At 55.6% G+C, this 230,686-nt stretch carries 212 protein-coding genes, 1 rRNA gene, 3 CRISPR repeat arrays and 1 riboswitch (1 of these 217 cut by a window edge); of the genes, 59 read left to right on the top strand and 154 right to left on the bottom strand.

Features of this window, described 5'->3' with window-relative positions; genetic code table 11:
* The 6 genes from helD to ACFO1S_RS16525 form a co-directional block, all read right to left on the bottom strand.
* Positions 1-2,117: the 5' portion of an RNA polymerase recycling motor HelD gene (gene helD / locus ACFO1S_RS16550; RefSeq protein ID WP_204603493.1), read on the bottom strand. The gene continues 241 nt to the left of window position 1, outside the view; only the first 2,117 of its 2,358 coding nucleotides appear in the window; it begins with the start codon at positions 2,115-2,117; its stop codon lies beyond the left edge, outside the window.
* Between the two features lie 188 nt (positions 2,118-2,305).
* Entirely contained in the window at positions 2,306-2,572 is a 267-nt protein-coding gene (locus ACFO1S_RS16545; RefSeq protein WP_204603494.1) for a metal-sensitive transcriptional regulator, read from the bottom strand.
* 84 nt (positions 2,573-2,656) lie between these two features.
* Entirely contained in the window at positions 2,657-3,133 is a 477-nt protein-coding gene (locus ACFO1S_RS16540) for a DsrE/DsrF/DrsH-like family protein (protein ID WP_204603495.1), read from the bottom strand.
* 29 nt (positions 3,134-3,162) lie between these two features.
* Positions 3,163-3,954 (bottom strand): sulfite exporter TauE/SafE family protein, encoded by a 792-nt coding sequence (locus ACFO1S_RS16535; protein WP_378127155.1) that lies wholly within the window; start codon positions 3,952-3,954, stop codon positions 3,163-3,165.
* An 81-nt stretch (positions 3,955-4,035) separates the two neighbouring features.
* Positions 4,036-5,214, bottom strand: a complete 1,179-nt coding sequence (locus tag ACFO1S_RS16530) for an MBL fold metallo-hydrolase (protein ID WP_378127153.1) — start codon at positions 5,212-5,214, stop codon at positions 4,036-4,038.
* 45 nt (positions 5,215-5,259) lie between these two features.
* Complete coding sequence (locus ACFO1S_RS16525; protein ID WP_204603496.1) at positions 5,260-5,838, bottom strand: sulfurtransferase TusA family protein; 579 nt, start codon at positions 5,836-5,838, stop codon at positions 5,260-5,262.
* 269 nt (positions 5,839-6,107) lie between these two features.
* Between ACFO1S_RS16525 and ACFO1S_RS16520 the strand changes: the two genes are divergently transcribed.
* From ACFO1S_RS16520 to ACFO1S_RS16485, 8 genes are all read left to right on the top strand, one after another.
* On the top strand, positions 6,108-6,362 hold the full coding sequence (locus ACFO1S_RS16520) for a helix-turn-helix transcriptional regulator (protein ID WP_204603497.1): 255 nt from the start codon (positions 6,108-6,110) through the stop codon (positions 6,360-6,362).
* A gap of 86 nt (positions 6,363-6,448) precedes the next feature.
* Positions 6,449-6,637: a hypothetical protein gene (locus ACFO1S_RS16515; RefSeq protein WP_204603498.1), complete on the top strand. Its 189-nt coding sequence runs from the start codon at positions 6,449-6,451 to the stop codon at positions 6,635-6,637.
* A 118-nt stretch (positions 6,638-6,755) separates the two neighbouring features.
* Positions 6,756-7,166 (top strand): hypothetical protein, encoded by a 411-nt coding sequence (locus ACFO1S_RS16510; protein ID WP_204603499.1) that lies wholly within the window; start codon positions 6,756-6,758, stop codon positions 7,164-7,166.
* Positions 7,163-7,633 (top strand): hypothetical protein, encoded by a 471-nt coding sequence (locus tag ACFO1S_RS16505; protein ID WP_204603500.1) that lies wholly within the window; start codon positions 7,163-7,165, stop codon positions 7,631-7,633. The genes ACFO1S_RS16510 and ACFO1S_RS16505 overlap by 4 nt, the downstream gene beginning before the upstream one ends.
* On the top strand, positions 7,516-9,411 hold the full coding sequence (locus ACFO1S_RS16500; RefSeq protein ID WP_204603501.1) for an ATP-binding cassette domain-containing protein: 1,896 nt from the start codon (positions 7,516-7,518) through the stop codon (positions 9,409-9,411). The genes ACFO1S_RS16505 and ACFO1S_RS16500 overlap by 118 nt, the downstream gene beginning before the upstream one ends.
* A complete protein-coding gene (locus ACFO1S_RS16495) occupies positions 9,386-9,829 on the top strand; it encodes a TlpA family protein disulfide reductase (RefSeq protein ID WP_204603502.1) in 444 nt (147 codons plus the stop codon). Before ACFO1S_RS16500 ends, ACFO1S_RS16495 begins: the two co-directional genes overlap by 26 nt.
* The gene (locus ACFO1S_RS16490) at positions 9,822-10,634 is read left to right on the top strand and encodes a MauE/DoxX family redox-associated membrane protein (protein ID WP_204603503.1); all 813 of its coding nucleotides are present in this window, start codon (positions 9,822-9,824) and stop codon (positions 10,632-10,634) included. Before ACFO1S_RS16495 ends, ACFO1S_RS16490 begins: the two co-directional genes overlap by 8 nt.
* Positions 10,635-10,740: 106 nt before the next feature.
* Entirely contained in the window at positions 10,741-12,147 is a 1,407-nt protein-coding gene (locus tag ACFO1S_RS16485; RefSeq protein ID WP_204603631.1) for a SpoVR family protein, read from the top strand.
* A 70-nt stretch (positions 12,148-12,217) separates the two neighbouring features.
* Here the strand turns inward: ACFO1S_RS16485 and ACFO1S_RS16480 are convergent, their stop codons facing one another.
* The gene (locus ACFO1S_RS16480; RefSeq protein ID WP_204603504.1) at positions 12,218-14,326 is read right to left on the bottom strand and encodes a methyl-accepting chemotaxis protein; all 2,109 of its coding nucleotides are present in this window, start codon (positions 14,324-14,326) and stop codon (positions 12,218-12,220) included.
* Between the two features lie 183 nt (positions 14,327-14,509).
* On the opposite strand from ACFO1S_RS16480, the gene ACFO1S_RS16475 reads away from it, so the two are divergent.
* Positions 14,510-15,394: an SDR family oxidoreductase gene (locus ACFO1S_RS16475; RefSeq protein ID WP_204603505.1), complete on the top strand. Its 885-nt coding sequence runs from the start codon at positions 14,510-14,512 to the stop codon at positions 15,392-15,394.
* Positions 15,395-15,484: 90 nt separating this feature from the next.
* Here the strand turns inward: ACFO1S_RS16475 and ACFO1S_RS16470 are convergent, their stop codons facing one another.
* The 6 genes from ACFO1S_RS16470 to ACFO1S_RS16445 form a co-directional block, all read right to left on the bottom strand.
* The gene (locus ACFO1S_RS16470) at positions 15,485-16,831 is read right to left on the bottom strand and encodes an MATE family efflux transporter (RefSeq protein ID WP_204603506.1); all 1,347 of its coding nucleotides are present in this window, start codon (positions 16,829-16,831) and stop codon (positions 15,485-15,487) included.
* Positions 16,832-17,046: 215 nt separating this feature from the next.
* The gene (locus ACFO1S_RS16465; protein WP_204603507.1) at positions 17,047-17,934 is read right to left on the bottom strand and encodes an SMP-30/gluconolactonase/LRE family protein; all 888 of its coding nucleotides are present in this window, start codon (positions 17,932-17,934) and stop codon (positions 17,047-17,049) included.
* Between the two features lie 184 nt (positions 17,935-18,118).
* A complete protein-coding gene (locus ACFO1S_RS16460; RefSeq protein WP_204603508.1) occupies positions 18,119-18,508 on the bottom strand; it encodes a LytTR family transcriptional regulator DNA-binding domain-containing protein in 390 nt (129 codons plus the stop codon).
* A 23-nt stretch (positions 18,509-18,531) separates the two neighbouring features.
* Positions 18,532-18,654 carry a cyclic lactone autoinducer peptide gene (locus tag ACFO1S_RS16455; protein WP_204603509.1) on the bottom strand — a complete coding sequence of 41 codons (123 nt, stop codon included), beginning with the start codon at positions 18,652-18,654 and terminating at the stop codon, positions 18,532-18,534.
* On the bottom strand, positions 18,651-19,181 hold the full coding sequence (locus tag ACFO1S_RS16450; RefSeq protein WP_204603510.1) for an accessory gene regulator ArgB-like protein: 531 nt from the start codon (positions 19,179-19,181) through the stop codon (positions 18,651-18,653). The genes ACFO1S_RS16455 and ACFO1S_RS16450 overlap by 4 nt, the downstream gene beginning before the upstream one ends.
* Positions 19,174-19,833 (bottom strand): hypothetical protein, encoded by a 660-nt coding sequence (locus ACFO1S_RS16445; RefSeq protein ID WP_378127147.1) that lies wholly within the window; start codon positions 19,831-19,833, stop codon positions 19,174-19,176. The genes ACFO1S_RS16450 and ACFO1S_RS16445 overlap by 8 nt, the downstream gene beginning before the upstream one ends.
* Before the next feature lie 258 nt (positions 19,834-20,091).
* On the opposite strand from ACFO1S_RS16445, the gene ACFO1S_RS16440 reads away from it, so the two are divergent.
* Positions 20,092-21,633, top strand: coding sequence for a glycosyl hydrolase family 18 protein (locus ACFO1S_RS16440; protein WP_204603512.1), 1,542 nt, complete (start codon positions 20,092-20,094; stop codon positions 21,631-21,633).
* 124 nt (positions 21,634-21,757) lie between these two features.
* On the opposite strand, the gene ACFO1S_RS16435 is transcribed toward ACFO1S_RS16440, so the two are convergent.
* A complete protein-coding gene (locus ACFO1S_RS16435) occupies positions 21,758-23,653 on the bottom strand; it encodes a PrkA family serine protein kinase (protein WP_204603513.1) in 1,896 nt (631 codons plus the stop codon).
* Positions 23,654-23,829: 176 nt separating this feature from the next.
* Between ACFO1S_RS16435 and ACFO1S_RS16430 the strand changes: the two genes are divergently transcribed.
* Both ACFO1S_RS16430 and ACFO1S_RS16425 read left to right on the top strand, forming a co-directional pair.
* The gene (locus tag ACFO1S_RS16430) at positions 23,830-24,669 is read left to right on the top strand and encodes a DUF2161 domain-containing phosphodiesterase (protein WP_204603514.1); all 840 of its coding nucleotides are present in this window, start codon (positions 23,830-23,832) and stop codon (positions 24,667-24,669) included.
* Positions 24,670-24,674: 5 nt separating this feature from the next.
* Positions 24,675-24,992, top strand: a complete 318-nt coding sequence (locus ACFO1S_RS16425; protein WP_204603515.1) for a Rieske (2Fe-2S) protein — start codon at positions 24,675-24,677, stop codon at positions 24,990-24,992.
* Here the strand turns inward: ACFO1S_RS16425 and ACFO1S_RS16420 are convergent.
* The 15 genes from ACFO1S_RS16420 to liaF form a co-directional block, all read right to left on the bottom strand.
* Complete coding sequence (locus ACFO1S_RS16420; protein WP_204603516.1) at positions 24,989-26,134, bottom strand: aminotransferase class I/II-fold pyridoxal phosphate-dependent enzyme; 1,146 nt, start codon at positions 26,132-26,134, stop codon at positions 24,989-24,991. The genes ACFO1S_RS16425 and ACFO1S_RS16420 overlap by 4 nt on opposite strands.
* A 537-nt stretch (positions 26,135-26,671) precedes the next feature.
* Positions 26,672-26,914, bottom strand: coding sequence for an AbrB/MazE/SpoVT family DNA-binding domain-containing protein (locus ACFO1S_RS16415; protein WP_204603517.1), 243 nt, complete (start codon positions 26,912-26,914; stop codon positions 26,672-26,674).
* A gap of 171 nt (positions 26,915-27,085) precedes the next feature.
* Positions 27,086-27,547 carry a tRNA (uridine(34)/cytosine(34)/5-carboxymethylaminomethyluridine(34)-2'-O)-methyltransferase TrmL gene (trmL, locus tag ACFO1S_RS16410; RefSeq protein ID WP_204603518.1) on the bottom strand — a complete coding sequence of 154 codons (462 nt, stop codon included), beginning with the start codon at positions 27,545-27,547 and terminating at the stop codon, positions 27,086-27,088.
* Between the two features lie 78 nt (positions 27,548-27,625).
* Positions 27,626-28,714, bottom strand: coding sequence for a 3-phosphoserine/phosphohydroxythreonine transaminase (serC, locus tag ACFO1S_RS16405; RefSeq protein WP_204603519.1), 1,089 nt, complete (start codon positions 28,712-28,714; stop codon positions 27,626-27,628).
* A gap of 215 nt (positions 28,715-28,929) precedes the next feature.
* Entirely contained in the window at positions 28,930-30,354 is a 1,425-nt protein-coding gene (gene glnA, locus ACFO1S_RS16400; protein ID WP_204603520.1) for a type I glutamate--ammonia ligase, read from the bottom strand.
* A gap of 454 nt (positions 30,355-30,808) precedes the next feature.
* Positions 30,809-31,870 (bottom strand): 3-deoxy-7-phosphoheptulonate synthase, encoded by a 1,062-nt coding sequence (gene aroF, locus ACFO1S_RS16395; RefSeq protein ID WP_204603521.1) that lies wholly within the window; start codon positions 31,868-31,870, stop codon positions 30,809-30,811.
* A gap of 169 nt (positions 31,871-32,039) precedes the next feature.
* The gene (locus ACFO1S_RS16390) at positions 32,040-32,540 is read right to left on the bottom strand and encodes a DUF2062 domain-containing protein (RefSeq protein ID WP_204603522.1); all 501 of its coding nucleotides are present in this window, start codon (positions 32,538-32,540) and stop codon (positions 32,040-32,042) included.
* Between the two features lie 49 nt (positions 32,541-32,589).
* Complete coding sequence (locus ACFO1S_RS16385) at positions 32,590-33,546, bottom strand: 4-hydroxy-3-methylbut-2-enyl diphosphate reductase (protein WP_204603632.1); 957 nt, start codon at positions 33,544-33,546, stop codon at positions 32,590-32,592.
* A 172-nt stretch (positions 33,547-33,718) separates the two neighbouring features.
* Complete coding sequence (locus ACFO1S_RS16380; protein ID WP_204603523.1) at positions 33,719-35,224, bottom strand: sensor histidine kinase; 1,506 nt, start codon at positions 35,222-35,224, stop codon at positions 33,719-33,721.
* Between the two features lie 2 nt (positions 35,225-35,226).
* A complete protein-coding gene (locus ACFO1S_RS16375) occupies positions 35,227-35,913 on the bottom strand; it encodes a response regulator transcription factor (RefSeq protein ID WP_204603524.1) in 687 nt (228 codons plus the stop codon).
* A gap of 85 nt (positions 35,914-35,998) precedes the next feature.
* Positions 35,999-37,525, bottom strand: coding sequence for a S1C family serine protease (locus ACFO1S_RS16370; RefSeq protein ID WP_204603525.1), 1,527 nt, complete (start codon positions 37,523-37,525; stop codon positions 35,999-36,001).
* A 205-nt stretch (positions 37,526-37,730) separates the two neighbouring features.
* Complete coding sequence (locus ACFO1S_RS16365) at positions 37,731-38,144, bottom strand: YugN family protein (RefSeq protein ID WP_204603526.1); 414 nt, start codon at positions 38,142-38,144, stop codon at positions 37,731-37,733.
* A gap of 47 nt (positions 38,145-38,191) precedes the next feature.
* Positions 38,192-38,857, bottom strand: a complete 666-nt coding sequence (locus ACFO1S_RS16360) for a response regulator (RefSeq protein ID WP_204603527.1) — start codon at positions 38,855-38,857, stop codon at positions 38,192-38,194.
* Between the two features lie 14 nt (positions 38,858-38,871).
* Positions 38,872-39,924 carry a HAMP domain-containing sensor histidine kinase gene (locus ACFO1S_RS16355; protein WP_204603528.1) on the bottom strand — a complete coding sequence of 351 codons (1,053 nt, stop codon included), beginning with the start codon at positions 39,922-39,924 and terminating at the stop codon, positions 38,872-38,874.
* A gap of 3 nt (positions 39,925-39,927) precedes the next feature.
* Positions 39,928-40,956 (bottom strand): cell wall-active antibiotics response protein LiaF, encoded by a 1,029-nt coding sequence (gene liaF / locus ACFO1S_RS16350; protein WP_204603529.1) that lies wholly within the window; start codon positions 40,954-40,956, stop codon positions 39,928-39,930.
* Between the two features lie 295 nt (positions 40,957-41,251).
* Between liaF and ACFO1S_RS16345 the strand changes: the two genes are divergently transcribed.
* On the top strand, positions 41,252-42,538 hold the full coding sequence (locus ACFO1S_RS16345; RefSeq protein WP_204603530.1) for an ammonium transporter: 1,287 nt from the start codon (positions 41,252-41,254) through the stop codon (positions 42,536-42,538).
* Between the two features lie 94 nt (positions 42,539-42,632).
* Here ACFO1S_RS16345 and ACFO1S_RS16340 read toward each other — a convergent pair whose 3' ends face one another.
* The 6 genes from ACFO1S_RS16340 to ytxC form a co-directional block, all read right to left on the bottom strand.
* Entirely contained in the window at positions 42,633-42,998 is a 366-nt protein-coding gene (locus ACFO1S_RS16340) for a hypothetical protein (protein WP_204603531.1), read from the bottom strand.
* 98 nt (positions 42,999-43,096) lie between these two features.
* A complete protein-coding gene (locus tag ACFO1S_RS16335) occupies positions 43,097-44,536 on the bottom strand; it encodes a methyl-accepting chemotaxis protein (protein ID WP_204603532.1) in 1,440 nt (479 codons plus the stop codon).
* A gap of 159 nt (positions 44,537-44,695) precedes the next feature.
* Entirely contained in the window at positions 44,696-44,854 is a 159-nt protein-coding gene (locus tag ACFO1S_RS16330; RefSeq protein WP_378127141.1) for a hypothetical protein, read from the bottom strand.
* Between the two features lie 18 nt (positions 44,855-44,872).
* Entirely contained in the window at positions 44,873-45,394 is a 522-nt protein-coding gene (locus tag ACFO1S_RS16325; RefSeq protein ID WP_204603534.1) for an RNA polymerase sigma factor, read from the bottom strand.
* 216 nt (positions 45,395-45,610) lie between these two features.
* Complete coding sequence (thrS, locus tag ACFO1S_RS16320) at positions 45,611-47,551, bottom strand: threonine--tRNA ligase (protein ID WP_204603535.1); 1,941 nt, start codon at positions 47,549-47,551, stop codon at positions 45,611-45,613.
* Between the two features lie 384 nt (positions 47,552-47,935).
* On the bottom strand, positions 47,936-48,808 hold the full coding sequence (gene ytxC, locus ACFO1S_RS16315) for a putative sporulation protein YtxC (protein WP_204603536.1): 873 nt from the start codon (positions 48,806-48,808) through the stop codon (positions 47,936-47,938).
* Between the two features lie 117 nt (positions 48,809-48,925).
* Between ytxC and ACFO1S_RS16310 the strand changes: the two genes are divergently transcribed.
* Positions 48,926-50,038 (top strand): GGDEF domain-containing protein, encoded by a 1,113-nt coding sequence (locus ACFO1S_RS16310; protein WP_204603537.1) that lies wholly within the window; start codon positions 48,926-48,928, stop codon positions 50,036-50,038.
* A gap of 57 nt (positions 50,039-50,095) precedes the next feature.
* On the opposite strand, the gene mqnC is transcribed toward ACFO1S_RS16310, so the two are convergent.
* The 5 genes from mqnC to metA form a co-directional block, all read right to left on the bottom strand.
* Positions 50,096-51,232 carry a cyclic dehypoxanthinyl futalosine synthase gene (gene mqnC, locus ACFO1S_RS16305; protein ID WP_204603538.1) on the bottom strand — a complete coding sequence of 379 codons (1,137 nt, stop codon included), beginning with the start codon at positions 51,230-51,232 and terminating at the stop codon, positions 50,096-50,098.
* Positions 51,233-51,311: 79 nt separating this feature from the next.
* The gene (locus tag ACFO1S_RS16300; RefSeq protein ID WP_204603539.1) at positions 51,312-52,685 is read right to left on the bottom strand and encodes an EAL domain-containing protein; all 1,374 of its coding nucleotides are present in this window, start codon (positions 52,683-52,685) and stop codon (positions 51,312-51,314) included.
* Between the two features lie 109 nt (positions 52,686-52,794).
* Positions 52,795-53,988, bottom strand: coding sequence for a MalY/PatB family protein (locus ACFO1S_RS16295; RefSeq protein ID WP_204603540.1), 1,194 nt, complete (start codon positions 53,986-53,988; stop codon positions 52,795-52,797).
* 23 nt (positions 53,989-54,011) lie between these two features.
* Positions 54,012-55,172 carry a PLP-dependent transferase gene (locus ACFO1S_RS16290; RefSeq protein WP_204603541.1) on the bottom strand — a complete coding sequence of 387 codons (1,161 nt, stop codon included), beginning with the start codon at positions 55,170-55,172 and terminating at the stop codon, positions 54,012-54,014.
* A 14-nt stretch (positions 55,173-55,186) separates the two neighbouring features.
* Positions 55,187-56,119, bottom strand: coding sequence for a homoserine O-acetyltransferase MetA (gene metA / locus ACFO1S_RS16285; protein WP_204603542.1), 933 nt, complete (start codon positions 56,117-56,119; stop codon positions 55,187-55,189).
* Between the two features lie 102 nt (positions 56,120-56,221).
* Positions 56,222-56,337: riboswitch (SAM riboswitch) on the bottom strand.
* Between the two features lie 358 nt (positions 56,338-56,695).
* On the opposite strand from metA, the gene corA reads away from it, so the two are divergent.
* Complete coding sequence (gene corA / locus ACFO1S_RS16280; protein WP_204603543.1) at positions 56,696-57,631, top strand: magnesium/cobalt transporter CorA; 936 nt, start codon at positions 56,696-56,698, stop codon at positions 57,629-57,631.
* A gap of 69 nt (positions 57,632-57,700) precedes the next feature.
* Here the strand turns inward: corA and ACFO1S_RS16275 are convergent, their stop codons facing one another.
* Complete coding sequence (locus tag ACFO1S_RS16275) at positions 57,701-58,696, bottom strand: HRDC domain-containing protein (protein WP_204603544.1); 996 nt, start codon at positions 58,694-58,696, stop codon at positions 57,701-57,703.
* 226 nt (positions 58,697-58,922) lie between these two features.
* Between ACFO1S_RS16275 and ACFO1S_RS16270 the strand changes: the two genes are divergently transcribed.
* Both ACFO1S_RS16270 and ACFO1S_RS16265 read left to right on the top strand, forming a co-directional pair.
* Positions 58,923-59,219 carry a DUF3055 domain-containing protein gene (locus tag ACFO1S_RS16270; protein WP_204603545.1) on the top strand — a complete coding sequence of 99 codons (297 nt, stop codon included), beginning with the start codon at positions 58,923-58,925 and terminating at the stop codon, positions 59,217-59,219.
* A gap of 54 nt (positions 59,220-59,273) precedes the next feature.
* On the top strand, positions 59,274-59,549 hold the full coding sequence (locus tag ACFO1S_RS16265) for a hypothetical protein (RefSeq protein ID WP_204603546.1): 276 nt from the start codon (positions 59,274-59,276) through the stop codon (positions 59,547-59,549).
* Between the two features lie 58 nt (positions 59,550-59,607).
* Here the strand turns inward: ACFO1S_RS16265 and ACFO1S_RS16260 are convergent, their stop codons facing one another.
* The 4 genes from ACFO1S_RS16260 to ACFO1S_RS16245 form a co-directional block, all read right to left on the bottom strand.
* Entirely contained in the window at positions 59,608-60,600 is a 993-nt protein-coding gene (locus tag ACFO1S_RS16260) for an Rpn family recombination-promoting nuclease/putative transposase (protein ID WP_204603547.1), read from the bottom strand.
* A gap of 136 nt (positions 60,601-60,736) precedes the next feature.
* The gene (locus ACFO1S_RS16255) at positions 60,737-62,095 is read right to left on the bottom strand and encodes a phosphodiester glycosidase family protein (RefSeq protein WP_204603548.1); all 1,359 of its coding nucleotides are present in this window, start codon (positions 62,093-62,095) and stop codon (positions 60,737-60,739) included.
* Between the two features lie 55 nt (positions 62,096-62,150).
* A complete protein-coding gene (uxaC, locus tag ACFO1S_RS16250; protein WP_204603549.1) occupies positions 62,151-63,557 on the bottom strand; it encodes a glucuronate isomerase in 1,407 nt (468 codons plus the stop codon).
* Positions 63,558-63,575: 18 nt separating this feature from the next.
* Positions 63,576-64,868, bottom strand: coding sequence for a Gfo/Idh/MocA family protein (locus tag ACFO1S_RS16245; RefSeq protein ID WP_204603550.1), 1,293 nt, complete (start codon positions 64,866-64,868; stop codon positions 63,576-63,578).
* Positions 64,869-65,019: 151 nt separating this feature from the next.
* Between ACFO1S_RS16245 and ACFO1S_RS16240 the strand changes: the two genes are divergently transcribed.
* Entirely contained in the window at positions 65,020-65,922 is a 903-nt protein-coding gene (locus ACFO1S_RS16240; RefSeq protein ID WP_204603551.1) for a helix-turn-helix domain-containing protein, read from the top strand.
* Positions 65,923-65,978: 56 nt separating this feature from the next.
* Here the strand turns inward: ACFO1S_RS16240 and ssuD are convergent, their stop codons facing one another.
* From ssuD to ACFO1S_RS16200, 8 genes are read right to left on the bottom strand one after another with little or no spacing between them, the layout of a single operon-like run.
* On the bottom strand, positions 65,979-67,121 hold the full coding sequence (ssuD, locus tag ACFO1S_RS16235) for an FMNH2-dependent alkanesulfonate monooxygenase (protein ID WP_204603552.1): 1,143 nt from the start codon (positions 67,119-67,121) through the stop codon (positions 65,979-65,981).
* Between the two features lie 23 nt (positions 67,122-67,144).
* Complete coding sequence (locus ACFO1S_RS16230; protein ID WP_204603553.1) at positions 67,145-68,587, bottom strand: 4-hydroxyphenylacetate 3-hydroxylase family protein; 1,443 nt, start codon at positions 68,585-68,587, stop codon at positions 67,145-67,147.
* Positions 68,584-69,978, bottom strand: a complete 1,395-nt coding sequence (locus ACFO1S_RS16225; RefSeq protein ID WP_204603554.1) for an LLM class flavin-dependent oxidoreductase — start codon at positions 69,976-69,978, stop codon at positions 68,584-68,586. Before ACFO1S_RS16225 ends, ACFO1S_RS16230 begins: the two co-directional genes overlap by 4 nt.
* A gap of 2 nt (positions 69,979-69,980) precedes the next feature.
* Complete coding sequence (locus ACFO1S_RS16220) at positions 69,981-71,357, bottom strand: LLM class flavin-dependent oxidoreductase (RefSeq protein ID WP_204603555.1); 1,377 nt, start codon at positions 71,355-71,357, stop codon at positions 69,981-69,983.
* Between the two features lie 4 nt (positions 71,358-71,361).
* Positions 71,362-72,483 carry an acyl-CoA dehydrogenase family protein gene (locus ACFO1S_RS16215; protein ID WP_204603556.1) on the bottom strand — a complete coding sequence of 374 codons (1,122 nt, stop codon included), beginning with the start codon at positions 72,481-72,483 and terminating at the stop codon, positions 71,362-71,364.
* 25 nt (positions 72,484-72,508) lie between these two features.
* Positions 72,509-73,576, bottom strand: a complete 1,068-nt coding sequence (locus tag ACFO1S_RS16210; RefSeq protein ID WP_204603557.1) for an ABC transporter substrate-binding protein — start codon at positions 73,574-73,576, stop codon at positions 72,509-72,511.
* 52 nt (positions 73,577-73,628) lie between these two features.
* Positions 73,629-74,435: an ABC transporter permease gene (locus tag ACFO1S_RS16205; RefSeq protein ID WP_378127199.1), complete on the bottom strand. Its 807-nt coding sequence runs from the start codon at positions 74,433-74,435 to the stop codon at positions 73,629-73,631.
* A 36-nt stretch (positions 74,436-74,471) separates the two neighbouring features.
* Positions 74,472-75,224 (bottom strand): ABC transporter ATP-binding protein, encoded by a 753-nt coding sequence (locus ACFO1S_RS16200; RefSeq protein WP_204603559.1) that lies wholly within the window; start codon positions 75,222-75,224, stop codon positions 74,472-74,474.
* Between the two features lie 254 nt (positions 75,225-75,478).
* Here ACFO1S_RS16200 and ACFO1S_RS16195 point away from each other — a divergent pair, with 254 nt between their 5' ends.
* On the top strand, positions 75,479-76,066 hold the full coding sequence (locus ACFO1S_RS16195; RefSeq protein WP_204603560.1) for a transposase: 588 nt from the start codon (positions 75,479-75,481) through the stop codon (positions 76,064-76,066).
* Between the two features lie 168 nt (positions 76,067-76,234).
* Here ACFO1S_RS16195 and ACFO1S_RS16190 read toward each other — a convergent pair whose 3' ends face one another.
* From ACFO1S_RS16190 to ACFO1S_RS16165, 6 genes are read right to left on the bottom strand one after another with little or no spacing between them, the layout of a single operon-like run.
* Positions 76,235-77,122 carry a 5'-3' exonuclease gene (locus ACFO1S_RS16190; RefSeq protein ID WP_204603561.1) on the bottom strand — a complete coding sequence of 296 codons (888 nt, stop codon included), beginning with the start codon at positions 77,120-77,122 and terminating at the stop codon, positions 76,235-76,237.
* A gap of 13 nt (positions 77,123-77,135) precedes the next feature.
* Positions 77,136-78,329 (bottom strand): aminotransferase class I/II-fold pyridoxal phosphate-dependent enzyme, encoded by a 1,194-nt coding sequence (locus tag ACFO1S_RS16185; protein ID WP_204603562.1) that lies wholly within the window; start codon positions 78,327-78,329, stop codon positions 77,136-77,138.
* Positions 78,326-78,700 (bottom strand): arsenate reductase family protein, encoded by a 375-nt coding sequence (locus tag ACFO1S_RS16180; protein WP_204603563.1) that lies wholly within the window; start codon positions 78,698-78,700, stop codon positions 78,326-78,328. The genes ACFO1S_RS16185 and ACFO1S_RS16180 overlap by 4 nt, the downstream gene beginning before the upstream one ends.
* Positions 78,701-78,718: 18 nt before the next feature.
* Positions 78,719-79,684, bottom strand: coding sequence for an RluA family pseudouridine synthase (locus tag ACFO1S_RS16175; protein ID WP_204603564.1), 966 nt, complete (start codon positions 79,682-79,684; stop codon positions 78,719-78,721).
* A 5-nt stretch (positions 79,685-79,689) separates the two neighbouring features.
* Positions 79,690-80,268 carry a cob(I)yrinic acid a,c-diamide adenosyltransferase gene (locus tag ACFO1S_RS16170; protein WP_204603565.1) on the bottom strand — a complete coding sequence of 193 codons (579 nt, stop codon included), beginning with the start codon at positions 80,266-80,268 and terminating at the stop codon, positions 79,690-79,692.
* Positions 80,240-80,839 carry a bifunctional adenosylcobinamide kinase/adenosylcobinamide-phosphate guanylyltransferase gene (locus ACFO1S_RS16165; protein ID WP_204603566.1) on the bottom strand — a complete coding sequence of 200 codons (600 nt, stop codon included), beginning with the start codon at positions 80,837-80,839 and terminating at the stop codon, positions 80,240-80,242. The genes ACFO1S_RS16170 and ACFO1S_RS16165 overlap by 29 nt, the downstream gene beginning before the upstream one ends.
* A 168-nt stretch (positions 80,840-81,007) precedes the next feature.
* Between ACFO1S_RS16165 and ACFO1S_RS16160 the strand changes: the two genes are divergently transcribed.
* Positions 81,008-81,505, top strand: a complete 498-nt coding sequence (locus tag ACFO1S_RS16160; RefSeq protein WP_204603567.1) for an AAA family ATPase — start codon at positions 81,008-81,010, stop codon at positions 81,503-81,505.
* A gap of 112 nt (positions 81,506-81,617) precedes the next feature.
* On the opposite strand, the gene ACFO1S_RS16155 is transcribed toward ACFO1S_RS16160, so the two are convergent.
* The 9 genes from ACFO1S_RS16155 to ACFO1S_RS16115 all read right to left on the bottom strand — a co-directional run bounded on the left by ACFO1S_RS16155 (position 81,618) and on the right by ACFO1S_RS16115 (position 89,013).
* Entirely contained in the window at positions 81,618-81,860 is a 243-nt protein-coding gene (locus ACFO1S_RS16155; RefSeq protein ID WP_204603568.1) for a Spo0E family sporulation regulatory protein-aspartic acid phosphatase, read from the bottom strand.
* A 108-nt stretch (positions 81,861-81,968) separates the two neighbouring features.
* Positions 81,969-83,195: an aminotransferase class I/II-fold pyridoxal phosphate-dependent enzyme gene (locus ACFO1S_RS16150; RefSeq protein ID WP_204603569.1), complete on the bottom strand. Its 1,227-nt coding sequence runs from the start codon at positions 83,193-83,195 to the stop codon at positions 81,969-81,971.
* 31 nt (positions 83,196-83,226) lie between these two features.
* Complete coding sequence (locus ACFO1S_RS16145) at positions 83,227-83,718, bottom strand: Lrp/AsnC family transcriptional regulator (RefSeq protein WP_204603633.1); 492 nt, start codon at positions 83,716-83,718, stop codon at positions 83,227-83,229.
* Between the two features lie 146 nt (positions 83,719-83,864).
* A complete protein-coding gene (locus ACFO1S_RS16140; protein ID WP_204603570.1) occupies positions 83,865-84,230 on the bottom strand; it encodes a spore coat protein in 366 nt (121 codons plus the stop codon).
* 17 nt (positions 84,231-84,247) lie between these two features.
* Positions 84,248-84,469 carry a hypothetical protein gene (locus tag ACFO1S_RS16135; RefSeq protein ID WP_204603571.1) on the bottom strand — a complete coding sequence of 74 codons (222 nt, stop codon included), beginning with the start codon at positions 84,467-84,469 and terminating at the stop codon, positions 84,248-84,250.
* A 176-nt stretch (positions 84,470-84,645) separates the two neighbouring features.
* Entirely contained in the window at positions 84,646-85,563 is a 918-nt protein-coding gene (gene cysK, locus ACFO1S_RS16130) for a cysteine synthase A (RefSeq protein ID WP_204603572.1), read from the bottom strand.
* Complete coding sequence (locus ACFO1S_RS16125; RefSeq protein WP_204603573.1) at positions 85,560-86,108, bottom strand: hypothetical protein; 549 nt, start codon at positions 86,106-86,108, stop codon at positions 85,560-85,562. Before ACFO1S_RS16125 ends, cysK begins: the two co-directional genes overlap by 4 nt.
* Before the next feature lie 106 nt (positions 86,109-86,214).
* On the bottom strand, positions 86,215-86,634 hold the full coding sequence (locus tag ACFO1S_RS16120) for a DUF350 domain-containing protein (RefSeq protein ID WP_204603574.1): 420 nt from the start codon (positions 86,632-86,634) through the stop codon (positions 86,215-86,217).
* Positions 86,635-86,652: 18 nt separating this feature from the next.
* Entirely contained in the window at positions 86,653-89,013 is a 2,361-nt protein-coding gene (locus tag ACFO1S_RS16115) for an endonuclease MutS2 (protein ID WP_204603634.1), read from the bottom strand.
* Positions 89,014-89,126: 113 nt separating this feature from the next.
* On the opposite strand from ACFO1S_RS16115, the gene ACFO1S_RS16110 reads away from it, so the two are divergent.
* The gene (locus tag ACFO1S_RS16110; protein ID WP_204603575.1) at positions 89,127-89,483 is read left to right on the top strand and encodes a phage holin family protein; all 357 of its coding nucleotides are present in this window, start codon (positions 89,127-89,129) and stop codon (positions 89,481-89,483) included.
* A gap of 219 nt (positions 89,484-89,702) precedes the next feature.
* Positions 89,703-90,080: a cupredoxin domain-containing protein gene (locus tag ACFO1S_RS16105; protein WP_204603576.1), complete on the top strand. Its 378-nt coding sequence runs from the start codon at positions 89,703-89,705 to the stop codon at positions 90,078-90,080.
* 78 nt (positions 90,081-90,158) lie between these two features.
* On the opposite strand, the gene zapA is transcribed toward ACFO1S_RS16105, so the two are convergent.
* From zapA to pheS, 3 genes are all read right to left on the bottom strand, one after another.
* Positions 90,159-92,945, bottom strand: a complete 2,787-nt coding sequence (zapA, locus tag ACFO1S_RS16100; RefSeq protein WP_378127135.1) for a cell division protein ZapA — start codon at positions 92,943-92,945, stop codon at positions 90,159-90,161.
* A 209-nt stretch (positions 92,946-93,154) separates the two neighbouring features.
* Positions 93,155-95,602 (bottom strand): phenylalanine--tRNA ligase subunit beta, encoded by a 2,448-nt coding sequence (gene pheT, locus ACFO1S_RS16095; protein WP_204603578.1) that lies wholly within the window; start codon positions 95,600-95,602, stop codon positions 93,155-93,157.
* 128 nt (positions 95,603-95,730) lie between these two features.
* Positions 95,731-96,765 (bottom strand): phenylalanine--tRNA ligase subunit alpha, encoded by a 1,035-nt coding sequence (gene pheS / locus ACFO1S_RS16090; protein WP_204603579.1) that lies wholly within the window; start codon positions 96,763-96,765, stop codon positions 95,731-95,733.
* Positions 96,766-96,828: 63 nt separating this feature from the next.
* Between pheS and ACFO1S_RS16085 the strand changes: the two genes are divergently transcribed.
* The gene (locus ACFO1S_RS16085) at positions 96,829-97,011 is read left to right on the top strand and encodes a hypothetical protein (protein WP_204603580.1); all 183 of its coding nucleotides are present in this window, start codon (positions 96,829-96,831) and stop codon (positions 97,009-97,011) included.
* Positions 97,012-97,306: 295 nt separating this feature from the next.
* On the opposite strand, the gene ACFO1S_RS16080 is transcribed toward ACFO1S_RS16085, so the two are convergent.
* The 10 genes from ACFO1S_RS16080 to pxpB form a co-directional block, all read right to left on the bottom strand.
* Positions 97,307-98,032: a YcnI family copper-binding membrane protein gene (locus tag ACFO1S_RS16080; RefSeq protein WP_378127134.1), complete on the bottom strand. Its 726-nt coding sequence runs from the start codon at positions 98,030-98,032 to the stop codon at positions 97,307-97,309.
* A gap of 47 nt (positions 98,033-98,079) precedes the next feature.
* Positions 98,080-98,760 carry a response regulator gene (locus ACFO1S_RS16075; RefSeq protein WP_204603582.1) on the bottom strand — a complete coding sequence of 227 codons (681 nt, stop codon included), beginning with the start codon at positions 98,758-98,760 and terminating at the stop codon, positions 98,080-98,082.
* The gene (locus ACFO1S_RS16070; protein ID WP_204603583.1) at positions 98,757-99,614 is read right to left on the bottom strand and encodes a sensor histidine kinase; all 858 of its coding nucleotides are present in this window, start codon (positions 99,612-99,614) and stop codon (positions 98,757-98,759) included. The genes ACFO1S_RS16075 and ACFO1S_RS16070 overlap by 4 nt, the downstream gene beginning before the upstream one ends.
* 22 nt (positions 99,615-99,636) lie before the next feature.
* Entirely contained in the window at positions 99,637-101,304 is a 1,668-nt protein-coding gene (locus ACFO1S_RS16065) for a copper resistance CopC/CopD family protein (protein ID WP_204603584.1), read from the bottom strand.
* A 229-nt stretch (positions 101,305-101,533) separates the two neighbouring features.
* Entirely contained in the window at positions 101,534-103,228 is a 1,695-nt protein-coding gene (locus tag ACFO1S_RS16060; protein WP_204603585.1) for an ATP-binding response regulator, read from the bottom strand.
* 4 nt (positions 103,229-103,232) lie between these two features.
* On the bottom strand, positions 103,233-103,787 hold the full coding sequence (locus ACFO1S_RS16055) for a heme NO-binding domain-containing protein (protein ID WP_204603586.1): 555 nt from the start codon (positions 103,785-103,787) through the stop codon (positions 103,233-103,235).
* Positions 103,784-104,218, bottom strand: coding sequence for a gamma-glutamylcyclotransferase family protein (locus ACFO1S_RS16050; RefSeq protein ID WP_204603587.1), 435 nt, complete (start codon positions 104,216-104,218; stop codon positions 103,784-103,786). The genes ACFO1S_RS16055 and ACFO1S_RS16050 overlap by 4 nt, the downstream gene beginning before the upstream one ends.
* Positions 104,215-106,329 carry a putative bifunctional diguanylate cyclase/phosphodiesterase gene (locus ACFO1S_RS16045; protein WP_204603588.1) on the bottom strand — a complete coding sequence of 705 codons (2,115 nt, stop codon included), beginning with the start codon at positions 106,327-106,329 and terminating at the stop codon, positions 104,215-104,217. Before ACFO1S_RS16045 ends, ACFO1S_RS16050 begins: the two co-directional genes overlap by 4 nt.
* A gap of 111 nt (positions 106,330-106,440) precedes the next feature.
* Positions 106,441-107,184 carry a LamB/YcsF family protein gene (locus ACFO1S_RS16040; RefSeq protein ID WP_204603589.1) on the bottom strand — a complete coding sequence of 248 codons (744 nt, stop codon included), beginning with the start codon at positions 107,182-107,184 and terminating at the stop codon, positions 106,441-106,443.
* The gene (pxpB, locus tag ACFO1S_RS16035; RefSeq protein ID WP_204603590.1) at positions 107,181-108,956 is read right to left on the bottom strand and encodes a 5-oxoprolinase subunit PxpB; all 1,776 of its coding nucleotides are present in this window, start codon (positions 108,954-108,956) and stop codon (positions 107,181-107,183) included. Before pxpB ends, ACFO1S_RS16040 begins: the two co-directional genes overlap by 4 nt.
* 87 nt (positions 108,957-109,043) lie before the next feature.
* On the opposite strand from pxpB, the gene ACFO1S_RS16030 reads away from it, so the two are divergent.
* Both ACFO1S_RS16030 and ACFO1S_RS16025 read left to right on the top strand, forming a co-directional pair.
* Positions 109,044-109,355 carry a hypothetical protein gene (locus tag ACFO1S_RS16030; protein WP_204603591.1) on the top strand — a complete coding sequence of 104 codons (312 nt, stop codon included), beginning with the start codon at positions 109,044-109,046 and terminating at the stop codon, positions 109,353-109,355.
* Between the two features lie 122 nt (positions 109,356-109,477).
* The gene (locus ACFO1S_RS16025; RefSeq protein ID WP_204603592.1) at positions 109,478-111,955 is read left to right on the top strand and encodes an MMPL family transporter; all 2,478 of its coding nucleotides are present in this window, start codon (positions 109,478-109,480) and stop codon (positions 111,953-111,955) included.
* 16 nt (positions 111,956-111,971) lie between these two features.
* Here the strand turns inward: ACFO1S_RS16025 and ACFO1S_RS16020 are convergent, their stop codons facing one another.
* The 19 genes from ACFO1S_RS16020 to ilvB form a co-directional block, all read right to left on the bottom strand.
* Complete coding sequence (locus ACFO1S_RS16020) at positions 111,972-112,634, bottom strand: hypothetical protein (protein ID WP_204603593.1); 663 nt, start codon at positions 112,632-112,634, stop codon at positions 111,972-111,974.
* A 145-nt stretch (positions 112,635-112,779) separates the two neighbouring features.
* The gene (locus ACFO1S_RS16015; RefSeq protein ID WP_204603594.1) at positions 112,780-113,748 is read right to left on the bottom strand and encodes an aldolase catalytic domain-containing protein; all 969 of its coding nucleotides are present in this window, start codon (positions 113,746-113,748) and stop codon (positions 112,780-112,782) included.
* Between the two features lie 136 nt (positions 113,749-113,884).
* Positions 113,885-114,160, bottom strand: coding sequence for a HesB/YadR/YfhF family protein (locus tag ACFO1S_RS16010; RefSeq protein WP_204603595.1), 276 nt, complete (start codon positions 114,158-114,160; stop codon positions 113,885-113,887).
* 200 nt (positions 114,161-114,360) lie between these two features.
* Complete coding sequence (locus ACFO1S_RS16005; RefSeq protein WP_204603596.1) at positions 114,361-114,729, bottom strand: IDEAL domain-containing protein; 369 nt, start codon at positions 114,727-114,729, stop codon at positions 114,361-114,363.
* A 187-nt stretch (positions 114,730-114,916) separates the two neighbouring features.
* Positions 114,917-116,221 carry an MFS transporter gene (locus ACFO1S_RS16000; RefSeq protein WP_204603597.1) on the bottom strand — a complete coding sequence of 435 codons (1,305 nt, stop codon included), beginning with the start codon at positions 116,219-116,221 and terminating at the stop codon, positions 114,917-114,919.
* Between the two features lie 30 nt (positions 116,222-116,251).
* Positions 116,252-117,820, bottom strand: coding sequence for a leucyl aminopeptidase (locus ACFO1S_RS15995; RefSeq protein ID WP_378127129.1), 1,569 nt, complete (start codon positions 117,818-117,820; stop codon positions 116,252-116,254).
* 23 nt (positions 117,821-117,843) lie between these two features.
* Positions 117,844-119,220, bottom strand: coding sequence for an ATP-binding protein (locus ACFO1S_RS15990; RefSeq protein WP_204603598.1), 1,377 nt, complete (start codon positions 119,218-119,220; stop codon positions 117,844-117,846).
* Between the two features lie 148 nt (positions 119,221-119,368).
* Positions 119,369-120,994 (bottom strand): helix-turn-helix domain-containing protein, encoded by a 1,626-nt coding sequence (locus tag ACFO1S_RS15985; protein WP_204603599.1) that lies wholly within the window; start codon positions 120,992-120,994, stop codon positions 119,369-119,371.
* Between the two features lie 45 nt (positions 120,995-121,039).
* Positions 121,040-122,032, bottom strand: coding sequence for a FecCD family ABC transporter permease (locus ACFO1S_RS15980; RefSeq protein WP_378127127.1), 993 nt, complete (start codon positions 122,030-122,032; stop codon positions 121,040-121,042).
* On the bottom strand, positions 122,029-123,018 hold the full coding sequence (locus tag ACFO1S_RS15975; protein WP_204603600.1) for a FecCD family ABC transporter permease: 990 nt from the start codon (positions 123,016-123,018) through the stop codon (positions 122,029-122,031). The genes ACFO1S_RS15980 and ACFO1S_RS15975 overlap by 4 nt, the downstream gene beginning before the upstream one ends.
* A gap of 74 nt (positions 123,019-123,092) precedes the next feature.
* Positions 123,093-124,100, bottom strand: coding sequence for an ABC transporter substrate-binding protein (locus ACFO1S_RS15970; RefSeq protein ID WP_204603601.1), 1,008 nt, complete (start codon positions 124,098-124,100; stop codon positions 123,093-123,095).
* A 207-nt stretch (positions 124,101-124,307) separates the two neighbouring features.
* Complete coding sequence (locus ACFO1S_RS15965) at positions 124,308-124,733, bottom strand: hypothetical protein (RefSeq protein WP_204603602.1); 426 nt, start codon at positions 124,731-124,733, stop codon at positions 124,308-124,310.
* A 145-nt stretch (positions 124,734-124,878) separates the two neighbouring features.
* Positions 124,879-125,427 (bottom strand): peroxiredoxin, encoded by a 549-nt coding sequence (locus ACFO1S_RS15960; protein WP_204603603.1) that lies wholly within the window; start codon positions 125,425-125,427, stop codon positions 124,879-124,881.
* 129 nt (positions 125,428-125,556) lie between these two features.
* Positions 125,557-126,636, bottom strand: a complete 1,080-nt coding sequence (gene leuB / locus ACFO1S_RS15955; protein ID WP_204603604.1) for a 3-isopropylmalate dehydrogenase — start codon at positions 126,634-126,636, stop codon at positions 125,557-125,559.
* A 191-nt stretch (positions 126,637-126,827) separates the two neighbouring features.
* Complete coding sequence (locus ACFO1S_RS15950; protein ID WP_204603605.1) at positions 126,828-128,024, bottom strand: aminotransferase-like domain-containing protein; 1,197 nt, start codon at positions 128,022-128,024, stop codon at positions 126,828-126,830.
* Positions 128,025-128,041: 17 nt separating this feature from the next.
* Positions 128,042-129,592, bottom strand: a complete 1,551-nt coding sequence (locus ACFO1S_RS15945; protein ID WP_204603606.1) for a 2-isopropylmalate synthase — start codon at positions 129,590-129,592, stop codon at positions 128,042-128,044.
* A gap of 129 nt (positions 129,593-129,721) precedes the next feature.
* Positions 129,722-130,714: a ketol-acid reductoisomerase gene (gene ilvC / locus ACFO1S_RS15940; protein ID WP_204603607.1), complete on the bottom strand. Its 993-nt coding sequence runs from the start codon at positions 130,712-130,714 to the stop codon at positions 129,722-129,724.
* Between the two features lie 139 nt (positions 130,715-130,853).
* Entirely contained in the window at positions 130,854-131,339 is a 486-nt protein-coding gene (ilvN, locus tag ACFO1S_RS15935) for an acetolactate synthase small subunit (protein WP_204603608.1), read from the bottom strand.
* A complete protein-coding gene (gene ilvB, locus ACFO1S_RS15930) occupies positions 131,336-133,081 on the bottom strand; it encodes a biosynthetic-type acetolactate synthase large subunit (RefSeq protein WP_204603609.1) in 1,746 nt (581 codons plus the stop codon). Before ilvB ends, ilvN begins: the two co-directional genes overlap by 4 nt.
* A 1,250-nt stretch (positions 133,082-134,331) precedes the next feature.
* Between ilvB and ACFO1S_RS15925 the strand changes: the two genes are divergently transcribed.
* Positions 134,332-134,778 carry a GNAT family N-acetyltransferase gene (locus tag ACFO1S_RS15925; protein ID WP_204603610.1) on the top strand — a complete coding sequence of 149 codons (447 nt, stop codon included), beginning with the start codon at positions 134,332-134,334 and terminating at the stop codon, positions 134,776-134,778.
* Positions 134,779-134,890: 112 nt separating this feature from the next.
* On the opposite strand, the gene ACFO1S_RS15920 is transcribed toward ACFO1S_RS15925, so the two are convergent.
* From ACFO1S_RS15920 to infC, 5 genes are all read right to left on the bottom strand, one after another.
* Positions 134,891-135,151, bottom strand: a complete 261-nt coding sequence (locus tag ACFO1S_RS15920) for a 50S ribosomal protein L33 (protein ID WP_204603611.1) — start codon at positions 135,149-135,151, stop codon at positions 134,891-134,893.
* 180 nt (positions 135,152-135,331) lie between these two features.
* Positions 135,332-136,672 (bottom strand): ABC transporter substrate-binding protein, encoded by a 1,341-nt coding sequence (locus ACFO1S_RS15915; protein ID WP_204603612.1) that lies wholly within the window; start codon positions 136,670-136,672, stop codon positions 135,332-135,334.
* A gap of 765 nt (positions 136,673-137,437) precedes the next feature.
* Entirely contained in the window at positions 137,438-137,797 is a 360-nt protein-coding gene (gene rplT / locus ACFO1S_RS15910) for a 50S ribosomal protein L20 (RefSeq protein ID WP_116062642.1), read from the bottom strand.
* Positions 137,798-137,900: 103 nt separating this feature from the next.
* A complete protein-coding gene (gene rpmI, locus ACFO1S_RS15905) occupies positions 137,901-138,101 on the bottom strand; it encodes a 50S ribosomal protein L35 (protein WP_204603613.1) in 201 nt (66 codons plus the stop codon).
* A gap of 17 nt (positions 138,102-138,118) precedes the next feature.
* Positions 138,119-138,613 (bottom strand): translation initiation factor IF-3, encoded by a 495-nt coding sequence (infC, locus tag ACFO1S_RS15900; protein ID WP_204603637.1) that lies wholly within the window; start codon positions 138,611-138,613, stop codon positions 138,119-138,121.
* Positions 138,614-139,048: 435 nt separating this feature from the next.
* Here infC and ACFO1S_RS15895 point away from each other — a divergent pair, with 435 nt between their 5' ends.
* Positions 139,049-140,053, top strand: a complete 1,005-nt coding sequence (locus ACFO1S_RS15895) for a hypothetical protein (protein WP_378127120.1) — start codon at positions 139,049-139,051, stop codon at positions 140,051-140,053.
* Positions 140,054-140,118: 65 nt separating this feature from the next.
* Here ACFO1S_RS15895 and ACFO1S_RS15890 read toward each other — a convergent pair whose 3' ends face one another.
* The gene (locus tag ACFO1S_RS15890; RefSeq protein WP_204603615.1) at positions 140,119-141,357 is read right to left on the bottom strand and encodes a glycosyltransferase family 2 protein; all 1,239 of its coding nucleotides are present in this window, start codon (positions 141,355-141,357) and stop codon (positions 140,119-140,121) included.
* A 508-nt stretch (positions 141,358-141,865) separates the two neighbouring features.
* Here ACFO1S_RS15890 and ACFO1S_RS15885 point away from each other — a divergent pair.
* The gene (locus ACFO1S_RS15885; RefSeq protein WP_204603616.1) at positions 141,866-142,390 is read left to right on the top strand and encodes a phosphatase PAP2 family protein; all 525 of its coding nucleotides are present in this window, start codon (positions 141,866-141,868) and stop codon (positions 142,388-142,390) included.
* Positions 142,391-142,509: 119 nt separating this feature from the next.
* Here ACFO1S_RS15885 and trmB read toward each other — a convergent pair whose 3' ends face one another.
* Positions 142,510-143,274, bottom strand: coding sequence for a tRNA (guanosine(46)-N7)-methyltransferase TrmB (trmB, locus tag ACFO1S_RS15880; RefSeq protein ID WP_204603617.1), 765 nt, complete (start codon positions 143,272-143,274; stop codon positions 142,510-142,512).
* A gap of 255 nt (positions 143,275-143,529) precedes the next feature.
* Here trmB and ACFO1S_RS15875 point away from each other — a divergent pair, with 255 nt between their 5' ends.
* Positions 143,530-143,943: a cupredoxin domain-containing protein gene (locus ACFO1S_RS15875; RefSeq protein ID WP_204603618.1), complete on the top strand. Its 414-nt coding sequence runs from the start codon at positions 143,530-143,532 to the stop codon at positions 143,941-143,943.
* Between the two features lie 78 nt (positions 143,944-144,021).
* Here the strand turns inward: ACFO1S_RS15875 and ACFO1S_RS15870 are convergent, their stop codons facing one another.
* The gene (locus ACFO1S_RS15870) at positions 144,022-144,675 is read right to left on the bottom strand and encodes a phosphatase PAP2 family protein (RefSeq protein WP_378127118.1); all 654 of its coding nucleotides are present in this window, start codon (positions 144,673-144,675) and stop codon (positions 144,022-144,024) included.
* Between the two features lie 618 nt (positions 144,676-145,293).
* On the opposite strand from ACFO1S_RS15870, the gene ACFO1S_RS15865 reads away from it, so the two are divergent.
* From ACFO1S_RS15865 to ACFO1S_RS15855, 3 genes are all read left to right on the top strand, one after another.
* The gene (locus tag ACFO1S_RS15865) at positions 145,294-145,788 is read left to right on the top strand and encodes a cation:proton antiporter regulatory subunit (RefSeq protein WP_204603620.1); all 495 of its coding nucleotides are present in this window, start codon (positions 145,294-145,296) and stop codon (positions 145,786-145,788) included.
* A gap of 6 nt (positions 145,789-145,794) precedes the next feature.
* Positions 145,795-147,006, top strand: a complete 1,212-nt coding sequence (locus tag ACFO1S_RS15860) for a cation:proton antiporter (RefSeq protein ID WP_204603621.1) — start codon at positions 145,795-145,797, stop codon at positions 147,004-147,006.
* A 425-nt stretch (positions 147,007-147,431) separates the two neighbouring features.
* Entirely contained in the window at positions 147,432-148,238 is an 807-nt protein-coding gene (locus tag ACFO1S_RS15855; protein WP_378127116.1) for a YitT family protein, read from the top strand.
* A gap of 70 nt (positions 148,239-148,308) precedes the next feature.
* Here ACFO1S_RS15855 and ACFO1S_RS15850 read toward each other — a convergent pair whose 3' ends face one another.
* From ACFO1S_RS15850 to ACFO1S_RS15835, 4 genes are all read right to left on the bottom strand, one after another.
* A complete protein-coding gene (locus ACFO1S_RS15850; RefSeq protein WP_204605600.1) occupies positions 148,309-148,986 on the bottom strand; it encodes a hypothetical protein in 678 nt (225 codons plus the stop codon).
* Entirely contained in the window at positions 148,983-149,876 is an 894-nt protein-coding gene (locus tag ACFO1S_RS15845; protein ID WP_204605601.1) for an ABC transporter ATP-binding protein, read from the bottom strand. Before ACFO1S_RS15845 ends, ACFO1S_RS15850 begins: the two co-directional genes overlap by 4 nt.
* Positions 149,873-150,244, bottom strand: coding sequence for a GntR family transcriptional regulator (locus ACFO1S_RS15840; RefSeq protein WP_204605602.1), 372 nt, complete (start codon positions 150,242-150,244; stop codon positions 149,873-149,875). The genes ACFO1S_RS15845 and ACFO1S_RS15840 overlap by 4 nt, the downstream gene beginning before the upstream one ends.
* A 250-nt stretch (positions 150,245-150,494) precedes the next feature.
* Positions 150,495-150,680: a hypothetical protein gene (locus ACFO1S_RS15835; RefSeq protein ID WP_204605603.1), complete on the bottom strand. Its 186-nt coding sequence runs from the start codon at positions 150,678-150,680 to the stop codon at positions 150,495-150,497.
* Positions 150,681-150,994: 314 nt separating this feature from the next.
* Between ACFO1S_RS15835 and mnmL the strand changes: the two genes are divergently transcribed.
* The 5 genes from mnmL (at position 150,995) to ACFO1S_RS15810 (ending at position 154,930) form a co-directional block, all read left to right on the top strand.
* Positions 150,995-151,978 (top strand): tRNA modification radical SAM protein MnmL/YtqA, encoded by a 984-nt coding sequence (gene mnmL, locus ACFO1S_RS15830; protein WP_204605604.1) that lies wholly within the window; start codon positions 150,995-150,997, stop codon positions 151,976-151,978.
* Positions 151,956-152,537: a tRNA 5-(aminomethyl)-2-thiouridylate-methyltransferase MnmM gene (gene mnmM, locus ACFO1S_RS15825; RefSeq protein WP_204605605.1), complete on the top strand. Its 582-nt coding sequence runs from the start codon at positions 151,956-151,958 to the stop codon at positions 152,535-152,537. The genes mnmL and mnmM overlap by 23 nt, the downstream gene beginning before the upstream one ends.
* Positions 152,538-152,633: 96 nt before the next feature.
* Positions 152,634-153,605, top strand: coding sequence for a type I phosphomannose isomerase catalytic subunit (locus tag ACFO1S_RS15820; RefSeq protein ID WP_204605606.1), 972 nt, complete (start codon positions 152,634-152,636; stop codon positions 153,603-153,605).
* A 115-nt stretch (positions 153,606-153,720) separates the two neighbouring features.
* Positions 153,721-154,320 carry a hypothetical protein gene (locus ACFO1S_RS15815; protein WP_204605607.1) on the top strand — a complete coding sequence of 200 codons (600 nt, stop codon included), beginning with the start codon at positions 153,721-153,723 and terminating at the stop codon, positions 154,318-154,320.
* Positions 154,321-154,411: 91 nt separating this feature from the next.
* The gene (locus tag ACFO1S_RS15810; RefSeq protein ID WP_204605608.1) at positions 154,412-154,930 is read left to right on the top strand and encodes a MogA/MoaB family molybdenum cofactor biosynthesis protein; all 519 of its coding nucleotides are present in this window, start codon (positions 154,412-154,414) and stop codon (positions 154,928-154,930) included.
* Between the two features lie 141 nt (positions 154,931-155,071).
* Here the strand turns inward: ACFO1S_RS15810 and ACFO1S_RS15805 are convergent, their stop codons facing one another.
* From ACFO1S_RS15805 to ACFO1S_RS15790, 4 genes are read right to left on the bottom strand one after another with little or no spacing between them, the layout of a single operon-like run.
* Complete coding sequence (locus ACFO1S_RS15805; RefSeq protein WP_204605609.1) at positions 155,072-155,632, bottom strand: nitroreductase family protein; 561 nt, start codon at positions 155,630-155,632, stop codon at positions 155,072-155,074.
* Between the two features lie 20 nt (positions 155,633-155,652).
* Positions 155,653-156,660, bottom strand: coding sequence for a FecCD family ABC transporter permease (locus tag ACFO1S_RS15800; RefSeq protein ID WP_378127111.1), 1,008 nt, complete (start codon positions 156,658-156,660; stop codon positions 155,653-155,655).
* A 3-nt stretch (positions 156,661-156,663) separates the two neighbouring features.
* Positions 156,664-157,644, bottom strand: a complete 981-nt coding sequence (locus ACFO1S_RS15795; RefSeq protein WP_378127110.1) for a FecCD family ABC transporter permease — start codon at positions 157,642-157,644, stop codon at positions 156,664-156,666.
* 12 nt (positions 157,645-157,656) lie between these two features.
* Positions 157,657-158,685 (bottom strand): ABC transporter substrate-binding protein, encoded by a 1,029-nt coding sequence (locus ACFO1S_RS15790; RefSeq protein WP_378127109.1) that lies wholly within the window; start codon positions 158,683-158,685, stop codon positions 157,657-157,659.
* Between the two features lie 140 nt (positions 158,686-158,825).
* On the opposite strand from ACFO1S_RS15790, the gene ACFO1S_RS15785 reads away from it, so the two are divergent.
* The gene (locus tag ACFO1S_RS15785) at positions 158,826-160,409 is read left to right on the top strand and encodes a helix-turn-helix domain-containing protein (protein ID WP_204605611.1); all 1,584 of its coding nucleotides are present in this window, start codon (positions 158,826-158,828) and stop codon (positions 160,407-160,409) included.
* Here the strand turns inward: ACFO1S_RS15785 and ACFO1S_RS15780 are convergent.
* From ACFO1S_RS15780 to ACFO1S_RS15770, 3 genes are read right to left on the bottom strand one after another with little or no spacing between them, the layout of a single operon-like run.
* The gene (locus ACFO1S_RS15780) at positions 160,398-161,354 is read right to left on the bottom strand and encodes an acetylxylan esterase (RefSeq protein WP_204605612.1); all 957 of its coding nucleotides are present in this window, start codon (positions 161,352-161,354) and stop codon (positions 160,398-160,400) included. The two genes, ACFO1S_RS15785 and ACFO1S_RS15780, sit on opposite strands and share 12 nt — an antisense overlap.
* 11 nt (positions 161,355-161,365) lie before the next feature.
* Positions 161,366-162,355 (bottom strand): L-glyceraldehyde 3-phosphate reductase, encoded by a 990-nt coding sequence (mgrA, locus tag ACFO1S_RS15775; protein ID WP_204605613.1) that lies wholly within the window; start codon positions 162,353-162,355, stop codon positions 161,366-161,368.
* Between the two features lie 21 nt (positions 162,356-162,376).
* A complete protein-coding gene (locus ACFO1S_RS15770; protein WP_204605614.1) occupies positions 162,377-164,119 on the bottom strand; it encodes a B12-binding domain-containing radical SAM protein in 1,743 nt (580 codons plus the stop codon).
* Between the two features lie 228 nt (positions 164,120-164,347).
* On the opposite strand from ACFO1S_RS15770, the gene ACFO1S_RS15765 reads away from it, so the two are divergent.
* From ACFO1S_RS15765 to ACFO1S_RS15745, 5 genes are read left to right on the top strand one after another with little or no spacing between them, the layout of a single operon-like run.
* On the top strand, positions 164,348-164,971 hold the full coding sequence (locus ACFO1S_RS15765; protein WP_204605615.1) for an RNA polymerase sigma factor: 624 nt from the start codon (positions 164,348-164,350) through the stop codon (positions 164,969-164,971).
* Positions 164,934-165,230, top strand: a complete 297-nt coding sequence (locus tag ACFO1S_RS15760) for a hypothetical protein (protein ID WP_204605616.1) — start codon at positions 164,934-164,936, stop codon at positions 165,228-165,230. The genes ACFO1S_RS15765 and ACFO1S_RS15760 overlap by 38 nt, the downstream gene beginning before the upstream one ends.
* Positions 165,231-165,261: 31 nt before the next feature.
* Positions 165,262-166,137 (top strand): ABC transporter ATP-binding protein, encoded by an 876-nt coding sequence (locus ACFO1S_RS15755; protein ID WP_204605617.1) that lies wholly within the window; start codon positions 165,262-165,264, stop codon positions 166,135-166,137.
* Positions 166,134-167,354, top strand: a complete 1,221-nt coding sequence (locus ACFO1S_RS15750) for an ABC transporter permease (protein WP_204605618.1) — start codon at positions 166,134-166,136, stop codon at positions 167,352-167,354. Before ACFO1S_RS15755 ends, ACFO1S_RS15750 begins: the two co-directional genes overlap by 4 nt.
* Positions 167,351-167,983 (top strand): hypothetical protein, encoded by a 633-nt coding sequence (locus tag ACFO1S_RS15745; protein WP_204605619.1) that lies wholly within the window; start codon positions 167,351-167,353, stop codon positions 167,981-167,983. The genes ACFO1S_RS15750 and ACFO1S_RS15745 overlap by 4 nt, the downstream gene beginning before the upstream one ends.
* A gap of 135 nt (positions 167,984-168,118) precedes the next feature.
* Here ACFO1S_RS15745 and ACFO1S_RS15740 read toward each other — a convergent pair whose 3' ends face one another.
* The 3 genes from ACFO1S_RS15740 to ACFO1S_RS15730 form a co-directional block, all read right to left on the bottom strand.
* A complete protein-coding gene (locus ACFO1S_RS15740; RefSeq protein WP_204605666.1) occupies positions 168,119-169,465 on the bottom strand; it encodes a GH1 family beta-glucosidase in 1,347 nt (448 codons plus the stop codon).
* A gap of 96 nt (positions 169,466-169,561) precedes the next feature.
* Entirely contained in the window at positions 169,562-170,587 is a 1,026-nt protein-coding gene (locus ACFO1S_RS15735; RefSeq protein WP_204605620.1) for a hypothetical protein, read from the bottom strand.
* 328 nt (positions 170,588-170,915) lie between these two features.
* Positions 170,916-173,065: a CRISPR direct-repeat array (repeat unit 32 nt; unit sequence GTCGCTCCTCTCGTGGGAGCGTGGGTTGAAAC).
* Positions 173,066-173,348: 283 nt separating this feature from the next.
* On the bottom strand, positions 173,349-173,711 hold the full coding sequence (locus ACFO1S_RS15730) for a hypothetical protein (RefSeq protein ID WP_204605671.1): 363 nt from the start codon (positions 173,709-173,711) through the stop codon (positions 173,349-173,351).
* 356 nt (positions 173,712-174,067) lie between these two features.
* Here ACFO1S_RS15730 and ACFO1S_RS15725 point away from each other — a divergent pair, with 356 nt between their 5' ends.
* The 8 genes from ACFO1S_RS15725 to cas2 all read left to right on the top strand — a co-directional run bounded on the left by ACFO1S_RS15725 (position 174,068) and on the right by cas2 (position 186,001).
* Positions 174,068-174,319 carry a helix-turn-helix domain-containing protein gene (locus ACFO1S_RS15725; RefSeq protein WP_204605621.1) on the top strand — a complete coding sequence of 84 codons (252 nt, stop codon included), beginning with the start codon at positions 174,068-174,070 and terminating at the stop codon, positions 174,317-174,319.
* A gap of 486 nt (positions 174,320-174,805) precedes the next feature.
* Positions 174,806-177,814: a CRISPR direct-repeat array (repeat unit 32 nt; unit sequence GTCGCTCCCTGTACGGGAGCGTGGCTTGAAAC).
* A 379-nt stretch (positions 177,815-178,193) separates the two neighbouring features.
* Complete coding sequence (gene cas3 / locus ACFO1S_RS15720; RefSeq protein WP_204605622.1) at positions 178,194-180,434, top strand: CRISPR-associated helicase Cas3'; 2,241 nt, start codon at positions 178,194-178,196, stop codon at positions 180,432-180,434.
* 25 nt (positions 180,435-180,459) lie between these two features.
* Positions 180,460-181,128 carry a type I-C CRISPR-associated protein Cas5c gene (gene cas5c, locus ACFO1S_RS15715; protein ID WP_204605623.1) on the top strand — a complete coding sequence of 223 codons (669 nt, stop codon included), beginning with the start codon at positions 180,460-180,462 and terminating at the stop codon, positions 181,126-181,128.
* Between the two features lie 7 nt (positions 181,129-181,135).
* A complete protein-coding gene (cas8c, locus tag ACFO1S_RS15710) occupies positions 181,136-182,980 on the top strand; it encodes a type I-C CRISPR-associated protein Cas8c/Csd1 (protein WP_204605624.1) in 1,845 nt (614 codons plus the stop codon).
* Positions 182,981-183,044: 64 nt separating this feature from the next.
* Entirely contained in the window at positions 183,045-183,950 is a 906-nt protein-coding gene (cas7c, locus tag ACFO1S_RS15705; protein ID WP_204605625.1) for a type I-C CRISPR-associated protein Cas7/Csd2, read from the top strand.
* Between the two features lie 2 nt (positions 183,951-183,952).
* Complete coding sequence (cas4, locus tag ACFO1S_RS15700; protein WP_204605626.1) at positions 183,953-184,648, top strand: CRISPR-associated protein Cas4; 696 nt, start codon at positions 183,953-183,955, stop codon at positions 184,646-184,648.
* Positions 184,649-184,663: 15 nt separating this feature from the next.
* Positions 184,664-185,692: a type I-C CRISPR-associated endonuclease Cas1c gene (cas1c, locus tag ACFO1S_RS15695; protein WP_204605667.1), complete on the top strand. Its 1,029-nt coding sequence runs from the start codon at positions 184,664-184,666 to the stop codon at positions 185,690-185,692.
* Positions 185,693-185,707: 15 nt separating this feature from the next.
* Complete coding sequence (gene cas2 / locus ACFO1S_RS15690; RefSeq protein WP_204605627.1) at positions 185,708-186,001, top strand: CRISPR-associated endonuclease Cas2; 294 nt, start codon at positions 185,708-185,710, stop codon at positions 185,999-186,001.
* Positions 186,002-186,180: 179 nt separating this feature from the next.
* Positions 186,181-187,737: direct repeats of the CRISPR family, unit length 32 nt; unit sequence GTCGCTCCCCGTGCGGGAGCGTGGATTGAAAC.
* 150 nt (positions 187,738-187,887) lie between these two features.
* Here the strand turns inward: cas2 and ACFO1S_RS15685 are convergent.
* From ACFO1S_RS15685 to ACFO1S_RS15675, 3 genes are all read right to left on the bottom strand, one after another.
* Positions 187,888-189,021, bottom strand: coding sequence for a response regulator (locus tag ACFO1S_RS15685; RefSeq protein WP_204605628.1), 1,134 nt, complete (start codon positions 189,019-189,021; stop codon positions 187,888-187,890).
* Positions 189,022-189,027: 6 nt separating this feature from the next.
* Positions 189,028-192,129, bottom strand: coding sequence for a hybrid sensor histidine kinase/response regulator (locus tag ACFO1S_RS15680; protein WP_204605629.1), 3,102 nt, complete (start codon positions 192,127-192,129; stop codon positions 189,028-189,030).
* A gap of 156 nt (positions 192,130-192,285) precedes the next feature.
* Positions 192,286-193,281 (bottom strand): Gfo/Idh/MocA family protein, encoded by a 996-nt coding sequence (locus ACFO1S_RS15675; protein ID WP_204605630.1) that lies wholly within the window; start codon positions 193,279-193,281, stop codon positions 192,286-192,288.
* Positions 193,282-193,400: 119 nt separating this feature from the next.
* Here ACFO1S_RS15675 and ACFO1S_RS15670 point away from each other — a divergent pair, with 119 nt between their 5' ends.
* Positions 193,401-194,204, top strand: a complete 804-nt coding sequence (locus ACFO1S_RS15670) for a Cof-type HAD-IIB family hydrolase (RefSeq protein ID WP_204605631.1) — start codon at positions 193,401-193,403, stop codon at positions 194,202-194,204.
* Positions 194,205-194,330: 126 nt separating this feature from the next.
* Here ACFO1S_RS15670 and ACFO1S_RS15665 read toward each other — a convergent pair whose 3' ends face one another.
* From ACFO1S_RS15665 to cysT, 6 genes are all read right to left on the bottom strand, one after another.
* A complete protein-coding gene (locus tag ACFO1S_RS15665) occupies positions 194,331-196,724 on the bottom strand; it encodes a glycoside hydrolase family 95 protein (RefSeq protein ID WP_204605632.1) in 2,394 nt (797 codons plus the stop codon).
* Positions 196,725-196,912: 188 nt separating this feature from the next.
* Positions 196,913-197,860: a GNAT family N-acetyltransferase gene (locus ACFO1S_RS15660; RefSeq protein WP_378127102.1), complete on the bottom strand. Its 948-nt coding sequence runs from the start codon at positions 197,858-197,860 to the stop codon at positions 196,913-196,915.
* Positions 197,861-198,010: 150 nt separating this feature from the next.
* Positions 198,011-199,087: a sulfate ABC transporter substrate-binding protein gene (locus ACFO1S_RS15655; RefSeq protein ID WP_204605634.1), complete on the bottom strand. Its 1,077-nt coding sequence runs from the start codon at positions 199,085-199,087 to the stop codon at positions 198,011-198,013.
* Positions 199,088-199,128: 41 nt separating this feature from the next.
* Positions 199,129-200,193: a sulfate/molybdate ABC transporter ATP-binding protein gene (locus ACFO1S_RS15650; RefSeq protein ID WP_204605635.1), complete on the bottom strand. Its 1,065-nt coding sequence runs from the start codon at positions 200,191-200,193 to the stop codon at positions 199,129-199,131.
* Position 200,194: 1 nt separating this feature from the next.
* Positions 200,195-200,992, bottom strand: a complete 798-nt coding sequence (locus ACFO1S_RS15645) for a sulfate ABC transporter permease subunit (RefSeq protein ID WP_204605636.1) — start codon at positions 200,990-200,992, stop codon at positions 200,195-200,197.
* Complete coding sequence (gene cysT / locus ACFO1S_RS15640) at positions 200,989-201,795, bottom strand: sulfate ABC transporter permease subunit CysT (protein ID WP_378127197.1); 807 nt, start codon at positions 201,793-201,795, stop codon at positions 200,989-200,991. The genes ACFO1S_RS15645 and cysT overlap by 4 nt, the downstream gene beginning before the upstream one ends.
* Before the next feature lie 246 nt (positions 201,796-202,041).
* Between cysT and ACFO1S_RS15635 the strand changes: the two genes are divergently transcribed.
* Complete coding sequence (locus ACFO1S_RS15635; protein ID WP_204605668.1) at positions 202,042-202,443, top strand: secondary thiamine-phosphate synthase enzyme YjbQ; 402 nt, start codon at positions 202,042-202,044, stop codon at positions 202,441-202,443.
* A gap of 5 nt (positions 202,444-202,448) precedes the next feature.
* Here ACFO1S_RS15635 and ACFO1S_RS15630 read toward each other — a convergent pair whose 3' ends face one another.
* The 3 genes from ACFO1S_RS15630 to ACFO1S_RS15620 all read right to left on the bottom strand — a co-directional run bounded on the left by ACFO1S_RS15630 (position 202,449) and on the right by ACFO1S_RS15620 (position 205,573).
* Positions 202,449-203,081, bottom strand: coding sequence for a YigZ family protein (locus ACFO1S_RS15630; protein WP_204605638.1), 633 nt, complete (start codon positions 203,079-203,081; stop codon positions 202,449-202,451).
* A gap of 19 nt (positions 203,082-203,100) precedes the next feature.
* On the bottom strand, positions 203,101-204,018 hold the full coding sequence (locus ACFO1S_RS15625) for a hypothetical protein (protein WP_204605639.1): 918 nt from the start codon (positions 204,016-204,018) through the stop codon (positions 203,101-203,103).
* A gap of 205 nt (positions 204,019-204,223) precedes the next feature.
* Positions 204,224-205,573: a glucose-6-phosphate isomerase gene (locus ACFO1S_RS15620; RefSeq protein WP_204605640.1), complete on the bottom strand. Its 1,350-nt coding sequence runs from the start codon at positions 205,571-205,573 to the stop codon at positions 204,224-204,226.
* A 206-nt stretch (positions 205,574-205,779) separates the two neighbouring features.
* Between ACFO1S_RS15620 and ACFO1S_RS15615 the strand changes: the two genes are divergently transcribed.
* Complete coding sequence (locus ACFO1S_RS15615; RefSeq protein ID WP_378127100.1) at positions 205,780-206,715, top strand: NAD(P)-dependent oxidoreductase; 936 nt, start codon at positions 205,780-205,782, stop codon at positions 206,713-206,715.
* Positions 206,716-206,766: 51 nt separating this feature from the next.
* On the opposite strand, the gene ACFO1S_RS15610 is transcribed toward ACFO1S_RS15615, so the two are convergent.
* The 5 genes from ACFO1S_RS15610 to ACFO1S_RS15590 form a co-directional block, all read right to left on the bottom strand.
* On the bottom strand, positions 206,767-207,603 hold the full coding sequence (locus tag ACFO1S_RS15610; RefSeq protein WP_204605642.1) for a YitT family protein: 837 nt from the start codon (positions 207,601-207,603) through the stop codon (positions 206,767-206,769).
* 102 nt (positions 207,604-207,705) lie between these two features.
* On the bottom strand, positions 207,706-208,020 hold the full coding sequence (gene ppnP, locus ACFO1S_RS15605; protein WP_204605643.1) for a pyrimidine/purine nucleoside phosphorylase: 315 nt from the start codon (positions 208,018-208,020) through the stop codon (positions 207,706-207,708).
* 27 nt (positions 208,021-208,047) lie between these two features.
* Positions 208,048-210,060 carry a transketolase gene (gene tkt / locus ACFO1S_RS15600; protein ID WP_204605644.1) on the bottom strand — a complete coding sequence of 671 codons (2,013 nt, stop codon included), beginning with the start codon at positions 210,058-210,060 and terminating at the stop codon, positions 208,048-208,050.
* A gap of 156 nt (positions 210,061-210,216) precedes the next feature.
* Complete coding sequence (purU, locus tag ACFO1S_RS15595; protein WP_204605645.1) at positions 210,217-211,116, bottom strand: formyltetrahydrofolate deformylase; 900 nt, start codon at positions 211,114-211,116, stop codon at positions 210,217-210,219.
* A 53-nt stretch (positions 211,117-211,169) separates the two neighbouring features.
* Positions 211,170-212,291, bottom strand: a complete 1,122-nt coding sequence (locus ACFO1S_RS15590; protein WP_204605646.1) for a deoxyribonuclease IV — start codon at positions 212,289-212,291, stop codon at positions 211,170-211,172.
* Between the two features lie 136 nt (positions 212,292-212,427).
* Between ACFO1S_RS15590 and ACFO1S_RS15585 the strand changes: the two genes are divergently transcribed.
* The 4 genes from ACFO1S_RS15585 (at position 212,428) to ACFO1S_RS15570 (ending at position 214,903) form a co-directional block, all read left to right on the top strand.
* Complete coding sequence (locus tag ACFO1S_RS15585) at positions 212,428-212,862, top strand: DUF2621 family protein (protein ID WP_204605647.1); 435 nt, start codon at positions 212,428-212,430, stop codon at positions 212,860-212,862.
* 84 nt (positions 212,863-212,946) lie between these two features.
* Positions 212,947-213,348: a hypothetical protein gene (locus tag ACFO1S_RS15580; RefSeq protein ID WP_204605648.1), complete on the top strand. Its 402-nt coding sequence runs from the start codon at positions 212,947-212,949 to the stop codon at positions 213,346-213,348.
* A 24-nt stretch (positions 213,349-213,372) separates the two neighbouring features.
* Positions 213,373-214,278, top strand: coding sequence for a TIGR01777 family oxidoreductase (locus ACFO1S_RS15575; RefSeq protein WP_204605649.1), 906 nt, complete (start codon positions 213,373-213,375; stop codon positions 214,276-214,278).
* A gap of 94 nt (positions 214,279-214,372) precedes the next feature.
* Entirely contained in the window at positions 214,373-214,903 is a 531-nt protein-coding gene (locus ACFO1S_RS15570) for a DinB family protein (protein ID WP_204605650.1), read from the top strand.
* Positions 214,904-214,985: 82 nt separating this feature from the next.
* On the opposite strand, the gene ACFO1S_RS15565 is transcribed toward ACFO1S_RS15570, so the two are convergent.
* The 11 genes from ACFO1S_RS15565 to ACFO1S_RS15515 all read right to left on the bottom strand — a co-directional run bounded on the left by ACFO1S_RS15565 (position 214,986) and on the right by ACFO1S_RS15515 (position 225,916).
* Positions 214,986-216,527 (bottom strand): DUF6382 domain-containing protein, encoded by a 1,542-nt coding sequence (locus tag ACFO1S_RS15565; protein ID WP_378127097.1) that lies wholly within the window; start codon positions 216,525-216,527, stop codon positions 214,986-214,988.
* 6 nt (positions 216,528-216,533) lie between these two features.
* Complete coding sequence (locus tag ACFO1S_RS15560; protein WP_378127194.1) at positions 216,534-217,013, bottom strand: A24 family peptidase; 480 nt, start codon at positions 217,011-217,013, stop codon at positions 216,534-216,536.
* Between the two features lie 26 nt (positions 217,014-217,039).
* Positions 217,040-218,005: a TadE family protein gene (locus ACFO1S_RS15555; RefSeq protein ID WP_204605653.1), complete on the bottom strand. Its 966-nt coding sequence runs from the start codon at positions 218,003-218,005 to the stop codon at positions 217,040-217,042.
* On the bottom strand, positions 217,968-220,211 hold the full coding sequence (locus ACFO1S_RS15550) for a hypothetical protein (RefSeq protein ID WP_204605654.1): 2,244 nt from the start codon (positions 220,209-220,211) through the stop codon (positions 217,968-217,970). Before ACFO1S_RS15550 ends, ACFO1S_RS15555 begins: the two co-directional genes overlap by 38 nt.
* Complete coding sequence (locus ACFO1S_RS15545) at positions 220,186-220,896, bottom strand: hypothetical protein (RefSeq protein WP_378127095.1); 711 nt, start codon at positions 220,894-220,896, stop codon at positions 220,186-220,188. Before ACFO1S_RS15545 ends, ACFO1S_RS15550 begins: the two co-directional genes overlap by 26 nt.
* 43 nt (positions 220,897-220,939) lie before the next feature.
* Positions 220,940-221,140: a Flp1 family type IVb pilin gene (locus ACFO1S_RS15540; protein ID WP_378127094.1), complete on the bottom strand. Its 201-nt coding sequence runs from the start codon at positions 221,138-221,140 to the stop codon at positions 220,940-220,942.
* A gap of 41 nt (positions 221,141-221,181) precedes the next feature.
* Positions 221,182-222,024 carry a type II secretion system F family protein gene (locus tag ACFO1S_RS15535; RefSeq protein WP_204605656.1) on the bottom strand — a complete coding sequence of 281 codons (843 nt, stop codon included), beginning with the start codon at positions 222,022-222,024 and terminating at the stop codon, positions 221,182-221,184.
* Entirely contained in the window at positions 222,021-222,761 is a 741-nt protein-coding gene (locus ACFO1S_RS15530) for a type II secretion system F family protein (RefSeq protein ID WP_204605657.1), read from the bottom strand. The genes ACFO1S_RS15535 and ACFO1S_RS15530 overlap by 4 nt, the downstream gene beginning before the upstream one ends.
* Positions 222,758-223,999, bottom strand: coding sequence for a CpaF family protein (locus ACFO1S_RS15525; RefSeq protein ID WP_378127091.1), 1,242 nt, complete (start codon positions 223,997-223,999; stop codon positions 222,758-222,760). The genes ACFO1S_RS15530 and ACFO1S_RS15525 overlap by 4 nt, the downstream gene beginning before the upstream one ends.
* Positions 223,962-225,110, bottom strand: a complete 1,149-nt coding sequence (locus ACFO1S_RS15520; protein WP_204605658.1) for a P-loop NTPase family protein — start codon at positions 225,108-225,110, stop codon at positions 223,962-223,964. Before ACFO1S_RS15520 ends, ACFO1S_RS15525 begins: the two co-directional genes overlap by 38 nt.
* Positions 225,111-225,322: 212 nt before the next feature.
* The gene (locus tag ACFO1S_RS15515; protein WP_378127089.1) at positions 225,323-225,916 is read right to left on the bottom strand and encodes a guanylate kinase; all 594 of its coding nucleotides are present in this window, start codon (positions 225,914-225,916) and stop codon (positions 225,323-225,325) included.
* 215 nt (positions 225,917-226,131) lie between these two features.
* On the opposite strand from ACFO1S_RS15515, the gene ACFO1S_RS15510 reads away from it, so the two are divergent.
* On the top strand, positions 226,132-226,656 hold the full coding sequence (locus ACFO1S_RS15510) for a C40 family peptidase (protein WP_204605660.1): 525 nt from the start codon (positions 226,132-226,134) through the stop codon (positions 226,654-226,656).
* 176 nt (positions 226,657-226,832) lie between these two features.
* Here the strand turns inward: ACFO1S_RS15510 and ACFO1S_RS15505 are convergent, their stop codons facing one another.
* The 4 genes from ACFO1S_RS15505 to rrf form a co-directional block, all read right to left on the bottom strand.
* On the bottom strand, positions 226,833-228,284 hold the full coding sequence (locus tag ACFO1S_RS15505; protein ID WP_204605661.1) for an extracellular solute-binding protein: 1,452 nt from the start codon (positions 228,282-228,284) through the stop codon (positions 226,833-226,835).
* Positions 228,285-228,450: 166 nt separating this feature from the next.
* Positions 228,451-229,218: a polysaccharide deacetylase family protein gene (locus ACFO1S_RS15500; RefSeq protein WP_204605662.1), complete on the bottom strand. Its 768-nt coding sequence runs from the start codon at positions 229,216-229,218 to the stop codon at positions 228,451-228,453.
* 78 nt (positions 229,219-229,296) lie between these two features.
* The gene (locus tag ACFO1S_RS15495; protein ID WP_204605663.1) at positions 229,297-230,169 is read right to left on the bottom strand and encodes a YitT family protein; all 873 of its coding nucleotides are present in this window, start codon (positions 230,167-230,169) and stop codon (positions 229,297-229,299) included.
* 224 nt (positions 230,170-230,393) lie between these two features.
* Positions 230,394-230,510: ribosomal RNA gene (gene rrf / locus ACFO1S_RS15490) — 5S ribosomal RNA — on the bottom strand.
* Positions 230,511-230,686 lie beyond the last annotated feature (176 nt).

Here is a 230,686-nt window from a genome sequence, read left to right as displayed (position 1 = left end):
AGCGGAATATCCTCGGCCAGTATCTCCTTCAGCAGCGCAGCCGCGTCGCCGGAATCCCGGGCTGTTTTCGCAATGACGCCGATCGTTCCGTAGCCTCGTCCGAGAAGCTGCGCGATGTCCGCCGCCATCCGCTCGCCGAGCTCGCCGCCGTCTTCGCAGACGGCAAGCGTCGGCTTCTCGCCGCTTCGATGGAACGGCGCGATGTTCGCCGCATCCTCCGGCAGCAAAATCCGTTTCGTGTACGCCACGATCTCCTCGGTCGAGCGGTAGCTCGTCGTCAGCCTCAGGACAGAGGAGACGCCGGCATCCATCAGCCGCGTCCAGCCGCCGAAGCCGCCGCTATCCTGGGACTGCACGTAGATGGCTTGGTTGAAATCCCCCAGCACGGTCATCCGCGCGCGCGGATACCGACGGCGAAGGAAAGCCGCCTGGAACGGCGAATAGTCCTGGGCTTCGTCCACGAATACATGCTGAATGCTGCCCTCCACGCGTCGGAAGCCTTCCAGCGCCTCCGACAGGTACATCAGCGGAGTCGCGTCCTCGTGATCGATCCGCTTGCGCGAAAGGCTTTCCTCCAGACGCAGATTCATCCACTCCCAGCCCTTCGGAAGCTTGCCGTCCGGGGCGCAGTAGGCAAACAAAGGCCGGCTCTCGAACAGCATCCTGTAGGTGGCGACGGCATCGATGAACCGATAGGACCGAACCGCCTTGACGATAGGGGCGATAGCTTCTTCGGCGACTTTGCGCTTAAGCCTGAGGCTCATTTGCTCCTCGTCGTCGAACACCTCGTCATGAAATCCGCCGCTTCGTCTTACGTCGACATAAGCGCGCTGGATGTCCTCCTGATCGACCAGCTCCGCAGCCTCTTCCAGCCACGCCTCCCCCATCTGGGAATCGACCCACGCCTTTAGCCGCTCAAGCAGCCAGCGCTTGACGTAGGCTGCTCGGGTAGCGAACCCGTCCGAAGCCTGAACGGCGTAAAACTGCTGCGAGATGTCTTCCTCCGCAGCGATCGTCTTGTCGCGGAAACGAAGCGTACGAAACCTCACGCCTTCCTGCTTCAGCCGCTTCAAATAATTTTCCGTCGTCAGGAAGAAATGCTCCGAGCCTTTGTACTTCACGGCCTGTTCCCTGGCTTCCCCCTCCGGCGCACCGTCGCTCGCATCCAGAGCCTCCGTCTGGGAGAAGAGATCCTCGACCTCGAATCTGCGGCCCAGCCGGGCTTCAATGAGCTCCCGGAACGTCATCTGCCGCATGTTCGCCTCGCCGAGATCGGGAAGCACACGCGAAATATACCCCTTGAATACCGGATTCGGGGAAAATAAAATAATCTGCTCCGGGGTCAGCGTCTCGCGAAACCGATAGAGCAAGTAAGCGATCCGCTGCAAGGCTGCCGAGGTTTTGCCGCTCCCCGCAGCTCCCTGCACGACGAGAAGCTTATGCCTCTCATCGCGGATAATGCCGTTCTGCTCCTTCTGAATCGTAGCCACGATGCTCTTCATCGCCGTATCCGATCCTTCCGACAGAACCGCCTGCAGGATTTCGTCCCCGACCGTCTCCGACGTATCGAACATATGCTTCATCTGACCGGCGCGAATGACGAATTGGCGCTTCAGCTCCAGCTCGCCCTCGATCCGGCCGTCTGGAACCCGGTACATGGCGGGCCCCGGCTCATGATCGTAGAACAGGCTGGATACCGGGGCCCGCCAATCATAGACGTAGAAGGTTTCTCCATCCTCGCCGACCAGAGACGCGCGGCCGATGTAGATCCTTTCCGCCTCTCCGCCCTCCTCGGCGAAATCGATTCTCGCGAAATACGGAGTGTCGAACTGCTTCGTAAGCTTCTCCACCGCCTCCGACGCCATCCGGTGGCTGCGCTCCCGCTCTGCGAGCACCTCCGCCTGCTGCACGATGCTGGTCCATGTCTCCGCAACCTCCGACGAATCGGAGAAGTTCATCCGCACGTCGTCCCAGAATTCCTGACGAATGCCCACGACGTCTCCCCGCCGTTCTCCGAGAAGCGCCATTTCCTTGCGCATCCGCTTGCCTACCTGCTCCAGCACGACCAACAACCGCTTTTCTTCCTCTTCCCGGGGGGACGGGAAATTGTACGACATCCGGTTCCACTCCCTGCGCGTAAACTTCGTATTCTATGTTGTAACATGCGCCAACGGCCAGCGCAACCTTTCCAAGGAAATAATCAGGCATTCGCACGCGCTAAAAGCGGCTGTCCGGGTAAGGGAGCAGCCGCTATCTGCGTTCTGGATTTTGAGCAACCCTCGAAAGGGAATTGTATCCGGCTTATTCACCGGCTCTTCACCAACAATTCGATCGCTTGCTTGACCATCCGCTTCGTATCTCCGCCAGACGCCTGCTCTGCAAGAATGCATTGCTCCAGATTTTCGGCCACGATTGTCGCGATCGCTTTGTCAGCTGCGCTTCGTACCGCTGAAAGCTGGGTAATGACATCCTTGCAATCCTTTCGCTCCTCCATTAGCCGCAGCACGCCGCGTACTTGCCCCTCCAAGCGCCTCAAACGTTTTTTCAGATCGTCGTTATACTCGTAAGCCATCGAGCTCCTGCCTCCATTTCATGCGCCCCTAATACCTACATGGGTATATTATAGAGCAAAAAAGAAAGCCGCGCTATCGGCTGCTTAAATAAACAGGTTAACCTTTGCCTTCGTCGCGTCTCCCAGATAAGCCGCTACTCCGGCCAGTTCCATGCCGTCGATCAGCTCCTCCCGCTTCAATCCCAGCAAATCCATCGTCATCGTACATGCTACGAGCTTGACGCCTTGCTCTTGCGCCAATCCAATCAATTGCGGAAGAGACAGAGCCTTATGCTTCTTCATGACGTGCCGAATCATGGAGGGACCCATGCCGAGTATATTCATTCTGGATAGTCCAAGCTTGTTGGCGCCGCGCGGCATCATCCAGCCGAAGATTTTCTCTAGCCATCCTTTGTCGGTTTTGACCGCCTCTTCCTTCCTCATCGCATTGAGCCCCCAGAAGGTAAAGAACATCGTCACCTCATGATCATAAGCCGCCGCTCCGTTCGCGATAATGAAGGCGGCAATGGCTTTATCCAGTTCCCCGCTGAAGAGGACGATCGTCGTTTGCTCCTTATCCATCCCTCTACCCCCTTCTACTTTCTGATCGTTCATAAGAATAAATCCGCCCCTATTTTCAAGGAAGCCGCCGCGATTAACGCCATCAGAATCCGCTGCAGCGATCTCGTGCCGACTCGCTTGCTGATCGCTGCGCCTATTGGTGCGGCAATCAGGCTCGCAACGACCAGAACGACGGATGGCCCCGGCAGTATATGGCCTCCGAACAGCTTGCCGGCCACCGTGCCGATCGACGACACGAAGGTGATCGCAAGTGAGGAGGCAATCGCCGCTCTTGTCGGGATGCGAAGCACGACCAGCATCACCGGAACGGTAATGAACGCGCCCGCCGCGCCGACGATGCCGGAGACAACGCCGATGATCGCCGCGAGGACAAATGCTGTCGGCTTGTTAAAGCTCGGCTTCGACCGATCTCTATCCTCCTGTCCCCCTCGTGGCAAAAACATCATGGCAGCGGCGATCAACGCAAGGATGGCGTAGGTCAAATTGATTGCCGAATCTGCAAGAAATCTTGAGCCGTAGCCACCTGCAAAGCTCCCGATGACGATGGCGCTTCCCATGACCAGTACAAGCGCTTTGTCGATGTACCCGCCTTTCCGAAAGACGAAGAGCCCTGCCAATGTCGCGAAAAACACCTGCACTGCGATAACGGACGACGCCTGTTGAGCCGAGAATGCCGCGAAGCCAAGCACCGGAGGTATATAGAGCAGCATCGGATAGCTGATAATCGAACCGCCGATTCCGACCATGCCCGATAGCATTGATCCGACAAAACCGATCGCGAATAGCAGGAGGATCAGCCCCGAATCCATACCGAGTCCCATAGATACGCGCACCTCCGAAGACCAGGATCAAGCACTCCTGCCGGCTGTTCCCCGCATGAAATCATGCTATTCCCCTGCCAGCTATTCATGAATTGCGCACCGATTCGGCCCAGTCTCCATTTCCTGCAGTTCATCCTGAGATGGCTCGATCAGGCCCATGTTCGTTCTGCGAATCGCTTCATAAGAGTTGGGCTGCTGAGGCAGATTCATCGTCACGGCCTGCCGGAATGATTCCGCATCGCGGATATTGAGACCCGGATTGTGCTCGAACAGCTCTCCCAGCTTCGCAGATATGCTTCCGTCCTCTCTCATCTCGCCGGGGTTCCCGAAGTGGGCGGGCAATACGGTTAATGTCTCGGGCAAGCTCTTGAATCTGCTGTACAAGGTCGTTCTTAAATCGTCCGCCCAATCTCCGGCCTTTCCCGCCAGATCGGGGCGACCGATCGACTTAACGAACAAAAGATCCCCGCTGAGCAAGTATCGATGATCGACAATCAGCGATGTACTTCCGATCGTATGTCCCGGAGAGTATAGCGGCCGGATCGCGATTTCCGTGTCCCCAATCGAAAGCACCTGTCCGTCCTCCAGTGGATCGTAGGCATATACGACCTCGTCCGCGTCCTCCGGCGGCAGCCAGTAACGGGCACCGGTATCGACTGCCAGCTTGCGTCCGCCGGAGACGTGATCGGCATGCAGATGGGTATCCACGACGTGCTTGATCTGCACCCCTTTGGCTTCGGCAAATTGTTTGAATATGTCCGTCATTCTTACTGCATCTATTACCGCCGCTTCACCGCCGGACAAAATCATGTACGAAAGACAGCCTTTGCCAATGCGCACGAACTGATAGAGCTCGCCGCCGCCAGTCAAGTCACCGATCTTGACTGGCTCCAGATGCTCGCTCCAGGCCTTCATGCCGCCGGCAAGGAAATAGACCCGGGTACGACCTGCCTCGATCAATTGCTCGGCTACGAATCGGGACGAGCCTTCCTTTGCGCAGACGACAACGATTGGATCGTTATTCGGCAGATACGGAAGCGCAGCATCGATCCCTTCCAGCATCTCGTAATAGGGAAGATTGACACTCCGGATCTCCGCAGCCTCAATCCTCCAATCCGTATAAGCCTCCTCGTTCCGAACGTCCAGAATCGTTAACGGGTGCCGATCGATCGCCTTTCTGGCGATCTCGCTTGCTGTCGTGGGGAGTGCTCTAGTCGTTGCCCTCGAATCCATCGCGCACTGCATTTTCTCTTGACTCATTTGGTTCTCCTCCTTAAATCTGCTTGATCCGCATCGTTGATTAGGCTACCGCGCCGATTGCTCGGTCGGCCCTCGCCATTCGGACATACCCGGCACTACGTTGCTCGCGCTATAGCCGTTTGCCTTGAGCAGCCGGCACGCCATCCCGCTTCTTCTGCCGGTCCGACAGATTACATAATAGGTTTCGTCCGCATCAAGCTCGCCCAAACGAGCCTCCAGTTCCCCAAGCGGAACCCCGATGGCTCCGGGAATATGGCAGAAGGCATATTCCGCAGGCTCGCGAACATCGAGGATTCGCGCCTTCCGTCCGGCTTCGAGAAGGCCTTGGATTTCTTCATTGCCAATCTCCGGCGTGAAGGCAATGTCCTCCTTCGTCTCTTCCACCGACACCTTGCGGATAAAATGCTTCATCACTGCTCCTTCATGCAAGGTTCCAAGATAGTGATGACCCGTATTTTGGGCCCAGCTGCGAATATCCGCCAAGGAGCCTGCATCTGTCGCCTGCATCTCGACGACTTCTCCGGGCTTTACGGCATCCAGCGCCTTCTTGGTCCGAACGATCGGCATCGGACAGGCCATACCTTTGCAATCCACGACTTGATTCGCCTTGAACACATGCGTCATTATTTCGTTTTCCTCCCGACCCCCATATACCCCATATGGTATATTGAAGGGTATAAAATTATACCCCGTAGGGTATATGGATATCTTAATTGAGCCCGTTTGAATTGTCAATGCACCTCTTCTGACTGTTGCCCCGTCGAATATCGTCAAAATTATTCGCCATTAATCATCCTGTTATTTACTAATTTTAGATATGCATGGTAATATAAAATAGAAAACGTTTTCACGAAAACCTGCGCTTTCATCTTAACGAACTAAGGGGGGCACTCATGGACATTCATGTCTTTTTCGAGAAGTGGGTTAGGGATTACGGACTGACGAGAAGGGAGCAGGAGGTCGCCGTCTATTGGATGCAGGACCATACGTACAAGGAGATTGCGGCACTTCTGACAATCAGCGAATTTACGACCCGAACGATCATCCATAACATTCATCTGAAGATGGGAGTGAAATCGAAGGCCTCGCTGCTCATTAAAATGGTAAAGGAGAAAACGTTAACGGAACCGATTCTAACAAAACGATAAAAATACAACATATGTTGTATTTTTCCATATTTCGATCTATGTTACGGTTAAGAAGAAGTCGAAACTACGCGAAAGGAGGGAAAGTGATGGCTGTTTCATGTCCTAGCGGTTACACTCTTGCCGGAAGTTCGAGCGGCACACCGTTCTGCTCCTCAAGCAGTTGCTCCCAAGGCGGCGGCAACCAGCGTCAAGTGTACGTTAATCTGACCTGCGTGAACCCGTCCAACGGCAACGTCGTTAATGCAACCGGCTACAATGATATCGGCTGCTGCTAACCTCAGCGCAAAGGCAATCCGGGCGACCGGATTGCCTTTTCCGCCTTTCCCGCCCGCACTTTCGCGACAAGCGAAGCCACACGAAGGGCTTGTCGATTACCGAAGGAGGAAATTCGCTATGTCCGGAACGGCTTCCGCCTCATACCCGCAAGCGATCGTAGTGGCGGCTCGCGAGATTCGCTTCGACCCGGCGCTGAAAACCCATCATCTCGAGCAAGTGCTCAACGAACTGACCGTCCCTGCGCTCCCCCATATCGCTTCCTGCGACCTGTTGATCAAGTTCTCGCTGGAGGATCGGGAGAGGGACTATCTGTGCGAGATTTGCGTCGTCGACCGGAACAGCCGCCTGCTGTTCACCATGCCGAAGACGATACGCAACGTAAGACCGGAGAATCGGCCCGCCGGCTGCGACCTGTCGGTGCGCGTCCCGTTTCTCGTTGAAGAAGAGGGAGAATATGCATTTGAAATTATCGGACCTCGCGGCCTCATCGGTCGGTACTTGCTCTATGTTCGGGAGGAGGGAGCATGACGGACCCGCGCGGACATCTTCAGTTTCTGAAGCCCACGAAAAATTGGCTCAATCCCGGTGAATATTTACCTGATGCGAACCGCTTCGCGGACGGGCGCCTTCGTTCAATTCCCGCCGCCCGCTTGTGTATGTTTCTGTTTTTTATCGATACCGAATGCGAGCCTTGCGGTCCCGCATTGAACATGCTGTATGAAGCTCTCTCGGAGCACGATCTGCCTGCGGTGCTTCTCGTGGCCGCACCGGAGGACAAGAAGTTCGACATCATTCGGACTGCGTTCGAAGGAAAAGCCGAGCTGCACCGATGCGATATGAAAGAGATGAAACGATTGTTCGGCACGGGAGCGACGCCATGGGGCTACGGAATCAATGCCGTCGGGCAGATCGTAACCAGCTCGGTCTGCGGCAGCCGCAGCGAATTCGCCGCTCTCACGCGACCGTTCAGGCGGCTGATCGGGGCAACGGTATGAAGGCGATGCTGCATTGGTGCGCATACTTGTCCCACGGCGCCCGACGCCTGCTTCTGTGCTCCATTGCGCTGATGATCGCCCTGCCCGTACTGAGCTGGTTTCAATTCCAATGGTCGATCCGGTTCTTCAATCAGCTTACGGAAGACATGCAGGGAAAGCTTCCGCTTCTTCTGGGGCTGCTCCTGGGCCTGGTGGCGATCAAGCTGATGGAGAGCGTGCTTACCCGTTGGAATTCCTATATCCAGGAATCGATGTCTCATCGCTTTCTGCGCAACATCGACACCTACCAATTCGAGCTGATTAAGCCTTCCGACATTACTCGGGTGGAAACGCCCGTCTATCAGCAAGACTGGAACCTGTTAAAAAACAATCTGTCCAAGCTCGGCCAGCTGCTGCAGTCCGCCATCTCCATCCTGAAGGATGCGGGAATCGTCATCGTATATGCTTATCTAATTATGGCCCAGAGCTGGTTGATCGTTGTCGCCATTGTCGTGTTCTCTATTCCGAATCTGATCTATGTCTGGAAGCATGCGAGCCGCCTTGACCAGTTTTTCGCGCGAATCTCCCAGGCCCAGATGGAAGCGAGCCGAGTGACCAGCTTTCTCATCATGCCGCTGGCGCTTAAGGAAATGCTCGTTTTTGCCGCGAAGCCGTTTTTTCTGTCCAAGTGGCGGACCGCTTCCGATAAGGTGCTCGGAGAACAGCAGCGGTTCACGAAGAGCGAGCATACCTGGGGAGCATTGGTCGATCTGTTCTCTCCGTTAAAATATGCGGCCACTCATGCCCTTCTTCTGTATCTGCTATATCGGGGCGACATGAGAATCGGAGATTATCTGGCGATCAGCGCTGCGCTTGTGCCGCTGGACAACGCTCTCCGATCGTTCATTGTCTCCACGGACAGCTTCGTGCATTTGAAGCTGTTCCAGCAGAAGCGCGCCCGGTTTAACGATCGCTATATGACGTTGTCCTCCGATGTCAGGGCCGATGCGCCGCTGGACGAAATCAGAAGCGTGCGGCTTGATGCGCTGACTTTCCGTTACCCCGACCGGGAGGCGACAGCCCTGCGGGAAGTATCGCTGGATTGGCAGAGCCCTGGCAGCATAGCCATCGTAGGCGCGAACGGGTCGGGCAAGTCCACGCTGGCGAAAGTGCTGGCCGGCCTTCATCGCATGGAGGAGAGCCGCCTGTTCTTCAACGGAACGGCGCTGGAGAAGCTTGATCGCTCCGCCTTGATGCAGCGAATCTCCATCGTTTCGCAGGATTTTGTCAAATATCCGATGTCCCTGTTCGAGAACATTACGCTTAGCGTACTAGTCGAGCATGATCCCCAATACGAATATATTAAAAACCGTTATCCCGAGCTTATCCCGTCGCCGCTCCTTCATCGCCCCGAAACGTTGCTGGGCAACGAACAGCTGAACGCCGTCCAGCTGTCGGGAGGTCAGTGGCAGCGGATCGCCATTGCGAGAGGACTGTACAAGGATTGCGACCTGCTCATTCTCGATGAAGCCACCTCGGAGCTGGATTCCTCCACAGAGGCTGCATTAATGGGCAAAATCCTTACGGACCGCAAGGCTCGTCTGACCGTTATCGTCACGCACAATCTGAATCTTGCGGCGCTGGCGGGGACGGTCGTGGTCATGGATAACGGCCAGATCGTCGAGCAAGGCCCGCCCTCCCGCCTGATGAGCGGGCCCTCGCGATTCCGGCAGCTGCGGGAGCAGCAAATTCCTCTGGAGGTGAACCCTCATCATGGATTTCAGAGCATTGTTTCCTAAAGGCTCGAAGACCGCATCCCCTATCGAGCCGCTGCGTCCGGGACAACCCTTTCCGCTGAGGCTGCAGGCGGATGCCGCTTCGGGAAAGCCGATTGCCGTAGCCGTTCTGTCGCTGTATTGCTCCCATTGCATTGAAATGCTGCCCGAGCTGGTAGCCGCCGTCGATCGTCATCGTATCCCGTTCGTCCTCGTCAGCAACGGGTCTTATCAGGAGAACGAGAATATCGCCGCTTATTTCAAAGCTCCCTTCCCGATCGTGAGCGTTGCCGAGGAGGAGCTTCAGTCGGTGTACCGAGTGGCACAGACCCCTTACTTCTATCTCGTACAGCCTGAAGGCATCGTCGCGGACAGCTTCGCCGCCGAATCCGGACAAGAGATGGCGGATCGCTGGCTGCGCTTTGGAGCCTCCCGTGTTTGAGCCCGAGAAAGGCCTCATCGCGCTCGCTTTTGCCGTTAACCTGCTGGTCGGGTACGTCTTTGCGTTATCCGCCGCGACCAAGTGGCGCAACCCGGACAACTTCGCGCTGCATCTGTCCCGATTTCCTTGGCCGCTTCCGAGGAACGGCTTGCATCCTCTCGCCTACGGCGTCATTTTGTTCGAAACCCTGCTTGCGATAGCCTTCGCCTTTAATTTGGGCGATGGCTATCGCCATGGACTGGCCGTTGTCGCGTTATGCTTCTTTACCGCATTTCTTGTTCTCAACCGAGCCGCGCTCCAGACAACGGGATGCGCCTGCTTCGGCGAGCGCTCCGCGCTTAATCGCTATCCGATCGCCAGAAATTTGACGCTCCTGGCGCTAGTGCTGCTGCCATTGATGCTGGGCGTAGAGCTGAACTTGACACAGTCGCTGATCCAGAGCCTGATCTTCGTGCTCTCTGCCGCGATCGGCTTTGCGCTGGGCGGCGCTTCCCAAAGCTTCGCTTCCCTAATGCCGAAGGAGGCCGGCAACCTTCCTGTGCTCTATTTATCCTACCGCTTGAACGGAGTTAAGGAGGCCGACGAGCTGCTCGCCGCAGCGTCTTCGCGGCGAATGCTAATCGTGTTGGAGGCGCCGGACTGGATGGTCGAGGCCAAGCGGGATCGGTGGCCGTCCCATCGGGTTGTCGCCGCGACGGAGCCGTTACCCGGTGGCGAGCCGTTCCTGCTGCGCCGCAATACGAAAGGGCGGATACAACGCTACAGTGAATGGGCCGCATATGCAGCAAGATATATTCGGGAATGATGCCGGATTGGAAGTAAGGCAAATATTCGCAAGCACGCATCCGCCGGTTCCCACATATACATAAGGTGGTGAAATTTTTGTTCAGAACAGGGGGCTTGGCTGCATGATGCGCGAGGCAGAGCAACGGGAGCTGGAGGAGGCTATAACCGACATTACGGAAATCGCCGGCCGATTCGGACTTGATTTCTACCCGATGCGGTACGAGATTTGTCCGGCGGACATTATTTATACGTTCGGCGCTTACGGGATGCCGACCCGGTTTAGCCATTGGAGCTTCGGAAAAACCTTCAACAGGATGAAGATGCAGTATGACCTCGGATTAAGCAAAATCTACGAGCTCGTGATTAATTCCAATCCTTGCTACGCGTTCTTGCTGGACGGCAACTCTCTGATCCAGAACAAGCTGATCGTCGCCCACGTTCTCGCCCACTGCGATTTCTTCAAGAACAACGCCCGCTTCTCGGCCTCCAACCGCAACATGGTGGAGAGCATGTCCGCCGCCGCCGAGCGGATCAGTCAATACGAGATTGAATATGGAGCCGCCGAGGTCGAACGGTTCCTGGACGCGGCCATTGCGATTCAGGAGCATGTCGATCCCGTCATCCATAAGCCATTCGGCTTGGATCAGAAGCACAGCAAGGATTCGCTGCACAAACGCGACAAAACCAAGGAACGGGGAGACAATCGGCCAGCCTCTCCGTATGACGACTTGTGGGCGCTGGAGAGCTATGAGACCCAGGAGAAAGAAAAGCTTGAAGCGAAGGAAGCTTCGGAGCCTAGGCGGTTTCCCGTACATGCGGAGAAAGACGTCGTCTGGTTCATCCAACAGTTCTCCCCCGTGCTGGAGGACTGGCAACGCGATGTACTAAGTATTATCCGCGAGGAAATGCTGTACTTCTGGCCGCAGATCGAGACCAAGATCATGAACGAGGGCTGGGCTTCCTATTGGCATCAGCGGATCATGCGCGAGCTGCCGCTCACCAGCGAGGAGACGATTGAATACGCCAAGCTGAATTCGGCGGTCGTCCAGCCTTCGCGTCATTCCTTAAACCCCTACTATTTGGGTTTGAAAATATTCGAGGATATCGAGAAAAGATTCGGCAAGGAGCACATATTCGAGGTTCGCGAGCTGGATTCCGACGCCTCGTTCCTGCGCAACTACTTGACCAAGGAGCTGACGGAGGAGCTGGACCTGTACATTTTCGAGAAGAAGGGGCAGGAGTGGAAGGTGACGGACAAGGGCTGGGAAAATATCCGCGACCAGATGGTTTTCTCGCGCGTAAACGGCGGTTTCCCGTACCTTGAAGTGACGGATGGGGACTACCAGAGAAGCGGCGAGCTGTACGTGACCCATCAATATGAAGGCACCGAGCTCGACCAGAAGTACGTGGAACGAACGCTGCCCTATGTCGTGCAGCTATGGGGCAAACCCGTTCATCTGGAATCGTTCGTGGACGACAAAAAGACGCTGTTTACCTGCGACGGCAAAAAAACGACAAGAAGAAGCGTCTAGGGTGATGGGTTGTAAAAAGGGAGAAGCAGGCCGGGTCTCGGCCGCCTGCTTCTCCCTTTGTAGGTCTCTGTTAGATTTTGAACCGGGACAGCTTCTCCAGCAGCTCCTGAACCATCGCGCTCAGCGCGGCGGCGGAAGACGCGATCTCTTCCATCGAAGCGAGCTGCTCCTCCGAAGCCGAAGCGACATTCTGGGAGCTGTCGGACGCTTCGCCCGCCAGCCGGGCCAGCTCCTCAATCGAAGCGCTCACCTGCTGCGAGCCGGCATTCATCTGCTCGGAGGTCGCCGACACCTCTTGGATCTCCCCGTTGACCCGCTGCATCTCTTCTCCGACGGACTTGAACAGCTTCGCGCAATCGAGCACGATCCGCTCTCCCGCCTCGACCTCGACCGCGCCCTGCCTCATTCGATCCGATGCCCGGACGGTATCCTGCTGAACGGCATGAATCATGCCGGACACCTGCTCGGCGGCCTTGAGCGTCTGATCTGCCAGCTTGCGCACCTCCGAGGCCACGACGGCAAAGCCTCGACCGTGCTCCCCCGCCCTCGCCGCCTCAATGGCAGCGTTCAGCGCGAGCAAATTCGTCTGGCTGCTGATTTCCGAGATCATGGCCACGATCCCGCCGATTTCCTGGGAGCGCTCTTGCAATTCGGCCATCACTCGTTCGGTTTCGGCCACCGTGTCTTTAACACGCGCCATTTGCTCTCCCGCTTCGGCGATTCGAGAGTTGCCGAGCTCGGTTTGCGATTGCACCTCTTGAGCGGAGGCCGACACGGCCGAGCTCGAATTCGCGATCCGCTCAATGCCGAGCGATATCTCGGCCAAGGCGTTGGCCGTTTCCCGCGTATGGCGATTTTGCGCGTCGGAGCCGGCCGCGACCTCCTCGATGGAACGGGCGATCGTCTCGGAAGCCAGACTTGTCTGCTCGGCGCTTGCCGTCAATTGCTGGGAGGTCGCCCCGACGGACATCGAGAGATCGCCGACCAGATGGAACATTCCGCGCAGCTCGTCCGACATCCGGTTAAAGTCGGCGCCCAGCTGTCCAAGCTCATCCTTGCTCCGAAGCTCGACCTTCTGCGTCAGATCCCCGCCCGCCATAAGGTTCACGCTTGTCGCCAGCATCTTCAAGCGGCGAATGATCAGAATTCGCGTCAAGACGGCGATTACGAGCCCCAATACTATCAAACCGAGCGCGCTTACCAATAGCATCTCGCTTCGGCCTTCCCTGTATGTCGCCATAATTTGTTTCTCCGGAATGACGGCTTCCGCGTACATCGCATCGTCGCTGCCGGCTAATCGGATCGGAAGAAACATCCGAAGCACCGTCCCGCCGGAAGGATCGGAAGTATAGCCCTCGGTCGCCTCCCCTGCCGCAACCTTAGCGAACAGCGCCTTCTTCTCTTCATTATCCGCATAGGGCTTCGCGACCAGCTCCGGCTGTGCCGGATTCGCCAGGTAATTCCCCTGATGGGAGATCATTGTGATATAGCCGCCCAGCGGCGTGTACCCGGTTGCCTCCTTCTGCAGCGAATCCAATGCAAAATCGATGCCAACGATCCCCTTGAACCGCTGATCGGCATCCAGGATCGGAACCACAACCGATGTTATCTGAACCGTCTGATTCCCGACCTCATAGGCGTAAGGCTCCAGAATTGCGATTTTCCTCGTTTTTTTCGGTATCTGGTAGTAATCTCCGTCTCCCTCTTTGTCGTATCCTTTCAGCGGTTCGACGATGATATCCGCGCCGCTGCGCGCAACATAGGGAATGAAACGCCCCGTGCCGTCATCGTGAGCCGTGCGGCTGACCCATTCCTTATCCTTGCCGTCGAACGCGTTCGGCTCCCATAGCGTATAGACGCCCAGAATATCGGGACTCGCCGCCAACGTATCCTTCAGCAGCCCGATCACTTCGTCGCGCGGCAGTGATCCGGTCTGACTCGATTGAAGCAAAACTCTGGACAACATCTCAAGCTCCTGCTTCAAGCCGTTCAGCTTGGAGCCGAAAGTTTGACCGAACTGCTCCCCGGAGTTCAGCGCTTCGACCTCGCCCCGGCTTATGCTGATCCCCTTCAAGTTGTTCAGATTCACCTGAACCATGACTCCGAACACGAGAATCAAGCACAAGGCCAGAAACGCGATAAACTTGGACGTCAGGGAAACACTGAATTTGTTTTTCATCCGAACACACTCCTGCTGGATTTAGTACGACATTTATCGACACATTATGACATTTTGTGAAGAGCATTGACCCCGATAAGCAGTGGAAAAATCTTCTTCATGCGTAAGGATGGATGAAGCGGTTTAATCTAACACTAACGGCAACGGCCGTCTTGGCCGCTTACACAAAAGGAGAGATACCAAATGACTTCAGCAAACCCTTCGGCCGCGCCGGAAAGACCCGCCTCCTTCCCGCCGCAGCATCAGAATCAACAGCCGGGCATCGAGCAACAGATGACCCCTTTGCCTGCATCCGAATCTCCGGTCTATAAGGCTGCCGGCAAGCTGACAGGCAAAGTCGCCATGATTACAGGCGGAGACAGCGGGATCGGTCGCGCGGTGGCAATTGCTTATGCCAAGGAAGGCGCGAATGTCGCCGTCCTGTATTTGAACGAGGACATTGACGCTCAGGAGACGAAGAAGCAAGTCGAAGCGGAAGGCCGGCGTTGCCTTCTGATCAAAGGCGATATCGGCCATGCCGCCTTCTGTCGGCAAGCGGTCGGACAAGCCGTGCAAGACCTGGGCCGGCTGGACGTGGTCGTCAACAATGCCGCCGAGCAGCACCCGCAGGACAAGCTTGAGCAAATCACGCCGGAACAGCTGGAGCGGACTTTCCGCACGAACGTGTTCGGCATGTTTTATTTGACCCAAGCCGCCATGCCTCATCTGCAATCCGGCTCGGCGATCATTAACACCGCCTCCATCACCGCTTATCGCGGCAGTCCCACCTTGCTTGACTACTCGGCTACCAAGGGCGCGATCGTCTCCTTCACGCGCGCTCTTTCGCAGAACGTGATCGGGCAAGGCATTCGCGTCAATGCGGTTGCTCCGGGTCCGATCTGGACGCCATTGATCCCGTCCACCTTCGATGCCCAGAAAGTGGCCAAGTTCGGAGCCGACACGCCGATGCAGCGCGCAGGGCAGCCAGACGAGCTGGCGCCCGCTTACGTCTATCTCGCCAGCGAGGATTCATCCTACATGGCCGGTCAAGTGCTTCATCTCAATGGCGGCGAGATTATCAACGGCTAAAGGAAAGCATGCGAAGAAGCTGTTCCCGGGTCAGCGAAGACTCCGTCGGAACAGCTTCAATTCGTTCGATTTGTATATGGGAGAGATTGCTCAGTCATGAGCCGCTTTCAGTCTGACCGATGCAAAATCCGTGCGGTAATACCGAATCATAACGGCCAGTCCCAACGCCACCAGGAAGGAATAGAGCGCGAGCCAGGCGCCCATGCTGCCCCATTCGAACACCATAACGAACAGATAGGTCAGCGGAACAAACATGAATAGACTCAGCACGAACGAAGCCCTCATCAGGAAGGTCGTGTCCCCGATTCCCCGAAGGCCGCCCGCGTAGAAATTGTAGAAGCCGTCGAATATTTGTAAATATGCCGATACCTGAATCAAATGCGCGGCCAGCTCGTACACGCCCGGATCATCGCTGTACAGCCGCGCGATCGGCTCCGCCCAGATCAGCTCGACGGTTCCAAGAAGCACGAGGAAAATCGCTCCGAGAATCGCGGTGTTCGTTCCCGCCTTCTTCGCCCTGTCCGGCCTTCGTTCGCCGATTGCCTGCCCAACCAGAATCGTTGCCGTCGACCCGAAAGCGAATGCGGGCATGAAGCCGAACGACATGACGCTGAGCGCCACCTCGTTCGCCGCGGCCGCCAAATCTCCGAGCGTCAATACGAACATCGTGAAGATGTACATCGAGACGCTCATCGAGAATTCCTGCAGTCCCAGCTTGCCGCTTTCCTGGGAAATCAGCTTAAGCTCCTTCCAATCCGGGCTTTGCAGCTTTCTCGTCTGGTACCGTTTATGCATTGGTCCCCAGAAGACGATCAGACAGATCGCCAGCTGCACCGCCTCGCCGATCAGCAACGCATAGCCGGCTCCGATAACGCCCATATCCGGCAGTCCCCAATGTCCGTACGTCAGACCGTAAGTCAAGCCGACCATAAGCACGTTCGCCGCGATGGACACGATCATGGAGGTGCGGGTATCCCCCACTCCGCGGAAGAAACCGTGAAACGCGAAGCTGATGATCCCGAACGCCATCGCGTAGAAGCGCAATTCCAAATACTCGCCGCCCGTGGCGACGAGCTCCGCCGACCCGCCGGTCAGCTTCAGCACCGCCCCGCTTGCCAGCCACCCGGCCGCCGCAATGAAGATCGCGACTCCCAGACTGACAAGCAGCGCCAGATACATCCTCTGCATCCCTTTGCGCATCTCGCCCGCTCCGAAATTTTGCGCAACCAGATAATTGACTGAATGGCCGATCCCCGAGAAGATCGCAAACACGTTGTACATGATAATATTCGATACGCCGACCACGGCGATGACGACAAAACCAAGATCGCCGACCAGAATCAGATTGATCGTGCCGGTAAGCGTCTGGGTTGCGAATGCGAATAACGACGGGAGCGCCAGCACCAGTATTGCGTACCAGCTCTTAAGCAGTTTCATGAGGTTCTACCATCCCTGAAATTGATGAATTCAATTTCATCATTTTGCCGGAGAAGCGACTTCCCGTCAAGACCGGGAACGTAAATTCTATTTTAAATCTTGTATGCGACAAGACCATAGCACCTTGCCTGCTTCACAGAGTGCTACCCAAAGGGTCAACTCTTCATAAGAAACAAGCCGCCGCTCCGTAAAGGGGCAACGACTTACCCTAAGCGTTAAGTTCTCTTTGTTTTGTACTCGTACGAGGGCAATCCTTGTACGCCGGGCTTGCAGACGAACAAGCTTCCAGCAAGCGGCTCCTTGCGCAAGCGTTCTTCATCGAGCCCCACACTTGCGGACGTAATGTACAGCTCGTCCAGATTCTCTCCCCCGAAGCAGCAGGAGGTAACCTGAGACACCGGCAGATTCAAGCGTTCCAGCAACGTCCCCGTAGCGGGATCGATCCGGCTGATGCCGTAACCGCCCCAGCAGGCTACCCACAGCTTCCCTTCCGCGTCGACGGCCATGCCGTCCGGGTTCCCGTGCTCCTTCTGGATAGCAGCTACGATCCGGCGATTCCCGATGTGGCCGCTTTCCGCGTCGTAATCGAATTGGTCGATGCGCCCTGTACCGGTATCGATATAGTACATGGTCTTGGCGTCAAGACTCCACCCAAGCCCGTTAGAACACCCGATATCTCCGACCATCCGATGCGCCGATCCGTCTTCGTCCAACCGATATAGCGAACCAAGCGGCCCTCCTTCTCCCATCGGCATCGTACCTGCCCAGAAACGCCCTGCCGGGTCGACCTTCCCGTCGTTGAAGCGGTTGCCGGGCAAATGGGCCTCCGGATCGACGATCGGCTCCAATCGTCCGCTGGCGAGCTCCAAAAAGGCGAAGCCGTTTTCCAACGCGCATACCATTCTTCCGTCGTCGGCCTTGACAATCGCTCCGATTCTTTGTCCGACCGAAATCGCGTTTTCTTTGCCCGTGGAAGGCTCGTACACGTGTACCTTCTTGCCTTCGATATCTACCCAAACCAATTGCCCATTCTGCGAATTCCACAACGGGCCTTCTCCCAAGATCGATTTCTCTACTTTTAGCGCTTTGGGCTGTATGGACATGTCGAATCCTCCTCGTCAACTTGGCAATACCGAACTCTCTGTCAGCCATTGTAGCACCGAACACGGAAATCGACCATTACACAGATTGCGGTTTCCCCTACCAAGCTTTCAGAGACGATGCCTACGCATACAAAAAAAACCAAACCTCGGCGGCTTGGCTCCTGTTTCCGTCCGGCTATGAAGTTTACTTTTTCCAGAAGATGGAGGGTCTCGAAAAAACCTTGTACTTTGCCGACTCTTCCTTTGCCAAATGCTGAACCTTGCTCACATTCGCTTCCGAAACCGTAGCAAACTTGCTTTCTTTAGTCCAAGGCTCTTCAAAATAAACCTTTCGCGCTTTCGGATCAAAAGCCTTGACGTGATTCAGATTGACGATGTTCGTGCGATCCAGCCGTTCAAAGCCCATATCCTTAAACAAGATCAGCAGTTCCTCAAGCGTTGTGGGATACAAATACATGTCGTCCTTCGTGTAGAACTCCGGACCATCCGCCGTTGGTTTAATCGCAATCAAATCCTCGATATTTACCGTACATGGATTCCCTTCGCGATCCAGCAAGCGAATTTGGTTAGGCATTCATCGCCACCTCCTTGGTGTCTCTAGGACTTCAATTCTTCAGGGATCTCCGGCCTGTGGAAGAGCCATACGCAAGCCGTACTGACAAATAATACAGCAAACAAGGCAAGTCCTTTGGCAACTGCGCTTAGCACCTTCTTCTTCATTCTTTCGTACCTCCGCTCTGTTTTGGAATTAAAAACAAGGAATGACACAAAGAAACCAAGGTGAATACCGGATTTGTCCAATAGAAGTTGCTCATGACAATCAGCAGCGCAATGATCTTCATCAACGGATAGTACCGCTCCGGGATCCTTGCATAGCCTTTAAAGTTTCGCGGCGCATAGATCGCAACTAATAGAGTGTTAACCAGATTGATCGCAATCAGCATTGTATCGTTAACCTGAACAAAGGGAGAACCGCAAACGACTATAACGGTAAGGATAGTGCATAACCATGAGTTATGCAAATGATAGCCCCCGGCAAAAATTCGCAAAGCCATAAAATAAAGCAATGCGGTCAAAGTTGCAAGGAAGCTATCGAATAATAGCGAAAAAATCAAGATTAGGCTTATTGTCATAAGAGAATGAACAATAATGTAAAGAGCGTAGCTCATCACGGCGATGCTGGGCGTATTCTCGGGAACTTCTCTCTTAATATAGCTTGCAAGACTATAGGATACTTTGTTAATCATTGGCTCCATCCTTTCGAATGGAATAATAAATCAACAATACTAGGATTATGATAATCGTTACGGCTACTATGTAGATATAATAGGGCAGGTTGATGGAGGCCAAGTAGAAACCATTAACTAATATTATCGTCAACATAGCCAAAAAAAGGAATAGATAAAATAATTTATTGCCTTTCATATTTCTTTTGTAAACCCGACTGCTGCCTTCAATGTAACTGAAGCCGCCATTCGTCTTGTAAATAAACAAAGAAATAATTCCCAAAACAACCGCCGTGGAATATTGGACCACAAATGCATTATCCGTATAGGGAAGCACTTCGGCAAAAACGTCCAGCTTCAGATAGATGGAGAGCAGCAGCCATTGAACGAGCGAGAAGACCACAAAGGTAATGACAACCATAATAATCGAATGGAACAGCAGAACTCTAAGAATAATGGTAATCAAAAACACAAACATGAACAGATTTATCAACGGGGAAATTTGCTGAAGAGATTCCAATTGCAATGTATTGGAAACCATTGAGAACAGGATGGATGCAATGAAGAACTTAGTCAAATATTCCCTGACGTTAAATCTGAATAGTACCATCGCAAAAACAAAGAAGGAAATAAATTCGAATGTCGAAGCGGTTATAAACTTGATAAATAGCATTATGTCCCTCCGACAAAAGTCTTGAATAACGTCTAGCTATATTCTATCAAAAAAATAGTTAAAATTAATTATATATTTGAATTTAATTGTGCTCTCTTCAAAAGAAATGTCATTCTTAGTCCTTAGAGCAATGGGATAAAAGAAGCAGGCTCCTGCCTAATTTTGCTCCGATATCCAATATGTTAGCCTTTACGAGAATTATCCCCTTCCGGAGAATAGAGAGATGCAGCCTATCGCTGCCGGAGGAGGACTCTACTATTGCTAAAGCAGCCTATCATCTATCGCATCCTGCTGGGATTTGCCGTTCTCGGCTTTCTCCTTCACCCCATGCCCGTCCTTCATGCGAGCAGCGAGATTAAAGTTACATACAATAATAGAAGCATTGATTTTACGAGCGGTCCCTATCTTCTTAACGGCTCTATCTACGTACAAGCGAGGCCGTTCCTGCAAGCGATGGGAATCCAGATCCAATGGATAAGCGCCGGCTCTATTAAGCTGTTCAAAACCGGGTTGACGATCGAGATGAAGCTTAATGAAAAAGCGGTTCTGCTGAACGGACGGTCGATGTCGATAAGCGCTCCGGCCGTATTGAAGGGCTCAGCTCTATTCCTGCCGGTGCGGTCCCTTGCGTCCATGCTGGGCTTAGGCTTGGCCTGGCATTCCGAGAATGCTGCGGTTGTCCTCACAAGCGGAGCCTCCGCCGGCTCGCCTGACGAGCCGCGCTTCCGCATCGTCGCCTACTATCCTTCGTGGGCCGCCTATCAGGGAATCAAAGCTTCGCAATTCGCCGGCTCCGAAATTACGCACCTCAACTATGCCTTTGCCGGCATCGCGGACGGGAAAATCGCCTTAAGCGACCCGCAGACGGATCGCAGCGCCTTCAACGAGCTGGCGCGGCTGAAAGAAGCGAACCCCGAGTTGCGAACGCTGATCAGCATAGGCGGGTGGTACGATTCCGGCTCCTTCTCCGACATCGCCTTGACGAATGCCTCCCGGATTCGCTTCGCGGACAGCGTCGTTCGGTTTATTCGCGATTACGGCTTCGACGGCGCGGACCTGGACTGGGAATACCCGGTGTCGGGCGGATTGCCAGCGAATTCCGCACGCCCCGAAGACAAGATTAACTTCACGCTGCTTCTCCAGACGCTCAGAAGCAAGCTCGACGAGGCCCAGGCACAAGACAAGCGAACCTACCTGCTTACGATTGCCTCCGCCGCCTTTTCCGGCTATGTCCGCAATACCGAGATGGACAAGGTCGGCGCGATCGTGGACTGGGTGAACCTCATGACCTACGATTACAGCGGAAGCTGGGACAGCCGCAGCAATCATCTTGCTCCATTGTATCCCGATTCGGGCAGCTCTGCCTCAAGCGTAAGCAGCACTATGAGTCTGTATCGCCAGGCCGGAGTTCCCGCCAGGAAGCTGGTCGTCGGCATACCGTTCTACGGCCGAGGCTGGGACGGCTGCGCCGCAACCGCCAACGGCTTCGATCAGCTCTGCCAAGGCGCTTCCCGGGGAGCCGTCGGAAGCGGCGTTCACGGTTATTCCGAGCTGGAGAACAGCGGCTGGATCAACGGCAACGGCTTCGTCCGCTATTGGAGCGACACCGCAAAGACTCCTTGGCTCTATCGCCGGTCAACGGGAACGTTCATTGCTTGCGAGGACCCCGAATCGATTGCCTACAAGGCCGGCTACATCAAATCCCAAGGGCTGGGAGGAGCGATGGTCTGGGATTTGAGTCAGGACGCTAACGGCACTTTGCTGAACAAGCTATCCAGACAGCTCCGAAGCGGAAAATAAAGCGAGGCGGAAGCTCGTTTTATCCCAGTCGTCCAAATCGCGCATAGATAAGTCATGACATGAAAAAGCACCCGCGAGGGTGCTTTTGCAATGGCTTCCTGCTTCATTCGCGGCTGCGCTTGTGCTATCGATTTAGCAGGCTGCCAACGTATCGGAGCAGCTCGTTCGCGCAAAGAGGACAATACTGGTGCTCGTCGATCAGGCGTTTCGTCACTTCGTTGATTCGCTTCAGCTGGCTCTCGTCCGGCGTCTTCGTCGAGGTCGTAATCTTAACGATATCCTTCAGATCCGTGAACAGCTTCTTTTCGATCGCTTCCCGAAGACGGTCGTGCATGCTGTAGTCAAACTTTTTGCCTTTGCGGGAATAGGCCGAGATACGAATTAAGATTTCCTCGCGGAAGGCCTTCTTCGCGTTCTCCGATACGCCGATCTGCTCCTCGATCGAACGCATAAGCCGCTCGTCCGGGTCCATCTCTTCTCCCGTGAGCGGATCTTTGATTTTCGACCAGTTGCAGTAGGCTTCGATATTGTCCAGATAGTTCTCGAACAGCGTACGCGCCGATTCCTCGAAGGAGTAGACGAACGCCTTCTGAATTTCCTTCTTGGCCAGATTGTCGTATTCCTTGCGGGCGACAGAGATATAGTTCAAGTACTTCTCCCGCTCCTCCTTCGTGATCGACGGATGCTGGTCCAGTCCGTCCTTCAGCGCGCGCAAGACGTCCAGCGCATTGATGCAGGGCAGATCGTGCTTGATCAGGGCGCTGGATATCCGGTTGATCACATAGCGCGGGTCAATGCCCGACATGCCTTCCTCGACGAACTCGTTTTGCATTTCCTTCAGATCCGTTTCCTTATAGCCCTCTACCTCTTCGCCGTCGTACATGCGCATTTTTTTGATCAGGTCCATCCCTTGCTTCTTCGATTCCTTCAACCGGGTCATGATGGAGAAGATGGCCGCCGCTCTCAGCGCGTGCGGGGCAATGTGAATATGATTCATATCGGACTGCCCGATCAGCTTCGTGTAAATCTTCTCTTCCTCGGACACCTTCAGATTGTAAGGAATCGGCATGACGATCATTCGCGACTGGAGCGCTTCGTTTTTCTTGTTGGCGATGAATGCCTTATACTCCGATTCGTTCGTATGCGCCACGATCATCTCGTCCGCGCTGATCAGCGCGAATCGTCCCGCCTTGAAGTTGCCCTCCTGCGTCAAGGAAAGCAGGTTCCATAGAAATTTCTCGTCGCACTTGAGCATTTCCTGAAACTCCATCAAGCCGCGATTCGCCTTGTTCAATTCTCCGTCGAAACGGTAGGCGCGCGGATCGGATTCCGAGCCGTATTCGGTAATCGTCGAGAAGTCGATGCTTCCCGTCAGATCGGCGATATCCTGCGATTTCGGGTCCGACGGGCTGAATGTGCCGATGCCGACGCGATTTTTCTCCGAGATCAGCACCCGCTCGATCGGCACCTGTTCGATATCGTTGTCGAATTCCGTGCGCAAGCGCATTTGGCACGACGGACATAGATCGCCCTCGATCCTTACTTTGAGCTCCCTTTCCACCTCGGCCCGAAGCTCGCTCGGAATGAGATGCAGCGGATCCTCCTGCATGGGACAGCCCTTAATGGCATACACAGCCCCTCTGGACGTCCGGGAATACTGCTCCAGTCCTTTCTTGAGCAGCGTCACGATGGTTGATTTGCCCCCGCTGACCGGTCCCATCAGAAGCAATATTCTTTTACGCACATCCAGCCGTCTGGCTGCCGAATGAAAATACTCCTCCACCAGCTTCTCCATCGTCTGGTCCAGCCCGAAAATCTCGGAATTGAAAAAATTGTATTTTTTCGTTCCGCCCGCTTCCTCCACTCCATGGGAAACGATCATATCGTAAACCCGGGCATGAGCGGTCATCGCCGGAGAACGATCGCGGCGAAGTAAGTCGATATAATCCCGAAAGGTTCCCGACCAATTAAGCTTCTCACTCTCGGCCCGATATTCTGAGATCCGGCTGAAGATGTCCATGCCGCTTCCTCCTCGCAACTTTCTCTACTGTGAATCTGGCGTAATAACATCTTATGCGGGAAGACGGACGAATTTGACCTGACATTCCTCTTACACAGAGCAAATCGCCTTGCGGCAGTATGCTATAATGGCGATAATCTGTTTGCCTGCGGTTCAAAATCAAGGAGGGGGACGCAGTGGCCGTCAAGCTGGAAACCGAGTTATACCCGCCGGTCAAAGGCTTCTTCGCCTCGCGGGGGTATGAAGTCAAGGCCGAAGTCCGGGGATGCGATCTCGTCGCCTATCGCGCCGACCTCGCCGAGCCGGTCATCGCGGAGATGAAAAAAACGTTCACCCTGCCCTTGCTGCTGCAAGGCATTGACCGGCAAAAAACCGGAGCCGCGGTATGGCTGGCCGTAGAACGCAATCGAACGAAAAAAGGGGCGCATAACCAGCGCTTCTCCGATATCACTCATCTGTGCAAAAGACTGGGCCTCGGCTTCCTGACCGTTACGTTCTATCGGACGAAGGCTCCCGCGATCGAGGTGTGGTGCGAGCCTGCTATCCCGGATCAGCGTAATACGGGCTTCGGGTCCGGAACTGGAACCGGAGCCGTTGCGGATGCCATTCAGCCTTATGGGATCGCCGCTCCGAAGAGGCGCAGCAAAGCCAAAGCAGCCAAGCTGCTCAAGGAATTCAATGGCCGCAGCGGCGATTACAATGTCGGCGGCAGCACGAAGCGCAAGCTGATTACCGCCTACCGCGAACGGGCGATCCAATGCGCCCTGGCGCTCGCCTGTCATGGCCCTTCAGCGCCCCGCCAAATCCGGGACTGGACGCAATGCCCCAATCCGGCGCTGTTGCTGCGCCAGGATCATTATGGCTGGTTCAGGCGAATCGCCAAAGGCGTCTACGAGCTGACGCCTGCCGGAGAAGCCGCACTTGGCCAATATGCGGAGGTTACCCGGACGTGGGCTGCGCAGTATCCATGGGCGCATCAATACGCTGTGCCGAATGACGAGCGCCAGGAGGGATGAAGGCTATGGTACACGACAGGAACGACGCCATCGAGATCGGCCGGCTGGACGCATTTACGGAATTTCCGGCGGAGGTCATGCTTGAGCATACGCCTTATTGGCTTGTCCGGACTTCCGATGGCGGATATCGGCTGCTTCTGGCCGTCTGCCCCCACGCCGGGGGAGAAATCCGGCCAATGAACGATGTTTTCTTTTGTCCGCTGCACTTTTGGACATTCGACGTCAAGAGCGGCGTTTGCCTGAACGATCCCGGTGAACGGCTGCTGCAACGGGAGGTAGTCGCGAAGGAGCAACGACTGTATGCGGTCGGGCCCCTCCGTTAATGCCGCGAGTATCGTCCCGTGAACTCCTCGATGCTCTCGGCAAGTCGGGACACCCCTTGCCTGATTTGTCTTTCGTCCGCGAAGGCATGGGTGATTCGCAGCGTATTCTCGCGGGGATCCTTCGTATAATAAGGAGCTCCCGGCTGGAAGATGACGCCCTTCAGCCACGCTCCCCGCAGCAAAGCTTCGCCGTCAAGTCCCGACGGCAACGTCAGCCACAGGTGCAAGCCGCCCTTCGGCTCCGTCCAGAGCAGGTCGGGAATTCCCTTGCGGACAAGCTGCTCCGTCATGAGCTTCTTGCGTTCGCGGCATTGCGCCCGCAGCAGCTCGAACAGCGGCTCAAGGGGCTGCTCCTCGATGAGGCGAGACAGCGCCTTCTGCTCGACTGCGTTCGCCCATATCCCTTGGCGCGATCGGTAAAGCGAAGCCTCCGTTTGCGACTGAATCGCCTCCGCGGTGCCCGCAATCCAGCCAATGCGTAGGCCTGCGATCAGACCCGGAGGCAGCTGGCCGATTGACAGATGGCCTTGCTCCTGGGGCTTCTCCAGCCGCTTCGCCCCCTCCTCCGCATAGAGCAGCGCCTCTTGTCGATCGTCTGTAACGAGCAGCACTCCCGCCTCTTTGCAGCGCAGACGAACAGCCGACTTCTGCTCGGCGCTCCAGCTTCCGCCTTCAGGATCGGTGCAGGAGGGCGCCGCATACACCATCTTCGGCCGATGCTGGAACAGAGCGGTCGTTAACGCCTCCGGGTCCATTCCCCTTCGGTCCCCCTCTACCGCTTCCGTTCTCACGCCGGCTTTACGGAACGCCTGTATCGCCGTTCGCGAGGTCAAGCGCTCGGTCAGCACCGTGTCTCCGGGCTTTAGCACATTGTCCACCAACCAAGCCAGCGCCCCGTCCGCGCCGTTCGTCATCCGGATTCGGCCGGCATGGCCTCCGGTTTTCGAATGCAGCATGCCTTTCGCCAATTGCTCCCTGAGCTTGAGATCCCCGCAAGGCGATGGAGAAGAGTCCGTATCCGTCTCTCCCGTTCGCTTCGTTGCCGCACGGGCAGCCGCTTCCTCGACGCGCTCCTCCCAATCCGACGCGGAAACCAAGCCCTCCTTAGGCCATCCGCCCATCCAATTAATGATTGAACTCACGGCGATTCCCTCCCTTGCGTTGTAGGCCATAGTTCATACATATGCCTGGCGTCGAGTAGGCCAACCCATCCGATTAAACGGGCGGGACAAGAAAGTCTTATTCTCCGGCCGCAAAGCTTGCGAGCAGCCTAACCTGCGCGGTCTGCCCGCATTGTTCACAACATTTTGCATTTTCTTTTTTACGAGGGTTGGGTATAATAAAGGATAGTCAACCGGAGGTGTGGAGTATGTTTCTTGCGGCAACCGCTGCCAAAGCCGAGGAATTTTTGATTTTCGGGATGTCCAATACTTTCTGGATCGTCATCCTTGTTCTCGTTTTGTTCGTTGGATCCATCTTGACAGCTTCTTATAACGACGATAAAACGAAAGGGCTTTAATCGCCCGCAGACAGATAGAAGCCGGAGACCTTGCGGGACTCCGGCTTCTGTCTGTTTTGTTTGCTGAGATAAGTATAAAGAAGGTCTGCATCTTATACTTTCTGATAGTTGAACAAAAAAACGCCCCCGTAAGGGAGCGTTTTTTTCGTGCCGGTTATGTTTACAGCCCATGCATATCCTTCACGCAAGCAGCGCATACATAGCGCTCCTTGAATTCTCCGACGCCTTCCATCGAAGAACAAAACACGCAGCGGGGCCGATAACGTTCCAATATGATATGATCGCCTTGAACCAATATCTCTACGGGGTCCCCTTCATTCATCTGATATCGTTTGCGCAACGATTTCGGAAGAACAATTCTTCCTAATTGGTCCACTTTACGAACTACGCCTGCAGGTTTCAATGCAGTTCCTCCATTCATACGCTATTCTAGCTAGTTATCACGAAACCTTTAGCCACTCTATACCGTTCTATAACGAAACAGAATTCCCTTCCTTTATCAAAATTTGCTTAGAATTGTGCAATTTTCGACATATAAACTCGAATGTGCGAAAGTTATGTCGAATTAGGGCGGCTAACTCAACGGAAACCCATTTTGCCGCAGCGCCTCATAGACTACAATCGCCGCCGAATTTGCCAAATTCAAAGAACGCACCTTGTCCGTCATGGGAATCCGCATGCCCGTCTCCTCATGCGCGTCCAAGATGTCCTGAGGCAATCCTTTCGTCTCGCGGCCGAATACGAAAAAGTCTCCGTCGCGAAAAGCATAATCGGTGTAGCATTTGGATACCCGGGTGCTCGCGCAAAAAAAACGCCCCTCCGGATGGGCAGCCTTGACCTCATCGAAGGAATCGTAGTAAGTGATGTTCACGGAATGCCAATAATCCAATCCGGCCCGCTTCAACACCTTGTCGTCCGTAGAGAAGCCCAGGGGGCGAACAAGATGAAGATGGGTTCCGGTAGCGGCGCAGGTTCTGGCGATATTGCCCGTATTCGCGGGAATTTCCGGATTGACGAGCACGATATGAAACGACAACAGGACCCTCCTCCTTCTTCGTACAAATTGAAAATAGCGGCTGAGAGCCGCTATTTTCTCCATGCAGGTCTAACCGGCTTAGCCGTTCCGGCTTTGGAAGTCGCGCATAAAATCGGTCAAGGCGCGAATGCTATCCAATGGTACGGCATTATAGATCGAAGCGCGAAGTCCGCCAACGCTGCGATGACCTTTAAGCCCCACGAACCCTTGAGCTTCCGATTCCTTGACGAATTGCTTCTCCAATTCCTCGGTGGCCAGGCGGAAGGTTGCGTTCATGAGCGAACGGCTTCCCTTATCCGCGAAGCCTCTGTAGAAGCCTCCGCTTCCGTCGATCAGGTCGTACAAGAGAGCGGCTTTCTCGCGGTTGCGCTTCTCCATGCCGGCAGCTCCGCCTTGCTCCTTCAGCCATTTCAGCACTTCGCCGACCATGTAGATTCCAAATGTAGGCGGCGTGTTATAGAGCGAATCCACCTTCGCATGAGTGTCGTAGCGAAGCATAGTCGGCACGGTCAGCGACGGCTTGGCAATCAGATCCTCGCGAATGATAACTAAGGTTACACCCGAGGGGCCGAGGTTTTTTTGCGCGCCGGCGTAGATTACGCCGAACTTCGACACATCGACAGGCTGGCAAAGGATATCGCTGGACAAGTCCCCTACGAGAGGAATGCTTCCTGTATCCGGATATTCCGCCCACTGCGTGCCTTCAATCGTCTCGTTGGACGTCAGATGGACATAGGCCGCATTCTCGGGGATGTTCAATTCGCTGATCGAAGGGATGCGATTATAGGCATCGGCCTCCGAGGAAGCCGCGATGGTCGTATCGCCGAAAAGCTTGGCCTCCTGAATCGCCTTCGTGGCCCAGCTGCCCGTAGCGACATAAGCAGCCGTTGTTTCCGGGCGTAGCAGGTTCAACGGCACCATTGCGAATTGCGTGCTTGCGCCGCCTTGCACGAACAAGACCTTGTACCCCTCCGGTATGGAGAGCAGCTCTCTCAGCAGCTTCTCGGTGTCGTAGTGCACCTTCTCGTAAATCGCGCCGCGGTGCGACATCTCCATCAACGACATTCCGCTGTTCTCGAATTCGACGAATTGCTTTTGGGCCTTCTCCAGTACTTCCAGCGGCAATGCCGCAGGGCCGGCGTTAAAGTTATAAGCGCGGTTAGCCATCTCGTCCCCACCTTAAATTCATAATAGGCTTATCATATCAAAGCTTTACACTCCAGAGCAACCATTATCCGCTGATTGTTTGGTCGATTTTCACGCATTTCCGAACAAATTTGTGTCTTCCTTCATTTAACTTTCGTCTTTTCCTCAATCATAAAATGAAAAAGCAGCCCCTCCCGAAGGAGGAAGGCCGCTTCCATTTTGTATAAGAGCCGCAATTAGCAGTCGAAGTAAAGGCTGTATTCGTGCGGGTGAACGCGGATCGATACGGCTTTCGCTTCTGCGCGCTTCACGCTGACGTAGTTCTCGATGAACTCCTTCGTGAATACGCCGCCTTCAATCAAGAAATCGTTGTCCGCTTCGAGAGCGTCCAGCGCTTCGTCCAGTGTGCCTGGAACGCTGCGGATTTCTTTCTTCTGCTCGTCGGAAAGCTCGTAAATGTTCGTGTCGAACGGACCATAGCCGAGCGCGTTCGGATCGATCTTGCGCTTGATGCCGTCCAGACCGGCCATCAGCATCGCTGCGAACGACAGGTACGGGTTAGCCGTGGAATCCGGCGTACGGAACTCGATGCGGCAGCCCTTAGGCGTAACGGCCGCAACCGGAATCCGAACCGCTGCGGAACGGTTGCCCTTGGAATATACCAAGTTAACCGGAGCTTCGTAGCCTGGAACGAGACGCTTGAACGAGTTCGTCGACGGGTTCGTCAGAGCGATCAAGGCAGGCGCATGGTAAAGGATACCGCCGATATAGTTCAGGGCCATATCGCTGAGGTTCGCGTATTTGCCTTTTTCATAGAACAGCGGATTGCCGTCGTTGAAGATCGATTGGTGAACGTGCATCCCGCTGCCGTTGTCTCCGAAGAGCGGCTTAGGCATGAACGTTGCGACCTTGCCGTATTGGCGAGCTACATTGTGCACGATATATTTGTACTTCATCAGGTTGTCGGCAGTTGTCGTAAGGGTATCGAAACGGAAGTTGATCTCCGCTTGGCCCGCCGTAGCCACTTCGTGGTGATGGCGCTCGACGCGTAGGCCTGCTTCTTGCATCAAACGAACCATTTCGCTGCGGATATCTTGCTGGGAGTCAACCGGAGCAACAGGCACGTATCCGCCCTTCACGCCGATCTTGAAGCCAAGGTTGCCGCCTTCTTCCTTGCGGTTCGTGTTCCAAGCCGCTTCTTCGGAATCGACGAAGTAGGAGGAAGAATTCATCGAGGACTCATAGCGAACATCGTCGAAAATGAAAAATTCGGATTCCGGAGCGAAAAACGCTGTCGTGCCTACGCCGGATTTTTGCAAAAACTCTTCGGCTTTATGAGCGATAGAACGCGGGTCGCGCTCGTAGCGTTCGCCGTCTGGCGTATGAATGTTACAAATAATGATCAATGTCGGATGAGCCGTGAAAGGATCCACATAAACCGATTCCGTATCAGGCATCATGACCATATCGGATTCTTCGATGCCGCGGAAGCCCGTAATGGAGGAGCCGTCGAATGCAACACCGTTAACGAAGGTTTCTGCATCCACTTCCGTAGACGGCAGAGAAATGTGGTGACCACGGCCTGCAAGATCGACGAAACGGAAATCCACGAATTCAATGCTCTTTTCCTTGATTAGATCCAATACTTGTTGAACTGACATTTGATTTTTCCTCCCTATTTCCGAACATTAAGTTCATAAAACCGATCGAATGTTCAATTTTTCCCCGAACTTATGAAGTTATTATAAAACTCTCCTTTTGGAGCGTCAATACTTATGTAAGGTATTTTTTGTACTTGTGTTAGCAATTCTTACAACTTCAATAATTGTTCAAACTTTATTTGGGCGGTGAACCGATAGATACCTACCACAAAAGGCTTATTGTCTCGGTTTCGGCATCGGCCATGTATGCGTTTTCGTCCCTACCCTTTCCAAACCTGACATCGCCCCCTTGCTCGTCTCTTCGCTTTCTTAACCGAACAGCGGCCGATTCCCGCTCGCCTCATCTTCTGAAGCTTCCCGTTTTTCCCAGCTAATTCCGAACAAATGTCGATCAATGGAAACAGCAAATCGACCGCCCGGCGTTGCGCGGGAGCGGTCGATTGTTATTGTTTATTTATTTCTTCCAGGTCGCAAAGGCCTCTGCCGGAGCCTTGGCTGTATCAAACTTCTTCCCGAGAAGAGGAGCAAGCTGCTCCAGCTCCTTCAGCAGATTGGCGAATTGATCGGGGAACAGCGATTGCACCCCGTCGCCCGTCGCCGAATTGTCCGGATCGGTATGCATTTCGATGATCAGACCGTTGGCGCCGGCTGCAACGGAGGCTTTCGTCATCGTCTCGACAAGCTCGCGACGGCCGGTGGCATGGCTGGGGTCGGCAATGACCGGAAGATGCGAAAGCTGCTGGATAACCGGGATGGCCGTCAAATCAAACGTGTTGCGGGTATACGTCTCGAACGTGCGGATCCCCCGCTCGCAGAGCATGACATTGGGGTTCCCGCCCGCAAGAATGTATTCCGCCGCATTCAACCATTCGTCATAGGTGGAGCTGAAGCCGCGCTTGAGCAGCACGGGATTTTGAATGGTCCCCAGCTTGCGGAGAAGATCGAAGTTCTGCATGTTGCGGGTTCCCACCTGCATAATATCCGCATATTCGGCGCATACGTCGACGAATTCGGGAGCCATAACTTCTGTAATGGTGATCAAGCCGTATTTCTCGCCCGCATCCTTCATCCACTTGAGCCCTTCGATCCCGATGCCTTGAAAGCTGTAGGGTCCTGTACGAGGCTTGAACGCGCCGCCCCGAAGCACCTGGCCTCCGGCCGATTTCACCAAGCGAGCGATTTCGTCGATCTGCTCCGGCGTCTCTACCGCGCAAGGGCCGCCCATGACGACAAGATTGTCCCCGCCGATCTTAACGCCCTTTATCTCGATAATCGTATCGTCCGGATGAAAGTCCCGGCTCGCCAGCTTGTAGGATTTCGAAATTTTAATCACGTTCTCTACGCCCTTCATCGAACGGATGTGCTCCGCCAGAGAAGGTTCGGCTTTGCCGATAATGCCGATAACGGTGCGATCCGTGCCGCGCGACACGTGAGCCTGCACCCCTGTTTGTTCAATATGGCGGACAATCTCGGCAATCCGCTCTTCTTCAATATGCGGGGAAGTAATAACGATCATGGCGATCACGCTCCTGAGATATATTAACGCTTATACGCTTCGACGCTTATACGCTTTTAAGCACTAAAGTAAATATAGAAGAAAAAAAGTCCTCTGTCAACCCCGCATCTCACTTGAGGGGCAAGACAGAAGACTGCTTGTACGAGCTGGAGACAACGATGTCGTGTTCCTATTCTATCAGCGCCTTCGCTTCCATTCTCAGGCGGCTCTGCTTTTTCCTGTCCTTCCGCTTCGCCTTGTAGGCTTCCAGGCTGTAGCGAATCGGGAAGTAACACAGCATGCCGAGAATCGCGCCATCGACCATGCCGCCGACGATCAGCTTCAGGTTCGTTAGCAACAAATGGTTCATCCACTCCGGAAAGATCGACAGATGAATGCTCAGATGCTTGGGCAGAATCCAGCCGCCGACTTTCGAGTTCGGGTACATCATGGGAATATAGATAACTTTGCCGACGACGAAGCCGATCAAGGCCGCGGGCAAATTCCCCCTCAGCATGTAGCATAGCGGGAAAATCAGCACGAAGGCGAAGCCGAGCGTCGGCAGCGTGAACATCTCGACGGCAACTCCGACAGCGAATCCCATGGCAACCATCGATGCGCCGCCCTTGGCCCGCAGCAGCAGCATATATTTGTATTTCAACCAACGCCGCAGCAGTTGCAGCCGATGCATAAGATGTCCCCCCTCTGCTCATGGCCCCGATACCCGGACAGCCGAGCGATTAATTCGCTTCGGCCGTCTTGATCTTGACGTTGGGCAGCAGCTTATTCGGATTCACGGTACGAACGATCGGCCAGGTGGAAGGGTCCGCCGAATCGAACTGCTCCACATAGGCGATAACCTCCTTGGTCAGAGCCGTAGGCGTCGAAGCTCCCGACGTAACGGCCACCCGCTCCAGACCTTGCAGCCACTCCTGTTTAATCTCCGAGACATCCGCGACCCGATAAGCGGGAACGCCCGCGATTTCTTGGGATACTTGCGCCAGCCGATTCGAATTGTTGCTGCGCGGATCGCCAACGACAATGCAGAGCTGCGCTTCTCCCGCCTGGCCTGCCACCGCTTCCTGCCGCACTTGGGTTGCCAAGCAGATTTCATTATGGATTTCGGCGGTTGGGAATCGGGTCTGCAGCTGCTCCATCAAGTGCTTGATATCCCATTGCGACATCGTCGTCTGATTCGTAATAATGAGACGCTCGGTAGTCAGATGCAGCTTCTCGATGTCCTCTTCTCGCTCAATCAAGTGAACATGCCCCGGGGCTATGCCGATTGCGCCTTCCGGCTCGGGGTGATTTTTCTTCCCGATATAGATGACTTCATAGCCTTCTCCGACCTTCTGCTGAATCAGATCATGCGTTTTGGTCACATCCGGGCAGGTCGCATCGACGACGGTCAATCCTTTTTCCTTCGCGCGGTTGCGGACCTCCGGGGAAACGCCGTGGGCGGTGAAAATCACCGTTCCTTTGTCGACTTGCTCCAGAATTTCCAGGCGGTCGTTGCCGTCCAGCGTAATAATTCCCTCTTCTTTAAAAGCTTCCGTGACATGACTATTATGAACAATCATTCCCAATATATAGATCGGCCGGGGGAGGTTCTGACTTCGAGCGGTCTGTAGCGCTAGAACCATAGCATCAACCACGCCGTAGCAATAACCTCTTGGCGATATTTTCACGACTTGCATTGCCTGCGCCTGCTTTCTCGCCCTTAGTGCAACGATGGCCAGCTCGGAGTCCGTGGGCGTTCCGACTCTACTCTTCATTATAGCCTATTCATGAAGCAGGGGAAAGGCAGGGCCAGCGATGGAAAATGCCGACAGCCCCGCACTGGGGTACGGGGCTGCCGCGTATCGGATATCAGTCGGGCTTCATGCTCCTCGTCTCCTTAACGACCGGAAGCCAGAGCGTAAAGATGCTCCCCTCGCCCGGCTGCGACATCACCTCGAACCGGGCCTGATGCATATCGGCAATCCATTTCGCGATCGATAGACCAAGACCGGTTCCCAAAGTCTCGCCGCGAGAGACGTCCACGCGGTAAAAGCGTTCGAAAATATGCGGCACTTCCTCCGCGCTGATTCCGATCCCGCTGTCAGACACGGAAAGCCCGACATATTCCTCCTTCCGTGCCGCCGACAAGCGAACGGCTCCCGACGGCGTGTATTTGAAGCCGTTCTCGATAAGAATGAACAAGAGCTGGAGCAAGTAATCCCGATTCCCCTTCACCTCTACGCCCTGAAGAGCCTCCAGCGGGCCAACGATCCATTCCGCGTGCCGAGGCAGAAACGCCGCCCTGCGCGCGGCTTCCTCCGTAAGCGGACCGAGCGCGACGTTCTCCATATCCATCGCGTAGCCGGAGTCGGCTCTTGCAAGCGAGAGCAGATCGTTCACAAGTCCGCTCATTCTGCGCGCTTCGTCGGCGATATCCCTTATCGATTCAAGCGACATCGCCCGCTTGTCGGCATCGGTAAGCGCATTCGTTACGGGAGACATCTCTCGGCCATCGCTCGACTCCTCCGACCCTCGCTCGCTGCTCAGCCATATTTTCTCCAGCAAATCCACGTTGCCGCGAATGGTCGTCAGCGGAGTTCGCAGCTCATGCGAAGCGTCGGACACGAAGCGTCTCTGGACCGCATTCAAATCCTCCAAATGGTTATACGCCCGTTCGACTCCGGAGAGCATCGCGTTCAGCGTATCGGTCAAGCGCCCGATCTCGTCGTTCGGCTTCTCCCGCGGAATTCTCAGGCTCAGCTCCGAGCCGCTCCGAATCCGCTCCGCTGCCTCCGTCACCCGATTGATCGGCATTAACGCCTTGCGGGAAAGAAACATGCCCAGCAGAAAAGCGGCGATCAAACCCAGGGAACCGGCAATCCACAGGATCGATCTCAATTGGGCAAACAGCGCGTATTCGCTCCGCACGAGAGAACCGACCTGCAACAGGCCGATGACCGTATCCGTTCCCTTGATCGTAATCGGCTGCTCATAAATGTAAAATGGAGTATCCTCGACCTGCTTCGTCACGAATCCTCTTCGAACCTGCTCCTGGTCGGGATAAGGAAAGGTCAGATTGGAGCGCATGATGTTCGAGGATTTCCCTGCCACGATCCCGGCTCTCCGGCCCGTATAATCGACCAATTGAATGCCGACAAGACTCGCGTCGAAACCCGGCGCCGAAGAGTTCAGGTTGAACTCTTTCGTGAAGCCCGACCCGGAGGCCTCGACCCTGTTCGCAATCTGCACAAGCCTGTCGCGCAGTTCATTGATCGTATTATGATAAATAATATTGTAAATGATCAAACCGAAAGCGATCAGCGCAACGGCCAGCAATCCCGAGTACCATAGCGTCAGCCTTAGCCGGATGGACATGCCTAGCTGTCTCCCTTCAAGACGTATCCGGCTCCCCTGACCGTTTGAATCAATCGCCTCTCTCCGTTCTCCTCCAGCTTCTGCCGAAGCATGGCGACATACACTTCCAGCACATTGGACTCCCCGCTGTAATCATAACCCCATATTCGTTCCATAATGAGATCGCGCGACAGCACCCGCTTCGGATTTTGCAGGAAGAGATGCAGCAGATCGAATTCCTTGGCCGTCAGATCGATGCGGCGATCCCCGCGCGACGTCTCTCGCCCATCCACATCCATATGCAGATCCTCGAAGCGGTATTGCCCGCCTTCTTCCGATTTATCCGGACGCCTGCGAAGCAAGGCACGCACGCGAGCCATCAGCTCTTCAAGCGCAAACGGCTTCACCAGATAGTCGTCGGCCCCCAGATCGAGTCCTTTTACCCTGTCCGTCACGTCGTCCTTGGCCGTCAGCAGCAGAATAGGAGAAGCGATTCCCGCCTCTCTCACTCGTCTGCACACTTCCCAGCCGTCCATCTTGGGCATCATCACGTCCAGAATAATCAGATCTGCCGACCGCTGGCTTAATTGCTTCAGCCCTTCCGCGCCGTCAGAAGCCGTCGTAATCTCGTATCCTTCGAAGGCCAAGCTTCTCCTGAGCAATGACGTAATTTTCTCATCGTCGTCTATGACTGCAATATGGGGTCTCACCGGGAACGTCCTCCTCCAGCAACGAGAGCGGGATACCTGCATGGGTCTCCCGCTCCTTCTTCGTTAATTTCTATGGTTCCTGCCGTTACTGCTGTGCGCCAAACTCATTCTTATCGCCGATTTCAAGCGTAACCTCGATCTCCTTGCCGCCGCGCAATACATCCAGGGTCACTTTTTCTCCCACGTTCTTGCTCTGAATCGCCGCGATCAGCTCTTCCTTCGTTTTATATGCGGTTCCGCTCATTCCCGTAATGACGTCGTATTGGCGCAGATCGCCTTTGTAAGCCGGGGTGTTGAACAGAACTTCTCTCACGAACGAGCCCTTGACGTCCTTGTCGATGCCTAACTGCTGAGCGATCTCTTCATTCACGTCCATCAATGTCGCCCCAATGAACGGCACGGGCTTTTGCGGAATTTTCGTGTTGCTCTTCAGGTTCTCAAGAACCTCCGTAATCGTGCTCGTCGGAATGGCAAAGCCGATTCCTTGCGCTTGCGTGCTGACCGCCGTATTGATGCCGATGACCTCTCCTTGGAGGTTCAACAGCGGGCCTCCGGAGTTGCCGGGATTAATCGAAGCGTCCGTCTGCAGCAGGTGCTTGTAGTTGCGGGTGTTGTTGCCGTCTTGAATGCTGATTTCCCGCTCGTTGGAGCTCAGCACCCCGACCGTAATCGTGTGCTCGAATCCGACCGGGTTGCCAATGGCGACCACCCAATCTCCCATGTTCACGCTGTTGGAATCTCCCAGCTTTAAGGTAGGAAAGTCGCTGCCTTCAATCTTCAGCACGGCAAGATCAAGCTCTGGGCTTGTGCCCAGCAATTTGGCCGTATACGGCTGATCGTGCCCTTCCACTACAACTTTGATCTGGCTTGCACCTTCAATGACGTGCTGGTTGGTCAGAATGTAGCCGGTCGAGTCGAAGATAAAGCCGGAGCCCATTCCGCTCTCTTGCAAGTCGCCTTGACCTTGACCTTGATTTCCGTTGTCCTGGCTTCTGCCGCCGTAGTTATCGCCGAAAAACTGACGGAAGAAGTCGTCCTGCCAAGTACCTCCGGCTTGCGACGTCGGCGCATACGTCTCAATCTTGACGACGGCCGGGGAAGCTTGCTCGAAAATCTTGGAAATGTTGTTCGGACGAACGACATCCTCGCTGTTGCTCACCGGGTTGCTGACGGCCTTGACTGCCGTTTCCTGCGCCGTCTTCGTTCCGCCGAAAATTTCCGACGAGAACCAATTTTGCCGATCTGCCGCGAACATCAAACCGCCGACCGCCACGACGCCTACGAGGAATGAAAGGAAAATCGCGCTGAAGGACGTCCGTCTTGGCGGCTTGCCGTTCCAATCGCTTCTTGCCGGTCCGCCGGATACCGTGAACGGACGATATTCCTTCGTCGTCGGGGTGACGTCCACGATATTCGCGGGCTGTTGACGGCTCGCCTCGTTCGTCTCGTAGCCGCGTGCTCCGCCGAACGGCCCGAAAGTATAAGGCTCTGTTTCGGAGCGCTTCCCCGCATAGGGATCGCTGTTCTTCTCGGCGTATGGATCGCCGGCGCTCTTCTCCTGGTCATATGTGAATTCCTGCGGTTGTTCCGGTTTCTTGTTCTCGTCTTCCATTAGAGATAACCTCCTCGCGCAGCCTTGGGCTGTCGCCGTTCTGAACTTCTTGTCTGTATATTAAACCCGTTTCCTTAAAACTATCTTAAACTGAAATGAATACGAAGTAAAAGCGCCCAAAAATTTAATATCCACTGTACAGCCTCCAACATGAAAAAGGCTGCCCTCCGCCATCTCTGAATGGCAGGGCAGCCTCTTTGCACGCTCAGCTAGGATAAACGGCCTCGGCCTCCTCAAGCTTACGCTTCGCCTTCTCGATCCATTCCTTCTCGATCTCGTCGTCGGGATCGACCGGCGCGGCAAACTGATTCACCAGCCCGCCGAGCGTGCTCGGCCGCGCCTCCGAATCAAGACCTTCATTATAGACGTGCTTGAGCACGTAAGGCTGCCCGAACCGAATCTCCGTATCCATCGGCTCGGCCTCGCTGTCCAGATTACCCGAGGTGACATCGAACGGCAGGCGAAGCCATACTTTATTCGCCTCGTCCAAGGCGCAATCGAAGGAGCCGTGATCATAATCCCAGTTGCCCCCGAGCGTGAAGCCTCTCTCCGTAAGCAGCTTGCGCGATACCCCGTAGTCATGCACTTGCGCGGCGAGGGATGAGTCAAGCAGTTGCATCGTAGGAAAACTCCTTTTTCTGAATAGCTTATCCCTCGCCGGACAATTTATCCTTCCTTGACCCAGCCCTTGCGATGCGCATGGATGGCCAGCTGCGTCCGGTCCTCCAGCTCGCATTTCATCAGGAGATTGCTGACATGCGTCTTCACCGTTTTGATGCTAATGTGAAGCTCGTCGCTAATTTCCTTGTTGCTTCGTCCCTCGGCGATCAGAAGCAGCACTTCGCGCTCGCGCTCGGTCAAGCCGTCGGCCTCTTGACTGGTCGATCGCTTGCGAAGCCCTCTCGTCAGCGCCTGCGAGACATCGCTGCTCATGACGGGTCGATTTTTGACCGCCCCCAGCATCGCATAGATCAATTCGTCCGCAGACACCGTCTTCATCACGTAGCTGACGGCTCCGGCCTCGATGGCCTCAACCACCTTCTCGTCCTCCAGGAAACTCGTCAGAATAATGATTCTAAGCTCCGGATATCGGCTCAGCAGCTCGCGAGTCGTCTCGACCCCGTCCATATCCGGCATCATCAGATCCATCAGCACAATCTGCGGCATTTGGCCGTCGCAGCCCCCCTCGGCCAGCGTCTCGATGGCGTCTCTTCCGCCGCCGGCTTCGCCGATGACCTCGAATCTGGGATCCAGCATTAAATAAGTGCGCAGCCCCATACGAACCATCTCGTGATCGTCCACAATCAGTACCTTCCATGAGCCTTCCGTCATTGCCAATCCGCTCCTTAGCTCTTTTCGTCGGCTTCCCGCTGCTCGTCCGCATCCATTGCGAATTTCGGGAACCATACCCGCACTCTAGTCCCCGCCCCGGGCTTCGTGACGATCTCGGCATCCCCGCCCAGCTTGTGGGCGCGCTCCCGCATCGTCGACAAGCCGTATCCGCCCGGCCTTGCTTGACCGCCTTTAAAGCCCGATCCGTTATCTTCTATAGAAAGAGAAATTTGCCGATCGGTTTCGCCGAGAAACAAACGCACGCTCTGTGCGGACGCATGCTTTACGACATTCGCCATCGCCTCCTGAATAATGAGGAACAGCTGATGCTCCTTCGCCTCGGATATGCGATCTCCGACCTGCAGATCGAGCGTGCCCTGAAGCCCGTTCTGGCGGCAGAAGTCCGGGAACCAGCGATCCAGCGCCTCCTCCAGCGTCTTTCCTTGCAGCTCCATCGGCCTTAATTGGGCGATCAGCCCCCGCATCTGCTTTTGCGCCGTCGAGGACATCGCAATAAGCTGCTCCATTACCTTCTGCGCATGCGCTCCATCCCGCTCAAGCAGCTTTGGGAGCGAAGAGGCCGACATATGCAAAGCAAACAATTGCTGACTTACCGTGTCGTGCAAGTCTCGGGCCAGCCGCTTCCTCTCCTCCAGCACAGCCGCCTCCGTCGAGGAAGCCTCCTCCAGCACTTCCTTCTCCCCAAGCTGCTGCAGCAGCTTAAGACGGGATTCCAGTTGCCCCATCATGACATTTAATTCGCGGTAAACCGCAGAGAACGAATCTCCGGGTTCCTCCGGAAGACGGTAGCTCCAATTGCCTGCCGAAGCTTGCTTCATCGCAAGCTGCAACTGATCGATCTTGCGCTGGGTGCGTTGACCGACCTGATAGGTAACCGCCATTTGCACGACGGTTAGAACCCCGATCCATGTCAGCCACGTTCCCGCCTTTGGAGCGTAATCCGTAAACAACGCCATGCAATAATAGATCAACAGCATCAGGAAGATCGACGCCAGTCCCGAGTAGATCGCGGATGCCCATTTGCTTGTCCTTACTTTTTTGACCATCGATTACCCTACCTTCATCACACGAACGTCGCCAATGAAGCTGCTGACGATCAGTACGACACGCTTGTCGTTATCGGTGAAGTTAGACGTTTCAACGCTCGTTTGGTTAAATAATCCTCCCCGCTTCTGGTCAAACACCTTCACGTCCCCGATCAGGCTGCTGGTGACGACCTTCATCCCCACGCTCAAATCGTTAGGCACGTACACCTTCACATCGCCGATAAAGGAGGAGATGTAGACCCGGGTTTCCCCGACGGGAATTTGCGCTTTGGTTAAGTCGAGCACCGTATCTCCGATAAAATGAGAGATGTTCATCGGACGGAGCTCCCAATAATCGTTGCCGAGATGAAAGTCCCCGATAAAGCGACTATGCGTGTTTTTCCAAGAGTAGGCTTGGCCCAAATCATTAAACATGTGCCAATCCTTATAGGAGCTGTTCGACTTCCAGCCGCCGGAATCGTTTGACTTAGGCGGAGGTGGCACCTCCTCGCGATAGGTCGTTCCTCTGTTCGTGCCGTTCCCGCTGTCATAGCCGTTATGAGGATTTTTGGACAGGTTTACCGTATTGCGCTTCTCGAACTCCTCCAGCTCGGGAGGCGCAGGAGGCGGCCCCGGCGGCATAGGCGGCTCTCCGGGATGAACGGGGTTCCAACCCTCGTTGTCCTCCTCGCGGTTCCTGCCTCGTCGACATCCGCGTCGATCGCCTCGGAAGATCAAGCTTAATCCGAACAGGATAATGGCTATAGGACCGATAATGCGCAGAAAATCGGAGAGCTCCCAATCCAGCAGATCCAGATTCCTTCCCAGAAAGTAGCCGCCGATCAGAACGGTGACCGAATTCCACCAGAAGCCTCCGCGATGCTGCAAGAGCAGCCCCTGCAATCCCACTACGATCAAGATGACAGGCCAGTAGGTTCTGAATAATTCCCCGATATTCATGGAGATCAGCCCCGTTTGATTCAGCAAAAAGACAACTCCGACAATAATGATCAATACTCCCCACAGGAGCCGATGCAATTTAGACGATTGCATAGCCTTGCCCTCCAGTACATTCCGATTGTTGTTGATTGCCTTCAGTATACCGAAACCGCTGTCGATCACAACAGCGGCGCGGGGTGGAAATGCTTCTCGGTCTCCAGACCGAGAGACGCGAATGAAGTCGATACTGGCTACCTTCTCTATGGAATAAAGGAAGGTATCCGCCTTTCATTATATATGTAATATTTCATAACATTAATCGTTGACTTAGGTAACTTCCAACGATATAATGAGGGCTGATTTTGACGTGTTCTATGAGGAATTCATAATGAACTAGGGGTTGGAACCAATGGAGCTGGAGCAGCTATCGAGAGGAATGGACACGATTTGGGTGGTCCTGACGGCAGCAATGATTCTTCTTATGGAAGGAGGCTTCGCGCTGCTCGAAGCCGGATTCGTCCGTCAGAAAAATGCCGTAAGCATCATCATGAAAGTGTTTGTCGATATCGCATTCGGAGCCCTCGTCTTTTTCTCCGTCGGATTCGCCTTGATGTACGGCAAGGATGCAGGAGGGCTCATCGGCTTGTCCGGCTTCTTCATGGAAGGCGACCTTACACACCTGCAGCTTAATATTAGCCACGATACTTACTGGCTCTTCCAGTGCGCATTCGTAATCGCAGTCATCTCCATCGTATCGGGGGCCGTAGCGGAACGCATTCACTTCCGCGCCTACATTCTTTTCACGATTGTCATGACCGGCTTTATCTACCCCGTCAGCGGACATTGGATCTGGTCCGCGAGCGGCTGGCTCGCCAAGCTCGGCATGATCGATTTCGCCGGCTCCGCCGCCATTCACGCGCTGGGCGGCTTCGCCGCTTTGGCGGCGGCGATCTTCATCGGCCCTCGCATCGGAAGATTCGGAGCGGACGGAAGAATCAATATCGTTCCTCCGTCCAATCTTCCGCTTGCTTCCGTAGGCGCCTTCATCTTATGGTTCGGATGGTTCGGCTTTAACTCGGGCAGCACGCTGAGCGCAACGAACGAGAGCATCGGCCACATCGCAGTTACGACAATGCTCGCCTCCGCAGCCGGCTGCGCAGCCTCCATCCTGTTCACGATGCTTCGTTATCGCAAGGCCGATCCGCCGATGGTCATCAACGGCGCCCTCGCCGGGCTGGTCGGCATCACGGCCGGTTGCGCGTTCGTCTCGGACGGAGCGGCCATTGCGATCGGCGGAATATCCGGCGTCGTCATGGTGCTGGCCAGCGAATGGCTGGAGAAGCGCAAGGTGGACGACCCCGTAGGCGCTTTCGCCGTTCACGGAATAAGCGGCAGCCTCGGAACGCTGGCCGTCGGCCTGTTCGCTCTGCCCGGCACCGCCTCTCATTCCGGTCTGTTCTATGGAGGAGGAGCCTATCTGTTGGGCATTCAAGCTCTCGGCCTTGCGGTTGTTGCGGTATGGGGCTTCTCTCTGACCTGGATCGTCTTGAAGCTCATCCAAGCCTTCACGCCGGTCCGCGTCTCCCGCGATGAAGAATTGATCGGACTGGACATCGGCATTCATGGCGTGCCCGCTTACAGCCAGGATCACGACTTTCTGGATATCGACCAGCTTCGCGGCCACTCTGCCAAATAAACGGCTCTCCTCCTCGAATAAGAAGAAGCCTCCGATCCCGCTAGCGGGTACGGAGGCTTTGTTCATGCAGGAGAGCTGAATACAAGTCCTTCTCTCAGGACTCGGATAGAAACCGTTCAACCGAGCTTGCAGGAGCAGAACCGTCGAGCATCGACTGATAATGCAAGATTTCCTGACGAAGCGCACGAGCCTTCTCCATCGGCTTCTTGACATAGTGGATATACTCCAACGCGAGATGATGATCGGGCTTCTTGCCGGAGAAAAGGCGGCGAATGGCCGACATGGCGCGATAGGCCTGCTCCTCCCGACGAATACGCCGTTCATAGCGCTCAACCATTTGCTCGATATCGCTTATTTCCTGCTCTCTCTTCGCAATCAGCGCCTCCAGCAGCGAATGCACCTCTCCAGGCTTGCGTCGAACTGCGGATGTCGCTGGAATGGAAATCGGGGAGCTCACCATGATAGATCACCTAACCATTTCTCGTTAACTTTCATCACATATAGATTATCATACCGGAAATCATTCGATTTGAGAACAGGTATTTCCCGATTCGGTTGTCAAGAAATCACAATATCAATTCCGATAACGCCGGAAGGAATCCCTTTCAGATCGCGCAGCGGTATAGATACCGTTAAGCAAGGCCTTTTCGTAATGGCGGATATGTACACCTCCGACACGAAGGTCTCGCCCGCCATCGCTTTTTTCCACCACTCCCGCCCCCTTGCGTTCAACAGACCTGCCGCAGGCTCCGAGAAAACGAAAGAGCCGTCGCTGCGATTGGACCAGATCGCTTCCATTCCGGACGAGCGCTTCAGCCATCCACCCAATACGTGACGGTGCATATCCTCGGCAAAGTCTGCAAGCTGGGTATCGGAAGCAATCGTACGCAACAGAGTAATCCAGCTTTCCGTGTCCGAAGCGGCCGTGCCGCCCGAAATCCGGCCACCTGCACTCTGAACGGCCTCTACAAGCTCATCCGCCGACTCCTTCAGTTCTTCGGACACCCGACCAAGATTGCGAATCTCCGCCCGCTGCTTCCGGTTCTGGGCCAGCGTCTCATCTACGCTGCCAAGCGTCAGCCCGACCGACTCCACGACATCCTCAAGCATTGCGTTCGTAGCCGTAGTTCGCTCCGCCTGCTCCACAGCGAAGTCCAGCGTTTTTCCGACATGCCTGTCCACCTTCAGGAAAGAATTAAAGATCGCATCCATTCGTTCTCGCGTCTTGTTCATTTCCTCCAGACCGAGCGATACCGACCTCTTCTCCAGCTCGACCGAGCTCACCACTTGCCGGATGCCCGTTTCGATGCTTTGCACGATTCCCGTAGAGCTCTTGATGGCTTGCGCGCTCTGCTCGGCCAGCTTGCGTATTTCCTGCGCAACGACAGAGAAGCCTCGCCCCTGCTCGCCCGCATGGGCAGCCTCGATCGCCGCATTCAAGGCCAGCAGCGAGGTTTGCGCGACAATCTCCTGGATTAGCACGTTAATCTCGCCGATCTTCGATGCTTGCGCGATCAACCCGTTCACCCGCTCCTCCATCGTGCCATGATTGCGGGACAGCTCGTTCATAACTTCGTCCGTATGAGTCAACGATCGGCATACCTCTACGACGATTTCTCTGGCTTCGCCGCTTTGCGCGTTCAATTCCTCAGTTGCGCCGCGAATCTCCTGCGAGGCCGCAGACACTTCCTGCAAGGAGGAGAAAGCCTCCTCCAGCCGCTGCATCGCTGTCTGGCCGTTCCGTCTCAGCTTCTCCTCCTGCTCCGCCGCCCGGTCCGCGATCCGATCCAACTGACCCATGCTGGATTCCACTTCAGATACCGCCGCTTGCAGCCGATCCGAGATCACGACCGCCTCTTCTATCATGTGCCCGAGCGCCTCCGCTTCCTCTCCAGAGGCGATTTCCGATAGCGCGACGCCTCCTTCGGCAGACTTGGCATATCCCGGAGCCCCTACCCTCATCTCATCGCGCTTCAGCCACCTTCTCCATGGGACCATCTCTAACCACTCCCAGCTCTTTTTGTCATTTTACGTTAGTTTTCCTAACATTATATAAGGTTTTTCTACAAAAAGAAAGAGACCTCGACGAGGCCTCTTTCAGAAACAAACAAAATTATCCAAAAACCTTCTCAATAGGTGACATAGATTTCTTGCAAATTAGCACTTTGACGAGTTAGCGTTTTTGCTCGCTTTGTTCGCCGCTGCGTTGCTGACATTCGTTTCCGAAGCGAACTCCGTCTGGTAAGCGTTTTCATTGTTTGCAAGCTTTTGCTTCTTGTTTTTGGCCATTGTCCCCTTCACCTCCACCTTTAGCATGAGCATGGAGGCTCCGGTTTATGTATGTCCGCGCTCGTCATCGGCCTGAGTTCTCAGTCTCGCTTTCCCTCTGTGGATTCTCGCCTTTACCGTGCCCACGGGAAGCTGCAGCGCCGTCGCGATCTCGGCATCCTTGAGTCCGTAATAAAACTTGTAGAGCAGCAGCGTTCTCGTCACGGGATCCATGCGTCCGAGCAGATCGGATAACTCCACCATCGACTCCGGCTCGAAAACGAACATGGCACCGGCAATTTCATTCTCCAGATCATCATAGTTGCTCTCGAAGCGTCTTGCCCGGTTCGCATTGGAAGCCAGATTGGAAGCAATCGCTTTCGCCCATGGAATAAGCTTCTGCTTGTCCCGAAGCGTCGATCGTTTCTCCAATATACGTACCCACGCCTCCTGCACAACGTCCCCTGCGTCGTTCTTGTGCCACAGCTTATGGCGAACGACCTTCAGCATTTGGGAGTACAGCTCCCCTAACAGCTCTTCTTCAGACCAGAACGATTCCGGTAATTGAGAATCACGGAGGAAGTCCATCTATCCCGCCACTCCTAAAAGGATGCTTTTAATGAAGTAATCCTATTCTATCACAAACGCGAGAAAAAGAGAATAATTACCATTTAGTAGGGGATTTGGCGACTTTTTCGTCGAATCAAGCACCAACGACGATCACCGTCCTTGCGATGGCGTATACTGCTAATTCATGTATAAAAAACAGGACGAGCCCCCTAAGGGCCCGCCCCGTTCTCTAGCTTAGTCAATGCGCTTGGAAGCAATCTCATCCTTCATGCGGGCGACAAACTCTTGTACGGATTGCGCGCCAAGATCTCCTTCGCCGCGCCGGCGCACGGAAACCGTGCCGTTCGAAGCTTCGTTCTCGCCGATGACGAGCATGTACGGAATTTTTTCCAGCTGGGCTTCGCGAATCTTATATCCCAGCTTCTCGTTCCGCAAGTCCGACTCGACCCGAACGCCGGCCAGCAGAAGCTGCTCTTCCACTTGCTTCACATACGGCTCATAGACGGGATTGACCGGAATGAGCTTCACCTGCACCGGACAGAGCCAGAGCGGCAATGCCCCTGCGAAATTTTCCAGAAGGAATGCGGTCATGCGCTCCATCGTACTGATAATGCCGCGGTGAATGACGACCGGACGATGCTTCTTGCCGTCATCTCCGACATATTCCAGCTGGAACCGCTCGGGAAGCAGCACGTCAAGCTGGGCAGTGGACAGCGTCTCTTCCTTGCCTAGGGCCGTTTTGATCTGTACGTCCAGCTTCGGCCCGTAGAACGCGGCCTCACCCTCCGCCTCGAAGAACGGCAAGCCGAGCTCCTCGACCACCTCGCGAAGCATCCGCTGCGAATTTTCCCACATCTCATCGTCCGGCCAATACTTCTCGGTGTCCTTCGGATCCCGGTACGACAAGCGGAAGCGATATTCCTTGATGCCGAAATCTTCATACACCTGACGAATCAGGTTTACGACGCGAGTGAATTCCTCCTTGATCTGGTCCTGACGGCAGAAAATATGCGCGTCATTCAAGGTCATCGCGCGAACGCGATGCAGACCGGTCAACGCCCCGGACATTTCGTAGCGATGCATGGTACCCAGCTCAGCGATTCGGATCGGAAGATCCCGGTAGCTCCGCATATCGCTTTTGTAGATCATCATATGATGAGGGCAATTCATCGGACGAAGCACAAGCTCTTCGTTGTCCAGCTCCATCTTCGGGAACATGTCCTCGTGGTAGTGCTCCCAGTGTCCGGAAATTTTGTACAGCTCGACATTGGCCAGTACCGGTGTATAAACATGGGTATAGCCCAATCTCTCTTCAAGATCGACGATGTAACGCTCCAATGTCCGACGCAGCTTCGCTCCGTAGGGAAGCCACAGCGGCAAGCCCTGTCCCACCTCGCGGGAGAAGGTGAACATCTTCAGCTCGCGGCCGAGCTTGCGGTGATCGCGTTTTTTCGCTTCCTCAAGAAAATGGAGATGCTCGTCCAGCTCCGATTTCTTCGCGAACGCCGTCGCGTATATCCGCTGCAGCATCTTGTTCTTGCTGTCGCCGCGCCAATAGGCGCCTGCAACGCTCAGCAGCTTAAACGATTTGATGCGACCGGTCGAAGGAACGTGCGGACCGCGGCACAGATCGAAAAATTCGCCCTGATCGTAAATCGTAATCGCGACGCCTTCCGGCAAATCACGAATTAACTCCAGCTTCAACGGATCGTTGATGCCTTCGAATATCGAGATCGCTTCCTCGCGGGACACTTCTCTGCGAACGATCGGAAGGTTTTCCTTGACCAGCTTCTCCATTTCCTTCTCGATAAGCGCCAGGTCCTCCGGCGTAATCGATTGCTCCATGTCGATATCGTAGTAAAAGCCGTCTTCGATGACCGGGCCGATGCCCAGCTTAACCTTATCGTCCCCGTAAATCCGTTTGATGGCTTGAGCCATCAAATGAGCCGTGCTGTGCCGCATAACCTCAAGTCCATCTGCGCTGTCCAGCGTAACGATCTCAAGCGCAACGTCGCATTCAATCGGCGTGTTCAAATCCACCGCCTGACCGTCGATCTTGCCAATGAGAGCATTTTTCCGAAGCCCGGGACTGATGGACTGTGCCACCTCTTCGATCGTCACCCCCGCCTCATAGGTGCGGATAGCGCCATCCGGCAATTTCACTTGTACGGACATTTCCTATAACCTCCCTGATTGTTCTGCCTATTCAGAAAACAAAAAAACACCTCGTCCCCTAAGGGACGGGTGCTCTGAATGCGGCCCGTGGTTCCACCCTCCATCAACCGGCAACCGTTACAGGCGTCGCCAATCCTCGGCATGAAGATAACGGTCATGACCCGGCAGAAATTACTAACGCGGTCATATTCGACTCGCGCATTCCATTCTGCAGCTCGAAAGGGGTAAATGCCTGACGGATTCGGAAGGAACTTGCAGCCAAGGTTCCTCTCTCTGGGCCGTCCGCTTCAGGCCTTATTGTCTTTCTCAACGCTTCTGATTGTGGATTGTTATTTGTCATTATAGCGAAGGTCGGGACAGTCAGTCAAGCTCCATTCAGACGGCCTAATGAGCGGGCACATCGGGGTAGAGCTCGGCCCTGTCCCCGAATATGCCGATAATGGTGCGAATAACCTGCGAATCCGGCTCGGGCGTGTGGATAACCAATTGACGGGGGGCTACCGCCAGCAAGCGGCTGACGACCAGGCTCTCCTCCTCTTCCTGCTCCGCCCGCCACTGCGGCGGCTCGGCTTCCTCCTTCTCCAGCGGCCTCATCTCCTCATCCAGCAGCCTGAAGGCATCTCCCCCCGAATGCAGCACATGAACGGTCTGGGCGCGCGATTCCTGCCATTCCACCATCGATTTGAGAACGGACATGAACTCCTGATACTGCCGCTCCATTAATCGCTCTTCGATCGCGGCTTCAGCGGCCTCGCGAACTTCGGCGCGGTAGTCCCGCAGACGGAAGCGCAAAAAGCCGTCCAGATGTAGCCTTTCGTGATCTCCTAAGTAATGTGAAAATCGACCGGCCAGCTTCTGAAGCCTTCTTTCCCTGCCTCTTCCCGTCCAATTGTCCTCCATCTCGGGCTCTCCGTCCAATAAGGAAACGGCTTCCCCGATCAGCGCATCCAGCTCCACCTCATCTTTGGAATCAAGCCGCTTGCGAAACAGCCCGCGAAGCAATGAAGGCTCCTGCTCGGTTAACAAATATTCCGCAAGCACTCTGCCTACCCGATCGCAGTAGCCTTTCTTCGCCAGCGGCTCCGGCCCGAACGGAAATTGACAGCGGATCACGCCATCCTCCTGGCTGAGCTCCCATTGCACGCAGTCTACGGCATTCTCCGCGCCTTCGATCGCACGGGTCAGCATCCCCGCCAGCTTTTCCAACGAAGGAGGATCATTCGCATTCGCAACGACGAATTCCATTTTCTTCTTCATCTGCCTACCTCCATCCCTGCCGCTTGTTACTAACTATATGGTGGCCTAAAAAGGGATATACGATGGCAGATCGTTTGTGGTATATTTTATAAAGTTTGAACGAGAGAGGAAGTTCCTATGTCTTTTCCGTCGCTTGCAGTCAACCAGGAATGGTGGAACCGCTTACTGTTCAAGTCCTACTGGGCAGTTTTCTTGTTTTCCATCGCTTCCGAATGCCTTTATTTACTGGTTACGGATGTGCCCGCCGAGAAATTCATCGTTCTCTACATTATCCGGCCGACAGTCATCATGGGAGGCATTCTCCTATTGACCCACATCTGCATGAGATTCCTGCCTAAATGGCACGATTACATCCTCATTACCGCCGCCACGTTGCTCGCGCTAACGGCTTGTTTCATCCACTCTTCAATGGTTTATCTTCTGTTTTGTTTATTTTTCCCCGTTCTGGTCAGTATTTTTTATTTTCAATTGAAGAAGCTGCTGTATGCGATCGCCAACATTGGAATCGCCTATTCCTCCTTGCTCGTGTTTGACGCCGCATTCCGAGGAAAAGCTTCATTCGCCAGCATTCTCACGATGGGATTTATTTTAATAACTTATTGCATCGTCGGATTCGGAATTCTCGCGCGCGGCAAGGAAATTCTCACTCACCTTCGCAGCTCGTACGAATCTAATCAGGAGCTTCTCGTGCGTACGATTCTCATGGATAAGCTGGCTAAAACCGATGCCTTGACGGAAACCTATAATCATATGGCCTATCATGAATATAAGGACCATCTTGTCGAGCAAGCGGACAACGGGCGGCTTACGTTGCATTTGGCCATTCTGGATATCGACAACTTCAAGAAGGTGAACGACACCTACGGACATAAGGCCGGCGATACGGTGCTGCGGAAGGTCTCGGCGATTGCCCGCTCCAAAACGGGAAGCAACGACTTTATCGCCCGATACGGCGGAGAGGAGTTCGTCATTCTGTTTACGGAAAAAACCTTTCAGGAGGCATTCGATCTGACGGAGGATATCCGCAAGGAGATCGCTTCGACAACGCACGAAGCGTTAAGCGGACTTCGGGTGACGGTCAGCATCGGACTAAACGCCTATGTGCCGGGAATGGGGAAGGAAGCTCTGTTCCAGCTTGCGGATACGGCGCTCTATCGCGCGAAACATACAGGCAAAAATCGTACCGTCATCGCTGCAGCCGAAGAAGCGCTTGCCAGCGAATTCGCATAATAACAAATGCTGACTTGGCGAGTCCTTCGCCTAAGCCAGCATTTGTTTTATATCCATTTAATTTTGCATCACATAATCCCTGGATACCGTATCGTTCTCTTTGTAAACCTTCAAGATATCATATCTGGTGTTGCGCTGTGCGGGAATTTTGCCGCATTCGCGAATAAGCTTGAGAATAAGTTCTATGTTTACCTTGTGCGTTGTCCCCGCTGCGGACACGACGTTCTCCTCGATCATCGTGCTGCCGAAGTCGTTACAGCCATACTGCAGTGAAAGCTTGCCTACCTCAGGTCCCATCGTTACCCAGGACGACTGGAAATTATCGATGTTATCGAGAGCGATCCGGCTGATGGCCAGCGTCTTCAGATACTCCTCCGGCGTCGCTTTTTCACGCTTCATGTTCGTATTGTCCGGCTGGAATGTCCATGGAATAAAGGCTAGGAAGCCGGGGGAAGGATATTCGTTGTTTAAGCACTCATCCTGGGCATCCCGTACGCGCAGCAGGTGCAGCGCCCTTTCTTCCATCGATTCTCCGAAGCCGATGACCATCGTCGCTGTCGTATTCATTCCGACCTTGTGGGCCGTCGACATGACCTCTATCCAGTCTTTCCACGAGCCCTTCAGACGGCTGATTTTCTTGCGGGTACGATCGTCCAGAATTTCCGCTCCACCGCCGGGAAGGGAGTCCAGACCGGCCTCGTGCAGTTGCCGAACGACGTCCTCCAACGGAATGTTGCCAGCGACAACCTGCATCTTGCGAATCTCCGCCGGGGAGAAGGAATGCATCGTAATTTCCGGGAACCGCTGCTTAATGCCGCGAAGCAGATCCAGATAGTAGCTGAACGGCAGGTCCGGGTTAGTACCGCCTTGCATAAGAATTTCGGTTCCGCCTACGTCTATCGTTTCCTGAATCTTCTGGAAAATCGCTTCATCGGGCAGAACGTAGCCTTCCTTCGAGCCCGGAGCCCGGTAAAACGCACAAAACCGGCAATATACGTCGCATACGTTCGTATAGTTGACGTTGCGGCCGACGACAAAGGTTGTAATCGGCTCGGGATGCTTGGCTAGCATAATCCGGTTTGCTGCATGCCCCATCTTCTCTATTTCATCGCTCTCGAACAAGGCAACGATCTCTTCCAGCTGCAATCGTTTGCCCTGCAGAGCGCCTTCCAGTATGCGGTCCACTTGACTCATATTCGGACCCTCCTCCTTATTGGGCTGCTGTCCTAGCTTGCATGCTCCCATCGTAACATAAAAAGACCGCGGCAGTCACCTAAGAGGCGACAAGTCCGCGGCGATACTGGATGCGATCCTTCGTTTCCTGAAGCATCTCCCGTTCATTCTCATGAAGAAGCACGTTCGGCCGAGCAAAGTAGTAGCCTTGGCCCATATCTACTTCGAGCTTGAACAGAACGTCCGCTTCCTCTTCACGCTCCACGCCTTCCGCAACGATCTCGCACTTCATCTCTCTGGCCGCCATGACGATCGCCCTGAGCAACGACTCCTTGATCGCAACTCTGTCGACATGCCGAATGACCGAACGGTCCACCTTGATGAGCTCCGGAACAAGCTCGCCGATCCACTGCAGACTGGAGTACCCGGACCCGGCATCATCGACGGCAAACCGGAATCCATGCTTGCGGAACCTGCGCAATATCTCGATCATCTCATCAAAGTTCGTTATCTGATGGCGCTCCGTGATTTCGAAGTAAATCTGCTGGGCGCTCAGCCCCGGAAGCTTCTCCAGGCACTGAAGCACATGGGATAAAAACAAGGGATGCGATAGCGTCACCGCAGTCACGTTCAAAAAAATCGGCTCCCGGATTTCGCTTGCCGAAATTTCCTCCAGCGCTTTCTTTACGACCAGAAATTCCAACCGGCTAAGAAGCCGGCTTTGCTCCGCAAATTGGAACAGCTTCTCCGGAGAATGCAGCACAGTCCCTTCCGGACCGCGCGTCAGAATTTCCCAGCCGTAAATGTCGCCCGTATTCAAGTTCATGATCGGCTGTGCAAGCACTTGAATCGAGCCCTTCTCCAGCACGAGCTCCAGCTGCCCTCGCAATTGCTCCATCTGAGGCGTTACTGTGCCTGTCGCCAACGCCAGCGCGGCACTATAGCTATCCTGAAGCACCTGCCCCCCATCAACGTCATGCGTCCCCGCAGCTACGGGCACCGAAGCCGAAACGATCCGCAGCGCGCTGCGCCAATCCGGACGATTGCCCGCCAGGCCGATCTCCAGATCGGAGCGAACCCCGTTCATCTGCGCTTCCAGCTCCATCGGCGCCAGCATGCCTTGTTCCTTCTCGCCGCTGCTTTCGCACAGCAAAATGAATTCCGTACGAGAATGCTGGTCGATGGCGATCAACTGCTGCCCATTCAGTCGGCTAACAGCCGATAATCGCAGATGCCTTCGCCCCGATTCCAGAAAGCTGTCCCAGTCCTCGCGCGGTATGTCTTGCTGAATGTGGGGCATTTCCAGGCGGAACAACGTCAGATAGCAGACTTTTCCTGCTTTAAGCGACTTGTGCAATAAAGCGACTATGGGACGACGCAAGGTAAAATCCGGAGGGAAAAACTTTAAGGAACGATTCGGCAGCACGAGTCTGCAGATCAGCGATATGCGATCGAGCAACGTCTGGATCTTCATGCTCCACATCATCCTTGTCTAGGGTAGGTTGGCAATATTGTAGCATGAAACCCTTTTTCATAATAGATAATTTTACCACAATCGCCAATTGTCAGAGATTCTATTGCCGTTATTCCGAGGCCCGCGCAGGTTCGAAGGAACGCGCCGCTTCCGCGAATTTCTCCAGCGCTTCCAATAATAACGCGCGCGGACAAGCCAGGTTGACCCGCAAGTAGCCTGCTCCTTGCTCGCCAAACACGGAGCCTTCGCTGAAAGCCACGCCAGCCTCCTCGAACATGAGCTTCTTCAGTTGCTGCGGCTTGTCCGATATGGCCGTGCAGTCCATCCAGACAAGATAAGTTCCCTCCGGCTGCATGACCTTCACTCCGGGAAGATGCTTCTCCGCGAATTCCGTTAACGCCCGCAGATTCCCTTCCAGGTAAACAAGCAGTTGATCCAGCCATTCATCGCCGTGCGTATAGCTGGTTTCGGTTGCCGTAAGGCCGAAGTAGGCTTCCATATGGATCGACAACGTTTTAAGCAACGCGTTGTACTTGCTGCGTATATCCGCGTTCGGAACAACGACAATGGCGGATTGCAGACCCGCCAGGTTAAACGTCTTGCTCGGCGCAATGCAAGTAACCGAGTTTTGAGCGCTGGCTTCCGTAAGCGAAGCATAGGGCGTGTGCTTATGTCCCGAGAACACAAGATCCTGGTGAATTTCATCCGCGACGACAAGGACTCCATACTTGTTGCAGATTTCAGCCACCCGCTCCAGCTCTTCCCGGGTCCAGACACGCCCGCCCGGATTGTGGGGCGAACACAGCAGCAGCATTTTCGCGCCCTCGCGCGCCTGCTTCTCCAGCAGCTCGTAATCCATTTCGTAACGGCCTTCCTTGAGAAGCAGCGGATTATTGACAACGGTTCTTCCGTTCATCCGAATAACGTCATAGAAAGGATAGTAAACCGGCGACTGGAGGATAATGCCGTCCCCCGGCTCCGTAAAAGCCAGCACCATCAAGCTGAGGGCCGGGACGACGCCGGGGCTCGACGTGATCCACTCCTGCTTGATTTGCCAATGATGGCGGCGGGAAAGCCAGCCGGTAATCGCATCATAATAAGCTTGCGTACGAACCGTATATCCGTAAATCCCTTGCTCGGCTCTTCGCGTAACGGCTTCGACGACTTCCCTTGGCGCTTCGAAATCCATGTCCGCGACCCATAGCGGGACGATGTCCGGTCTGCCGAACAGCTTCTCCGACTGATCCCATTTATAGGAGGCCGTCCCTGTCCGATCGATGATTCTGTCGAAATCATACTTCATGAAGCTCTCGTCCTCCAATCGTTTTACCCGCGGATTTCGCGTTCCGCCGCTTCAATCGCTTGCTGAAGATCATTCTGGATGTCCTCTACATGTTCAAGACCTACGGAAAAACGCAGCAAACGATCATCGACCCCGACCGCGCGCCGAATATCCTCCGGGATGTCCGCATGGGTCTGAATAGCCGGATAGGTCATTAACGACTCCGCTCCGCCCAAGCTCTCCGCAAAAGCAATCAGGCGAATATGGCGCAAGATCGGTTCAATCGTGCGGGCATCCTTCATCCGGAAAGAAAAAATGCCGGTATTGCCGCTTGATTGCGCGTTCTGTATTTCATGGCCCGGATGGTGCGGAAGCGCAGGGTAGTAGACTTCTTCAACGGAAGGATGCCCTTTAAGCCATTGGGCCAATCGCGTTGCGTTGGATTGATGGCGCTCCATTCGCAGCGCCAGCGTTTTCATCCCTCTCATGAGCAGCCATGAATCTTGCGGGCCGAGCACGGCGCCGATCGAATTGTGCAGGAACGCGACATCAGCCGATAGCTGCTCTCCCTTCGTCACGATCAGACCGGCCAGCACATCGTTGTGGCCGCCTAAATACTTCGATGCGCTATGGACGACAATATCCGCTCCCAGCTCGATCGGACGCTGGAAGAAGGGTGTCAGCAGCGTATTGTCGACGATCGTCAGCATGCCCTTGCGCTTGGCCCAAGCCGCCACCTTGGCGATGTCCGTCACCATCATAAGCGGATTCGTAGGCGTCTCGATCAGAATGGCTTTCGTGTTCGGCGTCCAACTTGATTCCAATGCGTCCAGATCGTTCGTATCTAGGTAAGAAGCCGTGATACCGAAGCGGGTCATGACTTTCTCCAGCAAGCGATACGTTCCGCCGTACAGGTCCAGCGAGACGAGAAGATGGTCGCCCTTACTGAAGAGGGCAAAAACAATCTGAAGAGCGGCCATGCCCGAGCTCGTGGCAAAGCCCGCATCTCCGCTCTCCAAATCGGCGGCGGCGGCTTCCAGCACGGCACGCGTCGGACTTTTCGTACGGGCATAGTCGAAGCCCGTGCTTTGGCCTAGACGGGGGTGGCGAAAGGCGGTAGCTTGATAAACCGGAAAGCTTACCGCTCCGGTATGCGGATCGTTCAGCGACCCGATTTGGGCCAAGCGGCTTTCAATTTTCTTCATGAACAACGGCCTCCCTAACGCAACGTATAGTGGTTCGCTTTGCCAAGCTCGAAAGGCGTGGCCTGATAAACGTAATAATTCAACCAGTTGGAGTACAGCAGATTCGCGTGAGCGCGCCAGGTCGATACCGGAAACTGAGCGGCATCGTCGTTCGGGAAGTAGTTTTTCGGGACGTTGATGCGCAAGCCCTTCGCCTTGTCGCGATCATATTCCCATTTCAGCGACTGCGGATCGTATTCGGAATGTCCGGTTACGAAGATTTGCTTTCCGTCGGCCGTCGCCGCGATATAGACGCCCGCTTCTTCGGATTCGGACAAGATTTCCAATGTGGGAACCCGCTCGATATCGGAACGCAGCACTTCGGTGTGGCGGGATTGCGGCACATAGAACCGTTCGTCGAACCCGCGCAGCAGCGGCGTGTTATGCGTGGATATTCCGTGCGGGAAAACGCCGAACAGCTTCTCGGGCAACGGATATTTCGGAATGCCGTAGTGATGATACAGCCCTGCTTGCGCGCCCCAGCAAATGTGAAATGTCGAGGTCACGTTGCTTACGGTCCAGTCCATAATTTCTTTAAGCTCTTCCCAGTAGGTGACCTCTTCGAACGGGAGATGCTCGACAGGCGCCCCCGTAATAATGCAACCATCGTACTTCTCGTCTTTGATATCGTCGAAGGTTTTATAGAAGCTGGTCAAATGCTCGGCGGACGTGTTTTTCGATAAATGCGTCTTCGGGTGCAGCAGCACCGCTTCCAGCTGCAACGGGGTGTTTCCGATCAAGCGGAGCAACTGGGTCTCGGTCGTTTCCTTCGTCGGCATCAGATTGAGTATCGCAATCCGCAGCGGGCGAATATCCTGATGATAAGCTACGCTTTCGTCCATAACGAAAATATTTTCTCCCGCGAGCACTTCTTTAGCCGGCAAGTTGTCAGGCACTTTGATCGGCATGTTCCTTCCTCCCCTATCGCACGAATTGAGACGACGACTTGCAGCAAAATAAAAAACGACCCAAATGAGTTAGGGTCGTGTATCCGTTACGTACGCGCGCCCCTCTCATCTGTCAGAAACGTTCCGTTTCCGCAAGAATTAGCACCGTGCGTTAAAAATCACTCACGCCGGTTGCCGGGCTTCATAGGGCTAGTCCCTCCGCCTGCTCTTGATAAGATGGCCATCTTTATTCGATTGTCGTCGAAAATCTATTTTTAATTTACCTGAAAAAGCAGGGGCAGTCAAGGTACTCCCGCTTGGCCCTGCGATTGATTTTTCTCCTTGAAAGGTCCGGGGGGTGGAGATTATACTTAACACGTCAACCGCATCAAACGACAATGACGATTCGACATTATAAAGGGGGGAACCGGACATGGAAGGCGATAAACCGAAGCCCGACGATTATCGCATAGGCAGCGCAGGCTCGAATTCCGCAGAAGGGAAACTTTCTTTGTCCGGCTACCTCGGCTAGAGCAATTTTCCTCCGCAGAATCGCCCTGCATGAACCGATTTGGACATGCAAAGGAGCGAAATTCCATGAAAATCAGACTCGTTAATAACGGCGTATTTACGCCCATCGACAGCATAGAAGAAACCCTGTCCCCGCCAAAAAGCGGCTTTTACTGGATCGACGCGGATCTGGACGATCTCGTTGTGCTGCAGCCTCTGTTCGGTCTTCACGATCTCGCCGTGGAAGACTGCCTGGTGGAGGAAGAGCAGCGCCCCAAGCTGGAAATTTACGAAAATCAGTACTTTCTCGTCATCAACAGCATCCGCTTCGACGATGAAGAAATTTTTCTGCGCGCCCTGAACTTGTTTCTCGGACGTCACTATCTCATTACCGTCACGCGTCAGAAGATCAACGAGCTGCGCAGCGTCAAACCCCTGCTATGGGAGCAGGAGGTCGATACCGCCGACCGCTTCATGTATCATCTCGTCGATCTCGTCGTTGATAACTACATCACGGTCGGAGATCGGATCGAGGCCCGAATTGAAAGCCTCGAAGAGGATATTCTGATGCATACGAAGAAATCCCATCTGACGGAGATTATCGGACTGCGCAGCGAAATTCTGTGGCTGAAGAAAGCGCTAGGACCGCAGCGCGACCTCATCGCAACGCTGAACAAAAAGGATTTGCGGCTCATCGACAACGATTTGCAAAAATATTTCGGAGACATTCACGAGAACGCGGTCAAAATTTATGAGACATTCGAGACCTACCGCGACCTGATGGGCAACTTGAGGGAGGCTTACCAATCCAGCCTTGCGAATCGAGCGAACGAAATCATGCGCGTGTTCACGGCGCTGACGACGATTTTCATGCCTCTTACGTTCATAACCGGCATCTACGGGATGAATTTCGATTACATTCCGGGCATGCATTTCAATTACGGCTCCGTCATTCTGATCGTGTGTATGACCGTCCTCGGATTCGGGATGTTCTACCTGTTCCGCAAGAAGGACTGGCTATAATGCGTCCGTCTCCTTAATGCCGGCCTCAGCGCTCCGCTGAGGCCGGCATTTGATTTCATGGCGCCCCGATCAGTTCGCTTTGCGCGCTTCTCTCCGGTGGCGAATACGCATCATTCTAAGCCTCTCGTACTTTCTCTCGGCCTCCTCGCCGGATTTAATCTCCCCGTAAACCTTGCGAAGCAACGGCTTTAAATACTGATCGCCAAGCTCTCCGATGGCTGACTCGATTAGAAGCGATTCCTCTGGCGAGAGTCCGCTTAGTTCCAGCTCCACGATCGGAAGCACATCATAGCCTTCCTCATCCAGACGCTCTATTTTCTCCAGCAGCTTTCGTCTGGGAGCATTCAAATCGCCTTCCAGCTGCACCAGCGACCTGCCGCTGCGTATCCCTTCCAATAACGCCCGCTTCTCCTTCACAAGCGCTAACGTTCGGCCGTATTTGTCCTCCTTGACCCGAATAATCCAATCGGCAAGCATGCCGTCGGTAACCGCGTCCGGCACCCATTCCTGAAGCGGATAGGAATGCATCCGTTCGACCTCCTTAAACAAAGCGACGATGTCTTGCCCGTAACGCTCCGTCTTGATTTTACCGAACCCCGGGATTTGCTCCAGCTCGGCAATCGTCTGCGGCAGAAAAACGGCAAGCATTTGCAGCTCCCTGTTCGATGCAATCAGATAGGCCGACTTCTTCTCCTCGACGGATTTGGCCCGCCGCCATGCCCGCAGCTTCTCAGCGGTCGTTTCGGCTTCCTGCGAGTCGGCATAGCATTGCAGCAATTGCGGCAGCCCCGGCCTGCGCTCCCAGAACGGATGATCCTCCAGCATTCCGTCCAGAAGCGGCCTGTAGCCTTCTCTCAGCTTCGCAGCTACCCCATGCCGGAATGCCGCCAGCAGCTCCTCCCAGCTCATCCCCTCGTACCATACGTCCTCGACCTCCGAGGTCTCAGCCTGAAGCATGCGCCAGCCCGCGCTCCAGGTGCCTTGAAGCTCGCCAATAAAAACCTGTGCTCTCTCGTCCGCATGACCGACGATACGTTCGAATTGATTCAGAAATACGACCTGCATTCCGAATTCCTCCTTGCCCGCTTCTCAGGGCGCTCGTATTGGCGTTCAAGCAGCAGGGCCGGCCGGGAGCAACGCCAAAAAGCACCCCACGCCGGTTGGCGATGAGGTGCTTCCTCGATCGTGCTTACATGAACAGCTTTAGAATATCAAAATTATCCAGGTTAGGCAAGACCCTTCCGATCCTCTATAATATAAAGCAGCAGCAAGCCAAGGAGGAATGATCCGGATGACGCTTAAAGATTACGATTTCCTGTCCGATTCAACCGAGCAGACGACGACCCGTTTTGTGACCTTCATTACCCCGGGGCTTAAGCGCTTTGATCTGGCGATCATGTCGACAAACCGCTTTTACGGAAAAAAGCTGGTGACCGATATGATGTTCGGCCGGAGCGCCGTGCTTGGACCCGATGATTTGGAAGAGGAGGGTGTGCTTGAATCGGTATTCCGCATTAACGAGGAAGAAGCGGCCGAGCTGGCACAGTTTCTGACATTGGTGCTCGGAGCGGTGCATTTCACCGACTAAACATGAGCTGCGTCGGACATTCTAGAGGAATCGCCAATGAAGAGGAGGTTCCCCATGTCCGAATATCTCCCAGAGCATAAACAGCCGATTACCGACTTGGCGACAGTAGAATCGCAGCGCAACGATCTGGCCGCTGAGGAGTTCCCCGAAGGGCCATACGGCTCCGCGATTGTCGCGCCAAGTCTTGGTAAAAGCACCCCCTGGCGGGACGATCAGCGCCCTCCTAGCCGCTTCACCTTTGAGAATCGCCAGTTCCACGCCGGACTCGACCGGGGCTATCCGGGAGATCATGACGTTCACAGCGAGATCGGAGAGGACGAACGAAGCTGATCCCAGGCATCCAGCCATATACACGGGGAGAGCAACGCTCAGAGAGCCGTTGCCTTCCTCAATGTCCGGCCAACAGCTTGATCTCCTCCAGGGAAAGCTCCAGCATTTCGGAGATTTGCTCTACCCTAAAGCCTTTATCCAGCATCATGCGAACAATCTTGGCTCTCTCTTCCGCTTTCCCTTCGGCCTTTCCTTCTAGCTTTCCTTCTGCCTTGCCTTCCGCTTTCCCGACCTCTTTGCCTTTTTGAAGCCCTTCCTCAATCCCTTCCTCGTACCCCCAGCGCTTCCAGGCGGGCATCAGTTCCATAATCGCTTCTCCCTCCTCAGGATACTGATCCAGCAGCTCTCGCAGCACCGCTTCGTCCTGCCGGGGATCAGGCTCGAAATACAAATCCGCCACCGACATCAGCAGCGCCAAGCGAGCATCGTCCAGCCGCTTCCTAAGTCGTAAAATCATTCGTAAATACGCCGAACGCATCTCTCTCTTATCCTTCTCATTGTATCCCATTTTCGCCAATAGCGCAGCAGCTACAGGATTGTCCGACTCCACGAACTGTCTCCAATTGACCTTCGCTAACTCGACCTTCAAATAATGAAACCGTACGATTTCATGTTGCGGAATCGCCATCGTAAAGACGTCCGGCTCGTCTCTTCCGCTCTCCGTCGTAAAAATCGCGATGGGGATAATGAGTTTATGCACTTTGCGATGACGTTCGAACAAACGCCCGAAGTAAATAAACATCCTTTCGTGAAAATCATCCTGGCGATAGGATTGGGGCTCCAGGTGCACAAGAATGAAGGCATCTAGCGCTCTGTAGCGGGTTTCCAGAAGCAGATCCAAATGCCTTGCCTCTTCCCCGACGATGTCTACGAGAAGCTCTTGCATAAGCAGTCTCGTTTGGGAATAATCCAGCAGCTTGTCTAAATCGGGTAAAAACAAGGCAATGAATTCCGCAAAAAAAGTTTGCAGCAGCTTCTTAAATGCTTCATCGTGCGGCGTTCCCTTCTTCTTGCCTCTCTCTGCTCCGGGCTTACCCTTGTATCGCATCATCTTGCCTCCAGAGGCCGTGAAATAAAAAACGCCGCCTGCCCCCTTAAGGGAGCAAGCGGCGTGTGCTTCACGGCCGAAGTAGATTTGCTTACAGCGTATCAAACTTTTTGGAAATGCGCTACCGACAATCGTCTTCCTAACGTAAATTCGCTCCGAACATTAAGGTATGACTCAGCTCCCGGCCGGGCGTGAAATGCATGACTCCCTGCGAATAAATGCCCGCGGACGCGCCGCCATCCAGGCTCATCGCCTGTACCGCGCCTTTGGCCCTCAGTACTTGCGCGATCTCGCCGAAGGTCGCCCGCCCGACGGTCGCAAGCACGACGCCGCCATCCTTCGTTATGCCGATTCCGCTCCGGGCCGCGCGCTCCGCATTCTTCTCGTCTTTAACCGCCAGCTTGCCGTCCTGGGTCAATCTCGGCCACGCGTGCACTCCGGTCACCACCCCGTTCCAGTCGGCCACGCGGCCCTTCCCGTTGGCATACAAGACCCGATAATGAACTTTTCTGCCTATCGGGAATCGCTCCTGCTCCGCCTTTAGATTAGTCCGCAGCTTCACGATGACAAAGCCGTCCTGTGGAATTTTGACGTTTTCCTTCTCCGTCACCTTCGCTACCTTCCCCCCGCTTACAACGATCATCACACCTTCGCTCGTCCCGATTCGAGCGCCCCGATGCGGCGTGTAGATCGTCGTCGCTCCGCCCGTTCGATTCACCCACGACGCTTTCCAGCGATGCTTCGAATCGTACAGCCCGTCGGTTCCGCCTTCGATCGTCGCCCTAATCTCCTCCATTCTCGCCCGGCCGTCCGTCCCAAACCCGATCAGGGTTCCGCCCGTGCCGCCATACACCAGCTCGCCGTCCTTGATCAGCGTTCCGTAAGGAACCGGTTCGCCGCCGTAAGCGCTGAAGTACGTGCCGTTAATCGCATAGCTTGCGCCATGTCGTTCCACGATCGCCTTCATCGGCTCTGTAAAGCCGATCTTGTCTTTTCCGAAGCCGATATCCGTCGGCAGACCCGGAGGCAAGACAACCGTATTCACATATACGTTTTTTCCGTTGAGCTTCTGATTGCGAGATTCCGCCTTCGGAGATTTGCCGATCGCACGGGCCGTAGGATCGACAACAGTCAAGCGGAATATACAGCTTGCGGGCTCGCGATTGTCGCCTGAGACGGTCGTCTCCACGCTGGTCGTCCCTTTGGCAAGGGGAACGGCAATTCCTTGCGAGGTGACGCGTACAACGCTGCGATCCCCCACCTCATAGTACAAATAAGGCTCATACTGAAACAGAGCATCCAGGCTGATCCTGGCATTCAGCGGAATTTTTACGGTCTGCTGCGGACAGGCCAACAACGCATCGGTGACGTTCTCAGGAATCTCCCCTGCCGCACCGGAAACTCCATCGCTTTCCGCAGCCGTACCCGCGCCCATCAAGCTTAAGCTCAGCAGACAGATTCCCGCAGCTTTCCCCCACGAATTCCTTTTTCTATACATAACAAAAACCCCTCCAATCCGAATACTATTGTTTCGGAAAGAAGGGGCCCGGAGTTTAGAAGCCGAAGTAACGCTTCGCATTGCCGTAACAAATATTTTCGACCATGCCGCCCAGAAGCTCGCGATCGTCGGGCGCCTCGCCCCGCTCCACCCATTCTCCGAGCATATTGCACAGAATTCTGCGGAAGTACTCATGTCTCGGGTAGCTCAGGAAGCTGCGCGAATCCGTCAGCATTCCGACGAACCGGGACAGCAGGCCGAAATTGGCCAACACGTTCAGCTGCTCCAGCATGCCGTCCTTCGTATCGTTGAACCACCAAGCGGAGCCAAGCTGGATTTTGCCGGGAACTCCCCCGCCCTGGAAGCTGCCCATAACCGTGCCGAGCACCTCGTAATCCTTCGGATTAAGCGAGTATAGAATTGTGCGAGGCAGGCCTGCCTTCGCGTCGATCGCGTCCAGCAGCTTCGTCAACGGATAAGCCAGCTCGCCGTCGTGAATCGAATCGTATCCCGTATCGGGACCAAGCAGCTTAAACATGCGGCTATTGTTGTTCCGGGAGGCGTGAATATGCAGCTGCATCGTCCAGCCCAGCTTGCTGTACGCCTCTCCCAGATGGATCAGCGTATAGGTTTTATATTTTCGCTCGTCTTCAAGCGTAAGCGGCTCTCCGTCCATCGCTTTCGCATAGATCGCGGAAGCTTCTTCCAGGCTCGTCTCCGCGTATAGAACCTGATCCAGCGCGTGATCCGATACTTTACAGCCGACCTTCGCGAAGAAATCGATCCGGCTATCCAGAGCCGCCAGGAAAGCCTCGTACGTGCCGACGCTCATCCCGGACGAAGCCTCAAGCTTCCGCACCCACGGCAGGAACGTCTCCCGGCGAATTTCCAATCCCTTATCCGGCCGGAACGAGGGGAGCACGAGACAATCGAAATCCTCGATGCCTTGAATTCCCAGATGATATTCCAGCGTATCGGTCGGATCGTCCGTCGTGCAGATCACCTTGACCTGCTGCTCGCGGATCAGCCTTCTGACGGAAAAGCTTTCCGAACGCAGAACCGCGTTGGCCTTCTCCCAGATGATCGGCGCATTCGCTTCGTTGATCGTTTCCTCGATCCCGAAATAGCGACGGAGCTCCAAGTGCGACCAATGGTAAAGAGGATTGCCGAGCGTCTCCGGAACGGTTCTCGCCCATGCGAGAAAACGGTCGTAGTCCTCCACCCCCGGCCCACCGGTCACGAGCGCCTCCTCGATTCCGTTGGCCCTCATAGCCCGCCACTTGTAATGATCTCCGTACAGCCAGATTTCGGCGAGATTGCCGAAGCGCTTGTCCTCGTAAATCTCTTGCGGATTCAAATGGCAATGATAGTCTATAATAGGCTGCTTGGCTGCATAATCGTGGTACAGCCGCTTCGCCACCTCGTTCTGAAGCATAAAATCCTTATCCATAAAAGTTTTCACTTTGCTATTCCCGCCCTTTTAACGAAATTTGACTAGCTCGTCGACTTTGACCGCCTGTCCCGTTCGAATCGAACGATTGGCCGCGATTCCGGTCAGAATGCTTCTGGCCCCATCGATATGATTCGCCGCCCGCTTGAAGCGATCCTCCGTCGGCGTACCGAAAATATCGTTCAGCAGCACAGGATCGCCTCCTCCGTGACCGCCTTCCGTTTCTTCCACTTCCACCTCGTAGGGAGCCGCAAACATAGGGTATACGGTAATCGTCTTATCCTTCAGCGCCCCTTCCTGCGACTTCTCGCCGCCGGAATTGACGTACGACTGCTCGACGACCGTCATTTCCATGCGGCCCTTCGTTCCGTTGAAAGCGATGCGGTAGCCTTCCCACGGCAAATAGGCATTCAGGGAATAAGTCATAATCGCTTTATTCTTGTATTGAACCATGACGCCCATCGTATCCTCAATGCTGATGCCGTCTCCGAATACGCTTTGGTCGCGCCGGTAGCCGTCCTCGTGCTCCGCGTCCAAATAAAGCGCCTTGAGATTTTCGTTCTCATCCATATGCAGCGCGAACGGATCGTCCTTCGCGTTCGGATGGCCCGTCGAGCGCTCATAGAACTTGGTTACGCCGCGCTGCTCCGCGTTCTCCTTGCCGTAGAACAGCAGGTCTCCGAAGGCAAACACCGTATCCGGCTCCGAGCCGATCCAGAAATTGACGAGATCAAAGTGATGGGTCGATTTGTGAACGAGCAAGCCGCCGCTGTTTCTTTTGTCCCGATGCCACCTGCGAAAATAATCGGCCCCGTGCTGCGTGTTCAGCAGCCATTCGAAGTGGACCGAGGTGATCTTGCCGATGACTCCGTCCTCGATCAATTCGCGGGCTTTCGTGTGATGCGGCGCATAGCGGTAGTTAAACGTCACACGGACATTCCTTCCCGTCCGCTCTACCGCGTCCAGAATGTCCTGGCATTTGCTCTCGTCCACCGTCATCGGCTTCTCCGTCACCACGTCGCATCCGAGCTCCATCGCTCGAATGATATACGTGTGATGGGTGCGGTCCACGCTTGTCACGATGACGGCGTCCGGACGTTCCTTCGCGATCATCTCGTCGAATTGCTCCGCCTTGTAGGTGTTCACTTTAGAATAACCGTAGCGCTCGGCCAGCTGCCGATTCGCATAGTCCATACGGGTTTGGTTCGTGTCGCAGAAAGCCAGCAGCTGCGAGGTCTCCCGGAAGGACGTGGCAATGGCCGAGTAGAAAAACTCCGCCCTTCCTCCCGATCCGACCAGCACGTATTTCTTCTTGTCGCCCATTCTCGCTCACCCTTATGCTAGAATTTTGTTCCGATAAGGATAACTTAAAGCAATCCAGCAACTATTTCTCCTGCTTTCCTGCTTTTCCGCCCCAAAACCCCGCATATCTTGCTATAATATATAAAAACTAACCCGTAAGGAGGCCTCCTGCATGAATACGCTTCATCCCAATTCCCCGCCGCCGATGCAGGAGCTGCCGGAAACGCTCCGCCATGGCCGCTATTCCGACCCTTTCTACGTGGAATACGTGCGTCGCACGGCCCCCTATACGATGGACAGCCACCATTTTCATCCTTATTACGAGCTGTATTTCCTTTTGTCGGGAACGCGGCATTATTTCGTCGAGGATTCTATCTACAACGTAGATGAAGGCGATCTTGTGCTCATCGGCAAAAATCAACTGCATCGTACCTTTGTGGCAGGCCATCCTGGTCATGAACGAATCGTAATGCACATCGACGACCGCTTCGTTCGCGATGTCGTAGGCACGCACGCCGAGCTGCTGCTTAGCTCCTTCGAGCGGACGACTCCGATCGTCCGGCTGCATGAGGACGAGCGCGATCGGCTGCAGCTGCTGGCCAAGCGGATGCTCGACGAGCTGCTGGAGCGGCCGCCCGGATACGAGCTCGCGCTTAAGCAGGCCATCGTCGATATTCTGCTCCTGGCCGCTCGCTCCGCCTGCAACGGCCAGCCTCAGGAGCCTTCCTACGTCTCCCCTCTGCATCGCAAAATGTCCGACATCGTCCGTTTTCTCAAAGCGAATTATTGCGATACGATCCGAATCGAGGAGCTGGCCGAGAGGTTCTACATCAGTCCTTATTACATGAGCCGCTCGTTCAAGGAAGCGACCGGATTTACCGTCATCGACTACCTGAACCTCACTCGCGTCAAGGAGGCTCAACGGCTGCTGCGCGAAAGCCATCTTTCCGTCACGGAAATTGCGGCCCGAACGGGCTTCGATAATTTCTCCCACTTCGGCAAAACGTTTAAAAAAATAACCCGGACTTCCGCCCGGGATTATCGCAAGGAGCATGGCGCCGCCTCACCACAATAGCACATGTCGCGTATCGGATGCTTAATCGGCATAGCGCGTTTTTTCGATTCATTTGATTATCGGACTCCGGCACGCGGAATCTCATTGTTCGCGATCATTTCCCCGAAGGGACTGATATACGAATTGCCTATCCTTTTCTCTTGCTTATTCGCAAGCGGCAGCAGCGGGAACAGCAATTCCGCCGTGCGGTAGGCCTCCTCCAGATGAGGGTAGCCGGATAGAATGAACGTTTCGATGCCAAGCTCCGCGTACGCCTTCAGACGATCGGCGACCGTCTGGGGATCGCCGACAAGCGCCGTCCCCGCGCCGCCTCGAACCAGTCCGACCCCGGCCCATAGATTGGGGCTGATCTCAAGCTGCTCGCGGCTGCCGCCATGAAGGCTCATCATCCTCTGTTGTCCGACCGAATCGAAGCGGCCTAAGATTGTCTGGGCGCCCGCAATCGTGTCGTCATCCAGAAAACGAATCAGCTCATGCGCGGCTGTCCACGCGTCCTCCTCCTTCTCCCGGACGATGACGTGAAGCCGAATGCCGAAGCGAACCGTTCTTCCTTGCGCCTCGGCTAGCTCGCGAACTGCGGCGATCTTCTCTGCCACCTGCTCAGGCGGCTCTCCCCAAGACAAATACACATCGATGTGCTTGCCGGCTACCTTGTGTCCCGCATCCGAAGAGCCTCCGAAGTAAAGCGGCGGATAAGGTTGCTGCACGGGGGGATACAGCACCTTGCCCCCGTCGATCCGAATGTGCTCGCCTTCGAAATCGACTTCTTCGCCCTGCAGCGCCTTCCGCCATACGGTCAGAAATTCATCCGTCAGTTCATAGCGCGCATCGTGGCTCAAATGCAGGCCTTCCCCGGCCAGCTCTACCGGGTCGCCTCCGGTTACGACGTTAATCAGCAGACGTCCGTTCGATATCCTGTCGAACGTTGAAGCCATTCTCGCCGCGATCGTGGGCGACATCAGCCCCGGGCGCACCGCGACCAGAAACTTGAGCCGCTGCGTCACCGGAATCAGCGCCGAAGCGGCGATCCACGGATCTTCGCACGACTTGCCCGTCGGCAGCAGCACCCCTCCGAAGCCCAGACTGTCCGCAGCCTTGGCGATTTGGCTCATATAGTCGAAATCGACTGCCCTCGCGCCGTGCCCGGTACCGAGATACTTGCCGTCCCCGTGGGTCGGGATGAACCAGAATACTTCCATCTCATGCTTGCTCCTTTCCTGTCCTATCGCGATTGTCTCAGCAGCTTCCAGACGGGATCGATCAGCGCCGCTTTGTCGCTGCTTATATATTGGTTGGCGTAGCTTCGTACCGGGTCTCCGGCATAAAATCTCTCGTACAGCTCATGTCTAGAGCCGAGCGGGCTTCCGATCAGATCCCAGGCCAGCTTAAACAGCCGCACCTTCTGCTCGGCTCCGAGAGATACGCCATCGAAGTAACGGTTCAGCAGCTCGTTCAAGGGTCCTTCGAATTGGCTCATCCGGGCCGGCGTCTGCACGAAACCTCCGCCTCCGATCTGCTGCAAAATTTCGATCGCGCGCGGATACAGCTTCGTTCCGATGCTTCTTGCCGTATCGATGAATGTCGACTCGGGCAGCCATAACCCTGTCGTCGGATCAGGCTTCGCCTGAGCCTCCGAGGCAATCAGCAGAGCTTTCATCGTATCGATCTGCGTAACGAGCTCTCCCAGCTTTTCCTGCACGTGCAGGAAGCCGTTCACCCCGATCGCGTCCGCAACGGCGAACGTCACGCCCGCTACGAATTCCAGCTTAGCCGCGAACCGGACGACCGTCTGGTGAAACGCCAGCGTATTCGAAGGCACGTGCGATCGCAGCTTCCATACCGCTTCGGCGTCCCCGTTCAGCAGTACCCGCTCCCAGGGTACGAGCACCTCGTCGAACAGCAGTACGGCATCCATCTCGTCATACCTGGAGCTTAAGGGATAGTCCTGCGCGTTCTGCTCCGCGAACGACTCCCGACAGACGATGTGAAGCCCTTTGGAGCCGGCCGGCACGATGAGGGCATGAGCGTGCTTGCTGTGACGCGCATCCAGCTTGTTAAAGGAGAATACGAGAAAATCGTGCGTATAGGGGGCGCCCGTTGCAATCATCTTGGCCCCGCTCAGAACGACGCCCTCTTTCGTCTCCCGAACCACATGCAGGTAACGATCGGCGATCCGTTTATCGTCCAGCCCTTTGGATCTGTCAATCTGCGGATCGAGCAGCGAGGTCGTCAGGAAGTAGTCGTTGTCCCGAGCCTCTTCGTAATAGGCGGAGATTTTCGCCTCCAGCCCGGAATCCAGCTTGCCCAGCTGCTTTCGCGAGCCGTACCACCCCGTGACCAAGGATCGCGCATAATCCGACAGGCGGCTCATCACGCCGTTTGTTTCCTTCGCCCAGCAATCGAACGCGCGGCTTCTCTTCGCCAGATCCTCCGCGCTGTAGGGCACGAGAAAAGCGCTATGCGCATATTTTCCTCCGTCGCCGACAGCGTATCCAACCTGATCTCTTCGCTGCGTGTCGTCGAGCAGGTCGAACAGCCTGCCGATCGTGGCCAGCGTTCCGGCAAAAGCCGGATGGCGCGGAAGATCGGTTACCCGCTCCTGCTCCAGCCAGACGTTCCTGCCGTCGTTCAAGCTCTCCATAAACCGCGTGCCTCTCGAGGTCATGTTCGCGTCCTTTCCTTCGTCCCGATTGCGCGCCGGAAGCCCGCTCCGGGATGCCTGTCCGGAAGCCGCGCGTCCCCGGAGCCGAACAATTTCTCCCGCATCGTTCCTGCGGCATACTCGGTTTTGTACAAGCCTCTCTCCTGAAGAATCGGAACGACCAGGTCGACGATATCCTCCAAGCTGCCCGGCGTGACGAGATGGGCCAGATTAAAGCCGTCGATTCCCGTCCTCTCTACCCATTGCTGCATCTGGTCGGCCACCTCTTCGGCGGAGCCGAACAGCAGTGCGCTCCTCCCTCCGATCTTGACGATCTCATCGACGACCTCGCCTACGTTCATCCTCTTCTCCGACATCGTCGTGAAGCGAGCCACTGCGGCCTGTCCATGATCGGACGCAAAATAGGACAAATAATCGGAGCGATCGTAACCGGACAGATCGATGCCGCTGAAGCCCCCATACAGCACTTGCGGCGCATCTTCGCTTCGCAGAGCGGTATACTCGCGGTATTTTTCCTCCGCTTCCGCCCGAGTTCTTCCCACGACGGAATTGATGGCCATGAACACTTTGACGTCTTCCGGCTTGCGGCCGTAGGCAACGGCTTTCTCCCGGATATCGTCCACATAGAATTTCAGGCTCTCGAAGCTGTGCGCGTCAATAAATACGCATTCCGCGTGCTTCGCCGCAAACTCCCTTCCCTTGGCCGAAGTGCCCGCCTGATAGAGTACCGGCGTGCGCTGGGGCGAGGGTTCGCTGAGATGAGGTCCCGGGATATCGTAATGCTTGCCTTGATGGTTGATCTCGTGTACCTTGGCCGGATCGGTGTAGATCCCTCTCGCGACGTCCCGAACGACGGCGTCATCCTCCCAGCTCGCTTCCCATAGCTTATAGACGACTTCCATGTACTCGTCGGCGACCTCGTAACGCTGATCGTGCGTTACCGCCTGATCAAGTCCGAAGTTGCGGGCCGCGCTCGGCAGGAACGACGTTACGATGTTCCAGCCGACGCGACCGCCGGTCAAGTGATCAAGCGTCGTCATCCTTCTCGCATGCGCGTAAGGCGGCTCGTAGGTAGTCGGGATGGTCACGGCAAAGCTCAGATGCTCCGTCGCGTAAGCCATCGTAGGAATAATCAGCGAAGGATCGTTGACGGGGACCTGCACGGCTTCCCGCAGGGCAGCGTCACGGTTGCCGCGGAACACGTCGTAGAACCCGTAGACGTCCGCGAGGAACAAGGCATCGAATTTCCCCCGTTCCAGCAGCCGCGCCAGCTCAACCCAATAGTTCAAATCCTTGTAGCGGTGGCGATCGCTCGCGGGATGCCTCCATAAGCCGTGCGCGCTGTGCATCGCCGTGTTCATATCGAAGGCGTTAAGCAATATCTTTTTCCCCATATTCATTCCCCTCGCGCGAAGCGGTGTCTCGCTCCGGGATGCCGCTCGGGCAATCGGCTCTCGCCATATCCGAACAGCTTCTCGCGCATCGTGCCCGCTTCGTAGCTTGTTTTGTAAAGACCGCGCTCCTGCAAGAGCGGAACGACGAGCTCGACGATTTCCTTCAAGCTTCCGGGGGTCACCAGATGGCCCAGATTAAAGCCGTCGATACCGGTGTTGTCCACCCAGGCTTGCATCTGATCGGCGACCTGCTCGGCCGAGCCTTTGAGCAAGACCGCACGGCCGCCGATTTTTTTGACGGAATCGATCACCTCGCCGTAGGTCATTTCTTTCGGCGACATCTTCGTAAATCTGGCCAGCACCGTCTGCCCGTGATCCGTTGCCCTATAGGTTAGAATTTGATTCGGGTCGCCCTGAGACAGGTCGATGCCCGTATAGCCTCCGTATATGGCTTGCGGCCCTTCTGCGCTGCTGATAGCCGTCAATTCGCGGAATTTGTCCTCCGCCTCTGCCGCCGTAGCCCCAACGATCGTGCTGAGCGCCATGAAAATTTTAATGTCTTCCGGCCTCCTGCCGTAAGCGACGGCTTTGGAACGAATGTCGTCGACGTAAAATTTCATGCTTTCGTAAGAGTGACCGTCGATGAACACGCATTCCGCATGCTTGGCCGCGAACGCTCTTCCCCGCGCGGAGGCGCCGGCTTGATACAGCACCGGCGTACGCTGCGGAGAAGGCTCGCTCAAATGCGGACCGGGTACGCGAAAATACTTGCCGGCATGTAAAATCTCGTGGACTTTGACCGGATCGGTATAGATGCCGCGGAAGGGATCGCGAAGGACGGCATCGTCCTCCCAGCTCCCCTCCCACAGCTTGTACACTACCTCCATATATTCGTCCGCAATCTCATAGCGCTCGTCGTGTCCGATCATTCTGTCCAAGCCGAAATTGCGAGCGGCGCTCGGCAGGAAGGAGGTAACCACGTTCCAGCCGATGCGGCCGTTCGTCAGATGATCCAGCGTCGTCATCCGCCGGGCGTGAGCGTAAGGATGCTCGTACGTCGTCGGGACCGTCACCGCGAAGCCGAGATGCTTCGTCGCATACGCCATTGTCGGGATAATCAACGAAGGATCGTTGATCGGAGCTTGAACGGCATCCCGGAGAGCGGCGTCTCGGCTCCCGCGATAGACGTCGTAGAATCCGTAGACATCCGCCAGAAACAAGGCATCGAAGAGGCCCCGCTCCAGCAGCCGGGCTAGCTCGACCCAGTAATCCAGCTCCTTGTATCGGTATCTCTCGTTATCCGGATGCTTCCATAATCCATGCGGATTGTGCATGGCAGCATTAATATCGAAAGCATTAAAGCGAATTTGTTTGGCCATTGGCTCAACCCTGCTCTCGCACGTTGAGCTCGTTCTTGGCCACGTAAAGCCGGCAGAGCTCGCTCGAATAGGCCATTAAGCCCCCGGCCTGGGCGTCGCGCAGGTGCCGCTCGAAGGGCAGCGCCCTCGTGAAAGCCAGGCCTCCTCCGACGCGCAAGCCGAGATCGGCAACGTCCTTGGCAATCTGGTTAGCAAGAATTTTGGCCTCCATCGCGACGATGACCGTCTCATCCGCTCCGGCGTCCGCCAGCTCCAGCAATTGGCCGGCCAGCAGCTTGGCGGCCTTGAGTCGGACGTACACGTCGGCCGTCTCGTATTGAATCCATTGCACGTGGGACAGCGGCTTTCCATCGGCCAGCTTTTTCCCTTGAGCCTGTGCGATCAAAGCGTCGTAAGCGGCTTGGGCGATGCCAAGCGACAGCCAAGGCAAGCCTAGAGCGATTAGGTTCTGCCGAGTCGATGGCACTGGGCTGAAGCGATTGGCGGCCTTAAGCCGCGTCCCTCGGAACCCGATGAGCTGGCTTCGCGTGCCCCGCATGCCAAGCGCGTCCCAAATGTCGTGAATCTCGACCGTCTCGTCCCGCTCTACGCCGAAGAAGGCTGGCTGGCCGTCAATGCTGGCGTTGATCAAATAATAATCGGCCAGCTCCGCGCCGGATACGAAGCGCTTGGCTCCGTCGAGACGCCAATCCCCATCGCCCAACGGCGTCGCTTCCTGCACGGGATTCAAAAACAGATTTCCCGAAGACGGCTCGCTAAGCGCGTTGGCGAAACGTTTGCCGCCCTTCCATTCCCGTAGATAGTGCTCGGATCTCTCGGGCGAGGAGAGCGTGATCAGCGATTCGGCGGCTGACGTATTCATCAGCCAGACGCAAGCGGTCGACGGGCAGCCTCGCGCAATCTCGAAGACGATCCGCCCGAACGCCGAGTATGAGAGGCCCGCTCCGTCTTTTTCTTCCGGCAGGATCGCCGTGTCCATCCCTTGGTCGAACAGCTCCCGCAAATTCGCCACAGGCAACTCCGCCTGCCGGTCGGTCTCCGCCGCCGTCAGGGCGAACTTCGCCGACAGCTCCGCAGCCAAATCGATCCAGGCCTGCTCCTTCGCGCGTGAATCCAATATGCTCATTCCTCTTTCCTCCATCCTGCCGCTGTTATTCAGGCAAATACTCCGTCGTGAACGCTTCGTTGACGTCCACGTCGTTCTTAAGCAAGCCGACCTCCAGCAGTTGTTTCTTGTTCTGTTCCCAACGCTCCGCCTTCATAATCCCGAAGCCTTCCGTCGCCGCGTCGCCGCCCGTCACGTAAGGCTTATAGGCTTTGGCTTGCTCATTCATCGCGGCAATCGGCAGCTCCTTGTTGTCCTCGTGGATGCGTGCATTTACCTCCTCGGCATGATCGAAGTAATACGCCCAGCCTTTCTTGACGGCTCTGAGGTACGCTTTGACGACTTCGGGATTTTCTTTCAGGAAGGCTTCCGAAGTGATAATCGTGATCTCGTAAGGATCGTAGCCCGATTCGGATAGCAGGAACGGCTCCGCATCTACGCCCTGCTCCTTCAGCGTAATCGGCTCGGAGGTTGCGAAGCCGTGCAGCAGCGAGGTTTCGTCGGCCAAGAAGCGCACCAGCGTACCGTCCGTTACTTGTTCTTTTAATTGCAAATTATATTTCTCTTTCACGTATTCATATGCCGGCACCCCCGGAACGAAGAAGGCGGTACGGCCGTTCAAATCCTCGAAGGATTGAATGTTCTGCCCTTTATGGAAAATAAGCGCCTGGGGCGAGCTCTGCAGCGCTGCGGCTACGGCGACGATCGGCAAGCCTTCCTCGCGGTTTTGCAGGACGGTATCGGCCTTGGCGAAGCCGAAATCGGCATTTCCCGTAGCCACAATCTGCCTGCCGTTCACTTTGGGCCCGCCGGATTTGATCGTGACGTCAAGTCCTTCTTCGGCGAAATAGCCTTGGACAAGCGCCGCATAGTCCCCTCCGTACTCCGGCTCGGCGAACCAGCCGAGCTGTACGGTGATCTTGCGAGCCTCCTTCGCCGGCTGCTCCGGCGATGCCGAAGAAGAGGCTACAGCGGACGGTGTCGCGGCTTCGGCCGATTTCGACGATTCCGGCGCGGCGGTGGAGGCGTTTGACTCCGGTTTGGTGCCGCACCCGGCGACGACGAAAGTTGCCAGAAGCAATAATGAAGTTAATTTTAGAGTTGTTTTGATCATGGTGATCACCCTTCCGATAGAAAGTATTGGTGAGATAAATGCATTGGGATGCTTATTCGTGATCCGCAGCCAGCTCGGATTCGTGCCAAGAGCCCAGCAGCCTGCGCGATAACCCGTTAACCAGCTGATAGAAAGCGATGCCGAGCAGCGATGCCGTCAGCCCGCATGCGAATAAATATGGCGTCTGAATCCGCATGGCCGCATAAGTAATCGCGTAGCCGAGTCCGCCTTGACCGCCTCCGACCCCGGCGACGTATTCCCCGACGATGGCGCCGATCACGCAAAGAGAACAAGAAATTTTCAGTCCGCCTACGATATAAGGGAGCGCGGCGGGTATCCGCAGCCTCCACATCGTCTGCCACTTCGAAGCGTTATACAGGCGAAACAATTGCTGTAAATTCCGATCTGTTGAATTCAGACCGATAAGCGTATTCGACAGCATCGGGCAGAATCCGATGAGGAACGCTATGATGACGATGGAACGTAGGCCCGCGTCGAACCAGATGACGATGATCGGGGCCACCGCTACGATCGGGATCGTCTGCAGCACGATCGCGTAGGGATAGACGCTCCGCTCGACCACCTTGGAGCTTGCTAGCACTATGGCTCCTACCACGCCCCCGACGACGGAAAGCAAGAAGCCGATCACCGTTTCCAGCGCCGTCGTGTACACCGAACCGAGCAAGCTTCTCCAGTTGTCGCCTACCGATAGCGCGATATCGCTAGGCTTCGGCAACATATAGGGAGGTATGTCGGCTTGGGCTACGATGAGCTGCCAAAGGCCGACGAACAGCACGAACGCAAGGATCGGCGGGACAATGCGGCCTAACTTGCCCGAGGTATGAACGTTTATGGAGATAACCCCCTTCCCGCGAATCGTTCGCGACGATTCGCCTTAATGTCTGAGCGATTCGCTAACCTGACTCACATATCGGCCGAAGTCGGGATGCGATCGGAATCGCTCTCCGCGCGGATAAGGGACATCTATCCCGATCTCGCCGGCGATCTTGCCCGGTCTCGGCGTCATGACCATGACCCGGTTCGAGAGGTATACCGCCTCGAACGCGTTATGCGTCACGAACAGAATCGTCATCCTCTCCGTCTTCTGCCGAATTGCCAGCAGCTCGTCCTGCAGAGATTGCCTTGTAATCTCGTCCAGCGCTCCGAACGGCTCGTCCATGAATAAAATCCGAGGCTTGGCGACCAGCGCGCGGGCGATCGAAACACGCATCTTCATTCCCCCGGACAGCTCGCGAGGCAGCGCCTTCGCGTAATCCAGCAGGCCCACCAAGCGCAACACCCGTTCGGCTTCCTCAAGCTGGCGCTTGCGGGATTCTTTCCTAAGCTGCAAGGGCAAAGCGATATTGTCCCGGACGGACACCCACGGCAGCAGCGTCGCTTCTTGAAATACGCAAGCGATCTCGTTGCTTTTCCTTGCCTGCTCGGGCGTTCCTCCCAAAATCTCCAATTGTCCCGCAGATGGCGCGGACAGCCCCGAAGCCATACGAAAAATCGTGGATTTGCCGCAGCCGGAAGGCCCGACGAAGGAAACGAAGTCCCCTTCGCGAATGCTCAGATTCGCATCCTGGACGGCAATCGTCCCGTTTCTATAGGTTTTGGATACGTTTTTCAGGTCAAGTACCTGCATGCCTCTCTCCCTCCATACCAAACATCAGTCCCTGCTCTATACTCAACGAACTTCCAGTTTGTCTGGTCAGTAACACCCCTTTGGCGGACGATTGCCGCTTCAGGTTACTAGGAATCTTAATTTAACAAATTCCAATCTGTCAAGTAGGATTAATTCTTGTGAAGGGCTTTGATTTCCAATAAAATAAAGGGATAAGTGGTCCTTCAAGCTTCGGGACGAATGGAGATTTGGACCACGATAAGGAGGGATTCAAGGTGGCGACAACAAGAAGAAGATTCACGCCCAACCAGAAAGCGCTAATTGTGTCCAGACTTCTTGAGGAGCAAAGCAGGCTCTCCGAGCTCGCTAAGGAGCATCGCATCTCTCCGGTCGTCCTGAACCGGTGGAAAAACCATGCGACGCGCAATCTGCACAAGCTGTTTGAGAATGAACGGAGATTGGAAAATCGTTTAAAGAATGCTTACGAGCAGCAGATTAGCGAGCTGCGGGAGGAAACGGACAAGCTTCGCCAGCAGCTCGACTGGCTGAAGCAGACGACGATAGCCAAGCTCTCCAAAGAGGATCGCAACGAATTCGTCTCCAAGGCAGAAAGCGGCGTTCCGATACGTACCCAGACCGCGCTGCTTGGCCTCAGCCGCTCGACGCTCTACTATCGGATGAACCATCCAACCGCCCGAAAGCCGCAAACGGAAGAACGTGTCGACATCGGCGAAGCGCATTCGCTCCCGCTCTCCTTATTCTCCGGTGTGAGCCTGGAGCCCGCCCGGCTGAATCGCGAGAAAGAGTGGTCCAAGCTGAAGATGATGCATGGCTTGATGGACGTGTTCGGCGGTTATCATTAAACTTATTTTTCCCCGTACCGTGTCCAACTCGCCGCAATTCCGCCGCGCTGCTGTGTTCTTCGCTTCCGGGCAAAAATGGCAAAAAAAATAATGGGGATGCCGATCCGAAGCACAGAAGAAGAGGCCGCTCGTTCGACAACGAGACGGCCTCTTCCGCAGGGCGATCCGCTAAGATACTGCGGTAATCGTACAACTGACTTCCTTCACGAGACTGTTGAACTCCAGCCTCTCGAACAGCTCCGCGATCTTCGCTTGCTCCGGTCTCCAGATACACTCCTCGGGGGTGCAGGAAAGCGGAACCTGACACGTAATCGTAGCCAGCTCGCGGCAGAGATGGAGCATATCCAGGTCTGCTTCGATTTTGGTCTTGACGCTTTTTGGCAGCAAGTCCAGGTTTGCCAGTATGCCGTCAATGGACTCGTATTCGACAAGCAGCTTTGTCGCCGTCTTCTCTCCAATGCCTTTGACGCCGGGGTAATTGTCCGAAGTGTCCCCGACCAGACCCTTGAGATCGATGAACTGCTTTGCGGTCAGCTGCTTTTCCTCCAACAGCTTGGCGGCATCGTAGACAGCGTAATTGGATGGTCCCTTTTTCATAATGACGACCTTCACCCGCTCGTCCACGAGCTGGAGCATATCATGATCTCCCGTCAGTACATACACGTCCATAAGCTCGCCAAGTTGTCTGGACAATGTGCCGATGCAATCGTCCGCTTCGTACCCGGCAAGGCCGACATTCCTGATATTCAAGCCGCTGACGACCTCCTTCACCAGCTCGAATTGCGGAATAAGCTCAGCCGGAGCCGCAGGGCGATTCGCCTTGTACCCGTCGAACTTATCCGTGCGAAAGGTGGTGCTACCCATATCCCAGCAGCAGATCATATGTGTCGGATTGAAGGTTCGGCAAGCATCCAGCAAATATTTGACGAAGCCGTACACCGCGTTCGTCGGCAATCCGTCTTTCGTTTTCCGGATATAGCCCCCGTAGGCATTCGCATAATACCCCCGAAACAGCAGAGCCATTCCATCGACCAGCATCACTCTCGATTCGGACATTTTCCTTTCCCCTTTACCTCGACGGAAGCGTCGTGCGAATAAAATCGCCGATGCGTCTCGCCGCTTCTTTAAGCAGCTCTTCCTCTTCGACCAGCGCTAACCGGACGAAGCCCTCCCCGCGTTCGCCGAATGCGTTTCCCGGAATCGACGCTACGCCGGTCGAGGTCAGCAGCGCGCGGGAAAAGGCGCGCGACGACCATCCTTCGAGCACCGGCGCCCACAGAAACATCGTCGCCTTGGGTGTCGGCACGTTCCAGCCTTGCTCGCGCAAGGCTCCGACGAACGCGTCCCTGCGACGCTCGTATAAGCCGGCGATCGGCTTGGGCGCGTTCATATCCATCTCAAGCGCCGCTATTCCCGCTTCCTGTGCGCCTAGGAAAACGCCGAAATCGATATTGTTTTTCAGGTCCCTCAGACTTCCCAGCACCTGCCGGTTCCCGACCGCGAAGCCCAGCCGGGTTCCCGCCAAATGATAGGATTTGGACAAGGAATGGAACTCGATTGCGACCTCGGAGGCTCCGGGAATTTCCATGACGCTCGGCGGACGAAGCCCGTCGAAAGCCATCTCGCTGTAGGCATTGTCGTGAACGAGCAGCACCCCATGCTTGCGCGCGGTATGTACGGCTCTCTCGAAAAAAGCCAGATCGGCCGCCGCAGACAGCGGATTGCTCGGATAATTCAAGATCATGAATTTGACCTTGTCCCATACGGCTTGGGGAATCGCAGCGAAATCAGGCAAATAGTCGTTCTCCGCAAGCAGGGGCAGCGGAATCGCCTCGACGCCGGCCACAGCCAATCCGGCGCCGTACACCGGGTAACCCGGATCGGGCAGCAGCGCGGCGTCGCCCGGATCGGTAATCGCCAGCGGCAGATGAGCCAAGCCGTCCTGGGTACCCATCAGCGCGAGAATCTCACCCTGCGGATCGAGCTCTACTCCGCCGAAGCGTTGGCTGAACCACTTGGCTACGGCTTCCCGAAAAGCCGCGGAGCCTTCCGTTCCCGGATAACGGTACATGTCCGGGCGCAAGCTGGAGGCAGCCAGCACCGATCGCAGCTCCTCCTCGGGCGGGCGGTCCGGGCTGCCGATATCGAGATTAATGACGGAGAGCCCGCTGCCGCGAGCCTCACGCTTCCAGCCGGACACCTCGGAGAAAATCGCGGAGCCCAGCCTGTCCAGCCGTTTGGACCGCAACTCAAGGCCCTTCATGAACGGCACCACGCCGATCCGAAATCCGGTTCCCGGAAACCAATGGTAACGGCTCCTCCATCTGTGACGATCGGCCGCTTGATCAGCATGCCGTTCGAGGCCAGCAGAGCGATTTTCTCGCTATCGGACATCCCCGGCAGCTTGTCCTTCAGTCCCAGCTCCCGATAAGCCTCGCCCGAGACGTTAAACCATTTGCCGATCGGCAATCCGCTTAGCTTGATCAGCCCGGTCAGTTCCTGCGCCGAAGGCGGCGCAGTGCGGATATCATGCAAATCCAATTCATGCCCCTGTTGCTTTAAAGCTTTAATCGCCGCCTTGCAGGTGCTGCAGGTAGGCAGATGATACATCTTTAACGATTTAGCCAACGTCATTAACCCCTTCTCCTCAACTCAGAAGCTCTTGGTCAGCTCCTGCTCCAGCCTTCGCATATCGTCCGGCAACGCCGCTTCCAGCTTCATTTCCTCACCCGTCACCGGATGGCGGAACATTAGCCTACAGGCATGCAGCGCCTGACGGCCGATGATATCGGACACCCTGCCAGCCAGCTCGGATCCGTTCCAGCCTTCCTCGGAATAGTAGCTGTCTCCGATAATCGGGCAACCGATATGCGTCATATGGACTCGGATCTGATGCGTTCTGCCCGTACCCAGCCGGATGTCAATCGCACTCGCCTGATCTCCGTAGGTGTCCGTTACCCGGTAATAGGTCAGACACGGCGCTCCGTCCTCGCGCACGACACGGCGATGCGGGTCCTCCGTCTGCCTGCCGATCGGCGCGTCGATCTCTCCCGCCATCTCGGGAGGACGCCCGTAGACGAATGTCCGGTACTCCTTCACTACGGTGCCTTCCATCATCTGGGTGGACAGCTGCTGCTGGGCCAGCGGGTGCTTGGCGACGACGACCAATCCCGACGTATGCTCGTCCAGCCGATGTACAGGGCGGAATCTGACCCGCTCCCCCTTCTCCTGCCAATAATGCATGACTCCGTTGGCAAGCGTGTTCAAGTAATGGCCGGTCGTCGGATGAACAATCAGTCCGGCCGGCTTGTTCAGCACCAGCAGATGGTCATCCTCGAAAACAATGTCCAGCTCCATCGGCTGAGGAGGGATCGTCTCCGAAATCTCGGCTTCCATGCGCAGCCGGATGATGTCCCCGGCAGAAATAATATGGTTGGGCCATACCTTCTGCCCGTTCACCGACAGCCCTTCGTCCGAAGTCTTCAGACGCACCATCAGCCGACGCGAGATGCCGATCCGCTTGCGCAATACATCCCTTAAACGGCGGCCCTCATCGGCCGCTTCCGCGATATATTCTATCGGCGAATAATATTCGGCCTTGTCCTGCTGTTCGTTCATCCCGCTCAAGACCTCCGTCGGAACACCGGCGCGCTCCGTTCGTATTCGACATCCGAAAAGCCAAGTATGGCGTTGGCCGCCCTGGCGGCGGCAAATAAATAATCGGACAGCCGATTCACGTATTTGCGCACCTCGTCCGGACAAGGCTGCTCCCTGGCCAACGTGACGATTCGTCTTTCCGCGCGCCTGCAAACCGTTCTGCACACGTGAAGAGCGGCGGCAGGCTCGCTTCCGCCTGACAAGATGAACTTCTCAAGCGGCGGCGTGCGCTCGCCATACTCGTCGATCCAGCGCTCCAGCCGCTCCGTCATCTCCGGCTTCACCTTCATTTTGTCCGCCTCCGGCACAGCATAGCTGAGGTCGGAGCCGCAATCGAAGAGCTCGTGCTGAATAATCATCAGCTGCTCGCGCAAGTCCTCCCATTCCCCGGCCGTCTGCTTGGCAAGGATAGCCGCAGCCTGCCCGACGAAGCTGTTCAGCTCGTCAAGCGTCCCGTAAGCCTCTACGCGAGCATCGTCCTTGCCGACTCGCGCGCCGATGACCGATGTCTGACCTTTATCGCCGGTTCTCGTATAGATTTTCATGTCCGCCGTTTCCTCCTTTTACCTGATAGCCTTTGAGCTCCATAGCCACGCCGGCCGTCAAACGGTACGCCTTTCCGCTTGCTGCAAGCAGCGCACGGTTCGCCTCCGCCAGCCAGTATGCAAAGGCGAGTTCCTCCGAGCTCGGACGCAGCCCGGCCGAGGGTTCCTCCGTGACGACAATCATCCTGCCCTCGAAAGCCGCGATCGCAGCCAGGCCTTCACGCCAGCGCTCCTCCGCTAGGCTGTTCCATTCCTCGTTATCCGTATCCATGCGTCCGAGCAGCCCTCGCAGCCAGCCCGACAAGCTATCGACGACGACCACGCGGCGTTCCGCCCGGAAAATATTCGACTCCATGTTAATCGCGTTCAGTTTGTGCGCCAGCGACTCATCCGCCTCGGACAGCGTGCGGTAAAACTCGCCCGCAGCATCCCAAGGCTCCCCTGTCGTTAGATTCGATCGGGGAAAAGGAGGACAGGACAGCCGAATGCCTTCGCGTCCTACGACCAGCGCTAGCTCATGCGCAAAAGCCGATTTGCCGCTCCCGATTCCTCCGGTTACGAGCCAAAGCATCCTCCTACCCCCTTTCCATTCGTATGCTTACTATACCATATCGTTTGTTAAGCATAAATCGGCGCCGGCATGTAGCAAAGAAGGGGAGATGAACTCCCTTATCTACCTACGTCAATCGCATATTATTTTTCATAGTATATAAGGTCAGTATGGAAAGGGTGGTTAGCTATGACATTTCCATTGTTTGTTGTGACAGGACTAAGCGGCTCGGGTAAATCAACAGCCGCAAAAGAGATTGTCAGTAGAATGAGAGATTTCGACGTATACGACATGGACAAGATTGTTGTCAGGCAGGATTACCAAACCGCTTGCAACAACTGGCTAAGAATCGCCCATTCGAATGCCTTGGGCGGGCGCGGCACCATACTGTTCGGCTGTGTTCCCCATCCGTACAATGTTGAAATTTGCGATCATTCTCATTATTTCTCTCCGTTCCATTATTTTGCTCTCTATTGCAGCGACAACGCTCGGATTCAACGCTTGACGGCTCGCGGGGGGTGGACGCTGGCAGGCATTGAGCATACCAACGCAGCCTCCAAAGAGCTGGTATACAGAGCCAGGCAGGCCATTCCTCCGATTCCGGCTCTGGACACTTCAAGCATGCCGGTAGCTCAAGTTGCGGATCAGATTGAAAAGTGGGTTATGAGCAAATGGCCGCCCGCATAGGCAGACGAACGTACGCTCCGTCATGAACGGCTCGCGCACAGAACTGCCCCTAGTGCCGCAGTGCGATGGAAGGCGCTTCATAAAAAAAAGCCCGGTGAGATCATCACCGAGCTTACTCCCGACTCAATCGTACGACTTTCATATATTCGTTGATCTTCCGATCCAACTGACGGCTCAGCTCCACGACCGAATCCGCGATCAAGGAGTGCTCTCTGAGAAAGGTTTCCGTCATGGCTCCTCGCAAACGATCGATCTCCTCGGCCAATTCCGCGGCTCGGCCCGGATAATGAGAAATAATGGGTGCATCGGCTTGCAACGACGACAGGGTTGAAGATTTTGGTTCTGCGGCAGCCATGTGATTCCCCCTTCTCATGACGATAATGAATACTCGACGGGTCGAAAACCATGGTTATTATAGCAGAACGAGATCAAATTGAACATGACTTTTGTAAAATATTCATTTTTATTCCAAAGTTCTTAGAAACAAGTGGATTCGCTCCATGGCTTCTGTCAGCTGAGATACGGAGGTCGCATAGCAGCATCGCAGGAATCCTTCTCCGCCTTTGCCGAATACATGACCGGGAACCGCGGCGACTTTCGCTTCGAGCAGCAGGCGTTCCGCGAATTGCTCCGAGGTCAGGCCGGTGGAGCGAACGGATGGAAACGCATAGAAAGCGCCCTGCGGCTCGTGGCACTCCAGCCCCATATCGCGGAAGCCCTGCACGACCAAGCGGCGTCTTTGATTATAGGATTCCATCATCCGATCCTTCTCTTCCAGTCCGCCCTTGGTCAACGCCTCCAGCGCGGCTACCTGCCCCATCGTCGGCGCGCACATGATCGTGTACTGATGAATTCTGAGCATTGCGCTGATCAGGTCAGGATGACCGCAGGCATAGCCCATTCGCCAGCCGGTCATGGCGAACGCCTTCGAGAAGCCGCTGACGAGGATCGTCCGATCCTTCATCCCGGGCAGCGAAGCGAAGCTCGCATGGCGTCCGGCGAAGGTCAGCTCCGCATAGATTTCGTCGGAGATGACGATCAGATCGTTCTCCTCGACGATTTTGGCGATTGGCAGCATTTCCTCATAGGTCATTATCGCACCCGTCGGATTGCTCGGATAACAGAGCACGAGAACCTTTGAACGCGGGGTAATGGCCGCGCGCAGGCTTTCCGGGGTCAGCTTGAACTGATCCTCGGCGAACGTCTCGATTCCGACCGGCACTCCGCCGCCCAGGGAAGTGATCGGGGAATAGGAAATGTAACACGGCTCGGGTACGAGAATCTCGTCTCCCGGCTCGATCAGAGCGCGCAGCGCAAGATCGATGCCTTCGCTCCCCCCGACCGTTACGATCACTTCCTTGCCCGGATCGTAATTCAAGTGAAATTCGTTAGCCAAGTATTGTCCGATCGCTTCGCGCAGCTCCATCGTGCCGGCGTTGGGCGAATATTGCGTTTTCCCCTTCTCAAGAGAATAAACGGCAGCATCCCTGACCCGCCAAGGCGTGACGAAATCCGGTTCCCCGACGCCCAGCGTGATGATATCCTTATCCTTGCTGGCGCTGACCAAATCAAAGAAACGCCGGATCCCGGAAGGCGGAATGGCGCGCGCGCGGGAGGAAAGATAATTTTGCATTCCGCCGCTCCGTGACGGATCAGCCTGGATTTTCGGCTTTTCCTCATCTTTTATCATCTGGCATTCTTCCTTTGCATTGGACTACGAATCAAGGCGTGACGAGCAAGCGTTGATCGTCCTCGAATTCCTCGAAAATAATTCCGTCCTGTTTATATTTCTTAAGAATGAAAAACGTCTTCGTGGAAATGACGGATTCGATCGTGGAAAGCTTGTTGGAGACGAAGGACGCGACTTCCTTCAAGTTCTTGCCCTCAATCTCGACAAGCAGATCGAACGCTCCCGACATCAGATAAACCGATTTCACTTCCGGGTACAAATAAATGCGCTCCGCGATGCTCTCGAATCCGCGGCCTCTTTCCGGGGTGCACTCCACCTCGATAAGCGCCGTGACTTTCTCATCGTCAACCTTGCTCCAATTCACGATCGTCGCGTATTTAACAATGACGTGATCCTGCTCCATCTCCGCGATTGCGGAGGAAACGTCCTCTTCTGCGACCCCGAGCATTGTAGCGATCGTGGCGGGGGACAGCCGGGCGTCTTCCTTGAGCAGGTCCAAGATGCTAAGCTTCAATTCGTTCATCATGATCCCTCCTGAATTACTCTTCATCATACATCAAAAACAGGCTGCGTGAAAAGCCAATTCCAACCGTCCTCCTAAAAATCCCCGGAGCGGCACCAGAATGCCGATCCGGGGATTTCTCACGGAAAGTATAGTGACATCCGGGGTTACTGATAGGCGGGCATTTGCGTGCCGCCGCCAGGTCCGTTCATGGCCGCTTGGGCTTGCCCCGATTGCGACTGCTGCACGAATTGGGCCGTCTGCTGCTGAGTCTGCTGGTATTGTTTAAGCTGCTTGTCCAGTTCCTGCTTCATTGCCGGAGAGGACGCATTGTACATGTTGTTTTGCTGCATGGCCATATAGAGCTCGCCTTGCAGCTTGAGCGTATCGTCCAGCAATTGCGTGAACATCTGGCGAATATCGGGACATACGGACTCGGTAGCCGCCGTCGCATATTCCCGGGTCACCCTCTTCAAATCCGAGAGGATCGTGTAGGCCATATCCGCTTCCGGCAAAATCGTATTGTTGAACATCCGGGTTACCTCCTTTGTTAGGCTTGGGGCTGGTTCGGCGCGATCGATTGATGCTGCTGCAGCGTGTTCATCAGCATGCTGTAATGCTGCGTATGCACGCTTACCATGTGAGAACAGGCTTGCTGCAGCTGTGCGTTCGTGATGGTGGCGGCGGCGACGGCGCACTGCTTGATCAACAAATCCTCGTTGGACATCGAATCCGCGATGTACTCCAGTTCCTTCGCAGTCATGGCTTGCATTGGAAACTCATCCCTCCACGCGATCAATTGGACATCGGTGGATAGTTTCCCTTGAATGGTCGGCAGATATACGCTTGCGAAAATCGCAAAAAAAACGGCCATAGAAAAAGGCCAACCAGAAATTCTGGCTGACCTGATAATACGAAAGCACCCGTCTGGACAGACGGATGCCTGAATCAAAAGATTCCCATGCTCAAATATCGTTCTCCAGTGTCGGGCGCGATGCACAGCACGCGTCGGCCACGGCCGAGACGCCGGGCAAGCTGCAGAGCCGCCCAGACCGCCGCTCCGGAGGACGGGCCGACAAGCAAGCCTTCCGATCGGGCAAGACTTCTCGCCGTGCCCAGCGCATCCTCGTCCTCCACCCGAATAATTTCGTCATACACGCCGGTATTCAATATTGGCGGCACGAAGCCCGGGCTTGTCCCCACCAGCTTATGGGGTCCGGGCTGCCCCCCTGAAAGCACGGGCGAGCCTGCCGGCTCCACAACCGCCACATGCAGGCCGGCCAGACTCGACTTCAGCGTCTCTCCCGTCCCCGTAATCGTCCCGCCGGTTCCCGCCGTCGCGATGAACGCATCCAGACGGCCTTCCATTTGGTCGATAATTTCAAGCGCCGTCGTCGTGCGATGAATATCGGGATTGGCTGCATTCTCGAACTGATTCGGCATATAACTGCCGGGATTCGCCTCCAGCAATTGCCGGGCCCGGGCGATCGCTCCCGGCATGCGTTCCGCCGCCGGGGTAAGCTCGACCTCCGCTCCATAAGCGCGAAGCAACGCGATCCGCTCGGCCGACATGTTGTCCGGCATGACGAGTGTAAGCCGGTAGCCTCTAGCCGCGGCGCACATCGCCAGACCGATGCCGGTGTTGCCGCTCGTCGGCTCCACGATCAGGCTGCCGGGTCGAATCAAGCCGCGCGCCTCGGCATCCGTCAGCAGGCCGTACGCCGCACGATCCTTCACGCTGCCGCTCGGATTCATTTTCTCCAGCTTCACCCATACCTCGGCAGCCTCCGGTCCCGCCAGCCGCTGCAGCCGCACCGCAGGCGTATTCCCGATCAATTCCATGACCGAATGCACCATCCGGCTCATGCGTTGCCGTTCCTCCTGCCGCCCTGCTGCGCCCCAGGCTCGCTTAGACTCCGAACCATCCGTTGCCGGTGGGTATCGCCCAGAGCAGACTGAACGGTAAAGCACGAAGGACACACATACATAGTCAGCTTAAACGGCGCTTCGACCAACGGAACGCCCAGCGACTCAGGCACGCGGGGCTTGAATTCTTCGGCGGAAATCAGCCGCTCCCCGGCTTCGACCATGTACTCCCGGCACGACGGACACTCCGGCACGACTTCCTGCTCGTTAAGCAGCTCTTCCAGCGTCTCCTCGAATTGCTCCAGCTCCTCGCTGGATTCCAGAGCCTCTTCCTCCATCCAGCTCAAATCTTCATCGTCGTCGATGGATACGGTCGGAGCCTCCTCTTCCTCGTAGGCGTCCTCCTCTTCCTCCTCGCCGAGACTCAGCTTTAACGTGCGATAGCCGTCAAGCTCGTTATCGCATACGGGACATATTTTATCGGGCTCCTGCCCTTCTTCCTGAGAAATCTCGCTTTGACACCATGGACAAATCACGACAGACATCTTCCGATCAAGCCTCCCTCATCATATACAATACGCCGATCGCGATAAATACGAGCGCAAGGGCCAGCAGCGTGCCCCACAGATACTTCATGATGCATTCCTCCGATTAAATGACGGCGGCGCCAATAATATAGGATAAAGAAACGGATAACACCATCGACAACAGGCCTACGGCGCGATTGTCTTTGCCGATTTCCTCATCTACCCGGAACACCGGCGTGAAAAACTCGAACAAAAAGTAAGCGACCAGCAGCAGCACAAAACCGACAGCAGACCACAAAATGCTTTGGTAGATCGTATCGTTGGCTTCGATGGAGAAGCGGAAAATATTGCAAATGCCAAAAATCTTGCCGCCAGTGGCCATCGCCGCCGATAGGTTTCCTTTGCCGATCTCCTTCCAGCCGTCATATTTCGTAACCCACTCAAAACACGAAAGAAAAACGATAAGCGCCAAGATTCCTACAGAGAAATAGGCGATAACCGCAGGAAAAGAATGCGACATGATGGAATCCACAACGTCCTGCATCGCTTACGACCTCCCCTTCTAATGAAGCTCGGCCACGGAAACTCCCGCGCCGCCTTCTCCAAATTGGCCCAACCGATAGTTCTTTACATGTTTATGGCGCCGCAGAAAATCCTGAACCCCGTTGCGCAAAGCGCCGGTGCCTTTTCCGTGAATAATGTAGACCTGACCCAGATTGGCCAGGAAGGCTTCGTCCAGGAAGCGATCCACTTCCATAATGGCTTCGTCGAGCGCCATTCCCCTTAAATCCAGCTCCGAGCGAATATTCTCGTCCCGGGAACGCTTGACGATCGTCGCCTGCGCTTGCGGCTTGGTTGCCGCCGCTTTACGCGTCGGCTCCAGATCGGACAGCGACACCTTCATCTTCAGGATGCCGAGCTGCACGACGGCTTCTGCGCCGGACAGCTCGACGACATGTCCCTTCTGGCCGCCCAGGCTGTGCACCTTCACCTCGTCGCCCGCTTCGATTTTGACGGGCTTTCCGCCTGCCGCGTTCCTGATCGGTCTTGCGACCGGGTCTGGGACGGCTTCTTCCAGCCGCCGCTTGGCTTCAATCAGCTTGTGCTCCTTCACGGAAGCGCCCTCTTCCATAGCCAACCGCCGAAGATCCGCAATGATCTCCTCGGCTTCCCTTCGCGCCTTCGCAACCTGCTGGCGGGCTTCCTCCCGCGCAACCTCCAGCACCTTCGCCTTCTGCTCCTGGAGCTTGAAGCGCTCCTCCTGAATTTCCTTCTGCAGCTTCTCGGCTTCCCGCCGCACGCTTTCGGCCGTCCGCCGTTCGGCCTGGGCTTGCAGCCGATCCTGCTCCAGCGAAGCGATCATCGAATCCACCTTCAGCTCGTCCTCGCTGACCTCCCCGCGCGCGTGGTCGATAATGCTTCTGGGCAAGCCCAGCCGCTCGGCGATCGCGAAAGCGTTGCTTCTTCCGGGAACTCCGACGAGCAGCCGGTAAGTCGGTCTCAGGGTCGCGATGTCGAACTCCATGCTCGCGTTGATGATGCCTTCCCGATTGTAAGCATAGGCCTTCAGCTCACTATAATGAGTGGTCGCAATCAATCGGCAGCCCAGCTTCTGCAGATGCTCCAGAATGGCGATTGCCAGAGCCGAGCCCTCCGCCGGATCGGTGCCCGCGCCAAGCTCGTCGAGCAGAACCAGACTGTTGCTCGTCACCTGGCTTAGCATCGATATCAAATTCGTCATATGACTGGAGAAGGTGCTTAAGCTCTGCTCGATGCTTTGCTCGTCCCCGATGTCCGCATAGATGCCGTCGAATACGCACAGGCGGCTACCTTCCTCCGCCGGAATGAACAGGCCGGACATCGCCATCAGGCTAAGAAGCCCTATCGTTTTCAGCGAGACGGTTTTACCACCGGTGTTCGGTCCCGTGACGATAATCGACGTATAGCTCTCTCCAAGCTCGAGATCGATCGGCACAGCCGCTTTCATCTCCAGCAGCGGGTGCCTTGCTTTATGCAGCAGCAGCTTCCCCTCATCGTTCATGATAGGCAATGTTGCCGACAATGCATGCGCGAGAGAAGCCTTAGCGAAAATAAAATCGATCCTGCCGAGAATTTCCGCATCTCCGGCCAGCAATTCCGCGCGTTCTCCGACGGAAGCGGACAGCTGGCGCAAAATGCGCTCAATCTCGTTCTGTTCTTTGATCTTAAGCTCTCTGAGCTTATTGTTCATCTGAACCGCCGCTTCCGGCTCGATAAACAACGTAGCGCCGCTCCCCGATTGATCGTGCACAATGCCTCCGAAGTGAGAGCGATACTCCTGCTTTACCGGAATGACATAACGGTCGTTACGCATAGTGATCAGAGACTCCTGAAGCATCTTCTGCACCGAGCTTGATCGAATCAGGCTTTCCAGCTTTTCTCTGGCCCGGCCTTCATTGATGCGAATATCGCGGCGCACCGAAGCCAGCTCGGGACTTGCCGAATCCAGCACCTCGCCCTGCTCGTCGACGCATTTGCGAATTTCGTCCTCCAGCGCCTTGAAATCGGTCAGCGGCTCGCACAAATCCTCCAGAAGCGGCAGCTCCAGCTCTTCGGCAGATACCGCAATGAAGCGGCTCAATCTGCGCGAGCCCATAATGAACTGCGCCGTCTCCATCAATTCGGGAGGCTGCAGAACGCCTTGAAGCTTCGCTCTCTGCAGGGAAGAACGAATATCCGTAATTCCTCCGAATGGAGGAGAGCCCTTCAAGCTAAATATTTGGGCGGCCTCATCCGTTTCCGCGAGCCGCCGCTTAACAATCTCCAATTCGCGGCTTGGAGCCAGCTTTGCCGTCTCATCCTTCCCCAGGCTGGTGGAAGCGAGCCCTGTCAGGCGACGGACGATCTTGTCGTATTCCAATGTATGTAAAGCCTTGTCGTTCACGGCAATCTTCACTCCTTCGCTTATATTATAGCCGAATCGTTCAATCTTGCGAAACCTTCCGCTCATAGGAATCTAAAGTCAGGACACACTACAGCCAAGGAGGTCGAAAACAAATGAACATTCTAGGCACAATCGTTCGCTTTATCGTCTCCGCCATTGTCCTGATGGTGGTCGGATGGCTCGTTCCCCAGTTTTCCGTAGGCGGATTCTGGAGCGCGTTGATGCTTGCCGTCGTCATTGCCGTTCTCGGCTGGATTATCGAGGGCGTCTTCGGTAAAAAAGTGACGCCTTTCGGCAGGGGCATTGTCGGATTTTTGTGCAGCGCCCTTGTGATCTGGCTGGCCCAATTTGTCGTCGGGCATGTGCATGTATCCGTCATCGGCGCGCTGCTGGCTGCGCTGGTGATCGGGATCATCGATCTGTTCATCCCGATCAGTTCCCCTTACGAAGCGGCTCACAGCAGACGGTAAGCGGGTGCAAGAACGAAGAGGAAGGCTCCCGATCTTGAGGGAAGGGGCCTTCCTCTTTTTTATGTCCTTCAGCCGATATTGTCATTTCGAACCTAATGTCATCACTCTGCCATGGTTGGGGCATTTCGCTTCCTTACCGATATGTTACAATAGGGACAGGCAAGAAAAGGGATTTAAAGAGACAGCCCGTCTGCCATATTGAACGCACGGAGGCTTATTATGCAAAGAAAATTGGCTTACTTATTCACCCTGGCCGTACTGGCTCTGGCGCTTACGGCATGCGGCGGCGACAAGAATAAAAATGCGGGAGACAGCACCCCGGTCGCAGGAGAAGCGGCTTCCACAGAGGTTGTCGTTAAAGCGAGCAGCTGGGAATTCGATCAGACCGAATATGCGCTGCCTAAGGACACTCCCGTGAAGCTGACCGTGGAAAATCTGAGCGGCGCCCATGGCATTGAAGTCGTCGGACAGGATATCAAAATCAGAGGCGGCAAGTCGGAGGTTATTAATCTTCCGGCCGGAACCTACGAGATCAAGTGCAATATCATGTGCGGCACCGGACATGCTCAGATGGTCGCGAAGCTTGTCGTAAGCTAATGTCATTAAAATTCAAGGCGATTCACCCCTCCGCGGGTTGAATCGCCTTTTTTATTCTTGCGCATGCCGGATATATGCCTACTCCTGTTCGAGCATATCGATCCATTCGTTATACTCGTTTTTCAGCTTCTCGTATTCCACCTTCAGCTTCTCAAGCTCCAGGCTTAGAGCGCTCAGCTCCTCCTGAGCACGTTCACCCCGCTCGGCTTGCGCCCGAAGCCCATCGAGCTCGGCAACGAGCTCCGCCTCCCGGAATGGCGCCGCCGCCGCTTCCGCTCTTGCCTTCTTGACCTCTTCCTCGGCATGTTCGACCGCCGCCTTCAAGGAGGTATGCGCTTCGCTCAGCTCGGTCAAGCGGACTTCGGACGACTCCGCCCTCTCCAGACCGACGCGCCGCTCCCTTTCCGCTGCGCTCAAGCGCGTCTGCGCCTCCCGGATCGCCTCGGCCTGCTGTTGCTCCCGTTCGTCCCGATCGCGAAGCTGGCGGCGCAGCTCCTCGCTGTCCTGCTCCATCCGTTCCTGCTCCGCTTCCCAAGTCTCCAGACGTTCGAGCAGCTGGGCTTCCGCTTCTTCCAGACATCTCCGCAGATCGAGCACGGCTTGCCGATGCTCCTCGGCCTCTCTTGCCCAATGCTCGATATCGCTTTCGGATTGGCCCTGCCGCCGCTGCCATTCGACTTCCTTCGCCTGCCATTGCTCTCGTTCCGCCGCCAATTGCCCTAGATCAGCGCGCGACGCTTCAAGCCCGGAACGCACTGCAGCGAGCTCCGCTCTTACCGTCTCCAGCTCCTCGGAGTACATCGCCTCGACCGCCTTGATCTCCGCATCCGCTTTATCATGGGCTGAAGCAAGCTCGGACAACTGCGTCTCCTCCAGCTTGGCCAGCTCCCCGGCGTGCTGTCTGTCCCATTCCTCCCGCTCTGCGGCCTGATTCGCGGACAGCACCTCCAGCTCGGCCGAATGCATCAATCGAAGTGCGCCCAGCTCGGATTCGTACTTTTCGACAAGCCCCGCTTCCTTCTCAGCCCGCTCCTCCAGCTCCTGGGCCGCTTGGGCATGGGCCTTCTGCAGCTCATGATCGGCTTCGCTTTTTAGTCTCTGCCGCTCCTGCTCAGCAGCCTCCTGCGCAGAAGCCAGCGCCTTTGCAGCTTCTTCTCTCGCCAGCTCAAGCTCAAGCTCAGCCTCCAGCTTCGCATTCTCCAGCTCCGCGGCAGCTTCAGCCTTCAATCGGCCGCTCTCCGCTTCCGCTCTCTCCCTCTCGATCCGCAGCGCCGCTCCGGCTTTCTCCTCCGCCTCGGCAAGCTGCTGCGCCGCCTGCGCCTTCGTCTCCTCCAGCACCTTCGCGGCCAGCGTCTTCTGCTGTTCGAGCGCCCCGTTCAATCTCTGCCGCTCCTGCGCAGCCGCCTCCTGCACAGAGGCCAGCACCTTTGCAGCTTCCTCTCTCGCCAGCTCGAGCTCAAGCTCCGATTCCAGCTTCGCGTTCTCCAGCTCCGCGGCGGCTTCAGCCTTCAATCGGCCGCTTTCCGCTTCCGCTTTCTCCCGCTCAATCCGCAGCGCCGCTTCCGCTTTCTCCTCCGCCTCGGCAAGCTGCTGCGCCGCCTGGGCTTTCGTCTCCTCCAGCACCTGCGCGGCAAGCATCTTCTGCTGCTCCAAGACCCCGTTCAGTCTCTGCAACTCTTGCGCAGCCGCCTCCTGCGCAGAGGCCAGCGCCTTCGCAGCTTCCTCTCTCGCCAGCTCAAGCTCAAGCTCCGCTTCCAGCTTCGCGTCCTCCAGCTCCGAAGCGGCTTCAGCCTTCAATCGGCCGCTCTCCGCTTCCGCTCTCTCTCGTTCTTCAAGAAGCTGCTTATCGGCCTGCTCCTTGCTGGCGCTCAGCTCCGCAGCCGCATTCTCCCTCGCGATCCGCAGCGCCGCTTCGGCTTTCTCCTCCGCCTCGGCAAGCTGCTGCGACGCCTGTGCCTTCGTCTCCTCCAGCACCTGTGCGGCCAGCGTCTTCTGCTGCTCCAGCGCCCCGCTCAGTCTCTGCCGCTCCTGCGCAGCCGCCTCCTGCGCAGAGGCCAGCGCCTTCGCAGCTTCCTCTCTCGCCAGCTCGAGCTCAAGCTCCGCCTCCAGCTTCGCGTCCTCCAGCTCCGAAGCGGCTTCAGCCTTCAATCGGCCGCTCTCCGCAGCCGCATTCTCCCGCTCGTTCCGCAGCGCCGTTGCGGCTTTCTCCTCTGCCTCGGCAAGCTGCTGCGACGCCTGCGCCTTCGCCTCCTCCAGCACCTTCGCGGCCAGCGTCTTCTGCTGCTCCAGCGCCCCGTTCAATCTCGCTTTCAGACTTTCAAGCTCTTGCGCCGCGCGGGATCTGGCTTGGGCAAGCTCCCGCTCGGCTTTGGCCCGTTCTGCGGAAGAGGCCTCCCTGGCCGAACTAAGCGCCTGTTCCGCCTTAGCCAGCTCCGACTCGTACAGCTCCTTCAAAGCCTCCAGCTCCGCCTCGCCCACAGCCTTCACCGATTCCAGCTCGGCGGCGCTTTGCGCTTTGACGGTATCCAGCTCTGCGGCGCTTTGGACCTGCAAGGCATCCAGCTCCGCGGCAACCGCGCTTTTGGCGGCGTCCAGTTCGGCGATCTGGAGCTGCTGATCATGCTCGACCTTGAGCAGCTGTTCATTTTCCCTGCGCAAGCGCAGAGCTTCGTCCCCGATGTTTACGGCGGCCAGCACCGCGAGCTTCGGCAAGTCCAGACGCGGCGATCCGACATTCACCTTATTCATCTGCTCGTTCACCATCGCGGCGACTCGTCTCATATATTCCGTGCTCGTATGTCCCGTTATCGTATATTGCGTTCCATATATGTCAACGGTGACCCGCGTTTTGTCTTGACTGTTCACAGCGTGATCCTCCCATTGCGTTCATAATTTTAAGTATCCCGGCTCGAAGCAGCCGGTGCAGGTTCTCTTCTTTCTGCATTCCGATGGATGGACGTCTGCACGAAAGGATCATTAGCTGCTTATCCTTTCCGATCGTTTAACAAAAGCAGCGAACCATCTTCGCCAGCCGGCGTCTAGATGTATTCGCTGCCTCCGTTACGGTTTCCTGCCTATTTTCTAAGTTCCGCGCCGTAAGATTGTTCCAACTGCGTCAGAACTCTGGAGTGCGCTTCCCCGACTTCCTCGTCCGTCAACGTTCGTTCGCGGTGCCTATATACCAGAGCCAATGCCACGCTTTTCTTGTCGCCGCCAATGCGGTCTCCCGTATACACGTCGAATACCTTCACCGATTCCAGCAGCTCTCCTGCGGATGCCGCTATCGTCTCCGTCAGCGCGCCCCCGGCAACGCCGCGATCCACGACGACCGCAAGGTCGCGCTCTATGGCCGGATACTTCGGCAGCGCGCGGTATTCGATGCCCGAATCCGCGTATTCGTAGATCGGCTCAAGCTCGAACTCCGCGATGTACGTATCCGGCAGATCGAACTCTCGCTGCGTATCGGGATGCGCCTGCCCAACATAGCCAAGCGTCTCGGCTCCCCGCTCCGTACGAATCACGATCGCTGCCGTTCTGCCCGGATGGAAGCCGGCCGGCTGGGCGGCCTCATACGTAATGCGATCCGACAGCCCCAGGCGCTCGAACAGCTTCTCCAGAATCCCCTTCGCATCGTAGAAATCGACCGGCTCTGCCTTGCCGTTCCATGCCGGACTTCTGCGGTTGCCTGCCAGCAGCATCGACGCTCTCGGCTTCTCCTGCGGCAGACGCGTCAAAGTATCCTCGTCCGTATGATATACGTTGCCGATCTCGAACAGCGCGATATCGCCGTTTTTGCGGCTAAGGTTATAGGCTGCGGACTCCAGCAGGCTCGGAATCAGCGTCGTACGCAGCACGCTGCGCTCCTCGCTCATCGGCATCGCCAGGGCAATGGGCTTTGCGCCCGCCGCAAGCTCCGCGAACAATTGGGTTCGAGGCAAGGAGGTGACCGAGTAGCAGAGCGCCTCGTGCAGCCCTGCGCCTGTCCAGATGGACCGGAGCTCTCTGCGGATCGCCTGCGGTTTGGTCAGCGACCCCGCCGTGTTGGGACCTTCAATCAGCGTAGTCGGAATTTCATCGTAACCGTGCAAGCGGGCGATTTCCTCCACGAGATCGACATCGCGGGAAATATCGCTGCGGCGGGAAGGCACGGTGACTTTCCATGCGCCATCTCCGTTAACCTGCACCTCGAATTGCAGGCGCGACAGAATCGTTTTGACCTCCAGGGCGGACAGCTTCGTGCCCAGCATGTCGTTCACCCGGCTCAGCGACAGCTCGATGACAGCGGGAGCCGATACAGCCGTTTGCGCCTCCGCAATCCCTTCCGTCACAATCCCTTCCGCGTAACGGGCGAGCAAGCCCGCGGCGCGGTCAAGCGCCTCGCGGACTCTGGCCGGATCAACCTCTTTCTCGAAGCGGGCAGAAGCTTCGGAGCGCAAGCCCAGCTGCCGCGAGGTGCGCCGGATCGTGCTTCCGTCAAAGCGGGCAGATTCGAGAAGGATATCCGTCGTCTCGGTAGATACTTCGGAATTCGCTCCGCCCATGACTCCCGCCAGGCCGATCGCTTTGTCCGCATCGGCAATGACCAGCATTTGAGGCTCAAGCTTGCGTTCCTGATCGTCCAGCGTCACAAGCGTCTCGCCCGGCCGGGCAAGACGAACGTCGATCCGCCCGCCCGCAACCCGGGCCGCGTCGAAGGCGTGCAGCGGCTGGCCGTATTCGAGCATGACATAGTTCGTGATATCCACGACATTATTGATCGGCCGCACGCCGGCGGCGATCAGGCGATTCTGAATCCACAGCGGCGCTGGGCCGACTTTTACGCCTCTAATGTAACGCGCCGTATAATGAGAGCACTGCTCGGGAGCGCTGATCGACACGCGGACATAATCCGACGTCTTCTCCGCCGCTGCGTAAATATCCTGCGACGGGTCGGGCAGGCGCAGCGGACGACCGGTCAAGGCCGATACTTCGTAGGCGACGCCCAGCATGCTGAGGCAGTCCGAACGATTCGGCGTCAAATCCAGCTCCAGTATGGAATCGTCCAATGCGAGCACATCCAGAATATCTCGGCCGACAGCGGTGTCTTCAGGCAGAATAAGAATGCCTTCCTGCTGCTCTTTGGGGAGCAGCTTGTCGTTGATCCCCAATTCGCGCGCGGAGCAAATCATGCCTTGCGATTCCACGCCCCGAAGCTTGGCGCGCTTAATGTTCAAGCCGCCGGGAAGCTTGGCTCCGACGACCGCGACCGGAACCTTCATGTCCGCCCCGATGTTCGCCGCACCGCAGACGATTTGCAGATCCTCTCCCGTGCCCGCGTCGACCGTGCACACGCTCAGCTTATCCGCATCGGGATGCTTTTCTCTCTTTTTTACATAACCGACGACCACTCCGCTGACACCCTCGTTGCGGGAAGGAACGGAATCAATCTCGATTCCGCCCCGCGTCATCATTTCAGCCAATTCCTTCGCGGCAATGCCGTCCAGGTCGATATATTCGGATAACCACCGATAAGATACGTTCATGGGAAACTCCCCTCGTTTTCGATCAAAGTGTATGGCTGTGCGGCCCGATCGGTCCGCCTTCGGCTCGTGGAAGAAGATAGCGGCGCACCGCCGCCCCTTGCGCGAGCCCTCGCTTCCGGCTGCCCACGTTACAGCTTGGCGAATTGGCCGAGAAACCTCGCGTCATTCGCATAGAAGTGACGGATATCGTCGATACCGTACTTAAGCAGCGCGATACGCTCCACGCCCATGCCGAAGGCGAAGCCCGTGACTTCCTTCGGATCGTAGCCTCCGTACTCCAGCACCTTCGGATGTACCATGCCGCAGCCGAGAATCTCGATCCATCCGGTATGCTTGCACATCCGGCAGCCGCTTCCTCCGCACTGGGCGCAAGTCACGTCGACTTCCGCGCTTGGCTCGGTGAACGGGAAGAAGCTTGGACGCAGGCGAATCTGCATCTGCGAGCCGTACATTTTCTGAACGAACTGCAGCAGCGTTCCCTTCAGATCGCTCATGCGGATATTCGGCCCGATGACAAGTCCCTCGATCTGATGGAACATGAACGAATGCGTGGCATCGTCATCGTCCCGACGGTATACCTTGCCCGGACAAATGACCTTGACGGGCGTCTTGCCGTTCATAGCCTTCATCGTGCGAATTTGCACCGGGGAGGTTTGCGTACGCAGCAAAATCTCGTCCGTGATATAGAAGGAATCCTGCATATCGCGAGCGGGATGGTTCTTCGGAAGATTAAGCGCTTCGAAGTTGAAAAAGTCCGTCTCCACCTCGGGTCCTTCCGCGATCGAATAGCCCATTCCGATGAAAATGTCTTCGATTTCCTGGGTGACCTTGTTCAAAGGATGCACCGCGCCGACGCCGACCGCTTTTCCCGGCAAGGTGACATCGATCGTCTCCGCCTGCAGCCGATGCGCAGTCGCCGCCCGGTCGAAGCCCTCCTGCTTCTCCGCAATGACAGCCTCGATAGCCGCCCTGACGTCATTGGCCACTTGTCCGATTACCGGACGCTCCTCTGCGCTCAAGGCGCCCATTCCGCGCAAAATCTCGGTCAATTGGCCCTTCTTGCCCAAATAGTGCACGCGAAGATCGTTCAGTCCGGCGGCATCCGCCACCCCTTGAAGCTTATCCAGCGCCTCGACTCGCAAAGCTTCCAATCTTTCCTTCATTCGGATTCTCCTTCTCGCGATAAAATAAAAAAAGCCTTCTCTCCCGTAAGGGACGAAAAGACCGTGGTACCACCCTTGTTGGAATGCCTGCCCGCTAACGAGCCGAAGGTCGATCTGCATCGCCTTCGCGGCCATTCCCGCTTCACGCGGCATAACGGGCCGCAAGCCGGTTCCCCCTACTGGCCGACTGTCGCCAACCGTTCAAGGGACTGCTCCGGAGTGAATTTCGACAGCCTGATTTCCTAGGCGCGCTCCCAGTCTATGGCGCTCCCTCCCTGAAAGAAGGCACTGTCTACTTGTCTCCATCTTCGCATTTCAAGATTTACTGATCATTATATGACATGCGAAGTTCGTTCGCAAGCGTCTCCTGCGCTTCACCGCAGCGTTTTTCCGCTTTGTAGGTACGCAACGCTGCTCGTCATCCAGCCTATCTGATCGTGCAAGCAAAAAACGGAGACGCGATATCCCGCATCTCCGTTCTTCCAATCCCGATCAGTCGCGGTCACGCCGCATTGCCCGAAGGGGAGCCTCTGCGGCTCCGTTACCCCCGCTTCGGCTTGCGAAGCATGGAGATCAGCAGCGACAGCAGCCCTAGCGTAATGCCGGCAAGAGCCAGAGTCAGGTAAAGCGCATTGCTGCCGCCCGACTTGTCTTCGTCCGCTCCTCCTGCAGCCGCGCCGCTTGAAGCGCCATGGCCGTCGCCGTGTCCGTCTCCCGTGGCGGCGGTTACCGTCGTAACCGATGCCGGTTTGTCCGCGTCAGGCGCGCCCGTCCACTCCACAACCTCGCCGTCCGAATAAGTCTGGTAGGCTTTCCAGACAAGCTCCTTGGCATCGTCCGCCACCTTGCCTTGCATCCGGAACTCGCCGAACTCCGTCGCGCCCAGGCCATTGCCCGTCGCCTTCCAGGTAACGTTGACGATTTTGTCCTCGGCGCCCTTCTCGATCTCGTAGGTCCAATCCGACTTTGGCTCGAAACGGCTGATGTTAACGTTGTCGGGAATCGCCACCTTAACCTGCGTCGTTGCGGCATCCTTCTCCGAAGGCACGCGCACCGTAAACACCTGATACGAGCCCGCAGGCGCCTCCTTCGGCTGAACCGTCACATGGGCGCTGGCCAGACTGGCGAACCCGAAGGTCATCATGAGGGCAAGCAATACTGTGAAGCTTTTTTTCATACGAATATCCGACCTTTCCAATTCCAATGGTTGATGATATTCCACAGTATAGCTTGCCGCAGGCAGATCAGCATGACTCGAAAGAGTCATTTTGAGTGACTCTTTGTGTCCATTTCCAAACATCGTCCGCTCGCGAACTAATCCGGTTCCACGATGCCCTGCTCGAAGGCGTAACGCGTTAATTGCACCCGATTGTCCAGATGAAGCTTCTGCAAAATGTTTTTGAGGTGGTTTTTGACCGTATGCTCGGATAATCCCAGCGCCAGCGCAACCTCGCGGTTCTTCTGCCCCCGGGCCACCTCCTGTAAAATATCCCGCTCCCGCGGCGTCAAGCCGCTGCCGTCCTGAGGACGCTCTTTGGCGGGGAGAGCGGCCGACGCGCCGGCTTTGCGATCTGCGAACTCGCGAAGAATCGACATCGCCAGCTCCGGGTTCAGCGGCGTTTCGTCGAAGGCGACCGCGCGCAAGTAATCCCGCCAGGCGGACGGGTTCAAGTTTTTGAGCAGGTAGCCCTGGGCCCCTTTCTTAAGCGCCTCGAACAGATGGGAAACGTCGTCCGACACCGTCACTATAATGATCTTCACGGCGGGGTACGCGCACTTGATCTCCTTCACCGCTTCCAGACCGCCCATGCCCGGCATGTTGATATCCATGAGAATCATATCCGGCAGAAGCTCGCCCGCCAGCCGCAACGCTTCTTCCCCGCTGGAGGCCTCTCCCGTTACGATAAACTCGGGAAGGGAGGACACGATGGCTCGCATGCCCTCCCGGGCATGCCGGTGATCATCGGCCAGCAACACGCGGATCTCACCGCTCATACATTCGCCTTCTTTCCGGCTTTGACCAGTTCTACGACCGTCCTCGAGCCGCGACGCTCCGCCAGGAAGGACCAGCCCATCGCTTTGGCCCGATCCCGGACCATGCGCAGTCCGAACCTCCCTTGCACCTGCAGCGGATTGCCTTCGAACCCGACTCCGTCGTCCTCGACCGAGCAGCGGAAGCCGCCCTGACCGTCGCAAGCTCCGACAACGTAGACACGCGAAGCGTTCGCATGCTTCCGAACGTTCATGAGCGCCTCCCTGACGCAAGCGTGAAGCTCGATCTTCTCCTTGTCGGTCAGACTGTCGTCCGGGATCGTCCAGACGAATTCCGCCCTCGCTCCGGTCAGCTCCGCCGTTTCCCCGAGCAGCCCCCGCAGCGGCACGACCCACGCCGCTTTCGCCGGAGACGCGGGCTCGCGCAGATTGGCAATCGCTTGACGCACATCCTCGTGCATGACGCGAACCGTTTCCCGCAAGCCGTTCGCCAGCTCCCATACCGGACCTTCCTTGTCCAGCTCCTCCAGCTGATCCAGCTTTACGGCAAGCAGAAACATCGACTGAGAGATGCCGTCATGCAGCTCGCGGGCCAACGATTCCCGCTCCTCCAAGGAGGCCTTGACCTCCTTCTCGGCCTGCAAGGCGCGCTGCGATTGCTCCAATCGCGCGAACAGCCCCCGAACGAGCGTCAAGGTTACGGCCAGCACAATGAAGGGGGCCAGCAGATTGCCCAAATCCATTGAAATATAAGGCAGCAGGAAGGCGTGGCGAACATACTCCCATAAGCCGATCGTCAGGGTCGGTATAAGCAGAATCAGCCATTTGATCCTTCTGTCTTTCCGTTGATTTTCCAATCGGACGCCTCTTTTCTCCGCATTAATAAATCCGGTAGGTCGTCTCTACGACCCGCTCCGTGTCCTCCGAATCCGTGACCCGGATTTGCGCTTTCCATTGCCCGGCGAACGGCAGGTAAGGTCCCTGGGACCTGTACGTCGTTTTCGTGAAATCCGGGAAAGCGTCCATCTCCTCGTCCTCGTACAGCTCCAGAGGAACATCGATGAATCCCATGCCCTCTTTGTCCATCGGCAACAGCCGCAGCTGCACCGTCTTCGGAACGCCGTTGCCCGTTTGCTCCGGCAGCCATATTTTCACGTTGAACTGGTTGTCCCCCGGCGTATTCGGAGTCACCCGAAGCGTCACATGCATCTCCGCCCCCATCTTATGGAAGCTGAGCGGCTGATTGGCCGGCAGAGGCGTCTGATAGGTCAGCACTCCGACCGTAATCGCGATAGCCGCCAGCAGCCCGACATCCGCCTTCAGCAGGCTGCCGCGCGGAAGCTCTCCCTTCTTGAGCCGCCGCCGAATGAAGAAGGCCGCAATCGCGACAAGAAAGGAAATCGCCGCCTTGGCGATCAGCCATTTCCCCCACAAGGTGTACTGCAAATAAGCAAGCGAAGGCAGGAAGTCGAGCGTCGATAGAATGCCCGTCACCCACAGCGCCAGAAACGAAATCAAGGCCCACTTCGAGAAGACGAGCGCGAATCTGCCCGCTTCCGGCCTTTCCTTGTACCAGATCGCCAGCAGCAGCAGCAATCCGCCGCCCCATGCGGCTGCCGCAAGCAGGTGAACGAAATTCAAGCCCACCGTGTAGGCGATCGGGTCGAATGCCGCCGCGTGGCCGGACCAGGACTCGGCGAACAGAGCGCCCGCCGCCCATACCAGCCTCGGAACGACGCCGATAGCGGGCAGCAGCGGAGCCGCCGCCGCAAGCAGCAGCTGCGCGATGTAAAGCTTGCCGATCGTCGTGTCCGTCAGAATCCGTCCCCATTCGGACAACGGCTCTCCTTGGCCCAGATCGCGGAGACTGAAGAAGACATATGCCAACGTGGCGATAAGCGCGAACTTGCCCGCAAGCCCGAGCGAGCGCGCATGCGTCTCCCGCACTATCGGCGACGGGAAGCGCATCAAGCTCCAGAGCACGAGGCCCGCAGTCGCCAGAAGACCGGAATAATGTAGGATTCTCGCCGCATAGAGCAGGAATGAATCTACGTTCAGCCCCCCGCCGCCGTGGTTATGGGAATGACCGACTTGCTGATGCGGGTTTAACTGGCTTGCATCCGGCAGCGGCGCCGGATTGCCTATCGTGAACACATAAGCCCCGGATATCGGATGACCGTCCGCCGAAATGACGGAGTAAGACACCGTGTAGTGTCCGTCCCCAAGCTTAGGCAGCGAGACGCGTATCCCCTTACCCTCATTCATCGCTTCGACTTTGCCCTTAGCGACATTGCGGGAGGCTTCGTTAAGCACGACAAGCCTCGCTCCGCCGTTGTCCAGTCTTTCATTAAAAACGATTTCTACCGAGGCGGGGCTTTCGTCCATCCGGGAATTCGCCTGGGGCGTCGCCTTCTCCAGAACGGCATGCGCCGCGGCATTACCGGCCGCTCCCGCAATGGAGAGAAGCATGAATACCGCCAGAAGCAATAGCCGAGCGGCCTTCCCACGCCCCCGATTCTCACTTGCAAGGTTTATTGTTTTCGTCAAGAACGTCATAATAGCCTCCTGAATCTCGCTTGAAAGCTTGCCCTCTGCGCCGCAGTTGGCAATTCTATCGTAACCGAAGCGCATAACCTCTTCAACTGTGCCTGAGGAGGATTGGCCCGTTCCCGCCGAGATTGTTCCGGAATCGCCATAAAAATAGGTGTTGAATATTTATTCATAATTGCCCGGGTAATGAAAACGGAGGAGCGATCAATATCGCCCCTCCGTTGTGCTATACTTCCCCCAGTGTCCGGCGAATCTCGGACAGCAACGTTCGATAATCGAACGCCCCTTTCTGAAATACCGACTGGACGCTGCGACGAAGCTCCTTGTGTTCGTTGGCCGTCATCTCTCTGGCCGTTACGACGACAACCGGTATGCCGCTCCAATCCTCGCGCCCGCGCAGCTCCGCGATAAACTGGAAGCCATCCATCTGCGGCATTGTCAGATCGAGCAGAATCAAATCGGGCCTCTCGGCCGCAAGCCCCGCCAAGCCGCTTTTCCCATTCATGGCCCGAGCGACCGTATAGCCTTCCTTAATCAGCAATCGGGCCATAAGCTCGCTGGTTGTCTCATCGTCCTCCACGACCAGAATGGCGTGCTCGCCCCGGTTGGACACATACTTGTCCATCACGCTGATCAGCCGCTCCCTGCCGACCGGCTTCGTCAAATAATCGGAAGCGCCGAGCGCGTACCCCAAATTGCGATCGCCCGCCATCGACCAGATCACGACGGGAATGTCTTTCAGCCCGGGATCGCTCTTCAGTTCCGCGAGAACGCTCCAGCCGTCCATCCCGGGCATATGAATATCCAGGCAAATAACGCCGGGCTTCAGCTCTCTCGCTTGACGCAGCCCCTGCTCCCCGTTCTCAGCGAACGCCAGCGTCCAGCTTTCATTCTCCAGATAACGCGCCATAAGCCGCCTGTTCAAAGGGTCGTCGTCGATCAGCAGAATTGACGCTCTGCCAGGACGATCCGGCACGCTCTGCGAAGGGATTTGCACAGTAAGCAATTCCGTCCGCTCCTCCCGTTCAGACAAGAAGGGCAGCCAGACTTCGAACAAGCTACCGACGCCCGGATCGCTGTCGACCTGAATGACTCCCCCCATTAAGCTGCAGAGGCTCTGGCTGATCGCAAGCCCCAATCCGGTCCCTCCATACTTGCGGGTGGTCGAGGAATCGGCCTGTGCAAACGGCTGAAAAAGTCTGCCCATCTGCTCTGTCGTCATCCCGATGCCGGTATCCTGAACGCGGAAGCAGCAGCCTGTCCGATCCTCTCTCGTTTCGAAGCGGGCTTCGAAGCGAATCAAGCCGTCTTCCGTGAACTTGCCCGCGTTGCCAAGCAAGTTGATTAAAACCTGCCTGAGCTTGTTCTCGTCGGCCGTGAACACCCCGCCGTCGGCCTCGACGACGAGCCGGTTCCCGTTTTTCTCGATCAGCGGCGCAACCGTAGCGACGACATCCTGAACGAGGTCATGCAGCTCTACCGGCTCCGCGTAAATTTCCATCTTGCCCGTCTCGATCTTGGAGATGTCCAGAATATCGTTGATCAGTCCCAACAAGTGCTGTCCCGACTTACGAATTTTCCCCAAGTCTTCGACAATCGTCGTTTCCCCGATTTCCCCCGCTTCCTCCATTAGCATCTCGCTGTACCCGATAATCGCGTTCAGCGGCGTTCTCAGCTCATGACTCATGTTGGCCAGAAACTGGCTCTTAATCTTGTTCGCCCTAACCGCCTCGTCGCGAGCGCTCTCCAGCTGGGAGGTGCGTTCCCGGACGATCTCCTCCAGCTGATCGTTCAGCAGGCGAAGCTCCTGATTCGCGTAATAAATCTCGCGGGTTTTCTGCTCCGTAATCTTCTCGGCCTCTTTGCGCGCGGCCCTTTCCCGTTCCAGCTGTCTGCGGAGAAGCTCGATGTTGTCGCTCAAGTTGTCAGCCTCGTTTCGTCAGCGTAAATCGGGCCGCCGTTCCGTCGGTATCCGCCAGCTCTTCGCGAAACATCTCTATCGGCTCGCCGTAATAGGCAATGCAGCCGTTGATCAGCCCCTCGGCCAGATCCGCGAATGGCCGTGCCGAGCGATAGACCATGACGAACCTGTCGGGCCCCGATACCTCGTAGCTGAAGCTCGGCAGCTCGGCGTCCGGGTAAAGCTTGCGAACCTCCGCATGAATATAGCTGTCCACCTTGGGCAAAAAATCAAACACGGAACGATTCGTATCGATGAAATGGGGAAACAGATCCACGAGCTGCTCGAACAAATATTCCCCGAACGTACGGATCAAGTCGGATACGGGAACCCCGGTCCGCTTGCCCAGCTCCGAGACCAGTCGAATCATTTCCGTATGGCTGTAAGTGCCTACCGTCGTGTAGCTGCCCCCCGAAGGCAAAGCCGCATCCGTAATAATTCCGTCCGCAACCTCCAGAGAAAATTTCTGTTCGACCATTTCAATGAAGTTCGTAAATACGATGCCTTTCACTTCGGTCACCTCTGCCGCTTCTCGTTGTTGTCTTGCTTGTCCCGAATAACGTCCGGCCACCATTCTTCTTCCGTCAGCGGGAATCCCCTGGCATCGGTCCACGCATAGACCCATCCCTCCACGGCGGGATTCTCGGCATCCGTCACCCATACTCTTTCGTAGTCGTTCTTTTCTTCAATTCCGAAGAACTCCTCAAGCTCGTCTATCGCCGGCAAGCCTTCGCGGGCAATGTCCATCCAAAGCCCTCTCACGATGCCGCCCGAGCCGATCACCAAAGCCGGATAGCAGCCGGCATCGGCCAGCTTTCCCCGCACCTGTCCGGGAAACGCCTGCAGCACAAAGGGCTCCGCGACGAAATGGTTGTATTGTCCCGGCAGCAGCGACCCGTAAATGAACAATCGAACGGCTCCAGTCCGCTTGTTCGGCGCCGCCCGGCTCATCCCGCAGACTCCTTCTTGTTCCTGTGCGTCTCATACAGAGCGACGAATTCCTCCGGGGGAACGGGCCTTGAGAAAAAGTAGCCTTGCGCCTCCTGACATTTCAAGCCCTTCAGGAAGGCCACCTGCCCTTCATTCTCGACGCCTTCTGCCGTCACCTTCAGCTCCAGATTGTGCGCCATCGCGGAAATCCCGGATACGATGGCGGCGTCGTTGCGATCGGTCAGCACATCGTTGACGAATGCCCGGTCGATCTTGAGCTTGTCGATCGGAAATCTCTTCAAGTAATACAAGGAGCTGTAGCCCGTTCCGAAGTCGTCGATGCTGATCCGCACACCCAATTTTTTAAGCTGCTCCAGCATGGCTGTCGCGTAAGCAACGTCAGCCATGATGCTTTCGGTAATCTCCAGCTCCAGCCATTGCGGCTGCATGCCCGTATCCGCCAGTATATTGGCGATACGTGCGCACAGATCGTGCTGACGGAATTGGCGAATGGACAGGTTCACCGACAGAATGATCGGAGGAAACCCCGCGCCTCGCCAGCGCATCATCTGCTCGCAGGCGTTGCGGAGCACCCATTCGCCCAGCGGCAGAATAAAGCCGTTCTCCTCGCAGAGAGGAATAAACTCCGAAGGCGGAATAACCCCTTTCTGCGGATGCTTCCAGCGCAGCAGCGCTTCGGCTCCGACTAAGGTGTCGCTCTGCAGGTCGACAAGCGGCTGATACGCCAAATAAAACTGTCCCAGCTCCAGCGCCATACGCAGATCGTTCTCCAGCAGAAGCTTTTCCTTCGCCTTCAGATTCATTCGGGTTTCGTACCTTTTCCAGCCATTGCGCGTCTCTTTTGCACTGTACATGGCCGTATCGGCATTCTGCAGCAGCAGATCCAACGATTGGCCGTCGTCCGGATAGATCGCCACTCCGACGCTCCCCGTAATGTGGAAGGCCGACGGGCCTACCTTGATCGGCTGCTCGAACAGCTCAACCAGCCGCTGGGCCGACTCCTCCGCAGCCTCGATCCCTTCAACGTCGCTCATCAGCACGGTGAACTCGTCCCCGCCCAGCCGGAAAACATTTTCCGGTTTTTCCGCGAACGCCGTCAGCCGATTGGAGACGGAGACGAGCATCCGATCCCCGAAGGCATGTCCCATCGAATCGTTGATTGTCTTGAAGCGATCAATATCCAGCCACAGCAGCGCGAACTTCTTGCCGCCATGCTGGGCCCTCGTCATCTCGGCGCGCACCCGCTCCGAGAATAGCCTGCGGTTGGGCAATGCCGTCAGCTCGTCATGGAACGCCATGTAATTAATGCGGGCTTCCGATTTCTTCTGGCGTTTGTAGGGCTCTTCGATCAGCACGAGGTATATGCCCTTGAGCAGAAAATAGTACCCGACCAGCTTGAAGCCTTCGCCGAGCAAATCCTGGGTGGAGCCGATTCCCGTTCCCAGCATCTTCTCGATTTTGGATAGCAGCAGCCAGATTAGCGCTTGCACAATCGTCAGCATCGATTCCGGACGCTCGACCCGATTGCGATACAGGATGACGACGATCGCCGCTCCGTATAATAGCAAAGCAACTCCGTTCTGATAAGGCGCCAGCCGCTCCATTAGAGCGGGCTCCCAGTTGTCCGCCCTGAAGATGAACAGCGAGGCGACGGCGACAGCCAGGATGGCGGGAACGATGGCATAAGCGCGGGCGCTTGGCTTGACCATCGGATTTTTCACCGAGAAGGCGACGAGCAAGCCTACCGCGCCCGTGAACTCGGAAAACCATTCCAGCAGCACGCTCGGCGAATCGCCGACGGAAGCCTGATACAACGGCATACCCGGCAAGCTTAGCGCATGATACAGATTGAACAACCCGACAGCGGTAAACACGGATGCCGTAATGAGCCTTTGGCGGCACAAGGTCGGAACGAATACCATCCAACCGAGGATAAGCAAGGCGAAGCAAATCGCGAAGGCTGCCGATTCCAAAACCGTATGTAGGGCCAAGCGGTTAAACGTTTCAAAAAAATGCTCCAGGCGGGCATTTCCCCATTGAATACATCCGAAAACCGCAACGGCCAGAATGACCATCCACAGCGTTCTCAGTTCCGTGCGATTAATCGACATATTCTGCCTCCGACTTATTACCTATTCTAGGTAGAAAGACGCTCATATCCTCTCTCTTTATTTTCCACGCTCCCGCTCCGTTTCCTGCTGACCCGTCTGCGGTTTCGACAATTATTCGACAAATTCCGTCTTGGTCGCTTCCGGAGGCGCAATGGCGATGCCGGCTGCCCGCAAGCTTTCGGCAATCTTCCTCGCATGCTCCGCTGCCTGAGGGGTATCTCCATGTACGCACAGGGTTTCAAATCTGCCTCTTCGCGCAAGAGATAGCGCTTGGCTAACCATCTCCTCGGTTCGCTCCAGCACCGCTCCGGGCTGCCGCCGGGGAACGAGGCTCCCGTCCTCCGCGTAGGCGCGGTCCGTAAAGCCTTCCGCGACATAGCGCAAGCCGAGCTTCAACGCCGCTTCGGCCAATCGGCTGCCGGGCAAACCATACAGCAGAAGCTGCGGGTCGAGGGCATGCACCGCACCGGCCACGCTCAAGGCCAGCTCCTCCTCCTTCGCCGCCATGTGGTAGAGCGCGCCATGCAGCTTGACGTGCCGCAGCCTTCCTCCGAGAGCATTCACGAAGCCTTGCAGCGCCCCGATCTGATACAGTACGATATCCCCCGCCTCCTCCGAAGAGACGGCCATCTCCCGGCGTCCGAAGCCGAGACGGTCCGGCAGGCCCGGATGGGCTCCGATGGCCGTGCCCGCCGCAAGACAAGCCTCGACCGCCTTGCGCATTGTATGAGGATCGCCGGCGTGAAAGCCGCAAGCGATGTTCGCCGAGGATACGGTTTGCAGCAAGATGTCGTCCGATCCCCACTCGTAAGCGCCGAAGCCCTCTCCAACATCCGCGTTCAGATCGATTTTCATTCCCTTGCTCCTTCCTTGGATGCTTGCGTCATACGCAGCCGGATTCCCGCCCCGAGACGCGCCAGCTCCATGTGCCGCAACCTTAATGCCTCCTCAGCCTCCTGCCGCGTGACCAGCCGGAAGACCAGCCAGTCCCCGGGCGCGGCCTGGGCCAGCAGCGGAAGATCCGCCGAGATGACGTGCGCAAGCTTCGGATAACCTCCCGTCGGCTGGCAGCCTGCGCCCAGTACGATCGGCTGTCCGTTCGGGGGAATCTGCAGCGTGCCCGGAGCGACGCCGTGAGACACGAGCTCCTCCCTGCGGCTTCGCTTCAGGACCTCCCCGTGCAGCCTTAAGCCCATCCGGTCGGAGGAGGCCTCCACCCGGAACGGCGTTCCCAGCAGCGCTTCGCGAGCCGATTCCTCGAACTCCCCCCACTCTTCTCCGATTAGCAGCCGAAGCGCAAGCTCTCCTGCCTTCGACGAATTCCGGGAAGCTCCGTTCGGCCGCAACGCGATTCGGCGCCAATCCGCCGCGCTCCAGTCGGCTGCGCTCCATTTCGCGTCCGCACGGGAAGCTTTGCGCTTCAAGGCCTCGCGCAATGCCGCCGAATGCGCCGCCGGCGCCGATACGCCAACCGCATCGCCCGCCGTCAACCTTCTCCCGCACCCGCCGCCGATTCGGGCCCGGGTGTCCGCGCTTCGGCTCCCTAATACGGAAGGCACGTCCAGCCCTCCGGCAATCGCCAAGTAAGCCCGGCAGCCGAAGACCGGTCTCCCGAAGGACAGCGTCGTTCCCGCTTCCACATATACGGGCCGGTTAAGAGGAAACGGCTCTCCCCCCAGCTTGGCCGTCAAATCCGCCCCGCACAGCGCCAGGATCGCAGCTTGTTCGATGCGATAGCTCCCTCCGATAAGCGTCAGCTCCAGCGCGGCGGCATTCTCGTCATTGCCGACGAGGAGGTTTGCCAATCGGAAGGCCCATTCGTCCATCGCCCCGCCGGAAGACACCCCGTAGCTGCGCCAGCCGAACCGCCCCCCATCCTGTATCGTGGTCGACAGACCGCCTTCGACGACCCTCAGAACCGGGTCATCCGAATAAAGCCGCTCTGCCGAAGCGTCCTTCTCCTCGGGATGCTGGAGCTCCTCCGCGGCTGCGAATCTGACGCGATCGCCGGGAGCAAGCAGGAAGGGCTCGGAGCCGGAGGGCCGAAACAGCGGAACGGCCGTGCGCCCGATAATCTGCCAGCCTCCGGGCGAAGCGACCGGGTAGACGCCCGTTCGGCTCCCGGCGATGCCGACCGAGCCTGCGGGGACAAGCTGCCGCGGACTGTCTCTCCGGGGCTGCTCCAGCCTCTTGTCCAGCCCGCTCAGATACGGAAAGCCGGGGGCAAAGCCCATCGCCTCCACCCGATAGACGCTGCCCGCATGCAGCTCCGCGAACCGCTTGGCCGACATCGCGCTGCGGCCGGCGCATTCGGCTAGATCCGGGCCGTTCTCCCCGCCGTACACGATCGGCAGCTCGACCTCCCTGCGAGGCCTCGAAGCCTGCGGCTCCGCCGTATCCCATAGCCGCAGCAGCTCGTTGATCGCGTCTGTCATCGGCCCAGCGGACATTCTCATATAAACCGTTATGGAACCGAATGCCGCCACGGTCTCCAACAGCCACGGCAAACGAAGGCCTGCAATAGCCTCGGCCTTCTCCGCGAGGGCGTCCGCCTCTATGGGCTCGCGCCAACGAATCGTGAATGCCCGGTCTCCCAGCGGCCGGATTTGAATGGTTTCCTTCCGCATCGGCTCACCCCCTTGCAACTTCCATTTGCAACGTTTTCCGATAACACGGTACAATTATACTATCGGCAAGGGAGGATTGGTTCACAAGTGGAAACTTACGACTTGGCCCGGCTCGCCATCGCACAGCATTCGCAAAGCTGGAGTCTCTCGTTCTCCAAGGCCAGGCTGATGATCGTATCCGATCACGGCACCCGGCAATGGTATATTGAAATCGACGGCATCAATGACGCCGACTTGCTGCACAGGTTTGCGGAATCCGAGCATATTGACGTCCGCATGAAAGCAACGACGATCGGCGGCAAGGAGCTGGAGGGACAAGGCTTCTTCCACCCTAATCCCCGGCATCGCGCGGCTGCCATTCGAGGCGACGGACAATTGGCGGGCTACGAGGCCCCTTAAGGGCTTGGACCGCCGCAAAGAAAATCGGAAAGGCTGTTTCTTCGAGTGCTTGCGCCCCGGGGATATCAGCCTTTCCCCATGCTCGCGGCAATCGCGATAATAAAGAGAAGGAGGGCTAGGCAATGCATCATTGGATACGCTGGATGGCTAAGCTGCGCTGGGTCGTGCTGCTCGTCTGGCTCGCCGCCGCTCTCCTCTCTCTGTTCGCGCTGCCGAGCCTTCAAGATATTTTACGGAGTTCAGAGCAACGCTATCTTCCCGAAGGCGCCGAGTCGGTTGCAGCCACCCGGCTGCTGCAGAACCTCGACCCGGAATCCCGTTCCCAGTCCGGAGCCGTTATCGTCCTGGCGCGGGAGCAGGGCTTGACGGAAGCCGATATTCAGTGGATGCATCGCCTGACGGCGAAGATCGAAGCGGACAAAGTCCAACTGGGCGTCTCGGGAGTCGTGGCATCTCAGTCGGAGCCCGAATTGGCCGAACGGCTGCTCAGCTGGGATGGAACGACTCTGCTGGCTCTGGTAAATCTGCCGGGCACCGATTTCGAGGATGCCACGAAGCAATCCATTTCCCGGCTTAAGGCTCTTCTGGCCGATCCGCCCGATGGCGCGACTGCAGCCTTAACGGGGAATGCTCCTCTTTCCCAGGATTTTCAGCAGTCCGCCGAGACGGGATTGCGGCGGACGGAGTATTTGACGATCGGGCTGGTACTGGCGATCTTGCTGCTGCTGTTCCGCTCGCCTATCACGCCGCTCCTCCCGCTCGTTACGATCGGAGCCAGCTTTATTATTGCACGGGGGTTGGTGGCGGCTTGCGCGCAGTGGGGAATTCCCGTCTCGCATTTCACCGAATCGTTCCTGATCGCCGTTCTCTTCGGGGCCGGAACCGATTATTGCATTCTGCTGCTTCATCGTTACCGGGAAGAATGGCGGAATGACGAACGAAGCGGCGGCGAGGTCGACCGCTGCGCCGTCTTGTCCCGAACGCTGAGCGGCGTAGGCGGGACGGTGCTCTTCTCGGCCAGCACCGTATTCGTTGCCTTCCTTCTTCTCGGGATGGCGGAATTCGGTCTCTACCGCTCCGGATTCGGCGTAGCGATCGGCATGCTCGTTACGGTAGCGGCAGCGTTGACGCTGGCTCCCGCGCTGCTTCTAACGCTCGGTCCGCTCGTATTCTGGCCGGGCCGCCGGGGTCCGGCCGAGGCTCGCCCGCAAACCCGGGTCGGGACGAAGCTGGCGGCGCTGGTCTCCAGGAGGACTGTCCTCGTTCTGGTCGTCTCGCTGGTCGGCTTTGGGCCGATTGCCTTGTTGTATCAAGGCCACCGTTCCTTCAACGACATTGCCGAGATCGATCCGGGGCTGGAATCCGTTGTCGGCTTCCGGCTAGCGGAAGCAAAGTTCAGCGCAGGAGAGCTGTTTCCGGTGACGGTTGCCGTAACCTCCTCGCAATCGATGCGCACCAAGTCGGGATTGGCGGCGCTGGAGCAGGTCAGCTCCGATCTGACAGAGCTTGACTTCGTGCAGGAGGTACGAAGCGCGGTGCGCCCGCTGGGACGAAAGCCCGAAGAGCTTACCCTCAGCGGGCGGCTTAAGGGTTCGAATCCGAGCGACATCATTCCAAGAATCAAGTCGGAGCAGCAATCCCTGATCGCCGGGCTTAAAGCCATTGCGCTTAACGCCGCTCCGCTTAGCCAGGGGCTGCCGGGCATGCTCTCCTCGTTCCGGCAATTGCAGGAGAGCATCGGCCAACTCCTGGCAGCCCAGCTTGGCAATTGGAACGGGCAGGCCGAACCGGCCGCCGAAAGCTCGAAGCCGCCGGAGGTCGACGCCTCCCGCGAGAAGGCTCTGAATTATTATGTTTCGCCCGATGGAAGGACGACGAAGCTTGAGCTTATTCTGAAGTCCCATCCTTACTCCAACGAGGCTCTTGATCGCATTTCAGGCCTGTCGGAGCGCATTCGGGACAGCTTTAACGCGACGTGGCTCTCCGATCCCCAAGTCTTTATGGGCGGAGTATCCGCCAAGTACGACGAGCTGAGCGCAATCTCCGGCCGGGATTTTACCCGCACTAGCGTGCTGGTGATGGCGGGGATCGCCGCGCTGCTGATGCTGCTGCTCCGTTCGGTCCTAATGCCGCTGATCATTCTGCTGTCTCTCGGCTTGAATTATGTCATGACGATGGGGCTTCTGGAGCTGCTGTTCGTGAGGATATTGGGCTTCGAGGGGCTTTCCTGGAACGTGTCCTTCTTCGTATTCATCATAATCGTGGCGCTTGGAGTCGATTACAGCATCTTCCTGATGGCTCGCTTCCAGGAGGAACGCCGTAACTCGAATACAGCCGCGGCCATGACCGCGGCGATGAGCGCGACGGGCGGCGTGATCGTCTCCGCTGCATCCATTATGGCCGGGACGTTCGGAGCTTTGGCCTTCTCCGGCGTAGATACGTTGATTCAGATCGGAATCGGCGCTCTGGTCGGGCTCTTGCTCTATGCGACGCTGTTCATGGGCTTGATTATGCCTGCTTGCGTAATCGCGATGAGCCGGGCCGATTCAGCGCTGTCGCTAGGGATAAAGGAAACGCTCAGAAAGCTGAGACGTTCATAATGCAGCCAGCGGCGCTCTATTCGTCCCGCAGCGCTCCCAGATTGCCTTCGAGGAACCGGATGGCGGCCTCAAGCTCAAGCTGCTGGACGTATTCGAGTCTGGCCCGGGCTTCGCGCTCCTCCGTCCGGTACTCCAGCATCGCCGCAGCGCTGACGAACAAATACGGATTCCAGCTCCCCTGCGCGCCCATCTGTTCCAGCGCGTCGCCGACGGCTCCGCCAACAGGCCGGGAGGACTTCAAGTAAGCCGCCACCCTGACCTGCAAGCCGTGATAGGCCGGATGATTCCCCGCCTGTCTGAACCAATATCTGGCGTTGTCATAATCGCCCTCGCGCCGGTGCACAATGCCGTGCAGCAGCATCGCCGTGGGAGTCTCCGCCGACTGAACGATCTCGTGCGCAGCGCTCAGATTGTCGTTCCATAGATGCAGCGCCGCCAAATAAGCCGCCGCCGACGGCACCCCGTCCGCCCTCTCCGCCGACAGCCAGATCAGAGAAACATTCGCGATCTCCGTGTCTATCCCCGGATGCCAAGGGCCTTCCGGCATTAGCGGCGGCAGTCCCGCGCGATTGCCCAGACGGTCAAGCGTTCTCGCGAGAAGGGCCGTCTGCTCCGCTTCATCGTAGGTAAGTTCCGGGCCTGCTTGCGTTGTGCGCTTCGTCTCGTCCTGATCGATCACGACATCCGCCTCCGACATTCCCATTTTTTACATAGACAATAGCCTATTGAACGAGATTTGTCGAGTGGAACGGACAACAGAGCAACAAAAAAGAGCCGTTCGAATCGAATGCACTCGAAAAACGGCTCTTTTCCTTATCGGCTATTTATTTCCCTTGGTAAATTTCCGGAGTTGTCATCTTGTCGTAAAAATCCGTGAACAGATCGCGTTTGTCCGACGCTCTCCAGCCCATAGCCGAGCGCGGGTGCTCGTCGAGCGTTCCCGTGATCATATCCGGAATCAGGTATCCCCACTCCTCTTTCTCTCTCAGCTTGATCATGTGCTTCTCGATCATGCCGAGCACGGGGCGAAGACTGTATTCCGGACGAGTGAGCTTCGCCAAAAGCAGCTCGGTCGGGGTGTTCCCCGCGGCGCGGCCCATTCCGAATACCGATGCGTCCAGCAGCTCGACGCCGAGCTGGGCCGCTGTCAGCGTATTGGCGAACGCCAGCTGCAGGTTGTTGTGCGTGTGAACGCCCAGCCGTTTGTTTTTCAGGCTGCGGCTGAATTTCTCCACCAGGTAGCGGATATCGTCCGGGTCCAGACTGCCGTAGGAATCGACGATGTAGACGATGTCGATCGGACTGTCGTTGATCATCGCGAGCGATTCGTTCAATTCGTTGTCCATGACTCCGGACAGCGCCATGATGTTGATCGTCGTTTCGTAGCCGCGTTTGTGGAAGAGCGAGCCGAGTTCGATCGCTTTGGCCGTATCGCGGGCATAACAAGCGACGCGAATCAGATCCAGCATCGATTCCTCGCGGGGAAGCACGTCATTCTCGTCAACCCGCCCGACATCGACAAGCGCGGACAGCTTCGTATTTTTCTTCTGTCCGATTACCTTGCGCAAGAAATCGTCGTCCAGAAATCTCCAAGGACCTTCTTTGCCCTCGCTCTTCAACAGCTTCGGGGAATTTTTGTAGCCGATCTCCATGTACTCCACGCCCGAAGCGTTCAACGACTCGTACAAGTCCTGAACGAACTCCACGCTGAAATCCCAATTGTTGACGAGCCCTCCGTCGCGGACCGTACAGTCCACGATCTTGCAATGATTCGTTTTGTTATGTACCGTCATAGGTTCCGTTCTTCCTTTCTTCTCCTGCTGGTGCATGTTTCGAAATGAATGATTATTAGTTTACATGAATCCGCCGATGTTTGCTACTTCTATTGTCCAAGCGCCCAAGTCTGCCCTTCAGTACGCTCTGCAACGCTCAGTCAAGCAAAAAAACGATCCCCTCATTCTGGCAATCGATCCGCAGGCTGCGCCCCTCCAAAAACCAGACGTCCTTGCCTTCCATATAGAAAGTGATACGCTCGGCCTCTGTCGCCACCGCTGCATCGATAGGTGTGTCTCTGGTGACGCCGAACGCAAAGGGCAGCTCCCCCCCGCTGACGTAGCGCACGAAGACGCGGACGGTTTCTCCGTCCCGAATGTCCCATTCCCCTTTGAAGCATGACAGCGCGGCAGGCGTAACGATCAATTCCATATCCAACACCTCATCTTTCAGTTTTGGGTACCCTTCTATCTTACAACCATTCGAGGAAGAAAGGAACGGGCGAACGCCGGCGTATCGGCGCTTGCTTCCAAATAAGGCAAACCTATGACGGCTTGTCCCTGCTTCATGCCTTGTACGGCAGAAAAAAAACCGCATGATCTTCGATCAGCGGCTGTTATCTGGAATCGTGATTATACCGGGTACCCTAAGCGGTTGACCGAAGCCGAAGCTGAATAGGCTTCCGCCCTCTTCAAGTCTTTAGCTTCGGCGAGCGCCGACAGCATGCCGGACAGCTCGCGGAACCATCCCTCGTCTCTCGTCGCCAGCGCAAGGTCGATCAGGCTGCGAATGGCCTCCGCGTCCTCCAATGCGTAAGTCGGCATCTTCCTGACCCATCTTTCCTTTACGACAATCGGTTTGCCTACCGCTTCCGCATTGTCCGACTGGACCGAGAATACGGTCGCGACTCCTTGCCGTTCATCCAGCCCCTCGATATATCCGTGAATCAATTCGCCGTCCTTCGTCTTGGACAGCACCCAATCTCCGATATCCACCTTCATGTTCAACACCGCCTGTCTCCGAGGATTGATGGCCAAACTGTAACATTTATCATTACATTTTGGAGAAAAAATCGACGAAAGATAACCTCTCTTCCGTCATTTCGACTGTATACTGTAATAATATGCATTACAGTTGATTTTGTCAACTTCTCCGCGTTTATTTTGGCTTAACCGCCCGGGGATGCGCTTACTCTTGTCTCGCTTTAATTGCCGGTTCCCGCTTTGGGGCGCGGAACACGAACGGCGCGACGGTCATCGACAGCGCCAGAAGCGCCGCTCCGGCAAACGCCGCGATCCCGTAAGACTGCAGCCATGCGGGACCGCTAACAGCCTGATCATACAGCCAGCCTCCCGCGATGGGGCCGATAAATCCGGCAATGCCGGTAAAAGCCGAGAAGACGGCCACATACATCGGTCTTTCGGACTTGGGGGAATCCCCGATCAGGAAGTTGAAGACGAGCAGGTTGTAGCCGGCGAGGCCAAAGCCGAGCAGACCGTGCACGACGACCAGAATAAGCAAGGCCGGCAGGATGGCCATTCCCGCCCACAGGGCGCAGGAGCCGGCGATGATCGGGAAAGTCCACAGCAAGAGAGCGTTCGTGGAATAGCGGCTGTTCAGCAGGCCCCAGTAATAATAGCTGATCATCATCACCAGATTTTGCAGCATGATGATCATCGTTACCTTACTTGTGCCCAGCTCCATAACTTCCAGCATGACATACGAGAAGAGCGGAATTACGATATTTTGGATCAAGATAAAAGATGAAATGAACAGCGTCGCCGATAGAAATCTTCTGTCTGAGAAGGGCCGAACGAACATCCGAAGCGATCTGCCGCTTTGCGAAGGCTCGAAGGGAGGGTTCGGATATCGCGTCAGCGCCCACCCGTTCCAGACGACGCAGGCGGCGCTGACCGCGAACAGCACCAGGAAGCCTCGGGGGCCCGGCAGCCATTCCATGAGCTGTCCGCCCAGCAGCAGCGTGAGGCATACGACCGCCCAGTGAATCGTATTCCGTATGCCGAAATATTTGCCTCTTACGCTAGGGGGGACAACATCGGCCATCAGCGAGGTCCAGATAACGCCTCCGGCCTGGCCGGAGACCATGCAGATAAGCCACATGGCTAAATAAACGGGAATCCACGTGTCGTTCGCGAAGGTCAAGGGAATAAGCCCTGTCGCGACCCACATGAGGCGATGCAGAATTCCGAACAAGGCGAGATAGAAACGGCGGTTCTGCCAGCTCTGCATGGCGAACGCAATCAGAATTTGGATCAGCAAGGCGAAAGGAGGAATAGCCAGTACCAGCCCGATGTGAAAAGCCGTAAATCCAAGATAAGTCAAATAGACGGTCTGCAGCGGACCGCCCAGCAAATTCGCCAGTATGTTCGCGGGTATGCCCTCGATCAACGAGATGCGCAAGCTTCTGCGATTCTCCGATTCGCTTCTGCGAACCGCCAGCGTGCGTTTAATTCCCCTGATTAAACCGCTCATCGCGATGTTCCCCCATGTTGTGCCGAATACTTACCCGGAAATGTCCCAATCTCTGCGAATATATTCTATCAGCGAGCGTACCATAACTCCCGTTCCGCCCTTGCTTTCCATGCCGCGGTCGCTCCACATCCAGGCCGTTCCCCCGATGTCCAGATGAATCCACGGGCGTTCTTCCGCGAACGCTCCGATGAATAGCGCTCCTGCGATGGCCCCGGCCCAGGAGCCTCCGTGATTTTTGAGATCCGCCACATCGCTTCTCAGCAATTTCCGATATTCCGGATACGTCGGCAGCGGCCATACGTATTCGCCCGCCTGGTCCGAAGCCTGCCGAAAGCGCTGCAGCATCGTCTCGTCGTTCGTGAACGCCCCCGTCGTCCAATCTCCCAGGGCATGCATCACCGCCCCCGTGAGCGTCGCCACGTCAATCAGCTTCGTCGCTCCGTGCCGGATGGCCGTCGTCAGCCCGTCCGCCAGCACGATTCGTCCTTCGGCATCGGTGTTCAGCACCTCTACCGTAAGACCGCTGCTTGTCCGAATGACGTCTCCCGGCTTGAAAGCGCTGCCCGATGGCATGTTTTCAGCCGCAGGGATGACCGCGACGACGTTCGCCGCAAGCCCGAATTCGCCGATCGCCCGCATCGCGCCCAGCACGGCGGCCGCTCCGCCCATGTCGGAGATCATCTCCTCCATGCCTTCGGCTTTTTTCAAGGAAATGCCGCCGGTATCGAAGGTGACGCCCTTCCCGACCAAGCCGAGCGTTTCCTTGGCGTCTGGGCTGCCTTGGTGCCGCAGGACGATCATACGAGGCGGATTCGCGCTCCCCCCGCCGACCGCAAGCAGACCTCCCATGCCTGCTCGCTCCGCTTCTTTTTCGTCATAGACCTGACATGTCATGTCATACCTCTCGGCCAGAGCAACCGCTTCCTCGGCCAGCCGCGCCGGAGTCAGCAGATTGGCCGGCTCGTTCGTCAGCTCGCGAGCATAACAAACCGCATTCGCCGCAGCATAGCCGCGACGCAAGCCCTTGCTCCAATTCTCCAGCGCCGATTCGTCGCCTAGGCGAAACTCGATCGCGTTCAGCTTCGCCGCGACTCTGCCTTGAGCGGATGCGCTGTTCCGGCGGTACAGGCCGAGCAGCAGCCCTTCCATGAAAGCGCTGGAAGCGTTCTCGCAATTCTCGTCGCCCGCTCCTTCAAGCCACTTCGCCGATAGCCTCGCGGACGCTCTTACGATCTGATAGTCGATCAGCGTCTGACCCATGCCCGCCGCAGCCTCTCTCATCTTGCGCGGGGAATGCTTGGCGGCTTCGCTTCCGACGTACAGGGCGTATTTCTCCGGAATCAATCCGAGTCCCGGAATCACGACCGCTTCCCCCGGCTCGCCCGTGAATTGACCGCGAACGTACCTCTCCCGGATTTCCTTATCCAATTCGGGATGCAGCAGCAGTTCCCCGTCCTCCCGCAATGCCTGTCGTTCTGCCATCACGATCACCATATCGGAAGCCTGCGGCGATTCGACGTCCGCCCAGGCAATCGTTTCCCACGTCAAAGGCCAATCCTTCCATCGCATTGCAACGCCCACCCTTTCTTTCTCGCGCATTCACCCAGATTCTACTCCTTCTCCTAAACGGAAGGCAAATAAATCATAAACTCGGTTCCTTCGTTCATTTGGCTCTCAACTTGAATCGTCCCCCCGTGATTGCAGATGATGCGATAGCTAACCGACAAGCCGAGGCCGGTTCCCGCTTCCTTGGTCGTGAAGAAGGGATCGAACAATCGATTCAGGGTCGTCTTCTCCATCCCTTTCCCATTATCCTGAATAACCATCAGGGCGTACGTGCCTTCCCGCCTCGCCTGAATCGCGATTCTGCCCCTGTGTTCGCCAGGTACGTCCTGAATCGCATCCATCGCATTCTTGATAATGTTCAGCAGCACTTGCTTGATCTGCTTGACGTCTACGGCTATAGCCAGATCGGGGTCGAAGATTTCGTACTGGATTTCGCAGCCGCGCATCAGCGCCTCGCTCTCCGAAAGCAGAATCGTTTCCTTAAGCAGCAGATCGACGAGCACCTTCTGCTTTAACGGGGCCGACGGCTTGGAGGAATTCAGAAATTCATAAATAATCTCGTTCGCCCGATCGATCTCCGACAGAATGATTCTCCCGTATTCCTGCTTGCCAACCTGGGCCAGATAAGGATTCAGCAGCTGGATAAAGCCCCGGATGGAGGTGAGCGGATTACGGATTTCATGGGCGATGGCTGCCGCAATCTTCCCGAGCATAGCCAGCTTGTCGTTCTGAAAGGCCGCTTGCTCGATCTGCTTGTATTCGGAGACGTCCTTCACGCTGACCAGGTAGTCCCCGTCCAATTCATCGGGCTGCGAGATGCTTACGAGAAGATGGCGGCCGCTCGCGTCCTGGAACTCCTCATGGTATCGCCGATAGAAAACCATGCTCTTATACACACGCAAGATATACTTGCGAATAGACAGCTTCAGATTTTCATGGAAAAAAAGCTGACGTAAATTGCTGCCGATCAGCGATCTTCGGGGGGCTTGAAGCAGCTTGGACATCTGCATGTTGACGAACCTTAGATTTCCGGCGGCATCGAAGAGCGCCACCCCGCTGTCCATATATTGAAGCACGGTTTCGAATTTGCTCGGAGGGGCTTCCTCCATCTGCCCGGAGTGGATAGCGCTTGCTTCATACAGCAGCCGCTGCGCGTCCGCCTCTTCCCTTGCCGCTGCCGCTTCCGGCGAACGCAGCGAGATAAGCAAATCGGTTATAAACAAAAGAGACCGGTGGACGATGGCCATCCGGTCTTCGGGTTCTGCATACGAGAGCAGGAACTTTACGCTTTCTTCATGATGCTTGAGGATGGCGGCCGCCGGCACTCCGACTAGCCCGTTCCATAGCTCCTTCGTCTCCGAGCCTGCAATGTGCCCGTCATTGCGCACAAACTCGGCCAGAATCGGAAAATAGCGCGTTCTCCATCCGTTCATTTCGGAAGTCCTCCATCACACACATTCGTGAGCCATGCAAACATGAAATCACCCACATCATATCCATTATGCATGGCCGCGTCAACGGGGAATGTTGTCGAGCGGTGACGAAAGCTCTGAATCAGGGAACAACGGAGGAAACTCCAGGCTAAGAAGCCCCGTTCCGCTCCCGGTTTCTCCAGCCGGCCGGATCGGAATATTCCAGCAATCTCTTCAGGATAAGATGGCGACCGACCGGCGTCCAGCTGTCCAGAAACCAGTTGGATATCAAGCGGCAGCGATTCGACTTCGCCAGATCCATCTTCCTCCAGGAGGAGGTCCCGGTCATTCTGCGAAACACGCTTTCGCTTCCCGCGCGCAAATGATGCTTCTGGATAAACAAGTGATGGGTCTGAAGATCAGGCAAGTCCTCGGGAGCCATTTCTTGTCTCCAAGTATCCTTTGGAGTCTCGCCGCCGGCTTTCAAGCCCAGCTCCTGGTAGAGCAGTTCGTTTAACGGATGGCTTGAGGTGCCTTGAATTCCGATCGCTTTATGACTGACCTGCATGACCGTAACGCGCTCCCCCCGCAGCTGCTTGTCCAGCAGCCGGGATGCCTCGAAGGTATGTCTTTCCAGATCGTCGAGCACCCTACCGGCTTCTCTCTCCCGTCCGGTCAGCTCCGCTACCCGAAGACAGTTGCCGCGCCAGCTCCAATCGGGCTCATCCAGAATGACCGTCGGCGCAATGCGTCTCAATTCCTCATAATGCTCGCAGCAATAGTCGTCGGCGATAATCAGGTCCGGCTGCGCAGCCTTCAGGCAAGCCAGCTCCCGGTTCAGCAACTGCTCATATTCCGCCGCCGTCATCCATGGATACTTGTACAGATCAACCGTGATCGCCGTCTGACCTCCGTAGCTCTCATAGATGTTATGAAAATCCATGGAGGTAGCGAACGCGATCTTCAATTGCTTTCTCCTCATATACACGGATGGAGAAATGCCGGCCGTTCTGCGGAACATTCGGCTGAAGTAAAATTCGCTGTTGAAGCCGACCTCTGCGGCCACCTCCTTCACGCGGCAGTCGTCGCGGTTGAGCAGCTTCTTCGCCTGCTCCATGCGTAATCCGTTCAGATAGTCCAGCGGAGACCGCGACATCTTCTTCTTGAATTGACGAGCGTACGTATCGCAATTCATATTCGCCGCGCCGGCCAGCGTCTCCAGATCGAGCTTATCGGACAGATGCTCGTTCATATAAGCGATGCTTCTCTCGATCCCTTGCTCCGGCGAGCCTCTGTCGATATCCAAATCCTGCATGATCCGGTCCAGCAGCTGCTCCAGACGCACGCGGAGGGCGAAATCCGCTGCGATGTCCGGTCCCGTAACGACGCTATCGCACAGACTCTCTATTCCTTGACCGATAGCGCTTCTGGATTGAATCGGAAGACGTCCGGCGGCAAATACCGGGGCTACGGCCAACGCAGCCTCCGCTTCGGGATTTCCGAGGGTTAACGCAAGCGTAACCGTCTTGAAGGAAAGACAGCAATACGCCGCAGGCCCGCCCAGGAGGGTGAGCTCCATGATCGATTGCGGGGGAGCGTAGTACAGCTGTCGAGCCTCGATCGGCTGGATGACGCCGCCGATCCTTAGCGTCCCCCTGCCCGATTGCACATAATAGAGCGAATGGTCGGAGATAAGACGCTCCTGCCCTCCCGCGATTTCGGTCCAGCTCCCTCTGCCTGCCGCGGATAACAGATATACGGTCGAAGCTGAAGATTGAAGATGTCTGCGGTCCATTAAGCTTCCCTCTCTTCGCAATCGGTCCTTCGGACTCGTCTTCGCTTATCGGCGGAACAACAAATAGATCATATACGGCGCGCCGATGATCGCCGTCATAATTCCGACCGGAATTTCATAAGGAGCAAACAGGGTTCTCCCCAGCAAATCCGCCGTCATTACCAGCAGCCCTCCGGTGATCAGCGACGCGGGCAGAAGCAGTCTGCTCTTCACGCCGACGGCGGAACGGCAAATATGCGGGGCCATCAAGCCTACAAAACCGATCGTTCCCGCCATCGATACGGCAGCCCCCGCCAAGCCTACGCTGACAAGCAGCCCTATTCCCCTTGCCCGCTCCAGATGGATGCCGAGCCCGCGGGCATGATTATCCTCAAATTGTAGCACATCCAGATGGCGCGACAACAACAGGGATAGAACAAACAGCGCTGCAAGCCAGGGAAGCAGCGCATCGGCATGCTCCCACGTTCTGCCGTACAAGCTGCCGGCCATCCAGACGGAAGCCTGCGATACCCGGAATATTCCCCCGGACATTAGCAGATAGGTAATGAACGCTCCCGCGACTGCGGATACTCCGATCCCGACAAGCAGCAATCGGACAGGCGAGCTCCCCTTCCTCCAGGATAGGACGTAGATGATCACTGCGGCCGCCAGCGCCCCTCCGAAGGCAACTATTGGGAGCAGCTTCATCGGAAACGACGGCACAAGCACGATGATCGCCACCGCCGCTGCAGCAGCGCCCGAATTCAACCCCAGCACGCCTGGAGAAGCAAGCGGGTTGCGCATGATTCCCTGCAGGATAGCGCCGGCAACCGCCAATCCTCCGCCGGCCAGGAAGCCGACGATCGCTCGCGGCAGCCGCAGCGTCATAATCGTATAATCATACTCTCCCTGTCCCTTACCAAGGAGGGTCCGAATGGCTTCCAGCGGAGGAACGGAGCGCTCTCCGAGCAAGATGCTCAACAGCATAACCAGCGCCGCCGCCGCACACAGGAGGAGCATTACCGCGAGCCAGCGTTTGAAGCGTTGATCCGGCGTCATTTCAGTCCCTCCCGACGCTGCGCGATATAGATCAGTACGGGAGCCCCCAGGAAGGCGGTCACGACGCCGACCGGAACCTCCTGCGACGGAAGCGCGAATCTCGCTCCGATGTCCGTCAGCAAGAGCAGCAAGGCGCCCAGCCCGGCCGAATAAGGCAGAATCCATCTATAATCCGATCCGGTAAAATACTTGGCGATATGCGGGACCGCGAGTCCGACAAAGCCGATTGGTCCGGCAATCGCAACCGAACTGCCGGTCAGCACGATCACAAGAACGATCATCAGCAGCTTCGTCCGCATTACCCTTTGACCGAGGCTGCGGGCCGTATCGTCCCCCAGGCTCAGCGTGTCCATCTGCTTGCTCATCAGCAAGGCGCCGATAAGTCCCGCCAGCATGTAGGGAAGCACCTGAAGAAACAAGCCGAGCTCCCTCCCCGTCAAGGAACCGGCCAGCCAGTAGCGCATCGTATCCAACGACTGTTGATTGAGAATCAAAATTCCTTGCGTTAACGCGGCCAGCAGCAAGTTGATCGTCGCCCCCGCCAGAACAAGCTTGGACGGCGTTATCGCGGCCCTGCCCAGCGATATAAGCGCAATAATAGCGATGCCGACAACGGCTGTGCCGGCAAAAGCCGACCAGACGAAAAGCTGCAGCGAGCTGAAGCCCAATACGAATGAGGCGACAACCGCCGCCAGCGCCGCTCCGTAGTTTACGCCGAAGATTTCCGGACCGGCCAGCGGGTTGCGCGTCAGAGCTTGCATAATCGCTCCGGCCAGAGCCAGCGAGCAGCCGACCATCAAGGCAATCAGCGCCCTCGGCAGCCGGACCGAACGCACGATAAGATGATCCCTGGATCCGTCGAAAGCGGTAAACGCCTGCCACACTGTCTTCGCGTCTATTCGGGAGAGCCCCAAGCACATATTGAGTATAAATGCCGCGGCTACCAATACGAGCAGAACGGCCAGTCCCGTCCATCTGAGCTTCACTTCTGTTCCTCCTAACGATGCTTGGCACGACGTAAAATTGGGCTGTCCCCAAGGACAACCCAATTCGTTCTGCATTACGACTTCACGAGCCGCTCGAACAAATCATCGACAACCTTATTGACGGCCTGGATGCCCAATCCGCTCATCCAATATTCCCAATCGACCTGATAGACCTGCTTCGCTTGCACGGCCTTCAGCGTCGCCCACAGCGGACTGGATTCCACTTTCTCGAAATCCTTGTCGCTTCTGGAGAACCACAGGATGACATCTCCGTCGAGATTGGCGATCTGCTCTTCCGTCACATCCAGCGAGAAGCCATCCGCTCTCTGCGCTTCAGGGCGGACAATGCCCGCTTCCTTCATAATGCCGCCCGCAAACGTCTGCTCCAGATACGCCTGAACCTTGTCTTCGCGAGGGCGGATCAGAGAGATTTCGCCAACAGGCTGATCTCCCAGCTTGCCCTTCAATTCTTCAATTCGCGACTGATAGCCTTCAAGCAGCTTGCGTCCTTCGTCGGCTTTCCCTACGGCTTCGGCATGCAGCAGCAGGTTTTCCTTCCAAGTGACGCCGAGCGTCTCCACGAATACGGTAGGCGCGAGCTTCTTGAGCGTCTCGTGGATCTGATCGTGCGTATCCTTGTTCCCAATGATGAGATCGGGCTTCAAGGCGTCAATGGCTTCCAGGTTAGGCTCGTTCACCGTGCCGATATTCGTAATGCCGTCCGTTCCGGCCAAGTATTTCGGATAGGGATCGCCTGCCGCCAGAATGGACGGCGCTCCTACAGGCTTAATTCCCAGCGAAAGCAGATTGTCCAGCGCGCCGATATCCAGCGCTACGACTCGCAGAGGGCTGCCCGGCACCTGCACGTCTCCATATGCGTCCTTGATCGTGCGGACAGCCTCGGCTTGCGGGGAATTCGTATTCGCAGAGGCCGTTTCCGCAGCGGATGGCGAGGCCTCGGGAGAGGATACGTTAGCGTTATTGACGGATTTGTCGCTGCCGCACCCGGCAAGCAGCATACAGCTGACGAGAAAAAGAACCGCGATTAGCATGAAACGATTACGAGCATGAACAGACAGCATAGAAAGAAAAAACCTCCCAATCAATAATGATTATCATTATTAATTAAGTTATCATGCCGCTCAACCCTCGTCCATACACAATATCGGGAATTGCATGCAGGATTCCGGCTCCCGCTTGCGGGCCGCAACAAAAAAACCGCGTCCAAGCCGACAAGGATCAGCTTGAACGCGGTTCTTCATCTCCTTCAAGCAAATGCAGCAATCCCCTTATATCGTACCTCCGGGAGCGCGTTTTAACTTCAGCTTGTGACGCCTCTGGCTGAGCATGATCAAGCGTTTCTTCAACAGCTGCTGCCACTCCTGATCGCCGATCTCCTTGGCAAAGGTCAGCAGATCGAGCGACATATCGATTTGACTCTGAACGATCTGCATCGGATCCTCGTCTTCATTGTTCACGCAATTCTCATGCAGCGCTTTGTCCGATTCATCGACATAGTCCTGGAAGTCGACCTCTGATGCTCCGTCGCCATGCGCATATTCGGCCAAAATCTCGTACTCGTTCTCCACCAGATAATGCACTTCCACGCGGTGGCACACTGGACAAAACAAAATCGGCACGTTATGAATTCTCGTTCGATAGTGCTTCAACGTTCCTTTCGTTCCGATCATGCTAGCTCCACAGCAAAAGCTCATCGCCTTCCCTCCCTTGTATCGGATCGCTTTATTCTTCTCACTATATTCTCTGCGCGCGAACACATTCCTGCCCGGAGATCGAACCGGAAAGGTTAAAAAACTCCCCGGAACTATTGTTCCGAGGAGCTTCCGTTCTTATCAGACCTTATTTCGCGACAAGATGCTTGTCGCCGGCTTTCCAGTTCATCGGGCACAAGCCGCCGGATTGCAGAGCTTGCAGCACGCGAAGCGTTTCTTCAACGCTGCGGCCTACGTCGTTGTGGTTAACGACTTGATATTTCAACTCGCCGTCCGGATCGATGATGAAGAGGCCGCGCAGCGCGATGCCTTCCTCTTCGATCAGAACGCCGTAGTCGCGAGCGACTTGTTTCGTGATATCTGCGCCGAGCGGGTGGTTCAATTGGCCAAGACCGTTGTCGTTCTTAGGCGTATTGATCCATGCGCGGTGGCTGTGCTTGCTGTCGACGCTGACGCCGAGAACTTCGGTGTTCAAGCCTTTGAACGTATCCGCAGCTTCGGACAATGCCGTGATTTCCGTAGGGCACACGAATGTGAAGTCCAGCGGATAGAAGTACAAGACCAACCATTTGCCGCGATAATCGGACAAAGATACTTTACCGAAATCCTTGCCGTCTCCGTTCGCCGTCTCCAACGTAAAATCAGGCGCCGGACGTCCTACCAAACGTTCTGCCATTCCGATTACCTCCTAATTTAAGCCCAGCCTTGATGCTAGCGCTTCTCAACCGTTTCTCAATTAGAATGGTACCATTTTCGGGACAAGCCCGTCAAGATAGTAACAATTCTTTTTTTAGAATTATTATAATTAACGTTTGATTGCTGCCACAATCAGGTCGCCCATAGCCGTCGTACCGATTGCCTTGCTCTTGTCCACTGCGATATCTCCCGTACGGTGACCGGCATCGAGAACTTCTTTAACCGCTGTTTCGATCGCGGTTGCCGCGTCTTCATAGCCGAAGGTGAGACGGAACATAAGCGCGACGGAAAGAATCGTTGCGATCGGGTTGGCGATGCCTTGTCCCGCAATATCAGGCGCGGAGCCGTGAACAGGCTCATACAGGCCGAAGCTGCCTTCGCCCAGGGAAGCCGAGGACAGCATTCCGATCGAGCCGGTCAGCATGGCTGCCTCGTCGCTTAGAATGTCCCCGAACATGTTTTCCGTTACGATAACGTCGAAGCTCGACGGACGGCGCAGCAATTGCATGGCGCAGTTGTCTACCAGCACATGCTCCAGCTCAACGTCCGGATATTCCGGCGCGATGCGGTTAACCGTCTCTCTCCACAGGCGGGACGTCTCCAACACGTTCGCCTTATCGACGGACGCCAGACGTTTGCTGCGCTTCTGAGCCACCTCGAACGCTTGACGCACGATGCGCTCGATCTCGGTAACGTTGTACACGCACGTATCGACCGCTTCTTGCCCTTGCGCGCCGTCGCGACGGAACTTCTCGCCGAAGTAAATGCCGCCCGTCAATTCGCGAACGACGATCAGATCGGTGCCTTCCAGCACTTCCGGCTTTAGCGTCGAGGCATCCTTCAAGCAGTCGAACACGACAGCCGGACGGATGTTGGAGAACAGGCCGAGCGCCTTGCGAATGCCGAGCAAGCCGGTTTCCGGACGAAGCTCCTTCGAGTTATTGTCCCATTTCGGCCCGCCTACCGCGCCGAGCAATACGGCATCGGCATCGCGGCAAATCGCCAGCGTATCTTCCGGCAGCGGAGTGCCCTTCTCGTCGATCGCGATTCCGCCGAAGAGGCCATGCTCAAGCTCGAATTTGTAGCCGAACAGCTCCTCCGTGCGTTTCAATACTTTTTCTGCTTCTGCGACAACTTCCGGACCGATTCCGTCCCCTGCGATGACGGCGATTTTTTTCACTTCTGACATGGTTTGTATTCACTCCAAATGTAGGTATAGTTTGTCCATTGAGACCTTCTCTCAATTGTAGTACATTTCCCTGCAAGAGGCAAAATAGATAAAAACTATTGTTTCCATAGGAGACGCCTATCGGCCTCAAACTGGCAAACGAGCCGTCCCTTTATCGTTCTGCGACGATTTCAGGGACGGCTCTAATCGGCTTACTTCACCAGGACGCTCTCCATCGCCTGATTCAAGCGCTGCATACCGACGATTGTTCCGTCAAAGTCGTTATGCGTGAAGTTAAGCCGCATCGTGTTGTGGCCCGTACCGTCCGCGAAGAACGAAACCCCCGGCACGAACGCCACTCCCAGATCGACAGCCGTCTGCAGCAATTTCGCGGAATCCACGGACTCCGGCAGCTCCAGCCAGAAAAACATGCCGCCCTTGGGTTCGTTCCAGGTCACACCCGGCCATTGCTGCTCACTCAGCAATTCCGCCATCTGCCTCATGCGGGCTTCGTACTCCTTGCGAACGAACTCGATGTGGCCTTCCAGATCATAATGCTCCATCAGCTGGTGCAGGATCTGCTGATCGAGAGAGCTGGAGTGCAAATCGGCCGCTTGCTTGGCCCTAGCCATATGACGAATGATGTCCGGATCAGCCATTACCCAGCCTGTACGCAGCGCGGGAGCGGCCGTCTTGGAGAAGGTGCTCGTATAGACGACGCAGGAGCCCTGCGGATGCTGATCCAGAGAAAACAGCGACGGATAGGTCACCGACGCGTCTCCGAATTTCAGCTCGCCATACGGATCGTCCTCCAGAATCAGCGCATCCGCGGCCCGGCACTGAGCCAGTACGCCTTGGCGTCGTTCCAGGCTCCAGGCCTTGCCCGTTGGATTGGAGAACGTCGGGATGACGTATACCAGCTTCGGACGATGCTCCTTCAGCTTGGCGGCCAGATCGTCCAGCACCATGCCGTCCTCGTCCGTATCGACGGAGACAAGCACCGCGCCATAGGAGCGGAACACCTGCAGCGCCGACAGATAAGTCGGCTTCTCGACCAGGATCACGTCGCCCGGATCGATATAGATTCGCGTAAGCAGATCGATCGCCTGCTGCGAGCCCGTCGTGAGCAGCATATCGTCCGGCGTTACCTTCGTGCCTTTGCGGGCCATCCATTTGCATATGCTTTCGCGAAGCGGCAGATAGCCCTCAGTCAGCCCGTACTGCAGCGCTTTGTTCCCTGCAGCCAGAACTCTCTGGAACGCCTCGCCAATCGCCGCTACCGGAAAATGCTCCTCGGCGGGCAGACCTCCCGCGAAAGAGATAATCGATTTTCTCTGCGTCAGCTTCAGAATCTCGCGAACCGCCGATGACGAGAAAGAATCCAGTCTCTTGGAATATCGATAATTCATTCCGCGCTCCCCATTTCTTAGATCAGTGTGACGTTGTCGCGACGGTTGCGGGCCGGCGCGTTCCGTTTGTCGATCAGCCGGTTCAAGGCGTCCACGTACGCCCGCGTGCTGGCCTCCAGAATATCGGTGCTTACGCCGCGGCCTTGCGCGGACGTATCGCCTTGCTTCAGAACGACATGCACCTCGCCCAGCGCATCCGTGCCGTCGGTGACGGATTTAATCGTATAATCGTCAAGCTCCACGGCTTCTCCCGTTAACGCGTCGATCGCTTGATAGATAGCGTCCACGGAGCCGTTGCCTTCGGACTCGCGCTTCACGATGCCTTGCTGCGTCTTGAGCGTAACCGTCGCCTTTGGGGTCGCATGGCTGTCGAAGGACACGACCAGCTTCTCAAGAGCAAATACCTCCGGCGTCTCGATGATCTTCTCTTCGAGCAGCGCGCGAATATCCTCGTCGCTGACGTTTTTCTTCCGGTCGGCCAAGTCCTTGAACTTGCCGAAAGCGGCGTTAACCTGCTCCTCGGTCAGCTGCTCGTAGCCGAGGTCGATCAGCTTCTCCCGGAACGCATGGCGTCCGGAATGCTTGCCCAGGACGAGCTTGCTGTCGCGCAAGCCGATCGTGTCCGGGGAGATGATCTCGTAGGTCGTTTTTTCCTTCAACACGCCGTCCTGGTGAATACCCGATTCGTGGGCGAATGCATTCGCGCCGACTATCGCTTTGTTGCCCGGCACGACCATGCCCGTCAGCTTGCTGACCAGACGGCTCGTACGGGCGATTTCCTTCAGGTTAAGCGTCGTCATCGCCTGGAAGTACTCCCCGCGCGTCGCCAGCGTCAGCGCCACTTCCTCCAGCGAAGTGTTGCCTGCGCGCTCGCCGATGCCGTTGATCGTTCCCTCGATTTGATCCGCGCCGTTGAGAATGGCCGCGAGCGCGTTCGCCGTCGCCATGCCCAGGTCGTCATGGCAATGCGCGGACAATTGAATCCGCTCGATTCCCGGCACCGTCTCCTTCAGCACCTTGAAGATGTTGCCGAATTCCTGCGGCGTCATGTATCCGACCGTATCGGGAATGTTCACCACGGTGGCGCCGGCCTTAATCGCCATCTCGGTCACCTGACAGAGATAGTCCAGCTCCGTACGGCCCGCGTCCTCCGGGGAAAACTCCACTTTATCGAAATATTGCTTGGCATAGCGAATAGCGCGATCCGCCGCCTCCAGCACTTGATCCTTATCCATCCGCAGCTTGTGCTGACGGTGAATCGGCGAGGTGGCGAGGAACAGATGAATTCCCGGGTCCTCCGCGCCTTTAAGCGCTTCCTTAACTGCGTCGATGTCCTGCTCGCGGGAGCGTGCCAATCCGATTATGGTCGCGTTCTTGACCGCTCTCGCAACCGCGTTGACCGCAGCTAGATCTCCTGGAGACGCTGCCGGAAATCCCGCTTCGATCCGATCCACGCCGAGCTTCTCAAGCTGCAAGGCGATCTCTACCTTTTCCTGCGTGTTCAAGTTCACGCCCGGAGATTGCTCGCCATCGCGAAGCGTCGTGTCGAAAATATAAATTTTTCTCATATCGGGGGAATACCCGCACCTCCTGAAGCCTTCATCGCTTTGCTCACCATTATAGCATAACGGTTGTCGTCATTTAACAAAAACCCCGGCAGCGCTATGCCGGGGTTTGCTGGCCGCGTAGTGCGGTTATTATTTCTTGATCCAGTGCATCAGGCCGCGCAGCTGCGCGCCGACGACTTCGATCGGATGCTCGGCTTCGTTGCGGCGGGTAGCCGTAAGGAATGCGCGTCCGGATTGGTTCTCAAGAATGAAGTCGCGAGCGAATTTGCCTTGTTGGATATCTTCGAGCACGCGTTTCATTTCTTTCTTCGTTTCTTCCGTTACGACGCGAGGTCCAGTGACATAGTCGCCGTACTCTGCCGTGTTGGAGATCGAGTGGCGCATGGAAGCCAAGCCGCCTTCGTACATCAGGTCGACGATCAGCTTCAGCTCGTGCAAGCACTCGAAGTACGCCATCTCAGGCGCGTAGCCTGCTTCGACAAGCGTTTCGAAGCCGGCTTTGACGAGGGCGGAAGCGCCGCCGCACAATACGGCTTGTTCGCCGAACAGGTCGGTTTCGGTCTCTTCCTTGAACGACGTTTCGATAACGCCCGCGCGGGTACAGCCGATGCCTTTGGCATAAGCCATGCCGATTTCGAACGCTTTGCCCGTGCCGTTCTGATGAATGGCGATCAGTCCCGGTACGCCGAAGCCTTCGACGTAAGTGCGGCGAACCATGTGGCCTGGAGATTTAGGAGCAACGAGCAACACGTCGGCGTCGGACGGAGCTACGATTTGGCCGAAGTGTACGTTGAAGCCGTGGGAGAACATCAGAGCTGCGCCTTTTTTCAGGTTCGGCTCGATTTCGTTCTTATAGACGCTTGCTTGCGTCTCGTCCGGCATCAGAATTTGCACAACGTCCGCTTTGCGCGTAGCGTCGGCAACGGACAGAACTTCGAAGCCGTCGTTGCGAGCGCTCTCTGCGGATTTGCCTTCGCGCAAGCCGATGATGACGCTGACGCCGCTGTCGCGCAGGTTTTGCGCTTGCGCGTGGCCTTGGCTGCCGTAGCCGATTACTGCAACTGTCTTGCCTTTAAGAACGCCGAGATCGGCGTCTTTCTCATGAAATAAGTTAACTGCCATTGGAATGTGTTCCTCCTTAAAATGGGTAAAAATTTATCGACCCTCGGAGCGGGCGTTCCAAGAGAGCCGCTTCCGCTCTCCTCGAACCCCCGCTCCGGGGACTGCTTCTGCTTGGCTTGTCCAGACCCGAGGGAGGTCCCTAACGGGCTCCCCGGTTCATTGCGGTCACGCCTGTCCGCGAAAGCTCACGAATGCCGTAAGGCTTCAGCAGCTCGGTCATCGCATCGATTTTATCGGAATCCCCGACAACCTGAACGATCAGGGTCGTAGGTCCGATGTCTACGACTGCGGCGCGGAACGTCTCGACGATGCCGAGAATTTCCGGCCTCATGGACGGCTCCGCCCCGATCTTGATCAGAGCCAGCTCCCGGCCGACCATCGGATTCCCGCTAATATCGATAACCTTGATGACGTCGATCAGCTTGTAGAGCTGCTTCTGAATCTGCTCCAGCGTATTGTTGTCGCCCGTCGTGACGATAACCATGCGGGACAGTCCCGGCTCCTCGGAAGCCCCGACGGTAATGCTCTCGATATTGAAGCCGCGGCGGCCGAACAGGCCGGAAACCCGTTGCAGCACGCCCGGTTGGTCGTTGACGAGTATCGCTATCGTAAATTTACGGTTCATTCGGCATCCCCCATGATCATCTGGTCGATCGTGCTACCTTGGGGCACCATCGGATAGACGTTTTCGTGTTTGCGGACAACGAACTCCACCACTGCCGGACCGGGATGCTCAAGCGCTTCCTTCCATACCTTCAGCGCATCTTCCTTGTTCGCGGCGCGATAGCCTTTAACCCCGTAAGCCTCGGCCAGCTTGACGAAATCCGGGCTGCCCGACAGATCGATGTGGCTGTAGCGGTTGTCATAGATCAGCTCTTGCCACTGGCGAACCATGCCGAGAACCTGGTTGTTGATGATGACCACCTTGACCGGAATGTTGTTGATGGCGCAGATCGCCAGCTCCTGGGCGCACATCTGCATGCCGCCGTCGCCGTTGATCGAGACAACCGTTCTGTCCGGATTGCCCATCTGCGCTCCGATGGCGGATGGGAAACCGAAGCCCATCGTGCCCAGGCCGCCCGAGGTGACCCAGGAGCGCGGCTTGTTGAACGGATAATACTGCGCCGCCCACATTTGGTGCTGGCCGACGTCCGTCGTGACGATCGCGTCACCGTGCGTCGTCTCGTGAATCATGGACACGACCCACTGCGGCTTCAGCTCGGTATCGGAATCGATATATTTGAAAGGCTTCTCCGCCTTCCACTCCTGAATCTGCTTGCGCCAAGCGTCCGCTTTGGACGCGGGCTTCGCTAGAGCATTCGCCTGCTGCAGCACGGCTTTCACGTCGCCGACGATCGGAATATCGGTCGGCACGTTCTTGCCGATCTCCGCAGGATCGATATCGATATGGACGATTTTCGCTTGCGGCGCGAAGCCGGACAGCTTGCCGGTCACGCGGTCGTCGAAGCGCGCGCCGATATTGATCAGCAGATCCGCCCTCTGGATGGTCGTATTCGCCGTCCAAGTGCCGTGCATGCCCGGCATGCCCATGTGCAGCTCGTGACCGCTCGGGAAGCCGCCGAGACCCAGCAGCGTCGTCGTCGTCGGAATGCCCGTCTTCGTGATGAACTCGAACAGCTCTTCGTGGGCTCCAGAGTAGACCACCCCGCCGCCCGCGAGAATAATCGGCCTCTCGGCCTCCTCGATGGCGCGAATCATCTTCTCAACTTGGTTTTTGTTCGGCTGAACCGTCGGATTGTAGCCGCGCAGTTGCACCTCGGATACAGGCTGGAACAGCGTCTTCTCCGCCGATACATCCTTCGGAATATCGATGAGCACCGGACCTTTGCGTCCGCTGTTGGCGATGTGGAAAGCTTCATGAATGACGCGGGGCAGATCCTCCGCTTTGCGTACCAGATAGCTGTGCTTTGTAATCGGCATCGTAATGCCGACGATGTCGGCTTCCTGGAACGCGTCCGTGCCGATCAGGCTGGTCGCAACGTTGCCCGTAATGACCACAAGCGGCACCGAATCCATATAGGCGGTCGCGATTCCCGTGACGAGATTCGTCGCCCCCGGTCCCGAAGTCGCGATACAGACGCCTACTTTCCCCGTCGAGCGGGCATAGCCGTCGGCCGCGTGGATGGCGCCTTGCTCATGTCGGGTGAGCAAATGCTGGAAGTCGTCAAAGCCGTGCATCGCATCGTAGATATACAGCACCGCGCCGCCCGGATAACCGAAGACGCACTCGGCACCCTCCAGTAACAAGCTGCGAAGCAGCATTTCCGAACCGGTGATGACTTCCGGCTTGCTCCATTTTGCGATCAATTCTTCTTTGGATTTCATTGTCGTTTCTTGTGTGCTCATCTTTTTTCCTCCTTTCAACAAATCAAAAAAGCCTTCCATCCCAGCAGCCAATATGGCTGTCTTGGGACGAAAGACTATAGCTTCCGTGGTACCACCCGAGTTTGCCGCGCACCTCGCGATGACGGCCTTATCAAGTATGACGGCATACTGTCTCCGTTCATACTTCAAGCGCAATAACGTGCGCCACTCCGATTCTCCCTAATAGGTCTTGCGACGGTTCAGGGGAACAGCTCCGAGGAGACTTCGCTAACAGGGATTAAGGCATCGGTCTCAGCTAATCCGACGCTCTCTGAGCATAAGAGCCCTATTGCTTTATCCTCATCACGGCCATTGATTGTTCAATCGATTTAGCACTTATTATATGCTTCGCAAAGCCATTCGTCAATACACATCTTCGCCGTTTGCCGTTATGCTGTGATAATGTCACCCTATGGCTGTTCTGAGATCAGGACACCATGAGCCAGGAAACATTGACATTGAGCAGAGATGAAGAAGGCTGTCGTGGTGGAGAAAATCATTAGCGGACAGATGACGAATGCGGAAGGAGCAGCCGCACTCGGCCCGAGTCGAGTATGTGTTGGAAAAACATTTATTCCTCAGAGTCAGAGTTTGCACGCACGGAGGAGGTGAGGAGCGGAGTAGTGCTGCATAGTCGAACTAACGGCCAGCTCGGAGCAGGTGAGGAGAAGAGTAGTGCTGCAAAGTCGAACTAACGGCCAGCACGGAGGAGGTGTGGAGCAGAGTAGTGCTGCATAGTCGAACTAACGGTCAGCACGGAGCAGGTGAGGAGCAGAGTAGTGCTGCAAAGTCGAACTAACGGCCAGCTCGGAGCAGGTGAGGAGAGGAATAGTGCTGCAAAGTCGAACTAACGGTCAGCACGGAGCAGGTGAGGAGCAGAGTAGTGCCGCAAAGTCGAACTAACGGCCAGCACGGAGAAGGTGAGGAGCGGAATAGTGCTGCAAAGTCGAACTAACGACCAGCACGGAGCAGGTGAGGAGCGGAGTAGTGCTGCATAGTCGAACTAACGGCCAGCTCGGAGCAGGTGAGGAGCAGAATAGTGCTGCAAAGTCGAACTAACGACCAGCACGGAGCAGGTATAATCCAGCATACCACATGAACATGACATTTTCTTAGACGTTTGACATACACATCTTCGCCGTTCCCCTGCCAACGACTTGTTCATACGCTGTAAGCAGCACATTCGCTTACGCTTTCGGCTTCTGCCGGGAGAACAACGGGAGGTATCCCACTTGATTCGATGGAGACAACCGCGCGACGATAAAAGCATCGTAGAGCTTGTCCGCACGCAACTGGTCCCGATTTCCCCCTGGCAGCACCCCCGGGATCGCCGGCTGAATACCGAGATCGTCCGGCGAATTCGCAGAGGCGTAACTCTGGTCGCCGTCCCCTCCAGAAACAGCTCTCCCGTCGGCTTTATTCATCTCGAATTTCGGCATCCGGCGCTATTCATCGATCTGTTGGCCGTAGACTCCCGTTTCCAGAACAAACGGCTGGGAACGGAATTGATGCTACGGGCGGAGCGGCACGGCCTCAGCAAAGGCTGTACGATCTCCTGCGTCTTCGTCGACGAGGACAATACCCGGGCGCTTCGCTTCTATCACCGGCTCGGCTACTACACGACTCGAAGCTTCCCCGCGCTCAAGGTAATCGAGCTGGCCAAGTCGCTCATCCCCTGAACGCAAGAAGAGACGGACTGCTCCGGAAGGAACGATGTCTCCGCCTCTTCTTGCGCATGCCGGTTCGATTACTCCTCGGGCGACAGAGCTGGCTGCTCCGTCATTCCCCGGATTACCACCAGCCGCCGAAGCCGTCAAAGCCGAAGCCGCCAAAGCCGAAGCCGCCGTCCACCGTTCCGACCGCCAGCAAATCGAACAGCACGAGCGGAAAAATCGCTTTCGTCTGAACCTTCTTGCCCCTCGAATGCTCCATAATCAGCTTGCCGCCGGATATGCGTACAAGCTTGCCCGAAGCGACCGAGCCATCCTTGCGAACGGCATAAATGTGTTTTCCGACCAGCTTCTGCGCTTGCGAACGAGTAATCCTAGCCATCAGTAAACGCCTCCCTGGGCTCGCTCCATTAGTGCGCCATCGATCACGCGGCGCGAACGGCGAAGCAGTTGTCCTCCGTTGTCCTGTAGCTTATGTCCAGGGAGCCTGTCATGCTTGTACCTCTGTCCTTTTGCGCGAAAATTGGGGCGGCAAGGATATACCGCCGCATGGCTTCCGGCTTTAATTCGCCTCGAATTGCGTCATGGCGGCATCCAGCGCGGCTTGCCCCTCCGATTGCAGCGTCTTCATCATCGCGTCTAGGCTCTGACTTCCGCCAAGGACCGCCGACATCTCGCGGTTAATGATCGGAAACAACGTCTGCGACATGAAAAAAGGCGGGAATTGCGCCGGCTTGTTCACCTCCGTAAGCGATGGAGGGACGGTTAGCGAATCATAGAACGGGGCCAGGCTGCGCCCGTATCTTTCCGTTCCGACATCCGTTCGGCTGGGCAGTTGGGATACGGATTTCGAAAGCTGCTTCAGCGTAGCGGTCTGATTCATGTACGCGATGAATTGCCAAGCCGCCTCGGCGTTATCCGCATCCCGACGGATTGCGTAAATCGGACTCGGAAACGCGGGTATGCTTTTGCTGCGATCGATCGAGACCGGTCGGGAGACGATTCCCCACTCGAACGGCGCCTGACCGTTGTTGAGCTCTGCGATCAGTGCGGCTCCTGCGGACATCATCGCAACCCGGCCCTCTAGGAAAGGCGCTTCCCCGTTCGCTTCGGGATCGTCGAAGCGGATGTCCTCGTCCTTCGCCGCGAACGATACTTTGCCCTCCGAGAATACCTGCAGCAGACGCTCCGTTATGGAGCGCCACTCCGGCTTATCGAACGCCAATCGCGTTCCCTCAATCATAGAAAGCCCCTCGACGGATGCAAAATAATCCATATAATAAGCCGGCGTCGAAAAGGCGCGGTGATGGTAGCCGTAGATCGGCCTTCCGTCCTCTCCTTTGTTCGGAATCCGCGCCGCCGCTTGCAGCATTTCGGTCCACGTCATTCCGCTCTCCGGCAATGGAATTCCGCTTTTTTCAAACAACGTCTTGTTATAGTACAGTGCGGAAGGATCGAAGAACGGAGATAAGCCGAACAGCTCGGTCGTCTCTCCCGGATATTTCAGAATTTCCAGCACCGACGGCTCATACGTATCCAGATCGAAGCTATCCTTCCGAATCATTGGGCTCAAATCGAGCAGCAGACCGGCCGATACCAGCCTGTAATAATCGGATACGCCGGAAATGGCAATGACATCGGGCTTCTCAAGCTCCAGCAATTCAAGGTAGGCGTCCCAGTCGGCCGGAGGAATCCGTTCGCTCGAATTGACATAGGCCACCTCGTAGGTCGGATGCGTCTGCTCAAATAAGCTTCCCCCGTAAAGCACATTAAACGTTGATTTGTCAAAGCTGCTCAGCAGCTTGAAAGCTCCGGAATCCTCTTCTTCGCTATTGCCCGGAGAACAGCCCGTCAGCAGCACGATCAGCGTCAGCGCGACCGCAATCCATTTTCTCGTCTTCATTCTACCTACCTCCCCTGGTCAAGGACATGCGTCGCCGTGTTTCTGCCTTACAGCTCCCTCGTCAACCGGTATTAATCCTCGATAGCGTGAAAATGAAAGCTGCGCTTGATCCAGCCTTCGCTCGAAACGATATGGCCTCCATGCAAGGCTCGCAAAACGTGCTCTTGGTAATGAAGATCAGGTAATCCGTAATATAAGAATAGGGTCTCCATCGGCTTGATCCGAGCTCGGAATCCGGCAAGTCGTCCCCTGGCTCCACAGCCAACCGTTCCTTGATTTTAGAAATTTCCGATGCTCCGGCATGTCCATGGTCTTCCGTCCTCCTTCAGGATACTGACGCCGGGGACAGCGACCGATTGATTCCTCGATCGGACGCCGCGCCCTTCGTCAGACTAACAGCATCCAATGCACATGTAGCCGGATGCGGAGGTGTAGACGTTAGGATTCGAGTTGCTTCTGCACGCCAGCGTAACGAAAACCTTGCGTTGGTACCCTCCCCCTTGCGAGCAGCTGTTCCCATCGCAGAAGGAAGAGCCGCTGGAGGAGCCCACATTCGAATACCCGCTAGGACAGCTCACCGTACACATTCATCATTCACCCCCTTGTTTAGAAAACGTTTTAATTCGCCTATATCTTATCATATTTCCATAATTTTTATATTATTTTTCTTATTCGGGGTTCCTATTTTAATAGAAGAAAACGAAAAAAGCCGCATGATCCTCTGCCCGCGAGGGCAAAAAGATCATACGGCTTATCAGAAGCTGCTTACGCGTTGATTTTTTCCTTTGCTGCGCCGGCCAGCGAGTTAAACGCACCGATGTCGTTAACAGCCAGGTCGGCAAGCATTTTGCGGTTGACTTCGATGCCGGCCAATTTTAGGCCGTGCATCATCTTGCTGTAGGACAAGCCGTTCTGGCGAGCCGCAGCGTTAATACGCACGATCCACAATTTGCGGAAGTTCCGCTTTGTCTGGCGACGGTCGCGGTATGCGTACATCAAGGATTTCATTACTTGCTCTTTAGCTTTCTTAAACAGGCGGTGTTTCGCGCCCCAGTAACCTTTAGCTAACTTCAACATTCTATTGCGACGACGGCGTGTGACGAATCCGCCTTTGACTCTTGCCATGATTCATTACCTCCCGGAAGTGTTCGTATAGAAGTCGTTCAACCAGTCTGCTGCGAACGGCGGCGCCGAACCTGAACTGATCGAACTCGCGCTGGGCGATTTATTATTTCAGGTTTGCGATTTGTTGCTGCATACGGCGAACGTCGCCTTGAGCGACCAACGGTTGGCCGGCCAGCACGCGCTTCTGACGTCCCGATTTGTGGGAGAGCAAGTGGTTCTTGTAAGCTTTGAAGCGTTTGACTTTACCGGTTCCGGTAACTTTGAAACGGTCTTTCAAGCTGCTATGCGTTTTCATCTTAGGCATGGGTTGTTATCCTCCTGTCAGTGGGGTTTCGGAGCCAAAATCATAATCATGCTGCGGCCTTCCAGCTTAGGCATGCGCTCCACAATGCAAATATCGGTAACTTCGTTGGCGACCCGCTCCAGAATTTTCTGGCCGAGCTTGGCATGCGTAATTTCGCGACCGCGGAACCGCACGGAGCATTTCACCTTGTCGCCGTCTTTCAGAAATTTCACAACGTTGCGAAACTTTGTTTGGTAATCATGCTCTTCAATGTTCGCACGAAACCAGACTTCTTTGAGGTCGACGATTTTCTGATTCTTCCGGGCTTCCTTTTCCTTCTTCTGCTGCTCGTAACGGAATTTGCCGTAGTCCATAATGCGGCATACCGGCGGCTTCGCCTGAGGAGCCACATTGACCAAGTCAAGATTCGCGTCAATCGCCATCTGCATCGCTTCGCGAAAAGGTTTGATTCCGATCTGCTCGCCCTCTGGGCCGACCAGCCTGACTTCCTTCGCCCGAATATCCTCGTTGATTTGATGATCCTTGCTAATAATGTTCCACCTCCGAAATAGTGTGTAGGGGCATTACGCGCACAAACAAAAAAATACGAGTCGCATCGACCCGCATCCTAGTCCTAACGTCAACGCCTCCTGCTCGGGAACTTGCATTTCCGTGCATTCTCGTCTGTCGTCGGCTACGCTAACCCGTCAGCCAAAGCCGATCAGGTGAGAAGCGGGCGCTTCTGCTTGCGCGTGCTGATTAATTTTCATAAACAGTCACAACGAACACTATAGCACGCATCTGCCGGGATGTCAACGAGGACTCTCTCTTGACCGCAGTATCCGCCCGAGATTAAGATCGACTTAGCTTTATATGCTATAAATTGTCAGATCAACCTTGCGGAAGGAGGAGATCGTCGCATTACCTCAGCTTAACGCGAAATGAGATCAAAGGAGATGGATCATGACGTGTGGAAAAAATTAAAGGTGAGCGAGCCGCTCATCACCTCGCTGCCGAAGCACGCCAACCTGATGTCGATTCTGGCCGATCACCGCTGCTTCGCGGAATGGGCTTTCCTGAATCACAGCCAGCTCAGCTTCGTTCCCGATGCCAAAGGCGTCGGATGGCTGGACTTTCACAAGCCCCATTCCCGGCATCATTATCGGTTGACGCGAACGGAGTACTGGAGCAGGGAAACCGCCATGGCGAACCGGCTGGATATTGTCGACTTTCTGACTAATGCGATCGACCAAGACCGCTACGCCTATCTCATGCTGGACACGTACTGCATTCCCGCCTACAAGATGAATTATCAAACCTATCACATTTATCACGACTGCTTTATCCACGGTTACGATCTGAGGAACAAAACCTTCTACGCCTCGGATTTCTTCAACGTCAGCTACGGCCAGGAGTCTCTGCCCTTCGAGCAGGTGAAGTCGGCATTCTACAGCGCTCATCCGATGGACGATCCCTTTGACGGCTTTACCGGCGTGCAGCTGATTCGCGTGAACGAGGCGGAAACCTTTGTATACGACAGGGACTATTGCATCGAAAGGCTGAAGGATTATGCGGAATCCCGCCGGACGAACGACCGCTTTCGGTTTTTCGAGGAGACGTACGAGGCGTTATTCGGACTGGCCGCTTGCGAGGCGCAGATCGACGAGATCGAACGGAATCGGTCGCAGGACCATGCGCTCACTTGCTTGAAAGCGCTGCATATTCTGTACGATCACAAAAGGATCATGAGCTTCGGGGTCGGTTATCTTCTGCAGAACGGTCATATTCGTTCCCCCTTGCTGCTCCGCGAATTCAGCGAGATCGAGAAAGCGGCGCACGGCGCACGGCAGCAATACATGAAATTCTTAATGACAACGGACGAGCAGCGCAAGCGACAAGCTCTGGATGCGCATAGGGAAATTCTGCTGCTCGAGAAGAACGTGTACCCCCGCCTGATCGCGGAGCTCGGATAACCGCTGCCGACGCAAGAAGGATCGCCCCCGGTCGCATATGACCACAGGGCGATCCTTCACTTCTGTTACATCTGCTTGCCTTGCACTTCCTCAAGCCGGATGACCCGCGTATGCTGCGTGTGGCTCCAGGTTTTGTTGTTCTGCGTGAAGAAGGCGTAGAACGCGATCGGCCACCAGGACAGGAAGAAGACCGGGAACATCAGCAGCTTCACGTACATCTTCCAGTGAACCTTCTCCATTAGCATCGCAATCGGACACTGCAGATAACCGTACAGCACGATCGTCAGCGACAAGCCGAGCGGCATTTGCGCATAGATCGAGGTCAGATGCGGATCGCCCGGCAGCATGATATCGAACCACAGCGCCAACGTGACCAGAAATCCGATCAGATAAATAAACGCGTTAAAAATGTACAGCGCGGCGTCGATCTTCACGATGCTGCCCGTGCGAATCCCTTGCCAGAGCAATGGCAGCATGTAACGGCGCGATACGTCGAAGTGTCCTTGCATCCAGCGCAGGCGCTGGCGGGCCGAAGCGCGGAACGTAATCGGCTTCTCGTCGTAGACGCGCGCGTCGTAGTTGAATTTTGGATAGATGCCCCGCTGGATGCAGCGAACGGTAAATTCCAAATCCTCGACCAGGCTGGTTGCGCCCCATCCCATTTCCTTAAGCAGCTTCGTCTCGAAGCACATTCCCGTACCGCCGAGGAAGTTCGACAGCTTGAGGTTGTAACGCGGCAATTGCCAGAGCCGGTTGCAGAACCAGTACGTAATGCCGTTGGCTGCGCTGACCCAGGAATCATGCGGATTTTTCGTATCCAGATAGCCTTGGACAACGCGATAGCCGTTGCACATATCCTCGTTCATGTATTGTAGGAAGTTCGTCGCGACGAGATTGTCGGCGTCGAACATCACGATTCCGTCGTATTGGCGCGGATTTTTCCATAGCTCCTTGAGCATCCACTCGATGGCGAAGCCCTTGCCCCGCTCGTTCGGATTCGTCCTTTCGCAAGCGTACACGCCTTCGTATTTTCGTACGACATCCGCCGTTCCGTCCGTGCAATTGTCGCAAATTACGAAAATATCGAACAGCTCGCGCGGATAATCCATCTTCAGCAAATTCTCGATCAACGCTCCTACGACGGCTTCCTCGTTGTGCGCGGCGACGATCATCGCGAATGACTTGGTCGGCTTGTGCGTAATCCGCTCTTTCCGTCTGTACCAGCCGAAAAACGACAGCGCAATCTGATACAGTCCGATGCCCGCGGCGATCGCCTGAATGACCAGAAGAACATTGTTAAACATATTCAGTTGTACCCCCTAGATCCCTTTTTCTCTTTTTCTTTTTTCTCTTTGTCTGTTTGTTGTTGCCTTTGTTCTTTTTTCCCTCCGAAGAGACATTCTTGATTTTCTTTCGTTTGCGCCCTTTTGTCAAAAGGGGATTGCCCTCAAATTCGGCGGCTTTAGGCTAAGAAGCGGAATCTTGCCCGCAAAGGAGCGCAAGTGGAATTAATTGCTCCGCCTCATCCAGCCTTTTCATCCATTTGCATTCTTTTTCTATCCGAAGACCTACGCGCGATCCACAATAAAATTAACGAATGGTCGGGCGATTAGGTTGCAACGGCAAATCCTTCCTGGGAAATTATTATTCTCCATAGGAAGTGTACCCATCCCTCCCGGATCGTAAAACGAAAATATCGCCTCCATGAGCCAGGGGCTTACGCAGCCTTGAAATTGCGTTAATACTGGCGTGACATAGCTAAGGTATGCTGAATTCAGGTCGCTATTCGCGCAGATGAAGGAGAGGGTTTCTATGAGCCGACTTTACCGAATGCTTCAAAAAGTCGAAAGCCCGCTATTCCTGTTCGTCAATATCCGCTGGAACCGCTCGGCGTTGAACTGGCTTTTCCATGCGCTTTCGTTGATCGCAGGAGCAACCTTCAGCCTCTGTCTGTCCCTGATCGCCGGCTTGTTCGCGCCGCAGCCTTGGAGCCATGCGGGATGGCTGGCTTTCGCTTCCATCGTGCTCAGCCATATTCCCGTCGCAATTGCCAAGAGAAGCGCGCCCCGCCTGCGGCCGTATCAGGTGTTCCCGCAGACGAACACGAACCGTAGGCCGCTTAAGGACCCGTCCTTCCCTTCCGGCCACACGACGGCAGCCTTCGCCATGCTCACGCCCTGGATGATGGCCGAGCCGCGCCTGATCCCCGTCCTGCTCCCGGTCGGCATCGGTGTGGCGCTATCGAGAATTTACTTCGGGCTGCACTTCCCGAGCGATACCGTCGCCGGCGCGCTGCTCGGAACGTCAACCGCGCTGCTCCTGTCCCTCTGGCTGTAGAACGTCGTCGGTTCCCGGATCGATTGCTCCAACAAAATAACGTGCCCACCCCAATAAGGGAGAAGCACGCTATTCATAACGGCCGTACCTGGCTCTCACCCGGGTGCGGCCGTATTCTATTATTCCTCGTCTTCGGCGGGGCTCTCTTTACTTGCCCCTCTGCGAAGCTGCTCGGTCAGGTCCTCCGCGACCTTGCGGCGATGCTCCTCGACAATCTTGTCCCCGACAACCGCCTCCAGCCGGTAGATCGGCTTGCCCTGTCCGACAAACTTCGCCTCGTATTCCGTCAGGACCAGATCGTCCCGAACGCCGTTGCGATGCAAATCCAGCGAAATGGAGCGCATCTGGAGACGCGCGTCCGAGAAGCTGTTCAGCGAAAATTCAAACAGGCTGAGGGAGTCCGTCTTGAAATGGATTTCTCCAATCTCATTCAGCGCCTGCTTATATTTCGCCAAGAAGCGCGCATGAGTCAGTCTCCGCTTGCCATGCTTCGACTTCGGCCATGGATCGCTGAAGTTCAAATAGATGCGCTCCAGCTCGCCCTCCTCGAACATATCCAGCAAATCCTCGACATTGCCCCGAACCAGCGCCAGATTAGGCACCTGCTCGGAATTTTTCTCGCCTTTCCATAAGGCGCGAGCCTTCTCGCTGGCCCGGCTCAGCAGCTCATCGTACATATCCATGCCGATGAAGTTCACCTGCGGACGGTTTACGCTATGGCGGCTGATAAACTGTCCCTTGCCCATGCCGCATTCGATATGAATCGGGTTGTCGTTGCCGAAGAACTCGCTCCAGCGTCCTTTCCATTGCTGCGGCTCCAGAACGATCAGATCCTGCTGTCGTTCCAGATTCTCCTTAAAGCTTTTTCTACCGCGAAGTCTCATCTTCTATTCCTCCCGCAGCTTGCGGCTGCCCAAGCGTAAGTCAATGAATCCTATTGTGATCAAAGAGGACATCCTTGTAAAGGGGCTTTCGCACCCGCCGCCGTCTGTTTTCCCCGGAACGGAAAAGGGTATCCTAACAACAGCGCCGCCGTTCCGGCGCAATCCAGCAATCGCCTGCGTCTGCCCGGCAATTGAAGGGAAGCATATGGGCATATTAGGGTTAGGAAATACACATTTCAAGGAGGTCCATTACCCATGAAAAAAACAGCATCGTTATTCGCGCTTGCCTTGCTCGCTTTGGCTGTCGCTCTGAGCGGCTGCGGGAAAAAGAACAACGCCGCCTCTCCGTCGCCGTCCGTAAGCTCTCCGGCAGCAACCGAAACCGTGCCCGCCGAAGGAGGCGCAGGGGCTCACGAGGTGACGATCAAGGCCACTAACTGGAAATTCGAGCCCGCGGAAATTAAAGCCAAAGTCGGAGACACGATCAAATTGACGCTGAAAAACGAGCAGGGCGCGCACGGCATTGAAATCGCGGATCTTGGAGTCAAGCTCAAGAACAACGAAAGCGCTGAGGTCAAGCTTGATAAAGCAGGCTCTTACGAATATCATTGCTCGATCCAATGCGGACAAGGGCACGATGCCATGAAAGGCTTTATCGTAGTCGAATAGCCGACTGAACGGGAGCAATCGATCGGCGAAGCCTGTAGCCTAGACGCGGATCGCTTGCTCCCGCCGCTTGCTTGATGCTCAGCCGAGCCTTGCCTTGCTTGTCCGAACCGTTGTCCAGAAGTGCAGCGCTTCGATACATAAGCCCAGCCACACGCCGCTCGCCAAGTAGCCTCCGATAATGTCGCTCGGATAATGTACGCCCAAGTAAATTCGGCTCAAGCCGATACAAAGAATCACCAGCGAGCACAGGCCTATGAGAACAATTCGCCCTCCCCGATTGTCGACGTGCCTCCATAGCAGATAAGCCAGCGCGCCGTATAGCGCGAAAGCCGCCATGGAATGTCCGCTGGGAAAGCTGTAGCCCGTTTCCTCGATCAGCCTCATCAAGCTCGGACGCTCCCTCTGAAAGCCGGATTTCAATATCCCGTTCAGCAAAGCCGCTCCCCCGACCGAAGCGATGAACATGACCAGTTGCTTGCGATGTCCGAGTCTCAATCCCAAAAACAGCATAATAACGATGGAGATCGTCACGACGCCCACCGTAGAGCCAATCCAACTGAATGCTTTGGCAAGGCTGGTTAACGCCGCCGTCTCCCTGCCCTGCACCGCCCCGATGACCGCCGAATCGAACGACTCCGCTCTTTCCTTGAAGATCAGCCAGCTGACCCCGACGAATAGAACGGCGGCTGCGCTCGCCCATGCGTAGGCCTTGCGATGAAGCTCTCTTCTCACTTTCCCACTCCTTACCGATATTCCTGTTCCGATAATGCAGTGTAGCATATCGTTCCGAAAGAGGAAAACTTTGCTTGCGTTCCCTAAATAGACGGTTCGCCGGAATTGAGGATACCGCATCCGATATGGTATCATAGTAATATAAGAATGCAGAGGAGGGAAAGGATTGGAGAAAAGGTTACAGCCGTTTCGAAGCGTTTCGTTCGTCCTTTTCCTTCTTGTTGCATTTCTTCTGCTGTGCATGCCGACGGTCTCCATCGGCGATAATTTTATGACGTCGAGCAGCTCCTCCTTGTCTCACGACGTTCCCAACAGCGTCAAGGCTACGAAGAGGACTTCTCCTTCGCCAAGTTGCAAGCTTCTGTTTCTTGCGGCGCTTCTTCTGTATCTGTTTCATTTCCGTTTTTTGGCCTATCCCTCTTACCGCTTGCCTACGCGCAAGTGCGCTTTTCTACCCCTTCATTCCATCCGAATAAGAAAACTGCTGTTAATGCCCTTGAAGTTCACCACATCGTATGTGCGAGCCTAGGCACCCGTAATCCTACTGAGGATTTAACGGCTTGCTTGTCATATGTTCGCACCTAGATGTGAATCCTAACTTTAGGGGGTTTTAACACCATGAATATTCGCGAAAGTGATCTTCCCGGCATTGGAAAAAAGTTTCAAATGACAACTCGCAGCGGCGATAAGTTTGTCATTATCGTTCACGACGACGGACGTCGCGAATGCTACCACTTCGAATACGAAGACCCGGAGACCAGCATCTCCATGATCTCGCTTGAAGACGACGAAGCCAGAATGGTGGCGGCCATCATCGGGGGCATGACGTATAAGCCCAAGATGCTCGAAACGATCGAAGTGGCCATCGACGATCTGATTATCGAATGGTACAAGATCGACTCCAGCTATGCTTGCGTCGGCAAAACCATCGGAGAGCTCCACATCCGCAAAAATTCGGGCGCGACGATCATCGCGGTGCTTGGTCCCAACCATGCGAAGCACATTAATCCGGGGCCCGATTTCACCCTGTCTGCAGACACGACCCTCATCGTTGCCGGGGAGCGCGGGCAACACAAAGAGTTGAAGAAAATTCTCCTCCACGGGACTCCTTAACCGCCTATGGATCATATGGTTTTGGAGGTTGGCCTGGCGATCGCGCTCATCGCCCTGGCTGGTTTGTTGTCGGCAAAATTGCGGTTTTCGGTCATTCCGTTCTACATTCTGATCGGGATGGCCGTCGGTCCGCACTCGTTCGAGCTGTGGCATCTGGACTTCCGTTTTATCCAAAGCACCCCGTTGATCGAATTCATGGGGCGGATCGGCGTTCTATTCCTGCTCTTCTACCTTGGGCTGGAGTTTTCCGTCGGACGGCTTGTCAAATCAGGCAAATCCATCGCTGTCGGCGGTACGATCTATATCGCCATTAACTTTACGCTAGGCCTGGTATTCGGCTGGGCCTCCGGCTTCGGCCTTCAGGAAACGTTGGTCGCCGCGGGAATTACAACCATTTCCTCCAGCGCCATCGTAGCCAAGGTGCTCGTTGACCTGAAGCGAACCGCCAATCCGGAAACCGAGATGATTCTGGGGATCATCATGTTCGAGGACGTCTTCCTCGCCGTCTATATCTCCATTCTGTCGGGACTCGTGCTTAGCGGCTCCAGCTCGGTCGGCGGCGTAATCCTGTCCGCTGTGATCGCGCTCGTATTCATGCTGGGTCTGCTCATCATCGGGCGCAAATTGGTCCCCTGGCTGAACAAGGTGCTCGACATACGCTCCAATGAGCTGTTCGGGCTGGTCATATTCGCCACGCTGTTCCTCATTGCCGGATTTTCCGAGACGATCCACGTAGCCGAAGCGATCGGCGCCCTGCTCATCGGTCTCGTATTGGCAGAAACCGAGCATATGAAACGCATCGAGAAGCTGATTCTTCCGTTCCGCGATTTCTTCGGGGCAATCTTCTTCTTCAGCTTCGGTCTGACGATCGATCCAACTACGCTCGGGGGAGCGGTGTGGTTATCCATCGCAGCCGTCATTCTTACGCTCATCGGCAACTTTGCCGCGGGCATGCTCGCCGGACGCACTGCGGGATTATCTCCGAAGGCCTCGATCAATATCGGCTTGACCATCGTAGCCCGCGGCGAGTTTTCCATCATTATGGCCAACATCGCCAAGGCTGGCGGCTTGCTGCCGATCATTCAGCCGTTCGCGGCGCTGTATGTGCTCATCCTCGCGATCCTCGGTCCGCTTCTGACCAAGGAAACGAAGGCGATCTACAAAGGAATGAATTTCATCCTCGGAAAGTCAAAGAAAAAGCCCGAAGCTTCTTCCTGACCCAAGCAAAAACGCCTTCGGCGTCCTCCGACAGCCGGAGAAGCTTTGCGGAGACGATTCAGAGAAGGATATGCGTGAAACTTGTCAAACCTGTATCGTCAAGTAAAAACGGCTCCGCCGTCCTTGGGTACGGCGGCAGACGTTTTGTATCGAGCTATCAGATGGGATAAGAAGTACAAATGTTATACTTTCTGATATGGCAAGTAAAAACGGCTTCGCCGTCCTCGGGTACGGCGGCAGACGTTTTGTATCGAGCTATCAGATGGGATAAGAAGTACAAATGTTATACTTTCTGATATGGCAAGTAAAAACGGCTTCGCCGTCAGTAGGTAAGGCGGCAGACGTTTTGTATCGAGCTATCAGATCGGATAAGAAGTCCAAGTGTTATACTTTCTGATATGGCAAGAAAGGGAGTGAATGCCGTCATGACCAGCATGCGCTTCACCAACCGGCTTCTTTTCGTCTTGGTGGGCTCTCTTCTGTCAGCGGTTGGTCTAGAGCTGTTTCTCGTTCCGCACAAGATGATTGTCGGAGGCGTCACAGGCGTCTCCGCGATCTTCTCTTATCTCACGGAAATGCGATTAGGCTTGTTCCTGTTCCTGCTTAATCTGCCGTTCGTGCTGCTGCGTTACCGCAAGTTCGACTCCCAGACGCGTTTGATGACGCTTATGGGCTTGGCTGTTCTATCGCTTTCCGCCTTTTTCCTTCATCCGGCTCCGGCTCTGATGGACCACACGCTCGCATCTGCCGCCGCAGGCGGAATCGCCCTCGGCATCGGGATCGGGATGGTGCTGCGTTACGGAGGCTTCATCGATTCCGCCGACGGCGTGGCCATGCTGTCCAAAGCCTCGCCCGCGAGAACGTTAAAAATCATGTGGCTCGTGAACGGCGCGATTCTGCTGTCGGGAGGCTTTGTATTCGGATGGGACGAGGCGATGTACTCCATCGTAGCCTTCCTCCTTGCTTACCGGATGGCCGACTTCGCAATGAGCGGGTTTTCCATGACCAGGATGGTATGGATCAAAAGCGAGCATGGCGAGGAGATTCGCCAGGCGCTTCGCAGCAAATTCGGCAAAGAGGTCGTATTTCTGAACGACGGTCCCTCGGATGGGCAACAGGACGGAAGATTGATTCTGTGCACCGTGAGCCGTCTGGAGCAAGCCCGGGTCATGCGAGACATCAAAGCGCTGGATCCCAATTGTTCCATGGCGTTCCATGCGATTCATCGTTAAAGACATAGGGATAGGAAATGGCGTTGCCGGATTAACCCGGCAACGCCATTTCTTCGTTGTCGTACATAAGTTAGTTCGTTGCTTTGCGAAGCATCAGGTAGGCGGCTCCGGCGTAGAGAAGCGTCAGCAGGAAAGCCCCATTCGCCAGACTAATCACGGTCAGACCCGATACCCAGTCGGCAATCGCCTGCCATTTGTCGTAGAAGGTCACCAAATAGAACATACAGGTCAGGATCAGACCGAGCAGGATAAAAAAGGCGAAGGTGCCGTTGCGCCCGAACTTGCGATACAAGGCAGAAATCGCGAAGCCGCAAAAGAACAGATTAAGCAGGAGGGCAAACGATATCCAGAAGTCCTGAAGCAAGGGGCCTTCCAGAATGTAGGCCACTCGGAAAAAGTGCAATTTGCCTCCCCAATAGTTCGTCAGCTTCTCAAGCCATCCCATAGCAAGCAGGATGACCGTCGCCGCACCGCATGTCAGGACGACCGTAACGGCCGTTCCGAGAAAGAAGTCCTTCCTTCGAACACCGAATGCGATGAGAAACGGAAACATCTGCCCTACGCTGACAATTCCCAGCACGAGCATATAAATAAAGATCGATACCAGCCCTCCGGTTTTGATCTCTTCGCTGACTGTGCTTGCGATGACCAAATTGCAGAGAAAGCTTATGCCTAGAATAATCCAAGGCCATGCGAGCCAGGACCATCTATCCGCGAAATGCGTTCGTACTACCCCCGCTACCTTCATGCCGTCCCCTCCTTATTTCCGCTTGTTCTGGTCGTCAGATGAACGATCATCTGCTGCAGCGACACCGGGGTCAGCTCCAGACCCAGCTCCTCGGCATGGGAACGGTCCCTGGCCGTCAGAGCCCCCAATACCGTCGCAGACGTAAGTCCGCCTATAGCCTCGCGGTGAATCGTCTTCTTGTCCGCCAGAAACAGCTCGACCTTGGAAGCCGTTCCTACGACGTTCGAAGCCCTTCCCCTCAATGCCTCCGCTTCCTCATTCAGCAGAATTCGGCCCCGGTCGATGACCAGAACGTGCTCCAGAAGCTGACTTACTTCATCGATCAGGTGCGTGGACAACACAATCGTTCGCGGAAACTCCGCATAGTCGTTGAGCAGCCGGTTGTAGAATAGATTTCTGGACACGGCGTCCAGTCCCAGATAGGGCTCGTCGAATATCGACAGCGGCGCCCGACTGGCCAGACCGACGACGATTCCGACGGCCGATAGCATGCCCCTGGACAGCTTCTTCATCTTGCGCTTCAGCGGCAATTGAAAATCCTTGATCAAGGCATTGGCGAATTCCGCATCCCAGTTCGGAAAAAACTGCGGGGACAGCCTCAATACATCCGCGACGGTGAACGTATCCGGATACTTCTGACTTTCTTTAATAAAGCATACCCGGCTCAGCACCCGCTCGTTCTCGTACGGCTCCTCCCCGAACACTTTGATGCTGCCTGACGTCGGAAACAGCTGTGCCGTAAGCATGTGCATCACCGTCGTTTTGCCGGCGCCGTTGCTTCCCAATAAGCCGTATATTTTGCCTTCCTCCAGCTTGAAGCTGATGCTGTCTACGGCTTTGACCTTACCGTAGGCTTTCGTAAGATCGCTTACCTCTACGATAGTCGTCATTGTTCATTCGCTCCTCTTCTGATCATGTCGGACAATTGCTCCGCCGATATGCCCAGCCTTTCGGCTTCCTTCACCATCGCCACGACGTACTGCTCGTAAAATTGTTCCTTCCGCTTCTCGACAATTCGCTGTCTGACTCCCTCGGCCACGAACATGCCAATCCCCCTTTTCTTGTACAGAATGCCTTGATCGACAAGCAGATTGACGCCTTTCATCACAGTCGCGGGATTAATCTGATAGAAGGCGGCGAACTGATTGGTTGAGGGAACCTGCGATTCTTCCGGCAGCCTGCCCTCCAGAATGTCGTCTTCTATTCGCTCGGCAATCTGTACGAAGATGGGGCGGCCGTCATCCATAATCGTGCTCATGGTCTCTCCCCTCTCTTCCTTTAAGTTATTCGGTTAGTTACTCATGTAACTAACTATATGACCAAGAGCAATTTTTGTCAACGGCGGCTGACAAGAAAAAACACAGGCCTTGTCCCTCGGCGCGAGAACGCCAAAAAAACCGACCGCATCCCTTATAGGATCATGCGGTCGGTTCCACTTGGACCGTGACTATGAATAAGCATAAACCCATTAAATGGGTTAAAATCCTTTGAATGCGTATTCCTTATCGTCAGTGCGTTTGTTTGCCGTCTTCCATGTAGTGGCCCTGAATGACGCTGTTGAGCTTCTTCCTGGCGGAAATCTCGATTCCGTGGTTATTGGGGAACTTGGCACCGGCCAGCGCCAATACTTCCTTCACCGTCAGCTCGATCTTGACCGTATCGTCTCCTTGAGGAATGCGTACGTTTGTATTCATGACAATCACCTCTCCAATCGGATAGTTTAGGGTGGCGGCATCTAGCGTGCCCTAGATATGATAACGACATGAATTAGGCTGTGGATAATGCTGCGATGTCAGATATGTTTATTGATCTGTCGCATTTTTAATATAACATATCATGTTAGGTGTTGCAAGCCGCAGAAGCCGGAGGATCGATGTTTGTTTGGAATCGAACCCGGTCTCATTGATCGGAAATCGGAATGAAACCCGATGGAGTCCCTGTGCCGCACTCGCAATTTGGGCGGATATTCGCTACAATGATAGCGACTTCTGTAAAGGACGGATGCCCGATGGTTACGACCGACAAGGCGGAGCAAGCCCCGCTGCTCTGGACGGACAAAAGATTTCATACCTGGAATTACGAAATGCGCGAGACGTTCGGAGCCAAAATATTCAAGGTGATGCTCGATGCCGGCTTCACCTGTCCGAACCGCGACGGAAGCATCGCCGCCGGGGGCTGCACGTTCTGCAGCACGAGAGGCTCCGGCGACTTCGCCGGCAGCAGGCGGGACGATCTCGTATCGCAGTTCAATCATATTCGAGACCGCCAGCACCAGAAGTGGCCGGAAGCCAAATATATCGGTTATTTCCAGGCCTATACGAACACATATGCGCCGCTGGAGACGCTGCGCGAATACTACGAGGTCATTCTGCAGCAGCCGGGAGTCGTCGGCTTGTCCATCGCGACCCGGCCCGATTGCTTGCCGGACGATATCGTGGATTACCTGGCGGAGCTTAACGAACGCACGTATTTATGGATTGAGATGGGCTTACAGACGATTCACGAGTCCACCTCCCGGCTGATCAACCGCGCCCACGACACCGAGTGCTTCGTAGATGCGGTCAACCGGCTGAGAGCGCGAGGAATTCGAGTCTGCGCGCACATCATCCACGGCCTGCCCGGTGAGACGCGCGATATGATGCTGGATACCGTCAAGGCGGTATCCGCCATGGATGTCCAAGGGATCAAAATCCACCTGCTGCACCTGATGCGCAAAACTCCGATGGTCAGACAATGGAAGGAAGGCCTGCTTCGCTTCCTGGACATGGACGAATACGTCTCGCTGGTCGTCGACTCGCTGGAGCTGCTGCCTCCGGACATGATCGTCCATCGCCTGACCGGCGATGCGCCGAGAGATCTGCTGATCGGGCCGATGTGGAGCCTTCGGAAGTGGGAAGTGCTTAATGCCATCGATGACGAGCTGGTTCGCCGCAACAGCTGGCAGGGTAAGGCTTGGGGAGGAGATTCGCATGGGCTTCCTGTCCGTCCTTAGCCAGGCTCATCGCTGGGTGAAGGAGCGCGTCGGCCATGGCGATCACGTCGTGGATGCGACGGCCGGCAACGGCTCGGATACGCTGTTTCTGGCCCGTGCGGTCGGCCCGGGCGGACGGGTGTACGCATTCGACGTTCAGGCCGAGGCGCTGGACAGCACGGCGAACCGTCTCGCGCAGGAGCGCGAGCCCGAGACGCTCGCGCCTGTCGAGCTGCTGCTGGCAGGGCATGAGACGATGGAGAGCAGGCTCCCCCGCGTCGCGCATGGCCGGATTGCGGCGGTGATGTTCAACCTCGGCTACCTGCCGGGGGCATCCTCTTCGCTGATCACGAAGCCGGAGACGACGATTGCCGCGCTGGAAGGAGCGCTGAGGCTTCTGCGGGGCGGAGGCGCGCTTACCGTAGTGGTTTACCCCGGGCACGAAGGCGGGCAGGCGGAGGCCGAAGCGGTCGAGGCTTGGGCGGCCAGCCTGCCGCAGAGCATAGCCCAGGCCGTGCTCTATCGTTTTCCGCAAAAGCCGGCCTCTCCTTACCTGATTGCTTTGAGCAAGAAGGAATAGTCGTCAACCGGTTCCCATATGCCGGATGTTCATTTCTTAATCAAGCAGCGCAATTGCTCTATCTGCAGTCAACCTACCGAGGAGGCGTTATTTAAGATGAGTGTACAACCTTATCCTTTGCATTTTAAACCCGAGTTCAAGGAAAGAGTATGGGGCGGACGCGCGCTGGAAGCATTCGGCTTCGACGTTCCCGCCGGCGCGATCGGCGAAGGCTGGATGATCGCCGATCACCCGAACGGCGTGTCGCACGTCACCAACGGAGCCTTTGCGGGCCAAGGCCTGGATGACATTCGCCGTCAAGTCGGCGAAGCCTGGTTCGGGAAGAAAGGCGCGGCTTCGGCCAACGGACGTTTTCCTCTCCTGATCAAGCTGCTGGACTGCAACGACGACTTGTCCATCCAGGTGCACCCTAACGATACTTACGAGAAGCTCCCGCAGGGCGAGCTGGGCAAGACGGAAATGTGGTACGTGCTGGACGCCAAGCCGGACGCCAAAATCATCTACGGCTTGAAGCCGGGAGTCGATCGCGCAAGAATGGCCCAAGCGATCGAGGAAGGCCGGATTATGGATTGCCTCCAAGAGGTGTCCGTAAAAGCGGGCGACACCTTCTACATTCCCGCGGGCACCGTGCATGCGCTGTGCGCCGGCGTGCTCGTGGCGGAAATTCAGCAAAACTCGGATACGACCTACCGCTTGTACGACTACGATCGTCCGGGCCTTGACGGCAAACCGCGCGAGCTGCACATCGAGGACTCGTTGAACGTAACCGCTTATGAGGATTCGGGAGCCGAGCGTATGGATACGTCCGGCGCGACGGCCGGAGAATGGCTCACGCTTGCCAAGTCTCCCTATTTCAAGACGGACAAAGGCGTCGTTCGCGGCCCTTGGACGCTGTCTACTCACGCGGACAGCTTCGTCATTCTGATCGTCTGCGAAGGCAGCGGCACGATCGGCTGGGAAAGCGGTCTGGTCGACGCCAAAGCCGGCGACTGCTTCCTTCTTCCGGCCAACCTGGGCGCTTATACGCTCGACGGCTCGATGACCGTGCTGCGCAGTCTGTTGCCTTAATCCTAATTAGCACACTGCTTCCTATCCGTAGAAATCAGCTAAGAGGATTATGGGCGACTGCTGTCGAATGATAGAGAAAAACGTTGGCCAATACACAGAGGGTTGAAAGGAAGGGATGACCTTGCGGCAGGGTCTTATTTTAACGGGATTGGGAGTGGCGGTATGGGCCGTTCCCACCCTGTTCTTCCTGTTGTTCGGGGACTGGGTCGTGCTGGAGGTAGGCGATCCTTATTTCGGTTCCTCATTATTTCTGCTGGAAATGCTGTCCTTCCTGCTGCTGATCGGCCTCGCCCTGATCGTGAGGCTGCGGCTGCTGCGAGAACGCGGCTCCGCGACCCGCTTCGGGTTCGTGGCGGCAACAGTCGGGCTTGTGCTCAATACGTTCTCGATCTGGCATCGGGATTCGGTATTCCCGTCGTTCAGCGAAGGGCAGCATCATGCTTATTCGGTATGGATGACGCTGGCCTATGCGCTTACGCTGGTCGTTCCGGCCATCGTCGATCGCCTCATTCGGGACAATGCGACAGATCAGGGAGAAGCGGCAAGCGCCGCGAATCCGTCCGAGAGCGGTTCCTTGAGCTCCGCAGAAGAGAAGGGAAGCCTCCCTTCTTCTCCGGCAGGCTTCGGTCTCGGCAAGTCTAGCAGCGGACCGTCGGCTTCGGCCTCCGCAGCGGGGAGCGATCATTCGCAGAAGCCGGCTCCAGACCGGGAATAAAAGGCCGCAAGCAGCGGAGCCGCCCTTCGGACCACCGGGAAGCGGCTTCGCTTTTTTGCCGGCTTCATCAGGAAGAGGAGGTGATGGCGAATTGTCAGCTTCGACGGAACAGCATCGACGCGAAGCCCCTGCTCGGGTCGCTTGCGCCATTCTCACCGTCTCCGACACCCGCACGCCGGAGACCGACAAGAGCGGACAGCTGATTCGGCGGCTGCTGGAGGACGCCGGGCACACGGTCGCCGAGTATGCCATTGTGAAGGACGATTACGAGGGCATCGCCGAATTGCTGCGCGCTGCCGCCGCCAACCCGCTTGTAGAAGCGGTGCTGCTTAATGGCGGCACGGGCATTGCGGGCCGCGATACGACCTATGAGGCGGTACGCGATCAATTGCACAAGGAAATGCCCGGCTTCGGAGAAATCTTTCGTTACTTGAGCTTCACCGAAGACATCGGGTCCGCCGCCATTCTGTCGCGCGCGATTGCCGGAACGATCGGCACGACCGCCGTCTTCTCTATGCCGGGCTCCACCGCTGCGGTTCGTCTTGCGATGACTCGGCTGGTCGTGCCCGAGCTCGGGCATGTCATGAGAGAGTTATACAAGGATCGCTGATCGAGCCCGGACACAAGCTCTCCTCTCTCGCTTTCCGGCTGGCCCTAGTTCAATGCGGGCCTTGACGCAATGCATAAACGCCCCTCGCTCCTCCGACAAGCCGGATTAGCGAGGGGCGTTTATGCGGTTCGTCATGCGGAGCTATCCATGTACAGTCAGCTTGCTTGCTGCCGCCGAGCGCGGTCTGGGCTCCGGAATAGCGTCCGGATAGCCGATGTGCAGAACGCCGACCACCTTCTCGCCGTCCCCGACTCCGACGGCTTCACGAAACCGGAGGGAGAAGATATAGGAATTGGTCTTCCATACGACGCCTACTCCCCGCTCCCATGCGGCAAGCTGAAAGCTTTGAATCCAGCTGCACACCGCGCCGAAATCCTCCTCCCATTGCTTCTGGCGCGGGTCCTCCTTCATGGCGACGATCAGATGACAGGGAATCGTCGCATAATCCTTGGCGCGTTGTTCTCCGTACTTCGCCACCTCTTCCGCAGACATGGCTCGAAGCACGGCTTTCGTGAAGGCTTCGCGCGCTTCTTCCCGGTACAGAATGTACCTCCATGGCTCGCGAAGCCCGTGATTGGGCGCCCAATTGGCAATCTCGATCAATTCCATCAGCAAGGCGAGAGGTATCGGGTCGTCCTTGAACTGCCTGACCGTTCTTCGCTTCCTTATCAGATCGGCAACCGGATAATGGCTGTCGGGCATGGAGAAAGTCCCCCCTCGGCTTATTGATTTCGTTTCTTGAACAGCAGGTAAATCATATACGGAGCGCCAATGACGGCAATAAGAATTCCGCAAGGGATTTCCAGAGGCGTGACAAGCGTGCGTCCCAGCAGATCGGCTGTATTCACGAGCAGACCGCCCGTCAGGATCGCGACGGGCACCATTCGAATCGATCTGGAGCCGACCATGTACCTGGCCAGATGAGGCGCCATCAAGCCGACGAAGCTGATCGTTCCGGCCATCGCCACCGCAGCTCCGGCAGAGGCGACCGCTACGACGAGCAGCAACGCTCTCGTCCTCTCCAGCCGCATACCGAGGCCCGCGGCAATCGGGTCTCCCAATTGAAGCACGTCCAGCCTTCGGGCCAGCAGGAGCACGATGACGACAGCGCCAACCTGCCACGGGAGCATCGGCCAGAAGTGCTCCCAGCTCCTTCCGTACACGCTGCCGGACATCCAGATGACCGCCCGCTTCGCCTGGGTCAAGTCGCTGAATGTCAGCAGGAAGCTGACGATGGCGCCCGCCGATGCCGCAATTCCGACTCCGACGAGCACGAGTCTGACGGGCGACAGCCCCCTTCGCCAAGCCAGCAGATAGGACAGCAGCCCGGCGGCGAAAGCGCCCGCAAAAGCCGCGAGAGGCAGCAGTGCGACAGGAATGGAGGGAAACAGCACCGTGCAGGATACCGTCACCAACGCCGCCCCGGAGTTCAGCCCCAGCACGCCAGGCGAGGCGAGCGGATTGCGCGTGACGCCCTGCAGAATCGCGCCGGACAGCGCGAGACCCGCTCCCGCCAGGAAGGCAACCAGCGCGCGCGGGAAGCGGAAGCGGTTCACAACCAGATCGAACCGCTCGCTCCCGCCCCCGGCAATGGCCTTCAGCGCCTCCGCTACGGGAATCGGAAAGTCTCCCTTGATGATCTGTAGAAACAACACAAGGACATTAAGGATGCCAAGGACCAGCAGGAAGAGAAGAAACGGGCTTCTGCCCTTCATCATGGAGATCGCCATGTTCTATTCTCTCCTTTGCGCCAGGTAGATCAGGAATGGCGCGCCCAGCAACGCCGTAATGACCCCGGCCGAGATTTCCTGGGACGGGATGACGAATCTCGCCGCGATATCCGCCAGCAAGAGAAGGATGGCTCCGAAAATAGCCGCGTAAGGCAGCACCCATCGATAATCCTGCCCGACGAGATAACGGGTCACATGCGGCACAGCCAGACCCACAAAGCCGATCGGCCCCGCCAGCGCGACGGAAGAACCGGCCAGCAGGATGACCGCGACCAATGCCAGTCCCTTCACCCAGCCGTTGCGCAGGCCGAGTCCTTGCGCCGTCTCTTCGCCGAGGCTCAGCAGATTGATCTGTCTGCCCATCGTCAGGGCGATGACGACTCCCGCAATCATGAAGGGAGCGGCCTGTTCAAGAACCGCGGAGCTTCTACCCGTCAGAGAACCGGCGAGCCAGAACCTCATCGTGTCGAGCGATTGCTCGTCAAACACCAAGATTCCCTGGGTTAACGCGCCCAGCAGCAGATTAATCGTCGAGCCGGCCAGAATCAGCTTAAGCGGTGTTAAGCCGCTGGAGCCGATCGTCCCCATCATATAGACAAGCGCACCCGCCGCGCCGGCGCCGATGAAGGCATAAGCGATGGACTGCGAGCCCGAGAGGCTGCCCACGAGATAAAGCTGGATCACAATGAGGAAGGCGGCTCCCTGGTTGACTCCGAACAGCTCCGGTCCGGCCAGACCGTTGCGCGTAACGGCCTGCATGATCGCCCCGGCCATGGACAGGCAGGCTCCGACGGCCATCGCGATCAACGCTCTCGGAATACGTACGGTCTGTACGATCAGATGCTCTCTGGAGCCGTCGAAATGAACGAAGGACCGGTAAACCTCCGAGAGAGGGATAGCCTGCTTGCCTAACGCGATGCTAGCGCCCAGGAGCGCAAGCACCAGGAGCAGGCCTACCCCGATTCCCGTCAGTCGTATGACCACGTCAGTCCTCCTTTATTGACCGAGGAAGAAGGTGTTCAGATCGTCAAGGATCAGATTGGCAGCCTGGATGCCCTGACCGCTCAGCCAAATTTCCCAGTTGACCATATGAACCTCGTTGTTCTTAACGGCCGCAAGCGTGTTCCACAGAGGGTTTTTCAAGATTTGATTGTTGAAATAATCCGCTTCGCTCTCGCGTCCGAACGAGATCAGCACCTCCGCGTCCATATCGCCGATTTGCTCCTCGGTAATCTTGATATGGATTTCTTCCACCCCCTGCTGCTTGGCAGGGCGAACCAATCCCGCTTCCTTCACGATGGAGCCGGCAAAGGAGTTCTCGGTATAAATCCGAATATGATCCTCCCGAGGACGAATCAGGGTCACCGTCTTGGTCGCCGCTGTATCGCCCATATCCGTCTTGAACTTGGCGATATTAGCATCGAATTGCTCGATCAGCTTTTCCGCCTCGGCCAGCTTGTTGACGGCATCAGCCTGATCGCGGAACAGTCCCTTCCAATCGTTCGATACTCTCTCGGACAGGAAGACCGGCGCGATGCGCTTCAGATCCTCGTAGATCGCTTCGTGCGTGTCCCTTTGTCCGATGATCAGATCAGGGTTCAGCTTGGCGATCGTCTCCAGATTCGGCTGATCCGTCGTTCCCGTGTTCTCGATTCCTTCCGTCTTATCGACCAGATAGGCGAAGAAGTTGGCATTCACGGACACGCTGTACGGAGCTCCGATCGGCTTGACGTCCAGCGCAAGCAGATTGTCCAATCCGGAGGAAGACAGTACGATGACCCGTTGCGGGTTCGCCGGTACGGTCACCTCTCCGAACGCATCCTTAACCGTGCGAACGTCGGCGGCGCTTGCGGATGGGGAGGCGGTCGGAGTTGCCGCGGCCGATGCCGGCGGAGAAGACTCGGCGGATGCCGAAGGCTGCGCGTTGCCTGAATTGCCGTTGTTCCCGCAAGCTGCTATAAATAACATAAGCAACAGGCCTATAATTGCAACGCTTGCTTGTTTTTTCACTCGTGTCTGAACCATTAGTAGAAGTCCCCCTCAAAATAGTTGGTGATAATGAGAATCCTTATCAATTATAATGAGGGTATATTTCTTTGTACATGACCGATTATGTCCAGAATCGATGACTTTTTTTATCTCACACCCGTGCAGGAGGCGATCCTTTGGCTATCCCATCCACCTTGCCCAACACGCTGCCGCTCATGCTGCTCTCCTCCGTCTACCGTCGCTATATGGGAAGAATGTCGTCCGCCCGCCGATTTCGCGCTCCCGTCCGGCTTCTTTGCTACGTCGCCAAGGGCGAAGGCATCGTGCAGATCGGGGATTCGCAGTACAACGTCAAGCCTCACACGCTATTCCACGCCGCTCCCGGAACGAAGGTCGAGTTTATTCGCCGGGGAGACCATGCGGAGCTCTATCTGTTATGGATAGAAAGCCCGACGCTGATAAAAAGCCGAGGGGCATGGGACACGCTCTCGCGTGGGGACTCCCCCGACGAGCCGATCTGGCCCAATGGGGAAATCGCGATCAGCCAGCCGCTAGCCGTCCTCGACAAGATAAAGGAAGCGTATCGTCTGTACACGCACCACCCGTACGATCGCTTCCGCTTGCAGGTGCTGTTCTATGGGCTGCTGCAGGAGGTGCTCCCGAACGATTCGCTGCCTCGCGAGAGCCGGTCGATCGAGCAAGGCATCGGTCAGAGCCTTGTTTATATTCGCCAGCACTACAGCGAGAAGATCAAGCTGGAGACGCTAAGCGAAATCTCCGGGTTCACCCCGACGTCGTACTCCCGGGAATTCAAGCGAATTCATGGCGTGTCGCCGATCGATTACCTGAACGGCTATCGGGTCGAGCAAGCAAAGCGCATGCTCGCCGAAAGACGAAGCGGCTCCGTCAAGGATGTGTCCGCAGCCAGCGGCTTCGGGAACGAGTTTTATTTCAGCCGAATGTTCAAGCGTCAGGTGGGACTCTCTCCGACCCAATACCTACGAAGAACGAATCTGCGGGTGGCCGTCGTGTCCGCCCTTCGCTTCAACGATATTCTGCTTACGCTGGGCACCTCTCCGGTCTATTCGACCAATTGCCACAAGGACAAGACCATGGATAAGGATGCCTATCACGCGGTAGTCGCCGGACGAATCGAGGAGCTTCGAAGCTCCGCGCCGGACCTGATTGTGTGCGACGACTACCAGAAGCCTTTCCTCGATCAGTTCGAGAGCATCGCTCCAACCGTTATTCTCGCCCAGAGCATGGACTGGCGGGCTAATTACGAGCGGTTGGCGGAGATTGTCGGAAGAGAGGACGCGGCGATGCGCAATTTCAAGCAACTGGACCGCAAGCTTGAGCTCAGCCGCAAACAGCTAAGGTCGCGATACGGCGACCAATCGTTGACCATCATGAGGGTCATCCATAAGCTGATTCGAATACAAGGAATGTCGGCCCACCCGCTTAACGAATTGATCTATGAGGAGCTTGAGCTGAAGCCGGGCTTCTGCGTGCCCGTCAACGTGATGAGCGTCGAGTTCTCGCCGGATAAGTACCCGGATATCGAAACGGACCACCTGTTCGTACAGGACCTGTTCTTCCATCCGGACGATCGCGCCATCTTCTCGGAAATAAGAAAAAGCCCGAAATGGAACGCCATTCGGGCGGTGCAAAACAATCAGCTTCACATGACTCCCAATTGGGTCGGCATGAGTTGGTCTCCGGCGGGCAGAATGCAGATCATGGACGAGCTACTTCAGTAGCCGGGAGGCAATGAAGTCGCAGGCCTGGCGATTCTGTCCGCCCGTAACCGCATGACCGGTAAACGGAAATACGGAAATGCTCTTGTCTCCTTCGATCCGGTTGTACGCGGCATAGATCGTCTCCGGCATCGTGACCGGATCCTTCAGCCCTACCGTGACGAAGATCGGAATGCGAATGCGATGAGCGAGATTCAGATTATCATAATAGCTGAGCGTGCGAGTCACCGTCTCCAGATGCTCGGGGAACCGCTCCACGAATGCGGACGCTTCCGTCAGGGAGCTGGTCGAATTCAGCATTCCGAAGTCCATATAGCACATATTGGGAATGTGGGCCACGGCAATCGCCAGCTTATCCGACAGAGCCGCCGCGATCATCGCCAAGCCTCCGCCCTGACTGCCGCCCATCGCGCAGATGCGGGCGGGGTCGATTTCCGGCTGCTCGCCGACCCAATCGAGCGCCTTGAGCGCGTCGATCGTAATCGCCTTGTAGTAGCACGTATCGCGGTCGAGAATGCCTTGCGTAATCCAGCCCCTCACCATGCCGTAATCCTGCGGCATGAGATTGCCTGTCTCCCCGGACTGGCCGCGCACGTCGATCGCCAGCACGGCCATGCCCATCATCACATAAGAGGCGTAATCCTCCGGGTACCCCTTGCTTCCGCTATAGCCGTGATAGATCACGAGACAGGGCAGCTTCTTGTCGCGTCCGAGACGGGGGAGCAAATACCAGCCCTGAATCCGAGTGTCATCGAAGCCCTCGTACTCGACCCTGAACACCTCCATCTCGCGGAAAGGCGTCTCGACCGGCGTTCTTGCCGCGTTCAGCGGCTTGGCGGCATACTTGCGCAGCGTGTCCTCCCAATACTCGTCCAAATCCGGCTGCGCCGTTAGCGGGACCGTCAGTTTCTCCAATTCCTCAATGCGTCTGGAAATCGCGTTGCCCATTCTGCTCACCCTTATTTCAAAATCGTTTCAATGCGCGCCAGCTCGTCCGACGAGAAGTCCAGACCCTTAAGCATCGCAACGTTGTCGTCAAGCTGTTCGACCTTGCTCGCGCCGATCAGAACGCTGGTGACGCGTTCGCCTCGCAGCACCCAGGCCAGCGCCATCTGCGCCAGCGATTGGCCTCGGGCCTCGGCCAGGTTGTTCAGCTCGCGCACCTTGTCCAGCTTGTCGGCTGTAATGTTGCTCTGATTCAGGAACACCGATGCGCCGGCCGCGCGGGAATCCTGGGGAATTCCGTTCAGATAGCGGTTCGTCAGCAAGCCCTGCGCAAGCGGCGAGAAGACGATCGAGCCGGCTCCGCCCTCCTCCAGCACATCAAGCAAACCCTCTTCGATCCAGCGGTCGAACAGGTTGTAATTCGGCTGGTGAATGAGCAGCGGCGTGCCGAGCTCCCGCAGAATCCGAATCGCTTCCTTCGCCTGCGGCGCGCGATAGTTGGATATGCCGACATACATCGCTTTGCCGGAGCGAACGGCGTAATCGAGCGCCGTCATCGTCTCTTCCAGCGGCGTATCCGGGTCCGGCCTGTGATGATAGAAAATATCGACGTAATCCAGCCCCATGCGCTTCAAGCTCTGGTCGAGGCTGGAGATCAAATATTTGCGCGAGCCCCATTCTCCGTAAGGGCCCTCCCACATACGATAGCCTGCTTTGGTGGCAATCACCAGCTCATCCCGATAGGGCTTGAGATCGGTTGCGAGAAGCTGCCCGAACATCGTCTCCGCAGATCCGGGAGGCGGCCCGTAGTTGTTGGCCAAGTCGAAATGCGTAATGCCGAGATCGAAGGCGCGGCGCACGAGAGCTCGCCCGTTCTCGAAGGAGTCGATGCCTCCGAAGTTATGCCACAGGCCCAGCGAGACCGCCGGAATCTTCAGACCCGAACGCCCCACGCGATTGTATTTCATCGTGCCGTAACGCTCAGGGTTTGCTTGATAGACCATGAATCCGTCACCTCTCTGCTTTTATTTAACTGCCGCGCGCCCCTCCGGCTGCGGCAGCGCGACCATCTGCGGTCCCGCCTCTTCCCCCGAATACAGGAATACGAGCGTCGAAGGGGCGCCCCGGTCAATCCGTCCTTCCTCCACCCATGCGCCGTAATCGAACGGAAGACGGTCGAACGCCGCTTTCTTCTGCAGCTCCCGCTCATCCATGCCGAGCTTGTCGGCGGCGTGTTTCTGAGCGGCGCTCCATTCCTTCTTCTCCAGCCGATCCTCCCACCAGAGCTTGCGGGGCTTGTACTTGTGCTGCAGGTAGTAGTCGATCTTCAGCAGCGCGAAGGCGATATCGCGGTCCAGCTCCGGACGCGCGTCGTGCTCCAGGAACGCCCACAGTCGGGAGAATAGATCCTCCAGCTGATGACCGATCCGGCTCCACCCCCGCCCCTCCCAGTAGTCTCCGAACACCTGGAAAAAATCGAACGGGGAAGGATAGGCCCTCTCGATCAAATATTCCATCGTCCGATCCATGCGGTGCGCGTTCCAGTACTTTTCCAGCACGTCCTCCACCCGCTTGATTCTGACGATGTCTCCGAACGGCATCAGATCGTTGCCCAGCATCTCGTACGGAGCCCGCTCCGAGAAGACGTAGCCGTATTTTGCGGCATTGATGCGCAAGCCCGTTCCCCGAAGCATCTTCAGGAAGCCGAGCTGCAATTCTTCCGGCCGCAGCGCGAACACGTCGTTGAACGTCTTGCGGAACGTATCGTAGTCCTCGTGGGGCAATCCCGCGATGAGATCCAGATGCTGGTCGATCTTCCCGCTGTCCTTGACCTTCACGACCGTGCGCGTCAGTTTGGCGAAATTCTGGCGGCGCTGCACCTCCAGATTCGTCGGATCGTTCGTCGATTGTACGCCGATCTCGAAGCGGAAGATGCCCGGCGGGGCATGCTCGGCAAGAAAATCAAGCACCTCCGGCCTCATGATGTCGGCTGTAATCTCGAATTGAAACACGCAGCCCCGATGGTTGTCGATCAGAAATTGAAAGATTTCCATGGCATAGTCGCGCTTGATATTAAACGTCCGGTCCACGAACTTGATCAGCTTCGCGCCATTGTCGATCAGATAGGTCAGCTCCGCCTTCACCCGTTCCATATCGAAATAGCGGACGCCGACCTCGATGCTGGACAAGCAGAATTGGCAGCTGAACGGACAGCCCCGGCTCGTCTCGAAATAGACGACGCGATTGCGCATCGAATCCAGATCAGCTTCGAAGCGATGCGGAGACGGAATCGCGTTCAGATCCAGCTTCGGACGCGGCGGCGTAATGACGACCTGCTCTCCCTTGCGATAGGCCATTCCGAATACGAAGTGATACTTCTGTTCCCCCGCGATTTGCCGCAGAAGGTCCCGGAACGTTTCCTCCCCCTCGCCCATGACGATAAAGTCGACGGAGGACAGCCGATTCATCCAGAACTCCGTATCGTAGGACACCTCCGGGCCTCCGAGCATGATTTTCGTCTCGGGCAGAACCTTCCTGAGCATATCCACGACGACGATCGTTTCTTCGATGTTCCAGATGTAGCACGAGAATCCGATGACGTCCGGTTGTTTGGAAAACAAATCGGAGGCGATCCCCATCGCGGGGTCTTTAATCGTATATTCGGCAATCTCCACCTCGAACTCGTCCCCGGCATACGCTTTCAAATATCTCAGGGCAAGCGAGGTATGAATGTACTTGGCGTTTAACGTCGCTAAGACGACTTTCATAGGCCTTATCCTCTTTCGGTATGAGACATCGCCTCCATTGTAACGTATAATCCCCGAGGATGACAAAGCAATCGACGCTTTGACTAAGCTCGCAAACCTATTTGCCGAATAACTGTAACTCTTTCGGAGGCTTGTACGAATAAGGGATAGAGGACAACGCGAGGGGAGGCGATTGGGACGAACTGGAACAAAGGAAAGGTCGCGGGCGTTGCGGTAGAGGAAGCGGCCGTGCTGCTTCGGTTTCGGCAAGGGGAGCGGGACGCCTTTGAATGGCTGGTCCGGCAATACCTTCAGTCCGCCGTGAGGTTCGCCTACCATCTGACCGGGGATTACCACGCAGCCGAGGATCTGGCTCAGGACTGCTTCGCCTATCTGCTCGTCTACCCGGACAAGTACGATTATCGCGCCTCATTTAAGACGTATTTGTTCACGATCCTCCGCAACAAAAGCATCGATGCCTTGCGGAAAAAGCAGCGGAGTCCCGCGAGCGGAGCGGGGCTTCTCGGCCGGAGCTTCTACCCTGGCCTCGATGAGGACTCCGAGCGGGATCGAACGGACGGGAGCCGTGCCGCGCCCGGCGACGCGAATGATCCGGAGCGGGCGGCGATCGTGCGCGAGGAGGATCGGGAATGGCGGCGGCGTCTGCTGGAGCTGAAGCCGGATTACCGCCATGCGGTGTACCTCGTCGATATGGAGCAGCTGTCGTATGCGCAGGCGGCAGCCATCATGCGGAGAAATACGGTGACCTTCAAGGTTCTGCTGCACAGAGCCCGCAAGAAGCTGAGACAGATCTACGAGAAGGAGGAGAGAAACGGTGAAGCCAACCGAGCGGGAGCAAGCGTTTCTGGATGAGGTGTACCGAAAGGCCCGGGAGCTGGAATACGACAGGAGCCAAGCGGAAAAGGTGCGGCGCAACACCCGGCTGCTAGCGCGGCAACGCTATGCCAAGGCGGCTTCCGTCGCGGCGGCGGCAGGGGCCGTCTTCCTGATGATCCGGCTCGGCAAGATCGATCAAGGCCTGTGCGTGACGCTGTCTCTCCTTCTGATCGGGGCCGGGGTAACGGCGGAAAGAACGGAGTGGCTGTGGAGCGCGGATAAGGACAAGGAATAGCTAGACGAGACTGTAGGAGGCTGTCATCATAATGGAGCTTATAATCGAGCAATTGACCAAAACTTATGGGGACAAGCATGCCCTGAATCAGATCAGCTTCCGGGTGGGCGAAGGAATACATGGGCTGCTAGGGCCTAACGGAGCAGGCAAAACGACGCTGATGCGGCTGCTCGCCACCCTGCTTGCGCCAACCTCCGGCAAAGCCTCGATAGCGGGCGTGCAGCTGTCGGAAAAAGCGCACATCCGCCGGCTTGTCGGCTATTTGCCGCAGGACTTCTCCTTCTACCCGGGGATGTCGGTGCTGGAGGCGATGGATTATCTCGCTCTGTTGTCCGGCGTTAAGGGCCGCGCGGAGCGTAAGCGGCGAATCGACGACCTGCTGGAGCGGGTCAACCTGACCGAGCAGCGCCGAACCAAGGTGAAGGCGCTGTCCGGTGGAATGAAGCGGCGGCTCGGCGTCGCCCAGGCGATGGTACACGAGCCGAAGCTGCTGATCGTCGACGAGCCCACCGCAGGGCTTGATCCGGAGGAGCGGATTCGCTTTCGGAGGCTGCTGGGGAGATTCGCCGAGGGCCGCATCGTGCTGCTGTCCACGCACGTCGTCGAGGATGTGGAATCGACCTGCGAGCGCATGACCGTGCTGCAGAAGGGCAACTTGCGCTATCACGGCAAGATCGGCGACTTAACGAAGGCCGCCGAAGGGCGCGTCTGGACGGCGGAGCTGGACCGGACGGAGTGGGAGCGGGACCGCGACCGGTTTCCCGTGCTGTCCGCCGTGCCCGAGGGGAGCGGCATGCGGGTTCGCATTCTGGCCGACGAGCGGCCTTATGCCGGAGCGCAGCAAGCCTCGCCTTCTATCGAGGATGCCTACCTGTGCTTGATGCGCAAGGAGGAGTCGCTCGCATGATGGCTCTCATCGCCAAGGAAATGCGCATGACGATGCGCAGTCTTGTTTTCTACGTGTTCATCCTCGTCACCTGCTTCTTCTATTTCACCTCGTATGCGACGGAAGAAACCTGGGGGGAACTATCCCCTCCTTCCGTAACCGAGCCGCAAAATATGGGAAGCGAGGAGCATCCCTATTATGGCTGGAAGAAGCCGGAGAATACCTTCGAATTAGCGACGAGTATGCGGTCGGTCGTGGGCGGGGATCTCGATGGAGGAACCATCGAGAAGCTGAGATTGGGCTTCCTGGTCAACGTCAAGCTGAACGAGAGGGAGAAGGACGCCCTTTCGGCGGCCCTATCCAGATTGGACGAGATTCTGCGGAAGCCGGACAACCATGCGATGGAGGAGGTCTTCAAGGTTGCCGACGAGTTGAACTCGGAGCTCGGCGGGAACAGCATGTATAGAAGAGGAATGAACGAATTCGGGCTGCCTATCGAAACCTATGATGAAGCGGTAAAAGCGCAGGAGCAGAACCGAATGCGCTACCTGGAGAAGGTCGAGGCGGGGCAGCTATTGCCGGGAGCGGCTCGCTACTTCAGCGATTACCTGTCGCTGCCCGCCGGCATTTTCCCCGTCTTCCTGTCCGCCTTCCTGCTGCTCCGCGACCGTTCCAGCCGCATGAGCGAACTGATCTACAGCCGCCGGGTTTCCTGCTGGACCTATGTCTTCTCCAAGTTCATCGCGCTCGGCGTCATGCTATCCCTCGTGTACCTTGCGCTGGCCTGCCTTGGCGCCTGGACAACCGTCCGCACACTGGAACTGGACGGGCAGACGGGAACGGCGATAGCCAGATTCCTCGAATACACGGCCTGGTGGATTCTGCCTACGATATGGTTTTCCGTCGCCTTCGGGTTGTTCGGGTCCATGCTGTTCCGCCGGGGAATCGCGCCTGTCGCTCTGCAGATCGTCTGGTGGTTCGTGTCCGTTCTGCCGCTCATGGGCTCCTACGGGCTGTATCGGCTGTTCATTCGTTTCAACTCGCCGGACGATTACGATTTGTACAACGCGTGGGCGGATGACATCGCGCTTAACCGCGGCTTCTATCTGATCTTGGCGGTGCTGCTGACGGCAGGCGCAGCGTGGCTATGGGAAAGAAACCGCAGCCGGGAGGCTTCCGGCATGTCGTTCCGAAGAGCGTCGGCCCGTAAAGCCTCCGCGACGGAGGCCGCCCGATGACAGGTCAAACCCTTCGCATGCTCGGCTGGTACAACCTCAAGCTGACGGCGCATGTCTCCTGGCCCCTGTCGGCGGCTCTGCTGGCTGTGGCTCCCCTCTTCATGAGCCCGGAGCTGATGGACCGGGGATACGTCGCCGGAATCGGCGAATTGCTGGTCAGCTTGATCGGTCTGATGGTATTTCCCCACCTGGCTCTGTTGGAGAACGGGGGGATCGGCGAGACGCTGTACGCCAAGAAGGTGCGCCACTCTCCTGTTTTTCTTTTCCGCTGGCTGGTCACGATTGTCTACGCCTTCGGAGTCATTGCCGCCTTTCTCGCCTGTCTGCATTGGCGCGGAGCCGGCTTTGACCTTGCGCCGATGATCGCCGGGGTAACGATGACCGCCGTGGCGATCGGAACCTGCGGTATGACAGTCGCGCTTCTCCTTCGCAGCCCGTCTGCCGGATATATTGCGGGGTTTGCGTGGTACCTTCTGGACTTCACCACCAAAGGCAAGCTGACCGGGCCGTTCTATCTGTTTGGCCTGCTGAAGAGCGATTGGGACCCCGACAAATGGCTGCTGGCCGGACTGTCTCTCGCCCTCGCCGCGCTGTGCGCCTTCCTGCTGCCGCGCGGGAGACTGGACTGAGGCGCGTCTGTGAACACGGAAGCCATTCCATATCAAGTGAACAGCTTAGCGCGTTTAAAATAAGAAAGCCGTCCCCAAAGTCTGCAGCAGACTTGGAGACGGCCTTCTTCTCTATCCCCTATCGCAGGGGATGGATTAGGCTTCGAACCCGTTGTTGCGGATGACATCCTGGATGAAGTAGTAGCTGTCCTTCGGATGGCGCTCCAGCGTCTCGTAGTTCGTATAGACGATCCCGAACCGCTTCAGATAGCCCTCGGCCCATTCGAAGTTATCCAGCAGCGACCAGGCGAAGTACCCTTTCAGAGGTACGCCGGACTCGATCAGACGCTCGCATTGGATAAAATGCTTCCTGTAGTACGCCGTACGCAGCACGTCGTGAACCTTGTTCTCCGCCGTTAGCGTATCCTCGTAGCAAGCGCCGTTCTCCGTAATGTAGATCGGAGTATCTCCGTATTCCTCATGCACCCAGCTCAGTACCTTGTACAAGCCGTCCGGGTATACATTCCAGTCCATATAGGTTTTGTCGAAGCCGAGCTGCACCTGCTCGCAATCGAACAGGCCCTCATCCTTCTTGTATCGACCGAAGCCCCCGCTATAATAGTTAACCCCGATGAAGTCGATCTTCTGGGAGATCGTCTCCATGTCTCCGGGCAGGACCGGAACCTCTGCTCCCTTGGACTTGAACCAGTCTACCATGAACTGCGGATAGCTTCCCTTGAAGGTAGGCTCCATGAACCATTCATTGGTATAGGCACGATGGCGGTGAGCCGCAGCCTGATCCTCCGGCGAAGTCGAGTACGGCTCCAGCCAAGACAGGTTATGCGTCGTGCCGATCTCGCCCTGAACGCCCAGCTCGCGGAATATCTTCACGGCTTCGCCGTGCGCCACCATACAATGGTGAGCGACATTAACCGCCAATTGAAGATCCGTATTCCCCGGCGCATGCGCGCCGATATAGTTGGACAGGAACGACACGCACCACGTCTCGTTAAACGTAATCCACTGCTTGATTTTGCCGTCGAAAGCCTTGAATATGACTTCCGCATACTTGACGAACGCCTGAATCGTATCGCGATTGTCCCAGCCGCCCTTGTCCTGAAGGGCTTGCGGCAGGTCCCAGTGATACAGCGTCACGCAAGGCTCGATCCCCGCTGCCAGCAGCGCGTCGACGACTTTGGTGTAATACGCGAGTCCCTTCTCATTCACCTCGCCCGTCCCGTTCGGGAAAATACGCGGCCATGCGATGGAGAAACGGTACGCCTTCACGCCCAGCTTCTTAAGCAGGGCAACATCCTCTTCATAGCGATGGTAGCTGTCGCATGCGACGTTGCCGTTATCGTTATTAACGACTTTCCCCGGGGTATGGGAGAACGTGTCCCAGATCGACAGACCTCGTCCGTCTTCCTGATACGCCCCTTCAATCTGATAAGATGCCGTTGCTGTTCCCCATACGAAATCCTTCGGAAAATGAATGCGAGCCAAAAGTAATCCCTCCAAGAACCTGATGTCAGAAAACGATTTCTGTCCCTTACTGAAATTCGCCATCCTCATCCGATATCCTGTATGCGATTTTGGCTTCTATTTATTTGATTTTATGGCAGGGAGCTTGGACCGAGCCGCGGATTCCAGCTGGTCGCGGAAAGTCTTCATCTCTGGAATGTCCGTCTGCTCTCCTTTTTTGTCTTTCGTGAACACTTGATCGTTCGTTTCCTTCAAGATGTCCAGCAGCTCCTGAGCCAGCTTACCCGTAATCGTGCCCGAATGGGCGGAGGCCAGCTGTTCGAATTGCCGCTTGACATCAGGCTCTACGAGAAAGGTGTCGTAATCGAAGATCGGCGTATTGTTGAGTCCCGTGAACAGCAGGTTCAGATATTGCAAATAGCGCTCCTCGACCTTCGCCCTCTCCGGCGTATCGGGGAAGTTCAGAACGTAGCTCTCGGAGGCGAGCGTTCTTGCCGCCAGATCGTCCAACGTAATGACAATGCCCCCGTCCATCGCAACCATCGCGTCGGATTCCGTCGCCATCAGCTCCAGGTAGGCTTTCATCGGGATTGACGCTTGATGGCCGAAGGACAACAGCTTGCCGTAATCCACAATCGGGAAAATATAGCCCTCCACCGATTCCAGCTTGTAGCCGCCGGTCAACGTCCGTTCGACCAGTTCCCGAATCTCGTCGTCCTTCAGCTTGGTGGCTTCGGCTGCAGTAATGGGCCATTCCAGCTCGTAGAGCGCCTGCTGCACCTCGTTGGGCTCATAAGGCGCGTCAATCGCATCCAATTGTTTGTCATAATAGGCATCCAGCGCTCTGACTAGGTCATCGGCCTGTGCGGGATGCTGAATCTTATTCATAGCTAGCTTAAAGGCCGTATAGACCTGATCAGCCGGGGCGCCCGCGACCGCCTCATCCCGGAACGTCTTCACTACAAGCTCGTCAGGCTCATCGGTCGGCTCGGCCGATGCGGTCTCGCTCGGCACGGGCTCGGTTGCCGTTGGCTGCGCGGTCGGCGAAGGGCCGCCCGTTCCGCTCGAATCGGATGCGCATGCGCTTAGGGCGACGGACAGGATCAGGATAGACAGGCTCACTTTTAATCGAGTTGCTTTCATGGCAATAGACCTCCCGGTGGACTTTCATCGTCTCTCCTATCAACGAGTTTCCGCTAACGGAAGTTGCAGGGGCGATGGATTGGGGGTGGGGGGAAGCTCTGCGTTAGGATGGACTTGCTAAGTCTTTCTGCTATATGATGGAAAGTAAGGATGTGAGCTTGGTGCGAACCCCAAGCTCACATGACTTTCCTGGGAGGTTCGCACCACACGCTGTGTAAGGCTTCCCGGGAATTCAGAGCCCAGTTAATGCTATATTCAGCATGCTGAATAGGCGGTTCGCGAAAAAAGCCCGAAATTCCTTGCCCTGTAAGGGGAAAAAGGTAGTACAGTCGCTCCTCTCGTGGGAGCGTGGGTTGAAACGCTTCGTCGAGCAGCGCTTGGCATTGTGCCATTAGTCGCTCCTCTCGTGGGAGCGTGGGTTGAAACTTGAATACCGCGAGTACCGGATGATGAGTTATAGTCGCTCCTCTCGTGGGAGCGTGGGTTGAAACAACGAATATCCGTCATTAACCGTAAACCAATTGCAGGTCGCTCCTCTCGTGGGAGCGTGGGTTGAAACAGCGTGAGTACGAGCGTCATGGCAAAAGCCTGGCGTCGCTCCTCTCGTGGGAGCGTGGGTTGAAACATTGATTTGCGATTGTTGCTCATCTGATCGCTTGGGTCGCTCCTCTCGTGGGAGCGTGGGTTGAAACATCGCGTTTTCGTTCAAGCCACATCCTCCCTTCGGGTCGCTCCTCTCGTGGGAGCGTGGGTTGAAACCACATTGTAGTGACGATGAAAAAAAAGCAATTATGTCGCTCCTCTCGTGGGAGCGTGGGTTGAAACTGGCTATGGTAACCACCTCCCATCATACATACCTGGTCGCTCCTCTCGTGGGAGCGTGGGTTGAAACTGCTATTCGGCTTTGCCTTCGATGACGACCCGGGTCGCTCCTCTCGTGGGAGCGTGGGTTGAAACTTCCTTCTCGCGAAGTCGAAAAGCTATTATTTCGGTCGCTCCTCTCGTGGGAGCGTGGGTTGAAACTCAAACTCCGATACAAACCATTTCGGCGGCTCGACGTCGCTCCTCTCGTGGGAGCGTGGGTTGAAACTCGGTACGGGTACGGTGACCGCAACAGGACAAAAGTCGCTCCTCTCGTGGGAGCGTGGGTTGAAACGTACCTATCGGCACAACCTCCAGCTGCTTAAGAAGGTCGCTCCTCTCGTGGGAGCGTGGGTTGAAACTTGGCATCCGGCGTATGCTCCTTGACCCTCTCATGTCGCTCCTCTCGTGGGAGCGTGGGTTGAAACAAAACAACCCCGCGGCTTATGGTAGCCGCAAGGAGTCGCTCCTCTCGTGGGAGCGTGGGTTGAAACGCTATTTATTATTCGTTAGGAAAAGGAGCAGGATGTCGCTCCTCTCGTGGGAGCGTGGGTTGAAACACCACTCTTGACCTTGCTGTTATACTCAAGTACCGTCGCTCCTCTCGTGGGAGCGTGGGTTGAAACGTTTGACCAGTACGATTCAAAATCGTTGTACTCTGTCGCTCCTCTCGTGGGAGCGTGGGTTGAAACGATGCTTTGATATGAATGGTCTTCTTCCGCTTGTGTCGCTCCTCTCGTGGGAGCGTGGGTTGAAACTCCTTTATCGGGGACGTGATTGGGACAATCATTGGGTCGCTCCTCTCGTGGGAGCGTGGGTTGAAACACGGAGCACCGCAGCCGAACGGTCGAATACGGCGTCGCTCCTCTCATGGGAGCGTGGGTTGAAACTCCAATAGCTATTTCGTGTCCGGTTTTCAACGAGTCGCTCCTCTCGCGGGAGCGTGGGTTGAAACCTATTGTCAGAGATTTCAAATACGTTAGCGGCGGTCGCTCCTCTCGCGGGAGCGTGGGTTGAAACAATGGCTGCTCCAGCATGGCATTTATTGGCTGTGTGTCGCTCCTCTCGCGGGAGCGTGGGTTGAAACGATCTAGTCCCAGCAGCTCGTCGAGAGTTATGTTGTCGCTCCTCTCGCGGGAGCGTGGGTTGAAACACAATTTCCATAACAATCAAGGTTCCAGCGCAAGTCGCTCCTCTCGCGGGAGCGTGGGTTGAAACTATGAGAAGGGCAGCGAAAACGTAAAGCTTTCCGTCGCTCCTCTCGCGGGAGCGTGGGTTGAAACTCCGTTGGTTTCGTCGTCGTACAAAAATTTGAATGTCGCTCCTCTCGCGGGAGCGTGGGTTGAAACCGACCACGAAGACATCATCAACCCATTCAAGCTCGTCGCTCCTCTCGTGGGAGCGTGGATTGAAACAGCGTGGTCGTTTTGTTACCGAGCCAGCGCGTCCCGGTCGCTCCTCTCGTGGGAGCGTGGATTGAAACCCGGATAAAGTCTACATGCCCCGGCCAGACGACAAGTCGCTCCTCTCGTAGGAGCGTGGATTGAAACGCGATGAACTGCGCCTTAGTTAGCTTTGCCACCGGGTCGCTCCTCTCGTGGGAGTGTGGATTGAAACCAGCCGGAGCCCGGAGAGCGGCTATTAGAGGAAGATTGCTCTCTGTTCGGGAGCGTGGATCGAAACGATATGATACTCAACAGGGATGCCTTAATGTAGTATCTGGAAACCGAACCGCCGATGAGCTTGATTGGCAGATGCTGCAACACAATCAACTATAAAAATGAGCAGCGACAAGATCGATTTGAGTGAATTATCGGGAAGGAAACAGCGCCCTCGTGTCCGTGATGGATCGGCTATCATCTGACAAGTGTATGGGCGAGGGCGTGATTCCCTTCCCTGTTCAATCCAGTGACTTGGATGACTCATGCTGCCTCTGTTCCGCTTCCGGCTTCTCTGTTTTCGCTGAGCCTTGTTCGTTCACAGGTGCGCAGCAATCGGACAGTAACGCCATGATCAGATTTGCTCCGTCGCGCATCCCCTGCAGATATAACCGTTCATTTTCCCAGGCCCGCATGTAATGATGCTTGTCCTCCCACTCCGCAAACTCGGGACAACCCGTTGTCTCCTTATGGGAGAACAGCGCCTCGAAAGCCTTCTTCTCCTCGGCGCGATGCTGGCTCATCCTCGAATCGTACTGGATTCGGGCGGTTGCGTCGTCAAGCCTCTCCTGAATCGCGCTTTGGAACCATGACGGCCATTGCATGGCTTATTCCCTCCTTGAAAGCCTACTTTATCCATTCCCCTGCTCTTTCTCGGATACTTTCTGATGATAAAACGAATGACCAACTCATCTACTTTCCGACTCTGAGCCTGAACCGCTTCATTCCTTGCTAGCGAAATTCCCTGTTCAATCGATTGTTGACCAATCACATTTAATCGCAACTTTTCATCCTCGTATTTCCGCAGCAGTTCTTTCATCTGTTGGCCCGCTTCCCTTCTGACTGGGCATAGATTCGAAGTTTTAATGCGATTATCGGTTTATTTTATTTTAATGCGGATATCGAATTAAAACAATACTATCCTCGCATACAATTTGCTTAAAATGTGAGGTGACAGGCCATGAAGCACCGAAAGGAGCCGCCAGGCGATAAAAACATCATCGGTACCCGGGTTGTCGCAATTAGGAAAGCCAAACGAATGAAGCAGAAGGAGTTTCTTGCCAAACTGCAAACCTTTGGACTGGATATCAGTCCTACCAGCCTATCCAGACTAGAAGGTCAGTATAGACTTGTACAGGATTATGAGGTCGTCGCAATTGCCAAAGCGCTAGACATTTCCGTTGAGGAGTTGTTGGAAGGAAAATCAGAATAAAGAATCGAAATTATCATCGAAAAGATCACAACGAGGAGCGTTCCCAACGTTGTTAGATAGGTAAAATTCGATGTAACAGGTTAGGACTTGACCCATGTGAGATAGATGAATGGAGAGTTAGAAGAAAAGTTACGAACTGTGTAGAATAGTTGAAGAACTCCTAAGTCAAAAAGCCGTTAACCAGTTTTGAATCTGGAACGGCTTTTCTATACGATATTCGCAGCCTTATCTTCATTTTCAAATGATGATTGAATTCCGATCCAACTTCCGTATTTCCCCAAGCAAAGTTTATAATAGAATTGAATAGTCATATGACTTGGTGCGAACCCCAAGCTCACATGATTTTCCCGGGAGGTTCGCACCATGCGCTGTACAAGACTTCCGGGGAATTCAGGGCTTAGTCATGCCTTATTTAACTGTGCCGAACAGGAGGTTCGCGAAAAAAGCCTGAAATCCCTTGCCCTGTAAGGGGAAAATGGTAGTACAGTCGCTCCCTGTACGGGAGCGTGGCTTGAAACCCAAAAGCACTAAATACGGCGATTTTGATGATCTGTCGCTCCCTGTACGGGAGCGTGGCTTGAAACATTGGCCGGAAATTAGCGAGAACGGCGCTGCCTCGTCGCTCCCTGTACGGGAGCGTGGCTTGAAACAGCTCCATCGCATTCTACGGGTTTTGTGAAATAGGTCGCTCCCTGTACGGGAGCGTGGCTTGAAACATAACAGGATGTGTGGCGAATGGATAGCGATTTGGTCGCTCCCTGTACGGGAGCGTGGCTTGAAACGCATGATAAGCGCATAGCTCATCGATAGCAGCATAGTCGCTCCCTGTACGGGAGCGTGGCTTGAAACGTATGATCCAGGAGAGCCAACAGCAATTTGAGAGGTCGCTCCCTGTACGGGAGCGTGGCTTGAAACTGGAAGTAAGAGGGAAAAGCGTACTACTCAACTCGTCGCTCCCTGTACGGGAGCGTGGCTTGAAACCTCGCCGCCTTACGTCAATCATGAAGCCGAGCGAGGTCGCTCCCTGTACGGGAGCGTGGCTTGAAACTGCTTTGCTCTACAATATCAAGCAAATTAATCAGTCGCTCCCTGTACGGGAGCGTGGCTTGAAACAATAGAATGCTATCAGAGAGTATTAGTCTTGCGGTCGCTCCCTGTACGGGAGCGTGGCTTGAAACAGCCAGGCGATCCAGTACAGCTTCGATGTCATCTGTCGCTCCCTGTACGGGAGCGTGGCTTGAAACCGACACCCTGCTCTGCGGCCGCAAGCTGGACTCGTCGCTCCCTGTACGGGAGCGTGGCTTGAAACTCTTTAGCCATGAATACTTTGATAGCTTATTTAGGTCGCTCCCTGTACGGGAGCGTGGCTTGAAACCGCACCTATCGGCACAACCTCCAGCTGCTGAAGAAGTCGCTCCCTGTACGGGAGCGTGGCTTGAAACCTTCATTTCCTTGTTTAATGATTCAAGGGCCGCTCGTCGCTCCCTGTACGGGAGCGTGGCTTGAAACATGGTCTACCTCCTCAGGATACAAACTCTATATTGTCGCTCCCTGTACGGGAGCGTGGCTTGAAACTTTCCCCATACCTGAATGACAACATAGTCGCTAGTCGCTCCCTGTACGGGAGCGTGGCTTGAAACAGAACCTTGCGAATGCTCCGGCTAACTGCAAGTAGTCGCTCCCTGTACGGGAGCGTGGCTTGAAACTCGATCAGCGTATTAAACTTTTTCGTTGGAACAGGTCGCTCCCTGTACGGGAGCGTGGCTTGAAACCCGGCCCAGCTGACATGCTACGCGATGAGGACAAGTCGCTCCCTGTACGGGAGCGTGGCTTGAAACTTCCGCGTCACCTTCTCAAGCGATGGCGACTCTTCGTCGCTCCCTGTACGGGAGCGTGGCTTGAAACAGCCGCCCGCGCCCGCCTGCATCAAATACGCTCAGTCGCTCCCTGTACGGGAGCGTGGCTTGAAACTTCACTCGTCTTCACCTCCCCTAAACGGTAATGAGTCGCTCCCTGTACGGGAGCGTGGCTTGAAACGTGATGGAGTGTATCCAGCACCTCAATCCGGCGGGTCGCTCCCTGTACGGGAGCGTGGCTTGAAACGTTGCTCAGGCCGATGACCTTGAGCATGCCGAACGTCGCTCCCTGTACGGGAGCGTGGCTTGAAACAGCGCTCCTTTGATTTGATTATTTGGTTTTACTGGTCGCTCCCTGTACGGGAGCGTGGCTTGAAACTCTTCCAGTAGGGCGCGGAGGATATCAGGCATCCGTCGCTCCCTGTACGGGAGCGTGGCTTGAAACGTCTCCACGAATGATTTCAACCGCTCATCGTCCGCGTCGCTCCCTGTACGGGAGCGTGGCTTGAAACGTCTCCACGAATGATTTCAACCGCTCATCGTCCGCGTCGCTCCCTGTACGGGAGCGTGGGTTGAAACACGAGCGTATGGACTGTTACATCGTCTGCGACGAGTCGCTCCCTGTACGGGAGCGTGGATTGAAACAACTTGGTGAGGTACTCAACACATGGATAGCGGCTGTCGCTCCCTGTACGGGAGCGTGGATTGAAACCTGTAAGAAATAGCAGGTGATTGCGGTCATTGGGTCGCTCCCTGTACGGGAGCGTGGATTGAAACTCCTCTCCTTCTCGTTTCCGGTCAAGGTAGATGGTCGCTCCCTGTACGGGAGCGTGGATTGAAACCCGGATCGTTGTTATGAAATTCGGATGCCTGCGCGTCGCTCCCTGTACGGGAGCGTGGATTGAAACATGACGTCTCTCGGGATTCGCGACGCCCAACTAGGTCGCTCCCTGTACGGGAGCGTGGATTGAAACGCCAACAAACCAACGGGGCCGGAAATCTTGCAGTGTCGCTCCCTGTACGGGAGCGTGGATTGAAACATCGATTTGCGGGTGTTTGTCACGCAAATCTGCCGTCGCTCCCTGTACGGGAGCGTGGATTGAAACCTATCTACGATTGGGGACTACGGTTGCGAAATCGAGTCGCTCCCTGTACGGGAGCGTGGATTGAAACATGGAAGTAAACAATCCGCAGTTTGAGGATGGGATGTCGCTCCCTGTACGGGAGCGTGGATTGAAACACCACAAGCCGGGACTGGCAAACGAACATCAGCTGTCGCTCCCTGTACGGGAGCGTGGATTGAAACGTTGCCCGACTGGTCAACAGCTGTGACGGCAAATGTCGCTCCCTGTACGGGAGCGTGGATTGAAACACTCATACTACCGGGATTTAAGAGATAACGGCAGGGTCGCTCCCTGTACGGGAGCGTGGATTGAAACAAGCTAGAGGAAGACGTAACGACCATCGAAAACTGTCGCTCCCTGTACGGGAGCGTGGATTGAAACCTCAATCTGCTTGTCGCGGTCGGATACGTCTTTGTCGTCGCTCCCTGTACGGGAGCGTGGATTGAAACAAGCTAGAGGAAGACGTAACGACCATCGAAAACTGTCGCTCCCCGTACGGGAGCCTGGATTGAAACTTGTTGCTCAGGGCTGTTGCCAGCCTTGAGCGTGGGTTGAAACACTGATATTAGGGGTACTCACCCCCATACCTTTTTCGCTCCTCTCGCGGAGCGTGAATTGAAACATGGCGTCCTCGGATGTTATCCCGAACTGGCACAGTCGCTCCCCGTAGAAGAAGAATCAAACATTAATCCCTTCATCTAACCCGGCTCATTAGAGGCGGTTTTTTTCTCTACCATAAAACTTACAAAATGTATCATAAATAAAATGATGGAAAAAAAGGATTCTTAACCCTTTATTCCGAATAGTTACTCTGGAACTACTTACAAAGAACTACTTTCTTCTCCAGCATTTCTCATAATTCAACTGTAAATGCTGTCGTCTGGGGGGATAATCGTGTACTACGCTCATCGTACTGAATCTAATGATCGCAATGAATGGCAAACTCTCATCGACCATCTGAATGGCGTCGGAGAGCTGGCATCTGTATTTGCCTCCTACTTCAATGCAGCTTCTTGGGGAAGGCTTGCAGGGCTTCTGCACGATGCGGGGAAATTTTCGGGTGAATTTCAACGCCGTTTAGCCGGGGCGCCAATCCCTGTCGACCATGCCACAGCCGGAGCCAAGTTTATTACAGCCGCCTGGGGAGAGAAGAACAAGATTTCTCGGATTCTTGCCTACATCATCGCCGGTCATCACGCGGGCTTGGCGGATTTCGGCAGTTCGTCAGCAGCAGATGACAGCACTTTAGCCAGAAGACTGGTCAAAGTAATCCCACCTTATGAGGAAATGTTCGATGAATACATGCCCGATGCAGCAGGCCAGCCCCTATTTCCTCCCCTGCAAAAAAGCCTTCACGCTGGCATGCAATTCTCCATGTTTATTCGAATGCTCTATTCCTGTCTGGTCGATGCAGATTCTTTGGACACTGAGCACTATGCCGACCAGAAGCAATCCAAGTTAAGAAAAAACAACACGTCGATCTCCGAGCTTTGGGTCAACTATCAGCAGCATATGTCTGACAAATTCCCTGCTGCATCGGCTACGGGCCTGTCTCGCATCCGCGCCGAATTATTGATGGAAGTACTGGATCAGGCCGCCGAGCCGCCCGGCTTTAAGTCCCTAACCCTGCCTACCGGAAGCGGCAAGACGCTGCTCTCTCTGGGGTTTGCTTTAAAACATGCCGAGACTCACAACCTTAGACGAATTATCTTCGTTATCCCGTACACCAACATAATTGAACAAAATGCCCAGGTGTTTCGCGATGCAGTCGGAGCCGAACATGTATTGGAGCATCATTCCAATGCCCAATTGGATAGTGATGAAGATACCGAAATGAAAGACGAGCTTCGTAAGCTGAACAAGAAGCTATCGCTTGCCACAGAGAATTGGGATTATCCCATTGTCGTCACGACGAATGTACAATTTTTTGAATCCTTGTTTTCCAACAAGCGCTCCCGCTGCCGGAAGCTGCATAATCTATCCCAAAGCGTCATCGTGCTGGATGAAGCCCAGATGATGAACGGAGAATTTTATAAGCCTTCTCTCTATGCTCTCGAAGAATTAACGCGCAATTACGGCTCTACCGTTGTCTTGAGTACGGCCACACAGCCGGACATTAGGAAGCGCTTTGATCATCCTGTTGAAATAAAGGAACTCATTTCGAACCTGGCTAAACGTTTTGACCCATTTCAGCGTGTGCGCCTAGAGCAGTTGGGCCTGGTAGACAACGATTATCTACGTGAGCAACTGGTAGCACAGTCTCAAGCCTTGTGCATTGTGAATACCCGAAGCGCTGCCCGAAATCTATTTACGGAAGTCAAAGAACGCCTAGGAAAAGAGATCGTATTTCATCTGAGCGCTCGCATGTGTCCCGCTCATCGAACCAAGAAACTAAAAGCAATTCGTCAAAGACTGAAAGATAAGCTGCCTTGTATCCTTATCAGTACCCAATTAATCGAATGTGGAGTCGATGTCGATTTTCCCGTCGTATATCGCGAACTGGCTGGACTGGATTCCATCGCACAAGCAGCAGGTCGTTGTAATCGGGAGGGCAAGCTGCCTGAGCGCGGTAAGACCTTCGTCTTCGAGACAAAAGAAACGCCAACCAGCGGCTGGTTCGGGCTTACGACAGCCGCTGCAAAAACCGTCATGAACAGGTTCGTCTCAGATCCTTTGTCTCTGGAAGCTCTCCAAGCTTACTTCGATGAACTCTACTTCTATCAGACCGGCGGGGGCGGAAATCCGTCGGCCGACAAAACAGACAAGCATCAGATCCTGTCTCTTCTTGCGGAGGAAGCCAGCCAATTGAGCTTTCCATTCGCTACAGTCTCGGACAAGTTCGAGCTGATACAGACTGCTACTCGCCCCGTCATTGTCAGTTACGATGAGGATGCTCATAAGCACCTTGAATCGCTGCGATATGCGGAGAAGATCGGCAACATACTACGTAAGCTTCAACCCTATATCGTGCAAATTTATCCGCAAGAGTTTAACGCTTTCCGTCAGGCGGGAGAAATCATTGAGGTTCGGGAACAAGTTTTCCAGTTCCAACATCCTGATCGCTGGTACAAGGATGACATTGGTATTCAACCATTCACAGAGGAATACCATGCTCAGGAGGTTTATGTTTTTTAGCTTTATTAAACAAAGGAGGCCGCCCATGGCATACGGAATCAAGCTTCATGTTTGGGGAGATTACGCTTGCTTCACACGTCCTGAGATGAAGGTGGAACGAGTCAGCTACGATGTCATTACGCCTTCTGCCGCCCGGGGCATATTGGATGCGATTCATTGGAAGCCTGCCATTCGTTGGGTGGTGGACCGTATTCAGGTACTGAATGAAATCCGCTTTGAGAACATCCGACGTAATGAGATTGAGAACAAAATCGCAGTCTCCGCGATAAAAAACGCCATGGCTGGCAAATCTGCCGTGCTTGAACAAGTTATCACGGAAGAGCGGCAACAACGCGCGACATTGATGCTGAAAAACCCTGCTTACATTATCCATGCTCATTTTGAGATGACAGCCGCCGCCGGAGCCGAAGATAGCCCCGAGAAGCACTACAACATTTTTCTGCGTCGAGCGCGGCAAGGACAGTGCTTCCATCGACCCTATCTCGGTTGTAGAGAGTTTGCCGCACAGTTCGCTCTCATAGAAGACGGTCAAGACTCCCCAATTCAGTCCGAGCATTATGCGGATTCAGGAGAAAAAGATTTGGGCTGGATGCTTCACGACATCGACTTCTCGGATGGCATGACCCCCCGATTCTTCCGAGCGTCTATGCGTAACGGCTTCATTGAAGTCCCTGAAATGCCCGAAAGGAAGTGAATGTCCCTTGATCATTCAGGCACTCTATCAGCGCTATCTCGACTTGGCGAATGACCCTGATTCCGGAATTAGCCCGCTTTATTTTAGCTCAGGTAAGGTCACGTATTTGTTGGAGATAGACGAATCGGGAGAACTGGTCGGAGTTAGAGACATCCGCAATGAGTCGGGCAAGAAAAAAGTTCCGTTGACGATGAACTTGCCCGAACAAGCCAGCCGTTCCAGCGGTGTCTTCCCCTATTTTCTCTCTGACAAAGCGGAATACATTCTGGGCTACTACCCGAATCTTGCTACAGAGAAAGAAACTCTTAAAAAGTCATCTGACGCGCTTCGTAAACACGAGGCCTCACACAAATTAGCTCGCCTTGTGCTTGAAGGCATGGATGATCCAGCCGCACAAGCCGTACTGCTCTTTTATGAGAAATGGAATACGGAACAGGTTAGGGAACATCCATTGTTGCTTACTTTACGGGAAGAATTGGACAAGGGCATCGATACGAATATGATCTTTCGTCTGAATACTCAGAACGCCTATATCCACGATTCTCCGGCAATTAAAGCGGCTTGGATCAAGTACCGTGAGCAAGCTGATGCCGCGACCGAATTCGAAGGTCAATGTCTGTTAACCGGCGAAAATAACGCCCCCATTGCCAGAACGCACGACAAAATTAAAGGGGTACGCGGAGCGCAGGCTGCCGGTGCCTCCCTTATCTCCTTTAATTTTAGGTCAGCCGAATCTTATGGCAAAGACAGCATGCAGAGCTATAACTCACCCGTTAGCAAAACAGCCATGTTCGGCTACACAACGGCCCTTAACCATCTTCTGTCGTCTTCGCGAAACCGAACGTGGATCGGTGATATGACCTTGGTGTTCTGGTCGGGGAAACCAGCCGTGGCCGAGGAGATCGAGCCCTTTCTAGCCGCCTACTTCGACCCGGCTACGGACAAGGGGGAAGATGTCGGCCTTACCGGACAATTGAAGGGTATTCTTGACCGTGCAAGAGAGGGCAAACGACTGGATATGTCCATGATTCCTCATTCCGAGGTGCCATTCTATGTGCTCGGTCTATCGCCTAACAATGCAAGAGCGGCCGTTCGCTTTTTCTGGCAAGGCAACTTCGGGGATCTTGTTCTCAGGCTGGGACAGCATGCGGCCGATTTTGCACTTAAAGGCTACACGGAACGCGATGACGAAACGCCGACGATCTATCGTATCCTGTCCGAGACGATGAGGGTTGGCGGTGACGGCAAGAACGGACCTCCCCCTTCGCTCGGCGGTCAATTGTTTCGCGCGGTAATCGAAGGAAAAGCCTATCCCTACTCCCTGTTTGTCCAAATTATCAACCGAATACGTGCCGACGGGATCATAAATCCCCTCAGGACTGCCATCATCAAAGCCTATCTGCTCCGCTATAACCGAATTCAACTGAAAGATCGATTCGAGGAGGAACTGAGTGTGAACGTAAACCCGCAAGCGAATGAACCCGCCTATCGTCTGGGACGTCTGTTCGCCGTATTGGAGAGAGCGCAGCAAGACGCCTCTGGAGGAGCCGGACGCCTGAATTCCACCATCAAAGACCGTTACTTCAATACAGCAGCTTCCAATCCTGCAGCCGTATTTCCTATTTTACTCAAGCTTTCGCAGCACCATATGAGCAAATCTCGTTACGGAGACTTCCGGGATCGGGAAATTCAAAGCATTTTGCTTGAGGTGCAGGCTTTTCCAATCAGCCTCGATCTGAATCAACAGGGGATATTTATCCTCGGCTATTATCATCAGAAGCATGAATTCTATGTCCAGATCAAAGCTGCTTCAGAAGCCAAGCAAGAAGCGGCTACTGCCGTTGAACAGTAGAAGAGCCTGTGTTGCCCGATCGACAAACCGATTATCCATTCCTTTACGAAAGGCGAGATGAATCATGACCTTAATCACTAATCCACAAGCGGAGCAAGCCGCAACTGAGACCGTATTAACGAAAAGAGTTGAGTTTTCCTTATTTTTCGAGGTTCGCAACGGAAATCCTAACGGAGACCCCGATGCGGGCAACATGCCGAGAATCGATCCGGAAACCGGATTCGGCATTGTTACGGATGTGTGCTTAAAGCGCAAAGTACGTAATTACATTGAACTTACGCGTGAAAGCGAAGAAGGTTTTAATATCTACGTTACGGAGGGGGGCGTATTAAATGAACAGCATCGCAAAGCTTATCGCGCGCTACGTCCCTCCGATGCCGACAGCAAGGAACTGAAACCCAAAGATGCTCAAGAAGCAGCGTTGCTGACTAACTGGATGTGCAGTAACTTTTACGACATCCGTACCTTCGGTGCAGTCATGACCACGAAGGTAAATACGGGGCAAGTGAGAGGCCCAGTTCAGTTCACTTTTGCTCGCAGCATTGATCCGATCTTCTCCCAAGAAGTGACCATTACTCGCCAAGCCGTTACGCAAGAGGGGGCGGACAAGGATCGCGAGATGGGTCGCAAACACGTTATTCCTTACGCCTTATACCGCATGGACGGCTACATCTCCGCATACTTGGCCGAGAAGACGGGGTTCACCGAATCAGACCTGGATGTTTTGCTGGAGGCGCTCACGAATCTGTTCGAGCATGATCGTTCGGCTTCTCGCGGTCAAATGGCGGTTCGCAAGCTGGTGATTTTCGAGCATTCCTCCAAGCTGGGCAATGCACCTGCTCATCGTCTGTTGGACCTCGTGAAGGTTAAGAAAACAACCGATGGAATCGTGCGGTCTATCGAAGACTACGCCTTCACCATTGATCGGGATAACGTTCCCGAAGGCGTTACTCTGATTGAGCGTGAGTAGCTATGAATTCTGAAGGTAATCCCCGCTACGAAGAAGATGAGCTGCTTATGATCTCCGGCATTCAGCACTATGCTTTCTGCCGGAGACAGTGGGGCCTGATCCACTTGGAGCAGCAATGGGCGGAGAACGTGCTGACCTTCGAGGGAAGACAAATGCATCGACGCGCAGACGATCCTTATTTCAGCGAAACCCGGGGGGATGTGCTCGTATCCAGAGCCATGCCCCTTGTTTCATCTCGGCTTGGCCTGTATGGCGTTGCCGACGTTGTGGAATTCCACGCCGTTGTCGGAGCGTTGGAGACGAACAAAGTCAGGCTAACCGGTCGCAAAGGCTGGTGGCTGCCCTATCCCGTCGAATACAAACGCGGCAATCGCAAGGATGGCGACTATGATGAAGTGCAGCTATGCGCACAGGCCATTGCATTGGAAGATATGCTGGGCGTAACGGTGGAAGAAGGCGCCCTGTACTACGGAGAACGAGAACGAAGAGTCGGCGTCCGATTCGATATACCTCTGCGTGAACGCGTCTATGGACTAGCTGCCGAGATGCATCGCGACTTCAGCAGCGGAATAACAGCCAAAGCATTATACGAGCCGAAATGTGGAAGCTGCTCTTTGGAGGCTCTATGCAAACCCAAGATGAGCGTGACCGCAACCTCTCGTTATCTTAAAGATTATCTCCATGACGAGGCGGAATGAGGAGGTGCAGACGATATCCGAAAGCTGCTGAACACGATCTATATTACGGCTGCGGACAGCTATCTGACCAGAGATGGGGAAAATGTTGTCGTTCGCAAGGAAGAACAAGTTGCGCTTCGCATTCCTATTCATAACCTCGAAAGCATCGTCATGTTCGGTTATGCCGGTGCGAGCCCTTCTCTTATGCACTTGTGTATGGAGAGAGGCGTAAGCCTGTCCTTCCTGCAAGAGAGCGGTCGATTTCTTGGCAGCGTCGTCGGTAACGTTAAGGGCAACGTGCTATTGCGCCGTAAACAGTATCGGATGGCCGATGGTCCTGATGCCGCAAATTTTGCCGGACGATTTATATTTGGGAAGATCGCCAACGCCCGGGCTGTTCTAAGAAGAGGCCTGAGAGATCATGAAGAGACCATCGTCTCCGAGAAGGTCGACCGGGAAAGCGAATTTCTCAATCGTTATATGAGACGCGTACTACGTGAAGCTAAGCTTGATGACCTGCGAGGAATCGAGGGAGAAGCAGCCCGCCGATATTTTTCGGCATTTAATGAACTGATACTTGTCAATAAAGAACACTTCTATATGCGTGGGCGGAATCGCCGACCGCCGTTAGACCGCGTCAATGCCATGTTATCGTACCTGTATGCCCTACTGAGAACAGACTGTCAATCCGCGCTTGAGACCGTTGGTCTTGATCCGGCGGTCGGATTTCTCCATCGAGACAGACCGGGTCGCCAGAGCCTCGCGCTGGATCTCATGGAGGAGCTTCGCTGCTATATGGTGGATCGTCTCGTTCTCTCAATGATTAACCGTAAACAGGTAGGCGCGAAGGATTTTTTATTCAAGGAAAATGGCGCTGTCATGCTCAAGCCCGAATTAAAAAAGGAGCTTATAACCGCCTGGCAGAAACGAAAACATGAAGAAATCCGACATCCCTTTTTGAAAGAAAAGATTTCTCTTGGCCTTCTCCCTTACGCTCAGGCACTATTGTTGGCTAGAACGATCAGAGGAGATTTGGACGGTTATCCACCTTTCTTATGGAAATAAAGGAGTCTGGACAGTATGATGGTTCTCGTGACTTACGACGTGGAAACAACGACCCTAGCCGGAAAAAGGCGCCTGCGCCAAGTCGCAAAATCTTGTTTAAACTGTGGCCAACGGGTTCAGAACTCGGTATTCGAATGTCTGGTTGATCCGGTTCAATTCAAGCAGCTAAAAAGCAGATTGGAGAAGATTATTGATCCTGACAAAGATAGCTTGAGATACTATATGCTAGGTAACAATTGGAAAAATAGAGTTGAGCATGTAGGAGCAAAAGCAGCTTACGATCCTGAAGGTCTGTTGCTTATTGATTAGCAGTTGACATCAGTGCGAACCCCAAGCTCACATGATTTTCCTGGGAGGTTCGCACCCTTAGCGTGGTAAGGCTTTGAGGGATTATTACCTCATTGAATGGATTATTTGGGGTACTCGTAGTAGAGGTTCGCACAAAAAGCCCCGAATCCCTTGTCCCATAAGGACTCTTTTAGTATACAGTCGCTCCCCGTGCGGGAGCGTGGATTGAAACTTGGCTTGGAGGGCGAACAAGTAGTCCTGTTCCGGGGTCGCTCCCCGTGCGGGAGCGTGGATTGAAACTGGCGGCGATTGGCCTTAAGCAATTTGCCGCAGACGTCGCTCCCCGTGCGGGAGCGTGGATTGAAACAAATGAAAGATGCGGAAACTTGCTAAGGAGCTTGTCGCTCCCCGTGCGGGAGCGTGGATTGAAACTGCTCGACAATATCAAGACGCGCTTGGGCAAGTGGTCGCTCCCCGTGCGGGAGCGTGGATTGAAACGCGATCAGATGATGCGTGGCGATCTTGTCGTCAACGTCGCTCCCCGTGCGGGAGCGTGGATTGAAACTTCGCTGCCAGGCCACATCTGGATAAAATGAGAAGTCGCTCCCCGTGCGGGAGCGTGGATTGAAACTGCAGAGACTACGGAAACAGTTACGGATACACAAGGTCGCTCCCCGTGCGGGAGCGTGGATTGAAACTGGCGTTTACATTGATAACACGACTTACTTTGTGTCGCTCCCCGTGCGGGAGCGTGGATTGAAACAGCCCGTTTGACTACGGGGAGCTGATTTTTGATGGTCGCTCCCCGTGCGGGAGCGTGGATTGAAACGATGCAACTGGACGGCAGTCAGCTGGAGGGCATTAGTCGCTCCCCGTGCGGGAGCGTGGATTGAAACTGCGGGAATACGACGTCATGTCCTTCGATAAGCGTCGCTCCCCGTGCGGGAGCGTGGATTGAAACATCCCGTTTTGGGAATTGCTCATGAAAGCCGGTTTGTCGCTCCCCGTGCGGGAGCGTGGATTGAAACGCCATCCATCCAGCGTATAAGGATGACTTGGATAAGTCGCTCCCCGTGCGGGAGCGTGGATTGAAACGACAAGTCTACGACGATGCAACCAAGCGCCACCTGGTCGCTCCCCGTGCGGGAGCGTGGATTGAAACACGGATATAAGCCGAAGTAAGTTCGCCTTCACCGTCGCTCCCCGTGCGGGAGCGTGGATTGAAACGTGCTTATCGCTGTTGACGACAAGGGTTTGAGCAGTCGCTCCCCGTGCGGGAGCGTGGATTGAAACTGGAGGAAGCTGTTAGAGAGTGGAGAAAGAACAAGTCGCTCCCCGTGCGGGAGCGTGGATTGAAACCGTGTCGGCTGGAGCTAGGTCCGTGACGATTTCGTCGCTCCCCGTGCGGGAGCGTGGATTGAAACGTTGGAGTTATTCTCACCACAGCAAGCTTGGTGCGTCGCTCCCCGTGCGGGAGCGTGGATTGAAACTCCGTATACGGCGGAACTTGTTTCAAATGCGGGGGTCGCTCCCCGTGCGGGAGCGTGGATTGAAACAAGTGATGCGTTCGGCACATCAAATTTTCGGACAAGTCGCTCCCCGTGCGGGAGCGTGGATTGAAACGGCGATGTACTCCGGATCGCTGATCATGGCACCTAGAGTCGCTCCCCGTGCGGGAGCGTGGGTTGAAACGTGTTGCGAATGTTGTCCTGGATACGCCTAATCGTAGCTCCCCGCACGGGAGCGTGGGTTGAAACCAACAACATGGCGATTGTCTTAAGTGTCGTCACGGTCGCTCCTCTCGCGGGAGCATGAATTCAACCATCTATCCGAACACGAAGCCCCCACCCCACCCGCAAAAAAACAAGGACGAGACGGGAATCTCCTCCCGACCTCGCCCTTGTTTGTTATTCACGAGCCCCAGTTAGGCTCTTATATAATCCAATTGTACGAGGCTCCGGGTCCGCACTTACCTCTTCCATAAGTCTTGCCGCGAAGGCTTCATAGTGCAATCGAACGGCCGAAAGATCCTGAGCATCCGCGCAGGCTTGGAGAATGGCCCGACAAATCTCGTCCGAATACGGCTCCTTCTCCTGCAGCTCAAGCAGGCGCTTGAAGGCCCTCTCCGGGCTGCCTCCCTTGAGCTCATATTTGGCCGCCTGCAATACCAGCGACTGATAACGCAGCTTAAGATCTACCCTTCTGGCCTCCGCCCAGCGAAAATCATGCTCCTCCAGGTAATCTCCCCGATAGAGCGCAATCAGACTTAGCGCATGCTTGAACTGCTCTTCCGTGACAATCTCAGCGCCGACGGCTTCCCGCTCCATCAGGTCGACATCCGTCTCCAAGCCTTGCCACTTAAGACGATAGCTGTCCAAGGCAAATTCGACCTTCGCTTCGACTCCCCACCCCTTCAGAATTTTCCTGATCTGGGATATCGCAGTATGCAGATGGGGGATCGCACGGTCGTATTCGTAATCCGGCCATAGCTCCTCCAGCATCCGCTCCTTCGGAATCCATTGTCCCTGCTGAGCAACGAGATAGGCGAACAGCTCCTGCGCCTTCAGCGTCCTCCATTTCTGCTTGTTGCCCGCGCTTATCCCCTCGCTGAGCGAGAGCCGCTTAAACAGCATGACCTGCGGATTGTCGGCCACCGGAGTTTGCGGAGCTCGCCCCATCGTTCTCCGCACCTTCTCGATCCGATCGACCGTCTTGACGAACCTAGCGAAGCTGACCGGCTTCAGCAAGTAGTCTAGCGCGTATAGCTCGAAGGCTTCGATTGCATACTCCGAGTTCGCTGTAATATATACGATCAGAATATCGCGGCCCAGCTGTTGAATGGCGTCCGCCGCTTCCAGCCCGTTCATGCCCGGCATCCCGATGTCCAGAAACACGATAGGCACCGGCTCCTCGGAGAGGAACGCAATGCCCTCCTGGGCGGAGGTGAATTTGCCAACGATCCGTATTCGTTGATCCTGCTCTACGAGCCGCTCCATTTGCATTAAAGCCAGCGGCTCATCATCAATTAGAATAGCGTTCATAGTTGTCTATCCGTCCTCATCGTTAAATTCCTCTTGCGGGCGAACCAATGGCACGCTGAAGCTGACGCTCGTCCCCTTCTCCCGTTCGCTCTCCACCTGCAGGCCGCTTCCGAATAATCGGCTTAAGCGCCAGTGAATGTTTTTCAGACCTACTCTTCCTGTTGGCTTATCGGCGAGAAGCACGGCCAGCTTGTCGGGCGGAATCCCTTCGCCGTCATCCTGCACCTCAATGCGAACCGCTCCATCCGTCTCCAAGATGCGAAGCTGGACCGTTCCTCCGTCAGGCTTCTTCATGACGCCATGATTGACGGCGTTCTCGACGATCGGTTGGATCGTAAGCGGGGGAATGAGCATATTCATGCTGCCGTTCTCCTGAATGTCCACCTTCAGCCGTTCCCCGAAGCGAACCTGCTCGAGCGCCAGATAGGACCTTACAAGTCCCATCTCCTTGTCCAGCGTAATCAACCTGTCCCGATTATGGAATTCAAAGCTGCCGCGCAAATATTGACTCAACTCGATCAGCAGATCCATTGCCTGCAGCGGATTGACGGGACAGATCGCAATAATCGAATTCAAAGCGTTGTACAGAAAATGGGGCTTGATCTGCGCTTGCAGAAACGCCATCTCGGTCTCGACGACCGATCGTACGGATTGACGCAGCTCCAGCAGCGTTCGAACGCGGGCCTTCAGCTCCTCCGAGTCCACCGGCTTGCTGAGGAAATCGTTGATCCCCGCATCGAATCCCGTGCGGATATCCTCCGAACCGCTTCTGGCGGTCAGCAGAAGCACCGGCATCTCGGACAGCAGGAATTTCTTGCGAATCAAGCGGCACAGCTCCAGCCCGGACATCTCCGGCATCATCCAGTCGGTAATGACAAGATCGATATTCGGGTTGTAGATCACTTCCTCCAGCGCATCCTTGCCATTATCGAAGGCGAGGACGGCATGTCCTTCAAGCGTCAGCAAATTAATGAGCACCTGAAGATTAACGGGATCGTCGTCCACGATAGCCACCGTATAGCGGGAGACCGGCCCCTTGGCGAGGCTTTCCCGGCTTGTGCGGCCGGACTCGACGGGAAAGCTCTGATCGCTCTCGGCCTGCGCGGACGAATCGTTCTTGACCGACGAAGCGGCTGCGGGAATCGTAAAATGAAATTGAGAGCCCGCGCCGAACTCGGATTCCGCCCAGATTCGGCCTCCATGCAGCTCCACCAGCTTCTTCGCGATATTTAACCCCAGCCCCGTCCCGTGAAACTCCCCAGTATCGGGCTCGCCGAACTGTTCGTAGGCTTGAAACAAGTAGGGGATTTCCTCGGGCTGGATGCCTCTTCCGGTGTCGGAGACCGTTATGCGGACGAATCCGCCCTCCGTGCGGGCGCGAATTCGAATCTCGCCCTTGGCTGTGAACTTCGCGGCATTCCCCAGCAGATTATAGAGCACCTGGCGCAGCCGCTCCTCATCCGATTGGAGCAGCGGCAAGCCTTCCGGCCAGCTTAGGACGAGGCGGATATCCTTGCCCCGAAGCATATGCTTGATGACCTCCGCGACAGACTCGGCGACCGCCCGTCCATCCACCGCACGGACATGAAGCTTAATCTCGCCGCCCTTCAGCCGCGTAAAATCGAGAATGTCGTTGATCAGGAAGGAAAGCTGCTTCCCTGCCGTGACAATCATCGCAAGGTGCTTGCCCTGCTTCTCGTTCGCAGTACCGGCCGCGCCTTCCAGCAGCGACTGGGCAATATTGATCATTCCGTGAAGCGGCGTGCGAAGCTCGTGAGAGGTGGTCGCCATGAATTCGTCCTTCAAGCCGTCCAGCGTAAGCAGCCTCTTGGAGAGCTGATCCACCTCCTCGAACGAGCGAGCGAACCTTTTGGCCAGCAGCAAGGCTTGAGCCATGACGAAGATAAACAGCTCGATTGGAACGATAAGCTGATTCTCCAGATAACCGAGCACATTCATGATTTTCGCAATTACAACGAAAAAAATGCTCTGCATGCTCAGCAAGATCAATAGCGCGTCTTCATTGCGCTGACGAATTCCCTTGGTCAATACGTACAGAACGTAGCTGATGTTAACAAAACCGTAGGCAAAGAAGAAGATTTCCGCCTTCGAGAAGACGACTGGAGGAATGGTAGCGCTGCTGATTAACAGGATGACGATAGCCGCCTGCGCAACTTTCAGATACTTGGGATTAATGACGTTTTTCACCGATACGGACACGTAGGAGAGCAATGCAAAATGAATCGCTGTCGAAGAGACCATCTGCAATCGCAGCACGGCATCGTAGGACAGCCCGGGCAGCACCATCCCGATCAGCTTCTCCCCTTGTGTCAGCACGTAAAACAGTGCGGATACGCAGAATAGACACATGTAGAGCAGCGACGGCTCATTGCGTCTCATCCGGTAGAGAAAGAGGAAGTAAGCCGCAGGGATAGCAAAGCCCGCAATCGTCATAAAATCCGCGAAGAGCTTCAATTCCCGGCCGCTTACAATCGAGGCGTAATCGCCGAATTCGATGGCATAGATCATTCCGCCCGAAGCGTAGCTGTAATTGGCCACCTGTACAAGCACATCCACCTGGCTGCCGGATACGGAGGCGAAGCTTGCGTAGGGGATATTGCCAGATTTGCTTTCTTTGGCCGACTTGCCCGGAAGCCCGCTGGCCCCAACCTCTTGCCCGTTCAGGAATATCCGGTTGGCCGTGCGTATATTGTTCGTATGGATACCGTAGACTTGCTGCTCGGATTCCGCAAGCCGGATACGCAATCGATAGGTCCCGAAGCCTACAGCAGCGGATTCTCCAGAGCCTGATAGGTACTCGTTCCATTTTCCCGGAATCTCCACAAGACTCGGCTGCGAAACCCTAACTTGCGCGCTGCCGTCCCGCTCCAGATCCTTCGGAGTCAGCAGCTCGTTGCGATAAAATTCCCATTGCCCGTTAAGCTCCACGCTGCCGTCCTTGGAGAAATTCCATCCGGTTAAATCCATGAAGCCGCTTTGGGCCTGAGGCGCGTGGGGTTTGTCCTGAATCATCGCGAACAGCCAATAAGCAGGTACTGCGAAAATGACCAGAACGATAACGGCAGCTTGCGCAAGCTTTCTATTCATGTCCATATCTCCGATTGAATGCTAGTCTCTATATATTCGAAATCGGATGGCCGATATCCTGTCGAAACGAAGCAGAAAATTGTCGAGATTGCCCCGAACGCGCGAATAGCCCCCCGCTTCGCCGAATCGGGGGGCTTGCCAATATGATTTATAAGATTAAATCAGAGAAATTCGCTCCCGCTTGTGCGCCGACTCCAGACATGCCTCTACCAGCTTCATGTTGGCAACCGCGTCCTGCGCAGGGTACGCGGGCTCCTCTTGCCCCCATACGACTCTGGCGAACTGATCGGCTTGCGCCACGTAGGCATCCACGGCATAAGGCTTTTCTTCCCTAAGCAGATCCCCGACCTGCACCGTAATGCCGTCGTTGTGCTTGTTCGGGAGAAAGGACGGCTTCAGCGTAATGCTGCCTTTCGTTCCGACGATCTCCAATTCATTGCGAAAGGACGCCCACATTCCGCAATCGAAGGTTAACGCTACGCCTCCGGCAAACTCGACCAGACCGGATGCCATCATGTCCACATTGTCGTGTTCGGGCGAAAATAACGCTTGCACGGTGACCGCCTCAGGCTCGGCTCCGGTAATCCAGCGCGCGGCGCTGAGCGGATACACCCCGACGTCGTATAACCCTCCGCCGCCCCAAGCCTTCACTTGGCGGATATCTCCCTTCGATTCTGCTCCGTTGTAAGTAAACGCGCCGCGTATCGCCCGGAGCTCTCCGATCTCTCCGGAGGCGATTATTTCCTTGACCCTGGCAATGCGCGGATGATGCCTGTACATGAAGGCTTCGGCTAGATGAACGCCCGCCTCCTTGCAGTAATCTACCATGCGTTGAGCCTCTTCCGCATTAAGCGCCAACGGCTTCTCGCACAAAATATGCTTGCCCGCTTTCGCGGCGGCCAGCGTCCACTCCAGGTGAAGATGATTCGGAAGCGGAATGTATACGGCATCGATATCCGCGTCCGCCAATAACGCCTCATAGCTGTCATAGTGCTTCGGTATGGCGAATTGCTCTGCCTTTTCCTTCGCTTTGCCCGCGCTTCGGCTCGCAATACCAACCAGTTCTCCTGTCTCCGACGCCTGAATCGCGGGAATTACGGCACGGTCTGCAATCGCGGCGCAGCCGAGAATCCCCCAACGCAAACGTTTCATCGTCCAGTCCCCCTTCGTTATCCCTCACCCAGTCATTATAGCATGCTCGGGTGTCTTTTCGACCACGTCGATATCGGTTACAATGGGACAATAGCTGCTAGACAGAAGGAGAGAGACAGATGCCCTACCGTTTGATTGCCATGGATCTCGACGATACGCTGTTGACCGACGAATTGACGGTGACGGAAGGAACCCGTCAAGCCATGAACGAAGCCATCGCTCAAGGCGCGCACCTGACCATCGCCACGGGCAGGATGTTCGATTCCGCCCAGAAGATCGCCCGCCAGGTCGGCCTGAACGTTCCTATCATTACGTACCAAGGCTCGCTGATCAAAAACCTGCTGGACGAAGAAGTGCTCTACGAGCGCTCTATCCCGGTTGAGGTCGCTCGCGAGCTTTACGAATACTGCCAGACTCACGGCTTGCACCTGCAAAGCTACATCGACGATAAGCTCTACGTGTCCGAGGACAACGAGAAGATCGTCGCCTATGCGAAGCAATCCAATATTCCTTATATCGTGGAGCCTGATTTCTCCCGCATCATCGAGCATCCCAAGCAGACCAAGATGCTCATTATCGACGACCCCGCCAAGCTGGACGCCCTGCTTCCGGAGCTGAAGGCCGCCTTGGGATCGAAGGTGCATCTGACCAAGTCCAAGCCGAACTATCTGGAGTTCCTTCACCTGGAAGGCACCAAGGGGCATGCGCTTCGCTTCCTGGCCTCCCATTACGGCATTCCGCTGGAGGAGACGATCGCCATGGGCGATGCGATGAACGACCACGAGATGGTGGAAGCCGCAGGTCTGGGCGTCGCCATGGCCAACGCCGTTCCCGCGTTGAAGGAAATCGCCGATTTCATCACGCTCAGCAACAACGATGAAGGCGTCAAGCACGTTCTGGAGAAATTCGTCCTGAATTCATAAGCTTGTCTACAAGCTAAAAGTCTGTATCGTTCAAAAAACGGAGCCGTCGTCGGCTCCGTTTTTTGAACTCGTTTTTCGCGTGCGGAAGGTAGACGCGCATGTTCGGCATGCTGCCGTCCTCCGGCTTTAGTTGCTCACGGCTTGAACGACATACCGCTTGCCCGCTGTCGCCTTCCAGGATACGCCCCGATCTCCCGCAGTCGTCGCTTGAACCTCCTGACCCTCACAGAAGACCTTCGCCGGAACGTCGGTGCGCAAGCGGCATTCGCCATCCAACGAAGGCTCCAGCACGGCTTCCGTCAGTTTGCCGTCTTGCCAGGCGATTGCCGCCTGCCAGCCTCCCCGCGCCTTAAGCCCGCTCACGGAGCCTTCCGACCACGCCTTAGGCAATGCCGGCAGCAATCGAATTTCTCCTGCCTGGCTTTGCAGCAGCATCTCGGCGATGCCCGCTGTACCGCCGAAGTTTCCGTCTATCTGGAACGGAGGGTGCGCATCCCACAGATTGTCATACGTCGAACGGCGGAGCAAAGTCATGACATAATCATACGCCTTGTCGCCTTCTCCCAATCTGGCCCAAAGGTTGATAATCCAGGCGCAGCTCCATCCGGTATGGCCTCCCCCGCAGGCCAATCTGCGCTCAAGCGAGTTGCGGCATGCCTGTACCCACTCCTCATCCCGGCCGGATACGAATTCGTCTCCCGGGAATAGACCGTACAGATGAGACAAATGGCGGTGTCCGGGGTCCTTCTCCTCGAAGTCCTCGCACCATTCAAGAAGCTGCTCGAATTTCCCCGTCCGGTACGGAAGGAATTTCTCCAGCCGCGCGGACAGCTCGTTGCGGAAATCGGCATCGATGTCTAGCGTCTCCCCCGCTTCGATGCAATGCTTGAACAGCTCGCGAATGAGCGTCATATCCATCGTAGAACCGTACGCCACGCTGCAATCCTCGCCCTGCGCGGTAACGAAGTCGTTCTCGGGGGAGGTAGAAGGGCAGGTTACCCAGAAGCCGTCCGGGCTTTGGACCAGCCAATCGAGGGCGAACTCCGCTGCGCCCTTCAATGCCGGATACACCCGCTCCGCCAGAAACTCCCGGTCCCGGGTATATTCGTAGCGATTCCACAGATGCCAGCAGAACCACGCCGCTCCCATCGGCCAATAGGCCCACTGGGCATTGCCGCCTACTGCGGTCGGCGTTCTCCATAGGTCGACATTATGATTGACGGTCCATCCTTTGGCGCCGTAGTTGACTTGCGCCGCTCTCTCCCCGGTGCTCCTCAATCCGTCGATCAGGTCGAACAGCGGCTCATGGCACTCGCTCAGGTTGCAGCTTTCCGCCAGCCAGTAGTTCATCTCCGCATTGATATTCGTCGTCCAGTTGCTGCTCCAGGGCGCCTGCACATGCGGATTCCATATGCCCTGCAGGTTCGCGGGCTGACTTCCCGGCCTGGAGCTGGCAATCAGCAAGTACCGCCCATAGTCAAAATAGAGGGCCGTGAGCGCGGCGTCCTCCGAGCCTTCCTTCACGCGCGCCAGCCGTTCGTCCGTAGGCAGCGCGCTTGTCGCCGCATCCGGTTCTCCGCCAAGCCTCAGGGATACCCGGTGGAACAACGCTTGATAATCCTTAAGGTGCGCGGCAAGCAGATCCTCGTAGCTGCGTCCCTCAGTAGAAGCCAGCATTCCCGAGCACATCTCCGCAGGATTCGCGCCATCCTTGGCCGGATCGCGTTCGAAGCCGTTATAGCTTGTCGCCCCGACCACCTTCAGCAGCACCTCGTCCGCGCCCTCGATCAAAATCCTGCTTCCGGACTCCGTTACCGTACCGCCTTTGCTCTCTACGGCAACCCGAACTTCAAACGAGATGCCCCGGCCCTCCTCGAAGACAATCTGATTCGCCTCGTCGGCGTAGCCGGGCGCTACGTGGCAGGGCGCTTGTCCTTGAAGACGAAGCGTCGCTCCCTTCTCGCTAATCGTCGTATGCGGCAATACGCTGTCCAGACCGACGGCTAACGAGATTGCTCCCGCTTGATCGGCTCCCAGCCGAACAATCAGCGTCTGATCGGGAGCCGAGCAGAAGGCTTCCCTCGCATACGTCACTCCGTCAAGGACGTAGCTGACCTTGCCCACCGCCGTATTCAGATCAAGCTCGCGCGAATAAGCCTCTACCTGATCCTCTGTTAGCGCACATTTGCCCGAGTTGGACCATTGCATCACCAGATCGCCCATTGGCAGGTACGATTGGTTCCACGGCCCGAGCATCTCGCGCTCCAATAAGTCCTGCGCCTTGCGGTATTCTCCCGCGAAGACCAGACTGCGCACTTCCTCAAGCGCCGCGGCGGCGGGATTCGTCGTATTCCGAGGCTCGCCCGACCATAGCGTATCGTCGTTGAGCAGCATCCGGTCCTCTCCAAGAACGCCGAACATCATCGCTCCCAATCGGCCGTTGCCTAGCGGCAAAGCCTCCTTTTCCCAATTCGTCGCGGGTTTCTTATACCAGAGCTTGCGAGATATAGGCTGTGTCATCAGTGTCCATCCTTACTTGGTTAATTTTCGAAAACGATTTCCAGTCGGCCTTCAACAGCTCTCTGCCGTCACTCGATTTCATTCTATATAATGCGTCCGGTTCGCACCATATAATAATCAGACAATTCAATATGAAAAAACGGCCTGCGCGATTGAACAACACCGCACAGGCCATGCTTGATTTGGTACTATTCCCAGAGCTTCTTCTCCAGCGTCAGCGCTTTGACCGTGCCTGCCGGACGAACGATCAGCTCCTGATCGGTCACCTCGTAGCCCATGTTCTGGTAGAGGACAAGATTGTTCTGCACCGATTGCCGAACCTTGCAGCGGCTGATCTTAAGCCCCTTGGTCACTCCTTGCTTCTCGATCCACTTGACCAATTGTCTCGCGTACCCTCTCCGGCGCCGATGCGGCACAACCGACAAACGGAAGAAATAGATCGCGTCGCCGTCGTATTGATAACGGACCATTGCCGTTGCCGTATCTTCCTCGAACAGAATGACGGCGAATTGGCTTTGATCGGCTAGAGCCTCCTGAATGGACTCCTCGGTCTCGTCCAGCGCGCTGGAAGGCGGCGTTGCCGTACGATACTCCTCGAAGGCCATTCTCATGAGGGCGTACACCGTATTCGCATCCTCCGGGGTAGCTTCGCGAATCGTGATCTCGGGATCCTTCTTCAGCTTGGCCAGCGGTCTTTCGGGCGCTTCGTCCGGCTCCTTCAGCGCAGCCTTGACCGCATCCTCGCCTTCGGACGCTTCGCCTTCTCCGGCAGCCCGGCTCTTCGACGTATCTGCGAAGGTTTCTCCACGGAAGTAATCTCTTGTTTGTTTTAGGAAATACATCAGAACAATAATAATGGACAGCATAAACTGAATTTGATCTATAGAAAACCATAAAACAACAAACAAGACGATAAGCGAAGGAAAATGCTTCCTCCTGTTAATCAACCAGAGCAGAACTAACATCGAAATAATAGGAATCGTAATATTGAACACAATGATTAATATTTTGTTGGCCGTAAAGTCGGAGTAGTCCTTGGTGTTAATAAAGGACATTGTCATTACGAATACAAATAAGACTAGCTTCAATAACAAGATAAACCGCATGATACGAACTGGGGTTGGCGCTTTTGGCAAATGTGAGTCCTCCCTATGAGCTGTCCAGCGAGAAATGAATTCCAACGTAAACGGGACAATCCCGTACTAAGCCCTAATTATAACAAAAAAAACAGCTTCGCGGGGAATAGCTTTCCCACAAAAGCTGTAATTTACCAACATCGGCGCTTGTTATTTTCCTGCCAGCACCTGATACCAGACGCCTCGCTTGGAATACAGCGTGTCTCGGACCTCGTCCCAGCCGCCGAGATAGTCAATCGTGAACAGCTCGGGCGGCTGCGGGAATTGCGCTTTCATCCCCTCGGCCAATGTCTCGTCCACCGGCCGAAAGCCGTGCTTGGCGAAGAGCTTCTGAGCCTCCTCCGTGTACAGGTAGCTCACGAATGCCTCGGCCACCTCCCGCACGCCGTGCCGATCCGCGTTCCGGTCGATCACCGCGACCGGATTCTCGATCAGAATCGTGCTTGGCGGCACTACGATATCGTAGTCGACGCCTTTGGCGATTCGGGCCAGCAGCTCGTTCTCATAGGTTACGATCACGTCGCCGACCCCGTATTCGAATGCCGCCATGGAGGCCCGGCCGCTTTTGTCCATCGATTCGATATTGCGATGAACGTCCTCCAGAAACCGCTTGGCCGCTGCGGCATCCTTCGTGCCCGTCTGCCGCTCGGACTTCATCAAGCCCGCGCCGTAGATGGCGTTGATGTCCCACTGGGCGCCTCCGGAAGTCTTCGGGTTCGGGTACAGCACCTTCACGCCGGGTTTCGTCAGATCCTCGAAGTCCTTGATTCCCAGCGGATTGCCTGCTCTCGTCCCCAATACAACGATGGAACGCGTGATCATTCCCCGGTTGGCGGATGCATTCCAGCTGGAGGACACCAGCCCGGCGGATTCCAGCTTATCCATGTCCCCTTCCAGCGCCAGCAGCGTCACGTCGGCATCGAACCCGCCGATGATCGAGCGCGCTTGCGTACCGGAAGCCTCATACGATTCCTGGAACGAGACGCTTTGCCCCGTGCTTTCCTTCCAGTGCTTCTGGAATGCCGGAACGATCTCCTGCAGCGCATCCTTGGCTACGGAATAAGCGCCCAGCACCAATGTAACGTCTCCGGCCGGAGCCGAAGCTCCCGGCGATGCCTCGCCTTCTCCGCCATTGCTTCCGCAAGCGGAAAGCAGAAGCAAGATGCATAACAGAGCAGCCGCGCCGGATAACGCCAAGCGGCTTAACTCGCGGATTCCCGTCCTCATGACTAACCTCCCGGTGCCTGCGTAGGCTCCCTTCCGGCCATTTAAATGTGCACCGGCATTGGATCTTCCTTCAATTTGTTCTCCATGACCCAGCTATCGTTATCGTTAAACAGGTAAGCCCTATGGATCAGCACCTGCACTTCGTCTCCCGGATGTAAAATCTGCTTCTCCAGCGAGCGGTAAGTAACCAACTTAGTCGCTCCGATCTCGACCTCGACCAGCCATTCGCTTCCGCGGAAATGCACGTGACGAACGCGCCCCGTCTCCGTCGCGGACAACAGCTCGAAGTCCGAGGACTTGCCGATCTCCACGTATTCCGGACGAATCAGCGCTTTCGTTCCCGGCGCGCCCGATGCGCTGCCGAAGCCGCGCAAGGCCGCTACGTCCTCCACGATGGTCGACTCGCCGATGAAGCTGGCTACGAAAGGCGATTCCGGATCTTTGTAGATTTCCCACGGCGTGCCCTTCTGCTCCAGCCGCCCTTTGTTGATAATCATGATCTGATCGGCTACCTCAATCGCTTCGTCCTGATCGTGCGTCACGAAAATCGAGGTAATGCCGAGGCGATCGATCATCTCGCGAAGCCAGGAGCGCAGCTCGTGGCGAATCTTCGCGTCGATCGCGGCGAACGGCTCGTCAAGCAGCAGCAGCTGCGGCTCGGGAGCGAGCGCCCTGGCGAAAGCGACGCGCTGGCGCTGACCGCCGGACAATTGATGCGGGTAACGCTTCTCGAAGCCGGACAGGCCGGTCAGCTCGACCAGCTCGGCAACCCGCTCCTTGATCTTCGGCTTCGGCCATTTCTTCACTTCCAGACCGAAAGCGATGTTGTCCGTCACGGTCATATGTTTAAACAGGGCATAGTTCTGAAACACGAAGCCGATTCCCCGCTCCTGTGGAGGAAGCTCGTTCACGCGCTTGCCGTGAAACAGAATATCTCCTTCATCGACGGATTCCAATCCGGCCAGCATGCGCAGGATCGACGTTTTGCCGCCGCCGCTCGGGCCCAGCAGGCCGATGAGCTGCCCTTTCTCAATCTCGAAGTTCACGTCCGATACCGCTTGAAAATCGCCGAACTTCTTTTTTAACCCGCGAACCTCGATATGCATTTCAATGCACTTCCCTTCTCGATTTGGCCCACTCCATGAACAAGAGCAACGTAACCGAAGCCGCTGCCAGCACCAGGGCGATGGAATTCGCGGCGGTGAGATTAAAGTTCTCGACATCCTGATAGACGAGCGTCGTCGCCGTCTGGGTCTTGAATAGAATATTGCCGGATACGACAAGCACCGCTCCGAATTCGCCAAGCGAGCGGGCGACCGTCAGGACGACGCCGTATACGACGCTCCAGCGAATCGATGGCCAGGTCACTCTCCAGAAGGTCGTCCAGGCGCCCGCTCCCAGCGTGGAGGCGGCTTCTTCCTGCGCGTGGCCGATTTCCTGAAGAACAGGCATCACCTCGCGGACGACAAGAGGGAATGTAACGAACAGCGTTGCGATAATCATGCCGGGAAGCGCGTAGACAATGTCGATGCCGGCTTTGTTGAACAGCGCTCCGAGCGCCGTCTCCGGGCCGAGCAGCAGCACGATCATCAGTCCCCCGATAACGGGCGATACGGCAAACGGCAGATCCACGATGCTGTTAAGCAGCTGCTTGAGCTTGCGGCCAAGCCAGGAGGCCCTGACAAGGTATAGCGACAGCATTACGCCGAATAAGGTGTTCACCAGAGTGACGATGACGACAATCAATCCCGTCATATAAAGCGCATGCAGCGTCTCAGGCCGAGCCAGTCCGTCCGCAAAGCCGCCGAAGCCTTCATTAAAGGCACCCATGGCGATACGGATCACCGGGATGATCAGCAGCAGGCTGAAGACGATAACGGTCAAGCTGATCCATAATCTTCTCATCCGTTCTTCCTCCTCATCTGCACGTAATTCACAGTCCACAGAATCAGGAAGGAGAACGTCAGCAGCAGCACGCTGACCGCCGTAGCTCCGATCGTATTGTCGCTTTCGATCTCTCCAAAGATATATACCGAGGCGATCAGCGTCTTGCCCGGAATATTGCCCGCCACGAGCACGACCGCGCCGAACTCCGCAAGCGCTCTGGAGAAGGCCAGCATCGCGCCGCTTAGAATGCCCGAGAGCATATTCGGCAGAACCACTCGCCAGAAGGTCTTCGCCTTCGTCGCGCCCAGCGTATACGCCGCCTCTTCCTCGGAATTATCCATCTCTTCGAGCAATGGTTGCACGGCTCGGATGACGAAAGGAAAAGTAACGAATACCATCGCGATGACAATGGCCGGCTGGTGGAACAGAATCGTGAAGCCCAGACGCTCCGCCCACTCCCCGACGAAGCTGCGGGGGCCGAGCAGCAGCAGGATCATCAGTCCCGCTACGGCGGTCGGAAGCGCGAACGGCAGATCAACCAGACTGTTCAGCAGCCGCCGTCCCGGGAACCGATAGCGAATCAGCACCCAGGCCGACATCGTGCCGACCAGCATATTGATCACCGTGGCCACCAGCGCCAGCTTGACTGTGAGTATGACCGCCTTCCAGGCCAGCGGCTCCGTAATATTTTCGGCGAAAGCCGCCCATCCCGAAGAAAAGGATTGACCGTAGATACCCAAGATCGGAAAGATGATCAGAATGACGAAATAGAGCATGACGGCGCTGCGAAATCCCCAGCTCCACCAGCGACCCTGCAGCATGGAACTCACGTTGACGTGTACCTCCCGCAGCTTTGAGAGCTGTATACAATATAATTCCTATTAATTTAGTAGGTATTGTTACTTTACCAGAAAACGACTTCTCCCGTCAATCAGGAATGACCGGGATAAACGCCTTTTTATTAAAAAAACTAATGTAACCTATTCGAGGGCCTTATGAGTGGTGAAACGCAAATGGGGGATCTGGTGAAGACGTGGTATAATCGGGGGAAAACGGGAGGGCTGTCTATGCTGCTCAAGGAAACGCTGAGGACGTCGCGCCGCGACGAAATAATCGATATTACCCGGGAGGTGGCGGCTACCGTAAGGGAACAAGGCATCTTCGAGGGCATCGCGATTGTCTACTGCCCGCACACGACGGCCGGGATCGCCATTAACGAGAATGCCGATCCCGACGTGAAGAGGGACGTGCTGATGCGTCTGGACGAGGTGTATCCCTGGGAGCATCCCCAGTATCGGCATGCGGAGGGAAATACGGCCGCTCACCTCAAGGCGATTACGACAGGGACATCGCAGACCGTGGTCATTGCCGATGGAAAGCTGGTTCTGGGCCGGTGGCAGGGGATCTATTTCTGCGAATTCGACGGCCCCCGGCAGCGGGAGTATCGGATCAAGCTCATTGCGGGCTAGCCCGTTCATTCGCCTTCTATGAAGTATCTCTCCTCTCCGGTCTCGATCGCCGCTTGACCCTGCGTCAGGTCGGTGATCCAGTCCCGGAACCTCTCCGCCTCGCCCGCTTCGGGAAGACATTGGACGCGCACGCGATCCGTGAACGCCACGTCTCCGACCCGGAAGCCTCTGCCTCTTAACTCGTTCTCCAGCTTGCCGTACCAGGTGTAATCGACATCCACGATCACTTCCCGGTGCAGCACGTTCACGATCGGCTCGGCGGCATCGATGCCGACAACCGCTCCATCCGTATAAGCCCGGACCAGTCCGCCTGCCCCCAGCATGATTCCGCCAAAATATCGGGTCACGACGACAACGACGTTTTTCAGACCGCGATTGCGGATGACCTCCAGAATCGGCCGCCCTGCCGTTCCGCTCGGTTCTCCGTCGTCCAGCGCTTTCTGGAACTGGTCGCGCTCTCCGATGAGATATGCGGAGCAGTTGTGCGTAGCATCCCAATACTTCTTCTTAAGCTCCTCGATAAAAGCGACCGCCTCTTCCTCGGATTCCGCGGGTTTCGCATGACCGATAAAGCGCGATTTCTTGATGACGACCTCGGCTGAGCCGAATTGCCTTACGGTGCTGTATTTGGAGAGCATGAATACCTCCGTATTGAATTTAATGAACGATCAGATCCCCTAGCAGCGCCACGATAAGGCCTGTCAGTCCGGCGCATACGAGGACCAGAAGCAGTAACACTGCATAGTAAATCACCTTCACGCGGCCAATGAGCCATGCGATTAACGCAATCACGGCACCGGACAGCCAGACATAAGGAATAAGCAGGAAAAGCCTCCATCCCGTCGCCCATTCCCAGTCGCCAATCAGCCCATAAAAAATCACGTAGAGGAGCAGCAAAACGGTGTGCGCAATGAGGAAGGCATTGCGGAGGATTGTCCATCCCCTCGGCGAAGCTTTCCGCTTCTCGGTCACGGATATCGCAGACTCCACGCTGCTCGCGACAACCATAAGATTTGCTTGCGCCAGCGCAGCAATCAAGCCCAACGTCAGCCCCGCCGGGACATTACCTGAACTGCCCGCCATAATCGCGCCCACATGCAGGCTTCCGCTGACGGCAGCGCTGTTCCAGATCCTCCTGTTACGGCTTGTAATCCTCCATGCCTTCCCTAGAATTCTTCCCGGACTGGAGCCCATCCCCGCAACAGCCGAAGGAATTGCCGACGCCAGCAGCCACACGGCCAATCCCGCAGCGATGACCAGAAACAGACCTATGCAATAGACCAAGGCATACTTGGGAGCCGTCTGCACGTGACTCGAGCCTTCCTCTACGAGATACGCCGCCCCTTGCAAGCAAGCCGCCGCCAGAATTAGACCGACAATCGAATATCCCGCTTCCCTGAAGCTAATCTCGCCTCTGATTTTTCGCGCGAGCGTCCACGTCAGCCCCACGATCCCCCAGCATAGCAGCGTGATCGTCCATAACTCTATGGAAGCTGACCATGTCGCAGCTATCGCAATGGCGGCCGCTCCCCACGCCGCTCCGCCTTTCCGACCTTTCGTCTCCAGCTTGACCAACCGACTCTCTCCCGTTATCTGTACTCGTAAGAGCAACACACGTTTTGTATTGCGCAATCAGATGAGAATAAAGGAGGTCTGAAGCTTATCCTTTCTGATCGTACAAAAAAAGAGTGCGTTACGCACCCTTCCTCTGTTTTGCGCATTGCCGAGCGTCTTCCGCCGCAACACAGCGGCGGAGCGCCCGGCTGCCAGCGTTCGCGCCTTACAGGCGAGCTTCCAGCTCTTTCTTCTGCTCTTCGAAGCCCGGCTTGCCGAGCAAGGCGAACATGTTCTTCTTGTACGCTTCTACGCCCGGCTGATCGAATGGGTTAACGCCCAGCAGATAACCGCTGACGCCGCATGCGATCTCGAAGAAGTAAACCATGTACCCGAACGTGTGCGGGCTCATGTCCGGCAGATTCAGGATCAGGTTCGGCACATTGCCGTCCGTGTGCGCCAGCAGCGTGCCCAGGAACGCTTTCTTGTTGACGAAGTCCAGCGTCTGTCCGGCCAGGAAGTTCAACCCGTCCAGGTCGTCCTTGCTGCTCTCGATCGTGATCTGCTCCTCGACCTTGCCGACCTGAAGCACCGTTTCGAATATAATCCGGTTGCCCTCCTGGACGAATTGACCCATCGAGTGCAAATCCGTGGAGAAGTCTACGGATGCCGGATAGATGCCTTTGTAATCCTTGCCTTCGCTTTCGCCATAGAGCTGCTTCCACCATTCGGAGACGAAATGCAGGCCAGGCTCGTAGTTTACAAGAATTTCAATGGCTTTGCCCTTGCGGTAAAGCGCGTTGCGGACAGCCGCGTACTGGTACGCCTGGTTCTCGCTCAAGTTCGGATTATTGTAAGCTTTGGCGGCGTCTTGCGCGCCTTTCATCATCGCTTCGATATCGATTCCGGCAGTCGCGATCGGCAGCAAGCCGACGGCTGTCAGAACGGAGTAGCGGCCTCCGACATCGTCCGGAATGACGAACGATTCGTAGCCTTCCTCGGTAGCCAGCACCTTCAAGGCGCCGCGAGCCTTGTCGGTCGTCGCATAGATGCGTTTGCGGGCTTCTTCCTTGCCGTATTTATGCTCCAGAGCCTCGCGGAAAATACGGAAGGCGATCGCCGGCTCCGTCGTCGTTCCCGACTTGGAGATGACGTTGATCGACCAGTCCTTCCCCTCCAGCGCTTGCAGCAGGTGCGTCACATAGGTCGAGCTGATATTGTTACCCGCGTAGAAAATTTGCGGCGTCTTGCGTTGCTCTTTGGAGAGCGTGTTGTAGAAGGAGTGCTGCAGCATTTCAATCGCGGCGCGAGCGCCCAGATATGAGCCACCGATGCCGATTACGATCAGCGCGTCGGAATCGGACTGGATTTTGCTTGCGGAGCTTTGGATGCGTGCGAATTCTTCCTTGTCGTAATCGAAAGGAAGGTTGATCCAGCCCAGGTAGTCGGAGCCTGCGCCGGTACCGTTATGTAATTGCTCGTGAGCCAGCTTGACGGCCGGCGCCAGGTTGTCGATCTCATGCTGGCCGACGAATTGCAGCGCCTTGGAATAATCGAATTGAATCGTATTGCTCATTGCCATCTCCCTTTCTATTTGGACCTCGTGCGGTCAGTTCATTAAACATTAGATATAGAATACTGAATAAAGCGGTCCGGCACAAGCAAGCTTCGATGAAAGTTTGATGAAGATTGCGGAAAAACGGTGAACGGACGCTATCCGGCTTCCTTGGCGGGTTTGTCCATTTCCCATTCCTCTAGTGGTATACTAGAAGGAAAAGCACATTGGATCGGAGGATTCTCATGACACCAACAATCGGCTTTATCGGATTGGGCACAATGGGCGAGCCTATGGCCGCCAATCTCTTGCGCAAGGGTTACGCGCTGCTCGTATACAATCGCACGCCGGGTAAAGCGGACAGACTCGTCGAGCTGAGCGCGGAAGTCGCGTCCTCTCCAACGGACATCGCTGCCCGGACGGATGTCATATTCACGATGATCAGCAACGATCAGGCGATTGAGGAGGTTTATTTCGGCGAGGACGGCCTGTTCTCATCGCTCAAGCCCGGGACGGTCATCATCGACAGCAGCACCATCTCCCCTGAGCTGGCGAGAAGACTAGCCGCCGCATCCGCAGAGCGGGGCGCGGAGTTCATCGATGCGCCTGTAACCGGCAGCAAGCCGGCCGCCATCGACGGAACGCTGCTCTTCATGGCCGGCGGGCAGGCGCAGACGATTGAGACCCATCGGGATATCCTGCTCGCGATGGGCCGCGAGGTCGTTCATATGGGACCGAGCGGAAGCGGCGCGAACGCCAAGCTGGCCCACAACACAATCGTCGGCATTAACGCCGCCGGATTGATCGAGGGGATGGCCATCGCCGCGAAAAGCGGAATCGACGCTTCCGCCTTCCTGCGGATCGTTCAGGGCGGCGGCGCCGCGAGCAAACAGGCGGAGCTGAAGGGGCAGAAGATTATCGACGGAGACTACAGCGTGCAATTTTCGCTTGCGCTGATGCTCAAGGATCTTAAGCTTTCCTCCGTCCTGACCGATACCCTCGGCGTCTCCACTCCGATGCTCGAATCCGCCAAAAGCCTGTTTCAGCTCGGACAGGCGGCAGGCTGGGGCGAGCTGGACTTGGCCGCTCTCGCTAAGGTCTACGAAAGCTCGATTGGCAAAACTATCGGGGGTTCCGAGGCGGACGCAGCCAAGGCTCCCTGACGCTGCAAAAGCAAAAGAAGAGGCCGGGGTGGCCTCTTCTTTTGCTTTTGGCTATTTCGACAATTCGATAAAGCCTTCGCCGAACACATCGCGTACGTCATGAATCGTTATGAACGCGTTCTTGTCGCTGGACTTCACGATTTTCTTCAGCATGCTGAGCTCCTGCTTGCTGATTACGATGTACAGAATCTCTTGCTGCGCTTTCGTGTAATAACCGTGTCCATGCAGTACCGTCACGCCTCTGTCCATCAGGGTGTTGACCTGATCGGCGATTCTCGCATGCTCCTTGGAGATGATGGTTACGGCTTTCTTCGGATTCAGCCCCTCGATGATGAAATCCATGACCTTGGTAGCGATGTACAGCATCACGATGGTCAGCATAACGGCTTGCGCGCCAATGATAAAGTAGGATGCGAATACGACGATCAGATCGAAGAACAGCAGCGCGTAGCTGACATTCCAGTCAAAGTACTTGTTCATGATGCGGGCAAGAATGGTGGACCCTGCCGTCGTTCCTCCGGCCCGAATGATGATTCCGATCCCAGCCCCTCCGAAGAGCCCGCCGAACACGGCATTGACGGTGATCTCCTCCGATGCGATGCGCCAGTCCTTGGTCACCTGCAAGAACAGCGACAGGAGCAGCAGAGTCACGATCGTGTAAGCCACCGCAGTCCGATCCAGAAATTTGTATCCGATCGCCATGAGGATGGCATTCAGAACCAGGCTGACCAAGCCCGGAGACCATTCGTACAAATAGTACATAATAATCGTAATCCCCATTACGCCGCCTTCGCCGAATTCGTTCGGAATCGCGAACAGATTGATCGACAGCGCGAACAGCAACGCTCCCACCGCAAGCATAGCAAACTCCGTCAGCCTCTTTTTCATCGTGGAACCCCCTTGGCCCTACGCCGAGGTATCCGTCCCCAAGCAAAACAACCACCGCCGATTGCATAGAGGCAGTGGTTGTTCGACTCTGTCTGGATACGATTAGTCGAGATACGAGCAGATATAATCCGTGACCGTCTTCACCTTCAGCTTAAAGCTGGCATTAGCCGGCACTTCAAATTTCGTAGGCTCGGAGATCTCCAGCCATTCGTCGTTGCCCGGAAGCAGAACGGAAAGCTCTCCCGCCTGGATGTCCATGATTTCCTTCTGCGAGGTACCGAATTCGTACTCGCCCGGAAGCATAATGCCCAGCGTTACTTTCGTACCGTCGGCGAAAATAACCATGCGGCTTGTCACGTTGCCTTCGAAGTATACGTTGGCTTTTTTCACTACGGATACATTGTTGAATTGCGGCATCGTTTCTCTCCAGCTCCCCTGTGTGGATTACACCAGCTTCTTGAATTGGGCGACGACATTGTCGACCGTAAAGCCGTATTCCTTGATCACGCGGTCTCCCGGCGCGGAAGCGCCGAATGTGGAGATGCCGATAATCGCGCCGTTGTCGCCGACATAACGCTCCCATCCGAACGGATGAGCCATCTCGATCGCCAGACGCGCTTTGATCGCCTTAGGCAGGACGCTTTCCTTGTAGCTCGCGTCTTGCTTCTCGAACAGATCGAAGCTCGGCAGGCTGACTACGCGCACATGAATGCCTTGTTCCGCCAGCGTTTGCTGCGAAGCAACCGCCAGTTGCACCTCGGAGCCCGTTGCGATCAGTATGCCTTGAGGCTGGCCGTTAGCCGCTTCGGATACCACGTATCCGCCCTTCGCGATGTCCTCGCGAGCGGAGGACGTGCCTGCGAGGATCGGCAGGTTTTGGCGCGTCAGGACCAGCGCAACCGGATTGTCTTTATTCTCCAGCGCATAGGCCCATGCAGCGGAAGTTTCATTGCCGTCAGCCGGACGGATGACCGTCAGGTTCGGGATAATGCGGATCGAAGCAAGCTGCTCGATCGGCTCATGCGTCGGGCCGTCTTCGCCGACCGCGATGCTGTCGTGCGTAAGCACGTATACGACCGGAAGACCCATCAACGCAGCCAGACGAACAGCCGGACGCAGGTAATCGGTGAAGACGAAGAACGTACCTCCGAATACCTTCAGACCGCCATGCAGCATAATTCCGTTCATGGCTGCGGCCATCGCGAATTCACGGATGCCGAAGTAGATGTTGCGGCCTTCGTAGTTGCCCGGTTTATAGATCGATAGACCCTTCAGATGCGTCATCGTAGAGCTTTCGAGGTCAGCCGAACCGCCTACGAGGAACGGAACGTTGCCCGCCAAGCCATTCAGGGCGTTGCCCGATGCCACACGCGTGGAAAGCGGTTTGTCCTCCGTCGTGTAGGACGGCAGATCCGCATCCCAGCCTTCAGGCAATTTGCCGGCCAAGGCATTCTCGAATTGAGCGGCAAGCTCGGGATGAGCGGCTTTGTATTTCGCGAACAGCGCTTGCCAAGCCTCGTAGGCTTGCTCTCCCGATTTCTTGATGTCTGCGAAGTGCGCGCGCACTTCTTCCGGAACGTGGAACTCTTCGTGCGGCCATTCATAGAACGCCTTGGTCAGCTTCGCTTCATCCGCTCCGAGAGGGGAACCGTGCGGGCCTGCATGGCCGCCCTTGCCGCCTTTGTTCGGAGAGCCGTAGCCGATCACCGTTTTGACCTCGATCAGTGTCGGCTTGCCGCCTTCCGCTTGACCGGCTTCAATCGCTTTAGCCAACGCGTCGAGGTCGTTGCCGTCCTCTACGCGAAGATATTGCCAGCCGTAAGCTTCGAAGCGCTGTCCGACATTCTCGGAGAAGGACAGGCTTAGCTCGCCGTCGAGGGAGATATCGTTGGAATCGTAAAGAAGGATCAGCTTGCCGAGCTTCATGTGGCCAGCCATCGAAGCGGCTTCCGAAGCAACGCCCTCGGACAGGTCGCCGTCTCCGCAGATCGCGTAAGTAAAGTGGTTAATGACATTGAAGCCGTCACGGTTGTAAGTCGCGGACAATTGCGCTTCCGCCATCGCCATGCCGACTGCCATAGCGATCCCTTGTCCGAGCGGTCCTGTCGTCGCATCTACGCCGGCAGTATGGCCGAACTCCGGATGGCCCGGAGTCAGAGAGCCCCATTGACGGAAGTTTTTCAGCTCCTCGATCGGCAGATCGTAACCGCTCAGGTGGAGCAAGGAATATAACAGCATCGAGCCGTGTCCTGCGGACAGCACGAAACGGTCGCGGTCGATCCACGACGGCTGCGACGGATTATGCTTCATGGATTTGGCAAACAGTTGGTAGCCCATTGGAGCAGCGCCCATCGGCATGCCCGGGTGGCCCGATTTCGCTTTCTCGATGGCATCGATGGAAAGCGTTCGGATAGCCGTTACGGATAATTGATCGATTGTTTTCGTGCTGACAGTCATGAATCAAAACCCTCCTCAATTCTAATCACGTACGTTTCCGGTGGTTTCACCGCAAATCGTACAGCTATTACTCATTTTTTTCATTGTAACATGCTCTTTGATCGATTGCTATAACATGTCCGTACAAGTTGCACACTGCGCACAGCCGGTATTTCCTCATACAAACGCAACGGTTTTATTTTGGAAGACGAGCAGTCTGTCCTCGACATGCCATTTCACTGCGCGAGCCAGCACGATCCGTTCGATGTGGCGTCCGATGCGCTTCAGCTCCGTTACATTGTCGCGATGGCTGACACGCTGGATGTCCTGCTCGATAATCGGACCCCCGTCCAGCTCCTCGGTAACGTAGTGGGCCGTCGCTCCGATCAGCTTAACCCCGCGATTGTAGGCTTGCTGGTAAGGCTTGCCCCCGACAAACGCCGGCAGGAACGAATGATGAATGTTAATAATCCGGTTGTGAAACTGCTCGATGAACTTCGGAGATACGATCTGCATATAGCGTGCGAGCACGATCAGATCCACCTTGCCCGCAATCAATTCCCGCTGCTTCTGCTCGGCTTCCGCTTTCGTCTCGGCCGTGACAGGCACATGATGATAAGGAATTCCGAACGATTCGACCAGCCCCCGCATATCGTCGTGGTTGCTGATGACCATGCTGATCTCCGCATCAAGGTCGCCCGCTTGCCATTGCCAGAGCAGCTCCAGCAGACAGTGGTCCTCCTTCGACACGAACACCGCGATTCTTTTGCGCCGGGACGCGCGGTATATGCTCCATCTCATGGAGAATCGATCCGCGACGCGGGTAAAATCCTCCTGCAAGGCGGGGAGGCGTTGCTCCAGCTCCTGCAGGTCGAATTCGATACGCATGAAAAACATGCCGCCTTCAGGGTCCATCGTATATTGATCGGATTGCACGATATTCGCGCCCTGCTCGTACAGAAACTGCGACACAGCGGCGACGATTCCCGCTTTGTCCGGGCAGGAGATCAGCATGCGCGCCCGAACGTGCTTGTCCTCGATGCGTTTGCTCTCCTGCGGCTGATAGCTCTGGCTCATCTTCCTTCTTCTTCCTTTCTATATCGACAATGCTCTCAAGCATGCATGATTCATTATTGGTTGGACAACCACTGTTCTCCGGCCAGATAGGCGAGCAGGCGATGGTTGATCGCTTCTTCGCTGTATTCCTCCGGCAGCACGCGGTGCTCCATCAGCATATCGTACAGGCGCTCCATCGGCTCGCGGGGGTCCGCTTTCCTCGCCTTGGCGTCCGCCTTCAGAACCTCCCAGGTGTTCAGAACATACAGTCGGGAATCGATGCCCACCTTGTCGTAAAAATGATGCAGCCGCTCGACGTCCACCATGAATTCGCCGCCGAAGCGCTCCTCCGCGTCTCCTCTGAGCATGGCGATCTCCGCTTCGTACATCGGACGCTCGTTCTTGCCGATCCAAGGCGTCTCAAGGATAAACGGCTTGTCCTTCAACAGCTCATGGCCGACAACGCCCGCAATGCCGTCATACCCGATCCAGCCGGAGCCGATCGGAGCGTGACGGTCCTTGCCTGCGCCAACCGGATTTTTGCTGTCGTTCACGTGTACGACGGCAATTCTGTTCAAGCCGACGATCTCGTCGAATTTGCGCAGGACGCCGTCGATGTCTCCGACAATATCGTAGCCCGCATCGTGAATGTGACATGTATCCATGCATACCGTCAGACGTTCGTTCAGACGCACCTTTTCGATAATCTGCGCCAGCTCCTCGAACGTACGGCCGATTTCCGTGCCCTTGCCCGCCATCGTCTCCAGCGCAATGTTCACATTCGTTTCCCTTGTGCCCTCCAGCACCTCGTTAAGCCCTTCGGCGATCCGGGCGATTCCGTATTCCGCATCCTTATCCGTATACGCGCCGGGGTGGAGCACGATGTTCCTGACGCCGATGCTGTGCGTCCGGCGAATTTCCTCTTGCAGGAAATCGACCGCCAGCTTGAACGTGTCTTCCTTATAAGAACCGAGATTGACGATATAAGGCGCATGGACGACGATCTCGCCGATCTCGCCCGCCGCCATCGCTTCTTTGCCTTCTGGAATATAGAGATCCTCAATCGGCTTTCTCCGCGTATTCTGCGGCGCTCCCGTATAGATCATAAACGTGCTTGCCCCGTAAGAGATCGCTTCCTTAGTAGCTGTCAACAGCCCCTTGTCCGAAAAAGAAACATGAGATCCGATTTTTAACATGCGACGGCTCCTCTCGCCTATCATTCCGCCCTCCGCAGCGTTCCGGGGGCTTGTTCGCGCAATTATTTCCCTATTGTATCGCGAACGTCGAAATAAATCTAGAAATGAGCTATAATTTCAAGATGAGGTGATTGTCATGGGTGAGACGCCCGAATGGTTCATTTATTTCATCGGCTTCTGGACGGTCGTCCTCGTTCTGTTCATGAGCGTCGGCGGTTTTTTCATGTTCCGCAAATTTCTGAAGGTATTGCCCCAACGGGATGGTAAATCCAAGCTCGATTGGCAAAACTATTGGGTGGAACGCAGCCGCGATCTCTGGACCGAGGAATCCAAGGAAATGCTGCAAACGCTCGTTTCGCCGGTACCAGGCCCCTTCCGGGACATCGCCAGCCACTCTATTGCCGCCAAAATCGGACAGCTCGCAGTGGAAAGCGGCGCTTCTGAGGTCACTAAGGATCATTGCATCGAAGGATACATACGCGCGACTCCGGCTCGCGACCATCGCAGCCTGATCAGCTTTCTGGAGAAGAAGCAGATCGATTATTCCGCGTACCGCCATCTGCTTAAGTGAACCTTCTGTAAAGTTCATTTGAGCGAAAAACGAAACCTTTGCCGCTTGCGTTCGTTTAACCTCTTTAGGAGGTGCTAGTCACATATGAAAAAACGGAATAAAACAGCCCTGACCCTTGGCGCAGCTTTGCTTACGGTGGTATTGATGAGTACGGCCTGCAGCAATCAACAGACTACAGGCTCGTCTCCTTCCCCCACTTCCTCCGCTTCGGCCAGCAGCGCGCCGGAGACGACTACTCCAAGTCCTTCCGCTTCGGCGGAAACGATCTCGGGTACGGGGAAATACGTAGGCATGCAAGACAACCATTCGATTGAGATCACAACGGCTGAAGGACCGACGGCCTTTCAGATCAGCCCGGAGGTTGCCGAGAAAATCGGAGAATGGGAAGAGAATACGTCCGTCAAATTTCAATATACGGTAGAAAAGCTGGAAACGGACAACGGATCGGTCGAGCAGAAAACGATCATTTCGATAGAGAAGGAATAACCGTATGCGAAGGGGGAGCGCATCATGCGCTTGTTGCTGTGCGGAGGTACGGGGTTCATCGGCAAAGCTCTGACTCACGCGTTGTTGTCGCGCGGGGATGAAGTGTGGATCGTAACGAGAAATAAGCCTTCCGCCACAGCCTACGACAGCACTCTCCCTCACCCTCGATTCGTAACCTGGGCCGAGTGGGCGGCGGATCCGGATCGTTTGTCCGGCTTCGACGGCATCGTCAATCTGACCGGTGAATCTATTAACCAGCGTTGGACCGGGAAGGCGAAGCAACGAATACAGAATTCTCGCATCGAGGCGGCCGACCGGATAGCCGAGCATGTGAAGCGAATGCGATATCCGCCGGCTGTCGTCGTGAACGCCTCCGGGATCTCCCTGTACGGTCACTCGGGGGAGCAGATATTTGACGAGTCTTCCCCGGTGCAGCCGGCGGACTTTCTCGGAGCCACCGTCGTGCTGTGGGAGGAGGCGGCTGACCGGATTCCTGCGGGACGGTTAGTCAAGCTTCGCATCGGATTGGTATGTGCCCGCGAAGGCGGCGCCTTTCCTCTTATTCGTCTTCCGTACAGATTGTTCGGGGGAGGAAGAATCGGCGACGGCAAACAGGGACTTCCCTGGATTCACCTTCAAGATATGGTTTCGCTCATTTTGTTCTGTCTGGATTGCCCTGAAATCAGCGGCCCTGTCAATGCGGTAGCGCCTAAACCCGTCACGAACGATGAATTTGGCAGAGTGCTGGGCAAAGTTGCGAGAAGACCTCACTGGTTCCCGGTCCCGGGCTCTCTGTTGAGACTGGTGCTTGGCGAGATGAGTACGCTTGTCCTGACTGGACAGAAAGCGATGCCTCGCAAGCTTCTCGACCACGGCTTTAAATTCGCTTTTCCCAAGCTGGAAGAAGCCCTGCGGGACATTACCCGTTAGGGCTTTATTACATATAGAATAAGTCACACTCGACGGTTGAAACTTGAACAAATACTTAAGAATAATCCACGATCTAAGCAGGGGGAATAGCTGGATGTTTTACGATCTGCAAGGTGAAGACAATATGTCGCCAATTGTCGGAATGCTATATTCCGCAGTGAAAGAAAATAACCAACGATTGCAGTCCATCACAGCAGGAATGTCGCAAGAAGAAGTAGACTACAAAGGCCCCAATAACAGCTTAAATAGTACTGCCCAGCTGATAAAGCATCTCATGTATGTCGATCTGAATTGGGTCTATCGATTAAAGAGACAACCGCTGCCTCTTTCTTTGAAAGAACAATATGGCCCCATGATAGATGCAAACAATAGGCTTCCGATGATCAAGGACAAGTCACTGAACTCCCTGTTATCCGACTATGAGGGTGTGATGCAAATGTTGAAAGAAACCTGCACCCAATTAAACGATGCCGATTTAGATAGGGTCGTTACTTTCGGCCATGAGAACGAGAAGCAAGCAACCATTCGCTGGGGACTATGGCATATAGCGGACCATAGCCGCTATCATCAGGCGAATATTAATCTACTAAGAAAATGGTACGGTGAAAATTCGCTTGCAAAGTAAAAGGGATGACCGTTCAATGTCGAAGACGTTTTTAAGCTCCCGAATGCGATAAGAGTGCTTATCACGAATCTTCACAAGGGCTTCATCTCTCCATCTGTTCGAAGCAATACTGGGAATCGGCGAGCGACAAGCAATCTCCTGTTTGTAACGCATACAGCTCATAGGGGGCCATAGGCTGATCGTTCAGCTTGGTTCCATTCCTGGACCCTAAATCCTTGATCTTCCACTGCTCCGATATTCTAATGAGTTCAACGTGCGCGCGGGAAATGCCGACCGTATCGTCTACGTGCTGTGCGACCTCAGCCGACCGACCGATAACAAGCGAGTCTCCCTGCAAAGCGATACGGCTTTCCCTTCCATTTGATTTCCAAATGAGGCAATACGGCTGCGATAAGGATGAGCTGCGCTGAGCCAACAAAGCGGTAGGATTGTCCTCCGCAGCCATCCATATCGTCTCCGCAGGTCCCGAATCTCGCTCAACCCCCTCCGACCTCCGGTCTGGCAATTTAGCCGCAGACACTAGTCCAGGGGGCGACCACCGCTCAAATTCCGAATCGTCCTCATGGGCTGAAGAAGATCTAAACGATTGTTCAATTTCCCGGTCGCTCGGATCGTCTTCCGACCTTTCTCTTTTTCCCAGCCATCCCGGCGGACCGTTCCAGAGCAGCATTACCGCAGCTCCCAAAACCAGCGTTAAGCACAGGCATAACAATAAGCTTTGTTGGCCTGGTCGGCTCAAGTAGACGAATTTCCAGCCTATCGCTGCCGCGAACAGGGCGATGCAGGCTATGATAATACGCCAACGCCCCCGATCCATCCCCGCCTTCTCGCTTTGCAGGCGCGTGGCTTCCGTACCAGCAAGCAAGCGATCGATACGTTCGTTCGCCTCATTCGCATCCCCCCATAATTCGGACACCGATTGCGGGGCGCTCGATACGGGCTGAAGCAGCTCCCATGAGCGCGAAGGCTTATCGGGCTTGGATACGCTGTTTGCCATTGCCTGATCAATTGGACGCGGGAATTCCGGCGGCGCTGCGGCTTGAAGCTTCACTCCTCCAATAGCTTCAGATAAGTATCGTCTGGCATATCGGCTAAGAGCCGAAGGCGCAAAGCCAGGGCTGGAGACAATCCGCAGAATCTGCTGCAAGACCTGTCCTTCCGGCTCTTTTACGCGCATCATCCATCTCACGATTAGCCGTTCAAGGTCGTCCGAGCGATAGAGCGTCGGCATATCAATGGGCACATAGGTCAGCTTTAGCTCCTGCCCGTTCTCTCCCATAAAAATAAACTCGTCCTGCAATCTGATTCGATCGGCATCAAGCAGATACAAGCGACATTCCTCAAGCGTCTCGGCAAGTCTGCATAAGGCTCCCATCATTTGGCTCATCGACCAATGCGACGCTCGCATGACCTCGGACAGCATACGCGTTCCGGCCAATCCATAGCGCAAGATGAGCTTTCCGTCGCATTCTTCAAGCTCTACTGGGAGTAGGCCGGGAACATCGCAGCGCTTGAGCATGCGATACTGCGTCTCGTTGACCTCTCCTCTTGTGAGCGGAGGATTGCGCTCCAGGATCATATAATGGCCTCTACGTTGCTCGAACCTCACGATTAAAGAATCCATTCCAATCTACCCTTTCCCCAATAATGTAACAAACCCGGGAGCCACCGCCAGCATAAAAGGAAACTTTACGTTTCTCCCTCCGCTGACCGGATGCTGGCCCCATGGCCATCGCATTTTACGACCCAGGACCCGCACACCCGGAAGACGAAGCGCCAGTAGCGAGCAGGCTATCCCTCCACCGAATAGGATCGATAAGAGCAGTAAACTGAAGGTCGGCGATGGTCCCGCCCAAGCTCCAAAAGCCGCAAACCACTTGACATCGCCTCCTCCGATGCCCCCTAATCTGTGCATGATATACAAGGGAATCAAGCCGCACAGCATTCCGCCCACAGCCCATCCCAATCCTTGAATTCCGTGAAAGAGGCCTTGATACAGCATTCCTGCGCCGATGAACGAAATCGTTAATCTATTGGGAATCTGCATGCGGCGGAAATCCGTCCAGCACGCGGCAATAAGCAAAGCCCCCGTCATTAGCCATTCCCACACCGTCAAGCTAATCCCCCCCACCCGCTCTATGACTCTATCTTCCCCGCTACCTCGAACGACTGCTGCCACACTGCACCTGCATCGTTCGTAACCTTCCAATTCCATTGTCCCGGCGTCGTTCTGCCCGACACATGCCAAGTCCAGGCCACCAATCCAGCTTCATCGGCGACCGCGCTCCCCAAATGCTTGGCTTGACTTGCGCCGCTCTTATAGAGAATCGAAAGATCGACGATTGCTCCCGGTTTTGTGCGAATGACAAGCGTTGCTTTGCGTCCCGGCTTGACCGGGTTCGGCTCCAGGGAAACAAATTCGACATCGAAAGCCTCCGTCTCTTCTTCCTCCTGCGTCTGGCGAGACGCAGACGGACTGCCGCCAATCCATGCCCGTTCTCTGGCGGATTCGCGAATGACGAGCTGGCGTCCGAGAAAAGGAATCCGCATCGGCAACGGATACTCCGCCTCGATCGTCAGAAAAGCCTTGCCCCGATTCTCAACGTCCGGCAGCTCCACGGCGGTCAAAGTAATCCGCTCCTTGTCCAGCACCCGCTTATCCATGAACTGATTGATCAGTTGGCCGAAGGCAAGCTTCGCGACATTGTCCTCCAGCGAGAACGACGCGTCCGAAGCCTGCTCCGCCCAATCGTTCATCGGCGACGGCAGCCATTCGCCGTACTGACTCAATGTATCCGCAACGCTTAGCCATTTGCCGTTCCATTGCTCTATTTGACGGTTAAGCTCGGATCCTCTGGCCTTATCGGTTGCAAGGGCAACCGGGTACCAGACGGACGCCGCCTGTCTCGCTGTTTGCGACAGAGCGCCGTGCAAGGCCATGGAAATGATAGAGGTCTGAACGAGAAATATAAGAAAAATAATGACAAGCATAAACATCGGCATAATAAGTGCGGTTTCCAGCGTAATGCCGCCTGAAGCGCCCGAGTGAACAGCTAGTCTTGGCTTAAAGATAGGAATAATCCGCGGCATACGTCGTTTCATAGCGGTTCCCCTTTACCGTTCCTCCCATATCTCCGATCCGGTTCAACGTCTTCAACAGTCCGGGGAAAAACCACAGCCTGACCGAAGCTGTAGCCTCGCCGCTTGAATAGGTATAAGCGCTGCGGAAATCCAGCCCGGAGGCGTGCTCCATCACCGCAATCATTCTTGCCGTATGGCTGCCGGAACCTGCCTGAGCAAGTAAAAACAGTCGGAGATAATCCGTATAGTACGTATCCACCTTCCAATACTTCGAAAGCTGGATTTTGCCCTCGTTGAGCAGGCTTGCCATGTCCAGCATCGCTTTGGTTATTCCATACACAAGCGCAGCCGCCAATACAAGCAATGGATGTCCCATCGTCCGACATTCGATCAATCCTTCCATCGTCCGCACCGCCAGCCGAAAAGCAAAAATCTCTCCGTATGCCGCCGCAATGTTAGAGGCGGGCTCCGTTAGTCCGTACAAAATATACTCCGCTTCCTGGTTGTGAATATCCAACGATACTTGTCCTCCGCCCAGAAGCTCCTTCGCTGAAGCCGGGCCGAAGTGCGACAATCGCCCCATCGTATACTCGGAGAAGAAGAGCTGATCTCTGGCGCCGATCAACGAGTCTTCCAGCCATCCCATTAAACCGTTCGATGTACTCATCGCTTCGTCTCTTCCATCCGAAGGGTCATCGCGCCTCCCTTGGCGAGGGCGGTCCTCTTCCGTCCGATTCCATTCGCGATTAATCGAATACAAAGATTGCGTGCGCTGAAACCCTTCCTTATCCTTGGCCGTTCCGGGTGCAGCGGTAAACGATCCAAGAAAAGCAGACGCTCCCGACCACTCCTTCTCAGCCTGCCGTTCCGTCTGCTTTCGTTCCTCATCGTAGGAACGTCTAGACTCCAAAATCTTCATGCGCGCCTGAATGACTTTTCCTCCGGCCCCATACTCAGCGGTGAAGGAGGAAACTGCCTGCTTGGCCCCCTCCTCCCCGCTTCGTAAAGCTGGTCCCATACCCGTGGAGCCGGGAGCCGCGCCGATAATCGAAGCGTAAGCTGAAGCCTGCTCGGCTGTCGCTCGTCCCTGTGCATGCTGCCGATTAATCTCGGAATCGTATTCCGTAAAATAAGCCAGGGGCAGAACGAGGTCCTCAGCAGACTTCCTTAAGTTCTCCAACGTTTTCCGCTGCTCTGCGTCGTCGGGAGAACCCGGTGCCTCGTTGCCGGGAGCAGAAGAGACTTTTGAGCGCTCGATCAGCGCCATCATTTCCTCATTGGCTTGCTTAGCTTGGGAAGACGCTTCTTTCGCCTGAATCGCGAATTCGTCGGATTCTGAGCGGGCTTTAACAGAGGCCATATTCAAAGCCGCCGCTGCGGAAACCGCACTTGATTCGTACGCCGCAACCTCGGCCTCAAACCGGGGACCTTCCGGACGATCCTTGTTGATCTCTTCCGCGTCCTCGCCATTGTCTATCCGTTTGGAGCGCTCTTCTTCCCATCTTCTGAGAGTTTCTCTCCTCGATTCGTTCTCCAGCCTTTTCGCAACGTAATCGTCGTAAGCGCCGACTACGCCGCTCCCTGAGCCGATAGCCGAAGCTACAAGCTTCCCAACCTGCTCCCCGTGCTTCTTCTGCTTCTCGAAAGCAATGTCCAGTGCTTTTTCCCGCCGATCATACGCTTTGCGCAGCGTCTCCAATAAATCCACCGTTCGGGTTGCCTCTTTCATCGTGCCGGACATGCCGCGGAATCTCGCCGCTACCTCTAGAGCAAGGTCTATCGGCGCCTTGTACTTCATCTCCTCCAGAATCTGCCTGCGGAATAGATCATGAGTTGCAAGAGGACGGCTCTCCGTTACGTCCGTGTGTTCCCACCGGGTATCCAGATACGTAAAGGTGCCACGATTACCGGTTGCCGTATTCCCCTCCAACGTAGTCCTGAACACTTCGTTTGCCGGTTCGCCCCCTCTTATAAACAAACCATACCGCGCATAAATGAGCGGATCGTATGACGAAAGCGTCGATCTGACACCGGATTTAACCGCCAGCTCGGCTTGCTTGCGGAACGCCGCGATGCGCGAGAAATCAATCAGCAGAGCTGTCAGCAGAAAAATGCTCGCCATCGCTACGATAAAATAAATCGAAACCGTCCCCGTTTCTCCCCGTATCCCGGAATCACCCGACCGGGAACCCAGTTCCCCTTTATGACCGATCTTCCTTATCTTCACCACAGCCCTCCCATCCAGACGGCGTTAGCCTACAATTTACGCTTGCTATCACCTCGCCCGCACGGGAACGATAGTTCTCCTTCCCCTCAGGGGCCTCTCGCATCTTCGCCGCATAATAGCGAATCAAATCAAACGTACGGAGAAACTCTGCCGGCTCTACGACCAAAGCAGATATCTCGGAGCTCGCCTGCTCCCCGCCTCGGAAGCGGGCAAGCGGCTCCGCCGCCCATAGGCTGGCCAGCTTCGCTTCAACCGTTCTCTTCACGCCGATATTCCGATAGCTTAACAGTCCTTCACCCAGACGGTGAGCTGCAGCGGTCTCATAAGCATAGCGGCTAAGCTTGGCTTGGGCTGAATTTCCCTCTCCGCTGGGCATACCGGGGTAAACCTCGACATGAAGCTCTTCTGTACCTGTTGCCAGTCCGAACAAGCCTCCAACTAGATAATCGTCCGTCAATCGCCAGTACAGGCCCTCGTACTGTCCTGGAGGATACTCGCCCGTGTTCACGTTCTTGGCTGAGTTGGACCAGCCGAATGCGGCTCTCTCCGTCATCATGGACGTACTATAGTAGAGCAATGAGCTTTGCGAGATATAGAGCGCAAAGAAGAGCAGCAAAAAGGTCAGCATTAACACCCAGGGCATCACCATCGAAGCTTCGAGGGTATAGGAACCAGAGACATCCATACGATGCCTCCGAGCTCTCTTCTTGACGATCGTCCGGGCATATTCAATCAAAGACTTCATCGGACTTAGTCTCAACCTTATCCATTAGGCTTTTGAGAAATCCGATGATCTCTTCCCTGAATACCAGAACAAGCGCGATCAGCACCGCCACGATCAGCACGAGCTCCAGCGTTCCGATGCCTTCCTCGTCATCCCTCAAAGCCATAATGGAGTTAGAAGCATAGCGATACCAAAAGATGAACATTCTAATCATCCTTTCTTCTATGGGTAGCGTTGTTGATCTTGTTACATCATAATAATCGCAGGCGATCCGACTAGAACCATAATGATCAAGAATACGCCTGTAAGCGGAAATGCGAGTCTGGAAGAAGCTTGCTCTCCTAACGTTCTCGCCATCGACTTTCTTTTCTCCCACATTTGCCTGGTCAGCTCCCGTAGCGCCGGCACGAAGGCGTCTCCCCCCCTTCGGGCATTAATCAGAAGGGTTGTTGCAAACAGCTTAACCTCGGGGACCGCGCATCTCCGTCCCATTTCTTCCAATGCGACAACAAGGCTCTCTCCCCGCTTCAGTCTTTCCAGCGCGGCCCGCAGCTCCACATACAGCGGATGGAGGGATGCCTTGTTGCGCTCGGCGACTCTGTCCAGCGCCCTCATCACATTCTCGCCTGCATTAACCATCAGCAGAAGCTTGCTTAGCAACTCAGGTAATTCCATGACAATGCTCTGCCGTCGTTTGCCTACTTGCTTCAGCAGCTCCTTTGCCCTTAACAGAGGGAGCGCAAGCGCTAGTATCGTTCCTAGAATAAGAAGGGCAGATGATTCGGACGTCAAAGCTAATACTCCCATAATCGTTAATGCCGTGTAGCCGATGCCAAGGCTTTCCGCAGCCCAATGAACCAATCGTTCATGCGAGCAATATCCGCCGTTTAACAAGGATAACGACATTCGCGGTTTATCCAGCCAAGGACTTATTCGCTCCCACATATGTTGAGATTGAAGAAGTACGGCGAATGGATCGATGTGGAGCCGGAATCGTCCCTTCCTGCGGCTCTTTAGCGCCGATAGAAGAAGCCCTGCATACAAGGCCGCTAATCCGCCGATTATCAACCCTCCTGCCGCTGCGTTCATAGCTTGATCTCCATAATTTTGATCATCCACCAACTGCACAGCATGAGCAGGAGCAAACAAATAGTCATAACGACAAGCCCCATCCCATACCGCATCGGCTGCATATAATCCGCCGCCATCATGCCAAGAATTCCGACAAACGCGAACGGCATAGCCATCATTAGCCGCGACTCGAATTTCTTCTGGGCAATCAACACCGATACTTCAAGCTCGACCTCCATTTTCTCGGAGATCAACTGCGAAGTCCGTCTTACCACCTCGACCAGATCCCCCCCGGCTCTCTTGCAAATCGTGATCGCCTCCGCGAAGTTTCGCGCCTCTTCCAGATCGGCGCGAGCGGCAAAGTCCTGAAGCCCAGCCTCCAGCTGCTCGCCATTATTTAGTCGGTTTACGATGATCCTCAACTCTTTGATCAGATCGGATTGAGCCTCTCCGATCAGCAGCACGAGATCCTTCTCCAAAGAAATAAAGGCGTTCTCCACCGATCTTCCTGCGGTAAGCAAGGAGGTCAGCGCCTGCAGCGCATCCTTAAACTGCAATCGCAGCTTGTCCCTTCGTTTCTTGCACAGATAGCGGGCATAGTAACGCGGATACAATAGCCCCAGTGGAGCCGCAATGCAAGCAATGATGAAATTGCGGTATATAAGCCAGAACACGGTGAAGCCTATCAAGCCTCCAAGGCAGATTGCTCCGAATCTCTCCATCGTGCCAAGTCGATAGATAGAGTAATCCGTCATTCCGTTTCCTCCTTGAGCAAGCCCGCATGCCGAAGCTTTCGCTTGTTCTGCAAGGCGCCCGAGCGCCGAAGGCTTCCCGACAGGCGGCCATCGCGCTCTCCGTCCTCCTCAAAGCGAAACAAGGAAACCAATTGCACTTCTCCTTCCTTCATTCCGGCTACCTCGCAGATTTCCGCGACTCGCCGGGAGCCGTCGCGAAAGCGGCTCAGATGGATAATGACATCCAATGCGGAAGCCATCTGCTGCCGGACGACGGACACGGGAAGATCGGCTCCGCTGAGCACCATTGTCTCCAGCCTGGATATCATATCCCTGGCGCCATTCGCATGCCCGGTTGAGAGAGAGCCTTCATGTCCTGTATTCATCGCTTGCAGCATATCCAGAGCTTCCGCTCCTCTGACCTCGCCGACGATAATTCGGTTCGGCCTCATTCGCAGGGAGGCCCGAATCAATTCGCGGATGCCCAACTGCCCCTTACCCTCGCTGTTTGCATTGCGCGTCTCCAGAGATACCAGATTGTGAACCCCCCGAATCTGCAGTTCGGCCGCATCCTCAATCGTAATGACGCGTTCATACGCAGGAATCCATTGGGACAGCGCATTGAGGAAAGTAGTCTTGCCGGAGCCTGTTCCCCCGCTGATGAATAGATTGTATTTGGCCGTAACCAGCTCCCGTAAAAAGTCCGCTGCTTCCTGCGACATGGCTCCCATAGCGATAAGATCGTGGATTCCAAGCGGATTTCTCGGAAAGCGGCGAATCGTCACTGTAGGTCCTTTAAGCGCAATTGGCGGAAGCACTACGTGTACCCTTGATCCGTCTGGCAAGCGGGCGTCGACGATTGGAGAAGCTTCGTTTACAATCCGATTCACGCGACCCACAATGCTTTGAATCAAATCCTCCAATCTTTCATTGCTTTCGAAGCCCAGATTCACCGCCCTGAGCTCTCCCCTTTTTTCTATAAAAATCTCATGATGGGAGTTAATCATAATTTCCGTAATATCCTGATCCTCCAGCAATGGCTGGAGCGCGTCCAACCCCCGAAAGGAATGATAGAGACGCAGAATCGCGGCCTTGCGTTCACCTGCCGTCATTCGACGCGCCCGCTCGCTTCGGAACACCTCATCCTCGATCAGCCGATGCAGCTCATCGTCCGATATAGAATCGTCCCAGGAGAAGCGAGCTCGGATCGCATTCCTGAATTCAGCCAGCTCCTCTTGTGTAAGATCGCATGTCGCCACCCCCTTCCTCCTTTCTTGACCGCAGGCTTGCGGAACCGTCTTCTGAACGGATGAAGTCAAGTAGTTCTGCTATTGCCCCGGAGAAGACGGGCGAAGCGAGCAACCTCCCCGGTTGGTCAACGGTTTTCCACTGCGCAATATAAGGCAATACGAAGGCTGGAGAGGTGCCCGGCAATGCCCAGCGATTGACGAGCCTTCCTCCATTCCCCTTGTTCATGACGAACTTGAGCTTGTAGGCTTTCTCCTTCAAAGCCTCTTTCCAATAGCGTAGGAGCTTCTCGGCTTTCAACAGATTCTGGGCATCGTCGATCGTCAGCCAAATCAGCTTATCGCTTGTATCCAACAGGCCTCGATGCCATGCGCTCGCTCCGGAGTCCGGATCGATCACGATCAGATCGTACCGGCGGCTATCCCTCAGCTTTCCGATCAACTCAGCCGTAAGCTCCGGCGTCATCGCCAGCCGTTCTCCAGGATGCTCAGGAGCATCGATGTAATCGGTTCGCAATTGGGACTGGTGACGACACAATTCCGCCGCCAGCACCTCCCATTGCTCGGGCCGTGTCTGCAAAGCATACAGCAGTCTGGATAACCCGTCCGGCTCCCCCTTGCCAAACAGAAGGGAAGTGGCGTTCAGCTCCTCCAGATTTAAGTAAAAGACTCGAAGTCCCCGATCCGTCGCTTGACGAACAAGATTTAATCCGACTGTCGTTTTCCCTACTCCGCCCGATGCGGAGAATACGGTCCAGACTTGGCATCCTTCGGAGGAGCCGGGCCCCTCCATTCCCATTGCTTTTCTTATGGCGTACAGTAGCGCCGGGAGCGATTGGTATTGCATGATTTCCATCCAATGCTCATTCTCTTTCTCTTGCCCCGGGTCTTCCACCAACGCGATAAGCTTCCCGATCTTTCCCGAATTCGCGTCTATGCGCTCCAGCCATTCCCGCTCCCCGATTAAAGCATCCACCGTTCCGTCTCCCTGCAATTCTCTGCGCAAGGCCCCTTCATGGGTAAAGGCGGCTATCTCCCAGCCTGCTTCCTCTTCCCGCAAATATTCCGCCAGCTTGGCGGTGTACTCGCGCTGGGATACAGCCAGAATCACTCTCTTGATCAACTTATCGCCTCCTGATCGGAAAACAAAAAAACCGCAAACTCCAACGTATTAACGTTGAAATTTGCGGTGCTTCCGCTTCGTTTTATGAATGTACAGCTACGATACCATGGATTTCCATTCCCGTCAACGGGTCATTTCCTTCAAAAAACCCAACAGCAGACGACAGCGTTTTCATCGGAAGCCATCGCCTGCGACGGTTCACATCATGCCTCTTAATCTTTGTCCACCAAGCCGCGCTGCAAATATTGCTCCAGCGTATTCGTAATTTCGAAGGTCGTCTGACCCAGATCGTAATTCTCGAAAGCATGCTCGCAAACGCTGCGATAGGCCATCTCCTCATCGTAATGGCTCAGATGCTTGGCTATGACTTCGTTCGCTAATCCCAGATTGAACTGACGCTCTTCCGCCGTCCGCCGGTCTACGTACAGGAATAAACGAACGACCTTCTCTCCATATATCTTCTTCAATATGCTTGCGCCTTCGCGATTCAATATGACATATGCGCAATCGTGCTGGCTTAGCTTGCTTTCAACGTCCAGGCTCCGGATCCCGTAGTGTTGCCCGTCAATCTCTACGCTTTCCAGAAACTCTCCCTGCCGTTCCATTGTCCTGTAGGTTTCATGAGAAATAAAGCAGTAATCCTGCCCATTCACTTCTCCGGGTCTGGGCGGGCGCGTTACGAAAGATACGATCTTCTCCATACCGAAGGTTTGACCTACCGCTTCCGCCACCGATTTTCGTCCAGAACCGTCCGGTCCGGTAAAGATGAAAATTTGACTCGCAGCCCTCTTCTCGTACAATCGCACAAGCATCCTCTCCTTCTTCAGGAAAAATGAATGACTCCATGGAGTATACAGAATTATCGGATAATTACTTAATTATAGAAGAGGTACCTTCAGAACGTCAATTCAAACAATTATTCCACGACTTGCCATCATTAAGAAGTCCTTATTTTGCTTTCGTAAGACAAGCCTCATGCTATACTTCCTAATGTCAGCCAGAAGATCACAGGAGGAATATTATGCAGCTTAGAAAAGCGCTTCAAAATGTCGTCATCGGATCGACTTGCTTCATCCTCGTTGCCGTTGGCTTCGGCGCAGTCGGACAAGCTCCTGCATATGCAGCAAGCTCCCAGGCATCCATCTCTGCAAGCTCCGCATCCGCTCAAAAGGCAAGCGCGATTATCTCCCAAGCCAAGCGACTCATCGGCAAGGTCAAATACAAATTTGGAGTGAATAACCCCAGCAAGCTATGGTTTGATTGCTCCTCCTTTACGAAGTACGTATTCGCGAAGCAAGGCGTCAGCCTGAAGTGGGGCACGAAAGCGCAAAGCAAACAGGGAACTTATGTCTCCAAGAGCAATCTGCGGGCAGGGGATCTCATCTTTTTCAGCGTGTCCACACCCGGCAGAATCAATCATGTCGGCATCTACATAGGCAACGGAAAATTCATCCACAACACGATCGGCAGCTCGGTGAACGGCGTCATTACAAGCAATTTGAGCAGCTACTCCAAACGCTACATCACGGCGCGCAGAGTTCTTTAGATCGGGACAGGCCCCGTTTCGTTGCTTCGCGAACAGCGCATCCGATTTCCCTGTCGCCTTCGCAAAAAAGCCGCAAAGTCGGACGGCTGCGTCCAGCTTTGCGGCGGTGCGAAAGCAATGCGTTATTGTGTATCCTCGCAGCTTTCATTGCTGTTATCGTTTAGGTTCGCAACAGGTTACGGAGATGCGGTAGCTGAAGCTTCCGGCGGGGCACTTTCCTTCTCCGCTGCTTTCTCCGCTTCTTTTTTCGCTTTAAGCAATTCCTCCTGGCCTTTCTCTTGAATCGTTTTCAGAGCTTCCTCCAAGGTTTTCTTGTCCTGCAGCACAGCATCGACCTCAGGCTTGATAATCCCTGTCAGAGAACCAAAGAAATTCAACGGGGCCTTCCTATATTCATTGTTCGTGTTCGATTTCGGTTCGAGCTTATAGAACGGCTCCATGCTTCTGCCATCCTTGTCCACGTTGTGCTCCGTCCGGCTGATGAGATTGCCGTTGCTGGATTTGGACTTCAGCTTGGCGAATCCGTCGCTGTTGATGTACTTGACAAACTCCCATGCCGCCCGCTGATTGGCCGAATTCGCATTAACTGCGAAAATGCTCCCCAAGCTGAAATAGCTGCTCTGATTCCGATTGTTCGGGTCGACCGGCGCCGTTACGATTCCCCAATTGACCGGAGTCACGCTTTTCATTTGCTCCTTCGCTTGAAGAATCGTGTTGACCTCGTAGCTGTACTTGAAGGACATCGCCGATCTTCCCATGACGAACAGGTTCTGCTTGTAATAATCCTCAACCGACGTATAGTTGTTGATGTTCTGATCCTCAGGCGTCGGAACGTACAGGGCTCCCGATTTTGCCGCATCGATTGCCGATTGGAATACCTTCTTCCAGGAATCCGTGTTAATGTTGAACTCGGTAGCGTCTGCGTTAAGGAAACGTAAATCCTGCCCGTCGCCGATCGTCTGAATCAAGTTATCAACTGTCATGTAATTATCCATCGACAAGCCATAGATCCGTTTATCCTTGTCCCCATCCGTAGGGAATCGCTTGGCCAACTCAAATATTTCGTCCCAGCTCATGGAATCCCGCGGCAGTTCAACGCCATGCTTGTTAAACAGATCAACGTTGTAAAAGAGAGCGGAGCTCGAAAAATCGGGAGATAGGCCGTATAGCTTCCCGCCTCCTTGCTCCCTCAGCAGCTTAAGAATCGCGGGATGAATGCCCGTTATGTCGAATTCGTCCTGTTTAATGACGGAATCCAGCGCAAACAGCTTCCCGTTCTGAGAATATCTTTCGTATTCCGAGCCTTGCACGAGCAGGACGTCAGGCTGATTTTCTTCAATAAACTTGTCGAACTTCTTATCCAGCGTTTCCGTCGAATCCGAGCTATAGATAGATTGCATATTCACGACTTCTATTTCTATATTCGGAAACTGGGTGGCAAACATATTCCCATACTCCTGGAAGAAATAGTTGCTATCCCAAAACATCACTTTAATTTTCGCTTCATCGTCTTTTCCCATCGGATCAAGCTGATTTTCCTTGTCTCCTCCGCCGCCGCTGCCGCCGCAACCGCTAAGTAAAGTCATTAGCAGTCCTAAACAAACGATGACTCCCCATCTCTTTTTCAAACCGCTTGCCCCCCATTACGTATTAAGATACATCCACTATATACTAGGTTGGAGACCCATTTCTTAATAATTTCATAAATTTCCCCAATTTTCTTTGTTGTGTGCAAAAATGGAATACAAAAAAGCCTGCCATCGCGGCAGGCTTTTTCTATGCGAAATAGTCTTATCAAGGCGCGGGTTTGCTGAGCAGAGAATTCGACTTCTTATGCTGAACCAGCTCGGACACGGTAACCATTCGGTAGCCGCGCCTTTTCAGCTCCGGCAATATCGTCTTCAGTGCCTGCACCGTCTGCTTGGAGCCCAATACGTGGTCATGAAACAGAATAATGTCTCCGTTCCTCACGTTTTTCAGAACCTTGTTCACGATTTTCTGTGTTCCCGGCGAACTCCAATCCTTCGTATCCTGATGCCACGACCAGAGCACCATCTTATAGCCTTGCTCGCGAGCGATCTGAATGACATTGTCGTTGAAAAATCCTCCCGGCGGCCGAAACCACGGACAACGCTTTCCCGTAAGGCTAAAGATTTTTTTCTCTGTCCGCCCCAGCTCCTCAATCAGTCTCTCTCTGCTGAAGCGATGGTTCAAGTACAGATGGCTGTATGTATGATTGGCCACTTCGTGCCCTTCCAAAGCCTCTCGACGAACGACGTCGGGAAATTTCTCCATGCGCCTGCCTACGACAAAAAAGGTGGATTTCGCTTCGTACTCGCGCAGCAAATCCAGAATTTCCGGAGTCGTTACCGGGTTTGGCCCATCATCAAACGTCAGAGCGACCAGCTTGTCCTTCATGGGCACTTCCCAGACGACCTCATCCCGTTCCTCGTAATAAGCGCGGGATTTCTTGGCCGGATGCGCCTGAGCCTGAAATCCGCATATCGTGAAGGTTACGGCCACGCTTAGTGCAATCATCGGCAGACCCTTTATCCTCGGCATCTTGCTCCCCCATCCCTGTGCATAAAGCTCAGCATAGTATGGAGAATTTGACCCGGAATTATGAGTGCTTCCTGTCCTTTAATGAATACTTCTTTTCTCGATATTGCCGCCGAGAACATCCGCCACGTTCTGAATCGAGATGAAAGCTCTTGGGTCGATCTCATGAACAATGGCCTTAAGCTTGGCTACCTCCAGCCTAGTCACGACACAATAGATCATCTGAGTGTCTTCCTTCGTATAGCCGCCTTTCGCATAGAGCAACGTCGTATTCCTGCCCAATCTCGCCATAATGGCCTCCGAGATTTCTTCGAAGTCGCCGGATATGATCGTGATCGATTTCGATTCATCCAGGCCCTCCACGACGATGTCCATCACCTTTGCCGCGATATAGAAGGCAAAGATCGAGTACATGGCGGAATCTGCCCCGAATACAAACCCGGCGATGACAAAGATGAAGATGTTAAAGAACATAATAATCTGCCCTACCGGCAGTCTCATCTTCTTGGAGAGCAGAATCGCTACGATCTCGGAGCCGTCCAGCGCGCCCCCGAAACGAATAACCAAGCCTACCCCAATACCGAGCAGCAACCCTCCGTAAAGAACAGCGAGAATCTTTTCATTGGTAAAAGGCTCAACGTGGTGAAGCATCGCCGTCGTCACAGACATGACGGCCACGCCGTACAGCGTGGAGATCGCAAAGGTTTTGCCGATTTGCTTGTATCCGATCAGCAGAAACGGCAGGTTGATGACGAAGATGAAGGCGCCTAGAGGAATCGGAGTGACCTTGGAGAGCACAATCGAGATACCGGTAATTCCGCCGTCAATAATCTCGTTGGGAACCAGAAATACTTCAAGGGCTACCCCCATCAATATGGCTCCGACCGTAATAAAGACGAACTTCAACAAATAATCCGTGAATGTTGCTTTTCTGTGATGCTTGTTTCTTGGCATGATGGAAACCCCTTCTGACGGAACGGCGACCGGTTCCAGATTCAAAGCATGCGCTGTCTAGATGCACGCTGGATAACCATGCGCGCTCCTGAGACACAACACTTACCATGTTATTATAGCTTACCCGTCAAATGTGAACAAAGCATGTATTCGTCTTTTTTTACCGCTCAGTAATTCGGACAATAAAAAAGACACTCTTGTGTAAGAGTGTCTCCTTTTGTCCAGCCTGGCAACGTCCTACTCTCCCAGGACCCTGCGGTCCAAGTACCATTGGCGCTGGAGGGCTTAACGGTCGTGTTCGGGATGGGTACGCGTGGAACCCCTCCGCCGTCATCACCAGACCGGATTCTGAGCGATCAAATCGTCTCAGAACGTAAGTCTACAGGCAGCAATGCTATGCATTGCGTTGTAGGCTTACGTCACATTCAAGGCTCTTGCGCCCTGAAAACTGGAAGCGAACCCGTGCGACGAAGTCGTCACGGCCCGTATACTTGCAGACAGCAATGCTGTGCATTGC

The organism is Cohnella boryungensis (assembly GCF_042651945.1).
In the GTDB taxonomy this organism is placed as follows: Bacteria; Bacillota; Bacilli; order Paenibacillales; family Paenibacillaceae; genus Cohnella; species Cohnella boryungensis.
This window is presented reverse-complemented; position numbering and strand designations above follow the sequence as displayed.

What these genes read in the sequence shown, in the direction of transcription:
- ACFO1S_RS16530 (WP_378127153.1), bottom strand. Translation starts at nt 5,214, where the DNA reads ATGAGTCAAGAGAAAATGCAGTGCGCGATGGATTCGAGGGCAACGACT.
- glnA (WP_204603520.1), bottom strand. Translation starts at nt 30,354, where the DNA reads ATGTCAGTTCAACAAGTATTGGATCTAATCAAGGAAAAGAGCATTGAA.
- ACFO1S_RS15835 (WP_204605603.1), bottom strand. Translation starts at nt 150,680, where the DNA reads ATGAATACAAACGTACGCATTCCTCAAGGAGACGATACGGTCAAGATC.
- ACFO1S_RS15495 (WP_204605663.1), bottom strand. Translation starts at nt 230,169, where the DNA reads ATGCCAAGAAACAAGCATCACAGAAAAGCAACATTCACGGATTATTTG.
- ACFO1S_RS15920 (WP_204603611.1), bottom strand. Translation starts at nt 135,151, where the DNA reads ATGGCTAGGATTACTCGTTCGCAAGCGCAGAAGCTGGTCGGAAAACAC.
- ACFO1S_RS16190 (WP_204603561.1), bottom strand. Translation starts at nt 77,122, where the DNA reads ATGTCCGAATCGAGAGTGATGCTGGTCGATGGAATGGCTCTGCTGTTT.
- ACFO1S_RS15865 (WP_204603620.1), top strand. Translation starts at nt 145,294, where the DNA reads ATGAATATTCGCGAAAGTGATCTTCCCGGCATTGGAAAAAAGTTTCAA.
- ACFO1S_RS16215 (WP_204603556.1), bottom strand. Translation starts at nt 72,483, where the DNA reads ATGAGCATATTGGATTCACGCGCGAAGGAGCAGGCCTGGATCGATTTG.
- ACFO1S_RS16240 (WP_204603551.1), top strand. Translation starts at nt 65,020, where the DNA reads ATGAATACGCTTCATCCCAATTCCCCGCCGCCGATGCAGGAGCTGCCG.
- ACFO1S_RS15750 (WP_204605618.1), top strand. Translation starts at nt 166,134, where the DNA reads ATGATGGCTCTCATCGCCAAGGAAATGCGCATGACGATGCGCAGTCTT.
- ACFO1S_RS16010 (WP_204603595.1), bottom strand. Translation starts at nt 114,160, where the DNA reads ATGGAATTGATCGTTACGCCTGCCGCGCTGTCATGCTTCAAAGGGGAA.
- ACFO1S_RS15725 (WP_204605621.1), top strand. Translation starts at nt 174,068, where the DNA reads ATGAAGCACCGAAAGGAGCCGCCAGGCGATAAAAACATCATCGGTACC.
- ACFO1S_RS15535 (WP_204605656.1), bottom strand. Translation starts at nt 222,024, where the DNA reads ATGAACGCAGCGGCAGGAGGGTTGATAATCGGCGGATTAGCGGCCTTG.
- ACFO1S_RS16525 (WP_204603496.1), bottom strand. Translation starts at nt 5,838, where the DNA reads ATGACGCATGTGTTCAAGGCGAATCAAGTCGTGGATTGCAAAGGTATG.
- ACFO1S_RS15585 (WP_204605647.1), top strand. Translation starts at nt 212,428, where the DNA reads ATGGGTGAGACGCCCGAATGGTTCATTTATTTCATCGGCTTCTGGACG.
- ACFO1S_RS15915 (WP_204603612.1), bottom strand. Translation starts at nt 136,672, where the DNA reads ATGAAGACGAGAAAATGGATTGCGGTCGCGCTGACGCTGATCGTGCTG.
- ACFO1S_RS16485 (WP_204603631.1), top strand. Translation starts at nt 10,741, where the DNA reads ATGCGCGAGGCAGAGCAACGGGAGCTGGAGGAGGCTATAACCGACATT.
- mnmL (WP_204605604.1), top strand. Translation starts at nt 150,995, where the DNA reads ATGGTTACGACCGACAAGGCGGAGCAAGCCCCGCTGCTCTGGACGGAC.
- ilvN (WP_204603608.1), bottom strand. Translation starts at nt 131,339, where the DNA reads ATGAACCGTAAATTTACGATAGCGATACTCGTCAACGACCAACCGGGC.
- ilvB (WP_204603609.1), bottom strand. Translation starts at nt 133,081, where the DNA reads ATGAGCACACAAGAAACGACAATGAAATCCAAAGAAGAATTGATCGCA.
- ACFO1S_RS15630 (WP_204605638.1), bottom strand. Translation starts at nt 203,081, where the DNA reads ATGCTCTCCAAATACAGCACCGTAAGGCAATTCGGCTCAGCCGAGGTC.
- ACFO1S_RS16385 (WP_204603632.1), bottom strand. Translation starts at nt 33,546, where the DNA reads ATGCAAGTCGTGAAAATATCGCCAAGAGGTTATTGCTACGGCGTGGTT.
- ACFO1S_RS15805 (WP_204605609.1), bottom strand. Translation starts at nt 155,632, where the DNA reads ATGCCCGACAGCCATTATCCGGTTGCCGATCTGATAAGGAAGCGAAGA.
- ACFO1S_RS16370 (WP_204603525.1), bottom strand. Translation starts at nt 37,525, where the DNA reads ATGGAAGACGAGAACAAGAAACCGGAACAACCGCAGGAATTCACATAT.
- ACFO1S_RS16295 (WP_204603540.1), bottom strand. Translation starts at nt 53,988, where the DNA reads ATGAAGTATGATTTCGACAGAATCATCGATCGGACAGGGACGGCCTCC.
- ACFO1S_RS16480 (WP_204603504.1), bottom strand. Translation starts at nt 14,326, where the DNA reads ATGAAAAACAAATTCAGTGTTTCCCTGACGTCCAAGTTTATCGCGTTT.
- ACFO1S_RS16170 (WP_204603565.1), bottom strand. Translation starts at nt 80,268, where the DNA reads ATGAAAATCTATACGAGAACCGGCGATAAAGGTCAGACATCGGTCATC.
- ACFO1S_RS16165 (WP_204603566.1), bottom strand. Translation starts at nt 80,839, where the DNA reads ATGCTTTGGCTCGTAACCGGAGGAATCGGGAGCGGCAAATCGGCTTTT.
- ACFO1S_RS16075 (WP_204603582.1), bottom strand. Translation starts at nt 98,760, where the DNA reads ATGAGCGGTGAGATCCGCGTGTTGCTGGCCGATGATCACCGGCATGCC.
- ACFO1S_RS16275 (WP_204603544.1), bottom strand. Translation starts at nt 58,696, where the DNA reads ATGCAGGTCGTATTTCTGAATCAATTCGAACGTATCGTCGGTCATGCG.
- ACFO1S_RS15945 (WP_204603606.1), bottom strand. Translation starts at nt 129,592, where the DNA reads ATGAGAAAAATTTATATTTTCGACACGACGCTTCGCGATGGCGAGCAA.
- ACFO1S_RS16425 (WP_204603515.1), top strand. Translation starts at nt 24,675, where the DNA reads ATGGTACACGACAGGAACGACGCCATCGAGATCGGCCGGCTGGACGCA.
- ACFO1S_RS15885 (WP_204603616.1), top strand. Translation starts at nt 141,866, where the DNA reads ATGAGCCGACTTTACCGAATGCTTCAAAAAGTCGAAAGCCCGCTATTC.
- cas7c (WP_204605625.1), top strand. Translation starts at nt 183,045, where the DNA reads ATGACCTTAATCACTAATCCACAAGCGGAGCAAGCCGCAACTGAGACC.
- ACFO1S_RS15965 (WP_204603602.1), bottom strand. Translation starts at nt 124,733, where the DNA reads ATGAGCTTTTGCTGTGGAGCTAGCATGATCGGAACGAAAGGAACGTTG.
- ACFO1S_RS15580 (WP_204605648.1), top strand. Translation starts at nt 212,947, where the DNA reads ATGAAAAAACGGAATAAAACAGCCCTGACCCTTGGCGCAGCTTTGCTT.
- ACFO1S_RS15650 (WP_204605635.1), bottom strand. Translation starts at nt 200,193, where the DNA reads ATGCATATCGAGGTTCGCGGGTTAAAAAAGAAGTTCGGCGATTTTCAA.
- ACFO1S_RS16535 (WP_378127155.1), bottom strand. Translation starts at nt 3,954, where the DNA reads ATGGGACTCGGTATGGATTCGGGGCTGATCCTCCTGCTATTCGCGATC.
- ACFO1S_RS15890 (WP_204603615.1), bottom strand. Translation starts at nt 141,357, where the DNA reads ATGTTTAACAATGTTCTTCTGGTCATTCAGGCGATCGCCGCGGGCATC.
- ACFO1S_RS16120 (WP_204603574.1), bottom strand. Translation starts at nt 86,634, where the DNA reads ATGCAGGACGTTGTGGATTCCATCATGTCGCATTCTTTTCCTGCGGTT.
- ACFO1S_RS15665 (WP_204605632.1), bottom strand. Translation starts at nt 196,724, where the DNA reads ATGACACAGCCTATATCTCGCAAGCTCTGGTATAAGAAACCCGCGACG.
- ACFO1S_RS16265 (WP_204603546.1), top strand. Translation starts at nt 59,274, where the DNA reads ATGTCCGAATATCTCCCAGAGCATAAACAGCCGATTACCGACTTGGCG.
- rpmI (WP_204603613.1), bottom strand. Translation starts at nt 138,101, where the DNA reads ATGCCTAAGATGAAAACGCATAGCAGCTTGAAAGACCGTTTCAAAGTT.
- ACFO1S_RS16200 (WP_204603559.1), bottom strand. Translation starts at nt 75,224, where the DNA reads ATGCAGGTACTTGACCTGAAAAACGTATCCAAAACCTATAGAAACGGG.
- cas4 (WP_204605626.1), top strand. Translation starts at nt 183,953, where the DNA reads ATGAATTCTGAAGGTAATCCCCGCTACGAAGAAGATGAGCTGCTTATG.
- cysK (WP_204603572.1), bottom strand. Translation starts at nt 85,563, where the DNA reads ATGAGCCGGATGGTGCATTCGGTCATGGAATTGATCGGGAATACGCCT.
- ACFO1S_RS15555 (WP_204605653.1), bottom strand. Translation starts at nt 218,005, where the DNA reads ATGAAACGACGTATGCCGCGGATTATTCCTATCTTTAAGCCAAGACTA.
- rplT (WP_116062642.1), bottom strand. Translation starts at nt 137,797, where the DNA reads ATGGCAAGAGTCAAAGGCGGATTCGTCACACGCCGTCGTCGCAATAGA.
- ACFO1S_RS16155 (WP_204603568.1), bottom strand. Translation starts at nt 81,860, where the DNA reads ATGGCTGCCGCAGAACCAAAATCTTCAACCCTGTCGTCGTTGCAAGCC.
- ACFO1S_RS16160 (WP_204603567.1), top strand. Translation starts at nt 81,008, where the DNA reads ATGACATTTCCATTGTTTGTTGTGACAGGACTAAGCGGCTCGGGTAAA.
- ACFO1S_RS16515 (WP_204603498.1), top strand. Translation starts at nt 6,449, where the DNA reads ATGGCTGTTTCATGTCCTAGCGGTTACACTCTTGCCGGAAGTTCGAGC.
- ACFO1S_RS16220 (WP_204603555.1), bottom strand. Translation starts at nt 71,357, where the DNA reads ATGGCCAAACAAATTCGCTTTAATGCTTTCGATATTAATGCTGCCATG.
- ACFO1S_RS15675 (WP_204605630.1), bottom strand. Translation starts at nt 193,281, where the DNA reads ATGAAACGTTTGCGTTGGGGGATTCTCGGCTGCGCCGCGATTGCAGAC.
- ACFO1S_RS16470 (WP_204603506.1), bottom strand. Translation starts at nt 16,831, where the DNA reads ATGAAACTGCTTAAGAGCTGGTACGCAATACTGGTGCTGGCGCTCCCG.
- ACFO1S_RS16450 (WP_204603510.1), bottom strand. Translation starts at nt 19,181, where the DNA reads ATGATTAACAAAGTATCCTATAGTCTTGCAAGCTATATTAAGAGAGAA.
- pxpB (WP_204603590.1), bottom strand. Translation starts at nt 108,956, where the DNA reads ATGCGGAAGGAAACCATTCAAATCCGGCCGCTGGGAGACCGGGCATTC.
- ACFO1S_RS16300 (WP_204603539.1), bottom strand. Translation starts at nt 52,685, where the DNA reads ATGAAGATCCAGACGTTGCTCGATCGCATATCGCTGATCTGCAGACTC.
- ACFO1S_RS15780 (WP_204605612.1), bottom strand. Translation starts at nt 161,354, where the DNA reads ATGGGCAACGCGATTTCCAGACGCATTGAGGAATTGGAGAAACTGACG.
- ACFO1S_RS15990 (WP_204603598.1), bottom strand. Translation starts at nt 119,220, where the DNA reads ATGAACGGATGGAGAACGCGCTATTTTCCGATTCTGGCCGAGTTTGTG.
- pheT (WP_204603578.1), bottom strand. Translation starts at nt 95,602, where the DNA reads ATGAACGTATCTTATCGGTGGTTATCCGAATATATCGACCTGGACGGC.
- ACFO1S_RS15770 (WP_204605614.1), bottom strand. Translation starts at nt 164,119, where the DNA reads ATGAAAGTCGTCTTAGCGACGTTAAACGCCAAGTACATTCATACCTCG.
- ACFO1S_RS16445 (WP_378127147.1), bottom strand. Translation starts at nt 19,833, where the DNA reads ATGCTATTTATCAAGTTTATAACCGCTTCGACATTCGAATTTATTTCC.
- ACFO1S_RS15575 (WP_204605649.1), top strand. Translation starts at nt 213,373, where the DNA reads ATGCGCTTGTTGCTGTGCGGAGGTACGGGGTTCATCGGCAAAGCTCTG.
- ACFO1S_RS15610 (WP_204605642.1), bottom strand. Translation starts at nt 207,603, where the DNA reads ATGAAAAAGAGGCTGACGGAGTTTGCTATGCTTGCGGTGGGAGCGTTG.
- ACFO1S_RS16500 (WP_204603501.1), top strand. Translation starts at nt 7,516, where the DNA reads ATGGGGCTACGGAATCAATGCCGTCGGGCAGATCGTAACCAGCTCGGT.
- ACFO1S_RS16360 (WP_204603527.1), bottom strand. Translation starts at nt 38,857, where the DNA reads ATGACGGAAGGCTCATGGAAGGTACTGATTGTGGACGATCACGAGATG.
- aroF (WP_204603521.1), bottom strand. Translation starts at nt 31,870, where the DNA reads ATGATCGTTATTACTTCCCCGCATATTGAAGAAGAGCGGATTGCCGAG.
- ACFO1S_RS15855 (WP_378127116.1), top strand. Translation starts at nt 147,432, where the DNA reads ATGACCAGCATGCGCTTCACCAACCGGCTTCTTTTCGTCTTGGTGGGC.
- thrS (WP_204603535.1), bottom strand. Translation starts at nt 47,551, where the DNA reads ATGTCCGTACAAGTGAAATTGCCGGATGGCGCTATCCGCACCTATGAG.
- ACFO1S_RS15500 (WP_204605662.1), bottom strand. Translation starts at nt 229,218, where the DNA reads ATGCCGAGGATAAAGGGTCTGCCGATGATTGCACTAAGCGTGGCCGTA.
- ACFO1S_RS15645 (WP_204605636.1), bottom strand. Translation starts at nt 200,992, where the DNA reads ATGAGAAGATTATGGATCAGCTTGACCGTTATCGTCTTCAGCCTGCTG.
- mgrA (WP_204605613.1), bottom strand. Translation starts at nt 162,355, where the DNA reads ATGGTCTATCAAGCAAACCCTGAGCGTTACGGCACGATGAAATACAAT.
- ACFO1S_RS16175 (WP_204603564.1), bottom strand. Translation starts at nt 79,684, where the DNA reads ATGAACGAACAGCAGGACAAGGCCGAATATTATTCGCCGATAGAATAT.
- ACFO1S_RS16345 (WP_204603530.1), top strand. Translation starts at nt 41,252, where the DNA reads ATGGAGCTGGAGCAGCTATCGAGAGGAATGGACACGATTTGGGTGGTC.
- ACFO1S_RS16325 (WP_204603534.1), bottom strand. Translation starts at nt 45,394, where the DNA reads ATGGACTTCCTCCGTGATTCTCAATTACCGGAATCGTTCTGGTCTGAA.
- ACFO1S_RS16105 (WP_204603576.1), top strand. Translation starts at nt 89,703, where the DNA reads ATGCAAAGAAAATTGGCTTACTTATTCACCCTGGCCGTACTGGCTCTG.
- ACFO1S_RS15860 (WP_204603621.1), top strand. Translation starts at nt 145,795, where the DNA reads ATGGATCATATGGTTTTGGAGGTTGGCCTGGCGATCGCGCTCATCGCC.
- ACFO1S_RS16520 (WP_204603497.1), top strand. Translation starts at nt 6,108, where the DNA reads ATGGACATTCATGTCTTTTTCGAGAAGTGGGTTAGGGATTACGGACTG.
- ACFO1S_RS16150 (WP_204603569.1), bottom strand. Translation starts at nt 83,195, where the DNA reads ATGATAAAAGATGAGGAAAAGCCGAAAATCCAGGCTGATCCGTCACGG.
- ACFO1S_RS15815 (WP_204605607.1), top strand. Translation starts at nt 153,721, where the DNA reads ATGACCTTGCGGCAGGGTCTTATTTTAACGGGATTGGGAGTGGCGGTA.
- ACFO1S_RS16005 (WP_204603596.1), bottom strand. Translation starts at nt 114,729, where the DNA reads ATGAAGGTGGATATCGGAGATTGGGTGCTGTCCAAGACGAAGGACGGC.
- ACFO1S_RS16025 (WP_204603592.1), top strand. Translation starts at nt 109,478, where the DNA reads ATGCATCATTGGATACGCTGGATGGCTAAGCTGCGCTGGGTCGTGCTG.
- ACFO1S_RS16540 (WP_204603495.1), bottom strand. Translation starts at nt 3,133, where the DNA reads ATGGATAAGGAGCAAACGACGATCGTCCTCTTCAGCGGGGAACTGGAT.
- ACFO1S_RS15655 (WP_204605634.1), bottom strand. Translation starts at nt 199,087, where the DNA reads ATGAGGACGGGAATCCGCGAGTTAAGCCGCTTGGCGTTATCCGGCGCG.
- ACFO1S_RS15985 (WP_204603599.1), bottom strand. Translation starts at nt 120,994, where the DNA reads ATGGACCGCAGACATCTTCAATCTTCAGCTTCGACCGTATATCTGTTA.
- ACFO1S_RS16510 (WP_204603499.1), top strand. Translation starts at nt 6,756, where the DNA reads ATGTCCGGAACGGCTTCCGCCTCATACCCGCAAGCGATCGTAGTGGCG.
- trmB (WP_204603617.1), bottom strand. Translation starts at nt 143,274, where the DNA reads ATGAGACTTCGCGGTAGAAAAAGCTTTAAGGAGAATCTGGAACGACAG.
- ACFO1S_RS16210 (WP_204603557.1), bottom strand. Translation starts at nt 73,576, where the DNA reads ATGATCAAAACAACTCTAAAATTAACTTCATTATTGCTTCTGGCAACT.
- ACFO1S_RS16435 (WP_204603513.1), bottom strand. Translation starts at nt 23,653, where the DNA reads ATGGACATCTTCAGCCGGATCTCAGAATATCGGGCCGAGAGTGAGAAG.
- ACFO1S_RS16455 (WP_204603509.1), bottom strand. Translation starts at nt 18,654, where the DNA reads ATGAAGAAGAAGGTGCTAAGCGCAGTTGCCAAAGGACTTGCCTTGTTT.
- ACFO1S_RS15960 (WP_204603603.1), bottom strand. Translation starts at nt 125,427, where the DNA reads ATGGCAGAACGTTTGGTAGGACGTCCGGCGCCTGATTTTACGTTGGAG.
- ACFO1S_RS15820 (WP_204605606.1), top strand. Translation starts at nt 152,634, where the DNA reads ATGAGTGTACAACCTTATCCTTTGCATTTTAAACCCGAGTTCAAGGAA.
- ACFO1S_RS16125 (WP_204603573.1), bottom strand. Translation starts at nt 86,108, where the DNA reads ATGTCTGTCGTGATTTGTCCATGGTGTCAAAGCGAGATTTCTCAGGAA.
- ACFO1S_RS15570 (WP_204605650.1), top strand. Translation starts at nt 214,373, where the DNA reads ATGTTTTACGATCTGCAAGGTGAAGACAATATGTCGCCAATTGTCGGA.
- ACFO1S_RS16465 (WP_204603507.1), bottom strand. Translation starts at nt 17,934, where the DNA reads ATGTCCATACAGCCCAAAGCGCTAAAAGTAGAGAAATCGATCTTGGGA.
- ACFO1S_RS16310 (WP_204603537.1), top strand. Translation starts at nt 48,926, where the DNA reads ATGTCTTTTCCGTCGCTTGCAGTCAACCAGGAATGGTGGAACCGCTTA.
- ACFO1S_RS16040 (WP_204603589.1), bottom strand. Translation starts at nt 107,184, where the DNA reads ATGAAAATCGATCTGAACGCGGATGTTGGAGAGGGCTTCGGCGCTTAC.
- ACFO1S_RS15845 (WP_204605601.1), bottom strand. Translation starts at nt 149,876, where the DNA reads ATGACGACTATCGTAGAGGTAAGCGATCTTACGAAAGCCTACGGTAAG.
- ACFO1S_RS15670 (WP_204605631.1), top strand. Translation starts at nt 193,401, where the DNA reads ATGCCCTACCGTTTGATTGCCATGGATCTCGACGATACGCTGTTGACC.
- ACFO1S_RS16185 (WP_204603562.1), bottom strand. Translation starts at nt 78,329, where the DNA reads ATGAAGGGCCTTGAGTTGCGGTCCAAACGGCTGGACAGGCTGGGCTCC.
- ACFO1S_RS16225 (WP_204603554.1), bottom strand. Translation starts at nt 69,978, where the DNA reads ATGGGGAAAAAGATATTGCTTAACGCCTTCGATATGAACACGGCGATG.
- ACFO1S_RS15685 (WP_204605628.1), bottom strand. Translation starts at nt 189,021, where the DNA reads ATGAACGCTATTCTAATTGATGATGAGCCGCTGGCTTTAATGCAAATG.
- liaF (WP_204603529.1), bottom strand. Translation starts at nt 40,956, where the DNA reads ATGCAATCGTCTAAATTGCATCGGCTCCTGTGGGGAGTATTGATCATT.
- ACFO1S_RS16015 (WP_204603594.1), bottom strand. Translation starts at nt 113,748, where the DNA reads ATGACGGTACATAACAAAACGAATCATTGCAAGATCGTGGACTGTACG.
- ACFO1S_RS15950 (WP_204603605.1), bottom strand. Translation starts at nt 128,024, where the DNA reads ATGAATTATCGATATTCCAAGAGACTGGATTCTTTCTCGTCATCGGCG.
- ACFO1S_RS16050 (WP_204603587.1), bottom strand. Translation starts at nt 104,218, where the DNA reads ATGAGCCGGGCGGCGCCGAACAAGCGGACTGGAGCCGTTCGATTGTTC.
- purU (WP_204605645.1), bottom strand. Translation starts at nt 211,116, where the DNA reads ATGAGCCAGAGCTATCAGCCGCAGGAGAGCAAACGCATCGAGGACAAG.
- cas5c (WP_204605623.1), top strand. Translation starts at nt 180,460, where the DNA reads ATGGCATACGGAATCAAGCTTCATGTTTGGGGAGATTACGCTTGCTTC.
- ACFO1S_RS16390 (WP_204603522.1), bottom strand. Translation starts at nt 32,540, where the DNA reads ATGCATCGGCTGCAACTGCTGCGGCGTTGGTTGAAATACAAATATATG.
- serC (WP_204603519.1), bottom strand. Translation starts at nt 28,714, where the DNA reads ATGGCTAACCGCGCTTATAACTTTAACGCCGGCCCTGCGGCATTGCCG.
- ACFO1S_RS16260 (WP_204603547.1), bottom strand. Translation starts at nt 60,600, where the DNA reads ATGATGCGATACAAGGGTAAGCCCGGAGCAGAGAGAGGCAAGAAGAAG.
- ACFO1S_RS15510 (WP_204605660.1), top strand. Translation starts at nt 226,132, where the DNA reads ATGCAGCTTAGAAAAGCGCTTCAAAATGTCGTCATCGGATCGACTTGC.
- ACFO1S_RS16245 (WP_204603550.1), bottom strand. Translation starts at nt 64,868, where the DNA reads ATGGGCGACAAGAAGAAATACGTGCTGGTCGGATCGGGAGGAAGGGCG.
- ACFO1S_RS16145 (WP_204603633.1), bottom strand. Translation starts at nt 83,718, where the DNA reads ATGAACGAATTGAAGCTTAGCATCTTGGACCTGCTCAAGGAAGACGCC.
- ACFO1S_RS15635 (WP_204605668.1), top strand. Translation starts at nt 202,042, where the DNA reads ATGCTGCTCAAGGAAACGCTGAGGACGTCGCGCCGCGACGAAATAATC.
- ACFO1S_RS15745 (WP_204605619.1), top strand. Translation starts at nt 167,351, where the DNA reads ATGACAGGTCAAACCCTTCGCATGCTCGGCTGGTACAACCTCAAGCTG.
- ACFO1S_RS15755 (WP_204605617.1), top strand. Translation starts at nt 165,262, where the DNA reads ATGGAGCTTATAATCGAGCAATTGACCAAAACTTATGGGGACAAGCAT.
- ssuD (WP_204603552.1), bottom strand. Translation starts at nt 67,121, where the DNA reads ATGGAAGTATTCTGGTTCATCCCGACCCACGGGGACGGCAAGTATCTC.
- ACFO1S_RS16135 (WP_204603571.1), bottom strand. Translation starts at nt 84,469, where the DNA reads ATGCAAGCCATGACTGCGAAGGAACTGGAGTACATCGCGGATTCGATG.
- tkt (WP_204605644.1), bottom strand. Translation starts at nt 210,060, where the DNA reads ATGACTGTCAGCACGAAAACAATCGATCAATTATCCGTAACGGCTATC.
- ACFO1S_RS15590 (WP_204605646.1), bottom strand. Translation starts at nt 212,291, where the DNA reads ATGTTAAAAATCGGATCTCATGTTTCTTTTTCGGACAAGGGGCTGTTG.
- cas2 (WP_204605627.1), top strand. Translation starts at nt 185,708, where the DNA reads ATGATGGTTCTCGTGACTTACGACGTGGAAACAACGACCCTAGCCGGA.
- ACFO1S_RS16545 (WP_204603494.1), bottom strand. Translation starts at nt 2,572, where the DNA reads ATGGCTTACGAGTATAACGACGATCTGAAAAAACGTTTGAGGCGCTTG.
- ACFO1S_RS15680 (WP_204605629.1), bottom strand. Translation starts at nt 192,129, where the DNA reads ATGAATAGAAAGCTTGCGCAAGCTGCCGTTATCGTTCTGGTCATTTTC.
- ACFO1S_RS15970 (WP_204603601.1), bottom strand. Translation starts at nt 124,100, where the DNA reads ATGCTGTCTGTTCATGCTCGTAATCGTTTCATGCTAATCGCGGTTCTT.
- ACFO1S_RS16080 (WP_378127134.1), bottom strand. Translation starts at nt 98,032, where the DNA reads ATGACTCTTTCGAGTCATGCTGATCTGCCTGCGGCAAGCTATACTGTG.
- ACFO1S_RS16270 (WP_204603545.1), top strand. Translation starts at nt 58,923, where the DNA reads ATGACGCTTAAAGATTACGATTTCCTGTCCGATTCAACCGAGCAGACG.
- ACFO1S_RS16355 (WP_204603528.1), bottom strand. Translation starts at nt 39,924, where the DNA reads ATGGTCAAAAAAGTAAGGACAAGCAAATGGGCATCCGCGATCTACTCG.
- leuB (WP_204603604.1), bottom strand. Translation starts at nt 126,636, where the DNA reads ATGTCAGAAGTGAAAAAAATCGCCGTCATCGCAGGGGACGGAATCGGT.
- ACFO1S_RS16330 (WP_378127141.1), bottom strand. Translation starts at nt 44,854, where the DNA reads ATGCTAAAGGTGGAGGTGAAGGGGACAATGGCCAAAAACAAGAAGCAA.
- ACFO1S_RS16495 (WP_204603502.1), top strand. Translation starts at nt 9,386, where the DNA reads ATGGATTTCAGAGCATTGTTTCCTAAAGGCTCGAAGACCGCATCCCCT.
- pheS (WP_204603579.1), bottom strand. Translation starts at nt 96,765, where the DNA reads ATGAAGGAAAGATTGGAAGCTTTGCGAGTCGAGGCGCTGGATAAGCTT.
- ACFO1S_RS16475 (WP_204603505.1), top strand. Translation starts at nt 14,510, where the DNA reads ATGACTTCAGCAAACCCTTCGGCCGCGCCGGAAAGACCCGCCTCCTTC.
- ACFO1S_RS15540 (WP_378127094.1), bottom strand. Translation starts at nt 221,140, where the DNA reads ATGTTCATCTTTTGGTATCGCTATGCTTCTAACTCCATTATGGCTTTG.
- ACFO1S_RS15735 (WP_204605620.1), bottom strand. Translation starts at nt 170,587, where the DNA reads ATGAAAGCAACTCGATTAAAAGTGAGCCTGTCTATCCTGATCCTGTCC.
- ilvC (WP_204603607.1), bottom strand. Translation starts at nt 130,714, where the DNA reads ATGGCAGTTAACTTATTTCATGAGAAAGACGCCGATCTCGGCGTTCTT.
- ACFO1S_RS16230 (WP_204603553.1), bottom strand. Translation starts at nt 68,587, where the DNA reads ATGACCTCGAGAGGCACGCGGTTTATGGAGAGCTTGAACGACGGCAGG.
- ACFO1S_RS16255 (WP_204603548.1), bottom strand. Translation starts at nt 62,095, where the DNA reads ATGTATAGAAAAAGGAATTCGTGGGGGAAAGCTGCGGGAATCTGTCTG.
- ACFO1S_RS15730 (WP_204605671.1), bottom strand. Translation starts at nt 173,711, where the DNA reads ATGCAATGGCCGTCATGGTTCCAAAGCGCGATTCAGGAGAGGCTTGAC.
- ytxC (WP_204603536.1), bottom strand. Translation starts at nt 48,808, where the DNA reads ATGAAGAAGAAAATGGAATTCGTCGTTGCGAATGCGAATGATCCTCCT.
- ACFO1S_RS16110 (WP_204603575.1), top strand. Translation starts at nt 89,127, where the DNA reads ATGAACATTCTAGGCACAATCGTTCGCTTTATCGTCTCCGCCATTGTC.
- corA (WP_204603543.1), top strand. Translation starts at nt 56,696, where the DNA reads ATGAAAATCAGACTCGTTAATAACGGCGTATTTACGCCCATCGACAGC.
- ACFO1S_RS16180 (WP_204603563.1), bottom strand. Translation starts at nt 78,700, where the DNA reads ATGACGTTGGCTAAATCGTTAAAGATGTATCATCTGCCTACCTGCAGC.
- ACFO1S_RS15995 (WP_378127129.1), bottom strand. Translation starts at nt 117,820, where the DNA reads ATGCGCGAGAAAGAAAGGGTGGGCGTTGCAATGCGATGGAAGGATTGG.
- ppnP (WP_204605643.1), bottom strand. Translation starts at nt 208,020, where the DNA reads ATGCCGCAATTCAACAATGTATCCGTAGTGAAAAAAGCCAACGTATAC.
- ACFO1S_RS15565 (WP_378127097.1), bottom strand. Translation starts at nt 216,527, where the DNA reads ATGGATTCTTTAATCGTGAGGTTCGAGCAACGTAGAGGCCATTATATG.
- ACFO1S_RS16000 (WP_204603597.1), bottom strand. Translation starts at nt 116,221, where the DNA reads ATGAGCGGTTTAATCAGGGGAATTAAACGCACGCTGGCGGTTCGCAGA.
- cysT (WP_378127197.1), bottom strand. Translation starts at nt 201,795, where the DNA reads ATGCTGCAGGGTCGCTGGTGGAGCTGGGGATTTCGCAGCGCCGTCATG.
- metA (WP_204603542.1), bottom strand. Translation starts at nt 56,119, where the DNA reads ATGCCGATCAAAGTGCCTGACAACTTGCCGGCTAAAGAAGTGCTCGCG.
- ACFO1S_RS16365 (WP_204603526.1), bottom strand. Translation starts at nt 38,144, where the DNA reads ATGCAACTGCTTGACTCATCCCTCGCCGCGCAAGTGCATGACTACGGG.
- ACFO1S_RS16460 (WP_204603508.1), bottom strand. Translation starts at nt 18,508, where the DNA reads ATGCCTAACCAAATTCGCTTGCTGGATCGCGAAGGGAATCCATGTACG.
- ACFO1S_RS16045 (WP_204603588.1), bottom strand. Translation starts at nt 106,329, where the DNA reads ATGTCGATTAATCGCACGGAACTGAGAACGCTGTGGATGGTCATTCTG.
- ACFO1S_RS15800 (WP_378127111.1), bottom strand. Translation starts at nt 156,660, where the DNA reads ATGGCGATCTCCATGATGAAGGGCAGAAGCCCGTTTCTTCTCTTCCTG.
- ACFO1S_RS15875 (WP_204603618.1), top strand. Translation starts at nt 143,530, where the DNA reads ATGAAAAAAACAGCATCGTTATTCGCGCTTGCCTTGCTCGCTTTGGCT.
- ACFO1S_RS16340 (WP_204603531.1), bottom strand. Translation starts at nt 42,998, where the DNA reads ATGGTGAGCTCCCCGATTTCCATTCCAGCGACATCCGCAGTTCGACGC.
- ACFO1S_RS15840 (WP_204605602.1), bottom strand. Translation starts at nt 150,244, where the DNA reads ATGAGCACGATTATGGATGACGGCCGCCCCATCTTCGTACAGATTGCC.
- ACFO1S_RS15620 (WP_204605640.1), bottom strand. Translation starts at nt 205,573, where the DNA reads ATGAGCAATACGATTCAATTCGATTATTCCAAGGCGCTGCAATTCGTC.
- ACFO1S_RS16380 (WP_204603523.1), bottom strand. Translation starts at nt 35,224, where the DNA reads ATGTCCATCCGGCTAAGGCTGACGCTATGGTACTCGGGATTGCTGGCC.
- ACFO1S_RS15545 (WP_378127095.1), bottom strand. Translation starts at nt 220,896, where the DNA reads ATGGATGTCTCTGGTTCCTATACCCTCGAAGCTTCGATGGTGATGCCC.
- mnmM (WP_204605605.1), top strand. Translation starts at nt 151,956, where the DNA reads ATGGGCTTCCTGTCCGTCCTTAGCCAGGCTCATCGCTGGGTGAAGGAG.
- ACFO1S_RS16140 (WP_204603570.1), bottom strand. Translation starts at nt 84,230, where the DNA reads ATGTTCAACAATACGATTTTGCCGGAAGCGGATATGGCCTACACGATC.
- ACFO1S_RS15790 (WP_378127109.1), bottom strand. Translation starts at nt 158,685, where the DNA reads ATGGTTCAGACACGAGTGAAAAAACAAGCAAGCGTTGCAATTATAGGC.
- ACFO1S_RS15980 (WP_378127127.1), bottom strand. Translation starts at nt 122,032, where the DNA reads ATGACGCCGGATCAACGCTTCAAACGCTGGCTCGCGGTAATGCTCCTC.
- ACFO1S_RS16335 (WP_204603532.1), bottom strand. Translation starts at nt 44,536, where the DNA reads ATGGTCCCATGGAGAAGGTGGCTGAAGCGCGATGAGATGAGGGTAGGG.
- ACFO1S_RS15850 (WP_204605600.1), bottom strand. Translation starts at nt 148,986, where the DNA reads ATGAAGGTAGCGGGGGTAGTACGAACGCATTTCGCGGATAGATGGTCC.
- mqnC (WP_204603538.1), bottom strand. Translation starts at nt 51,232, where the DNA reads ATGAGTCAAGTGGACCGCATACTGGAAGGCGCTCTGCAGGGCAAACGA.
- ACFO1S_RS15530 (WP_204605657.1), bottom strand. Translation starts at nt 222,761, where the DNA reads ATGACGGATTACTCTATCTATCGACTTGGCACGATGGAGAGATTCGGA.
- ACFO1S_RS16290 (WP_204603541.1), bottom strand. Translation starts at nt 55,172, where the DNA reads ATGAAGAAAATTGAAAGCCGCTTGGCCCAAATCGGGTCGCTGAACGAT.
- ACFO1S_RS16505 (WP_204603500.1), top strand. Translation starts at nt 7,163, where the DNA reads ATGACGGACCCGCGCGGACATCTTCAGTTTCTGAAGCCCACGAAAAAT.